The sequence below is a fragment of the Paenibacillus sp. WLX1005 genome, assembly GCF_046603685.1.
In the GTDB taxonomy this organism is placed as follows: Bacteria; Bacillota; Bacilli; order Paenibacillales; family Paenibacillaceae; genus Saccharibacillus.
Genome location: NZ_CP176756.1, coordinates 3,995,583 through 4,226,268 on the forward strand (window position 1 = coordinate 3,995,583; position 230,686 = coordinate 4,226,268).

The 230,686-nt window shown below is 45.9% G+C and carries 184 protein-coding genes, 10 tRNA genes, 3 rRNA genes, 3 CRISPR repeat arrays and 2 riboswitches (2 of these 202 only partly in view); of the genes, 49 read left to right on the forward strand and 148 right to left on the reverse strand.

All coding sequences use genetic code 11. The features are described 5' to 3' along the window. Positions 1–787: the 3' portion of an acyl-CoA dehydrogenase family protein gene (locus ACE3MZ_RS17070; protein ID WP_411343334.1), read on the forward strand. The gene continues 485 nt to the left of window position 1, outside the view; 787 of the gene's 1,272 nt are visible here — the last part of the coding sequence; its start codon lies beyond the left edge, outside the window; the stop codon is at positions 785–787. After that, complete coding sequence (gene ssuE, locus ACE3MZ_RS17075; RefSeq protein WP_411343335.1) at positions 780–1,343, forward strand: NADPH-dependent FMN reductase; 564 nt, start codon at positions 780–782, stop codon at positions 1,341–1,343. Before ACE3MZ_RS17070 ends, ssuE begins: the two co-directional genes overlap by 8 nt. Before the next feature lie 112 nt (positions 1,344–1,455). On the opposite strand, the gene ACE3MZ_RS17080 is transcribed toward ssuE, so the two are convergent. After that, positions 1,456–2,379, reverse strand: coding sequence for a hypothetical protein (locus ACE3MZ_RS17080; RefSeq protein WP_411343336.1), 924 nt, complete (start codon positions 2,377–2,379; stop codon positions 1,456–1,458). Positions 2,380–2,751: 372 nt separating this feature from the next. Here ACE3MZ_RS17080 and ACE3MZ_RS17085 point away from each other — a divergent pair, with 372 nt between their 5' ends. From ACE3MZ_RS17085 to ACE3MZ_RS17095, 3 genes are all read left to right on the forward strand, one after another. Next, positions 2,752–3,543, forward strand: a complete 792-nt coding sequence (locus ACE3MZ_RS17085; RefSeq protein ID WP_411343337.1) for an exodeoxyribonuclease III — start codon at positions 2,752–2,754, stop codon at positions 3,541–3,543. A gap of 266 nt (positions 3,544–3,809) precedes the next feature. After that, entirely contained in the window at positions 3,810–5,165 is a 1,356-nt protein-coding gene (locus ACE3MZ_RS17090) for a PstS family phosphate ABC transporter substrate-binding protein (RefSeq protein ID WP_411343338.1), read from the forward strand. A 126-nt stretch (positions 5,166–5,291) separates the two neighbouring features. Next, positions 5,292–6,281 (forward strand): ABC transporter substrate-binding protein, encoded by a 990-nt coding sequence (locus tag ACE3MZ_RS17095; RefSeq protein WP_411343339.1) that lies wholly within the window; start codon positions 5,292–5,294, stop codon positions 6,279–6,281. Positions 6,282–6,577: 296 nt separating this feature from the next. Here ACE3MZ_RS17095 and ACE3MZ_RS17100 read toward each other — a convergent pair whose 3' ends face one another. Continuing rightward, a complete protein-coding gene (locus tag ACE3MZ_RS17100; RefSeq protein ID WP_411343340.1) occupies positions 6,578–8,203 on the reverse strand; it encodes a family 43 glycosylhydrolase in 1,626 nt (541 codons plus the stop codon). A 233-nt stretch (positions 8,204–8,436) separates the two neighbouring features. Here ACE3MZ_RS17100 and ACE3MZ_RS17105 point away from each other — a divergent pair, with 233 nt between their 5' ends. The 3 genes from ACE3MZ_RS17105 (at position 8,437) to ACE3MZ_RS17115 (ending at position 12,052) form a co-directional block, all read left to right on the forward strand. Continuing rightward, entirely contained in the window at positions 8,437–9,786 is a 1,350-nt protein-coding gene (locus ACE3MZ_RS17105; protein ID WP_411343341.1) for an amino acid permease, read from the forward strand. A 277-nt stretch (positions 9,787–10,063) separates the two neighbouring features. After that, positions 10,064–11,206: a VanZ family protein gene (locus tag ACE3MZ_RS17110; RefSeq protein WP_411343342.1), complete on the forward strand. Its 1,143-nt coding sequence runs from the start codon at positions 10,064–10,066 to the stop codon at positions 11,204–11,206. Positions 11,207–11,287: 81 nt separating this feature from the next. Next, a complete protein-coding gene (locus ACE3MZ_RS17115) occupies positions 11,288–12,052 on the forward strand; it encodes a YdcF family protein (protein ID WP_411343343.1) in 765 nt (254 codons plus the stop codon). Positions 12,053–12,195: 143 nt separating this feature from the next. On the opposite strand, the gene ACE3MZ_RS17120 is transcribed toward ACE3MZ_RS17115, so the two are convergent. The 3 genes from ACE3MZ_RS17120 to ACE3MZ_RS17130 form a co-directional block, all read right to left on the reverse strand. After that, positions 12,196–12,855 (reverse strand): nitroreductase family protein, encoded by a 660-nt coding sequence (locus ACE3MZ_RS17120; RefSeq protein ID WP_411343344.1) that lies wholly within the window; start codon positions 12,853–12,855, stop codon positions 12,196–12,198. A gap of 46 nt (positions 12,856–12,901) precedes the next feature. Then, entirely contained in the window at positions 12,902–13,324 is a 423-nt protein-coding gene (locus ACE3MZ_RS17125) for a MarR family winged helix-turn-helix transcriptional regulator (protein ID WP_411343345.1), read from the reverse strand. Positions 13,325–13,761: 437 nt separating this feature from the next. Next, the gene (locus ACE3MZ_RS17130) at positions 13,762–14,238 is read right to left on the reverse strand and encodes a hypothetical protein (RefSeq protein WP_411343346.1); all 477 of its coding nucleotides are present in this window, start codon (positions 14,236–14,238) and stop codon (positions 13,762–13,764) included. Positions 14,239–14,994: 756 nt separating this feature from the next. Between ACE3MZ_RS17130 and ACE3MZ_RS17135 the strand changes: the two genes are divergently transcribed. Then, positions 14,995–15,948 (forward strand): FUSC family protein, encoded by a 954-nt coding sequence (locus ACE3MZ_RS17135; protein ID WP_411343347.1) that lies wholly within the window; start codon positions 14,995–14,997, stop codon positions 15,946–15,948. 381 nt (positions 15,949–16,329) lie between these two features. Here ACE3MZ_RS17135 and ACE3MZ_RS17140 read toward each other — a convergent pair whose 3' ends face one another. From ACE3MZ_RS17140 to thrC, 5 genes are all read right to left on the reverse strand, one after another. Next, the gene (locus ACE3MZ_RS17140) at positions 16,330–17,610 is read right to left on the reverse strand and encodes a hypothetical protein (RefSeq protein ID WP_411343348.1); all 1,281 of its coding nucleotides are present in this window, start codon (positions 17,608–17,610) and stop codon (positions 16,330–16,332) included. Positions 17,611–17,972: 362 nt separating this feature from the next. After that, a complete protein-coding gene (aspA, locus tag ACE3MZ_RS17145) occupies positions 17,973–19,382 on the reverse strand; it encodes an aspartate ammonia-lyase (RefSeq protein ID WP_411343349.1) in 1,410 nt (469 codons plus the stop codon). Between the two features lie 172 nt (positions 19,383–19,554). Beyond that, positions 19,555–19,956 (reverse strand): GNAT family N-acetyltransferase, encoded by a 402-nt coding sequence (locus ACE3MZ_RS17150; RefSeq protein ID WP_411343350.1) that lies wholly within the window; start codon positions 19,954–19,956, stop codon positions 19,555–19,557. 39 nt (positions 19,957–19,995) lie between these two features. After that, positions 19,996–21,315 (reverse strand): SMI1/KNR4 family protein, encoded by a 1,320-nt coding sequence (locus tag ACE3MZ_RS17155; RefSeq protein ID WP_411343351.1) that lies wholly within the window; start codon positions 21,313–21,315, stop codon positions 19,996–19,998. Between the two features lie 220 nt (positions 21,316–21,535). Then, positions 21,536–22,936, reverse strand: coding sequence for a threonine synthase (gene thrC, locus ACE3MZ_RS17160; protein ID WP_411343352.1), 1,401 nt, complete (start codon positions 22,934–22,936; stop codon positions 21,536–21,538). A 216-nt stretch (positions 22,937–23,152) separates the two neighbouring features. Here thrC and ACE3MZ_RS17165 point away from each other — a divergent pair, with 216 nt between their 5' ends. Together ACE3MZ_RS17165 and ACE3MZ_RS17170 are read left to right on the forward strand one after the other, a co-directional pair. After that, on the forward strand, positions 23,153–24,172 hold the full coding sequence (locus tag ACE3MZ_RS17165) for a BMP family lipoprotein (RefSeq protein ID WP_411343353.1): 1,020 nt from the start codon (positions 23,153–23,155) through the stop codon (positions 24,170–24,172). Positions 24,173–24,211: 39 nt separating this feature from the next. Beyond that, a complete protein-coding gene (locus ACE3MZ_RS17170) occupies positions 24,212–25,996 on the forward strand; it encodes a methyl-accepting chemotaxis protein (protein WP_411343354.1) in 1,785 nt (594 codons plus the stop codon). A gap of 188 nt (positions 25,997–26,184) precedes the next feature. On the opposite strand, the gene ACE3MZ_RS17175 is transcribed toward ACE3MZ_RS17170, so the two are convergent. The 4 genes from ACE3MZ_RS17175 to ACE3MZ_RS17190 all read right to left on the reverse strand — a co-directional run bounded on the left by ACE3MZ_RS17175 (position 26,185) and on the right by ACE3MZ_RS17190 (position 29,747). Continuing rightward, complete coding sequence (locus ACE3MZ_RS17175; RefSeq protein WP_411343355.1) at positions 26,185–27,069, reverse strand: formate/nitrite transporter family protein; 885 nt, start codon at positions 27,067–27,069, stop codon at positions 26,185–26,187. A gap of 386 nt (positions 27,070–27,455) precedes the next feature. Next, positions 27,456–28,469, reverse strand: a complete 1,014-nt coding sequence (gene moaA, locus ACE3MZ_RS17180) for a GTP 3',8-cyclase MoaA (RefSeq protein WP_411343356.1) — start codon at positions 28,467–28,469, stop codon at positions 27,456–27,458. Positions 28,470–28,566: 97 nt separating this feature from the next. Continuing rightward, positions 28,567–29,394 carry a formate dehydrogenase accessory sulfurtransferase FdhD gene (gene fdhD / locus ACE3MZ_RS17185; RefSeq protein ID WP_411343357.1) on the reverse strand — a complete coding sequence of 276 codons (828 nt, stop codon included), beginning with the start codon at positions 29,392–29,394 and terminating at the stop codon, positions 28,567–28,569. Between the two features lie 5 nt (positions 29,395–29,399). Beyond that, positions 29,400–29,747, reverse strand: a complete 348-nt coding sequence (locus tag ACE3MZ_RS17190; protein ID WP_411343358.1) for a DUF2294 domain-containing protein — start codon at positions 29,745–29,747, stop codon at positions 29,400–29,402. Between the two features lie 614 nt (positions 29,748–30,361). Here ACE3MZ_RS17190 and fdhF point away from each other — a divergent pair. The 3 genes from fdhF to ACE3MZ_RS17205 all read left to right on the forward strand — a co-directional run bounded on the left by fdhF (position 30,362) and on the right by ACE3MZ_RS17205 (position 34,914). After that, on the forward strand, positions 30,362–33,304 hold the full coding sequence (gene fdhF, locus ACE3MZ_RS17195) for a formate dehydrogenase subunit alpha (protein WP_411343359.1): 2,943 nt from the start codon (positions 30,362–30,364) through the stop codon (positions 33,302–33,304). 37 nt (positions 33,305–33,341) lie between these two features. Continuing rightward, entirely contained in the window at positions 33,342–33,830 is a 489-nt protein-coding gene (locus ACE3MZ_RS17200; RefSeq protein ID WP_411343360.1) for a DUF1641 domain-containing protein, read from the forward strand. Positions 33,831–34,158: 328 nt separating this feature from the next. Then, the gene (locus ACE3MZ_RS17205) at positions 34,159–34,914 is read left to right on the forward strand and encodes a hypothetical protein (RefSeq protein WP_411343361.1); all 756 of its coding nucleotides are present in this window, start codon (positions 34,159–34,161) and stop codon (positions 34,912–34,914) included. Between the two features lie 228 nt (positions 34,915–35,142). On the opposite strand, the gene ACE3MZ_RS17210 is transcribed toward ACE3MZ_RS17205, so the two are convergent. From ACE3MZ_RS17210 to ACE3MZ_RS17220, 3 genes are all read right to left on the reverse strand, one after another. Further along, positions 35,143–35,574: a LysM peptidoglycan-binding domain-containing protein gene (locus ACE3MZ_RS17210; RefSeq protein ID WP_411343362.1), complete on the reverse strand. Its 432-nt coding sequence runs from the start codon at positions 35,572–35,574 to the stop codon at positions 35,143–35,145. A gap of 233 nt (positions 35,575–35,807) precedes the next feature. Continuing rightward, a complete protein-coding gene (locus ACE3MZ_RS17215) occupies positions 35,808–36,878 on the reverse strand; it encodes an SDR family NAD(P)-dependent oxidoreductase (protein WP_411343363.1) in 1,071 nt (356 codons plus the stop codon). 554 nt (positions 36,879–37,432) lie between these two features. Beyond that, complete coding sequence (locus ACE3MZ_RS17220; RefSeq protein WP_411343364.1) at positions 37,433–37,972, reverse strand: TetR/AcrR family transcriptional regulator; 540 nt, start codon at positions 37,970–37,972, stop codon at positions 37,433–37,435. Positions 37,973–38,252: 280 nt separating this feature from the next. Between ACE3MZ_RS17220 and fabV the strand changes: the two genes are divergently transcribed. Continuing rightward, a complete protein-coding gene (fabV, locus tag ACE3MZ_RS17225; protein ID WP_411343365.1) occupies positions 38,253–39,443 on the forward strand; it encodes an enoyl-ACP reductase FabV in 1,191 nt (396 codons plus the stop codon). A 191-nt stretch (positions 39,444–39,634) separates the two neighbouring features. On the opposite strand, the gene ACE3MZ_RS17230 is transcribed toward fabV, so the two are convergent. Next, complete coding sequence (locus tag ACE3MZ_RS17230) at positions 39,635–41,326, reverse strand: methyl-accepting chemotaxis protein (protein WP_411343366.1); 1,692 nt, start codon at positions 41,324–41,326, stop codon at positions 39,635–39,637. Between the two features lie 421 nt (positions 41,327–41,747). Here ACE3MZ_RS17230 and ACE3MZ_RS17235 point away from each other — a divergent pair, with 421 nt between their 5' ends. Beyond that, the gene (locus tag ACE3MZ_RS17235; RefSeq protein ID WP_411343367.1) at positions 41,748–42,071 is read left to right on the forward strand and encodes a DUF3817 domain-containing protein; all 324 of its coding nucleotides are present in this window, start codon (positions 41,748–41,750) and stop codon (positions 42,069–42,071) included. Positions 42,072–42,275: 204 nt separating this feature from the next. Beyond that, on the forward strand, positions 42,276–43,571 hold the full coding sequence (locus ACE3MZ_RS17240) for an MFS transporter (protein ID WP_411346828.1): 1,296 nt from the start codon (positions 42,276–42,278) through the stop codon (positions 43,569–43,571). Here the strand turns inward: ACE3MZ_RS17240 and ACE3MZ_RS17245 are convergent. Next, a complete protein-coding gene (locus ACE3MZ_RS17245; RefSeq protein WP_411343368.1) occupies positions 43,539–43,787 on the reverse strand; it encodes a hypothetical protein in 249 nt (82 codons plus the stop codon). The two genes, ACE3MZ_RS17240 and ACE3MZ_RS17245, sit on opposite strands and share 33 nt — an antisense overlap. Positions 43,788–44,274: 487 nt before the next feature. On the opposite strand from ACE3MZ_RS17245, the gene dctA reads away from it, so the two are divergent. Beyond that, positions 44,275–45,666, forward strand: a complete 1,392-nt coding sequence (dctA, locus tag ACE3MZ_RS17250) for a C4-dicarboxylate transporter DctA (RefSeq protein ID WP_411343369.1) — start codon at positions 44,275–44,277, stop codon at positions 45,664–45,666. A gap of 71 nt (positions 45,667–45,737) precedes the next feature. On the opposite strand, the gene ACE3MZ_RS17255 is transcribed toward dctA, so the two are convergent. Both ACE3MZ_RS17255 and ACE3MZ_RS17260 read right to left on the reverse strand, forming a co-directional pair. Further along, on the reverse strand, positions 45,738–46,757 hold the full coding sequence (locus tag ACE3MZ_RS17255) for a Gfo/Idh/MocA family protein (RefSeq protein WP_411343370.1): 1,020 nt from the start codon (positions 46,755–46,757) through the stop codon (positions 45,738–45,740). Between the two features lie 348 nt (positions 46,758–47,105). Next, complete coding sequence (locus ACE3MZ_RS17260; RefSeq protein ID WP_411343371.1) at positions 47,106–47,969, reverse strand: alpha/beta fold hydrolase; 864 nt, start codon at positions 47,967–47,969, stop codon at positions 47,106–47,108. Positions 47,970–48,111: 142 nt separating this feature from the next. Here ACE3MZ_RS17260 and ACE3MZ_RS17265 point away from each other — a divergent pair, with 142 nt between their 5' ends. Then, positions 48,112–49,005, forward strand: coding sequence for a LysR family transcriptional regulator (locus tag ACE3MZ_RS17265; protein ID WP_411343372.1), 894 nt, complete (start codon positions 48,112–48,114; stop codon positions 49,003–49,005). A gap of 83 nt (positions 49,006–49,088) precedes the next feature. Here ACE3MZ_RS17265 and ACE3MZ_RS17270 read toward each other — a convergent pair whose 3' ends face one another. The 3 genes from ACE3MZ_RS17270 to ACE3MZ_RS17280 form a co-directional block, all read right to left on the reverse strand. Further along, positions 49,089–49,841, reverse strand: coding sequence for an amino acid ABC transporter ATP-binding protein (locus ACE3MZ_RS17270; protein ID WP_411346829.1), 753 nt, complete (start codon positions 49,839–49,841; stop codon positions 49,089–49,091). 77 nt (positions 49,842–49,918) lie between these two features. Then, a complete protein-coding gene (locus ACE3MZ_RS17275) occupies positions 49,919–50,587 on the reverse strand; it encodes an amino acid ABC transporter permease (RefSeq protein WP_411343373.1) in 669 nt (222 codons plus the stop codon). Between the two features lie 150 nt (positions 50,588–50,737). Continuing rightward, the gene (locus ACE3MZ_RS17280) at positions 50,738–51,589 is read right to left on the reverse strand and encodes an amino acid ABC transporter substrate-binding protein (RefSeq protein ID WP_411343374.1); all 852 of its coding nucleotides are present in this window, start codon (positions 51,587–51,589) and stop codon (positions 50,738–50,740) included. 482 nt (positions 51,590–52,071) lie between these two features. Here ACE3MZ_RS17280 and ACE3MZ_RS17285 point away from each other — a divergent pair, with 482 nt between their 5' ends. After that, positions 52,072–52,782: an MgtC/SapB family protein gene (locus ACE3MZ_RS17285; protein WP_411343375.1), complete on the forward strand. Its 711-nt coding sequence runs from the start codon at positions 52,072–52,074 to the stop codon at positions 52,780–52,782. A gap of 156 nt (positions 52,783–52,938) precedes the next feature. Here the strand turns inward: ACE3MZ_RS17285 and ACE3MZ_RS17290 are convergent, their stop codons facing one another. Both ACE3MZ_RS17290 and ACE3MZ_RS17295 read right to left on the reverse strand, forming a co-directional pair. Further along, the gene (locus ACE3MZ_RS17290) at positions 52,939–53,907 is read right to left on the reverse strand and encodes a methyl-accepting chemotaxis protein (protein ID WP_411343376.1); all 969 of its coding nucleotides are present in this window, start codon (positions 53,905–53,907) and stop codon (positions 52,939–52,941) included. Positions 53,908–53,917: 10 nt separating this feature from the next. Next, positions 53,918–54,949, reverse strand: coding sequence for an FIST signal transduction protein (locus ACE3MZ_RS17295; protein ID WP_411343377.1), 1,032 nt, complete (start codon positions 54,947–54,949; stop codon positions 53,918–53,920). A 593-nt stretch (positions 54,950–55,542) separates the two neighbouring features. Here ACE3MZ_RS17295 and ACE3MZ_RS17300 point away from each other — a divergent pair. Beyond that, positions 55,543–57,012, forward strand: coding sequence for an RICIN domain-containing protein (locus ACE3MZ_RS17300; RefSeq protein WP_411346830.1), 1,470 nt, complete (start codon positions 55,543–55,545; stop codon positions 57,010–57,012). Positions 57,013–57,199: 187 nt separating this feature from the next. Here the strand turns inward: ACE3MZ_RS17300 and ACE3MZ_RS17305 are convergent, their stop codons facing one another. From ACE3MZ_RS17305 to deoC, 9 genes are all read right to left on the reverse strand, one after another. Continuing rightward, the gene (locus ACE3MZ_RS17305) at positions 57,200–58,558 is read right to left on the reverse strand and encodes a hypothetical protein (RefSeq protein WP_411343378.1); all 1,359 of its coding nucleotides are present in this window, start codon (positions 58,556–58,558) and stop codon (positions 57,200–57,202) included. Positions 58,559–58,730: 172 nt separating this feature from the next. After that, positions 58,731–60,164, reverse strand: coding sequence for a helix-turn-helix domain-containing protein (locus tag ACE3MZ_RS17310; RefSeq protein ID WP_411343379.1), 1,434 nt, complete (start codon positions 60,162–60,164; stop codon positions 58,731–58,733). A 518-nt stretch (positions 60,165–60,682) separates the two neighbouring features. Then, positions 60,683–60,853, reverse strand: a complete 171-nt coding sequence (locus tag ACE3MZ_RS17315; protein WP_411343380.1) for a Spo0E family sporulation regulatory protein-aspartic acid phosphatase — start codon at positions 60,851–60,853, stop codon at positions 60,683–60,685. Between the two features lie 622 nt (positions 60,854–61,475). Continuing rightward, on the reverse strand, positions 61,476–62,777 hold the full coding sequence (locus ACE3MZ_RS17320; protein WP_411343381.1) for a pyrimidine-nucleoside phosphorylase: 1,302 nt from the start codon (positions 62,775–62,777) through the stop codon (positions 61,476–61,478). A gap of 237 nt (positions 62,778–63,014) precedes the next feature. Next, a complete protein-coding gene (deoD, locus tag ACE3MZ_RS17325) occupies positions 63,015–63,722 on the reverse strand; it encodes a purine-nucleoside phosphorylase (protein ID WP_411343382.1) in 708 nt (235 codons plus the stop codon). Between the two features lie 93 nt (positions 63,723–63,815). After that, positions 63,816–65,000 carry a phosphopentomutase gene (gene deoB / locus ACE3MZ_RS17330; RefSeq protein ID WP_411346831.1) on the reverse strand — a complete coding sequence of 395 codons (1,185 nt, stop codon included), beginning with the start codon at positions 64,998–65,000 and terminating at the stop codon, positions 63,816–63,818. A gap of 130 nt (positions 65,001–65,130) precedes the next feature. Beyond that, complete coding sequence (locus ACE3MZ_RS17335; protein WP_411343383.1) at positions 65,131–66,324, reverse strand: NupC/NupG family nucleoside CNT transporter; 1,194 nt, start codon at positions 66,322–66,324, stop codon at positions 65,131–65,133. 192 nt (positions 66,325–66,516) lie between these two features. After that, complete coding sequence (locus ACE3MZ_RS17340; RefSeq protein ID WP_411346832.1) at positions 66,517–66,924, reverse strand: cytidine deaminase; 408 nt, start codon at positions 66,922–66,924, stop codon at positions 66,517–66,519. Positions 66,925–67,017: 93 nt separating this feature from the next. Continuing rightward, positions 67,018–67,683, reverse strand: a complete 666-nt coding sequence (gene deoC, locus ACE3MZ_RS17345; RefSeq protein ID WP_411343384.1) for a deoxyribose-phosphate aldolase — start codon at positions 67,681–67,683, stop codon at positions 67,018–67,020. 298 nt (positions 67,684–67,981) lie between these two features. Here deoC and ACE3MZ_RS17350 point away from each other — a divergent pair, with 298 nt between their 5' ends. Further along, positions 67,982–68,755, forward strand: coding sequence for an SDR family oxidoreductase (locus ACE3MZ_RS17350; RefSeq protein WP_411343385.1), 774 nt, complete (start codon positions 67,982–67,984; stop codon positions 68,753–68,755). 122 nt (positions 68,756–68,877) lie between these two features. On the opposite strand, the gene glmS is transcribed toward ACE3MZ_RS17350, so the two are convergent. Continuing rightward, the gene (glmS, locus tag ACE3MZ_RS17355; RefSeq protein WP_411343386.1) at positions 68,878–70,686 is read right to left on the reverse strand and encodes a glutamine--fructose-6-phosphate transaminase (isomerizing); all 1,809 of its coding nucleotides are present in this window, start codon (positions 70,684–70,686) and stop codon (positions 68,878–68,880) included. A 433-nt stretch (positions 70,687–71,119) separates the two neighbouring features. Between glmS and ACE3MZ_RS17360 the strand changes: the two genes are divergently transcribed. From ACE3MZ_RS17360 to ACE3MZ_RS17385, 6 genes are all read left to right on the forward strand, one after another. Further along, positions 71,120–71,794, forward strand: a complete 675-nt coding sequence (locus ACE3MZ_RS17360; RefSeq protein ID WP_411343387.1) for a bacilysin biosynthesis protein BacA — start codon at positions 71,120–71,122, stop codon at positions 71,792–71,794. Positions 71,795–71,812: 18 nt separating this feature from the next. Then, positions 71,813–72,511 carry a cupin domain-containing protein gene (locus tag ACE3MZ_RS17365; RefSeq protein ID WP_411343388.1) on the forward strand — a complete coding sequence of 233 codons (699 nt, stop codon included), beginning with the start codon at positions 71,813–71,815 and terminating at the stop codon, positions 72,509–72,511. A gap of 23 nt (positions 72,512–72,534) precedes the next feature. After that, the gene (locus ACE3MZ_RS17370) at positions 72,535–73,299 is read left to right on the forward strand and encodes a glucose 1-dehydrogenase (protein WP_411343389.1); all 765 of its coding nucleotides are present in this window, start codon (positions 72,535–72,537) and stop codon (positions 73,297–73,299) included. Positions 73,300–73,321: 22 nt separating this feature from the next. Continuing rightward, positions 73,322–74,743: an acetyl-CoA carboxylase biotin carboxylase subunit family protein gene (locus ACE3MZ_RS17375; RefSeq protein WP_411343390.1), complete on the forward strand. Its 1,422-nt coding sequence runs from the start codon at positions 73,322–73,324 to the stop codon at positions 74,741–74,743. 80 nt (positions 74,744–74,823) lie between these two features. Beyond that, positions 74,824–75,915 (forward strand): MFS transporter, encoded by a 1,092-nt coding sequence (locus ACE3MZ_RS17380; RefSeq protein ID WP_411346833.1) that lies wholly within the window; start codon positions 74,824–74,826, stop codon positions 75,913–75,915. Positions 75,916–75,936: 21 nt separating this feature from the next. Next, positions 75,937–77,130 (forward strand): aminotransferase class I/II-fold pyridoxal phosphate-dependent enzyme, encoded by a 1,194-nt coding sequence (locus ACE3MZ_RS17385; protein WP_411343391.1) that lies wholly within the window; start codon positions 75,937–75,939, stop codon positions 77,128–77,130. Between the two features lie 82 nt (positions 77,131–77,212). On the opposite strand, the gene ACE3MZ_RS17390 is transcribed toward ACE3MZ_RS17385, so the two are convergent. The 15 genes from ACE3MZ_RS17390 to ACE3MZ_RS17460 all read right to left on the reverse strand — a co-directional run bounded on the left by ACE3MZ_RS17390 (position 77,213) and on the right by ACE3MZ_RS17460 (position 85,730). Beyond that, positions 77,213–77,875 (reverse strand): hypothetical protein, encoded by a 663-nt coding sequence (locus ACE3MZ_RS17390; RefSeq protein ID WP_411343392.1) that lies wholly within the window; start codon positions 77,873–77,875, stop codon positions 77,213–77,215. A 297-nt stretch (positions 77,876–78,172) separates the two neighbouring features. After that, complete coding sequence (locus ACE3MZ_RS17395) at positions 78,173–78,307, reverse strand: hypothetical protein (RefSeq protein ID WP_411343393.1); 135 nt, start codon at positions 78,305–78,307, stop codon at positions 78,173–78,175. Positions 78,308–78,376: 69 nt separating this feature from the next. Then, entirely contained in the window at positions 78,377–78,814 is a 438-nt protein-coding gene (locus ACE3MZ_RS17400; RefSeq protein ID WP_411343394.1) for a hypothetical protein, read from the reverse strand. A gap of 33 nt (positions 78,815–78,847) precedes the next feature. Beyond that, a complete protein-coding gene (locus ACE3MZ_RS17405) occupies positions 78,848–79,309 on the reverse strand; it encodes a hypothetical protein (protein ID WP_411343395.1) in 462 nt (153 codons plus the stop codon). Positions 79,310–79,388: 79 nt separating this feature from the next. Further along, positions 79,389–79,907, reverse strand: coding sequence for a hypothetical protein (locus ACE3MZ_RS17410; protein ID WP_411343396.1), 519 nt, complete (start codon positions 79,905–79,907; stop codon positions 79,389–79,391). Positions 79,908–80,164: 257 nt separating this feature from the next. Continuing rightward, positions 80,165–80,626 carry a hypothetical protein gene (locus ACE3MZ_RS17415; RefSeq protein WP_411343397.1) on the reverse strand — a complete coding sequence of 154 codons (462 nt, stop codon included), beginning with the start codon at positions 80,624–80,626 and terminating at the stop codon, positions 80,165–80,167. A gap of 47 nt (positions 80,627–80,673) precedes the next feature. Further along, positions 80,674–80,871 carry a hypothetical protein gene (locus tag ACE3MZ_RS17420; protein ID WP_411343398.1) on the reverse strand — a complete coding sequence of 66 codons (198 nt, stop codon included), beginning with the start codon at positions 80,869–80,871 and terminating at the stop codon, positions 80,674–80,676. Between the two features lie 136 nt (positions 80,872–81,007). Continuing rightward, positions 81,008–81,646, reverse strand: a complete 639-nt coding sequence (locus ACE3MZ_RS17425; protein ID WP_411343399.1) for a hypothetical protein — start codon at positions 81,644–81,646, stop codon at positions 81,008–81,010. A gap of 58 nt (positions 81,647–81,704) precedes the next feature. Continuing rightward, the gene (locus ACE3MZ_RS17430) at positions 81,705–82,283 is read right to left on the reverse strand and encodes a hypothetical protein (protein WP_411343400.1); all 579 of its coding nucleotides are present in this window, start codon (positions 82,281–82,283) and stop codon (positions 81,705–81,707) included. Positions 82,284–82,366: 83 nt separating this feature from the next. Next, positions 82,367–82,714, reverse strand: coding sequence for a hypothetical protein (locus ACE3MZ_RS17435; RefSeq protein ID WP_411343401.1), 348 nt, complete (start codon positions 82,712–82,714; stop codon positions 82,367–82,369). Positions 82,715–82,737: 23 nt separating this feature from the next. Continuing rightward, on the reverse strand, positions 82,738–82,899 hold the full coding sequence (locus ACE3MZ_RS17440; RefSeq protein WP_411343402.1) for a hypothetical protein: 162 nt from the start codon (positions 82,897–82,899) through the stop codon (positions 82,738–82,740). Between the two features lie 319 nt (positions 82,900–83,218). Further along, the gene (locus tag ACE3MZ_RS17445; RefSeq protein WP_411343403.1) at positions 83,219–83,716 is read right to left on the reverse strand and encodes a hypothetical protein; all 498 of its coding nucleotides are present in this window, start codon (positions 83,714–83,716) and stop codon (positions 83,219–83,221) included. A 232-nt stretch (positions 83,717–83,948) separates the two neighbouring features. Further along, entirely contained in the window at positions 83,949–84,389 is a 441-nt protein-coding gene (locus ACE3MZ_RS17450; RefSeq protein WP_411343404.1) for a hypothetical protein, read from the reverse strand. Between the two features lie 22 nt (positions 84,390–84,411). Next, positions 84,412–84,702, reverse strand: coding sequence for a CPCC family cysteine-rich protein (locus tag ACE3MZ_RS17455; RefSeq protein ID WP_411343405.1), 291 nt, complete (start codon positions 84,700–84,702; stop codon positions 84,412–84,414). 89 nt (positions 84,703–84,791) lie between these two features. After that, a complete protein-coding gene (locus ACE3MZ_RS17460) occupies positions 84,792–85,730 on the reverse strand; it encodes a sugar-binding transcriptional regulator (protein WP_411346834.1) in 939 nt (312 codons plus the stop codon). A gap of 264 nt (positions 85,731–85,994) precedes the next feature. Between ACE3MZ_RS17460 and ACE3MZ_RS17465 the strand changes: the two genes are divergently transcribed. From ACE3MZ_RS17465 to ACE3MZ_RS17475, 3 genes are all read left to right on the forward strand, one after another. Continuing rightward, complete coding sequence (locus tag ACE3MZ_RS17465) at positions 85,995–86,894, forward strand: manganese catalase family protein (protein WP_411343406.1); 900 nt, start codon at positions 85,995–85,997, stop codon at positions 86,892–86,894. Between the two features lie 409 nt (positions 86,895–87,303). Beyond that, positions 87,304–87,564, forward strand: coding sequence for a GlsB/YeaQ/YmgE family stress response membrane protein (locus tag ACE3MZ_RS17470; protein WP_411343407.1), 261 nt, complete (start codon positions 87,304–87,306; stop codon positions 87,562–87,564). 381 nt (positions 87,565–87,945) lie between these two features. Further along, a complete protein-coding gene (locus ACE3MZ_RS17475) occupies positions 87,946–89,040 on the forward strand; it encodes a mechanosensitive ion channel family protein (RefSeq protein WP_411343408.1) in 1,095 nt (364 codons plus the stop codon). A gap of 177 nt (positions 89,041–89,217) precedes the next feature. Here ACE3MZ_RS17475 and ACE3MZ_RS17480 read toward each other — a convergent pair whose 3' ends face one another. Together ACE3MZ_RS17480 and ACE3MZ_RS17485 are read right to left on the reverse strand one after the other, a co-directional pair. Beyond that, positions 89,218–90,021 (reverse strand): alpha/beta hydrolase, encoded by an 804-nt coding sequence (locus ACE3MZ_RS17480; RefSeq protein WP_411343409.1) that lies wholly within the window; start codon positions 90,019–90,021, stop codon positions 89,218–89,220. Positions 90,022–90,261: 240 nt separating this feature from the next. Further along, the gene (locus ACE3MZ_RS17485; RefSeq protein WP_411343410.1) at positions 90,262–90,438 is read right to left on the reverse strand and encodes a hypothetical protein; all 177 of its coding nucleotides are present in this window, start codon (positions 90,436–90,438) and stop codon (positions 90,262–90,264) included. A gap of 415 nt (positions 90,439–90,853) precedes the next feature. Between ACE3MZ_RS17485 and ACE3MZ_RS17490 the strand changes: the two genes are divergently transcribed. Beyond that, positions 90,854–91,570 carry an S-layer homology domain-containing protein gene (locus ACE3MZ_RS17490; RefSeq protein ID WP_411343411.1) on the forward strand — a complete coding sequence of 239 codons (717 nt, stop codon included), beginning with the start codon at positions 90,854–90,856 and terminating at the stop codon, positions 91,568–91,570. A 196-nt stretch (positions 91,571–91,766) separates the two neighbouring features. On the opposite strand, the gene ACE3MZ_RS17495 is transcribed toward ACE3MZ_RS17490, so the two are convergent. The 4 genes from ACE3MZ_RS17495 to ACE3MZ_RS17510 form a co-directional block, all read right to left on the reverse strand. Next, on the reverse strand, positions 91,767–92,345 hold the full coding sequence (locus ACE3MZ_RS17495) for a GNAT family N-acetyltransferase (RefSeq protein WP_411343412.1): 579 nt from the start codon (positions 92,343–92,345) through the stop codon (positions 91,767–91,769). A gap of 28 nt (positions 92,346–92,373) precedes the next feature. Then, on the reverse strand, positions 92,374–94,383 hold the full coding sequence (locus ACE3MZ_RS17500; RefSeq protein WP_411343413.1) for a S9 family peptidase: 2,010 nt from the start codon (positions 94,381–94,383) through the stop codon (positions 92,374–92,376). A gap of 331 nt (positions 94,384–94,714) precedes the next feature. After that, entirely contained in the window at positions 94,715–95,776 is a 1,062-nt protein-coding gene (locus tag ACE3MZ_RS17505) for an HD-GYP domain-containing protein (protein ID WP_411343414.1), read from the reverse strand. 338 nt (positions 95,777–96,114) lie between these two features. Continuing rightward, on the reverse strand, positions 96,115–97,578 hold the full coding sequence (locus ACE3MZ_RS17510) for a carboxylesterase/lipase family protein (protein WP_411343415.1): 1,464 nt from the start codon (positions 97,576–97,578) through the stop codon (positions 96,115–96,117). A gap of 311 nt (positions 97,579–97,889) precedes the next feature. Between ACE3MZ_RS17510 and ACE3MZ_RS17515 the strand changes: the two genes are divergently transcribed. Both ACE3MZ_RS17515 and ACE3MZ_RS17520 read left to right on the forward strand, forming a co-directional pair. After that, positions 97,890–98,450 carry a GNAT family N-acetyltransferase gene (locus tag ACE3MZ_RS17515; protein ID WP_411343416.1) on the forward strand — a complete coding sequence of 187 codons (561 nt, stop codon included), beginning with the start codon at positions 97,890–97,892 and terminating at the stop codon, positions 98,448–98,450. Between the two features lie 114 nt (positions 98,451–98,564). Then, a complete protein-coding gene (locus ACE3MZ_RS17520; RefSeq protein WP_411343417.1) occupies positions 98,565–100,295 on the forward strand; it encodes a glycoside hydrolase family 13 protein in 1,731 nt (576 codons plus the stop codon). A 122-nt stretch (positions 100,296–100,417) separates the two neighbouring features. Here ACE3MZ_RS17520 and ACE3MZ_RS17525 read toward each other — a convergent pair whose 3' ends face one another. The 4 genes from ACE3MZ_RS17525 to ACE3MZ_RS17540 all read right to left on the reverse strand — a co-directional run bounded on the left by ACE3MZ_RS17525 (position 100,418) and on the right by ACE3MZ_RS17540 (position 105,448). Further along, positions 100,418–100,891 carry a GNAT family N-acetyltransferase gene (locus ACE3MZ_RS17525; RefSeq protein WP_411343418.1) on the reverse strand — a complete coding sequence of 158 codons (474 nt, stop codon included), beginning with the start codon at positions 100,889–100,891 and terminating at the stop codon, positions 100,418–100,420. A gap of 201 nt (positions 100,892–101,092) precedes the next feature. Next, the gene (gene gntK, locus ACE3MZ_RS17530) at positions 101,093–102,679 is read right to left on the reverse strand and encodes a gluconokinase (RefSeq protein ID WP_411343419.1); all 1,587 of its coding nucleotides are present in this window, start codon (positions 102,677–102,679) and stop codon (positions 101,093–101,095) included. Between the two features lie 40 nt (positions 102,680–102,719). After that, positions 102,720–104,096, reverse strand: coding sequence for a GntP family permease (locus ACE3MZ_RS17535; protein WP_411343420.1), 1,377 nt, complete (start codon positions 104,094–104,096; stop codon positions 102,720–102,722). A 515-nt stretch (positions 104,097–104,611) separates the two neighbouring features. Further along, complete coding sequence (locus ACE3MZ_RS17540) at positions 104,612–105,448, reverse strand: helix-turn-helix transcriptional regulator (RefSeq protein ID WP_411343421.1); 837 nt, start codon at positions 105,446–105,448, stop codon at positions 104,612–104,614. A 133-nt stretch (positions 105,449–105,581) separates the two neighbouring features. Here ACE3MZ_RS17540 and ACE3MZ_RS17545 point away from each other — a divergent pair, with 133 nt between their 5' ends. Continuing rightward, positions 105,582–106,406, forward strand: coding sequence for an NAD(P)-dependent oxidoreductase (locus ACE3MZ_RS17545; RefSeq protein WP_411343422.1), 825 nt, complete (start codon positions 105,582–105,584; stop codon positions 106,404–106,406). Positions 106,407–106,523: 117 nt separating this feature from the next. On the opposite strand, the gene ACE3MZ_RS17550 is transcribed toward ACE3MZ_RS17545, so the two are convergent. The 3 genes from ACE3MZ_RS17550 to map all read right to left on the reverse strand — a co-directional run bounded on the left by ACE3MZ_RS17550 (position 106,524) and on the right by map (position 111,883). Beyond that, positions 106,524–107,489: a hypothetical protein gene (locus ACE3MZ_RS17550; protein WP_411343423.1), complete on the reverse strand. Its 966-nt coding sequence runs from the start codon at positions 107,487–107,489 to the stop codon at positions 106,524–106,526. Positions 107,490–107,735: 246 nt separating this feature from the next. Continuing rightward, positions 107,736–110,630 carry a type I pullulanase gene (gene pulA / locus ACE3MZ_RS17555; protein WP_411343424.1) on the reverse strand — a complete coding sequence of 965 codons (2,895 nt, stop codon included), beginning with the start codon at positions 110,628–110,630 and terminating at the stop codon, positions 107,736–107,738. A 506-nt stretch (positions 110,631–111,136) separates the two neighbouring features. Further along, positions 111,137–111,883: a type I methionyl aminopeptidase gene (map, locus tag ACE3MZ_RS17560; protein ID WP_411343425.1), complete on the reverse strand. Its 747-nt coding sequence runs from the start codon at positions 111,881–111,883 to the stop codon at positions 111,137–111,139. 303 nt (positions 111,884–112,186) lie between these two features. Between map and ACE3MZ_RS17565 the strand changes: the two genes are divergently transcribed. Further along, entirely contained in the window at positions 112,187–112,354 is a 168-nt protein-coding gene (locus ACE3MZ_RS17565) for a hypothetical protein (protein WP_411343426.1), read from the forward strand. Between the two features lie 338 nt (positions 112,355–112,692). Here the strand turns inward: ACE3MZ_RS17565 and ACE3MZ_RS17570 are convergent, their stop codons facing one another. The 4 genes from ACE3MZ_RS17570 to gcvH all read right to left on the reverse strand — a co-directional run bounded on the left by ACE3MZ_RS17570 (position 112,693) and on the right by gcvH (position 115,881). Then, positions 112,693–113,205: a GNAT family N-acetyltransferase gene (locus tag ACE3MZ_RS17570; protein WP_411343427.1), complete on the reverse strand. Its 513-nt coding sequence runs from the start codon at positions 113,203–113,205 to the stop codon at positions 112,693–112,695. Positions 113,206–113,331: 126 nt separating this feature from the next. Further along, positions 113,332–113,898 carry a DUF2569 family protein gene (locus tag ACE3MZ_RS17575; RefSeq protein ID WP_411343428.1) on the reverse strand — a complete coding sequence of 189 codons (567 nt, stop codon included), beginning with the start codon at positions 113,896–113,898 and terminating at the stop codon, positions 113,332–113,334. Between the two features lie 226 nt (positions 113,899–114,124). After that, positions 114,125–115,036, reverse strand: coding sequence for an SDR family oxidoreductase (locus tag ACE3MZ_RS17580; protein ID WP_411343429.1), 912 nt, complete (start codon positions 115,034–115,036; stop codon positions 114,125–114,127). Positions 115,037–115,488: 452 nt separating this feature from the next. Further along, positions 115,489–115,881: a glycine cleavage system protein GcvH gene (gene gcvH / locus ACE3MZ_RS17585; protein ID WP_411343430.1), complete on the reverse strand. Its 393-nt coding sequence runs from the start codon at positions 115,879–115,881 to the stop codon at positions 115,489–115,491. Between the two features lie 186 nt (positions 115,882–116,067). Then, positions 116,068–116,164, forward strand: a riboswitch (glycine riboswitch). A 264-nt stretch (positions 116,165–116,428) separates the two neighbouring features. Between gcvH and gcvT the strand changes: the two genes are divergently transcribed. The 4 genes from gcvT (at position 116,429) to ACE3MZ_RS17605 (ending at position 121,397) form a co-directional block, all read left to right on the forward strand. Then, on the forward strand, positions 116,429–117,541 hold the full coding sequence (gcvT, locus tag ACE3MZ_RS17590; protein ID WP_411343431.1) for a glycine cleavage system aminomethyltransferase GcvT: 1,113 nt from the start codon (positions 116,429–116,431) through the stop codon (positions 117,539–117,541). Between the two features lie 322 nt (positions 117,542–117,863). Then, the gene (gcvPA, locus tag ACE3MZ_RS17595) at positions 117,864–119,219 is read left to right on the forward strand and encodes an aminomethyl-transferring glycine dehydrogenase subunit GcvPA (RefSeq protein ID WP_411343432.1); all 1,356 of its coding nucleotides are present in this window, start codon (positions 117,864–117,866) and stop codon (positions 119,217–119,219) included. A gap of 80 nt (positions 119,220–119,299) precedes the next feature. Further along, the gene (gene gcvPB / locus ACE3MZ_RS17600; RefSeq protein ID WP_411346835.1) at positions 119,300–120,757 is read left to right on the forward strand and encodes an aminomethyl-transferring glycine dehydrogenase subunit GcvPB; all 1,458 of its coding nucleotides are present in this window, start codon (positions 119,300–119,302) and stop codon (positions 120,755–120,757) included. Between the two features lie 331 nt (positions 120,758–121,088). Next, positions 121,089–121,397 (forward strand): putative quinol monooxygenase, encoded by a 309-nt coding sequence (locus ACE3MZ_RS17605; RefSeq protein ID WP_411343433.1) that lies wholly within the window; start codon positions 121,089–121,091, stop codon positions 121,395–121,397. A 606-nt stretch (positions 121,398–122,003) separates the two neighbouring features. Here ACE3MZ_RS17605 and ptsP read toward each other — a convergent pair. The 10 genes from ptsP to ACE3MZ_RS17655 form a co-directional block, all read right to left on the reverse strand. Beyond that, a complete protein-coding gene (gene ptsP / locus ACE3MZ_RS17610; protein ID WP_411343434.1) occupies positions 122,004–123,716 on the reverse strand; it encodes a phosphoenolpyruvate--protein phosphotransferase in 1,713 nt (570 codons plus the stop codon). Next, on the reverse strand, positions 123,709–123,984 hold the full coding sequence (locus ACE3MZ_RS17615) for an HPr family phosphocarrier protein (protein WP_367060826.1): 276 nt from the start codon (positions 123,982–123,984) through the stop codon (positions 123,709–123,711). The genes ptsP and ACE3MZ_RS17615 overlap by 8 nt, the downstream gene beginning before the upstream one ends. A gap of 380 nt (positions 123,985–124,364) precedes the next feature. Next, positions 124,365–126,419, reverse strand: a complete 2,055-nt coding sequence (gene ptsG / locus ACE3MZ_RS17620) for a glucose-specific PTS transporter subunit IIBC (RefSeq protein WP_411343435.1) — start codon at positions 126,417–126,419, stop codon at positions 124,365–124,367. A gap of 424 nt (positions 126,420–126,843) precedes the next feature. Beyond that, positions 126,844–127,686 carry a glucose PTS transporter transcription antiterminator GlcT gene (gene glcT, locus ACE3MZ_RS17625; RefSeq protein WP_411343436.1) on the reverse strand — a complete coding sequence of 281 codons (843 nt, stop codon included), beginning with the start codon at positions 127,684–127,686 and terminating at the stop codon, positions 126,844–126,846. Positions 127,687–127,882: 196 nt separating this feature from the next. Further along, entirely contained in the window at positions 127,883–129,514 is a 1,632-nt protein-coding gene (locus ACE3MZ_RS17630) for an SPFH domain-containing protein (protein WP_411343437.1), read from the reverse strand. Between the two features lie 187 nt (positions 129,515–129,701). Next, positions 129,702–130,238 carry a protease gene (locus ACE3MZ_RS17635; RefSeq protein ID WP_411343438.1) on the reverse strand — a complete coding sequence of 179 codons (537 nt, stop codon included), beginning with the start codon at positions 130,236–130,238 and terminating at the stop codon, positions 129,702–129,704. 435 nt (positions 130,239–130,673) lie between these two features. Further along, entirely contained in the window at positions 130,674–131,840 is a 1,167-nt protein-coding gene (locus tag ACE3MZ_RS17640) for an iron-containing alcohol dehydrogenase (RefSeq protein WP_411343439.1), read from the reverse strand. A 582-nt stretch (positions 131,841–132,422) separates the two neighbouring features. After that, entirely contained in the window at positions 132,423–134,027 is a 1,605-nt protein-coding gene (locus ACE3MZ_RS17645; RefSeq protein WP_411343440.1) for a UDP-glucose--hexose-1-phosphate uridylyltransferase, read from the reverse strand. Further along, on the reverse strand, positions 134,020–135,012 hold the full coding sequence (gene galE / locus ACE3MZ_RS17650) for a UDP-glucose 4-epimerase GalE (RefSeq protein ID WP_411343441.1): 993 nt from the start codon (positions 135,010–135,012) through the stop codon (positions 134,020–134,022). Before galE ends, ACE3MZ_RS17645 begins: the two co-directional genes overlap by 8 nt. A gap of 52 nt (positions 135,013–135,064) precedes the next feature. Continuing rightward, a complete protein-coding gene (locus tag ACE3MZ_RS17655) occupies positions 135,065–136,234 on the reverse strand; it encodes a galactokinase (protein WP_411343442.1) in 1,170 nt (389 codons plus the stop codon). 253 nt (positions 136,235–136,487) lie between these two features. Here ACE3MZ_RS17655 and ACE3MZ_RS17660 point away from each other — a divergent pair, with 253 nt between their 5' ends. Next, positions 136,488–137,366: a helix-turn-helix domain-containing protein gene (locus ACE3MZ_RS17660; protein WP_411343443.1), complete on the forward strand. Its 879-nt coding sequence runs from the start codon at positions 136,488–136,490 to the stop codon at positions 137,364–137,366. 39 nt (positions 137,367–137,405) lie between these two features. Here the strand turns inward: ACE3MZ_RS17660 and ACE3MZ_RS17665 are convergent, their stop codons facing one another. The 6 genes from ACE3MZ_RS17665 to ACE3MZ_RS17690 all read right to left on the reverse strand — a co-directional run bounded on the left by ACE3MZ_RS17665 (position 137,406) and on the right by ACE3MZ_RS17690 (position 144,135). Beyond that, on the reverse strand, positions 137,406–138,473 hold the full coding sequence (locus ACE3MZ_RS17665) for an ankyrin repeat domain-containing protein (protein WP_411343444.1): 1,068 nt from the start codon (positions 138,471–138,473) through the stop codon (positions 137,406–137,408). 321 nt (positions 138,474–138,794) lie between these two features. Next, positions 138,795–139,808 carry an L-glyceraldehyde 3-phosphate reductase gene (mgrA, locus tag ACE3MZ_RS17670; RefSeq protein ID WP_411346836.1) on the reverse strand — a complete coding sequence of 338 codons (1,014 nt, stop codon included), beginning with the start codon at positions 139,806–139,808 and terminating at the stop codon, positions 138,795–138,797. Between the two features lie 132 nt (positions 139,809–139,940). Next, positions 139,941–140,681, reverse strand: a complete 741-nt coding sequence (locus tag ACE3MZ_RS17675) for an NAD-dependent protein deacylase (RefSeq protein ID WP_411343445.1) — start codon at positions 140,679–140,681, stop codon at positions 139,941–139,943. Between the two features lie 300 nt (positions 140,682–140,981). Continuing rightward, positions 140,982–141,815, reverse strand: a complete 834-nt coding sequence (locus ACE3MZ_RS17680) for an alpha/beta fold hydrolase (protein ID WP_411343446.1) — start codon at positions 141,813–141,815, stop codon at positions 140,982–140,984. Between the two features lie 446 nt (positions 141,816–142,261). Then, positions 142,262–142,927 (reverse strand): bifunctional 2-keto-4-hydroxyglutarate aldolase/2-keto-3-deoxy-6-phosphogluconate aldolase, encoded by a 666-nt coding sequence (locus tag ACE3MZ_RS17685; RefSeq protein ID WP_411343447.1) that lies wholly within the window; start codon positions 142,925–142,927, stop codon positions 142,262–142,264. 245 nt (positions 142,928–143,172) lie between these two features. Further along, complete coding sequence (locus ACE3MZ_RS17690) at positions 143,173–144,135, reverse strand: sugar kinase (protein ID WP_411343448.1); 963 nt, start codon at positions 144,133–144,135, stop codon at positions 143,173–143,175. Between the two features lie 324 nt (positions 144,136–144,459). Here ACE3MZ_RS17690 and ACE3MZ_RS17695 point away from each other — a divergent pair, with 324 nt between their 5' ends. Further along, complete coding sequence (locus tag ACE3MZ_RS17695) at positions 144,460–144,708, forward strand: KGG domain-containing protein (protein ID WP_411343449.1); 249 nt, start codon at positions 144,460–144,462, stop codon at positions 144,706–144,708. A gap of 616 nt (positions 144,709–145,324) precedes the next feature. Next, entirely contained in the window at positions 145,325–146,998 is a 1,674-nt protein-coding gene (gene ilvD, locus ACE3MZ_RS17700; protein ID WP_411346837.1) for a dihydroxy-acid dehydratase, read from the forward strand. A 190-nt stretch (positions 146,999–147,188) separates the two neighbouring features. Here the strand turns inward: ilvD and ACE3MZ_RS17705 are convergent, their stop codons facing one another. Then, a complete protein-coding gene (locus ACE3MZ_RS17705) occupies positions 147,189–148,688 on the reverse strand; it encodes a polysaccharide deacetylase family protein (RefSeq protein ID WP_411343450.1) in 1,500 nt (499 codons plus the stop codon). Between the two features lie 259 nt (positions 148,689–148,947). On the opposite strand from ACE3MZ_RS17705, the gene ACE3MZ_RS17710 reads away from it, so the two are divergent. Then, a complete protein-coding gene (locus ACE3MZ_RS17710) occupies positions 148,948–150,132 on the forward strand; it encodes an AI-2E family transporter (RefSeq protein WP_411343451.1) in 1,185 nt (394 codons plus the stop codon). Between the two features lie 290 nt (positions 150,133–150,422). Here the strand turns inward: ACE3MZ_RS17710 and ACE3MZ_RS17715 are convergent, their stop codons facing one another. From ACE3MZ_RS17715 to cymR, 13 genes are all read right to left on the reverse strand, one after another. Then, the gene (locus tag ACE3MZ_RS17715) at positions 150,423–152,996 is read right to left on the reverse strand and encodes a methyl-accepting chemotaxis protein (RefSeq protein ID WP_411343452.1); all 2,574 of its coding nucleotides are present in this window, start codon (positions 152,994–152,996) and stop codon (positions 150,423–150,425) included. 379 nt (positions 152,997–153,375) lie between these two features. After that, complete coding sequence (locus ACE3MZ_RS17720) at positions 153,376–154,740, reverse strand: peptidase U32 family protein (RefSeq protein ID WP_411343453.1); 1,365 nt, start codon at positions 154,738–154,740, stop codon at positions 153,376–153,378. A gap of 136 nt (positions 154,741–154,876) precedes the next feature. Next, positions 154,877–155,806, reverse strand: coding sequence for a peptidase U32 family protein (locus ACE3MZ_RS17725; RefSeq protein ID WP_411343454.1), 930 nt, complete (start codon positions 155,804–155,806; stop codon positions 154,877–154,879). Between the two features lie 320 nt (positions 155,807–156,126). Further along, on the reverse strand, positions 156,127–157,257 hold the full coding sequence (mltG, locus tag ACE3MZ_RS17730; protein WP_411346838.1) for an endolytic transglycosylase MltG: 1,131 nt from the start codon (positions 157,255–157,257) through the stop codon (positions 156,127–156,129). Positions 157,258–157,371: 114 nt separating this feature from the next. Beyond that, entirely contained in the window at positions 157,372–157,680 is a 309-nt protein-coding gene (locus ACE3MZ_RS17735) for a DUF1292 domain-containing protein (RefSeq protein WP_411343455.1), read from the reverse strand. Between the two features lie 4 nt (positions 157,681–157,684). After that, positions 157,685–157,981, reverse strand: coding sequence for a DUF1292 domain-containing protein (locus ACE3MZ_RS17740; protein WP_411343456.1), 297 nt, complete (start codon positions 157,979–157,981; stop codon positions 157,685–157,687). An 11-nt stretch (positions 157,982–157,992) separates the two neighbouring features. Further along, on the reverse strand, positions 157,993–158,409 hold the full coding sequence (gene ruvX, locus ACE3MZ_RS17745; RefSeq protein WP_411343457.1) for a Holliday junction resolvase RuvX: 417 nt from the start codon (positions 158,407–158,409) through the stop codon (positions 157,993–157,995). An 18-nt stretch (positions 158,410–158,427) separates the two neighbouring features. Further along, positions 158,428–158,688, reverse strand: a complete 261-nt coding sequence (locus ACE3MZ_RS17750; RefSeq protein ID WP_411346839.1) for an IreB family regulatory phosphoprotein — start codon at positions 158,686–158,688, stop codon at positions 158,428–158,430. Between the two features lie 238 nt (positions 158,689–158,926). Further along, complete coding sequence (gene alaS, locus ACE3MZ_RS17755) at positions 158,927–161,554, reverse strand: alanine--tRNA ligase (protein ID WP_411343458.1); 2,628 nt, start codon at positions 161,552–161,554, stop codon at positions 158,927–158,929. A gap of 679 nt (positions 161,555–162,233) precedes the next feature. Beyond that, positions 162,234–162,437 (reverse strand): hypothetical protein, encoded by a 204-nt coding sequence (locus tag ACE3MZ_RS17760; protein WP_411343459.1) that lies wholly within the window; start codon positions 162,435–162,437, stop codon positions 162,234–162,236. Between the two features lie 163 nt (positions 162,438–162,600). After that, entirely contained in the window at positions 162,601–163,092 is a 492-nt protein-coding gene (locus tag ACE3MZ_RS17765; RefSeq protein ID WP_411346840.1) for a PRC-barrel domain-containing protein, read from the reverse strand. A gap of 139 nt (positions 163,093–163,231) precedes the next feature. Further along, positions 163,232–164,377: a cysteine desulfurase family protein gene (locus ACE3MZ_RS17770; RefSeq protein WP_411343460.1), complete on the reverse strand. Its 1,146-nt coding sequence runs from the start codon at positions 164,375–164,377 to the stop codon at positions 163,232–163,234. Between the two features lie 292 nt (positions 164,378–164,669). Continuing rightward, positions 164,670–165,089 carry a cysteine metabolism transcriptional regulator CymR gene (cymR, locus tag ACE3MZ_RS17775; protein ID WP_367060908.1) on the reverse strand — a complete coding sequence of 140 codons (420 nt, stop codon included), beginning with the start codon at positions 165,087–165,089 and terminating at the stop codon, positions 164,670–164,672. 292 nt (positions 165,090–165,381) lie between these two features. Here cymR and mnmA point away from each other — a divergent pair, with 292 nt between their 5' ends. From mnmA to ACE3MZ_RS17795, 4 genes are all read left to right on the forward strand, one after another. After that, positions 165,382–166,506 (forward strand): tRNA 2-thiouridine(34) synthase MnmA, encoded by a 1,125-nt coding sequence (gene mnmA / locus ACE3MZ_RS17780; RefSeq protein ID WP_411343461.1) that lies wholly within the window; start codon positions 165,382–165,384, stop codon positions 166,504–166,506. Between the two features lie 171 nt (positions 166,507–166,677). Next, positions 166,678–167,661, forward strand: coding sequence for a LacI family DNA-binding transcriptional regulator (locus ACE3MZ_RS17785; RefSeq protein WP_411343462.1), 984 nt, complete (start codon positions 166,678–166,680; stop codon positions 167,659–167,661). Positions 167,662–168,012: 351 nt separating this feature from the next. Further along, a complete protein-coding gene (locus ACE3MZ_RS17790; protein WP_411343463.1) occupies positions 168,013–169,257 on the forward strand; it encodes an MFS transporter in 1,245 nt (414 codons plus the stop codon). A gap of 240 nt (positions 169,258–169,497) precedes the next feature. Next, positions 169,498–171,042, forward strand: coding sequence for a glycoside hydrolase family 32 protein (locus tag ACE3MZ_RS17795; RefSeq protein ID WP_411343464.1), 1,545 nt, complete (start codon positions 169,498–169,500; stop codon positions 171,040–171,042). Positions 171,043–171,224: 182 nt separating this feature from the next. Here ACE3MZ_RS17795 and crcB (ACE3MZ_RS17800) read toward each other — a convergent pair whose 3' ends face one another. From crcB (ACE3MZ_RS17800) to ACE3MZ_RS17885, 18 genes are all read right to left on the reverse strand, one after another. Next, the gene (gene crcB, locus ACE3MZ_RS17800; protein ID WP_411343465.1) at positions 171,225–171,590 is read right to left on the reverse strand and encodes a fluoride efflux transporter CrcB; all 366 of its coding nucleotides are present in this window, start codon (positions 171,588–171,590) and stop codon (positions 171,225–171,227) included. Beyond that, positions 171,580–171,975 carry a fluoride efflux transporter CrcB gene (gene crcB / locus ACE3MZ_RS17805; RefSeq protein WP_411343466.1) on the reverse strand — a complete coding sequence of 132 codons (396 nt, stop codon included), beginning with the start codon at positions 171,973–171,975 and terminating at the stop codon, positions 171,580–171,582. The genes crcB (ACE3MZ_RS17800) and crcB (ACE3MZ_RS17805) overlap by 11 nt, the downstream gene beginning before the upstream one ends. A gap of 101 nt (positions 171,976–172,076) precedes the next feature. Further along, positions 172,077–172,139: riboswitch (Fluoride riboswitch) on the reverse strand. 126 nt (positions 172,140–172,265) lie between these two features. Continuing rightward, complete coding sequence (locus tag ACE3MZ_RS17810; RefSeq protein WP_411343467.1) at positions 172,266–173,591, reverse strand: replication-associated recombination protein A; 1,326 nt, start codon at positions 173,589–173,591, stop codon at positions 172,266–172,268. 194 nt (positions 173,592–173,785) lie between these two features. Continuing rightward, entirely contained in the window at positions 173,786–175,954 is a 2,169-nt protein-coding gene (locus ACE3MZ_RS17815; protein ID WP_411343468.1) for a HelD family protein, read from the reverse strand. 454 nt (positions 175,955–176,408) lie between these two features. Next, positions 176,409–176,974: a CRISPR direct-repeat array (repeat unit 32 nt; unit sequence GTCGCACTCCGCGCGAGTGCGTGGATTGAAAG). A 206-nt stretch (positions 176,975–177,180) separates the two neighbouring features. Then, positions 177,181–178,308, reverse strand: a complete 1,128-nt coding sequence (locus tag ACE3MZ_RS17820; RefSeq protein ID WP_411343469.1) for a DUF6602 domain-containing protein — start codon at positions 178,306–178,308, stop codon at positions 177,181–177,183. A 99-nt stretch (positions 178,309–178,407) separates the two neighbouring features. Then, positions 178,408–179,265: a type III-B CRISPR module RAMP protein Cmr6 gene (gene cmr6 / locus ACE3MZ_RS17825; RefSeq protein ID WP_411343470.1), complete on the reverse strand. Its 858-nt coding sequence runs from the start codon at positions 179,263–179,265 to the stop codon at positions 178,408–178,410. A gap of 125 nt (positions 179,266–179,390) precedes the next feature. Next, a complete protein-coding gene (gene cmr5, locus ACE3MZ_RS17830) occupies positions 179,391–179,912 on the reverse strand; it encodes a type III-B CRISPR module-associated protein Cmr5 (protein ID WP_411343471.1) in 522 nt (173 codons plus the stop codon). Next, the gene (gene cmr4, locus ACE3MZ_RS17835; protein ID WP_411343472.1) at positions 179,912–180,922 is read right to left on the reverse strand and encodes a type III-B CRISPR module RAMP protein Cmr4; all 1,011 of its coding nucleotides are present in this window, start codon (positions 180,920–180,922) and stop codon (positions 179,912–179,914) included. Before cmr4 ends, cmr5 begins: the two co-directional genes overlap by 1 nt. 36 nt (positions 180,923–180,958) lie before the next feature. Next, positions 180,959–182,521, reverse strand: coding sequence for a type III-B CRISPR module-associated Cmr3 family protein (locus tag ACE3MZ_RS17840; RefSeq protein WP_411343473.1), 1,563 nt, complete (start codon positions 182,519–182,521; stop codon positions 180,959–180,961). Next, entirely contained in the window at positions 182,514–185,042 is a 2,529-nt protein-coding gene (gene cas10, locus ACE3MZ_RS17845) for a type III-B CRISPR-associated protein Cas10/Cmr2 (RefSeq protein WP_411343474.1), read from the reverse strand. Before cas10 ends, ACE3MZ_RS17840 begins: the two co-directional genes overlap by 8 nt. Then, positions 185,015–186,568 carry a type III-B CRISPR module RAMP protein Cmr1 gene (cmr1, locus tag ACE3MZ_RS17850; protein ID WP_411343475.1) on the reverse strand — a complete coding sequence of 518 codons (1,554 nt, stop codon included), beginning with the start codon at positions 186,566–186,568 and terminating at the stop codon, positions 185,015–185,017. Before cmr1 ends, cas10 begins: the two co-directional genes overlap by 28 nt. A gap of 442 nt (positions 186,569–187,010) precedes the next feature. Further along, positions 187,011–187,574: direct repeats of the CRISPR family, unit length 32 nt; unit sequence CTTTCAATCCATACACTCGCACGGAGTGCAAC. Positions 187,575–189,238: 1,664 nt separating this feature from the next. Further along, positions 189,239–189,680: a CRISPR direct-repeat array (repeat unit 32 nt; unit sequence CTTTCAATCCATACACTCGCACGGAGTGCAAC). Between the two features lie 296 nt (positions 189,681–189,976). Beyond that, on the reverse strand, positions 189,977–190,732 hold the full coding sequence (locus tag ACE3MZ_RS17855) for a ThiF family adenylyltransferase (RefSeq protein ID WP_411343476.1): 756 nt from the start codon (positions 190,730–190,732) through the stop codon (positions 189,977–189,979). A gap of 269 nt (positions 190,733–191,001) precedes the next feature. Then, entirely contained in the window at positions 191,002–192,783 is a 1,782-nt protein-coding gene (gene aspS / locus ACE3MZ_RS17860) for an aspartate--tRNA ligase (protein WP_411343477.1), read from the reverse strand. Between the two features lie 152 nt (positions 192,784–192,935). Further along, the gene (hisS, locus tag ACE3MZ_RS17865; RefSeq protein ID WP_411343478.1) at positions 192,936–194,180 is read right to left on the reverse strand and encodes a histidine--tRNA ligase; all 1,245 of its coding nucleotides are present in this window, start codon (positions 194,178–194,180) and stop codon (positions 192,936–192,938) included. A gap of 1,002 nt (positions 194,181–195,182) precedes the next feature. Next, positions 195,183–195,635: a hypothetical protein gene (locus ACE3MZ_RS17870; RefSeq protein ID WP_411343479.1), complete on the reverse strand. Its 453-nt coding sequence runs from the start codon at positions 195,633–195,635 to the stop codon at positions 195,183–195,185. An 84-nt stretch (positions 195,636–195,719) separates the two neighbouring features. After that, a complete protein-coding gene (locus tag ACE3MZ_RS17875; protein ID WP_411343480.1) occupies positions 195,720–196,226 on the reverse strand; it encodes a type 1 glutamine amidotransferase domain-containing protein in 507 nt (168 codons plus the stop codon). Positions 196,227–196,483: 257 nt separating this feature from the next. Next, positions 196,484–196,936, reverse strand: coding sequence for a D-aminoacyl-tRNA deacylase (gene dtd, locus ACE3MZ_RS17880; RefSeq protein WP_411343481.1), 453 nt, complete (start codon positions 196,934–196,936; stop codon positions 196,484–196,486). Between the two features lie 229 nt (positions 196,937–197,165). Further along, the gene (locus ACE3MZ_RS17885; RefSeq protein WP_411343482.1) at positions 197,166–199,346 is read right to left on the reverse strand and encodes a RelA/SpoT family protein; all 2,181 of its coding nucleotides are present in this window, start codon (positions 199,344–199,346) and stop codon (positions 197,166–197,168) included. A 420-nt stretch (positions 199,347–199,766) separates the two neighbouring features. Between ACE3MZ_RS17885 and uraA the strand changes: the two genes are divergently transcribed. Beyond that, entirely contained in the window at positions 199,767–201,086 is a 1,320-nt protein-coding gene (gene uraA / locus ACE3MZ_RS17890; RefSeq protein WP_411343483.1) for a uracil permease, read from the forward strand. A gap of 325 nt (positions 201,087–201,411) precedes the next feature. On the opposite strand, the gene ACE3MZ_RS17895 is transcribed toward uraA, so the two are convergent. From ACE3MZ_RS17895 to ACE3MZ_RS18050, 32 genes are all read right to left on the reverse strand, one after another. After that, on the reverse strand, positions 201,412–202,614 hold the full coding sequence (locus ACE3MZ_RS17895; RefSeq protein WP_411343484.1) for a cation:proton antiporter: 1,203 nt from the start codon (positions 202,612–202,614) through the stop codon (positions 201,412–201,414). Further along, positions 202,614–203,108, reverse strand: a complete 495-nt coding sequence (locus ACE3MZ_RS17900) for a cation:proton antiporter regulatory subunit (RefSeq protein WP_411343485.1) — start codon at positions 203,106–203,108, stop codon at positions 202,614–202,616. Before ACE3MZ_RS17900 ends, ACE3MZ_RS17895 begins: the two co-directional genes overlap by 1 nt. 298 nt (positions 203,109–203,406) lie before the next feature. After that, a complete protein-coding gene (locus ACE3MZ_RS17905; protein ID WP_411343486.1) occupies positions 203,407–203,925 on the reverse strand; it encodes an adenine phosphoribosyltransferase in 519 nt (172 codons plus the stop codon). A 25-nt stretch (positions 203,926–203,950) separates the two neighbouring features. After that, positions 203,951–206,365, reverse strand: a complete 2,415-nt coding sequence (gene recJ / locus ACE3MZ_RS17910) for a single-stranded-DNA-specific exonuclease RecJ (protein WP_411343487.1) — start codon at positions 206,363–206,365, stop codon at positions 203,951–203,953. Between the two features lie 15 nt (positions 206,366–206,380). Continuing rightward, positions 206,381–207,355, reverse strand: a complete 975-nt coding sequence (locus tag ACE3MZ_RS17915; protein WP_411343488.1) for a cation diffusion facilitator family transporter — start codon at positions 207,353–207,355, stop codon at positions 206,381–206,383. 73 nt (positions 207,356–207,428) lie between these two features. Further along, on the reverse strand, positions 207,429–208,337 hold the full coding sequence (gene secF / locus ACE3MZ_RS17920) for a protein translocase subunit SecF (protein ID WP_411343489.1): 909 nt from the start codon (positions 208,335–208,337) through the stop codon (positions 207,429–207,431). Beyond that, positions 208,327–209,793, reverse strand: a complete 1,467-nt coding sequence (gene secD, locus ACE3MZ_RS17925) for a protein translocase subunit SecD (protein WP_411343490.1) — start codon at positions 209,791–209,793, stop codon at positions 208,327–208,329. Before secD ends, secF begins: the two co-directional genes overlap by 11 nt. 231 nt (positions 209,794–210,024) lie before the next feature. Beyond that, entirely contained in the window at positions 210,025–210,276 is a 252-nt protein-coding gene (locus tag ACE3MZ_RS17930; RefSeq protein ID WP_411346841.1) for a post-transcriptional regulator, read from the reverse strand. A gap of 255 nt (positions 210,277–210,531) precedes the next feature. Continuing rightward, positions 210,532–211,863 (reverse strand): SLC13 family permease, encoded by a 1,332-nt coding sequence (locus ACE3MZ_RS17935; protein ID WP_411343491.1) that lies wholly within the window; start codon positions 211,861–211,863, stop codon positions 210,532–210,534. A 159-nt stretch (positions 211,864–212,022) separates the two neighbouring features. Beyond that, on the reverse strand, positions 212,023–212,343 hold the full coding sequence (gene yajC, locus ACE3MZ_RS17940; RefSeq protein ID WP_411343492.1) for a preprotein translocase subunit YajC: 321 nt from the start codon (positions 212,341–212,343) through the stop codon (positions 212,023–212,025). 101 nt (positions 212,344–212,444) lie between these two features. After that, complete coding sequence (gene tgt, locus ACE3MZ_RS17945) at positions 212,445–213,584, reverse strand: tRNA guanosine(34) transglycosylase Tgt (RefSeq protein ID WP_411343493.1); 1,140 nt, start codon at positions 213,582–213,584, stop codon at positions 212,445–212,447. Between the two features lie 434 nt (positions 213,585–214,018). Continuing rightward, a complete protein-coding gene (queA, locus tag ACE3MZ_RS17950) occupies positions 214,019–215,047 on the reverse strand; it encodes a tRNA preQ1(34) S-adenosylmethionine ribosyltransferase-isomerase QueA (RefSeq protein WP_411343494.1) in 1,029 nt (342 codons plus the stop codon). Positions 215,048–215,054: 7 nt separating this feature from the next. Further along, the gene (locus ACE3MZ_RS17955; protein ID WP_411343495.1) at positions 215,055–217,199 is read right to left on the reverse strand and encodes a SpoIID/LytB domain-containing protein; all 2,145 of its coding nucleotides are present in this window, start codon (positions 217,197–217,199) and stop codon (positions 215,055–215,057) included. Positions 217,200–217,500: 301 nt separating this feature from the next. Next, the gene (ruvB, locus tag ACE3MZ_RS17960) at positions 217,501–218,517 is read right to left on the reverse strand and encodes a Holliday junction branch migration DNA helicase RuvB (RefSeq protein WP_411343496.1); all 1,017 of its coding nucleotides are present in this window, start codon (positions 218,515–218,517) and stop codon (positions 217,501–217,503) included. Positions 218,518–219,003: 486 nt separating this feature from the next. Next, a complete protein-coding gene (gene ruvA / locus ACE3MZ_RS17965; RefSeq protein WP_411343497.1) occupies positions 219,004–219,621 on the reverse strand; it encodes a Holliday junction branch migration protein RuvA in 618 nt (205 codons plus the stop codon). After that, entirely contained in the window at positions 219,618–220,121 is a 504-nt protein-coding gene (gene ruvC / locus ACE3MZ_RS17970) for a crossover junction endodeoxyribonuclease RuvC (RefSeq protein WP_411343498.1), read from the reverse strand. Before ruvC ends, ruvA begins: the two co-directional genes overlap by 4 nt. A 417-nt stretch (positions 220,122–220,538) precedes the next feature. Next, positions 220,539–220,612: transfer RNA gene (locus ACE3MZ_RS17975), tRNA-Pro, on the reverse strand. A 5-nt stretch (positions 220,613–220,617) separates the two neighbouring features. Next, positions 220,618–220,697, reverse strand: a tRNA-Leu gene (locus tag ACE3MZ_RS17980). A 22-nt stretch (positions 220,698–220,719) separates the two neighbouring features. After that, positions 220,720–220,796, reverse strand: a tRNA-Arg gene (locus tag ACE3MZ_RS17985). Positions 220,797–220,799: 3 nt separating this feature from the next. After that, positions 220,800–220,874, reverse strand: a tRNA-Gly gene (locus tag ACE3MZ_RS17990). A 58-nt stretch (positions 220,875–220,932) separates the two neighbouring features. Beyond that, positions 220,933–221,008 (reverse strand) — tRNA-Asp (locus ACE3MZ_RS17995). Positions 221,009–221,012: 4 nt separating this feature from the next. Next, positions 221,013–221,086: transfer RNA gene (locus ACE3MZ_RS18000), tRNA-Met, on the reverse strand. Positions 221,087–221,109: 23 nt separating this feature from the next. Then, a tRNA-Val gene (locus tag ACE3MZ_RS18005) sits at positions 221,110–221,185 on the reverse strand. A 6-nt stretch (positions 221,186–221,191) separates the two neighbouring features. Then, positions 221,192–221,263, reverse strand: a tRNA-Glu gene (locus ACE3MZ_RS18010). 94 nt (positions 221,264–221,357) lie between these two features. Then, positions 221,358–221,449 (reverse strand) — tRNA-Ser (locus ACE3MZ_RS18015). Between the two features lie 3 nt (positions 221,450–221,452). Further along, positions 221,453–221,528 (reverse strand) — tRNA-Asn (locus ACE3MZ_RS18020). A 40-nt stretch (positions 221,529–221,568) separates the two neighbouring features. Continuing rightward, positions 221,569–221,685 (reverse strand): 5S ribosomal RNA (rrf, locus tag ACE3MZ_RS18025). A 62-nt stretch (positions 221,686–221,747) separates the two neighbouring features. Beyond that, positions 221,748–224,689, reverse strand: a 23S ribosomal RNA gene (locus ACE3MZ_RS18030). 256 nt (positions 224,690–224,945) lie between these two features. Then, positions 224,946–226,502: ribosomal RNA gene (locus tag ACE3MZ_RS18035) — 16S ribosomal RNA — on the reverse strand. Together the 16S, 23S and 5S rRNA genes with 10 tRNA genes alongside form the textbook arrangement of a ribosomal RNA operon. 1,041 nt (positions 226,503–227,543) lie before the next feature. Further along, complete coding sequence (gene pheA, locus ACE3MZ_RS18040; RefSeq protein WP_411343499.1) at positions 227,544–228,428, reverse strand: prephenate dehydratase; 885 nt, start codon at positions 228,426–228,428, stop codon at positions 227,544–227,546. Further along, positions 228,425–229,420, reverse strand: a complete 996-nt coding sequence (thrB, locus tag ACE3MZ_RS18045) for a homoserine kinase (protein ID WP_411343500.1) — start codon at positions 229,418–229,420, stop codon at positions 228,425–228,427. Before thrB ends, pheA begins: the two co-directional genes overlap by 4 nt. A 151-nt stretch (positions 229,421–229,571) precedes the next feature. Beyond that, positions 229,572–230,686 carry the 3' portion of a homoserine dehydrogenase gene (locus ACE3MZ_RS18050; protein WP_411343501.1) on the reverse strand. Its footprint extends 175 nt past the window's final position, so the window shows 1,115 of its 1,290 coding nt (coding positions 176–1,290); the start codon falls outside the window, past its right edge; it ends in the stop codon at positions 229,572–229,574.

Genomic DNA, 230,686 nt, shown 5'->3' on the forward strand with positions numbered 1-230,686 from the left:
CATCAATGATCTGAACAATCGTACCGATCAACAGCAACCCGATATGATTCTGGCAGTTATACCGATGAACCAGATTGAGATTGTGGATGATTGGTATACGATCAGTCTGAAAGGCTCTGCCAGCAATAGTCTGAAGCTTCATGATGTATTTGTACCGAATGAATATATTGCCAATACTACGCTAAGCGGTATCGAGATGTCCCAGCAGCCAACAGATGGCATGAATCGATACAGACCTTATGCTCAAGTCATCACTACCATTACGACAGGAATCAGTGCTATTCTCGGTCTGGCAAGAGCTGCGGTTGATTGTTTTGTTCAAAAAGCTCCAACACGCGGGATTACGATGACTGTTCACCCTTCGCAAGCAGCTGTCGGTCATATTCAATATCATGTCGGATTGGCAGCAATGAAGGTAGAATCGGCGCATCTTCATATCAATCGCACGATCGACAATCTGGAAGATCACGTACAGACTCATCGTCCATTCACCGTACAGGAATTTGCCCAGATTCAAACTGATATCGCGTATGCTTCTAAATTGTGCTGGGAAGCAGTCGATCTGCTAGTAGCCGAAAGCGGCGGTAGCTTTATCGCTGAATCGAATCGACTCTCCGAAATTTTCCGCGATATTCGTGGTGGTGCCAATCATGCACTGACTACAGCATCTACTGGTCTGGAGCTGTATGGGCGAATATTGATGGGACAAGCTCCACAACAGATTATGACTTTGGGTGTAGCTGCACAGCTTCATGAATTGTTGCCCGCCGGAAATCATAATGAGTAAGATAACTATTATATCTGGCAGCCCCAACACGCGTTCACGTTTAAATGGTCTTATCCGCTACGCTCAAATTCATTTGGAGCAGCATCAGTGTGAGGTAGATATCATTCATGTGGCGTCTCTGCCTGCTGAACATCTAGTTCACGCACAATTTGATAGTCCAGCCATTATGGGTGCGCATGAACGTGTTGCCCAAGCAGACGGAATCATCATTGCCAGTCCAGTGTACAAAGCAAGTTGTACAGGCGTGTTGAAAAGCTATCTTGATTTGCTGCCACAAAAAGCATTTCGTGACAAAACAATCGCTATCTATTTTGTTGGAGGATCTTCGGCTGCACAATTATCCATCGATTATGCAATGAAGCCCATATTGTCATCAATGGGTGCAAAGCATTTTGCTGCAAACGTGTTTGCATGTGAACATACAATTGAACGTATGGAAAACGATGCTCAACATCAGCCAATTGGATTTCGGCTTACACCAGAAATTGAAGAACGATTACATTTGTCCCTACGCGATTTATTACATTCCTGCTCATCATTAAAAATTCCATATTAAATATGTCAAAAATACAGCCGAGAATTCTATGATTCTCGGCTGTGTGCTTATTCAAAATCATACTTGTGAGAAACAGAGACCACTCCGTTTTCATGCTACTACCTATAGTTGATTATGTCAGACTGTTTACTTTGGATTCGGCAGTTTGAATATAACGACTGATCTGCTTTTCCCAATCATAAATGTTCTGCCGGGATTTCTGTACGATGGTCATTTGCCGATAAACGACTGTCAGCTGCGCGGCACCTGTAATTGCATCGCCCCTTTTCACTGCTGAACGATAGCCTTTGCGTGCAGACGTACGCAGCTTATGCGCAGCGGATATTACTTTGTTTTCAGCTGTAATTTGCTTTTTTAGAACTTGTACTGGCTCTAGCAGATTGCGTACCGTTTGCTTGCGCGCTGCTGTCTGTTTGCGGGCGGACGATAGTTCGGACTTTTTGGCACTGATCTCGGTTCTGGCGGTCTGCACCTGTGCCTTCATACGATTGCGTTGAGTAGTTAATAATTCAGCTGTTTTGGTATGTTTGACTTTGCGAGCAGCGGTAATCTGTTGTCCCAGCTCCTTGTACTGTTTAAGCAATGGCGCATGCTTCGACTCTAGCTGCTGGACAGCGGTTTGTAATGACTGAATACGACTGATATCAATTGTTTGGATACGTTGTTTGACACTTTTCAGGGATGCATTATTTTGCTTGCGTAGAGCGATAATCTGATCGCTTTGCAGCTCCAATACTTTCTCCAGCGCAGTTACACTATCGTATAACGTATCCATGCCACTTAATGCACTGGACCATTGGTCTGCCGATACCGTTTGCGGAACAGCTGTCCAGACAGTTAATAGCAGAATAATCAATGCTATCATTGCTGCTTGTTTGTATATGATTTTGCTGCTATGTACTCTACTTTCTCGACTGCTACTTGCACATTTGTACTGGTGTCCATCTGGATATGTATGACTGTTGTTCTGACTATTCCTCTGCTTCAACATTGCTGTTCGCTCATAGTTACTGTTTCCACTTGTTTGATTCATCATCCTTGACTCCTTTTATGTATATTGGCATTGCCGTTTCAACTGGACAGACTGCAATCTACTGAAGTTATGCACACAAAAAAGCACCTCCAGAACAGAAATCACTCTGTCCTGCGAGGTGCTTCGCTCGCACAATAATTGAATTGCTTTTACTATAAACGTTCTACTTCCTCTCTGTCAACCAAAAAAGATCATACGTTCGCAATCATACAGTAATTGGATCTCCATACTGTAAAGCCAACTGATAAAGTATAATCTTTTCACCAATTGCACATGAATGCTTTCTGGCAAACATGATACACTGAAAAAGATTATCGTGCATCATTCGTTGCGATATACACTTACTTTTGCCGTTATGAAGGAGAATATACATCAATGAAGCTTGTTTCTTGGAATGTAAACGGTCTGCGTGCCGCTGTCAAAAAAGGATTTAACGAATATTTTACTACTGTAGATGCAGACATTTTCTGTATTCAGGAAACCAAACTGCAAGCAGGGCAGATTGAACTAGATCATGGGGATCAATATCGTCAGTATTGGAATTATGCAGTAAAAAAAGGCTATTCCGGCACCGCCGTTTTTACACGAATTGTCCCACTTTCGGTGCGCTATGGGATGGAGGAAGATTACGAGGAAGAAGGTCGGATGCTGACGCTGGAATTTGATCATTTTTATCTGATCAATGTGTATACGCCCAATGCGCGCCGCGATCTGCTGCGTCTGCCGTACCGATTGGAATGGGAAGACCGCTTCCGTGCCTATGTGAATCAGCTTGATCTGATCAAGCCAGTCATCATCTGCGGTGATCTGAATGTGGCACATGAGGAAATTGATCTCAAAAATGCCCGCTCCAATATCGGCAATTCCGGATTTACGTACGAAGAACGCGGCAAACTGACGACACTGCTGCAATCCGGCTTTGTTGATACGTTCCGTTATTTCCACCCAGATCGTACCGACGTGTATAGCTGGTGGTCGTATATGGCAAAGGTGCGTGAGCGCAATATCGGTTGGCGAATCGACTATTTTCTAGCGTCTCAGCGCCTCACTCCGGCACTACGCGATGCGCATATTGATCATCTGATTCTCGGCAGTGATCATTGCCCAATATTGTTGGAGTTGGATGAGCAGCAGTTGGCGAATCCTACAGCAATAGCCAATCTATAAAAGAAGTTCCCATCTATACAGATCTATTCAAGCGAATCCAGTCAAGCGAATTTAAGTTTTATGAATAGTACGATCTGTATTATTGAAATACCTACAGATTACGTTTTGCTAAGAACAACGATAATGAGTAAGCTACGCTATACTATGACCAAAATTTATGATCAAAAAGAACGTCCTATTTCTTGTACAGCTATGCCAAAATGAGTGTGCTTACTGTCCACCGCTCATCTTGCGCAAGCTGTACATCTACATAATCAGGAGGAATCATGCATAACAAAATCATGCTCTCCATTGCGCTCGGATTAAGTGGTATTGCCGTACTTGGCATCATCGGTTTCGTTGGCAGTCTTCTCATCATGATGAGGATGGAACAGCCGCTGTTCTATATATTCTGCTTTGTTGCTATGCTGATGTTGATCGAAATTTATGTCGTCTTATCTGTCTTCCACACCATCACTACCCATCCATTATTCAAACGTCTACTACTCGGCGGCTCTGCCCTCTGCTTGTTCACAGCTGGTGCTTACAAAATATATTCAATCTATGATGACAGCTTGATTGCTGTAAATACGCAGGATGTCGATCTGAGTGCCTATACTCCATTTACCGAAAACAATCGGCTAGCCACACTCTCGCAACCATCCACCTATCAGTTACAATCGAATGATCTCCTGCCTCAATTGGATGGAGCTACCGCATTGTATCCAGTATATGCTGCTTTTGCACAGGCAGTGTATCCGCAGAAATTGTATGATGCCTACAGTGGCGAAGTGATTAGTCGCGGTACAGGTTCTGCCTATCAACATCTGATTGATGGCGACGTCGATATGATCTTTGCGGCTGCACCTTCTACGGGTCAGTTACAAGCGGCAGAGAATAGCAGTATCCAGCTCTATTTAACCCCGATCGGACAGGAGGCATTTGTTTTTTTCGTAAATACCGATAACCCGGTGAACAATCTAACTTCTGAACAGGTCAAGCAAATATACAGTGGACAGATTACCAATTGGAAGCAAGTTGGAGGCAACAATGAGACGATCGCTGCCTTTCAACGCGCGGAGGACAGCGGCAGTCAGGCTATGCTTCGCCGCTGGATGGGCGATCGGCAGATAATGGAACCGATTCAGCAAAGGATTGCAACCGGAATGGGTGGCATAATGGAGCGTGTCGATAACTATCACAATTATAAGAATGCGATTGGCTATTCGTTTCATTATTTTGCTACGGTGATGAGTCCAGAGTCGCATATTAAGCTGCTTGCAATTGATAGCGTATACCCGGATGAACAACAGATTGCTAGTGGAAACTATCCACTGATCGCTCCATTTTACGCGGTAACTGCCAGTTACAAATATACCGGACAATTAGAAAATGAACGCGCACACGCCGCACAGTCGGAAATAACATCTGATAAACCATCTGATGAAATCATATCTGTCGATCCATCTGACATCAATTCATCTTCTGATGGAGCGCTACAATTGCCACCATTTCCGAAGCTTCGCTCCTCTAATCCGTATCTGGAGCCGTTGCTACGCTGGATATTGTCATCACAGGGACAGCAGTTGATTCGGCAAACAGGCTATTTTCCACTACATAGCCAGACTCAATCCGTACATTGAATTTATCATGTGATAATCATTATCACTTATCTTCATAATCGTGTATACTATTCTTAATGGTCCATGTTCGGAGCGTGCGTCGTTATACATATGGGCTAAACTTATATCATCTGGAGGAATCACATCATGCAACGTCGTACCAAAACAACCGTAGCGGGAACGCTAATCCTGTCTATGGCTCTGCTGACAAGCGCCTGCTCCTCGGCTGCTACAACCGGCAGCAACACTAATGAGTCATCTTCGACTCCGGCTGCAACCCAGACGGAAACTGCGTCTGAGCGTACACTCAAGGATAGTATGGGTCATGAAGTGAAGATTCCTGCTAATCCACAGCGTATTATCGCTTCGTATCTCGAAGACCCACTGGTCGCGCTGGGCGTAACGCCAGCAGCACAATGGTCAATCAAGGGCGGTAGTGTCCAAGATTATTTGCAGGATAAACTAGCAAATGTGCCAACGATCTCTTCTGATCTGCCATTTGAAGCAGTAGCTAGCTTTACACCTGATCTCCTGCTGATGGACAGCGCGGAAATGGTCGAAGGCGATAAATACAACCAATATTCCGCTATTGCCCCAACATATGTCGTCGGTAATGCCGAAAATAACGACTGGCGTGAAGAATTGAAAACGGTCGGCGAAGTGCTGAACAAAAGCACCGAAGCTGACAAAGTGCTGTCCGATTACGATGCAAAAGTAGCCGATGCCAAAACTCAAATCCAGCAAAAAGTCGGCACCAAATCCGCAGCAGCCATCTGGATTAGTGGCAAAAGTGTATTCGTCGTGAATCCGAAGCTATCCAGTGGTGATGTGATGTACAACGATCTGGGCTTCACTGTACCAGATGTAGTCACCCAAGCGTCTGAAGGCAAAACCGCTAACTGGAGTTCTCTCGCACTGGAAAGTCTGTCTACTCTGGATGCAGACTACCTGTTCGTCATTATTCAAGACGGTGCCAAACCAGATGATGGTATCAGCTCCTCCGTTTGGAACAGCATTCCCGCTGTCAAAGCAGGTCATGCCTACACGCTCAGCATGAAGTCCAGCTGGCTGTACACCGGCGCTGTTGCCAACTCCATGATCATTGACGATATTTTGAAAAACGTCGTATCGCAATAAACTCATCACTGTTCTGATAAGGTACAGCGAAATACAGAAATACAATATATTCATGATGCAATATGTTGTATACCTGATGCGTCATGCGGTTCAGATAATTACGATCCAATCGCAACAAAAGCTGCCGTTCCCACAACCGATTACACATATGATCTTGATCCAAGATCATATGCTGCACAGGAGTATCAAACTCTCCTATCATTCGGTACGGAAAAGGCAGCTTTTTTGTCATTTCAGCTTTTTATTAGTTCAGCTTTGTTCTGTTTCGGAGTTGTTCATTTCGACTTTGCAACTGATCAATTTACGCGTTCAAAGATCCATTGCTGCACCGTATTGTTCAGATCTGCCCACTGCCGTACATCCGCACCATCAGCGGTGCCGCCATTGGTCACGTCCAGCAGTTTGCCGCTATTGCGGTTCAAAATTTCAAAAAACTGATTGCCGACCAGATTGAATTTCCATTGCTGGCTGGTCGATCCGCTGGAAGTAAACTGAGCGACATTGGCACCATCGTCCTTGCTCGCTCCGGTTACACCTGCTAATCTGCCGCTATGACTCGCACGCAATTGGAAATATCCATCGCTTGTCGGATCAAGCGCCCAGCGTTGATCGCCTGTTCCGTTATATGTCCACTGAATAATATCCGCGCCATCCGCAGTTGAAGCATTCAGCACAGCCAATACTTTGCCACTGTTATTGTTACGAATACGGTAGTAAATGTCCGCCGTTCCTTCACCAGATGGACGAGTAATTGCAGTTCCCGGTGTTACAGGCGAACCGAAGACTGGTGTATCGCCATTCCAATTGATTTTCTGAATACGAGTAGTACGTTGCTCAGCACAGCCTTGACCAGTGCCATCATTGGCATGATAGACGATCCAATCTTCCGTACCATCCGGCGATTTTACAAAGCTGTTATGACCCGGACCGAAGACAGTTGATGTTTTCTGGAATACTGGATTGGCTCCTTTGCTCCAGCTGCTTGCCAGCGACAGATCGGCGCTGGAGCTGGCGCTGAGCATGCCTAGCTTATAATCATCCGTCCAGCACCCACTGGCAGAATAGGTAAGATACACACGCGAACCATGTGTCAAAAAGGCTGGCGCTTCATTCACATCACCGCCGACCTTTTCCCAGCTGATCGTCGGACTGGAAATGATCGTCGCTTTGCCTACTAGTGCTGTTGGGCTGCTCATTTTGGCAATAGCGATTTCCTGCGGTTTGCCCGGTGCAATTTGCGACCATGCCATATACAGCTGTCCATTGATGCTCGTTACTGTCTGATCGATCGACCAGTAATCGTTACTGTCATTGACTTTGATCGGTGCAGACCAGCTTCCTTGCAGCGGATTGGCGCTCGTATTGCGAATCGCCCAGATTCGCTGATTGGCATTGTTGCCATCGTTGCTACCCGCTGAGAAATACAAATACCAAGCGCCATTAATATAATTCAGCTCCGGTGCCCAGATATTGTTGGAGTAACAGCTACCACCTGAACAGGTAGCAGTCGGCTTGGTGAAGACGGTTTTGCTTTCCCCGTTGCCGATGCCAGTCAACGTCTTGGAACGGCTAATATCGATTTTGTCCCAGTTACGTGACGTATGCACAAAATAGTAATATCCATCCGTATGCTTCATTACAAACGGATCAGCAGACGAATAAGGAGCAACTGGATTGATAAACGTCGTAGACGCCGCTTGCGCCTGCTGTGGCACGAGTGAGATCAGCATCATAACTGTTAGTAGTAATGCACAACACATGCGCGCCGATACCGGCATACGCTCCAACATGTTTAGCATTGTACGGGAATGACGAGTCTTCTGTGTTTGCTTGATCAATCGAGTTTTTCGCTCATGACCCTGCTTCTTCTTTACCTTCTCATTGTTGTCTGTACCTTGTTGTCCGAATACTATCCAATTCATTATCCTCAACCCCTTTACAAGAATGTTTACGTATTCATGTTTTTGTAACCGTTTTCTTTATTGTAAAAATATTATGCATTTTACACAATATAAGAATAAAGTCGAAACTTTAATAAAAAGGAACTGCAAATGCTTAATCATTTCATATCGTAATACCGAATATTATTGTAGTATAGATATACTGGACTGATTTAAAGCACTACTACTGTAGTCGTATTGAGGAGGATTTTAGTTTGAAAGCAACCCCTGAAGCATCATTGCAAAAAAGGCTGCTGCCACGTCATATTACATTTATGGCAATGGGCGGCGTCATCGGAACAGGTATCTTCAAAGGTAGTTCCGAAACGATTGGTCTGGCAGGACCCGGCGTTATCTTCACGTATATTTTTGCCGGTTTGCTGCTGCTCGTCGTAATGGGTGCAATTGCTGAAATGGCAACCGTGTATCCGAACCGTAATATGAAAGATTTTATCTCGCTTGCCTTTGGTCAACGGCTTGCTTTTATCGTCGGCTGGTTGTACTGCTTTATGTGGCTAGCGGTTTGTGTCATTGAAGTTATCGCTGCGGGCAGTTTTCTGCAATTCTGGTTTGCTGATACACCGTTATGGGTGCTCAGTCTCGCGAGTGCCGCCTTTGTGCTGCTTGTTAATACGATGAGCGTAGGCAGATTGGGCGAACTGGAATTCTGGCTCGCCGGTATCAAGATCGCGATGATTATTATCTTTATCATACTCGGTGCTTGTCTGCTGTTTGGTATTATTCCAAGTAGTAACACGCCGTATTTGAGCAACTTTACATCCCATGGTGGATTTTTGCCGAATGGTTGGATGGCTGTCGTGTCTGCGCTCTTGGTCGTCATGTTCTCGTATGGCGGTTCCGAGCTGATCGGTCTGACGCTAACCGAGACACCGGATGCGGACAAAGTACTGCCAAAGATCGTAAAAAGCTTCATCCTGCGTATTATTCTGTTCTATACGTTGCCAATTCTGATCATCTGTGGTCTGATTCCGTGGAATCAACTGAGCGGTCAGGACAGTCCGTTTGTACAGGTGCTAACTGCAACCGGTTTGCAGGGAGCAGCGCATATTATTAACTTTATTCTGGTGACAGCAGTGTTGTCAGCGGCGAACTCTGGTATTTATGGAGCGACACGGATGTTACATTCGATGGCGATTGATAACGAAGCACCTGCGTTGCTATCCAAAACATCACGGCGCGGTGTACCTGTGAACAGTTTGATTTTGTGTGCTGTTATTTTGCTGATTGGCGCATGGTTTGCTTATGTTGCACAGGATCAAGTATTTGGTATTCTGATCGCTGTACCGGGATTTGTCGTATTGCTCGTATGGATTAGCATCTGTCTGTCCCAGCTCAAGCTACGCAAGCAGTATCCGGTGGAACCGAAATTCCGCATCTGGGGTTACCCATATATTTCTGGTTTGACTGCTCTGTGTCTGCTTGTTATTGCGGTGCTGTTCTTATTTGATGCTAACAATCGCATTAGTATCGGAGCTTGTATCCTGTTCTTGATCGTGCTGCTGATCAGTTCGTTCTTCAAGTTCCGCGGGAAATCGCAAGCGTAGCAACTAGATTCCTATCGTAAAATAAAAGCTGTCTGTTTTGCCCTCTGGCATCATAGGCAGCTTTTATTTTGTATAAAAACTTTGAAATACACGCGTTGCTTGCCTGTGCATTCTAGTCCTGATTGTCATGCTGATAAACTGGTATTTATAATAAATTGCTGTACAATGATAGGAATGATACAACATTACCGGAATCGGAATATTGCTATGTCCATTCGGTAATATGAGATTCAGTAAATGATCAATTTCACTTATAGCTGTGGCAGGTGTAACGATAATGGTGGACGCTTATTTTCAACCGATTCTGTATGCTTTTATCGCTTTTCCGCTGGCAGCAGCTTTATTTACGCTGCCTTTTTTTATGTATCAATATCGTCGGTATGGCTATATTCATGTCGTACGCGCGATTACGCTATATAGCTGCTTGCTGTATTTGATGAATGCGTACTTTCTAGTGATCCTGCCTTTTCCATCGTCACGGCACAATGCTGCACTGGCAGGCGGGGATATGCAGCTGGTTCCTTTTCAGTTTGTAAGTGACTTTTTAAAAGAAACCTCTGTCTCGCTGGAGCACCCGACGACCTATATGCACATATTTCGCGAGCGTGCCTTCTGGCAGGTAATGTTTAATATTGTGCTGACTGTGCCATTCGGGATGTTACTACGCTATTATTTCCATCGCGGCTGGTTAAGTGCAATGTGCTGGTCGTTTCTTTTGTCGCTATCGTTTGAAATTACGCAATGGACAGGAATTTATGGCATTTATGATCATGCGTACCGGATCTTTGACGTGGATGATCTGATCTGTAATACATTTGGCGGCATGATCGGCTTCTTGATTGCTGCATGGATCTCGGAGCATCTGCCCAATGTGCGGCAACTGGATGCGCGTGTGGATCGTTCCAAACGACGGGTAACGTATACAAGGCGCGGGATTGCTTTTCTCATCGACAATATGCTCTGCTCTATGCTGCTATCGATCCTGTCGGCATTGGACATTCCACTTTCGTTCTGGGTAGCGACAGGGTTGTATTTTATGCTGTTAACGTATGCGATGAATGGACTAACACCCGGCAAATGGATCGTACGCATCCGGCTCGTCAGCGATCGCACCAATGAACAGGAGACCAAACGCCGCTTGCCACTACATGCTCTCATCGTGCGCTACGGTTTGCTGTACTGGGGATTTTTCGGATTGGAGCGAGTGCTGAATTTGCCATTTGCACAGAGCTATCCGTCTCGACTAGAAGCGATTGTCTATCTAATCATTCTGTTTGTATTGAATGCTGGCTTCTTCCTCCATCTAGTGACACGCTTTTTCCGTAAAGGTTCCCTGATGTTTTACGAACAATGGAGTCGTACATCGCATCAGATCATGTGGCCAGATATGTTATCAACCAACCCTGAATCTCCTGACTAGCGGCTATATTGTTATGCTGTGACTCTCGCTGAGACTTTTATTCTACGTTCATCTGAAATTATACCGGAAGGCGGTTTTTGCTTGTTATATGTAGTTAAATTTCTGTACAGTTTCATTCTGCCACCGGGCTTGTTTGTGATTTTGCTACTGCTCATGTCGATCTGGTTATGGAAAATTCATGCGACCGCAGCTGGTGTATTGCTCGGTCTGAATGTACTGCTATATCTGTCGATGATTCCACTGATTGCCGATATGCTGATTGGCAGTCTGGAGCACAAATATCCGCAACCACAGCAGGCAACCGTGCAAATAAGCGGCGATGTCATCGTCGTGCTGGGCGGTGGCGCGACAAGTGGTACGCCCGATATGAACGGTACTGGCAATCTATCTGGTGCAGCGGGGAATCGGCTCATCACAGCAGTACGCCTGTATCGCGAAACGGGATTGCCGATTATTTTCTCCGGTGGTCAAGTATTCTCAGATAGCGGCAATGAAGCGGATATTGCACGTCGCCAACTTATAGCGATGGGCGTACCACAGCAGGATGTCATCGCTGAGAACCAGTCGCTCAATACCGAACAGAATGCAGCCAATACATCAAAGCTGCTCAAACAGAATCAATGGAGCAAGCCGGTACTCGTTACTTCCGCCATGCATATGGAGCGTTCGGTTATCGAATTTGAACGTGCTGGCTGGAATGTACTACCGTATCCGACAGATTATTGGACGAGCACACCACGGGCGCTATATGCTAGTAAATTTGCACCATCTGGCAGCTCTATGAATGCATTTAGCTCTGCTTGTAAAGAATATCTCGGTATTCTGGTCGCGAAGTTCAGAATGTAGTTGCCGTATATCCCGTTGTCATTGCCAGCTAAATGAAAAAAGAGAATGTGAACGACATATTCCGCTTCCCGATCCATGCTTCTCAGCGATGGGAAGGAAAGCCGAACAGTCGATCCACATTCTCTTTTTCATGCAAAGGAATCTTATTTGAAGTCAACAATCATATCGAGTGGCAGACGCATCGAAGGATAGCCTTCGTTGGCTGCTTTCCCCATAGATACGAGCATTACTGGTACATAACGCTCTTTGTCCATACCGTACATTGCAGCGACTTGCTCTTTGTCGTAACCACCGATTGGGTTCGTATCATAGCCATGTGCACGAGCAACCATCATCAGCTGCATCGCTACCAGACCGCTGTCGATCAGAGCGATATCTTTGCGCGCTTCACGGGAAAGCTGTTCGTAATGACCGAGTGCGAAGGGCAGTTGGCGCTCTTTCACTTCAGCTGGCATATAACCTAGTTCCACTGCTTTATTGAAAATATACTCTGCATTTTGCTCGTGTTGCAGATCAGCAAAGATCGCTACAACCGCTGCGGCAGTTTCTACTTGATGAGCGTTGAATTTTGCGAATGGCAGCAATTGTGCTTTGGCTTCTTCACTTTGAATGACAACGAAGCGCCAAGGTTGCAGGTTGATGGAAGAAGGCGCGCGAGTAGCTTCCGTCAGGATGTCGTTCATTTCCTCGCTGCTGATTTTCACTTCTGGGTCATAACTTTTGATGGAACGACGTTCCAGAGCGATTTTGGCAAAGTCATTGCTTGGTGTTACTGCGTTTGTTGCGTTGTTAGTAGTTGTCATTTGGTTTCTCTCCTTTGATTCTCTATATGGTTTGGTTACATGTAACTTACATGCTTCCGATATTGACGTTGATGCGTTGCAGCATACTGGAGAGTTGCTGTTGTTCGTGTTCATCAAAACCGCTCAGCATCTGCTCTACATATTGCTGACGCTCCTGACGAAACGATATAATCTTCTCCCGTCCTATATCGGTCAACTGTACAAGCGTAATGCGATTGTCCTGCGGATTGCTGCGCCGGATGACGATCTGCTCTACTTCCAGCTGCTTCAGATGGCGTGTAATCGCTGCATGATCGATTCCGACCAATTTTTGCAGCGAACTTTGACTGATCTCTTCAGACTGGTAGAGATGACAGAGCAGTTGCAACCGCGAAGCACTAATTCCAGCACATTTTTCAAACGTACAGGATAGCTGGCGTTGAAGTCCCTGTATCTGATAAAATATATCCTCTGACGATGACTGCGACACAAGTCTTCTCCCCTTTCTGTCTGTACGTTGGTGATACGGAATGATGGAAGGATTATTAAATTAATCTGTGACCTATCAATCATTGATGTATCAAATAATATCATAGATTAGATAGGTTTGCAATTAGTATTGTAAAAATTTAATTGTTAGAAATGTAATTTGAGTTGAAACATTCTCTATACAGTATGAATATTATAAGTCGTATTATCTTACTTATAAACTTTACCGTCTTCTACCTTTATTTATTTTTTATGTTCAAAAATTGTTTCTCAATGATTTTGCTTGAATATTTATCTAAAAAGCTTGAAATTCCCACTTCTTTTACATTTGATTTGAAAGTCTTTATATCTTTAAAAGTTCTTGCATCTAAGACACTTAAAGATATAGTTGCGCTATGAATACTAGTCTTTTTAGTTTTTAATATCAAATTATTTAGTTTAGTTCTGAAAAATATCGTCCTCTTGTTTAAATTGAGTTCCATAAATCAATCTGATATTAACTATTGAAATATTAGGATATTGTTGTTGAAATTTTTTTAAAGATAACGTGGTATTTTTATATTCATCAAAATCTATTTGATCAGGTATTTCAACTTCTAAATACATATTAGGAGAAATCCCCTTCCGCAGTATTGGAGCCAGTTCATGATTTGCTTCTTCTTGCCATTTTATTTGCATGTAATTATCTACAAATCTATAATGATTATTTGATTCTGCTATAGGAGTGCCTATAACGGTAAATTTTGCTTTTGGATCTTTAGAAAGTACAACAGTACTAAAATAATCAGGATCTAGAAACCTACTATTCAATGACCTAATTTCAAAAGACTCATGATATTTCTCAAATAAATATATATCCATCTCTCTTTTAACTATATGATCATGCTTTGTAATTTCCAGAATTAATCCTCTCATATAAACCAAAGGATAACCTGCAAATAAGATGTGTTTAAGATTAAAAAGATACCTGTAAAAAAACTCAACAAAATTACAACTTGCTTCATCATTCTATCTTTTTGTTTCAACAAATCACCTCTTACATCAATTCCTAAATACTTAAAATCCCTAATTACATTTAAGTTACTACTTTCATATACGAAAAAGCGTTCCCAATACTTTTTGTGATCGAATCAGCCGGCTTTTCGCCCTACTAGTATTTTTGCGTTACCATTAAAAGCGCCTTTTAGGTAGAGTTCCTGTTGCATAGAGCAATGTTTTACTTTCATAAACAACGTCTGTATCAGCTTGGGATATATTTGTGTAGTAATGTTATAAAAATTTGCAAAAATCAGTAAACATTAAAGACTAAAATCAATATTTTACTGAACCTCTTGTTGTAGATATTTGTACGCTTATGTATTTGATACTATTTTATATCCTCTTCCCCTTTTATTACATAAGCGTATGTTAGCATGTAAATTGCTGGATGCAAATAAAATCAATACTTAAAAGTAACATGATGATCATATTATAGCTTTTATGTTTCTTCTGTTGTATGAACATAGTTGATTTTTCATTTTTTCTCTATTACGTTTACAATAACAATAGACCAAAATCTTATATTGACTCTACACTCAACCCTCATCTACTTCATAGACAAGATTGGGGTAATCCATTATAGTATAAATCCACTATTCAAGCCGGAATGTCAGGAAGGAATCTATTGAAATTATGAAATTGGCAATTGGTATGCGTAATATTAAAACCGCGCTGGCGGTGTTGATCTGCTTGTTGATCTCGAAAGTATTCAATTTGGAATATCCGTTTTATGCAGTTATCGCGACGATTATTGCGATGGAAAATTCGGTCACGAACTCGTATACAGTCGGCAAAAATCGCGTCATGGGTACGATTGTCGGCGCTGTATTCGGAATGGGGTTTGCACTCATCGATCCGCATAGTGCCATATTCTCGGCGGTCGGAATTGTGGTCGTCATTTATATTTGTAATCTGCTCAAATGGAACAAATCGGTCTCCATTGCCAGTATCGTATTTCTGGCGATTATGCTCAATCTGCGACCGGGTGAGAATCCTTGGTTTTACGGGATGAATCGGGTGCTGGATACACTAATCGGCATTGGGGTAGCGGTGATCATCAACTATCTCGTCTTTCCGCCTAACCATGAGCGCAATATGGAGCAGCGGCGCAAAATTCTGCGTCAGCGGCTGACGGTGCTGTCGCATGAATTGCTCGCTGAAGGCGGTGGTGTACATATCAGTTCGCTAAAAAAGGATATGTCCGAACTGGAAAAGGTGTATGAGATCTATACTTCGGAATTTCATCTGAACAAAAAGAAACGAACAATTATGGATCATCTGGAAGAGGAAATCGATATTTATCACAATACGTATTCCCATATGCGAATGCTGCGACTGCTAACTGATGAACCGCCACAAGCGGTGGAATCGAAGCCACAGGTGGATTTTAAATTTAGTTCCCCTCCTGCTCGTCCTCTGACGGTACATGGTGAGGATTTGCTAATGATTTACCGCTATCATGTGCGCTGCATTTTGCAGGATTTAACTCAGCTTGGGTTGATGCTACCTACGAAAATTGCACCGCCGCTGAATTTACGCAAAGAATTGTCTGGCGAGCACAAAAATGTCAATCGAATCAACGATTGAATCATTTTACTAATGTAGGATGAATCATTACAATAGTTCACAGCAGTTTTGGATGGAAGGCACGTTACTGTAGATTTTTTGGAATATTGGAATCTTGTAAGAAGGCAGAGTGATACGGCATTACACTGGCTTCAAAGATAGCACAACAAAAAGCACAATCGTATTCGCAGCGACTTATGCTACGGACGATTGTGCTTTTTCCTATCCAGATACACTTCTCTTCACTCTAACGACTGTCACTGTTACTGTCACTGTCACTGTTACTGTTACTGTCACTGTCACTGTCACTGTTACTGTCACTGTCACTGTCACTGTCACTGTCACTGTCACTGTCACTGTCACTGTCACTGTCACTGTCACGAAAAAGTGTATGCTCTACAATTAATTACGGATATCGGCTGCTTTCACCCGTAAAATTTGACCAGCGGACGCTGCTAGTGGCTCGGTATCCGTACCCAGACCAAAGTAGAAATCACCGTTCAACTCTTCCAGTGACTTAGCATACGTGCCTTTTTCAAATTGCAGCAGTTGCGACCAGTTTTTCAAATTACGGGTTTTGTAGACGCGGTTGATATAACTACCGTCACTCTGCTTCGTATACGTTAACACATACAGCACATTGTTGCGCACGATCATATCGGTCGGCAGTGCTTTGGTATCCGGCAACGTAATGCGGCGCGCATCGTCGATGTCTTTGGCGGCGATCAGCGCTTCTGGCATCGTTTGCGCATCGTTATACAGTTCACCAGCAATATACACTAGTTGGTTATTAACGACTACCGTTTTGCTAATGCGATTGTATGGCGTTTTGCCAGGTTCCTGTACGAATTTCATGCCGGGCAGGATGTTTTTGCCGTTGATTTTTTGCTGGGTGACTTTCAGGTTTTTGTCAATGGACAGTACATGGGTTTCGTCGCCCCAGATTTGATTGTCTGGCATGATGATGGCGGCGGCGTACAGCTTGCCTTTGAATTGGAAAAACTTGTACGCGCGACTACCATAGCCGTCGATTGCTGCCAGTTTGTCCCATGTTTTGCCGTTATCGCTGGAGACCATGACGACAGGCGTCTGTTCAGTACCGACAGCTGCGAACATTTCACCTTGATAATACGCCAGATCGTAGACGTGCAGCGCATCGGGAATGTTCTGATACTCTGTCCACGATTCACCGTTCAGCTCGTAAAAGTTGCCGTATTTCCAGCCCGGAACGATGGAATCGTTACCCGGTATGTAGAGCTTGCCCTTCATAATTTTAAACGTATCGATCTGTTCGTCATCCGTCACTTCGCGTGTCGTTTCTTTGCCCGTTTTGGCATCGGTGGAGATGACTTTTTGAGTAACAAATTTGTTAGAGGATGGATCGTAATAAATGACTGGAATCGGACCTGCATTGGGCGAAGGACCGGAGTTACTGCTATTCCCGCTACCCAGATAGATTTTACCGTCAAACACCTGCATATCCCATACGTTACGCGCATATGGTTCGCTTTTAAATGGTTGCCCCAGATTTTCCAGCTTGGACGTGACATCCGACTTGGCTGTTGTTGCTGCTGCGGCTGTCGGTGTGTCGGTATATCCAGATAATGAAGCGCTACCAGCAAGCAGCGTAGCAGATAAACTTATCGTTAATACAGGTTTCATCCAGTTCTTTTGCATATTCATAAACTCATTCCTTCCGTTTGTCGGTGTTATAGCAGACCTGAATTAGTTAATTAAGTATTCCTCCGTTCATCTATTTATATTGACTGTAAAAGGACGCGATAGATCGGCATTTTACTAGTTCACCATCGCCGGTATAGGCGCGGTTTCTACATGCACTATATCATATCTGCTAGTAGGAAGCTAAAATATTCCTACCCTTCCAGCAGAAAAATGACTCGGCGATAGCGTCTAATTTCTGTTTGCTGAATTTCATATATTTATCTACATACACATAAATATATGAAAAAGCCTGCCCTTGAACCCAGGACAGGCTTGCTATGTCTTGCACTATATGGAAGTAAGCAGAAAGTAAGACGCTCCAACTACTCGCGATGTAGCAATTCTTCCCCGGCAATGCCCGGTTCCGTCATTTGATATGGATCAAGGATGATATTCAGCTCTTCCTCAGTCAATACATTATACAGCAAACACAGTTCGCGTACCGATTTGCCCGTTTGGATCGCTTCGCGGGCAATCCGCGATACGACTTCATAACCAAGATGCGGATTCAGCGCGGTAATGATACCTACACTGCGCTCCACGTACTCGCGGCAACGGTCGACATTCGCCTGAATACCGTCTACACAATGCAAACGGAACACAGTAAAGCCCTGCTTCATGATCTCCAGTGATTGCAGCAGGTTATATACCAGCACTGGCTCCATAACGTTCAGCTCCATTTGACCTGCTTCGGAAGCAAGACAGATCGTATGATCATTCCCAATAACCTGAAATGCAATCTGGTTGACAACTTCGCACATCACAGGATTGACTTTACCCGGCATAATCGATGAACCCGGCTGGCGAGCAGGCAAGCTTAGCTCGTTCAGACCAGCATACGGTCCAGATGCCATAAGACGAATATCATTTGCCACTTTGGACATATTCATCATACAGATCTTCAGTGCGGCGGATACTTCGGTATAGGCATCGGTATTCTGGGTAGCATCAACGAGATGATCTGATGCCGCCAGCGAAAAACCGCTAATATCAGCAAGAATCTCCGCGACCCGCGTAATATAACGACGGTCAGCGTTTAGACCAGTACCGACGGCGGTTGCACCCATATTAATGTGCAACAGATTTTCACGCGTATTTTCCACACGAACGATGTCGCGACCAAGTACACGAGCGTACGACTGGAATTCTTGACCAAGACGAATCGGCACGGCATCTTGTAGATGCGTACGGCCCATTTTGATAACGGTATCGAATTCGTCGGCTTTCACCTGAAATGATTGTTGCAGCTCGCGCATCGCTACGAGCAGCTTCTCGATCATCGACAGGGTAGCAATATGAATGGCAGTTGGAAACGCATCGTTAGTCGACTGCGCCATATTCACATGATTATTCGGGCTGATATTGACATAATCGCCCTTGGAATTGCCCATAATTTCCAATGCACGGTTGGCAATGACTTCGTTGGTATTCATATTAATCGACGTTCCGGCTCCACCTTGAATCGGGTCCACGATAAACTGGTCCATCCAGCGACCTTCCAGAATCTCGTCAGCAGCCTGTACAATCGCTTCCCCTTTTGGTCCGTACAGACGGGACAGTTCCATGTTAGCAAGAGCTGCGCCTTTTTTGACCATTGCCATCGCCCGAATCAGCTCCGGGTGCAGCTTTTGACCGGTGATCGGAAAGTTTTCCACTGCCCGCAGCGTCTGGATGCCATAGTATGCTTCATCAGGAACTTCTTTGGTGCCCAGAAAATCTTTTTCTACTCTCACAACGCATTCCTCCGGCTGTATGGGAGTAGCGAATTTGCAAGCAGTGCGCGTAGGCACGACTGCAAATTTGCTGAATCCCGATTTCGTTTCACAACAACAGTCCTATTATACGACCAGCCTCGCTCCGGTTCCAGTCAAAAGCAAAATTATTCCTATCAGATGACGTCACTTATTACGGCTGTCGCAGCCACATCCCTAGCGACGCAGGCGCTGTATACTCAAATCCGAACTGCGCGTACAACCGATCTGCCGGTACATCGGCGAATAGCGTAGCAATCGCAAGCGGTGGCATATGTTGCTTCAAATACTGTGTAATTTCACCCATGATGGCTTTGCCATATCCTCTGCCCTGATGATCCGGGTGTACCGCAATATCGGTCACCTGAAAGAACAGCCCGCCATCGCCTACCACACGTCCCATACCGATCGCTTTCCCCTGTTCCTCCAGCACTACTGCAAACAGACTGAGTGGTAATCCCTTTTCTGCTCCTTCACGGCTCATCTCGCTCAAGCCCGAAATACTACGCAAATGCAAATACTCATCCATTGAAGGAATACGATGCTGAATGTCCACTGCAATGACCACCTTTTCGGAATAAGATTATGATGTTTTCTATTGCTTGCTCAGTGCTTGAATAGCGCTATTGACGAGATTTTTTTCCTTTTTTGTAACTGCTTTGTCTAGCTCGCCTTCTAGCAATGCCAGTGTATGCCGCAGTTGATCTTGCTCTGGAAAAATAGCCTGTACATCCTCTGCCGTTGACAGCGCGCTAATGACCACCTGACGTTGAACGGTACTGCCGCCAAGCCATTGCCAGATATCCTCAGCCTCCGGTGCAGAGCAGGCAAAAAGGCGATCCCAGCCGTCATACGGATAGCTGACACGTTTGCCCTGCCACATCCACTGCAACACCTCGCGACTATAAAATGGCTTGAGCCAGCTATTGGCGCCATATCCATTCAGACGATTAGATTGCTGAAGCTGCTCCAATACAGCATATACACGCTGTAACCCTTCCTGCTCAGGCAAACAACAAGCCGTCACATACGCCAGCACTGCCGAATTGATGCGCTGATCTGACGGTGCATTCCACAGCTCACGCACCCAATCCGCCGCCGCAGAACGACAGATGGATGCTGCACACTCCATCAGACTATGGCGCAGATGAACGTCACGCTCCTGCTCAATCCGATTGAGCCATGCCGTCAACACGTCCTGCTCTGAAAATGCTGCAAATGCTTGTTGTAGCGCTGCATCATCGCTATCGTGCATTTCCGCATATCGAATTAAGACGTCCAATTGCGTACGTGCCTGCTCCAGCGTCAAATGCACATAATCGTGCATCCATTGCTGCCAGCGCTGCGCCTGAGGATGATGGATATTCAATCCGCCATGATCGATAAAATGCTCATATTGCCAATGCTCCGCTCCAATGCCATACAACGCCGTAATCCGCTCTAGAAAGGCGGTCAGTGAGCCCGCCAATAGTCGGAATTCACCCGTTTCGTGATCCCAGCTTAATACGGCTGGGCGCTCTACATCACTTAGATCCAGCACCAGACGATCACCATTCCCGGCATGATAAAAGGTCAAGTACCGCCGTTGTTCCGGTGACTCTGCATCTTCTGACCACATTTCCACGAAATCCAGTGCCTCCAGCGACCAACCTACATCGCCAGTCAAGCCAAACGGCACCATCTGTTCAGACGGAACATACCAGATTACCGATACTTCGCTCGCACCAGTCAATAGCAATTCTCTCAATTCTGTCGGTAGTGTTATATCCAGCTGCTGTTCCACCTGTTCCACTTGCTGCAAATCAGCGACTGGTGCGAAGGTTGCCGCCGTATCTACTCCACGCTGCTGCAATTGATCCAGCAAAGTCTGCCATTGTTCACGCCATGTTATAAACGATTGTTGCAATGTCATCATGATCCCTCCATCTTACACATCGACATGAATGATATTGCGTATTACATGCCGTATCTATCCAACATTATTATGTACCAAGCCTTGTCAGTCTGTTAATTATACTATGCCCTATCCCGCGACCCAACGTCAAAAAAGCCGCAGTCCAATGACTACGGCTTCCTCTGCTGCCTACCAACAATGATGATCCTACATGATACCGATAATCTTTTACACTTACAGCTTATACTTGCAGTGCGTAGAACGATTCCAGCTGACGAACGACTTCGTCTTGATCATGGTCAATCACCGTTTGATGTTGCGGCATATTGAACAATGCTTGAATCGGCTCTGGGAATTCCTGTTTGATCTGACAGAGCACAATCGCTTCGTCAAATTTGGCAGGATGCGCAGTTGCCAGTGTTACGCACACTTCGTCTTCGCCGTTATGCTGCTCATAAGCGGCAATCCCACAAGCAGTATGCGGATCCAGCAAATAATCATGCTCTGCATGATACTTGCTGATTTCTTCCAGACATTCCTCATTGGAAGCACCATGCGCAGCAAAGTCGCGCTGCACCTGCTCCAGATCGGCACCAGACAGGACGATTTTGCCATCGGTTTGCAGCTGCTGCATGTATGCCGACACTTTGGCTGCATCCTCGTTCAGGAAATAGTACAGATAACGTTCAAAGTTACTCGCCACCTGAATATCCATCGATGGGCTATGCGTACTACGAAAGTCGCCCGGCTTGTACTCGCCTGTTTTTACGAAGCGCTCCAAAATGTTGTTTTCGTTCGTCGCGATGATGAGACGGTTGATCGGCAGTCCCATTTGCTTCGCCAGATAACCGGAGAAAATATTACCAAAGTTACCGGATGGCACACAGATGTTGATCTTACGTCCATTCGCGCCTTCTTGCGCACGGAAGTATGCATAGAAGTAATACACTGTTTGCGCCAAAATGCGTACAAAGTTGATCGAGTTGATGGCCCGCAGATGATGCTGCTTTTTGAATGGCAGATCGCCGAAGAGGTCTTTGATCACTTTTTGACAATCATCAAAGTTACCTTTGACTGACAGATTCAGCACATTGCTATCGTCTACGGTCGTCATTTGCAGCTCTTGAACCTTGCTGACCCGATTGTGCGGATGCAGAATACAGATTTTGATGCCTTCTTTGCCACGTACGCCCTGAATCGCTGCCGCTCCCGTATCACCAGAGGTTGCGCCCAGAATATGAATTACTTCGCCGTACTTTTGTGACATATAGGAATAGAGTTCACCCATAAATTGCAGCGCTACATCTTTGAACGCAAAGGTAGGGCCATGGAATAGCTCCATAATATACAGGGAATCATCAATGCGACGAACCGGGGCTACTTCTGGATCACGGAAATTCGCATAGCTACGCTCAGCCAATTCACGCAGATCCGCAGCAGGAATCTCATCGTTTACATACAGGGCGAATACATTCAGAAACAGATCGACATAGTTCAGCTTGCTCCATTGTTTCAGCGTCTCCGCGGATACAACAGGCACTTGTTCCGGTATCATCAGACCGCCGTCATCGGCAAGCCCCATCAATACGGTATCGATAAATCCTTTTGGCTCCACTTGTCCTCTAGTGCTGATATACTTCATAGTTCTCCCCCAGTTATCTGTAATGTTCATCACTTTCATTCAATATGAAAAATTATTAATTTCTATCATACCCTGTCATGGAGTTGCTTCCAAGCATTAATTTGCTAAAGTTTTATCATTTTCGCATATTTTATCATCATTTGTCGGTTAACTAACTAAATTGAAATGCCGATAATAACCTATGAATAATATTTGAATTCAGAGAGGAAATCGCCAATGTACAAACATCATCATTGGAAAAAAGCAAGTTTTCTTATTCTGTTGGCTGCGATGCTGCTATTAAGCGCATGCTCTTCAGCCACAACCAGCTCTACCGCGCAGGCTGCGAACAGCAGACTGAAAGTAGGTATCGTGTTGTCCGACATCGGGCTGGGCGACCAATCCTTTAGCGATGGCGCATTCAATGGATTGATTCAAGCACGAGACGAAGGCAAAATTAAGTTCGATTACCGCGAAATCTCGGACACAAAAACATACGATGAAGCATTCAAACAGCTAATCGATGGGCACAACGATGTTATCATCGGACTCGGTTATGCGGTGAAGGATAGTTTGGAAACAGCAGCCAAGAGCAATCCGAAGCAGCAGTTTCTGCTGATCGATGAAAAGTCCGATCTCGCGAATGTCGCTTCTATTACTTTTAAAGAGGATGAAGGTAGCTTCCTCGCAGGAGCACTGGCAGCGATGGCAAGCAAAACCGGCGAGCTTGGCTTTATCGGTGGTATGGAAAGCCCACTGCTGCACAAATTCCAGAGCGGATTTGAACAAGGCGCACGAGCGATCAATCCGAATGCGCAGTTTACAATCAATTATACAGGCGACTTCGGTAAACCGGAACTCGGCACTGCCGCTGCCAAAGATATGATCGACAACCATAATACGGATGTGATCTACACGGTAGCCGGTCTGACTGGCGTAGGCGGACTACAGGAAGCGCAGAAGCAAGGCATCTACTCCATCGGTGTAGATAGCGATCAATTCTTCCTCGCCGAAAAATCGGTCATCACATCCATGATCAAAAATATCGATGTTGCCCTGTATAATGCCACTCAAACCTATATCGACAATAACCGTACATTCCCTGAAAAGGATATGGTATTCGGATTGCAGGATGGCGGTGTTGGATTGGCACCGATCCATGTATTTGAATTAACTGATGCACAACAGAAGAAGCTGGATGAATTGAAACAGCAGCTCATTTCCGGCGATATCAAAATTCAACTGGATGCATCCTGATTCGACTGATTTCCATTTTCCCAATTACAGGAGGAACCTATGAAATTACAAGGCAAACTGGTACTCAATGCGATCATCTCGTTGGTCGCCTCGCTCGTACTGGTCGGATATATCATTTTCCAACTGCTGAACATCAATTCGCAAAATAGCGACCTTGTTCCGATCATGATGAATGTACAGCAACTAGACAGCGATCTTGTTCAAACCGGGCAAGCACTCAACAACTATTCATTCTCCATTTCCGAAAGCAATAAAGCGATTGTAGAGAAACAGCTGCAAAGTACGCAAGCTACATTAACGGCACTGACATCCGCAGACATTCCGACCGCGGAAGAACAACAATTGCTGCAACGAGTTCAGACCAAATTCACTCAACTGACTGATGCCGCTACCAAAGCGATGCAAGCGCAGGACAATGCAGAAGCAAAACGTGAAAGTATCCGCGTGGAAGGCATGCAAAATGATGTCTACGAGCTGAAATTACTCAGCAAAGCCAACTATGAGAACTATACTTCCGATCTGACATCTAGCATCTCGACTACCGTACAGGTAGCACTGTTTGGTGCTATCATTCTGCTGATTGCAGTTGGTATTTTTAATACGTACACTGCCAGACAGCTTGCTCGCCGTACACAGGTACTCACATCAGCTGCCCAGCGCATTGCTGCTGGTGATCTTACCGTGAAGCTGCCTGTTGCCAAAGGCAAAGATGAACTCGCCGATCTCAATCGTTCCTTCCATCAGATGGTGTCCAATCTGCGCAGTATCATTGGCTCTATCGGTGAAGCAGGGAATCGTGTAGATGAGCGCGCACGCGATATCGATAGCAGTAATGACCGGATGCAAGATGTCGTTCGTCAAGTCGCGCAATCGGTAGAAGAGCTGGCGATCGGTAGCCAGAAAATCGCTGAAGATCTCGGTGTAACCGTTGAAGTCGTTGACCAGATGCAGAACACCTTCCAAACCAATCTGCAAACGACAGCCGAATCCGCCGCCTATGGCAATGAAGTACTGCAATCGATTCAGCAAGGCAATGAACGGATGCAAGAGCAATTGAAGCTCGTATCTAGCAACCGTGCTGCGATGACTGAATTGCAACAAACCGTTAGCTCCCTAGAGCAAAATGCCGATCAGATTGCCAATATGACAAGACTCGTATCGGATATCGCATCACAAACCAATCTGCTGTCGCTGAATGCTTCCATCGAAGCAGCCCGTGCAGGCGAAGCAGGGAAAGGCTTTGCCGTCGTTGCCGGTGAAGTGAAAAAGCTAGCGGATCAATCCGTACAAGCAGCGCGTCAGATCTTCACCGCTGTGGAATCGATCACGTCGGCAGTCGGACATGTGCATACTTCGGTTACTCGCAGCGTCGAATTGTTTGAGCAGCAAGAACAGGCAACTGCTTCTACCAGTGCTTCATTTGCCGAAACTAGCGGTCAGATTCAGCAAATCACCGCTCATATTCACCGTCTGGCAGATGACATGCAAGCATCGCACAAATTAAGCAATCAAGTACAACAGGCAATCGAGAATATTAGTGCTATCACCGAACAATCCGCAGCAGGTAGCCAAGAGATTACCGCTTCCACTGTCGAACAACGTCATGCCTTCCAGCAATCGAGTGAACAGGTGAAGCAATTGCGCCAGATTCGCGAAGAAATGCAGCAAGAATTGGATCGCTTCCAGTTGGACGATACCGCTTCAGCTTCGGAGTTGGATTCAACTACTGACGGCAACAAACCAAGCAAAGTGTCTACTCGCAAAACGGCATCAGATACGCTGCATGCAGCCAGTGATGTAGATCAAACCTCCAAACCAGCCTAATATCGTTGCTTTTGCAAAAAGAACGATTGTAAGCATGAATAAGCAATGATCTCTAAACCAAAACCCGTTTCATAATCATGCACATACATGACTGTGAAACGGGTTTTTGATGTACAAAAAATCCAGAATAAGATCGCTGCTCTACCAGCAGGCGGATTCCATTCTGGATCATTTATAGGTACACGATATTAGTGTTTGATAGCGCGTGTGCCACCGACAGCAGCTTCATTGACAGCGCGTGGCGGGCTTGGAACCGCAGAAGATGCCTGTGAAATATCGCCTTGTGTCTGTGTTGGTACATCGTCCATCGTATGACGATAAGCGAGGAAATAAGCGAGTCCTACAAATACAGAACCGCCCACTACATTGCCCAAAAATACTGGTACAAAGTTCTCCAGATATTGCATCCACGTAATATCTGCTCCGCCAAAGATCGCTGCCGGAATCACAAACATGTTGGCTACAACGTGCTGGAATCCGATCGCAACAAACGCCATAATCGGGAACCAGATACCGGCAAATTTGCCGAACGAATCTTTACTACCATAAGCGAGCCAGACAGCCAGACAAACGAGCCAGTTACAACCGATTGCCGAGACAAATGCTTCGCCGAAACCTTCACTTACTTTGGCATGAGCAATCGCTACCGTTTTGGCAAGAAAGTCACCTTCTGTTAATCCAACGACATGTCCAAAAAAGTAAGCAATAGCAATCGCGCCAACAAAGTTAGAGATCAGCACTAGTACCCAATTTTTTACCAATTGTCCAAATCCAATTTTTTTGGAAAATAAAGCGGCTGCCATCGTCATCATATTACCGGTCAACAATTCAGCACCGGCAAGCAACGTTAGCATCAGACCAACCGGGAACACTGCTGCCCCAAAAAAGCCTGCAATGGAACCTAGCTCTTTGGGAGCTGTTCCGATGACACGAATATCTGCGAGAAACCCGAGTGAGATAAAAGCGCCTCCAAGAAATCCCAGAATAAGCACTGTCCATACTGGCATTTTCGACTTTTTCAAGCCAACCTCAGCGGACATTTTCATAATTTCCTGTGGTGTGTAGTAAGACATTATAAATCCTCCATCCATGTCGTCTTCGTTGTAGTCAAGCGTATGATGTGCAGACATAGACTCGATGTTGTAATTACAGTTCTGGCGCCAGATTGCAATGCAGACAGCGAATCATTACAGCACAAAAAACCTCATGACAAGCCCTCATTATGCTGACATTCTGTTATGAGCCAAACGTACCGAGAGAAAAGGTTCAATTGTCGATTCATTCTCTTACAGTTTGCCTATAAGCGAATCAATCTACATAGTCAAAATTCCATGCTTAATATCCAAACAATCCCTGAATGAATACCAAACCGGCCTCAGCCGCTTTCTAAGGTTAATTCAGGCTCTATTTTTTGTCAATATTGTGACAGAAAAAATAGGAGGCATGCGCCTCCTATTTCCTATCCGCCAATATGGGACATTTCTACTTTGCTACCTTTTTCCTTATTAACTGGCTGATTATTCCCACGATCTACTGAATATTGATCATGACGTCCCGTCCAGATTCGGCTTACCTGATCAGCCAGTTGCTCATCTGTCATATCAGAGCGTAGCAGCTGACGCAGATCATGCCCTTTGGTTGCAAACAGACAGGTGTAGAGCTTGCCTTCTGCTGACAATCTAGCACGCGTACAAGAAGAACAAAATGCTTCCGTAACCGAGGAGATGAAGCCTACCTCGCCTTTACCATCTTTGAACCGATAACGAGTAGCCACTTCACCGTCGTAATTCGGTGCCAGCGGTTCTAACGGCCAATGCTGTCCGATGCGATCAAGCAATTCCTGCTTGCTGACCACATGCTGGCGATTCCAGCCATTCGTATTTCCAACATCCATATATTCAACCATACGTAAAATATGACCGCGTTCACGGAAATATTCCACCATCGGTACGACAGCATCTTCATTGAATCCTTTTTGCACGACCATATTGACCTTCACCTGCAAACCAGCGTCTGCGGCGGCATCAATACCGTCCAATACCGGCTTAACCCGACTGCGTCCACCATTCATCCGCAGAAACATATCATCTTCCAGACTGTCCAGACTGACCGTAATCCGGTGTAAGCCTGCCGCCTTCAAATCTTTAGCTTTGCGTGCTAACAGACTGCCATTGGTCGTTAACGACAGATCGTCAGCATCTAGTGCAGACAATCGTTCAATAATACTGGGCAAATCTTTGCGCAATAGCGGTTCTCCGCCAGTAATGCGCAGTTTGCGTGTACCAAGCGAGACGAAGATAGCTGCGATTCGTCCAATCTCCTGTTCACTCAATACGCTGTCACTAGGCAGAAATTCATAATCTTTGCCAAAGATTTCTTCTGGCATGCAATACCGGCAACGGAAATTGCAGCGATCGGTAACGGAGATCCGTAAGTCACGCAGTATACGGTTATGCTGATCATAGGTAGTCATCGTCTCTCCTCCAATCTTCGCTTGATGGCGATACTTTATGCTTTTACAACCTTATATAAAAAATAACGATACATAGGCGATAGATAACGGTTTCCCTTTAGAATAGCACAGAGCTTTGATCTCTGTCCGCATATTCCTGTAATCGTTGCGGATGTGTATATACATTGCAGCTACCATTTCGAATAAAACCAACCGTCGTAATGCCCAGATGATCTGCCAGATCCAATGCCAGCTCGGTCGGTGCCGATTTGGACAGAATGATCTCGCAGCCAATTTTGGAAACTTTGGTCAGAATCTCCGAAGAAATACGTCCGCTAAATGCAATGATTTTCCCTTGCAAATTCACCTCGTTGCGCAGGCACCAGCCGTAGATTTTGTCCAGTGCATTGTGGCGACCAATATCGCTGCGTGCCAGCAGGATGCCGTCTGGATCGCATAACGCTGCTGTATGCACACCACCGGTCTGCTGAAACAGATCAGCACTGTGCTGCACTTGCTCCATCAGCGCAAAGCACTGATCAAATGAGAGCCTGACGTGCACCTCATCCATCCTTTTGGCGGTACGCATATCGTTTACAAATACAAAACCCTGCCGACTTGTTCCGCAGCAGGACGTAATATAGCGCTTGGTGAACAGTTGACGATGCTGAGGCTTCCAGCGATCGGTACGCACATGTACATACCCTTCTTCTTCTTGTATCCATAGTTCCTGAATATCGCTATAGCGCCGGATGACACCCTCGGATGTTAAAAAGCCTACAGTCATATCCTCTATATGCTCGGGCGTACAGACAAGCGTAACAAATTCCTCGCCGTTGACCTTGATCGTTACCGGCTGTTCAGAGACAACGATGTCTTGCCGTTCCTCCAGTTGTCCGCGTTCATAGCGGATTACGCTGCGTTGCCGCTGTAATTCCGGCTTCATGCTCATCATCCCTGTTCAATATTTTTTTCAAAGACAAATACCGAAATGGCAAAGTCATCCTCCACTTTAATATCGGTAAACAGATGCTCTAGCTTTGAACCGCACAGTTCTTCTAGTCCATCCGGGATATGCTGTTCGTATAGCCGCTGAACCATCTGCGTGCGTGCACGATGCACCATTTCCTTGCCTTCCTCTGTACTCGCAATAAACTTTTCGGTTGGCGTAAAATTGCCCCACATCTTCGTGATCGCCATATTATCAACAAACGTTGTATGAATGCGTTCTGGTCCTTTGCCAAATGTATCCTTGCGTACTTTGCGTACGATATCGTTAAACGCGGATTCTCTTTTCATGCTTGTTCCCCCTTGATTCTCTGTTACTGATCATACACTTGATCTTCCGAATTTCAAGCCCCCGAATATGCTGAACATACACTCTACAGCGTTCTTTGCTTATTATCGGCTAGTGATGTCATGTTTGAACAACTTGTGTCTTGAATTTCAAAAAAAGAAGCGTATAATGAATTCTGGTCACATTATTGTCAAACCATTCGGATTGATTGGTCAGTATGTCATTGCTGACGGATTACTCCACTTTAAACTTGCTGCTTGTTTTTTGGTACAGGCATCGATTTTAAGGTGGAGTTTTTTTATGCCCTATTTTACTATTGATTCTCTATATTTACCCATTCTGCCATGCCGCACGACAACGCTTTGATAGACCGACATCTATTCACTTGCTTATCATTATGCGCTATGTATGATGCACAAAAAGGAAATAGTTATAATTATTTTCCTCATTTTAGCCGTTATTAATAACATTTGGGTATATCACTGATAAAAGCATTCCTACAACGAGCGATCGATTCTAGCTTGCCGAATACGCTTTCATTATCCTTTATGTACCTACGTCCTGTTTAACTGTAATCCATCATCATGATGTAATCCGACAACAAAGGAGTTTCCGCATGAACAATTCGACAATCGTCAAGCTTACGATCAACGGCGAATCCTATGAAGCCCAGCCCGGCATGACCGTGTTGCAGGCGATCAATCTTGCTGACATTCAACATCCCCAAGTATGTTACGTACCCGAAGTTGATCCGATCCAGACCTGCGATACTTGTATCGTGGAGATTGATGGCAAACTCGTTCGTGCCTGTTCCACGCCAGTCACATCCGGCATGGACGTTCAGACCGATTCACAATCTGCTAAGACTGCCCAGACTGAAGGCATGGATCGACTGCTGGAAAACCATATGCTATATTGCACCGTTTGCGATAACAACAATGGGAACTGCACCCTGCACAATACTGTCGAAGCGATGGGAATTGAGCATCAGAAATATCCATACAAGCCAAAAGCTCCATCGACTGAAGTTGATATGTCCCACCCTTTTTACCGTTATGATCCGAACCAGTGCATCGCTTGCGGTCAATGCGTAGAAGTATGCCAAAACTTGCAAGTAAACGAAACGCTGTCCATCGACTGGGAAGCCGATCGTCCACGCGTCATTTGGGATGATGGCGTCCAGATTAACGAATCGTCCTGTGTCAGCTGCGGTCAATGTGTAACAATCTGTCCGTGTAACGCCCTGATGGAGAAAACAATGCTTGGTCAAGCTGGCTTCATGTCTGGGATCGGCGAGGAAATGCTCGACCCGATGATTGATCTGATCAAAGAAGTAGAACCGGGCTACAGCGGTATTTTCGCTATTTCCGAAGTGGAAGCAGCTATGCGTGACACCCGTACCCGCAAAACGAAAACCGTCTGCACCTTCTGCGGTGTCGGTTGTTCGTTTGAAGTATGGACAAAAGGACGCGAGATTCTGAAAGTTCAACCTACCCACGATGCACCCGTGAACGCGATCTCTACTTGCGTCAAAGGGAAATTCGGCTGGGACTTCGTAAACAGCGAACAACGTCTAACTACGCCGCTGATCCGTCAGGGCAGCGAATTTGTTGAAGCAACATGGGATGAAGCACTCACTTATGTGGCAGAGCGTATGACCGCTATCCGTCAAGAACATGGTAGTGACAAAATCGGCTTCATCTCCTCTTCCAAAATTACAAACGAGGAAAACTATGTGATTCAGAAGCTGGCACGTCAAGTGTTCGAAACGAACAACGTGGATAACTGCTCCCGTTATTGCCAATCTCCGGCTTCCGATGGTCTGATGTCTACGGTTGGTATCGGTGGTGACGCTGGTTCGATCAAAGACATCGCTGCCGCTGGTCTGGTCATTCTGGTTGGCTGTGCACCTGCCGACGGTCACCCCGTACTGGCAACCCGGATCAAGCGTGCCCACAAGCTGCACGGTCAAAAGCTGATCGTTGCCGATCTGCGTAAGCACGAGATGGCAGAACGTGCCGATCTGTTTATCCGTCCGAAGCAAGGTACAGATTTCGTCTGGATCACAGCAATTACGAACTATATGATTCAACAAGGCTGGCATCAGCCGGAATTTATCCAGCAGCATGTTAACCAATATGAAGACTATTTACAATTGATCGAAACCTATACACTTGCCTATGCCGAAGAAGTTACCGGTATCTCGCAAGCCGAGCTGATCTCTATCGCCGAAGCAATCCGGGATGCCGACGGCACTGCGATTTGCTGGGGCATGGGTGTAACGCAAAATATCGCCGGTTCGCACACATCCGCAGCGATCTCCAACCTGCTGCTCGCTACTGGTAACTATATGCGTCCAGGTGCTGGCGCTTACCCGCTGCGTGGACACAATAACGTACAAGGTGCCTGCGATATGGGTACACTGCCACCATGGCTGCCGGGCTACCAGCACGTATCGAATGATCTGGCTCGCGCTAAGTTTGAAAAAGCATATGGCGTCTCGATCTCGCCAACACCGGGTAAAGACAATATCGCTATGGTCGATGGTATTGCCCGTGGTGAGATGAAAGCTATGTATTTAGTCGGCGAAGATATGGCGTGGATCGACTCCAACGTCAATCATGTGCACGAAATGCTGTCGCAACTGGAATTTTTCGTCGTGCAAGATGTGTTCCTGTCCAAAACGGCACAATTCGCCGATGTGATCCTGCCAGCCGCACCATCGCTGGAAAAAGACGGCACGTTCTCCAATACAGAGCGTCGTGTACAACGTCTGTATCAAGTACTGGAACCGTTGGGCGATTCCAAACCGGACTGGTGGATTACGACCGAACTGGCGAAGAAATTCGGATTTGACTGGGGCTATACGCATCCATCCCAGATTTTCGACGAGATGGCAAGTCTGACACCGTTCTTCTCCCAATGTGACTATGATGTACTAGAAGGCTGGGGCAGCTTCCAATGGGGCGCAGCAGATGGCGCACATACACCACTGCTGTACACCGACGGCTTCTACTTCCCGGACAAAAAAGCGCGCTTCTCGCTCGTTGATTACGTGCCGCCAGTAGAATATCCTGCCGAATTCGATCTCACACTGAATAACGGTCGTCTGCTGGAACATTTCCATGAAGGCAATATGACTAACAAATCCCAAGGCATCAATCGCAAGCTGCCGGAAGTATTCGTTGAAGTATCGCCAGAACTGGCAGAAGTACGCGGCATTGAGGATGGTACGCTGGTACGACTGGAATCACCATACGGTGCGATCAAGCTGCGCGCAGTCGTAACCGACCGGGTACGCGGCGAAGAAATCTATGTGCCCATGCACTCGGTCAGCCATGAGACTGCTGTCAATCTATTGACTGGTTCTGCGGTCGATGTTCGTACCCATACTCCTGCTTACAAGCAAACCAAAGTACGGATGCAGATTCTAAATATTAAAGGTGTGAATCCATTGCCTGAGATCAACCCACGCTACAAACAGCGCCACCCGCAAAACGGTGTCGAAGTTCAGCGCAAATGGGATCGTCCAGACTTCGTTCCACTGGTAGATATGTAATGTCGCCTTACTCATTATGTATAAAGGAGGGTTTTGCATGGCTGCACCTATTACCACGATTCGCAAAAAAGTACTAACTGAACAGGAACAGCAGCAACAAGTCATTGATCAGCTGCAAAAACAGCTATCCGAATCCAATGCTGCCTTGGAGCGTTCCTTATCCATCCTGCGCGAACTAGAGAGCAGCGGCATCCTCGGTGCTGCTGAATCCATGATCAAAGCCAAAGCCGAGATTGCCGAGATCGTTCTCGGACAGGTATCGCGCAAAGAGATTACCAATCTGATCAATAACGGTATGGCAGCGGCAGGCGCATTAACTGCGGTCGATCCGGCACAAACATCACAGCTGATGAGCAGTGTACAGGAAGGTCTTAAAGAAGCTGCCAAACCATCAACCGAGAAGGTCGGGCTGCTGTCCATGCTACGTGCTATGAAAGACCCAGATATTCAGCGCGCACTCGGATTTGGACTTCGTTTTCTCAAAGGGCTCGGTCATGGTCTAAAAAACGACTCCACCAAGCACTAAAGTAATTCACTTCGACTATACTTTCAACTATGCTTTAAAGTGAATCATACACGGCAGGAGCTTTACGCTTCTGCCGATTTTTTAATTCTGCTATATCTTTTCTTGTACTTTGTATTTTGTCTCTCGTTTCCTACCCTTTTACCAAAAGAAATATATGTAACCGTTACCAATAAATATAATCATAGTGAAATATATATTTTATACATATTAATTATAGAATATTCGATTTTAACAATCATGTGTTATACGTATAGCTAGAATAATTATGAAAATTATTCCATTTGTGTACTCTGTTAATTCACTCTATTATCCACAACGAGGAGGAATAATGATGAACAAAAAGGGAACAGCTTTATTGGTTACTGCTGCATTGACACTTGGCATTAGTACTGGTGCAGTAGCGGCTACCGGATTGCAGCCGATTAAAGCATATTTGAACAGCACCATTGCATTGAAAGTAGGCGGCTCTACCGTACAGGCAAAAGATGCCAGCGGGAAAGTCATGCTGCCGATCACTTACAACGGAACTACATATTTGCCAGTGCGTGCCGTAGGTGACTTGATGGATATTCCGGTAACGTATGATAGTGCCTCTTCATCTGTAAGTATCGGTGGCTCTACCGGCACTTCAACTGGTGGCTCCGGTTCAGGAACAACGCCTGGCGGAAGCGACTCTACTTCATCTGCTAATCAGCAAACACTTAGCGTACTCGGCACCACTGTTCTCGGCACATCCATTCTCCACACCAAAGACCCTGCCGATACCGTATACAATGGAAAAGATTACAAAGATGTATATTTGAACAAAGAACCTCAGTCCTACACCGATTTCCAAATCATGACGGATAATAAATATTCCAAATTACACTTAGAATTAGGAGTGTTGAACGGAAATCAACAAATCGATATTAAAGATCTGGACGGCATATCGCTTAAAAAGGTATCGTTATCTTCCACTCAAGGAATTCAATCCGTTGATGTTGATGTAAGTGGCACGAAGGCGATCTTTGTACAAATTACAGATTATGATAAAGGTTCCGTACTGTTTGTTCCGTTAACTACATCCTATCTCGTTCGCTCTTGATAGATGTTGCTTCGACTCCCCTTCTACCTTGCATAATTGTTAGCAAGGAGGCATTGCAATCCGCAAAAGAATATAGAAAACGCAAAAAAAGCTGACGTTCAGGGGAGGACGTCAGCTTTTTATGTGAACGGTTATGCTGCATTTGGCAGATGTAGCGTAACCAGGGGTTTTTGGCCGATCTTGAACATAAAGGTTGGATGGGATATAAGATAAATATTTGTTACGTTCTTATTTTTGCGGAATAGTCAGTTGAGTTCCAGCAGGCAGCAGGTTGTTGGCAGCAACCAGCTCATCTACAGTGATACCATATTGAGCAGCGATTTCGGCAAGGCTGGCACCTTGTGGAACGACAACAGTAACACCGTCTTTGGTAGTTGTTGTAGTGGATTCAGTAGTTGTAGGCGAGTTAGCAGGTTGTTCTTGTGTTGTTGTGCTATCTTCTTGTGTACCGAACAGACGGTTGAATTCAGCAGCTTGTGCTTCTTGGAATGCTTTGTTATCAGCCATACGTTCTTCTTTGTCTTTACGTTTGTCAGCAGCAGATTGATCGTTTGTTGCAGCGTATGCGTGGCTACCTCCAACTGGAACAGCTACGGCTACGGCACCTAGACTTGCGGCTAAAGCAGTGGACATCAGGATTTTGCTAAATTTTGTACTCATGGTAATGGCTCCTCTTCATCATTTATATTTTGTAATTAGCTTTCGATAGGTTATTTATAACCACTTCGTAACTTCATGAATCAAATATACCACTAATTAAAGAAGATTGCAATACTATCTAAAGATATTTTTATTATATTTTGTAAAATCGATTCCTAATATATAGTTAACCAACCTACATATATTCTAAACCTCTTTTTAAAACTTTTCAAAGTTTGTTAGTAATCAATTACTTATTGTTGAAGATGTTGAATCGTTATGGCTATTCCGTCTTTATACGAAGTCCGCGGAATGTCTCCCACATATTGCTCATATTTACGACCACTAAGCAGCAATGGCTTCTCGGTCAAATACAGCATCTCCACAATCTCCTTCATCACAGGTACAAATGTCCCTAGCAGTCTCAACGACCATTTGCCTAGCGGAATCACAAGCTTGTTGCCTTGAGCTGCGGCTTCTCTTGCCAGATGGATCAGTGCTTTGCCCTGGATCGGTCCAGCGGATGGAATATGCCAGTTCTGTCCATACGCTTGTTCACGGCATGCTAGTTCTACAATCATCTGTGCCGCATCTGGCAAATATACATATTCACGCGCTATATGCGTATTGCCGATAAAGATGGCGGTTTTCCCATTCGCAATAGATTGCAATGTCGAGAACAAATACGATGCCTGATTCGCAGATGGACCATAATAGTCGGGTAAACGCACAATCATCGCTTGCAGCGATTGCCAGCGTGCATGAAAAATAGATTGCTCCAGCGCTAGCTTGGTGCGACCTTTGACAGTAGGCGGATGTTTGGGATAATTCTCATCAATCGGTTCGCTACCAGAACGAACACTATATGGATAAATGCCGTCTACTACGACAACTTTGATGCCCATATTCTCGGCTGCCTGCAATACCGATAGCGCTAACGGCAGTTGGCGATCATTCATTTCATGATACGGAACAGCAGCACATTGAAATATAACCTCCACTCCCTTCGCTGCCGCTTGCACATCCTCTGTTTGGAAAACATCGCCAGTGTAATGCCGTAACAATGCGGGATGCCTTAGCTCAGTAGACAACTGCTCTAGCTTGGCAGATGAGCGTCCAAAAGCAGTAACAGCAATATTGCGGCGTAACAACTCTTCTACAATTACTCTCCCTGTTCCACCAGTTGCACCGAGCACAAGCGCGGATGAAATAGGCTGGTAGAGATAGCGTTGTGACTCATACGAGTGATGACCATTCGATTGCTGCTGTTGCTCCTGTATATCCATTGAACGAGATGGTGACGACATTGGATCATACATGTTCATAGTAATCGCTCCTTTATAGAATGGAATTGGTAAACCTGACTGCCAGATGACGGATTGCATACACTCAGATGATGCATTGTATAAAATAAACAAGACGACATATTTGTGAGTAATTGATCAATTACAAAAAGTCAAAAAAATATTTCTCTGGTGCATATACTGTTAAACATATTTTTTATAGATGCAGTTCTTCATCTATCCGATACCTATCATTCGGCTTACTATCATTCGACCTGAGCAATATCATTCGATAGGCAGATACTGTTTTTTCTATATCGTTTGTTCTTATAATATTTCCAGCTTCTCATTTATAATTGTTTGTTCCATAATCGTTCGTTTGATATAAATCCGAATCAAAATAGATCGAAATGAAAAATCGCCTTTCAAAAGTTAGTGTCGAACGATATTATGGCAAGCTGTATTATCTCACGGTCAATATCCTCTACATGTAACTGTTTCCTGACAGAATCAATGAAATATAGAAATATGGGGCTATCCATATTCATAAATGTAACCATCTATAGCTCATTCATCCTGTCAGGATATCTGTAAAATCATTGGTGTGTACGCAGCTCACTTTGCATCAATTCGGGAAGATCCAGCGACATAGAAATATTGCATAGCATACCACGTGCGAGAAAGATCAATGTACGATCATATGGATGTTCAATGCCCGCATCCGTAAATGCCTGTACTACCACTTGATGTACTTCGCGGAAATTACGCTGCATCACTTCATGGACGGCAGGCTCCTGAATCGTTTGCGCTTGCATTTGCAGTACAATCTCATTGCGATGCTCCTGCATAATACGAGCGTACGCTTCTACCAGTTCTTGCTCTAGCTGTTCCGGTGCAGCTGCACGAATAATGTGCCCGAATGCTTCCTTAATCCGCACCCATGATGCTTCCAATGCGCCGATCAACAGCGACTCCTTCGTCGAGAAAAAGCGGAACACATACGGCTGCGAGATTTCGGCTCGTTCAGCTACTTGCGCTGTCGTGGCGCGATAATACCCCGTTTCAGCAAACACTTCAATCGCAGCAGCAACAATCTCATTACGCCGATTGATCGAGGTCGCACTCACTTTTTTCATGCTGAGCCTCCAGTTATTTTTAGTGATTGATCAATTACTAAAATCAATATAAATCATCTTGCAGCAGATAGCAAGAGCTTTTAGCCAATATATTACTTCTAATTGGTTGGTATGATTCTTGCTAAACCATTGATAGGTCATAGCGTTTACCGATATTCCTCTACTCCCCTGCTCCATCTACCTTCCCAGATGCCAGCCAACGCAAAAAATGCTACAATAAGCAGGTATGTATACGATTGATTATCGATAAGCATGGATAAGAAAGCGAGGACTATAGATTATGATTATCAAACCAAGAACCCGCGGTTTTATTTGTACTACTGCGCATCCAGATGGATGTGCACGTCAGGTACAGGAACAGATTGAATATGTACAATCCCAACCTGCTGTCAAAGGTCCACGCAATGTGCTCGTTATCGGCGCTTCGACCGGTTATGGTCTGTCGGCACGTATTGTGGCTGCTTTTAGTGCAGGTGCTAATACCATCGGTGTATACCGTGACGGCGCTTCGATCAAAGGACGCACAGCATCAGCAGGATGGTACAATTCCGCTGCCTTCGAACAGGCAGCACAGGATGCAGGACTGAAATCGTTCAGCGTGATCGGCGATGCGTTTACCAACGAATTAAAAGCCGATACGATTGAAGCGATCCGCGCGGAATTTGGTAAAGTTGATATGGTGATTTACAGTGTAGCTGCACCACGTCGTACTGACCCTAATACAGGCGAGACGTTTACATCTGTATTGAAGCCTATTGGTGAGACATACACGAACAAAACTGTAAACTTCCATACTGGTGATGTTACCGAGATCAGCATTGAGCCTGCATCACAGGAAGAAATCGATGCAACAATACGCGTAATGGGCGGCGATGACTGGAAATCGTGGATCGATCAGTTACATGCAGCCGATGTACTGACAGATGATGTTGTTACAGTCGCTTTTTCTTATATCGGTTCCGATATTACGCAGGCGATCTATCGTCAAGGTTCAATCGGTCAGGCGAAGAATCATCTGGAAGACACTGCTCGCAGCATGAATGAGCAGCTTGGTGCCAAAGGCGGTCAAGCGTATGTAGCGGTATGTAAAGCACTTGTAACCCAATCCAGCTCCGCTATTCCAGTTGTCCCGCTGTACATGTCTGCACTGTACAAAGTAATGAAAGAAAAAGGCGTGCATGAAGGTTGTATTGAGCAAATGTACCGCATGTTTGCCGAACGCCTCTATATCGAAGGCGAGACACCAGTCGATGACAAAGACCGTCTGCGTCTAGACGATTGGGAAATGCGTGAGGATGTGCAAGCAGAAGTGGCGAAGATCTGGGACGCACTGCGTACTGAAAATGTGTACGAGCTGACCGATCTGGAAGGCTTCCGCAAAGAGTTCTTCCAACTGTTTGGCTTTGAGACAGACGACGTCGATTATGAAGCTGATACTGAGCCAGATGTACAAATTGCTCATACTCGCTAAGCTGATACGTACTTCATATTTTACAAAACAAAGAAACAGGCACCTTATGATATAGGTGCCTGTTTCTTTGTTTTACGACTAGTATTCTATTGTTGCAACGATAGATGCGACATGCACGGTGCATATAGTAAAGCTGTTATATGAGTCACTACATTGCTACATCTGTAGATGGAATAATGATAAGGAATGGGTTATTCCGCTACTTTGAATCGATGCACCAGTGTTTGGAGTTCGGTTGCCAGCGTCGTCAAGGAAGCGGCAGAGTGCAGAATTTCTTCGCTCGATGCGAGCTGTTGTTCAGTTGCGGCAGCAATCTCTTCGGTGCTGCCTGAGATATCGCGAGTGCCTGCATTGACTTCTTGCAGCATAAGCGACGAATCAGTAAAGTCACGGTTCATCTGGACAGCATTGTCAGCAATCTGACGAGTTTGATCGGAAATCTGTTCAGCTGCGGTAACGATCTGACGGAATTGCTGCACGGTTGTACCTGTTAGCTCCGTACCAGTTTGAACTTCTTCTTTGACCATTTGGATATACGATTGTGCAGATTGCGTTTCGGTCTGGATACGTACGACCAGTTCTTTGATCTGACTCGCGGCATCGGCAGATTGTTCTGCTAGCTTGCGCACTTCGTCAGCAACAACGGCAAAACCAGAACCATGCTCACCAGCGCGCGCCGCTTCGATCGCGGCATTCAGTGCGAGCAGATTCGTCTGGGTCGCAATTTGATTGATTAATGTAGTCATTGTGTCGATCTGAGCAGCATGACTTGCGAGTGTATCGACACTTTGATCGGTTTGCAGTACGGAATGATGGATTGATGTCATTTGCTGACCAACCTTGCTGATCGACTGCTCGCCAGATTCTGCCTGATCCCGCATATTGCGTGAGAAGTCTGCCATGGAAGTCGTATTCGTAGAAATGGCACTGAGTTTGTCCAGAGACGTTTGCAGAGCGGCAGTATTGCGTTCCAGCTGCCGGGTTTGATATCCAGCCTTGTCCGCGATGACCTGCATAGACTCGGCAACTTGACCGGAGGTCGCTTTGGATTGACCGGCACTGGCAGAAAATTGTTCAGCAGACGCAGCAACCATTTCTGACGATGCACCAATCTGGCTAACGATATCGCGCAACGAAGCGACAAAACGGTTAAAGCTATTTGCCAGTGCGCCAAACTCATCTTTTTGCCGAATATCAATGCGGCGTGTTAGATCGGCTTCGCCTTCGGCAATTGCATTCATTTGCGTATTCAACAAATGCAGTGGCTTCAGAATCGACCGCAGCAGGAGAATGCCAAGTACGATACCTACCAGTGAAGTGACCGCGATAACAGCTAGCAAAATAAAGTTGCGCTGGTGAGCCTGTTCATCAGCAGCCTGCTTCAACTGCTGTACTTCGGTTTGCAGCAAGCTAACTACGTTATCAACAGCTGGACTCAGCACCTGCTTGCGCAAAGTACGTTCTTCACCAAAATGCACATCTTCGGCGGCATTCAGGTCAGTCGTACGCAGCGATAGCATTTTCGTATTCAGATCAAGAATCTTGGTGAAGGTAGAGTCAATCGTTTGAATATCGGTTGTATACGGAGTGGATGCAGACGATTGTTGCACAAGGGTCTGCGTCGATTGAATTTCCTTGATTTTCTTTTGCATGCCTTCTGCATAGTCGGCATCACCGGTAAGCAGATAACCACGCTCATCGTTGGACAGACCCGCAAGCAGAAATTCAAGCTGTTTCATATTTTGTTGCAGTTCCATTTTGTCCTGCAACAGATTACTTTGCTGGATAGATTGACTAATCGTAACGACAGACAAAGCACCGGTGCCGATAATAGCGCCGACAAGGATAACTAGAATGGCGATAAGTTTTGTTCTAACTTTCATGAAGTGATGCCTCCGATGGAAAACTTATGAATGAGTAGCATCCATATTTATCGGACATTTTACGTGATAGTTTAGCGACTTTATTAAATTTTACATAGCGTTAAACAAACTTCAATTTTACATCCATATGATGGAAAAAGTGGTTGATATGGGGCGTATTTTTGCATGTTCACGCATATCTTTTTCCTTTGATTTTACACAGCGTTTACAATTGAACAATGAAAAATGGAAGCCTTCTGGAACCACAGTTGTACAGGGATGATTGATTAGCAGTAGGACGAGTTGGAACATAGAGAGGTTTCAAAAAGTTGTAACTTTAATCGTCTCCATGCCGCGGAATTTTAGGTTATATTTGAATAGTTACAATTAAAACCATTTTCATTATATGTTGCGGGTTCGCCTGCCGAAGGAGCTATGAAGAATGGGAAATATACTCAAAACGCTGCGTGTGGTCGGTCATGTGGAAGCGGTCTCTTATTTGCTGCTTGTTCTGATTGCAATGCCGCTCAAGTATTTTGCCAATATGCCGTTAGCCGTTACATATGTGGGCATGATCCACGGCGTTCTGTTTGTTGCTTATGTGGCTGCTATTCTGCTGACACTGATTCTGCGCAAACTGAACATCAAGCAAGCTATTCTAGGGCTGATCGCTTCCGTGCTGCCATTCGGACCGTTCGTATTCGATCGGTATCTGGATCGCCAGCAAGCTGCTGACGTGTCACAAACCGAGATTCAAAAAGGATAATGCCTATACCTGAAAGCCCCTGCCTGGAATATAACCGGATTGGGGCTTTTTGGTCATGATAGAGGAGCAATGTTGTTCTCGTATCATCTCTCTAGTAATCCTGTATTCAGGTATTGTCAATCTGGGAAGGAAGCTATACACTTCAAGGATGTCTATTGTGAATCGGAGAGGAATCCTAACGTGAAACGAAACTCTGCACTGTCTATGAATGAAGCATCTGCTTCCTCTGCATTGCAACAATTGCTGCAACCGTTACGGCAATCCAAAGCCTTTTTGTACTTATGGCTCGGTCAATTGATTGCAGTGCTGGGCAGCTCTGTAACGATGATTATTTTGCCGATTGTGATCTATAATCTGACTGGTTCAGCGACCCTGATGGGACTAGCTATGACGATCTATATGTTGCCTAATGTGATCGTCCTGCCGATATCGGGCTGGATTGTAGATCGAACCGACCGCATTCGCCTCATACTATTCACCAATACGGTACGCTTCGTACTGATGATGACAGTAGCGATTCTGATCTTTACCGGTCATCTGTCGATGCCTTTGTTGTATATAGCGCTGGCGTTATACGGGCTAATGGATGGTATCTTCAATCCTGCTTACGCCGCGTTACGAGCGGAGATATTTACCCCGGATATTCGTAATGCTGCCAATGCGCTGAGTCAGATGAGCATTCAAGGTGTACGGCTGCTCGGACCAGCGGTGGGCGGATTGATCATTACTTTTGCTTCGGCAGGAAGTGGATTTGCACTGGATTCGCTAACGTATCTGCTGTCGCTGATTTGTTTTCTTTTACTGAGCAAGCACTTTGTATCGGCACATCGGCAAAAGCTTACTGCTGCTACAATCACGTCTACTCACTCGTCAAACACCAAGGTAAGCAATTGGGCGACGATCAAGATGGATTTCTCGGAAGGCTTCCGCATTCTAATGGGACAACAGTGGTTATGGATTACAATCGTGATCTTCTCACTACTGAATATTTGTTATCAGGGTATTATTGTCGTCTTGATCCCTTGGCTATTCAAGGCTCATTATGGGTTAACACCGGTCATTTATGGTCTGGCAATGGCTGGCGTTGGTGCCGGAGCAGTACTTGCGGCGATAGTGTTCGGTTCGCGTAGCCGCTGGCATCGACGTGGTTGGATTGGTTACGGTGGCGCACTGCTGAGCGGTGTTGCGTTATTGCTGCTGACTGTCGTGTCTTCACCGCCGCTATTGATCGGTGTCATGGTATTGGAAGGGTTCGGTATGATGATGTTCGCACTTGTGTGGGAGACGAGCTTACAGGAACTAGTGCCAACGGAGAGCTTCGGTCGTGTGGTGAGTCTGGATATGCTTGGTTCGTTTGCCTTGTTGCCAGTCGGGTATTTGCTTGTTGGATGGCTGGCTGACCATATGGGCGGTATCTGGACGATTACGCTGTTCGGTAGTGCGGGGATTGCTTTGCTGATTATCGGGTTATGTATACCGGGGATTCGACGGTTTGACTAATTCATCAGGAATGACAGGCAATAAAAAAGAAGCATCATCTCGCAGAATCCGCTTCTTGTGTTTGATCTTTTGCAGTTTTTCCTGTTTGCCAGGTTTGATGCGGGTGTGTTGGGACATCTCGGCATAGGCTTTATTCGTTTTGCGTTCTAAGCTTGGCGCCAGTTGTCCGCTGCGCTGTGCTTTGCGTATTGCTTTTTGCGTTGTGGTACGTGCCATGGGCAGTATACCCTCCATTTCATGAGATAAGTTAGGAATGCTAGGGTAAAAGCAGGCTGTACATATGATGTTGTCATCCTGCTTTACTTTGAATAGTTTACCACAGTTTATCGTACGACTCCAATCAAAAACGGATGGTAACGTTGCTAATAACGAACAGTATGTGATGATTTTTCACGTATCGTTCGTTATTTTTTTGTATCATGATTCAATTTTTGCATTGTGGATTGTGCATTGTATTAAAAGATGACAAATTCACTGTTATACGCCGAAATGAAATGTTATAAAAAGCTACATGAGATTCAAATTGCTCAAATGACTCTCAGCGATGAGACTATTGTTTACATCAAAACGATTTTACTACTTTGTTTGTTGTTGTGATCATACTCTATATTGCTTATACGGCAGTATTGTTTACAGCATAAACGGCATTCTGGGTGGCAATGATTGTGTCTGTACTGGCAGTTCATTTTGAAGGAGGTTTATTATGTCATTTTTCAAATCCCTGTTTTTCCAGATTATCGTAGCGGTGGCGATCGGTATCGGAGTCGGTCTGATCTGGCCGAACGTTGGCGAAATGCTGCAACCGCTTGGAACCGGATTTATCAAACTGATCAAAATGCTAATTGCTCCACTGATCTTCGTCGTTGTTGTTGCTGGTATCGCCAAAGCTGGCGATCTGAAGGCGGTTGGTCGAATTGGTCTGAAAGCAATCCTCTGGTTTGAACTGGCAACAACTGTTGCTCTCGTACTCGGTCTTGTTGCTGCAAAATGGCTACGTCCAGGTGCAGGTATGAACATTGATCCAGCTAGCCTCGATCCGAATGCCGTTGCTGCCAAAACTGGCGGTGCTGAACTGCCTCATACCGTTGATTTTATTTTGAACATCATTCCGACTAGTGCGGTCGATGCGTTTGCTCAAAATGCACTGCTGCAAGTATTACTGCTAGCGTGTCTATTCGGTACAGCACTGGCTGCCAGTGAAGGTGCGCTCAAGCAAAATGTACTGACACTAGTCGATCAGATTATGGAACTAATCTTCCGTGTAATCGGTTATATTATGAAACTCGCTCCACTCGGCGCATTTGGCGCTATTGCTTATACGGTTGGCGCATATGGCGCAGCTACACTCGCATCGTACGGAATGCTGATTATCGCCTGTTATGCCTCGGCGCTGTTGTTCCTCGTCGTGCTTGGACTGGCTGCATGGTGGATCACTGGCATGAATCTGCTACAATTCGTACGCTACACTCGCTCTGAAGTAATGCTGGCAATCGGTACAGCATCGTCGGAAGTCGTCATGCCGCGTATGATGGACAAGCTGACACGCGCTGGCTGTAACCGTGCTGTCGTTGGACTGGTCGTGCCTACTGGTTATTCATTCAATCTGGATGGCGCGTCGATTTATCTGTCGCTTGCTACGGTATTTCTGGCACAGTCAGTCGGTATTGAACTGACGCTCGTACAGGAGCTGACTATTCTGGCTGTCCTGATGCTTAGCTCCAAAGGTATGGCTGGCGTACCGGGTTCTGCTTTTCTGGCATTGTCCGCTACGGCTGCGGCATTGAACGCTTTCCCGGTTGCAGTTGTTGCGCTATTACTTGGCGCTGATCGGTTTATGGATACGATGCGCGTATTCACGAACCTGATGGGAAATTGCGTAGCTGCCTTTGTCGTCGCCAAATGGGAAGGTATGCTGGATACGACACGCATGAAAGCAGTGCTGTCTGGTCAAATCAGCGAAGATGAACTGGATGCAGAAGAAGCACAATCCCAACAAAATAGTGAAAAAGGAATGTTGAATCCTGCTACTGGGGCAGCACCTGTATATCACGGTACCAATATGAACAAGCCCACAACGGCATACGATCAATCTTGAGCTGATCCAAACGAAAAAGCTGCTATTCCCCGCATATGATGCTGGGGAATAGCAGCTTTTGTTTATGTTGCTTACAGATCGATTGTACGTCCTTCTTCTTGCGAACGGAATGCCGCTAGAATCACATTCAGCGATTTGCGTCCTTCTTCGCCGGAGATCGTTGGCGCTACATTGTTCGTGATCGAACCGATAAACTCGTCCACGATGCCACTAGTTACCTGTTTCTCGTTAGTAGAGATCTCACCCACTTGATAACGCTCTACCGTTCCATCTCTCAGCTCGACGATCACCTGATCGACCGGATCGGTTCCGATCTTCATCACGCCATTCTCGCACCATAGCACTGTACCATTGTCTTCACCGCGGTATGAAGTCCAGCTGGCAACGAGCGAGCCAATCGCGCCGCTACCCATACGCAGCAAGCAGATGGCATTATCGTCTACATCAGTATCCTTTTTATCCAGCGTGCCGATAAAAGCGCTCACGCTCACCACTTCATCATCCAGCAACCAGCGGATCATATCGGATTTATGTACACCCAGATCGCCCATCGCGCCCATCGCTGCTTCACCTTTGCGGAAGAACCAGCTGTTCTTGCCATCAATACTCCAGCCTTCCGGCCCACCGTGACCGAATGCGGTACGGAATGTGAGTACACGTCCCAGATATCCTTGTTTTAATATTTGTTTAGCTTTTACATGCGGAGGCATCAAGCGCTGGTTGTGCGCGACCATCAGAAATACATTATTTTTCTCAGCAGCAGCGATCATTTGCTGCGCTTCCTCGTCAGAGATTGCCATTGGCTTCTCCACCAGTACGTGTGCACCAGCATTGGCAGCCGCAATCGCAACTTCGGCGTGCAGCCCATTCGGTGTGCATACGCTTACAGCATCGAACCCACCAGCCGCCAGCAACTCCTTGTAATCACTATATGCTTTTGCATTATACAAATCAGCATAACCCTGTGCGCGTTCAATAACTGGATCAGCAAAACCCACCAGTTCCACATCTGAGTTTACTGCATATTCTGGAATGTGGCGGCGTTCTGAAATGCTACCGCAACCTACTACTGCTACTCTAACTTTCCCCATACATCCCATTCCTCCCAATGATTGAGTTGATCTAATTGTTGTGTTCAACAGTTATATTAACGAAAAAGCGGGCAATTATCCAGCTTTTGTGCCGTATTGGAACACAAAAATTGTCACGCTTACATAGTGATTAACCAACTTTGTTTAAGCAAACAACAATATATGGGTATAAATACACAGACGCCTTCCATATGTCGGCTGAACAGACTCAAAATTTCGGCAAACCATATAAACATTTTATTGAAATATTCAAGTAAACACATGGGTGGAAGAATGGAATTGGGATAAAAAAGTGGCAGCAATCGTCTACATGTCTGCCACTTTCATTGCATGCATTCGTTTATGTTCTTATTGCACAAAAAATCGCTTCATTTCATCTATAACACGCGCAGGCTGATCTTCCTGTACAAAATGCCCTGCATTGGGAATTCGTGTACATGTCGCACCCGGAATTTGCTCTGACAGCAGCATTGACTGTGCAGCAGGCAGCCATTGATCCTGTTCTCCCCACACGATGTGAACAGGTATCGAGATCGCTGGCAACAGAGGAACAAATTCATCTGTATAGGTTTGATCAAACTGAGCGATTTGGTTAAAAAATGCCGCTCTTCCTACATCCCCTTGCCACGGCTTCATATATGCATCCAGCACCTCCTGCCGAGGATTACACATAGCCGTCTCTATATAAGCACGAATCATAGGTTCAGCCATATGCTGCGGAATGTGCCGAAACACATGATGATATTCGCGTACTAGCTGCGCAAACGGCGTTCCCCATCCCGGCATTGCCACTACATCCAACAACATCAATTTGCGAAAAGGAATCTGATGTAGCAAATGAACCCGTAACGCAACTGCCCCACCAAAATCATGCGCGGCTACTAGCGGCTCCTGTATTTCCAATTCTCGTATCATATCCACACATAGCTGTGCCTGAACAGCGAGATGTACGTCATCATCGATCGCTTTATCCGATTCACCGTAACCAAGCATATCGTACAGATACACGCAAAAATATTGCCCCAGTTCAGCAGCAATCTGTCGCCAAATATAAGAATAGGCAGGTGTTCCGTGCAGCAAGAGTAACGATTGCCCTTTACCAATTCGATGCACGGCAATTTGGTATGCTCCTATGCGTCTATACTGTGTATCCATTTTCGGCACATCCGCATCCTTGGCAGCATTGCGATCATCATTCCATTCAAGTGTCATCACAGATCACTCCTTCGTTTGTATATAAATAATCTCTGCAATTCACTATACGATTCATTCAAATATAAATAAAATGAATATTAATGATGCTTATCATCACGTTTTATAATACAAAGGGTATACCGACCAAAGGAGAGCTTGTATGAACATCGATGATCTTCATGTATTTACTTATGTTGCTCGTCTGGGCAGTATTAGCGATACAGCCACTGCATTACATCTGTCTCAACCAGCTGTGACACAGATCGTGCGCAGATTGGAAAATCAGCTAGGTCTGACGTTATTTGTCCGTTCACGTCAGGGCACTACACTGACAACTGCGGGTGAGTCGTTATTTCGAGAAGCTCAGTTGGTATTGGAGCAATATAAGAAATTTCAGGAACAAGCCGCCTATATGGCGGGTCATCCGGCACGTCATGTTACGATTGCGACGTATCCGTCTGTCGTCAGTAATCAGCTGGCTAGTTGGATGGAAACGATGGATGAGCATCAACGATTACAACATGTTCAACAGTACAACTTGACAATACGTGAAGGCAGTTACGATGAAGTACACCAATGGGCATTGTCCGGTAGCGCTCAATTGATCATTACGGCTGAACAGCAACGCATTCAGGGCTTTCATGCTACTTCATTATTGGAAGACGAATATGTATTGGTCTGTTCTCGCACCCTTCCTGCTCCTGTTGCACTTGAGGATCTGTCGCAATATCGATTTGTGATGCCGTTGTCGGGATGCAAGGAATGGATTGCCCCTTATGTAAGACATCAGGGATTACGGATTCAACAAGTAATGGAAGTCGAAACTATTCACAGCACGCTTGCGATGACCAAAGCGCTTGAAGGCATCACGATCCTTCCTGCAAATAGCCTTTCGGAAGATTGGCGACGTTATTTCTATACACAAGCTTTACCAGATTCCATTCGCCGTTCTTTGCTCATTCAGTGGGCACCGCAACATCATAGCGATCCACTGCTCATGCAGCTGGTAGATCAATTGCATACGTTTGCTACTACCTCTTATACATCCATATAATAAAGAGCACCTTTGTAGTCAAAGGTGCTCTTTATTATGGAATGTGTAGCGTGCATTAGATGCTCGCTATACCTATCGTTATGTTAAATATCTTCTCCACTGATCCGATTCATAAATTGCTGTCCGCGCGCAGTTTGTGGATTGTTGATTACCTGTTGTGGTGGACCTTGCTCGATAATGACGCCGTTATCCATCAGGATCACATGATCCGCTACATCAGCAGCGAACTTCATTTCATGGGTGACGATCACCATGGTACGCCCTTCCAGTGCCAGCTGCTTGATAACGCGTAATACTTCGCCAACCAGCTCTGGGTCAAGCGCCGAAGTCGGCTCATCGAATAATAATACATCCGGTTCCATCGCCATCGCGCGAGCAATCCCTACACGCTGCTGCTGACCGCCAGACAGCTGATGCGGGTAATAGCCGCCACGCTCACCAAGCCCCACTTTGTTCAGCAATTCCTGAGCGGTCTGGCGCGCTTTGGCTTTGTCTTTTTTCTGGACAATGACTGGGCCTTCCATAATATTCTCGATAACCGTTTTATGTGGAAACAGATTATACGATTGGAATACCATACCCGTACGTTTACGCAGCTCGGTTACATTACGATTGCTTAATTTGCGTCCGGGTTGAAACTCCAATTGCCGGTCGCTCAGCTTCAACGTCCCTTGATCCGGCATCTCCAGCAAATTCATACAACGCAGCAGCGTCGTTTTGCCAGAGCCCGAAGGACCGATGACAACAAGCACTTTTCCTTTTTCCAGATCTACATCGATTCCCTTGAGTACTTCAAGTGAGCCGAAGGCTTTGTGCAGATTGCGTATTTCTAGCATCATTGTTCATTTCCTCCTTTGCAAGCAGCATTCTTTATGCACAGGATGCCTATCATTATGCTAAGCAAACAAGCATATTATTGCGCCGAGAAACGGCTGAGTCTTTTTTCTAGCAAGCTCTGCACAACGAAGAGCACGGAGGTAAACATCAGGTAGATGACTGCCGCTTCCGTGTACAGAATAAGCGCTTCGTATGTGCGCGCCACAATCTGTTGTGATTGACGAAACATCTCAATATACGTAATGCTGGATGCAAGCGATGTATCCTTGACCAGACTAATAAACGAATTAGACAAAGGCGGTACAGATACACGAGCTGCCTGCGGTAAGATGACCCGTTTGAGCGCCTGTCCTCGCGTCATACCGACCGAGTAAGCCGCTTCCCACTGTCCTTTCGAAATCGATTGAATTGCTGCACGCACAATCTCCGATCCGTACGCACCAACACTGAGCGTAAAACCGATTAACGCAGCCACAAATGGTGGCAAGACAATACCTACAGTAGGTAAACCATAGAAAATAATAAACAATTGCACCAGTAGCGGAGTACCGCGAATAATCCATACATAAAACTGGGCAATAAAATTCAAAATCCGCACATTAGAGGTTCTCGCCAGTGCGGTCAGTACTGCCACAATCAGGCCCAATACAAAAGAAGCCAGCGCTAGCGGCAGTGTATACATCAGACCAGCTTTAAGTAGAGGCCAAAAGGAATCAATTACAATCTGTATCTGCCGATCAGTCATCTTCCGTCCTCCCTGAATCATGATTTTTGCAATGTATGATTTGTATATGCTGCTCTTCAATTATACCCGGAAAGCACGATATCTTGATGATCATAAGCGATCATCAAGATATCGGAACAAGCATTGCTTTTCAGTTATAAACCGAAACGATTATTTGGAAACATCTTCGCCGAAATATTTCTCGGAGATTTTCAGGTACGTACCATCAGCAACCATGTCTTTCAGTGCTTTGTTTACAGCGTCAACCAGGTCTTGGCTGCCTTTATTGAAGATTGCACCGCTCTGGGAAGCATCTGCTTCTTCAGCTACGACTTTGATTGGAGCATCAGGCTGTTGCTTTTTCAAATCTAGGAAAGACAGGTTATCATTGATTGTTGCATCCGCACGACCGGACGCCAGCAGCTCAACCGCTTGTGGGAAACCGTCTACGGACACTAATTCCGCACCGTTTTGCTCCGCAATTTTACCAAAGTTACTGGTCAGGGACTGAGCAGACTTTTTGCCTTTCAGGTCCGTAAAAGCTTTGATATCTGCGTTGTCTTCTTTAACGATCAGAACCGCTTTGGAAGAAATATACGAATCGGAGAACAGATATTTCTGCTGACGTTCTTCCGTAATACCTACTTCGTTGAATACTGTGTCAAAGCGATTGGCATCCAAACCAGCGATCATTCCATCCCACTGAGTTTCGATGAATTCTGGCTCTACGCCCAGACGTTTGCTCACTTCTGTTGCGATGTCCACGTCAAAGCCAGTCAATTTGCCTGCTTCGTCATGGTATGTGAATGGCGCATAAGTACCTTCTGTACCGATACGCAGTTTGCCGCTTGCTTTTACCGATTCCAGTGTAGCTGCACCGGAAGATGATGTAGTGCTCTCGTTGCTGGTAGCCGCCTCATTCGAACCGCTGCCAGTTGTTGCTGTATTCGAGCTGTTACCGCACGCTGCAATGACCAGCATAGTCAGAATCAGCATCAGTGTTAACGAACCCCATTTTTTCATTGTGTAGGACTCCCCTTTGTTGTAGGTTGTTTGGATCGGTAGTCGATAATCGTCATACTCGTTTAATACACCATTCCGGGCATTCGAAATCAGGACGAATCGGAATCACCCGCCCGCTTTACACATTCCCATGGGTATTGGCTCGTTTATATTGATTACGGTCTGCCGTCAAAGTCCAGTGATGGACTGCCTCGTCTTTTTTGTAAAATGGCTTCCATCCGGTACATCCGTTTTGTTCACCTGGTCTCAAAAAATAACGAACTGCAAATTGAATAGTACACTGTCTGTCATGCTACGTCAACTGTTTTTCCGATACATTTAGTGGGTATTGAGAGTTTCTCATGAAACATTCATTTTATATCCATAATTTATGCTATTTCCTTCTATTGCGGGTATATACAAAAGAGTATATGTAGAGCTTCGTATGTACTTGTATCTATGATGCGTCGCAATAAGAACTATCGTAAAAAGGAGGTTATCGCATGCTAACCCTTGTAACACTGGAGCATATTTTCAGAGTAGTAATTGCCGGGCTTTGCGGAGTACTGGTTGGCTACGAACGACGGAGTCGACATAAGGAAGCGGGAATTCGTACACATTTTATCGTGGCAGTTGGTGCATCACTGATGATGGTTATTTCCAAATATGGCTTTACTGATATGGAAAACTGGAGCAATGTCTCACTTGATCCGTCCCGGGTTGCCGCCCAGATCGTAAGTGGTGTCGGATTTCTTGGAGCAGGTACGATCTTTATGAACAAGCAAAAGGTCAAAGGATTGACAACGGCAGCTGGCATCTGGGCTACTGCTGGTGTCGGTATGGCGATTGGCGCTGGTATGTACTGGATAGGTATTGGGGTGACTTTACTCATTCTGCTCGTTCAATTTGCAATGCATGGACGTGGCGCGCCAGTATTAGCAGCACATTCGCATCAGCTACATGTACGATTAGTGAATCATACCGATCCAGTGGAAAATTTGCTTGATGTATTAGAAGAAAATGAAGTACATGTGATCAAGCTATATTCGCAAACAACCGAACCGACGCAAAACAACCCAGATATTCACGATTCTCATATTCAGTCAGAAATTGAGTTGCGGATGGAGATCAAATTCCCAGCTTCTCTGAAAACGTCAGACATTTTGCTTCTTTTGCAATCCCAGCCCGATGTACGCATGATCAATCTGGAATAGTTGAATCGTATGCACGTATTGAATAAAGCACAAAAGACTCCACATCCATTATCCAGATTGGAGTCTTTTGTACTTTGTTACCATCATAATGAATTAGCATAGGATCAAAAGGAAATAATGAGCTGTATTGCCTTGATCTATCTGTCTGTTGGCCTTTTATTTGCCGCTTGGTTTGCCTTTGTCGATATCTTGTAGCATTTGAATCTGATTCAAGTGATTGAGGATGTACAAATATTGCTCGGATTTCTTACCACCATTGTAGATCAGCTCGTCGATGTTACGATTTTGCTTACCAGACAGATCGGCGATATTGGAGATGTTGCGCGCAATATCGTTAATACTTTTCAACTGAGACGATTTGACGATGCCGAGCTGACGATTCACTTCTGCCTCAGCGTTCATTACACTTTCAAAGCTTTCGGTCGAGCGCTGCATCGTATCCGCTGCATTTTTGACGATATCTTTGCCTTTGTCCGATTCCAGACGGATCGACTCCATGATTTTGCTCATATCGCCCAGCAGATCGAGAATGTCGGTGGCGCTTTTTTTGGTCGTATCAGATAGGGTTTTGATCTCGCCTGCAACGACGGCAAAGCCTTTCCCTGCTTCCCCCGCTCGTGCTGCCTCAATGGAAGCGTTAAGCGACAACAGATTGGTCTGGGTCGCAATATTGGTAATCGTGCTGGCAAACTGGTTAATCTCGGCGTATTTCTTTTCAATCGCGGTAAACACAGATACAAAATTCTCGAACACCGCGGACACATCGCCCATATGACCTGCTGACGTGCTGACCAGCTGCTGGGTATGCGTAATAGTCTGCTGGGAGATCTCAATACTGTTGCCGACTTCATTAATAATGCTCTCGGTTTCACGATCCAGCTCATGCAGTACATTTTCAATGCTTTTGATCTCGGTCGTCGTTTCGTTCAACGAAGCCGCTGCCTGCTGAAATCCGTACGTAATATTGCCTTCTTCATTCAACAGTAGCTTAATATTTTTCTCCACTTCATCGGTCAGCAGATATACATAAGGCAGTGTGTTCGGTTTGAGTTGCTCCTCCGCCTGCGCTTGCACGACTTGTGGTACCATTTCTGCTTGCTTTCCTTTAAATATGCTCTTCAGCATGCTGTTCCTCCTATTCAAATGCCAACAGCACCATCGTCTGGTTGAAATGTTTATTATGAATCTGTTCGCCATAGCTGATGAAACCTGCCTGATTTTTGCACACACTCAGCAGCTTATCGTCCAGACGTTTCCACGTATTCTCGCTTTTGAATTTCAGACTGCGCAAAATACAATGCAGCGAAAAAATAAAGCTCGGTGCGAACGCTAACCGATTCAACGTATCCTGAAAACATTCCTGAATATCCGACGGTTGCAGTACATCCATAAACGTATTCGGTGCCACCTGCGCGTAAAAGGTGATCGAGCGATCTGGATTCACCTTCATCGGTGAAGTAATATACGTATCCTGCTTGATCACCTTGCCCAGCGGATAATTCATAAATGCTTGCTCCAGCTGGCTCTCCGGGATACCAAGCGCTTCAGCATAGGCTTCGGTCGCCGGACGATTATTGAAGCTATATACAATACGCTTGAGCGGCTCGGCATCTGTCACAAGCAAACGCTGCTTGGTGGAGAAATATAGATTCTCTTTGACCAGCTGCGTACGCTTCGGATAATCAAAATACATTGCAACCCCGTGTACGCGCTTGCCCCCCATATAAATTGCCGTTTCCTGAAACTTCACATAGTCGCCTGAACTACCACCAATCACCTTAAAATCATCTTTAATAAAGAATAGCGTCGTCATGACACCTTCCTCTTGCGCCGATAGACCATCGTACAAAATAAACATAAACGCATTGGGATTGTGACGGACTTTGTTGTAACCCGCCTGCAACTCATGAATGCTCAAAATCGCTGGCGACTGAATCTCAATCGCCTGTGCCAAGGAAGTCGGATACGCGAAGCCGCTAATGACGCCTTCGCGGAATCCCTCCGACGTATACTCGCCTGCCGTGGAGCAGAGTACCGTATGAGCAGTAGCAACCGCACTCAGTTCCTTAACCTTTTCCACACCGGCAAACAGTACAATACCGGTATCTGGATTCTCCTGTATATATTCTTTCGCTTGAATCGTACTCGTAAAATATAATGACTGCATGGGTTTCTCCCCTTGTTGTAATGTGAATGTGGTCATGCCCGTGCAACGATGGGCATTCCATGCTTGATGCTTTGACTGCATAACATTTGAAGTAACTAAGTTAGAGGAATACAAAAAGATATGTGATTTAATCATCGGTTTTCTACACGACAAACTTTAGGTATAATGCGCATTGTTCCGCTATTTTCCGCCAAAATATTACATTTATACTTTTATTCCCACCTAGTCTCTTGATCTAGCAATCATCGACCTTCACAAAATACAGCTCAGATACAGATAATGCTGCTGACTCTCGCTATTCTTATATGCATTGCAATATTGTCTGATATGCCGTATTTTGGAAGCCTGTTAGAATAAGATGCAAGAGAGCATTACATAATCGGCAACCTACATAGTTCATGTTTTCGATTGCACCGGCTTTGTATGCTACGCATGTGGAAGATACGCACCTACTCATTTCTATCCAACGTCTTCCCGTTTCCTGAGCCGTGACTATCGAAGAACAGACCATTTTGCTGGAGCATTATGTAATCGCTTTCAAATAAAAAGCCAGAGGTGGATGTACAGTGAAATTGTTAACCGCAAACCGTACAATGACGCAAAAGCTTCGCCGTTTCAGCACCCTGCTTGCCCTGACTCTGCTGCTGCAAACGCTGGGCAATCTGCTGATTCCGGCACAGGAGGTGTCCGCAGCACCCGTGACCATTACGAACGGCATTCAATTCAAAGATACAAGTGGCAATATCGTGCATGCCCACGGTGGCGGCATGATCAAAGTCAGTGGCTACTACTACTGGTTCGGCGAGAACCGCAATACGAACGGCACATTCAAAGCCGTATCCGTCTATCGCTCCGCCGATCTGAAAAATTGGGAGTTCCGCAACAATGTGCTGACCAGCAGCTCCGCTTCCGAACTGAATGTATCCAATATCGAGCGTCCAAAAGTCATCTATAACAGCTCCACCAAAAAATATGTACTATGGATGCACAAAGAAAACGGCTCGGATTACGGCGAAGCTCGTGTCGCTGTTGCCACATCCGATACCGTAGACGGTAACTATGCGTATCAAGGTAGCTTCCGTCCACTTGGCTACGATTCCCGCGATATGACCGTATATAACGACAACGGCACCGCCTACCTGATCTCTGCTACACGCGTCAATGCCGACCTGAACATTTACAAATTAACACCTGATTTCTTGGGCGTCGATTCACTTGTCACCACATTGTGGACAGGGCAATACCGCGAAGCCCCTGCTATGTTCAAAAAAGACGGTGTCTACTTCCTGATCACCTCCGGCGCAACTGGCTGGAACCCGAATCAGGCAAAATATGCAACCGCTAGTAGCATTACCGGCACATGGAGTGGCTTGAGCAACTTCGCAGATAGCACGACTTACGGCTCGCAATCTGCATACGTCGTACCGGTAGAAGGATCGCAAACGACATCGTATCTGTATATGGGCGATCGCTGGGCAGGCGCATGGAGCGGTCCCGTTCAGGATTCCAAATACGTCTGGCTGCCGCTGAGCTTCCCAAGCGCTACCAGTCTGGCAATGAACTGGTATGGCAGTATTACCGTGGATACCGCGACTGGTAGCATTACCGGCAATAACATTACTGACAGCTGGGATGCTAACGCCTCCTACCAGATCATCAGCCGCAAAAGCAACAAATTACTCGGCGTAATTGGCGACGCAACCGCCAACGGCACCGACCTCGAACAACGCGCCAGCGGTGGAGCTGTTAGCCAACAATGGCAAATCACCGACGCAGGCGGCGGATATTATAAAATCATCAACCGCACTACGGGCAAACTCATTGGAGTGGAGAGTGGCAACACTGCTGACGGCGCTGTTATTGAACAATGGACAGATGGTGGTTGGACAAGTCAGCAATGGCAACTCGTAAGCGTCGGTGGCGGGTATTACAAACTCAAAAACCGTGCGACTGGTAAGCTGATTGATATTTCGGATCAATCCACTGCGGATGGAGCAAAAGCGATTCAGTGGACGGATAATGGCGGCACGAACCAGCATTTTCAGATTGTGAAGGTGAATTGAGAGGGAGAAATGAAGCAAGCACTTGGGTGGTATTGAATAAGCAACCAAGTTCAATCTAAATTAAAAAACCAAAGCCTACTTGCTATGAGAACTTAGCAGGGGCTTTGGTTTTTTGTTTATTGGAATGGTTATGTCTAAACGGATGTAGTGAGTATAGTTATTTGCATGGGAGGATTTTTGGATGTAATCAGCTAGGATCGTTTTTGTGATTGCGTTCCATGAGCAACGACCATTCTTTTAGGATATTCATCAGTTCGGGATATTCGTTGAATTCGCTCTTTTTGTTAAATTGATTGGCGAGTGCCAGACATTTGGAAAGATATCGAACTCCCTCACTATAATTTGCATAACGAAAATGATATATAGCTAATTGGCGATATAATTTTTCTAGCCAATCCAAACTATAAATCACCTCGTAGTAACTATCTTCAATATTTGACTGTTCGATAAAGTTTAGTTTCTCTAAAATCCAGTCATAATCATTAATTAGAGAGAAATCATTTTTATTAGCCGATAATACTATACAGTACATACTAGGTAAAAGCTCATCAGGATGTTGATCAGCAAATTGCATGTACTCTGGCAGTTTTTTAAAATCCCCCATTGAAATTAATATGTTTAATTCATTAGCAATAGCAAATTTTTGGAATTTTTGCAGTTCAATCATACCTAATTGATCAAGATTCTCAAACCAACTTAAATCTTTATAATGCGCTATATAAGTGTATGCTTCTTTATATTTCCCTTGAGCCTCCAAAGCAGCTTGAGGCATAAGAAAACTTTGTGCATAATAAACCAGTAAATGTCTCTCTGTACGAAAAATCACTTTTTCGTTCTCGTCTTTTTGCAAATGAAGTTTTCGTTCATATACATTTTTAGAAACTAAGTTCATTTCCTTACTCAACTCTATCACTTTATCCCATTGACAATGACGAAAATAGATATTAATTAATTTCAACAGAGCATCCAATCTATAATGCTCATCCAATTCACTGTAATGAGATCCGAATTCAATAGCAGCGTGCAAGTCCTTCTCAAAATCATTATTACTCGACTCAATATAAAATATCCGGTATCGACTCAAAACAGTCTGCTCACTATAATTATATTTTTCAAATTTGATCACGTATTTATAACATAATAATAATTCGTCTCGATATCCTTCTTCAAACCAACTTTCCGTGAAAATAAATAACTTGGATAGGTTAATATTACTTTCCATCAATAGTTCTAATATGCGCTTCAGCTGCTTCTGAAACTGTGGTCGTAAGCACCGGTAGACCAAAGGCTTTAACTTTTTCCAGTGTGGGTTGAAATCACGAAAATACTCTTCGATATAGACATCGTAATAATAACCTATATTAAGATTCAAACTTTCAGTTATCTTATCCAATTGTTCAATTGAAGGCAGCTTTAATGAACTAGTATTAAATATAGAACTCAATGTTCCCCTATTGATATTAGTCAATTGGCTAAGCTGATTGAAATTAACACCTGCTCTTCTCATCTCATTCTCTATTATCGTATGTAACTGATTTCCTCTCATAATTTCTATCCCTCGTATCCAATTTTATACTTATATCATTATATAGAAAAATGAAGCGCCTATTATGATATAGGCGCTTCATTTGAAGCCGGTCTACTAGGTTCCTTGTCCATGTCCCAATGTGCTTGCAGTATAAAAGACAGATGTATTTGAAATGAAAGGAGGAGCACTGTTAAGTATCGTTACTGTTAATATCATTAGGGATACAATGGGTAGGAATAATTTCTTCATTTGCTAACACTCCTTTCATTATAAGATCATATCGCTCATGTTGTTTAGAATCCAATAAAGATCGAAGAAAATAAAGAAGCGCCAATCCATTAATTACATGCTTATGCTTCCTTATAGTCTGTGAAATTTCTAAGCTAATAATAATATTATTTATCGCTTTCGTATAGTCGTTTTTTTCCAAAAAGTATATTCCTAAATGAAAACAAAGATCTGTATAATGATCGAGATTAAAATTTTTATCATAATAATTCTCTGAGAATAACTTATTGGATTCCAAATTTAGAAGTTCATCCTCAAAAAACGTTAGTATATGATCTATAGCGAAGTGATATTTATTGGCTGAAGTAACAATTGTCAATAATCCGGGGAGCAACTCCATCTTATTTTTCGATAAGAAATCGACATAGTTATCCAGTTGATTCATATCACCTGTTAAGATTGCTAAATTCAATTCGTTAGCTATGGAAAACTCTTTGAACTTTTTGATTTCTGTTATGCCAATTTCATTTAAACCTTCAAACCATGTCAAATCCTTGTATCCTTCTATATAAGTCAACGCTTCTTGGTATCGTCTCTGTTCTTCTAAAGCATTACCTTTAAGTAAGAAGCCATGTCCATAATAAACAACTAAATGTCGTTCCGTTTTTATACCGCGTTCGCCATCTTTGTTATCTTGCATGTGAATTCGATTCTCATAGGCAGTCGTTGCTAATTCCCGCAATTCATCAGCAAAAAACTCAACCTTTTCCCACATATGCTGATTGTAATAAATATTCGCCAACTTTAACAAACCATCCAACCTGAACCCAATCGGCAGTTCATTCCGATACGGTTCAAAGGCGATGGCAGCGCGCAGATTGTTCTCAAAGTTCTCGCTTTGGCTCAGGCGGAAAATACGATAGTGACTCACAGCAAGCCGTTCCGCATGACGATAACGCTCATGAATAATGACACATTGATACAATGGCAGAAGCTGTTCACGATAGCCTTCTTCATACCACTCTTCCGCTGCGTCAAAAATAGCGCCTGTCTGGTTGGAATCTTCCAGCACGCGATCCAGTACCTGCTGAATCATATGATCTTTGCCCAGTTGTAGGCAACGGTACAGAAAATTTTTGAGTCTTCTCCAATGCGGGACTTCCCGGTCAAAGCATTCTTTCAGATACAGTTCATACAGCCAGCCCTGCTCGTAACCGAGCGCTTCTGCCATTTTGTCCATTTGCGGGATGGACGGCATTTTGGATGGATTGCCGTTCAGGATCAGGCTCAGGGTGCCGCGGTTCATACCGGAAATCTGGCTGAACTGGCTCAGGTTATATCCTTTGCTCTGAATTTCCTGTTCCACAATGGAACGAATGTTGAGGGCTTTGGGCATGACGTAATCTCTCCTAACTTAGCCGGGTACACTTGGACCGGTTGTCTTGGTATTGTGCAACGAAGCGGGAACGTACTGCATTGCATATGTAGATTGTGCTGACTCTATTTTCTCCAACGATAATAAAACCATCCTGTAGATGGCTAACATGTTCCATACTTAATTAATATAACACTATTTTTGAGAATCATTCAAAGAAAAGTAATGTCACTTTGTTATAAAGATTCTGTAACTTTATAAATCCGCTTACATCTTTTGTATGCAAACGTCTTCATGATTTACCATAAATCGGTGCATTTCTGATGATTTCTTCCAGTTTAAATCATGTTGTCTTTAATGCTCATTCCCAATGTAAGGCAACATGCTGTCCCCTGCATGCTATATTCTACTCCGTCCGGTCCGACGGTCAATGTCGAAGTGCCTTCATTGTGTACGCTTCTGCCCGGCTTGTACAGCTTCTCTTACTATACGTCAAAGCTTCCGATCATCGCCTATTTATTATATTTTGTTACCTCAGACTATTGCTGCTGAATCGCTTTATAACTAATCCATTGCTGATTGTACTCATTCAGTGTTTGATCTAGTTGCTGCGATTTCAGCAGTACACGGTGGTCCGAGAATCCGAATTGCTCCACCAGATTATGCAGTTCTTGACGTTCCTGCTCGATTCGCTGCAGACATCCGATCATATCCACTTTCATCCCTTCCTTAATTGTAAATTATTTCTTTTTTATTATCATATCGCTGGTTTATATTTATCGGGGATTGCCATTTGATGAATCACACATAAAATTTATACGGCTCATCGTATCATTCATATATTTAAAATACTGGCAATATTAGTTATATCGGTGTTAAGTGTTGGAGATGTAGTAGCTGACTGAATTTTCATTTCGTTAAATTGAATTTGATTCAATCGAACCATTCGTATTTACGCAACCACATCACACGTATTGCTATAAATAAGGCATATGTACTTAGGAATTGTCATTTTTTGCAGACTGATATATTTGAAATTACATATGAGCAATGGATAAGAAATTAGCTTTTTGGAGGGGTACAAAAGTAGAGTTTGCAAGTGAAATACGTTACTCATTGAACAAAAATACTTATATCCAACAAAGAGATGCCTATCTAAAAAAAGAACAATCTATACACAAAAACCGTTATCGCTCAATGAGCAATAACGGTTTTTATAGTTCATTTGTATCCTCAAATTTCACTCTATCTCATATCTCACTATCACAGATAAACTGGTTGTATACCAACCTTGATTATATCCGATGCAGACAGAGAAAAGAATTAGCGCAATTACTCAGTTACTGTGCCGTATACGAGTGTTGGTGCATCGGCATGATCGGCGATGCGGATGCTGTCATACAGTTTCGCTTTTACATCGTCTACATTTTCGCGGTTAGCATGGATCGTTACAAGCGATTCACCAGCTTTGACGGTATCGCCAACTTTTTTGTTCAGCATCAGACCTACTGCCAGATCGATCTCGGATTCTTTGGTTGCGCGTCCTGCGCCTAGCAGCATCGCTGCGGTACCGATCTCGTCAGCGACAAGTTCAGCCACAACGCCGTCTTGTTTGGCTGGCAGTTCGATATGGAATTGTGCTTGTGGCAAGCGCTCTGGATGATCGACAACGGAAGCATCGCCGCCCTGACTGGACAGGAACAGTTTGAATTTCTCCAGCGCTTTACCGTTCTCAATTACTTCTTGCAGTTTTACTTTGGCATCTTCCAATGAATCTGCTTTGCCTGCCAGATATACCATCTGGCTACCTAGTTCGTAACACAGTTCTTCCAGATCTTTGGGACCTTGACCTTTGAGTGTGTCGATTGCTTCTTGAATCTCCAGCGAGTTACCGATTGCCAGACCAAGAGGTTGGCTCATATCGGAGATAACTGCCATCGTTTTACGACCGACATTGTTACCGATGCTTACCATAGCATGTGCCAGTTCTTTGGCTGCTTCTGGTGTTTTCATAAATGCACCTGCACCGGTTTTTACGTCCAGTACGATAGCATCTGCACCGGCAGCGATCTTTTTGCTCATGATGGAGCTGGCGATCAGTGGAATAGAATTCACAGTTGCGGTTACGTCACGCAGCGCATACAGCTTTTTGTCGGCTGGAGTAAGGTTGCCGCTTTGACCGATAACAGCGATTTTGTTTTCGTTTACCAGCTTGATGAACTCGTCTTTGGTAATTTCAACGTGGAATCCTTCTACGGATTCCAGCTTGTCCACGGTGCCGCCTGTATGACCCAGACCACGACCGGACATTTTGGCAACTGGAATATCCAATGCTGCTACGAGCGGAGCGAGTACAAGTGTCGTCGTATCGCCTACACCGCCAGTGGAGTGCTTGTCGACTTTGACGCCTTCGATCGCGGACAGATCGATTGTTTCGCCGGAGTTGACCATTGCCATTGTCAGATCAGCACGTTCACGGTCAGTCATATCTTTGAAGAAGGTCGCCATTGCAAATGCGCTCACTTGATAATCTGGAATATCGCCTTCGGTGTATCCTTGAATAATAAAGTTGATTTCTTCGGTGCTCAGTTCTTTGCCATCACGTTTTTTCTCAATCAGGTCTACCATTCTCATACAGATCATCTCCTATTTTAAAATTAACACAAACCTAACATCAAAATCATCGGAAGAAAAGCATTCGACAGACGATGCGACATTGTTTCTGCACTTTGCCAGATTGATTCTGTTGGCAGAGTACGAATGCGAATTGTATCGTCTGTCGTTATGCTGTTCTATAGGATACCTTCCACTGCATAGCTACCTAGATGGGTATCTATATCCAATAAAGCGCATCCTGTATCAATCTACAGATTACAGCGAGATCGCTGCGTCCAGTGCGACTTCCATCATCTCGTTGAAGGTCGTTTGACGCTCTTCAGATGTCGTTTCTTCACCAGTTAGCAGGTGATCACTAACAGTCAGAATTGTCAGTGCGTTCACACCGAATTTGGCAGCAAGTGTGTATAGTGCGCTAGTCTCCATCTCTACACCCAGTACGCCGTATTCCATCAGACGACCGGTAATCGTTTTGTCATCGCGATAGAACGAATCGGAGCTGAAAATGTTGCCGACGTGCAGGTTCAGACCTTTTTCCACACCACGATCATAAGCAGCTTTTAGCAGTGGGAAGCTGGCAACTGGTGCAAACGTGTAATTGCCGAAAATGTGATTGTTCATGCTGGAATCGGTACTTGCTGCTTGTGCCAAAATGACATCACGTACATGCACATGCTCCTGCATACCGCCACATGTACCGACACGGATCAGGTTTTTGACGCCGTACTCGCTGATCAGCTCGTTCACGTAGATACTGATCGATGGCAGACCCATACCCGTTCCTTGTACGGAAATGCGTTGCCCTTTGTACGTACCGGTAAAGCCGAGCATACCGCGCACTTCGTTATAACAGGTTACATCTTCCAGATACGTATCGGCGATGTACTTGGCACGCAGCGGATCGCCGGGCAGCAGGATCGTTTCGGCGATATCGCCGGGTTTGGCTCCAATATGAACGCTCATTGTGTATAACCTCCAAAAGTAATGGATGCCCTGAATGAACAGGGCATCTACATATTCAATATGATTTTATAGGCAAACATATCATTCGCTATATTATTTCAGGTCAGACAGGAAGCTTGTACCGTACTCCGGCTTCTTCACATCAAAGTTCTCGGCTACCGTTGCAGCGATATCGGCAAAGGTAGTACGTAGTGGCAATTCTTTGCCGCCATCTTTGAAGCGTTTGGAGTAAGTGATCAGTGGCACATATTCGCGGGTATGATCAGTTCCTGTGTAGGTAGGATCATTCCCGTGATCCGCTGTAATGAGCAGCAGATCATCTTCGTCCATGTTATCGAATACTTCTGGCAGACGTGCATCGTACTCTTCCAGCGCATCCGCATATCCTTTCGGATCGCGGCGGTGTCCGAACAGTGCGTCAAAGTCGACCAGATTCAGGAAGCTCAGTCCGTGGAATGGCTTGCCAGCTACCTGCACCAGTTGATCCATACCGTCCATATTGGACTTGGTGCGAATCGATTCCGTTACACCTTCGCCATCGTAAATGTCAGCGATTTTCCCGATTGCGATTACGTCCAGACCTGCATCTTGCAGCGCGTTCATCGTTGTAGGACCGAACGGCTTCAAGGCGTAGTCGTGACGATTGGATGTACGGGTGAATTTGCCCGGTTCGCCAACGAATGGACGTGCAATGATGCGTCCCAGCATGTAGGGATCATCCAGTGTAATCTCGCGACAGAATTCACAGATTTCGTACAATTCCTTGAGTGGCACGATCTCTTCATGAGCAGCGATCTGCAAAACAGAATCGGCGGATGTGTAGATGATCAGCGCGCCGGTATTCACATGCTCCTCACCTAACTCATCAATGATCTCGGTGCCGCTTGCCGGTTTGTTTCCGATAACTTTGCGTCCTGTTTTCTCCTCGATGCGTTGAATCAGCTCATCTGGGAATCCATCTGGGAATACGCGGAACGGGGTATCGATATACAGACCCATGATCTCCCAGTGACCAGTCATCGTGTCCTTACCGCGGGAAGCCTCCTGCATTTTGGTGTAATACCCAAGTGGCTGATCCGCTACTGGTATACCTTGAATTTCGCGAATATTGGACAGTCCGAGTTTTGCCATATTCGGCATGTTCAGACCGCCGTTTTCGCGGGCAATATGCCCAAATGTATCAACGTTCACATCGCCGAACTCTGCTGCATCTGGTGCTTCACCGATGCCGACAGAGTCCATAACGATCAGATGTACGCGTTTGAATGGTGTCATGATAATTGTGCTCCTTTCCGTTATGAACAGCGTGATTTCTGCAAACAGTGCAAAAACCTATTTTACAACAGATCGGGGGTGCTTGAAAATAACAGCTTTCTCTATTGCCCTTTTGCCGACTGTGCCGATTGTATTACAGGAACAAACCAGCAATCGTTGCGGACAATACGCTGACCAATGTTGCACCGTACAGCAGCTTCAGACCAAACTTCGCAACTTCGTTCCCTTTTTTCTCATGCAGACCTTTGACCGCACCGGAGATGATACCGATGGACGAGAAGTTAGCAAACGATACAAGGAAGACGGATACGATACCAATAGCGCGTGCGCTCAGTTCTTTGTGATCGCCCAGTTGCAACATAGCTACAAACTCATTAGAAACCAGCTTGGTTGCCATCAGACTACCTGCAGTAACTGCATCTGCCCACGGCACACCCATTACAAATGCTAGTGGTGCAAAGATGTAACCGAGTATTTCTTGGAATGTGATGCCGAAGATCAGATCGAACAGACCATTAATCATAGCGATCAATGCGACAAAACCAATCAGCATGGCAGCAACAACGATCGCAACTTTGAAGCCGTCCATGATGTATTCGCCCAGCATTTCGAAGAAGGTTTGTTTCTCTTCTTCCTGTACTTCCAGTATATCCTCTTCCGCTGTTACACGATACGGATTGATGATGGAAGCGATAATGAAACCACCGAACAGATTAAGTACTAGTGCTGTAACAACATAACGTGGTTGCAGCATGGACATATATGAGCCAACAATGGACATAGAAACGGTAGACATCGCGGATGCACACAATGTGTACAAACGGTGCTTCGGCAACAGACCAATTTGTTTTTTGACGGAAATGAATACTTCGGACTGACCGAGAATCGCGGATGCAACCGCATTGTACGATTCCAGCTTGCCCATGCCATTAATCTTGCTCAATACAAGACCAATATAGCGAATAACGAATGGCAAGATTTTAAAATATTGCAGAATACCAATCAGTGCCGAGATAAATACGATTGGCATCAGAACATTGAAAAAGAACGGAGTTTGGATTTGACCATTTACTTCTTTAAATACAAAATTACCAAAGACAAAGTTTGTTCCTTCAGCTGCATAGCCGAGCAAATGCTCAAATATAGCCGAGAATCCGCCAATCAGTGTTGCTCCAGCGGTAGTATATAGCAGCACAAATGTCAAAACAATCTGTAAAACTACCATTGTAATCAGTGGACGGTAACGGATATTTTTGCGGTCATTACTGGCGATATAAGCCAGACCGAAGACAACCAGAATACCGATAATAGCGATAATATACTTCATGCGTAATTAGCTCCTGTTCTATGTTGTCGCTTCTGCCGGTCATCGGTTGCATCGTGGCAACCCTTTTCCCGTTCAAGCAACAGTAAAAATAATCATGAAAACTTTCTCTCTCATTCATAAAGCGCTTACAATATCGATTGAAAAACAATGGTTATGACATCCAGCTTTTTAAAAACGGTGCTTGGCACCGTCTCAGCCTTTATCCATATCCTTCGCTTGGAAATATCCCGGCAAAATCTCCCCGATACTCCACTCGCTCACATCGCCATGCAGATTCGTTAAATAAATGCGTGTATTCTCATCGCTGAATTCAGCAATTACCTGACGACATGCGCCACATGGTGAAACCGGTCCATCCGTGTCCGCAACAATCGCAATCGCTTGAATCTTGCGTACACCTTCAGAAGCTGCTTTGAAAATAGCAGTACGTTCCGCACAATTGGTCAGTCCGTAGGACGCGTTCTCAATGTTGGCTCCGCCGTACACTTTGCCATCTTCGGACAATAGGGCAGCACCTACTTGGAAATGAGAATACGGTACATACGCATGGTTGCGCGCTTCAATTGCCGCTTGAATCAGTTGTTCTTTCATACATTCCACGGCCTTTCCGGGTAGATTCGTTCCTGTTGTTACTTTCACTGTCCGAGCAGTGCTCCGGTCTGCATTACACAGACCGGATATTGTAAAGCTGCATTAATAGGAAGAAGTGGACTGGCCGCCTTCCATGATTTTCACGCCGGAGCTTGCGCCAATACGCGTTGCACCTGCGGCTACCATGGCATTCAGATCTTCTTCACTGCGTACGCCGCCAGAAGCCTTGACGCCGATGTCAGGGCCAACCGTTTTGCGCATCAGAGCTACGTCTTCCGGTGTTGCGCCGCCAGTGGAGAAACCGGTAGATGTTTTCACAAAATCAGTACCTGCTTTGACAGACAATTCGGAAGCGCGTACTTTCTCCTCGTCGGTTAACAGAGACGTTTCGATGATTACTTTAACCAGCGCTTTGCCTTTGGCTGCGTCTACAACTGCACGGATATCGCGTTCAACCAGCTCGTTGTTGCCATCTTTGAGCGCGCCGATATTGATGACCATATCGACTTCCGTTGCACCGTTAGCAATCGCGTTAGCTGCTTCAAAAGCTTTCACTTCGGGCGTATTCGCTCCCAGAGGGAAACCGATTACTGTACATACATCCACGCCTGTACCTTGCAGTTGTTCTGCACAGAAAGACACCCATGTTGGGTTTACGCATACCGATGCAAACTGGTATTTCTTCGCTTCGTCAACCAGCTTGGCAACTTCCGCCTGTGTCGCATCCGCTTTCAACAGCGTATGATCGATCAGTTTTGCCACATTCATCTATTATCGCTCCTTTGATATTCAATCATGCCACACTTTGTGTTATTGCCCTGGTCGTGTGTATTGTCCAAACAATCGGTCGAACGTAACATCATGAGTCAGGGTATGACTGCCTGTAGAATCATCATAGCACCCGTTTGAACAAATGTAAAACTGTTTTTGAAATTATGTTCAGTAAAGTGCACACAGGAAAAATGGGGCAAACGATTGTTATGATAGCATACATTATGCACATTGTAACGTCCTTATATTTCATTTACTATAAAATAGTGGAAAATAACTCAAAGGAGTAGAATACATGAATCGAATTGCTATGATTTCCGGCGCTAGTCAAGGGATTGGGAAAGCTGCTGCTCTCGCTCTGGCAGCTGAAGGGTATACGTTATGTTTGAATGCGCGCAGGCACGAGCAGTTACAGGAAGTGCTGGAAGAAGTACATGCGATCCAACCCGGAGCACATAGTTTGTTTGTGGGAGATATTACTGATGCCGAAGTGCGTGAGCAGTGTTTTGCCCAAATCGTGCAGTATTATGAGCGTCTTGATATTCTGATTAACAATATTCCGGGCGGTGCTCCCGACCGCTTCTCAACCTTCCAACCGGAACAGGCTATACAGACGTTTACCGTCAAAGCTGTAACATATATCGATTGTATGCAGCGCGCAGCATCCCTGATGCAGCAGCAACAATGGGGTCGTATCATCAGTCTTGTAGGCAACTTCTGGAAAGAACCGGGCGCTAACATGTTTACCAATGGTATGGTGAATGCCGCTATTATCAATGCCAGCAAAAATATCTCTATGGAACTGGCAAAGTATCATATTACCGTAAACTGTATCAATCCCGGCACCATCGTAACGGATCGCTATCATCAGTACATAAGCAATTTGCAATCGGCGCAGCAATGGAGCCGGGAGGAAGCTATACAGTCGGTGAATACCGCGATTCCGGCACAGCGCCCCGGTACGGCAGAAGAGACTGCTTCCCTTATTGCTTACCTATGTTCGCCTAACGCTGGTTATGTGACAGGGCAGCAAATATCAGTAGATGGCGGTGCTTTGCGAAGTCTTTGATATAGTTATCATTTCTCATATATATCGATCTCAAAAAAAGCAGCACAGTCTGGAATCGCTTATAAGCGTGCCCGACTGTGCTGCTTTGTTCTAACTATCTTATGTTCTGAATAATGATACAACTATTCAACAGTTACCGATTTTGCCAGATTGCGCGGTTTATCGATATCGCAGCCTTTTTCCAGAGCGGCATAATAGGAAATGATTTGTAAAGGAATAACTGCAAGCAGTGGTGTCAGATGCTCATGTACAGACGGGATGATCAATTGATCATCTGGCTTGTCTAGCCCTTCCATCGCAATCGTACACACTTTGGCACCGCGTGCTGCCACTTCCTTCATATTACTGCGAATACCAAGGTTCGTATTGGACTGCGTAGTCAGCGCAATAACCGGAGTGTCTGTTTCGATCAGAGCAATCGTACCGTGCTTGAGTTCCCCTCCTGCAAAGCCTTCTGCCTGAATATAAGAGATTTCTTTTAATTTGAGCGCTCCTTCCAGAACGACATAGTAATCGATATGTCTGCCAATAAAGAAAGCATTTCTGTAATCATGTAAATATTCGCGTGCAAGCTGCTGCATCTCCGGCTTGCGGTCGCAAATCAGCTCCATCGCATTCGCAACTACGCCAAGCTCATGCAGCAGATCGAATGAGAGCGGGATGCTTTTGTGATCAGCTGTTACTGCTGCAAGAATCGCGAGCACGGTAATTTGTGCGGTATATGCTTTGGTGGAAGCAACTGCAATTTCGGGACCAGCATGCAAAAATAAACTGTAATCCGCTTCCCGGGACAAAGTCGAACCGACAACATTCGTAATCGTGAGCGCAGGATAACCGAGCTGTTTTACCTTTTTCAATACCGCTCTACTATCCGCCGTTTCACCACTTTGCGAAATGAAAATAAACAGCGATTTTCGTGCTAATAGCGGCGTATTATAAGAAAATTCACTAGCAATATGCACTTCTACCGGAACCTGTGCCCAGTTTTCAAGATACTGTTTGCCGATCAAGCCAGCATGATAACTGGTGCCGCAGGCAATGATATAGATTCGGTCACACGTACTGACGGCTTCGACAATATCGGACTGTACCTCAAATCCGCTACCTGTATTCTGGTATTCCTGAATGATCTTACGCACGATAAACGGCTGCTCATCAATCTCCTTGAGCATATAGTGCGCATACGTTCCTTTTTGGATATCGTCCAGATCCAGATCCATTTGAAATGAATCCCGGAGGACAGTTTCACCTTTCAAATTTTTGATCGTTACCTGCTTGCGTTCCACAATGACCATTTCCTCGTCGAGCAGTTGTACAAAGGTTTTGGTAACATGGATCATCGGCAACGCATCCGATCCAAACACGTTAAAGGTGCCATCGCCCAGACCGACCAGTAGCGGACTTTTATTTTTGCAAATATAAATTTTGTCAGCATCCTGCTTGTCGATCATAGCAATCGCATACGATCCTTTTAACAGATTCAATACTTTTAAAAGTGCAGCTGACACTTCGAGTCCTTCGTGCACAAACAAATCCACCAACTGCACAATAATCTCCGTGTCGGTATCGCTTGTTAACGGAATATCCTTCAGATAATTCTCGTACAGCGATTCATAATTCTCAATAACCCCATTGTGCACAAGAGTAAATCGCCCCGACTGGCTTTGATGCGGATGAGCATTTACACGGTTAGGAGCGCCGTGAGTTGCCCATCTGGTTTGACCAATGCCCTGCGTAGCAGGAATAGAAGTATGCACAGTCTTTCTCAAATCACTAATTCTACCCTTTTCTTTGAATACGTGGATGCCTTCGTCATTCAAAAGCGCAATACCGGCAGAATCGTAGCCTCTGTATTCAAGCTTTTCCAGACCGCTAAGCAGAAAATGATCCGTATCCATATTTTGTCCAATATAACCTACAATGCCGCACATAGTGATTCCTCCTGTGTATACTTGGTTGTTTATCATACTGCTCTCTTTGTTCAAAAAGTCGCCTTTTCTTTTAAAAAGCAGCTTACAGCTTTGATAAGCAGCTGGGAGGCATCCGCTGATTTTCGATACTCCTCCGTCCTCGTCAACTAAATACAATCCCTTTAGCCCAAGCGCTTTTAAAATATTACCATAATTTATAAATTATTTTCAATATTCTTTTTCTTTACATTTTACAATTAGAGTCAATAAAGTTTACATATATAAAATAATTTCGTTTATTTTATATTGAAATATTCTATTTTTATGTATTGATGACATTTAACACGACATTCACCTATCGTATACAGTTAAAACGGTATTGACAATTTTAAGTATCGTCCCTTATATTGATTGAGAACTTTGTAAATATATGTATTTGTATGAAATTATAACCTTGCAGAAAGGTGTGTTGCAAAGGTCGCTGGTGAAAATGATTTGTGAAAATATGTCTACTAAAAAACTAAAAATGGTGATGAAATTGATGACATTAACTGATTTCATGAAAACGCATGATGGTCAACAAACTTCTTTTGCAAGAATTGGTACACTTGGCCCCAGCGGAACAAGCAGTGAATATGCTGCCAGTCTGTTTTCGTTTCATTATTTGGCCAATCAAGGCATTCGCAGTGAACTGTTGCTATACGATACATTTGAGCAGTGTATGGAGAAGCTGGAAGCCGGCTTATTGGACTATGTTATTGTTCCCCATGCCTATGGTGGTATCAATGATTTTTACATGCGCAAAAATATTAGCCTGATCCAGTTGTTCCGCTGCGATACTCCATTGTACGGACTTGCTGTACGACAGGATTTTGAATTTCATCCGTCCATGCTTGCCAGTGAACCTGTTGTCTCCCACCCAGCACCAATTAACTTACTTAAATATTTTCTTGGAACATCCGCTCATATCGAAACTGTAACCTCTACTAGTGTCGCTGCTCGACTCGTTGCTGAAGGTGTGTACAATATTGCGCTCACCAATCAGATTGCCATGCAGCAACACGGATTGAACTTTGCATGTGAATTCAAAGCCATTCCAATGAGCTGGTCGGTCTTTAAAAGTATCTAATGTCAAAGGAGTTTATCTATGGAAACTATATCTCATGCTTCTAACACGGAACAAACCTACTTTCCTGAAGCCATTCTCAAAGAATGGGACAATGGCATACGTCAATACTCGACCCGACGCGGTAGCACGGAAATTCTGATTTCTTATATTCCTCCTGGTTTACATATGGATCTGCATGCGCATGAGGAAGCGCAACTGGGCATGGTGATCTCTGGCGAGCTGATCATGCAGGTTGGCGAGCATCAACGACATATGAAGGCATTGGACAGCGCCTATATTGCACCACCGTTCGTCCCTCATGGAGCAGTCAATCCGACCGACCAAGAAGTGATCGCTATCGATGTGAAGCGTCTCAAGGACGATGAAGTCTATACTGCGCCGGACGATTATTTTCTGGATGTATATCGCACAAGAGATTTGCTTCCTGGCATGGAAGTTACTTTTTTCGTGGAAGATTGGATCGAAATCATGCTCGCGGATATTCCCGGCAATGGCGGAGCGATGCCAGAGCATAAGCATCGGAATGAGCAACTGGGGATTTGTATCGGTGGCGGATATGAGATGACCATTGAGGAATACACGCGGACGATGGAGTTTGGGGTTACGTATTTTTGCGAAGCCCGCGAAAAGCACAGCGCCATCAACACGTCGGATCATCACTCCCGCTCGATTAATATTTTCATGCCACCACGCTACAACAAAAACAAAAATCGATAATTCTAATCAAAGGATGATACCCATTGAATGATCTGGAACAAAAAGTTGTTGTCATTACAGGCGGAGCGTCTGGTATCGGACTGCAAACAGCACGGGCATTCTGGGCAGCAGGCTCCAAAGTAGTCATCGCCGATATTAACAAAGAACAAGGAGAACGTATTCAGCTTGAACTAAACAGCGACCGTTTTCTTTTTGTTCATACGAATATTACACAGGAAGAAGACTGTATTCGTCTGATCCAACAGTCTATTTATAGTTACGGCACCATTGATGTGTTTATCAATAACGCTGGCATCGAAATCAGCACACCGCTTCATCACATGGAATTGGACGAATGGAATCGTCTGATGAATGTGAATGTGACGGGTGTATTTCTATGCAGCAAGCATGTGTTGAAGTATATGATGACGATCAACAAAGGCAATATTATTAATACTTGCTCGGTGAGTGGATTGGTTGCATGGCCCGGTATCCCTGCTTACAATGCCAGCAAGGGCGCGGTACTGCAATTAACCAAATCGCTTGCCATCGAATATGCTGCTTACAATATTCGTGTCAACTGCGTATGTCCGGGAATTATCGATACTCCACTAAATGAACAATCATTTACCGCCAATCACGAGGGCACTCTTGCCACGATCAAAAAGGAAAAATCCAAGCTGAGTCCACTGGGACGTCTCGGTACAACACAGGATATTGCCAATGCGATGATGTTTCTGGCATCCGATATTTCCAGTTATATGACAGGCGCAGCATTGACCGTGGATGGCGGCTATACAGCCAGATAATGATAATGAAGGAGCATGAAGAATGAGCCGTAAAAAAGTACTTGTTATTGCCGATCTGGGCGGATGTCCGCCACATATGTTTTATGAAAGTGTAGCCGAGCATTACAATATCATCAGTTATATTCCGCGTCCTTTTGCGATTACACAAAATCATGCCCGGCTGATTGAGACATACTCTGTAGCTATTATCAAAGATATGGATCATTTCCAACATATTCGTGATTTTGAACATCCTGAGTCTATTTATTGGGCTCATGAAGAATATGCCAAGTCAGAAGCTGAAGTGGTAGAAGATCTAGTACGAGTAGCTACGCAATTTGAAGTGGATGCTATAACGACCAACAATGAATTGTTCATTGCGCCTATGGCAAAAGCCTGCGAACGTCTGGGGCTACGTGGAGCAGGTGCACAAGCAGCAATCAAAGCAAGAGACAAAAATCTAATGCGTGAATCGTTCAACCAGTCCGGGGTCACTTCTATTCGTAGCCACCGGGTAACGACATTGGAAGATTTCCGTGAAGCAGTCACTCAGGTTGGATTCCCACTTGTGCTAAAGCCTACGTATCTAGCAAGCTCGATCGGAGTGACGTTTATATACGGACCAGAGCAAGCAGAGCAGATATTCTTGGATGCTCAAACGTATTTGCAAAGTATTAACGTGCCCAAAGCCGTTACCTATGAAGCGCCTTTTATCGTTGAGCAATTTTTACAAGGCAACTATGAAGATTGGTATGATGTCCCCGGTTACTCCGACTATGTGAGTGTAGAAGGAATCATGGTCGATGGCATCTATCATCCACTTGCTATTCACGATAAAACACCACAGATCGGCTTTACCGAGACAGCGCACATTACTTCAACCATTCTGGATGATGATGCACAACAACGTATCATTACCGCAGTGAAACTGGCGAATGAAGGGCTGGGATTGCAATATTGCGCCACCCATACCGAAGTTAAGCTCATGCAGCATCGAGAGGTCGGTATTATTGAGACGGCAGCACGATTTGCAGGCTGGAATATGATTCCCAATATCAAAAAAGCGTTTCATGTTGATAGCGCTCAGGTGCTGGTCGATGTGCTGTGCGATGGATATTCCCATCAGCTGCCTGCCAGTCTGCTGACTCGCCCACAAACGTATATAGCCGATTTCCATTTGTACCCGCACGACTTCCAAGCAACTGGTCAATTATCGGACACTGCTTCGCATATTCAATTTCAGCAGATTGAGCTTGGAGAGCATATATTGTCCGGCGATGCGCGGATTACCTCGTACAGTACAATCGCTGCGGGATCGATCATTGATCTGAGTTTATTTGAAGCCTTTAATGGTTTGGCTTATTTGGAGATTCAGTCTTCTCGTTCAGAAGATATCATCCGTACCATTCAAAATATTAAAAAAAGCGCCAAATTGTTCGCTGAGGACGCTTCGGTTATTGTATGAGCAAAATCAATTTTAATTCCCGAATGCTGCTGATCGGTCAAGCATTGTCCTATATGGGCGACTATTGCGTATTGCCAGCTTTGCTTATTTTGTCTACCTATTACCAAGATTATTGGGTAACGTCCGGGGTTATTATCGTCCGCAGCCTACCCACCATCTTTCAACCGTTTTTGGGCCCGCTGATCGATCGATTTGACCGTCTAAACATTATGATCTGGACAGATATCATTCGAGGCTGCATGTTTGCCGGTATCGCTTTCCTACCAGAAGGCGAATATGCGTGGCTATTTCTGCTGTTGCTATTGTTCTGTTACGGTAGTGGCGTATTTTTCAATCCGGCGCGCCTTGCTGTTATGTCTTCTCTCGGTGAGGATATTAAGTATGTAAATACGATTTTTGCCAAGGCTACTACTCTGTTTATTATAATCGGTGCATGTATGGGAGCAATCTTCCTGCTGACTGGCTCGGTTACATGGGCGGTGTTGTTCAATGCCCTCACGTATTTTGTATCTGCCATATTCCTGCGTAGAATGCGTATTTCTTTAACATCGACTCCAGCTACGGTATCGACACGACCGTCTGGCTCCTCGCTTCAAGCAGGCTTGAGCGAAATTGTACGCAATCCCTTTGTCCTGAATGGTGTACTGACGATGATGACGATGGCGTTGCTCTGGGGTATCATATACAGTTATTTTCCTGTTGTTAGCAGCTATGTCGGAGAAGGGGAAGTCGGGAACTTTATTCTGACGATCTGTATTGGCGTTGGCGGCTTCATCGGTGCTCACCTCGTCGAACGCTGGGGATTCAATAATACTCGCGGACTTGCTTATTTTGTTATTTTGAGCGTTGTCTCCCTGTCATTGTTCACTGTTTCCGGTAGCTTTCTAGTTGCACTCCTTGCTGCCAATGGATTCTTTATCGCTATGGAGTACGGCGAAGTATTGGCTAAAGTCAAAGTACAGGAGCATTCCGCCAACCATATGCAGGGACGGATATTTGCCGTATCTGAAGCTATGATCGGCATCTTCATTTCTCTCGGTTCCATCCTCATTAATCTGATGAGTACCCCCGTTATCATTACCGTCATTACTGTTATTCTTGGTGGGCTGTTTGTTCATACATTCTTTGTCAACAAATTGCATGTGCAGCAGTCGAAACATATCGGCACGTAATGCGATCAAAGGAGTAGAATCATGGTTCTTATTTCTCCATCTATGCGGGTACAACAACTGCCCGATCAAGAATTCTCTGTTATTATCAACAAAGTGAATGCAATGATTCATCAAGGAATCGATATTATCAATGTCAGTCAAGGGAATCCAGATTTACCTACTCCACCTCATATTGTACATGCGCTTCAACAGGCGGCATCCGATGCAGCTCTGCACAAATATGCTCCATTTCGCGGTCATTCCTTTTTCAAAGAAGCCATCTGTTCTTTTTACAAAAGAGAATATCATGTCGACCTTGATCCGAATGAAGAGATTGTGATGTTCAATGGCGGTAAAGCAGCATTGTATGCGGTAAGTCAGTCGCTATTGAACGAAGGAGATACTGTGCTGCTGCCCAATCCCGGTTACCCGGAATATCTGTCCGGCTTGATGATGGCTCAAGCTATTCCTCAATATATGGATCTATTGCCGGAGCATCACTACCTTCCCAACTATGCCAATATGGATAAAGGTCAGCTGGAGCAAGCCAAATTGATGTATCTGAACTATCCGAGCAATCCTACGGGTGCGGTGGCTACCTCTTCTTTTTTTGACGAGACGGTTCAAATTGCTGAGACACATAATATCGGGATTATTCATGACTTCGCTTATGCCGGAATCGGTTTGGGTGGACATAAGCCTGTCAGCTTCCTGTCGTCTCCAGGCGCCAAAGAAACAGGGATCGAAATCTACACCCTGTCCAAAACGTACAATATGGCGGGCTGGCGTGTCGCTTTTGCAGTAGGGAATCGCCAGATGATTCAGGCCATCCACTCATTTCAGGATCATGTATTCGTCAGCCTGTTTGGCGCTATACAGCAGGCTGCTGCTTCTGCCTTGCTGGAAGATCAGCAGTGTGTAACAGAACTAACCGCTGTATATGAGCAACGAACCGATTATTTTATCGCTCGTTGCTGGGAAGTGCTGAACTGGGAAATTGTTAAGCCGGGTGGAACCTTTTATGTATGGGCAAAAGTACCAGCAGGATGGGATTCCATGTCGTTTACCAGACTGCTTCTGGAACACGCGCATGTTGCTGTTACACCGGGAGAAATATTCGGTACGCAGGCACGTAGCTATATTCGCTTGTCCATGATTATTGAACTGGAACGACTGGAAGAGATGATCCAACGTATAGCTGGGTTGAATGTAGATTTTAGTGCCATTTCACGTTAGACGGAGTTGTAGATATTAGCAATGTTCAAGATCATCCTCTGTTGAATACAATTCGACAGGGGATATTTGCATGGTATTCTGTTTAATAATCCATAGCAAATAGGATAACTTCCACATCGGAATCTTGTAGCAATTCGATTATTTGCGAATATTCTTGGGCGAAATTGTTTGGTGTTGGTATTTTACAGTGTTGGTGAGGAGCATGGATCACTCGCAATGTAAAAGGAGGAACGACTCCAAACCCGCCACATAGGCAATCCTTCAAACTATCCTGACCAGTTCCGTAATAGCCAGCAGCTCCATTGAGACATTCCCCTAGCATTAAAAAGAAAGATACACGATCCCGAATATGCTGCATATCTATTGTAAAAGAGGGCATAGTTTGAGTTGCAGCGGACGATGTAGTCGTATAGGGGATGTTGTGATACAACGCATGATATCTGACTACTTTCAACCATATCTCTCGCCGATGATGAGAAAATGTCAACCACATACCGGGAGATATATGACGATCATCTCTGAGCAAATCCCACATCTCTAACTCTTCCATACATATTGCTTCGTTCATAATCGTATCTATCATCCATTCCTGCTTACCAAGATCATGCCACTTTGTTCGCTGTTGCAAATGAACAAAGTATTCCCCGATCTTATTACCAGTATAGTTTAAAATGCCTAAGCGTATATTTCCGATTATAGAAGAAGCTTTGTATGCACAGGGCATCCACTGAATATCGCCAAGCATGAATTGGTACTCGTCGTTCTCTTTCCCGTTGACAATCGACCAGCAATTAAAATATGCCAATATTATTTCGTCATCGTCATGTATGATGCTAAATCGTGGCGTTCTATGTTAGTTCAAGTATGTTCCCCCTTACTAATATCAATCATCTTCATCATCATAAACGTAGATTATTCTATACGCTTCATCTGTATATGTAGCTAATTTGGATAACAGATGAATCGGCTCAAGTTCATCTGCTACTTTACGATTTTTAAAGCCGGTTAGCCAAATATGATATTGACTATTAATTACTTGAATTTAGAAAACATCCAAATGTTCTTGCAGATATTCGACATATTCCTGAATCTCGCGCATCATGTTTACTTGCTGCTCATCCCCTAGATTAGTCAGACCTTCTGGATGAACAACTGCCCAGCCATGATACGAATACATGCTCATTCCTCCTAACATTCGTCATCGCCTTTGACGGTTTATCTGGACATTTTATTCTTCTTGATCATTTTAAAGTTTAACGTCTTTTTTGAGTGCTTCTAAATCATAGTAAGGATTGCAGATATGATTGCCTACTTCTTCAATAGCTGCTGTAATTTCGTCATATGTTTCTTTGTCCATTTGTACATTGCTCTCAACAAACTGTGTAAAAAGGTTAAAGCAATTCTCCAAACCCAGATTAATAACAATGGATAAGATGATATCTACATTGTGATACATCTCAATATTTAATATAGAGCATAGGATCTGATCTATCGTATTCCTGATTTCTGTATCCAACAGCTGATATGTCATAACCTGCCGATCGGTCAATTCCATAATGATTTCTAGAAACTCATTCTCATTGTTGGATTGATTTTGGAAATCTTGAATGGCTTGATTAAATACGTTCTCCAAAGTCTCGGTAGGTAACCTGTCAGGCATTTTCATTAATTCTTGTAGGTTCAAATAGACTCTCCTTTCTTAGTAAAAGGCGCATAATCAATGTTTTGATTCATATGTTATAATTTTGTAGTCTTTTGCACATAAACCAACCAAACGATTATTACTGAAAAGGTACATCAGATTATTTGCCGTAATTTCCAAATCGATTACGCTTTGGGTATCTAGCCAGACAATAAATTGATTCTCAGCTACTTCTACTACTACATTCTCATATTCGTATTCAAGGTCTTGAAAATAGGGACGACCTTTTTGTTTGCTAGTATGATTCCTTTCCCACAGAATATGTTCAGATAGTTGTAGAGGATAGATGAGTTCAATTTCTCCTAACACTCCTGTTGTAGTTAGCCATACGCACGCGCCCATACTTAATCTATAAGGGATACATTCATCTGACATATATTCTGTTATAACATTGAACGTTTGAACTTCGGGTATATATGAACAGACGGATTGAGAGATGGATTTGCTATTTTTAAGGGAGATACATTTTAGATTCATGTAGCTACTCCATTCCATAATTGAATTAAATTTATAGAAAGTGAAGTTTATTTTGTAATAATCTAAAAATAATCACCAATCAATTTTGCATGCTCACAATGACTTTCTTATTTGTCCATTCGATGAAAATCGAATCTTTCGCATATGTCATGTCAAACTCTTCAGATAAATCATCTAATTTTTGCTTTAAGATGCTTGGGTCTGGTTGCTGATCTACATAGAGAATAAGTACCTGAATATGTCTATTAGGTTGACTTAATAGCATACTGATTTTCTTTAAAAGCTTAACGGTATTTGTATTCACTGTACATTCTACTAGAATTCCATAATCTTCATTTTTTATGTAGAACTCTGTATCTAATATTCCCTTCAAGTCATAATAATCTGGTGTTATACTCCACATCATTTCTACAAATTCTATAATAAGAGATTCGACTTCTTCACTATTCATTCGCTTTCTAGCATCTTCATACGGAGTAGTATCCATCCAGCCGATCATTTGCTCATAGGTCATGTTATCTACGATCAAACCTGGAATCATTTCTTTTTTGTTCATAAACAGCCATTTTTTCCTAACTTCTTCTTTAATATTCGACACGATAATTTCCTCCTACTTTAGAAACTTTGGTATTTATCAAGCTTTCTTTCAATGGTTTAACTACATCATGTTTAGCAAGTTTGTTACTGATATATCATATTTGTGCTTCTTCTTGAATCACTATTGTAATTGCCAAAGGTTCATTATTATCTTTCTAAGTCATTTTCGCATATTATACTTATCTAGTTTTTTCAAGTGCAGCTACAATCTGATCCATCTCCATATAACTTCTAAATTCTTTTTGAATATGTCTAGCTTCATCCGTACAGTAAACTTTTGTAATTCTCAAATAAAGTAATACATATCGCTTGATTCTTTAATTGTTCTACTGCATAAGCATTTGGATAAGAAATTAACTTCTCACGCGATAAAAATTGAAAGTACTTTTCTCCATAGATCATTTTCCAAGTTGAACCAAACCACAAATTATCAAACTCGTTTGGATAACCAGGAAGGGAACTAACATCAATTAGACTACTAACCTTGTTAAAAGGCCGTAATGTAACGCCATCTAAAGATTTACCATATAATTTATATTGACCTGGATCGACATTTCTTTGCCAAAAAAGATCATCCTCTGGATAAAAATAAGCTACAACTCCGATATTATCTATTTCAAAAAAAGATTTAGCATAATCAATCCAATGCTGTAAATCGGCTCCTTGCAGATCGTAAACGGTAAATAATAGAAATGAATAACTTTCATGCATACCTAACAATAAAGAATTGTTATAATCATCTTTGAAAGTGAAAAATATAGGGTGATTTATTTTTTTTTGATATTAGCAAAAACTTCGTTCAGGTTCACTATTCGCCAATTAGCAGGTTCCCTATACTTTTTGATATCATCTGCTTGAAAAGAAATAACATCAAAAAATGGAGCTTTACTCAACCATTGGTTTATATTTAATGGTGTAACATTCATAGTTTCAATATTAATTTTAAGACTAAACTCTTCTCTCATTAGCTTCAATCTCCTGTCTACTCTAATCCCTGACTGCATTTTTGGATTGTTCAATCGTTTTTGATTTATTGAATTATTAAAAGTTCAGCTATTGCGCTTAGCAAAATCCATTACTATTACATTAATTCCACCAATTTCAATGAAGTATAAGCCTTTTATCCAAAACCATTCCTTCCGGTACAAAACTCCAGTCCGCCGCAATTTTCAATACAATCTCTTCATCTGGCAGCAGTTCTCCATTACAAATGTGCGAAGAAAGAATCAATGTCTCAACAGCCGTTGGCTCTCCTTGATCCAATAACGTTTTCCACTCATAACTATATGCACGTTTCAACTTACCGTGTTCAAATTTTGCCCAAGCATAGTAGTTAACCGTTCGATGATTGGCAAAATATTGTACTTCTCCGAACTGGTTGCTCAACTGCTCCAATATATCCAATAACACTCTATTTTGTTCCGGTTTGCTCAGATCCGGTAATTCCTCCGCCGAAATAATCGTCCAGCCATTCATTGGTTTAAACAGCAATACGTCAGCCTGTATATCATATAATCTAAGTAGATGTTCCATATAATCAGGATCAACTGCGACGTTGTAAATAGCAATCCAAGTCGATTTATAGGTCAGATCGTAAATATCAGTTTCATGACGATTCGATAACTGAGACGGTATCGCTGCGGGTAGGGACGTTACAACTAATTCATTCGTAACCTTTTTGTGATCCCAATGACGCTGGATCAGATACGCTATGAGCATACATACAAAGACAAGCCACATAGTACTTCTCCTTTATTAGGAAGATATTGAAAAATCACTGATATCCATTATGTATTCACTAAATAAATTTCTCCCAAAATTCAAACAAAGATAACAACGTTTTTTCTGATTTGCTATCTACATATGAAGTGCACAAATTAGTAACGATGGTAGGCGAGTGAAGTGGTCCATTTTTAAAACCTACTACTACAGGTTGATTAAAATAAACATGAGACTTAGGTTTTTTCAAAAAATCCCATTCTAGTGAAGGATATTTTGTTATGAACACTTGAGCAAAATAAATAGATACATCTAATGCCAATGCAATCGTAGAAATATCCAGTTTCCAGTCTCTGATATCTTCAGCTATCCATGAAGGTAATCCATCCTGTAATTGCTTTTTTTCATCAGGCGAATACGGTACAGTGTGGATACGTACTTTCAGCCAATCCCAGAGTGGTATTAAAGATTGAGGGGTCATATCAAATTGTTCTATTTTTTGAACACCTGACTCTTTTATTACATTTTTTAAAACTTCGATTCTTGATGGAATTTCGCTTACAAACCATTCAAAGCACTGCTGAGCTTGTTTTTTATTCATTTCTTTAAAGCTTACAACTGGGAATGGCGGGGTCATTATAGGATATTGGATCGTCATTTGTCTCTCCTGTTATATATTTTTCAATTCAATACAACTGGTTATTTTCTAAAAGTTGAGCACAACTGGATACTATATACATGTTAAAATACATATTCCCATTTTATCATCCGATATCCTGCATGATTAAAAGCAAATAATAAGTCTTCAATCATTAATCTTAACATATCTATCTCATCTATCTGTTTCTTCACAATTATTGCGAAATCAAAAATATTGTCTTCAATTTTATGTTCTGTTATACGAAAAGGTCTAACATACTGATTTTTATAAGGGAATGTCCAATGATCAATCATATCAAATAATTGGTCATAATAGAATTGTTCAAGCTTTTTATCAAATGTAACTTGTAAATTAAATGTTGACCCTTTGACTATATCAAAATCAGGCTTTTGATAAATTTCTTCTATACTTTGATTTTCCATGCTCACTTCTATCTCTCCTTCTTGATATGCTAGTGATGATCTTTTTCTGGCTGGCGTCGTTTTAACTCCTCTTGCAAATCGCGAGTGTCACTTTGCGTGAGACGGTTGCTGCGTAGATCATACTCGTATTGCGTCTCACTCCCATCCGCACGTTTTACGCTACTCAATCGATTCAGTGGATCATAGCTCATGCTCTTTTGTAACGTACTACCATCCGACATGGTCGGGAAGGTGATTTGTTGTACCTGACCGAGTAGTGTGTACTCATAACATACATTTACTATATTCGTCTTATTCCAGCTTTGTATACCGTTGTTCTGTACTTGTATCGGGCGAGATTTGTTGAAATCTAGATTAATCAGTCTATTATACCGTCAAACAATAAGTACTTTATTTCTGTTGACGAAAATAGTTATTTACTTATCTCTATCTAAAAAGAATCGTCCTGAATCGATTTAATTGATTCAGGACGTATATAGCTTATTTATAATATTGAGTTCTTTAAATTATTTATTGATTGTTTAAAACGTCTACTGTTTCAGAAAGCGATTTATAAAATATCATTAAGCTATTATTAGAATTTTGACAAAGGTATACTTCGCGAAATACATCTTTTTTAAAAGAAGTATTTCCTCCTATATGGGCAATATAAAAAAATCCTGGCTCACTATACTCCCATCGACCTTCTAAATTTGTAATTATCATTTCACCTAAAAAATAAGTAACCATTAATATAATATCCAATTCTACGTCAAGAGTTAATAAATTTTCAGCTTTTTTTAGATCTTCTAGCGAAAAGGATTGTAAGTTGTACTTATATATTAGATTTTGATATTTAGAATGCTCTTCTAATAGTTTTTTCAATTGAGGGGGATAGATATTCTTCGGACGATTGTTTGTCCACCAATCTAAAGCACGTGTTTTAATAAGTTCGACTATCCCTATTAAGATTTGTTTTAAATCTTGTTCATTTTGATAAGTATACCAATATTCTCCATCAATTTGCATAAGTTTAAAACTGTTGACAGATTGTTCTCCATTACCAAATTCTACTCTAATCGAATTTTCAATCCAGTCACTCTTATCAATAGTTATAGTTTCAGTATAAGTCCCACAATCCCTCCTAAATTCCCATTAGTTATGATGATATTTATATTCAAAGTTCATTTTCTCAAGTTCTCTCAGCATTGTTTGCTTTATGGTTTTTGAAATTTTCATTTAATTCTCTAATCCTCTCATTTTAGAATATTGCAAATCTAGGAAACGGTATCGGCAAAAAATTATTGGAGTTACTTTTGCTTCCTCCAAGTGGTGGTAAACCATTGGGTAGTGGTACTCCATCAGGATGATAATCTTGATCAAAAAAGTCAGAAATACTATCCCAAATTTGCTTTAATTTCGGTTCTGGAACAACTTTAAATCCTTCTTGAGGATTTGGATTATCTATGGACTCATAATAAATCATTCTAGGCTCATTCTCAAAAGTTCTATAGCGTATTAATTTATTAGAATCGTATGGATTATTAATAGTTAAATTATTGGGATTAAAAGTAGTCCCTTTAACAGCTGTTGCACTACCACCACGCACACCATTTACATTTATTCCTGTAATATATGAATTGCTATTAATATTGCTGAATAAAATAATAAAAATAACCTTGAGAGGTTCAACACCAATCAAGGTTATTTTTATTCAATCTGTACTACAAATTATTTTCAGGTAATTCTTCTTCTAACGGAGCCCTAACTAAATGCTTGCGTTGAAGCTTGCTAACACCAAATCTTTTGTAATTCTCAATAGCTTGATTTAATGATATTTTATTAGCTCCACTTTCTTGGTCAGGTTTCAAATGAGCTGTAAAATCAAATTGCCAAAAACACACATCACAAATAATCTCGTGCACTAAATAAAAGAAGCCTTCCATCACAATGAATGGAAAGCTTCTTTGTATTTTATAACTTACTCCTAAACATGCATTCAAAATCCGCTTCATGTACTTATAACCCCAACACGCAAACATTAATACTAACACTAACACTAACACTAACACTAACACTAACACTCAAAAAGTAAACCATTCCCTCACTCCGCCAACAACGCCTGTGCTGTAAACTGATCCGTCACTAGAATATTCGCATATCTACCCACCAGCGCCGCGCGGATTGCATCGATCTTGCGCTGTCCGCCAGCTACTAGAATCGACTTCTCCTTCCTGCGCAAATCTGGCAGATCAATCCCTACCGTACGGTCATTGATCGCGGGACTACATATCTCCCCACTAGCATCAAAGAAGCGTGAGCAAATATCCCCAGCCCCCGTACGTTGCAGCAGCTTCTGCTCTTCCGCGTTAAAATAACCTAACTGAAACAGCAGTGCATCCTGCTTCACCGTGCCTACGGTAAACATCGCGATATTCGCCTGCCGCCCTAGTTCGATAATCCGCTGGATGTGTCGATCCTCTTCCACCATCCGTTTCACTTCAATGCTGTCGAAGATCACCGGCAATGGCAAATAACGCGCACTTGTATGAAATGCTTCCGCAAACAGGTTCACTGTTTCGGCAGCATATGTATTAATGTGCGAATGACTAACGCCGCCCTTCAGCTGTACAACTTCTACCCCACGCACCTGCTTCTGCTCCAGTTGCCGTGCTACAGAGTACATCGTTCGCCCCCATGTGACGCCGATGATGTCGCTATCCTGCACCGTCTCATGCAAATAGTCTGCTGCACGCTTGCTAATATGCTTCTGGATTTCTTTGTATTCATTGACTGGTGCATAGCATACATGAACGGTCTCCAACGAAAACTGTTGTCGCAATTGCTCTCCTAGTGCATCGAGGTCTTCCAGCGGGTCCACGATCTCAATCCGAACATATCCCTTTTCCTTTGCCTGTTGAAGTAGGCGCGAAACAGTTGGGCGGGAGACGCCGAGTTTCGTAGCGATCTCTTGCTGGCTATAGTCCGATAGGTAGTACAATCTGGCAGCTTCAACGCTAAGGCGCTGCTTGTCATTATCCATGCTGTTCATCCCACATCTCCATTAATATTGGGATGGTGCCATGCCGACATTCTCCCTTGTTATGATGATTATACATTTTTCCGATTCAAAATACGATGATATGACATTTTCGATCGCAACGAAACTATGAAATTTTTGGTAATAAAATGTTAAAAACGTTTTTTTTACCTAAAATAGGGTATTGGTTGTGTAGGCTTCAAAATGATGTACATATGCTTTCTTTATGTGCGGAGCCATATTCTCAAAACTACTGGAGGTATGATTATGTTTACACGTCTTGACCAGATTTTGATCCAAATTCCCGATGTGGACCGTCCTGACCCTGATGCAGCAGCAGCGGTGCAAGAACTACTAGGCGGCAAATTTGGCGAAATGTCGACTCTGAACAATTATCTTTTCCAGTCGTTTAACTTCCGTAACAAGTCCAAGCTAAAACCGTTCTATGATCTCGTTACGAGCATCACGGCGGAGGAACTTGGACACGTGGAACTTGTAGCGCATGGCATCAACAAGATCCAAGCCGGTTCCACAACGTACAAAGAACCAGATGACACACCACTCGGTTCGGTAAAAAATGTACGTCTCAGTTATCCGTATCTTGCCGGTGCGCAAGGTGCAATGCCGCGTGATTCGATGGGACGCCCTTGGACAGGCGACAATGTATTTAACAGCGGCAACTTAGTCGAAGACTTGCTGCACAACTTCTTCTTAGAGTGCGGCGCCAGAACGCATAAGATGAAGGTATACGAAATGACGGATCATCCAGCAGCTCGCGAAGTGGTCGGCTTCTTACTCGTACGCGGCGGCGTCCATGTGGTCGCTTATGCAAAAGCGCTCGAAATTGCTACTGGTGTTGACGTAACCAAACTCGTACCTGTGCCGTCATTGAGCAACAAGTCATTTAATGAAGCGCGCAAATATGAGGAAAAAGGTGTGCATACCCGTCTGTACACACACAGTACGGAAGATTTCAAAGCGATTGGCGAGATCTGGAAAGGCACGCATCCAGAGGACGGTCAGCCGCTTGAGGTCATTCATGGATTCCCTGAAGGCGTTCCTGTACCGGAATATCCAGAAGTGGAAGAAGAATTTGCTCCGGGTATTTCCAAAGAAGATTTTGCGGCGATTGCCAAACGTCTGAAACAAAGTGGAAATGTGCATTAAGTTGCTTTGATTCCGTATTCCATTCGTTTAAGCGCTTAGAGTCATACTCAAATGAATGTGCAGCCTATTCATTGTTTGATGATGTTTATTTCGATCTTTTATTGTATGTAATCATTGTGAATGTATCAAACGTTCTTGCACAAATGGTTCGTGTTCATAACGACGAACACGAACCATTTTTTATCCAATTTCAACGTCATAACGCTAACAACAAAAGCCATCTATTTATTAAATTTTTAGCATAATGTTTAAATTGGTTGTAGCTGGTTAAGTAATAAACGACGACGGATTGTTGAATATTTTTCCTACTCTGCCGGAACGTATAATATGGCCATCGGGTATGCGTAGCAAATATATTCAACTCTCATATACTTACTTAATTTACTTATAATTTCAGGAGGCGAATGATATGTTAGGATGGTTATGGGCATTGATTATCGGAGGTATTATTGGTTGGTTAGCAGGTTTGATCGTGGGACGCGATATTCCTGGTGGCGTAATCGGTAACATTATCGCCGGTTTCATCGGTGGCTGGCTGGGCGGCAAATTGCTCGGTTCTTGGGGACCTGAGGTTGGCGGATTCTATCTGATTCCAGCCATTATCGGTGCAGTCATTCTTGTATTCATCGTTAGTCTGGTTATGCGTTCGATGCGTAGAACCCGTAGCTAATTGTAGAATACGAAATTGTACAGAATATACACGGAACATTGAGATGATTCTTACTTCTAATCACAGCACAATCATCGACTTGTTCTTTATAAGAAACCCTGCTTCCTTTTGAAGCAGGGTTTTTGTTTGTGCTCGTTCGCTCATTTTTCTACTTCCTTTACTCTATTTCAGTTGGTCTATTTTGTATATTCTGTGTTGCTTGATCTATGATGTTTATTCTCCTTTTCAATATATTTCAATATCTATTTGGTCGCTCGACTGTTAGACGGGTAATAGAAGTACAGAGAGAGTAAACCAGCGATACTGTAGCTACACATGAAGTCTTATAAGAACAACATTGCTACACAACACACAACTACACAGAGATAAAGGATGGGATGTATGAATTTGAATTGGATCTGGGATTGGGCAGTACAGTGGTATTACAATATACGCTGGATCGACTTGCTAGTATCTTTTGTAATTCTGGCATTGTTTCTAGGCTTTCGTAAACTGTTTACGCGTTATCTGTTTGCCTTTGTGATTGGGCGCTTCAAGAATCATCCAGCGTTGATCCGCTGGGCGCAAGCATTCGAAAAGCCGCTTCAGTACTTTTTCATTCTGATCGGCACGTATTTATCCTTGCGTTATTTTATGCATGAGCAATGGAGCTTTGTTGTCGATGTGAACCGGATCTATCGCAGCATTAGCGTCGCGCTACTCGGCTGGGGATTGTACAATGTGTCTGCCTCTTCTTCCCTACTACTGGAAGGCGCAGGCAAACGATTCGGGCTGGATGCGTCCAGCATGATTATTCCCTTTTTGTCCAAAGTGATCCGCTTTATCGTAATCCTGCTCGTAATTACGATTGTCGGCGCGGAGTGGGGATTCAGCATTAACGGCGTTGTTGCAGGTATGGGGTTGGGCAGTCTCGCCATCGCGCTCGCTGCTCAGGAATCGCTTAGTAACATTATCGCTGGTATTATTATTATTTTGGAAAAGCCATTCTCCAGAGGCGACTGGATCTCTACACCGGATATTGAGGGCATTGTTGAAGATATTACCTTCCGCAGCTCGAAGATCCGTACCTTTACCGATGCGTTAGTCATCGTTCCTAATTCCAAGCTGGCTGCCTCCGCGATTACAAACGGCAGTCAGATGGGCAAACGTAAAATCTTCTTCAATATCAAAGTATCGCTATACACGTCAGGCGATCGCATTGAGAAGGTCGTTGCCCGTTTGACCGAGTATCTGGAACATGACGAATCGATTGCACCAGGTAGTGTAATGGTTAAGTTTAATGAATTTTATGAGAGTAGTCTTGGCATTATGGTGCAGTGTTTTACCAAGTCTCCCGCATGGGGCGATAATCTGGTATATCGTCAGCAGCTGAATCTGCATGTGATGCAAGTATTAGAGGAAGAAGGCGTGAAACTGGCATTCCCAACACAGCGCGTACTTGTGCAAGAACCGGAACTGGAAGCGCGCAAAGCATAGTCCAATCGAATAGCGGTTATATCCAAAAATAGCCAGTCTGCGCTTTGAGAAATATGCGCAGACTGGCTATTTTCACACCATCTTCCTATAGGAGCAGGTGATCCGTTCCTACGTGTACAGACGTATATTCTTATAGAAACATTGGTATTTGAAAAAGTCATCTCTGTGTAGCAACAATTAATCGTTCTCTGCTGGATTCAGTGGTAGCCATTCCAGCACACGCTGAATTTTGTTGTCCCAGTAGCCCCACTCATGCTCACCCGGCTCCTCTTCGTATGTTAGTTCCAATCCTAGCTTGTTCACATGATCCCGAAAGCGCACATTGCCATCATATAAGAAATCTTCAGTACCACAGCACTGATATAGTGCTGGAACGTAGTCAGTCTTCCCATCCGCCAATTGTTCCGCCAAATAAAAGAGATCGTTTACTGTACCTTTGGACTGTTGCAATGAACCAAAGATTCGCTGAATCTCACCTAATGATGTCGGGTCCTTCTCACGCGTATTGAACATAAATTCCAGCTCTGTAACGCCGGATAGACTGGCAGCTGCTGCATACTGCTCTGGCTTGCTCATGCCGAGCTTCAACGCCCCATATCCACCCATGGACAGACCTGCAACAAACCGATCCTCCCGGCGCGTAGACAGTGGGAAAAACGATTCTGCCAACTGTGGCAACTCTTCTGATACAAACGTATAATACTGCCCACCCTGCTCCATATCGGTATAAAAGCTGCGATGTGCATTCGGCATCACGACTGCCAATCCATATGCCGCCGCATAGCGCTCAATCGATGTACGGCGTAGCCAGATCGAATGATCATCTGACAGCCCATGCAGTAAGTATAGCGTTGGATGCTTGCCATCCCCCGCCTTCCCTTCCATACCAATCTGGGTACGGGTTTGCTGGGGCAAAATCACCGTCATCGATGTCGATAAACCAAGTACATCAGAATAAAAGTCGCATTGAATCAGTGCCATTCTGTAGCCTCCTCTGCTCTATTCCTTTTTATCATAATAAAAAAGGACCCCTGTCTGCAAAGACAGTTGCCCGTTATGTAAGCTTCGGCTCCCAATAGGAATCTCATATTGGAATCATTATATGATATGGTCGTACTATCGCTGAGGAACGTTCCGCTCGTTCTCATGCGTGATTCACAGATCAATACCTGTTACCAAAATAGATAACCGTCATTCCATTGCTTACCGATCAATAAGTGATTAGCGTCTACGGGAAGTTGTAATCCCAGTGCTACCTGCCATTTGTGCGTTCAGCAGTTCTTGGAAACTTTGACCATTGCCACCTGCATCCGTCTTCGCTGCCGTTACTGTTGCTTGTGGTCTGAATTGTTGATGATTGTATGGTGTCATTTGATATACGCTCAAGTTGATATTCATCTTCATTCACGCTCCTTATTTTGTGATGTAATGTGATCGTGTTCGATGTATGTTTTGCTTCCTAGGAATTCCTATGTCTACTTCCTACACATGTAATTAAGTTAATATAGTTATACCCCCAAATCTTCCTATTGAAAATACCTAAAATACATATTCTGGAGTTTTTTCTATAAATGAATCGATAGACCCGGTTTGTCGAATTTATTTTGACTTTTTCGCATACTTTTTGTCGACAAAAACTAGGATCATATACCCTACATTTGTCGACAATTACGAAAAAAGGGCATATGTCGTAAGACTGATTCATATTTACATGTTTTTAAATTAAAAGTACCATTAGTGCAACCTTCTTTTTCACAGACGCGTCAGAAGGAGTAGGAAGGATCACATTTAGGAGTAGGAAAGGGGATTATTCATGAAGCATACATGGACAGCCGTAGCTGCTGCTTCCGTACTAACGTTCGCATTAAGTACGCAGGCGTTCGCAGCAAGCAGTAACTTTACCGACCTTACTAATGTAGAGGGCAAGGACAAAATTGAGTCTCTACAGGAACGTGGTTATATTAGTGGAGTGACAGCGACACAGTTCAAACCGAATCAGACGATCACCTCCTCGCAAGGTGTACAATTGCTCGTCAACAGCTTCAAACTCAGTCTAGACGATTACAAATTTATCAAAGCACCAGAAGCCAGCGATTCCTATACTAAAGTGAAAGATAACGTCTGGTACTCAGACGCTTTCATCATTGCTGCGGTCAATGGACTGGAAGTGCCACGTGCGATTGAACCGTCCGGCAAACTGACGCGTGAACAATTTACTAACTTCACAGTCGCTGCTATGCAAAAAGCTGGTAATCTGCCGCAGATCAACGTTGAGCCAGTAACAATCAAGGATGAGAGCAAAATCACTGCCGCTTATCAAGGCGCGATTCAACGTTCGCTCGCATGGAATATTACCGAGTTGGACAGCAGTGGTAACTTCGATCCGACGCAGCCGATTACTCGCGCTGAAGCAGCGGTAATGATCTATAATGCTCTACAATATTTGCAGGAACATCCAGAGCTGAGCAATCCAACGACTGACAACACCGGCATGACTCCGTCAGACGATGCAGTTGAGGGCGAAAGTTAACAATAACCATAATAGTACGTAGAGGTTCATGCTGTAGTGTACGGAACACATGGCGTATATGTATGTACATCATGTATCACTTGATATCATTCATACCTTTGCATCACAAAAAAAAGACCTTGCTTTTGGAACAGGGACGTCAATCTTCCCTAATCCATTGGCAAGGTCTTTTATGATGGTTGGTTCCATTTCCATACTACGTGTCTGTTGCTGTTTTCGCTGCTGTGAATGCTTCCCATTCTTCGCGTAGCAGCCCCATTCGGATCGAATCGTAGTACACTCCCTCATAGAGACGGCATTTGCGGAGTCGCGCTTCCATTGTCATGCCCAGCTTGTAGCCGATCTGCACCATTCGTTCATTGCCAGACCATGTTGTGTATCCTACACGTACAAGTGGCATAATCGTAAATAAATGTCTGATCCACAACGTGAATGCAATCGTGCCATAGCCGCCATTCCAGTACGCCGGATCGAAAATAACAATGCCCATCTCCAGCCACCACGACGGCTGATGCTCCCAGTAATAACTGACCATTCCGACTACATTTCCATCGACTTCAATGACCCAGCGAGCATCATTATCGATCCAGCTTTCCTGCTCGCGCTCTATAAATTGCTCATAGGTGAGCGGCACATGCTCATAATAAGGAGCATCCCACTTTTTCCATTCTGGTGCGGCGTCTTCGTAAGCAAGTCGCCATAGCGTTTCCGCATCAATCTGTACTGCCGGACGAATCTTGACTACGCCTTCTTGATACGATGTTGCTTCTTCCATCTGATCATCTCCATATTGTATGATTCGCTCAACGGAGATAGTGTTCAAACCAGCCGATAATCTGCTGCAACCGCTGGATACGCAACTGCGGATGCCCGGAACGAGACAGTTCATGATTGGCTTCCGGGAAGCGTACAAGACGCGTTTTGACACCAAGACGCTTCAATGCCGTAAACCACTGCTCTGCCTGTTCAATCGGACAACGCAAATCCTTTTCCCCATGCAGGATAAGAATCGGCGTCTTCACATTCCCTGCGTACGCAAGTGGCGAATGCTTCCATAGCTGCTCCAGCTTGTCCCACGGATTGCCGCCAATCTGATCCTCCGTAAAATAAAATCCGATATCACTCACTCCATAAAATGAAACCCAGTTGCTAATCGAACGCTGCGTCACCGCTGCCTTGAAGCGATCCGTCTGACCGACAATCCAGTTGGTCATGAATCCGCCATAGCTACCGCCTGTTACCCCGATGCGCTGGGGATCAATCCAGTCTGTATGCTCCAACACATAATCGGTCACAGTCATCAGATCACGATAATCGCCACCACCATAATCCCCCCGGCACGCATTTACAAAGGTCTGCCCATACCCATGACTACCACGTGGATTGGTGAATATGACCGCATATCCTTGCGAACACAGCAACTGGAATTCCAGTACAAACGTAAATCCGTACATCATATGCGGACCACCATGAATCTCTAGCACAGCAGGTACTTTGTGATCGGCGCTATACTCCACATCTACCGGTGGCATAAGCCATGCTTGTAGCGGATGCCCATCTACCGAAGTCAAATGCAGCTCCTGCGGTGTACTGAGCAACAATTCCGCTAGCAATTCATCATTAGCATGTGTCAATTGCGTTTCTGTCCCTGTTGCCGGATCAGCTAGAAACAATTCACCCGGTTGCAATGGAGAAGCAGATACAATTGCGAATGTCCCATTATGCAGCGGGGTAAAATAATGAATATTGCGCTGTCCATCCAGCAATACAGTATGACCGGAACCATCTGCTGCCAGTTGTAGCAACCGCACTGTGCCTTCCGCTGAACTTTGCACATAAATGTGCTTGCTATCCTTGCTGTATATCGGTCGCGCATTGGCGCCGATACCAGTATCGCCAACCAATACATTCGTTATCATTAGCTCTGCATCATCGCATAGACAGGTGATGCTACCATCGTGCAATGACAACCCATACAGTCGCAACAAAGTCGCATTGTGATACGACTCATCACTGGCGATAAAAGCAATCTGCCTGCCATCTGGCGACCAGGATAGCGAAGCCAGCTCGTATTGATTGTTTGTCCAGCATGTCAATCCACTGCCATCTATCCGAATGCTATACAGATCGCTCGTCAGAGCAAAATCAGGATCGGCTTCGTCGTCCGCAGGCATATGTGCAGCAAATGCAATCTGTTGTCCGTCATGTGACCAGACCGCAGCATGCACATCGTAAGCACCAGACGTGATCCATTCCCCTTTTCCAGTTTCCACATGATAAACGTACAGATGCTCACGTCGTCCGTTCCACAATCCGCCACTGTCCGATTTGTATGTAATCCGGTCGACGATCAACGCTTCCAGCTTATCGCTATCATCGGCTTGCTTGGAATGATCGGTCGTCTCCTCTGTATCCTGTTCCTGTTCAGCCGTCAGCAGTAGATGATTGCCATCTGGCGACCACTGGAATGCACTTACGCCTTCTGGCAATGAGGTTGCTACCGTCGCTTCACCACTATTTGCCGGGATGATCCATACCTGTGTCTTCTTATCGTGTAATCGCAAAAAAGCGATCCGTTGCCCATCTGGCGACCAGGCTGGTGCGCGGTCACTTGACCCTGCTGTAAATTGGCGTTCGTCACTGCCATCTGCTTGCATGATTCGCAATTGCAGATCATAGCCAGTACGTTTGTCATTCACCTGACGATTAACATATACAATCCGTTGCCCGTTAGGGTCAGCAACCGGTTCTTGGATCCAGCGAAAACGGTATAAGTCCTCTGCTTGTACTTTATGTTGTTTGCCCATCATCATCCGCCTCCTCATCGGGTGAACAATTCGTACGTTCTTTCCATTTTCACCCATACTGCACATAGTAGCCCACCTGACGTCATTACGCAATGTGCGACATGATGGCAAATCAACATGCAAAAGCCCCGGTTGTTATACCGGGGCTGAGGTAAGACAAGGATAGAGGTATAAAGGGATGGAGTCACATCTCGTGTCTGTGTCTGTGTCTGTGTCTGTGTCTGTGTCTGTGTCTGTGTCTGTGTCTGTGTCTGTGTCTGTGTCTGTGTCTGTGTCTGTGTCTGTGTCTGTGTCTGTGTCTGTGTCTGTGTCTGTGTCTGTGTCTAAGTGTACACGATTAAATGAGTACTTTGCGAATCTTTACTTGGCGTTCTTTGGACAAATCAATAAATTGTTCACCTGTCTGCACGAGCGGACGGAACATGTCAGTCTGATTGGCAAGGATAATCACGCCGTTCTGACCGTTATTCAATTCGACGCGTTTGCCAACCAGATTGGGCGACATGTGATAGATCAGCGCCTGTACCGGTTTCTCATGCAGTTTGGAGAAGCCAAGTTCGTAAATATTTTGCAAAATACTAACTAGCCCCTCTTTGCTACCATCTTCGTTCACAGCCGCCATATTAATAAACTCATCCGCAACGGAGACGATTCGAGTGTAAGCATGAATGCCATTTTTGTATAATCGCTGTGGATAACCGGTGCCATCGCCGCGTTCATGATGCTGCAATGCGACCAGTGCGGTCGGTTTATCGCCTAGAGATTCCATGATCAGATCGTAGCCATACTGAGTATGCATACGATATTCTTTCATCTCCGATGCGTTCATGCTGTCCTTACCGCCACGGATAATGGAAGGCAGGCGGCTTTTACCGATATCATGCAAATATCCAGCACGGCTAATACGGTAACATTCAGCCTCCGTATGACCAAGCCAACCGGCGATGTAGTAGCTGAGCAAGCCGACTTTGAGTGAATGGCTGTAAATATGATCGTCCTCTGCTTCCAGCATCAGTAGCAAGGATACGACATCCTTTTTCCCATCCAGATCAAGCAATAATGGTTCCAGCAGTTGCCCGGTCAGATCGCCGCTGAACTTGCCCCGTGTTAACGATTCCAGAAAAATGGATTGATACGTTTGCAGCGATAGCTCTACGTTCTTTTTCAATTGGGTAGGTAGACCAATCAGATCCGGGACAGCAAGCGCGCTTGGATCATCTAGCGATTTGGACGTTGCCGCCGTTTCCACATCGATATAATCGAGTTGGTGACGCGTCAACAGCGTAATATCTTCCGCTGTTAGCAGTGTACCTTGCTTGAGCAGTGGGACACCAGAATGGTTAAATGCATCTGCGCCAAGCCGGTCTCCCTGTTTTACATCATCAATATGTATTAACAAAATAATCCCTCCAGCAAATGAGTATATTCGACAGCATAAGATGCAGAATGAACAGTAAATATGTAACATTACAGCATATTTTGACATATTTTAAGTATTAATGTTATCGGTAAATGATTGCTACTTTATTATAGAACTTCTTGCTCAATCCTGAGATATAGCGCATTCACGTTTGTGCAGGCAGGCATGTAGTAACTATCTCTTTTGGACTAGAATAGACTAGAATTGTGGTTACAGCTGTTTCGTAGAGGCTGCTATCTGAATGGAGAATATCACAAAACAAGGCGCAAATGAAGCCAAACTAGCTGCTTCATTTGCGCCTTGTTGATCTATCGTGCTTATTCACCAATGAACTGAATGCGTTTCTCAGCATCCGGGTCTTGTACTAATTCAATGATACGGTTAAATACAAGTGTATTACGCTCATGACGATTATAATCCGTCCATGGAATTTCCAGAGTAGTCGGAATAGCAGTATGCGCAAATGTCGCCCATGCGCGCTGCATTTGTGTTGCCATATTCAACGTTTGCTCATCCAGTTCAACACCCATATGCTGAAGTAGAAGCTGATTGTTAAATACAAATGGAATCTCACTCGCATGAGTTGCCGTATTAAAAAATTGATGCCCTGACTGATTCCAGTCAAACCGATACATCCATACATCACCATGCTCCAATTGCGCTTCCGCATATTGAATGGCGCTGCGCCAGAAAAACAGATCGGTCATAATCTGTGCTTGACCTTCGGCAGTCATGGGATACTGCTCAATCAATGGAGCTGCATTCAAACCGGTCATCGATTCTAGTACTCCGGCAATTTGCGGCTTGCTCATCAACTCAGATGAAATATGCACAAACATCGATCCTTCATCCATATTGGTACCGATAATTAGGGGAATCCCTTTGGCTGCCCCATTGCGAATCGCTTGTAGTGGTTCTATAGGTAACGTTGATTCATGCAGCACAGGTTGGAACGGCATCGATAATGCTCCCGCGCCACTTCGCACCTGTTCGCCAGCGCTTAATAGCTGCTCCGTCGAAGCCTGATACAGCACAGACGTATCACCGTGACTACCACCCAGACTGGCAATCAGGTGCTCAGTAACAGTACGAGATACGTCAGGCGTAGTAAACTGAGATGCTCCACTTTGCAAAATGGCGGCGCGGAACAACCCCTTGGATGCAGGCATTGCCAGCAATGCTGCAATACTCATCGCTCCAGCAGATTCACCAAAAATCGTTACTCGATCTGGATCACCGCCAAATGCAGCAATATTGTCTTGCACCCATTGTAGTGCGGCAATCTGATCCTGTAAGCCGAGGTTCGCAGATTCCGATTGTCCATGATGAGACAAATCGAGAAATCCGAATACACCAAGTCGATAATTGATAGTAACAACAATAACTTCGCTGTTCAGCACAAATGAAGTACCATCGTAAAATGGCAAGCTGCCTGCACCGTTCATAAAAGCTCCACCATGAATCCAAACCATTACCGGGAGTGGAGTCTCCCGAGCGGGACCGTCGGCTGCCCATATATTCAAATACAAACAATCTTCCGATTTGACCGGACGCATACCATCGGGATACGAATTTTCCAGCTCGCTATCCGACTGAGGGCTAACAGGTCCAAAACGTGTTGCATCGCGCGCGCCTTCCCATGCTTGTAATGATTGGGGCGGCTGGAAGCGTAAATCGCCTACCGGTGGCTGGGCATAAGGAATGCCGCGCCAGATGACTGTGCCATTCTCGCGCACACCTTGAACTTCTCCGTATACTGTAGAAATGAGTGTATTTTCCATGACTATTCTTCATCCTTCCGGTTCGTAATACTAAAGTGTATATTCTCATTTAAACATATGGGGACGTAGTGCCACAATTTTCGCAATGTGGTGCTGTATCTCTTTTGCAAAAGATGACAGTTGGTGTGATATACTGGCAAGGAATGCAGGCAGGGACGGATGATTGATATAGAAAAGTGAAGATGCCCATTAGACTATACCTGTATACATCATATACCCGATATTGAAGGTAGCGGTATCTTCATTCTTTCTATGTACGTGCTATGTACGTGCCCTGTGCTGCTTACCTTTGTGACAGAGGAGAGTTCGTAATGAGTGTGAGACAGGCACAACCTAGCGATGTGCATGAAGTGATTCCACTGTTATTGTCCGCTATTGGCGATATCGGACAAATGCTAGCTGGTACAACCGATCATGCGCAGATGCTAGATACGTTAGGACAATTTTTTACCCAATCTGGTAATCGACTTAGTTATGAAAACGTCTATGTGCTGGAGCGAGAACATCAGATTGCTGGGTTCTTCCTAGCTTATCACGGTCATGATATTGCAGCGTTGGATGCACCGATTATTGCGCAATTACGTGAAAAGGGGCTGTCCGGTGATGAGGTTGTTCCAGAAGCACGACCAAATGAGTATTATCTAGATTCGATTGCTGTCAGTCCCAATTATCAAGGTCAGGGCATCGGTACGTTGCTGATTGCCGAATTTGAGCAGATTGCACGTCAATTGAACCATGAACGACTGCTGCTCATTGTCGATCTAGACAATGTACGTGCCAGAGCGCTGTACGAGCGATTGGGTTATACGGAAGATGGATCTATCGAGATCAGTAGTCATCTGTATGATCGAATGATCAAACTCCTTACATGATCAAACAACCGGATGCCGCGTGGTGTCTGGTTGTTTTGTTTAGGCTATCGTTCGCAGGTTTAACGGATATTAGGTTATATTTCCAAATTCAACCTGTGATAAGGAGAAACGTTCATGGCATTCCGAAACTGGCGAGAATCCGTCATCTATCAGTTATATCCGCAAAGCTTCAAAGATGGGAATGGTGATGGCTGGGGAGATTTGCAAGGTATACTGGATCAGGTAGATTATCTGATAGAACTGGGTACCGATATGATCTGGCTCGGTCCAATCTATGATTCACCGCTAGTCGATAACGGCTATGATATCCGAGATTATCAGCGTATTCATCCACGTTATGGAACGATGGATGATTTTCAACAATTGTTAGAGCGGTTACATGAAAATGATATTCGACTCATTATGGATCTGGTCATTAATCATACATCGGATGAACACGCATGGTTTCAGGAATCGCGCAGCAGCAAAGACAATCCTTACCGCGAGTATTACATATGGCGTTCGCCTGGCACGGATGGTGGGGAACCGAATAACTGGCGTTCCTTTCTTGGTGAGTCCGCGTGGACGTATGACGAGCAGACGGGCGAATATTATTTGCATCTGTTTGACCGCAAGCAGCCCGATCTGAATTGGGAACATCCACCATTACGCGAAGAACTGTATAAAATGATTCGCTGGTGGCTCGATCAGGGCATTGACGGTTTTCGACTGGATGCGATCAATATGATCTCCAAGCATCCTGATCTGCCAGATGCACCAGAAGATGCTGCCCATCCACTCGGTCAACAATTTTACAAAAACGGTCCGCGCATTCATGAGTTTCTGCATGAACTGCATGAGCAGACATTCGCCCGTTATGATCATATCGTGACACTTGGTGAAGCGCCGTCCGTTACGATGGAAGAAGTGCTGAAGTATACATTGCCAGAACGCGGAGAGATGGATATGGTGCTGGCGATGGATATGATGCGCATTGGCAAAGATCCCAAGCATCCGTGGCGTAGCCGTGACTGGTCGATTAACGAATTGAAGGAATCGGTATTAAAATGGCATGAAGGTGTGCATGGGCGCGGCGCGTATGCAGTGTATTTGAGCACCCATGATCATCCGCGCATGTTGCCAGATGTGATCGGGGCGGGAGACCATTATGATCAGGCTGCCAAGCTGGTAGCAACCTTTTTGCATACGATTCCGGGTATTCCACTGATCTATCAGGGAGAAGAATTAGGACTGCCCAATACGATCTATTCGAGCATCGACGATTATCGGGATGCTGGTACGCTTGGTTATTATGAACATGCTGTGGCAGATGGCGAATCGGAAACGGAAGTGCTGGAGCATATTCATAAACGCAGTCGCGACGGTGCAAGAGCGCCGATACCGTGGAATTGCGCGCTGCCGCAGGCGGGCTTTAGCGAAGTGGAGCCTTGGATTCCGGTTACGCCGGAAGAACAGCTTCACGGTCGGTGTGTGAACGATCAGATGACGCATCCCGATTCGGTGCTGTACTACTATCGCCAGTTGATTCAGCTACGCCGTATGAATCCCATTGTAATCTATGGCTCGCTAACGATGCTGCTGCCGCAGCATGAGCAGATTATGGCGTATGTACGGGAATGGGAAGAAGAACGCTGGCTAGTCATATTGAACTTTGCAGATGAGGACGTGTCTATTGATTGGAGTACGGAGCAGATTGACGGTACACAGCAGATGATCAAACTGCATGGTAACTATCCAAAATTCTCACGACCGACAAATCGTGAGGATGAGCATGATCTTTCGGAGTTGAAAGAATTGCGTCCGTATGAAGCGCTAATATATCGAATGCAATCGGTATCGCTGTAAATGTAGGAGCTATACACCAGCAAAGGCTTGCTGACCGATAACTGGATCGGACTCAGCAAGCCTTTTGTGTGCAATTCAAGCAGATTTCGCGCAGTCTGAATGTGGACTGAAGAACCGGCTGTTTATAACAATTTCGCCATGGTGTAATCGGTAATTACGTAGCCCGATTTCTGATACACATGTACTGCGCGATCATTGTGCCCAAACACATGCAGACCGATACGCTGTACTTGCTGTTGACGCATCTCTTGCTCCAACGCCTGCATTGTTTGTTGACCATAGCCTTGATTCTGGAATGCTTCATAAATCAGAATATCATAAATAAAAGCTAGTTTACCCGCAGGCGCATCATCCACATTCACCCATAGATGACCGAGCGGCTCGTCGCTAGAACCTTGACGATACATATGGTAAATATATGCTCCTTGCGTCTCCAAGCCTTGTGGCAAATAACGCTGAAACGACTGCTCTGCTAGTTCAGGCGCCTCTTCCTTACTCCAATCGCCAGATTGAATTTTCTCAGCGGCATAGTCACGCATCGATAATTCACGAAAAGCTACAAACTGTTGGGTATTCATTGGGACTAGTTCAATCATAAAACGACAACTCCTCTGAAAATATGTACGACTATTATATTGTAACCCTTCTACTGTTATTATTCTAATATTGTTGATCACGTTCATGAGATTCATCGCAACATGCAAACGCCCGGCATATCCTTGATCGGAATGCCGGGCGTGTAGAGCAGATCGCAAGACTGTTCGTGATGCTTGTGTTTATCTTTTACCTTTTATCTATTATAGATCGTGATCATGATGCTCTGGTTCTGGGGGGATGCGTTTCTCTAGCATCCGTTGCTGGAATTCGCTAATATCCTCATAGTCCTCAGCGAATTTGCGGGAGATGCGAATATAGATCGGTAGCAATTCGCGATAAATCGCAGCATGATCCTTATACGGACGATGCTCATACGTCGTACCGATCATGCTCGATACCGCATCCAGCGTGTCAATACGCTTCAGTGCATACAGACCGAGTACAGCTGCGCCCAGACAGGAGCTTTCAATACTTTCCGGCACGATGACCGGTTGGTCGAAGATGTCAGCCATCATTTGCCGCCACAGCTCGGAACGGGCGAACCCGCCGGTGGCGTGGATTTTCTGCGGTACACCGATCTGCTCCTCAATCGCCAGCATCACTGTATACAGATTGAACAGCACGCCTTCCAGCGCGGCACGGATCATATGCTCTTTTTTGTGATGCAATGCCAGCCCGAAGAATGAACCGCGCGCATCCGGGTTCCAGAGCGGCGCACGCTCGCCGGATAGATACGGATGGAACAGTAGTCCGTCTGCACCGGGGTCTACCTTTTCAGCGATTCGAGTCAGCACTTCATACGCACTCAGACCAAGACGCTTCGCCGTCTCTACCTCAGACGCAGCAAACTCATCCTTGATCCAGCGGAAAATAATGCCGCCGTTGTTGACCGGACCGCCGATGACCCATTTATCCTCTGTTAATGCGTAGCAGAAAAAGCGTCCTTTCGGATCGGTGACTGGCTTCTCGGTTACAGTGCGGATTGCGCCGCTCGTCCCGATTGTTACTGCCACAACACCCGGATCAATCGCACCTACACCGAGATTGGACAATACGCCATCGCTGGCACCAAGTACAAATGGCACCGAAGTGCTCAAGCCCATCTCATTCGCATACGTTTCATGCAGCCCATTCATGATCTGTGTGGTTGGTACGAGCTTGGACAGATGATCGCGTGTGATGCCAGCAACTGTCAGTGCTTCCTCATCCCAGTCCAGCTTTTCCAAATTCAGCAGCCCGGTTGCCGACGCCATCGAATGATCAGCGACATATTCACCAAACAGCTTCAAAAATACATATTCTTTCATCGAAATATATTTATGTGCGGCATCTGCCACATCTTTTTTCTCATGCGTAATCCACATAATCTTCGTTAGCGGAGACATCGGATGAATCGGTGTTCCGGTTCGCATGTAGATCTCGTGACCTTTGGGATCATCTTTTAACTGCCGCCAGTACTTGGCGCTACGGTTGTCCGCCCACGTAATACACTGAGTCAGCGGCTTGCCTTCCTTATCGACAACGAGCAAACTGTGCATCGCTGCACTGAACGATACACATAGAATATCGTCGGTGGATTTGCCGCTCTTGTCCATCACCTGACGCACGGAATCGATGACCGCACGGAACAGCTGATCCGGGTCTTGCTCCGCTACTGCTGGTACCGGAGTATGCAGCGGATATTCCACACTGCCTTGGGAAACGATTTTCCCGCTTTCTTCAAACAATACTGCCTTCGTGCTAGTTGTGCCCATATCGACGCCTATCATGAATTTTCCGGTACTCATCGTGTCAACCTACTTTCGCTCATAATATCAGTCCTATCTATCATCCCACAATTACACTTAAAAGCAAAATGATCGCAAACGCAAACAACGAAAGAATCGTCTCCATCACCGTCCACGATTTGAGCGTCTGCGGTACAGTCATATTGAAAAATTCCTTAACCATCCAGAAGCCCGCATCGTTCACATGTGACAGAATAAGCGAGCCTGCACCTGTTGCCAGTACGACCAGTTCTACATTTGCCCCCGGCGTTAATGCCAGTACCGGCGCTACAATTCCTGCTGCCGTTGTCATCGCTACCGTTGCCGAACCCGTCGCGACGCGGATCAATGCCGAGACGAGAAAGGCAAACACGATCACATTCACATGCGCCGATGTCGCTACACTCGCAATCGCATCGCCTACACCACTATCGATCAGCACCTGCTTGAATGCCCCACCACCACCGATAATCAGAATAATCGAAGCGGTCGGTGCCAGACATTCACTGGCAAATTTGGATATTTGCTCTTTGTTGAATCCTTGCCCGAAGCCAAGTGAGAAAAAGGCAAACACAGTCGCGATAAACATCGCTACCACCTCATTACCGACAAAGCGGAAAAATACCGCAACACTGCTCGTACTATCCGGCGCAGCAATCTCTACAATCGAGCCGGACAGCATCAGAATGACAGGCATCAGAATCGTCAATAACGTAAGCCCAAATCCCGGCAGCTTACGATCCGGTTGATCTAGTGGACTGGACGAGAACTGCTTGGACAATCCTTCTGGTGGCTGCACGACAATCCGGTTGCCGATATATGTACCAAACAACGGTCCGGCAACAATCGCAGTCGGAATACCGACAATGAGCGCGTACACAATTGTCGTACCGATGTTGGCGCTGAACGCATCAATCGCAATCATCGGCGCTGGATGCGGCGGCAATAGACCATGCACGGTCGATAATCCTGCCAGCATCGGAATCCCGACTTTGAGCAACGAGATATTCGTCTTGCGGATGACCGTAAACAATATCGGAATCAGCAAAATAATACCCACCTCAAAAAAGACAGGCATACCGACGATAAGCCCGACCAAGAGCATCGCCCATGGAACGCGCTTTTCGCCAAAGCGGTCGATGAGCGTAGTCGCAATCTGCTCGGCGCCCCCGGATTCCGCCATCATTTTACCGAGCATCGTCCCTAGTCCGATCACAATCGCAATCGAACCGAGCGTCCCGCCTAATCCGCTTTGCACCGAATCCACTACATCGAGTGGCTTCATGCCGATAACCAATCCCAAAAATAGGGACGCGAAGAGCAGCACGACAAATGGATTCCATTTATACCGTGCGATCATAACGATCAGTATCGCAATTGCCACCAGCGCCCAGATCAGCAGAGTCACCTGATGGCTCAGTCCAAAAATTGAGTACATTGCGGATGTTCCTCCTGTTCCAATGAAAAGTATGAATGTTGGAGTATGCACAATGAAATAACATGCCCTTTGTCATTATAGAGCATGTCATAAACGTCATAACAACCTTTTGCTTATTACCCGAATCATCCTCAAATGTAAACGGAAGAACTGCACGTATAGACGTATTTGTGCATGGTATCGTTTACATTTCCAATTGTTATCGCCAAGTCTTTGATACATTCCTAGCAAGTGAATAAGGTTGTTAACAATGTACTTTCGTTTGGATACCTATAATTCTGATTTCCCTAAACCCATTTGTAAGAGGCGATATTTATGGCATCGGCGGCGTTGATTTGACCCGTTTGCGCAAAGGGAATTTATGTCTTGTTTCTCTATGTCTGTTGTAAAATGGATTGAACGTACACCTAAAATCAAACATAAAGCAGACTCCCTATTCCCATTTCAACGGCGTATAACCGAGAGAAGATGGAATAGGGAGCCGTTTCATTCATTTAAACATACGATGTGAAATTCTACTTCGCCAGATAAGCATCTACTTTTCCTAATGTATCGAACAGTGTCAACGGTGTATACGTAATCATTCGATACCCTGGCGAATCATCCACTTCAAACGAAGCAAAATAAAAAGCAAGCTTGCCTATGTCTGGATGCCAGATCTGTTTTGGCCCATCATGCCAGCTTTGCACCTCATGATGATCCCACCAATTTGCAAATACGGAACTCATTTGCTTGAGTTCCTCCACCAGTTCCAAGTGTCTTGTATCACCTATATTGCGATCGTGATCCACTCGGAAACGTGCCAAAATATGCCGAGCATGTGTTTCCCAATCAGGATTGTTTGTTTGCCTTTGTAAGTTGCCGAATATTTGCCAAAGAATATTACGCTGCAACGGCGGAATATCTTCCAACCGTCCCCAAATGATTTCAGCCGCTTTATTCCAAATCTGTATATCCCATCGATGATCGATTATACATGCTCCAATCGTATTCATTTGCCTGAGCATAATCTGCATTCCTTCGTACGTTTGCTTTTTCGTAGAAGGCGCTGACAGTGTATTTCGGAATTCACCGGACAACATAAACAAATGCTCTTTCTCATTGTCATCCAGTTTGAATGCTGCGGATAACTGATTCAAAGCAGTTTCGGACAAACGAATATCCCTGGCCTGCTCGAGCCATGTATACCATGTTGCACTTATACCAGCAAATTCGGCAATTTCCTCGCGCTTTAATCCTATAGCTCGTCGGCGTGGAGAAGGAACAATTCCGTATTCGGTTGGCACTAACTTTTCGCGGCGACTACGTACAAAATGGGCAAGCGCTCTGCGTCTCATTTGCTCATCCATCATATGTACCTCCTGTCTGGTATGTTTTGTACTAGTATAAATGTTTCTCTTTTTCAGCAGAAATCATTTTTTTATACTCATATTAGATAGACGTATCACAACTATGAATAATTAAGTGAAGCGGAGGAAAACAAACATGAATCATCTCGAATATGAACCGTTTATCGGATTTATCGGTACTGGCTCTCTTGGATTCCCTATTGCAGAAAACATGTTAAAATCGGGGGCTTCACTCCGTATTTACAATCGCACACAAGACAAAGCTCGTACGCTAGAAGCATATGGAGCTGTACTTGTTTCATCACCAGCGGATGCTATTCCTGTTACTGGCGGCATACTCATCTCGGTGGTATCTGACGATCAGGCAATGCAACAAATTGTAGACAGTGAACAATTCTGGGATAACTGGTCAGCTGGAGGCATTCATGTATGTATGAGTACCTTATCCGAAGACATGGCACTTGCTATGGCAAAACAGCATGCTAGTCACGGTGTACAGTATGTCAGTGCACCTGTATTTGGTCGTCCAGAAGCAGCTCGGAGACGACAGTTATCTATCTGCCTATCTGGCAGCGATTCGAAGACGCGATCAAACGTGCAAGCTTTGCTTCAGTCGGTTAGCCAATCGTGTTTTGATTTTGGAGATCGTGCGGATGCCGCTATTCTCGTAAAGTTGTGTGGCAATTACATGATTAGTGCAGCGGCTAGCACTATGGCAGATGTAAGTCAATTCATATCTCGAAAAGGATTGAATCCACATGAAGTGAATCATATGTTGACATCTACACTATTCAATACACCTATTTATCAGAATTATGGAAAGATTATGGCCGATCAGCCGGATGGATTCCAAATGAACTGGACCGCTTTAAAAGATCTTGATTATTTTCGCAAAGCTCATAGCAAAATCGATAGCCAATCTGAATTGGCAAATGTTCTATATAACATGTTCCATTCCTAACGCTTACTACTGCTTTGGTGCATAGCAACTATAGCGGAATATTAAAAAAGCACGAGCTTCACAATATTACCTTTGTGCAGCTCGTGCTTCAGTATATATTTATATAGTATTGTTTGCTCAATGCCTTTTGAGCGATCGCTCCGTCTGCGGTACTATACTCAGTGTATGATGTGCCAGACCGTCACTCAATCCGCGCCAGCTTGCCAGCAACACCGAACACTGCATATGATCAAACACCGTCCGCAAAATCATCGTCCCGGCGACAATGATGTCGGCACGATCAGCAGCCAGATCGAATTGCTGAATTCGCTCTTCTACGCTCAGTCCAGCGAGCGCATCTGCATAATAACGGATTTTCTCCGCTTCAATCGTGTACGGGTCGCCCGCAGGCTTGAGCTGCTGCTGACGTTCACGTTCCATCCGTGCCAGCGCCCGAATCCCACCGCCCAATCCGATCAGCGGCAGACGGCGGTGTTCCGCTGTCCACGGATATGGCTCCAATAACCCGGCGATCTTGTGTTGCAGCTGCTCCCGAGATGATTCAGACCAACGCTCGCGACCGCCATTTTGGATCGTCATATTGACCGCTCCGCAGGGCAGGGACGTACTATGCAGCAATTCTTCTCCTTTAAAATAAGAGATCTCTGTACTGCCACCACCGATGTCAACGATAAACCCTTCCTGCACATGCGATGGCAGCGATCGGGTTACGCCGAGGAACCCATAATACGCTTCCTCTTCACCGGTCAGAACCTGCACGCTGATGCCCGTTTCGTGTTCCCAGGTCGCTGTAATCTCCTGCGTATTAGGCGACTGGCGTACCGCTGCTGTCGCAACAGCACGAATCTGATCAGCGCGATTAGCGGCACAAATCTCCTTAAACCGATTCAGTACAGGAATCACCGTCCAGATATCGTCTTCGCTCAGATTCCCATGTTCATCCCGGCGTACACCAAGACGTACCGTTTCCTTCGCTTTGTGAACCATCCGACATACCCGATCATTTCCTGCTTCATAAATGATCAGACGGATGGAGTTCGAGCCAATGTCTATGATTCCGAGCCGGTTACGATGATCGCTCATTGTATCCTCGCCATGCACGCATCCTTGATTTCAAACATCGCCATTAACGAGTTCCTCCCTACATTGCGTTTATCGTACCAAACGCTTGATTGTTATGATTTTATCAGGAACAGACAGCGATTTCCACAAGTAATCCATTTTTCACAATCGTTTATGGAAAAGTTTGGTTTTTCGTGTGAACAGACGGGCAACAATGCCAAACAGCGGTGCCTTCTCCCGCCACACCGCTGTCCGACATCTTACTATTTAACCGGTCGATTCCACTTCAAATTGCAGATCGCCACTTTTGATAACAACTTTCATCGAATCCTGCTTTGTATCTACGAAAATGTAGCGGTCGGTATCAATATCCTTAGCCTGCCAATCCTTGAGCCGGATAATAAAACCGATATTCGTCTCGTCCGGCGCAACCGGAATACGAGCAATCGCACGTCCATGTTCCACCCGATCAAAGTCGACCTGACGGTGACCGAGTACAGAACCCCATACCCACAAATTCCAGCCGCGATAATCCTGATTCGGACGCTCGTATTCCACTTCAATGCTACGTGGTACGAACGGTGCAACTTCAAGATACCATTGTGCCGTCGCACGACCACATGTAACGGTAATTTTCGTTTTGCCTGCCGAGATGCCACGTACGACACCATCCTTGTTCACACGGGCAATCCGTTTATCGCTGGAATTCCAAGTTATTTTCGGTCGAGCAATCGGGCGTCCGTATTGATCAAGCACATCCGCTTTCAGACGCATGCGTTTGCCCGCATACACCTGATGCTCTCCCTGCAAATTGACCATATGCGGGACAAGCGTCTCTACATGCAGCAGCAGACAACTTTCCACATCGCCACAGGACACACAAATCGTCGTATTGCCTTCCCGCAGTGCCGTCATACGTCCATCCGCTCGAACTTGAACAATCTGATCGTTGGCAGATTGGAACCGTACTCGCTCCGCTGTGTATACACGTCCGCGCTGATCACGCGTAATTACATGCAGTTGCAGCTTTTCACCCGGTTCCATAATACTTGGCGTATAATCCCACTCCAGACTTGCTGGAATCGGCTTATATTGATCTTGCTCATCGAACAATACCATCATCGACAATGGCGCTACTGCCACTTCGCCTGACAGTACAGAAGCGAGCGGCTTGATACCAGCAGCACGCTCATTGACGACCACCTGCCACTGACGGCTAATTTGCGGCAACGTTACGTTTTGTTCTGTTGTAGCCGCATTGTAAATTACGATAATGTGCCGCCATTTATCACCGTTCGCGTATTCGCCCAGTTGGAACATGACGATCTGGTTGTCGCGGCGCAGTGCTTTTAAGTGCTGCTCCACATCTTTGCGCTCATTCATGCGAAATGCCGGATGATGCAGACGCAATTGGATCAGACCGCGATAATAATGAAATACATCGGCAAAGATATGCTTGTTTTCCCAACGGATCATATTAATCTCGTCGGAACTGCGATAACTGTTATGATCTCCGTATTTGGAACGTAATAACTCATCACCAGCATGGATAAATGGAATCCCCTGACTCGTCAACACGATACCATTTGCAAGCAGTGAGCGGCGCACCCAATCATGCTCCATCACACGGCTATAATCGAGCGTGCCATAAGGTTTTGCCTGTTCTACCGCTTCATCCACAGGCGTACCATCTGCCACCCGTCCATCTATCATATGCAAAAATGACAACTGCTGCTCTGCTCCGTTCACACGCACGATTTTGTCCCATAGATTCAGGTTATCATGCGCAGTGACATAGTTGATGCTCTCGCCCGGACGATCTGTAAAATCTCCAATCGAGCCATACACCCCCTGCACAATCTCGCCTTCCTTACCAAATTCACCAGTGACAAAGCCTTTAGAATCATCATCACTACCGCCCTTGATCGCACTACGGAAATTATCGTTAAACAGCGCAAATCCATTGCTGCGCTGTGCGCCTTTTAGCGTTTGCTGTGGTAATGGCGACCATCCACCTGTCCACGGCTCACCATAGATCAGAATATACGGATCAACATCCCGACGCAGTTCCTTTGTAAACTGGATCACCGTTTCCGTATCGATCAGACCCATCAGGTCGAAACGGAAGCCGTCCAGATGATACTCATTCGCCCAATAACGCAGCGAATCTTTAATATATTTGCGTACCATAGGACGCTCAGTTGCAATCTCATTGCCCACACCGGAGCCGTTGGTCAGCTGCCCGCGCTCATCTGTCCGGTAAAAGTAACCCGGAACCAGTCGTTCAAACGGACCATCCTCTACAGAAAACGTATGATTGTACACGACGTCCATGACGACGCGCATACCTTCGCCGTGCAGTGCCTGTACCATCTTTTTGAACTCGCGGATACGAGATGTCGGATCAGACGGATCGGTTGCATACGAGCCTTCTGGCACATTGTAATGCTGCGGATCATAGCCCCAATTGTATTTCACCTGATCGCTGTCTGGATCATCCACCGTCAACTCGTTGACCGTTTGAAAATCAGCAAGCGGCAGCAAATGGACATGCGTCACACCAAGATCACGCAAATGGTCAATGCCCACACTATTGCCATATTCATCCGTCAATCCAGTTTCGGTAAACGCCAGAAACTTGCCTTTATGCTGCATCGGTGCCTGTGGATCGCTGGAAAAGTCACGTAAATGCAGTTCATAAATCACCGCATCCGTTACACTTGCCATCGGTGGACGAATATCGTTGTCCCAGCCTTCGGGATCGGTAGAACGCAGATCGATAATAGCAGTACGTCGACCGTTCGCCGATACAGCACGTGCATATGGATCGACACTGTACTCCACGGTACCGTCATGAAACTCGGCGCGGTACATGTAGTATTCTCCTGCCAGATCACGGTTGACATGAACTTCCCACACACCGCCTTCTTCTGACTGCATGGACAGAATATGCCCGCCTTCATGATCATGTACCAGACCTTCTTCGTCATACTCGCCGGGATCATCATACAATACCAGATCGACGCGTATTGCATCAGGTGTCCACACTTTGAAGATACTCACGGCAGGGGTATACTGTAACCCCAGATCATCGATATCGTAAAAATAGTCTGTTGCAATATCCAAACTTCGCGTAAGCGAATGATTCATTTTATCGAGCATTATCTTCACCACCATTTCCATACATGATCATTGCATAATGCCTATGTTCCTTATCCATTGCTTGCGCGGGACTTGCCTTGCAGAGTGTAGGGTATGGAGCAGCAGCGACCATTTTGTGTTGCCTGTTACTTTGCAGCTGGTGCAATATCGTAACAGGAATCTTATGTTACTAACTACTTACTTAGAGTATCGGAAAATTTGTCGGATATTTGTAGGTTATGTCACCTGCACATTTGTGCAAATATAGGTCGGGGGCGGGATATTCATGAAGTGGATTACGCGGATGAAAGTATCGCCCATTGTGCAATCGTTAGCACAAATAACTGTATCAATCACAACAGCGACGGTCATTACTTCTAATTATTTCTAATTTACTTCTGGATGGTACGATCATTTCGTCAAAATCAACGGTTTGACGGTTGAATCAAGTAGCCCAACGATGTTAAAAAAAAGCAGCCGCGAATAGCGGTAGCGGCTGCTACACTTATTCCTTTACGTCGTACGCATCACTGGGCAGTCAATACCAGTGGTCCATCCGCTGTGATCGCAATCGTATGTTCATATTGTGCCGACCATTTGCCGTCAGCAGTGCGAGCTGTCCATCCATCTTCATCAATCGTCATTCGGTAGGTGCCTTCATTGATCATTGGTTCAATCGTGAACACCATCCCTTCTTTTAACCGCTGCCCTTTCCCCGGTAAACCGATATGGGCAAAACTTGGCGATTCGTGCAGATTGCGCCCGATGCCATGACCGAGCAGATCGCGTACGACGCCGTAACCATAACTCTCAGCGTGCTGCTGAATAACAGAAGTCACATCCCCCAGTCGATTGCCGACTACCGCCTGCTGAATACCAAGCTCCAGACATTCCAGCGTCACCCTCATTAGTTGCTCGGCTGACGGGGATACTTGTCCTACAGCATAGCACCAGGCGGAATCACCCAGCCAGCCGCCGTATTCGGCAACGATGTCGATTTTGACCACATCGCCTTCTTCCAACCGCCGCCGATCAGGGAATCCGTGTGCGATCACATCATTAACAGAAGCACACGTTTCATATTGAAATCCGTTATACCCGTTCGTAAACTGCTTGCCGCCGAGTTTGGTAATATGCTTTTTCACAAATTCATTGATCTCCAGTGTTGTGATGCCTGGTGATATCATCTGCGCAATATGACGATGGCAATCAGCCACAATCTGGCTGGCAGTCTTCATGTCTTCAATTTCTGACGGTGTTTTTAAAATAATCATCAGTGGAAACTTCCTCTCTTGATGTATGTAAGACAGCATCTGGACGTGTTATCCGCTGTGTAGATGCGGATGGATCGGATGATAGCTTCGGACGAAGATCAGAATACGGGTAAGCCGCTCCATGCTTGCTGTATGTATTATAGTAAACCTTGTGTGCGTATTCAGCAACTTTGAAATGGTAAAATACCTTGCTGTATAGATAGAACCGAATTGCCTATTTTATGAAACGATAGCTTCGATGCAGCGTATCATCATTCATGCTCATATGCAAATACAGTCATGATACCAAAGGAGACGATACGTATGCGTCGATTGATCAAGATCGGAAAATGGATTCTGTTTACACCACTCATGCTAATTGCCGGGTTATTACAACTTGAAGATCTAGTTCTACTGTTCAAAGACCAGAGACGGGATCAACAACTACACAATGACTCAATGTATCATCGTATCGAAGGCATTCGGAATTAACGACGGCATTCGAAGTTGATATCGTTCATGATAACTGTGCGATATACAAATTTCGTTCGTTAATACGTTGTGATACCGTTTAACACCATGCTTCAGGTATATTTTTTATCCAACTACATAAAAAGCCTGCCCTTTGCAGCTACACAGTTCCGCCAACAGGCGTTTACTGCATCGTTGCATCGGACAGGCTTTTTCATTGTTGATTTTTCGTGTTACGAAGGTGCTTGTACCAGCTGATCCAAAAAAGGACTATTCTTATCCGTCCCTATCGAATTTCGATCCATACGAGAAAGTCGTCACTCATTTGACCGTACGATCACTTCGCTGCAACCTGCGATTTACTCCCCTAAACGCTTACCAAGAATCGCCAGATGTCGGTCTTCTCCATCCAAGATAGCAACACGTGGCAAATGACCCCAATCTTCAAATCCGAATTTGCGTAGCAGATTCAGACTTGGATCATTATGGGCAAATACGAAGCCGAGCAAGGTATGAATATGCAGCGCCGGTGCCTGCTGGATTGCGTAACTAACCAGCTTGCTGCCAATGCCTTTTCCTTTAAAATCTTCATGTACATACACACTCAACTCTACCGTGCCATTATAAGCCGGTCGACCGTAAAAGGTCTGCAAACTCGTCCAACCAGCAATACGTCCACCCTGCCATAATGCCCATAATGGACGACGCTCTGGCTGGTGTTCGTCAAACCATGCCTGACGACTCTCGACCGTTACCGGTTCTGTATCCGCAGTCGCCAGACGACCGGGAATCGAAGAATTGTAAATGTCCACAATTGCTGCCAGATCTTCCTGACGTGCAATCTTGATCTCATATGCTACTGTTTCGCTCATCTCTCTACCTCACCTCAACAAAATTCTCTCTTTTGTATGATTCTAGTTGAGCATGCTACTGCTTGTAAATACGAATGGGACAATCACTGTGCGATGACGATTTTGCCCAATCATCATACTATGACATCAACGTATAAACGTGTTTCGTACGCGTACCGAACGCGAGAAATACAAATTCCACAGCAATGTAATAACAGCTGTCCAGATCATGCCACTCACCATGCTAACCGTTGGCGGCACGATGAAAAAGGTAAGTACAACGAGTGCCAGATTAATCAAAAGATACAAGCGTGCCATACGCGGGAACGAGCGTTTGCGCGTATACAGCAGCACGAGCAGAATGATTAACAACACCAATTTGATGCCTGCTGCCACCAGTTCAAAGCTAGATAACGACTGCAAATTCGTATCGTATACCGACAAGGCACGGTTCACTTCAGCTTGCATATCTGCCGGGAAAATATCCGGGTTGGCTGCGATAAACATAATAAATATGTAGGCGGGAATGGTGACAAAGGAAACGAATAGTCCCCAGTACATATACACCTGAAAAACAGCCATCCAACCGCCAAGTCCGACAAGCGGTGGACGATTGTAATCCGGTGGTTGTTGCCCCGGACGTGGGTTATTCGGTTGCCCGTTAAATGGTGGCTGCCCGGGATCGTTAGGATTGGGTGGAAAATTGTTGTTCATTGGTTCTATTTCCTTTCTAGTTCTAATCTGTTCCCAGACCGTACAAGACGGCTGATCGCGGTCGCTACTCGGCTTGATTTTGAATGTGTAATCATCCGGCTGCGAATCCGATGATACACCGCCAAATGATGCGCATAAGCACGCAAAACCCGCTTTCTCCAGTCTACCATAGCCAGCGTCAGAATAGTATTTTATCCTGCATGACCGCGTGTACTTCCCTTTCCTGTTACGTTTGGCTAAGCCCAGTCTGCCTTTCACTCCATGCCCATAGGCGTAATGCTTGCTGTCTATCCAATGCTCTGGATTGAAGTGGCATCACTTTTTTACGATAAAAATACTGACCGGTTTGCCCTGCAACCGATGGATCCGTTGCTAGAAATATAGCTGTCTCTGCTCCCTGCTCTGGCGTTTGAAAAAACGGTGTATGTGCCAGTGCAGAGAGCAAGCGTTTGCCAAAGCCGGTATCCCGATCCACACCGATACTCGTTGCAACCGCTCCGGGATGCAGGCTATTGACGGTGACGGATGTGTCTTTTAACCGCTCTGCCAGCACAGAGGTAAAATACAGATTCGCCAGCTTGGATTGCGAATAGGCGCTGACCACATTGTACCCATCCTGCAAATACGGATCATCCCAGTGGATTTTGCCGATTTTGTAGGCGTTGGAGCTGACGACTATGATGCGAGCTGCCTTTGCCTGTTGAAGGGCATCCAGCAGTAGAGAAGTCAGCAAAAAGTGTCCCAGATGATTGACTCCGATCGACATCTCGAAGCCATCTGCTGTTTCCTTGCGAGTAGGATTAACGACACCAGCATTGTTCAGTAGGACATCGAGATGGTCATATCGTTTGTAAAATTCAGCCGCGAATTCACGGATATTTTCCAGTGAACCGAGGTCGCACGTCATCAGTGTGAGCTGATCGGAACCACTCTCACGCTTCGCTTGCTCCAGCGCTTGCTGTCCACGCTTTAGATTGCGACACGCCATAATAATATGGTGCCCTTGCTTTGCCAGAGCGATGCTGGAAGCTAGTCCCATACCGGAATTGGCACCGGTAATGAGAATGATTTTGCGATCGGTAGCGGTGTTAGTGTTGTTAGCTGTGTTAGTGGTGTTAATATTTGCAGAATGAGTCATACGTTTGCTCCCTTCGATGTGCAGATGAAATGCAGATTGTTTTCGTTTGCTGTACGTTCCTTTTGTTGTTTTGAACTGTCGCATGTTAAATATTCCTATCTTTCATTGAAACATGTCTATCTCATTAGCATAAGTTTATATTTATGTTATATGTCTATGTCATTAGTGCATGCTAATATCTCATACGAATATATTTTGTATTATGCAGCCTTATATTTTAAGTAAACGTAAAGGAGTTCAGCAACGCATATGGAATAGGTATAGTATGGAATAATAAGGAATATGGGAAACGACAAAAAGCACGTAAAAAAGCCGTCATCCTGTTCTGTAACGAACAAGACAACGGCATGTACTAACAAGCAATATACGGTATATTCCTCTTTTCACCACTGTACATTCTGCTCATCCATATTCCGTCGATCTTTACTAAGAAATATGAATATTGGGGCACATTAATCCTGAGCGTGCGCACCATAAGCAGCTGCATCCAGTAGCTTGGACAGAGCAGCATCCAGATCGCCGTCCACCTTCAGCTCTAGCATCCAACCACGACCGTATGGATCGGTATTGACCAGCTCTGGCTCGGTTTCCAGATCGGGATTCAAGCGACTAACAACACCAGCTACCGGACAAAACAGATCGGATACCGTTTTGACCGATTCGATCGTGCCTACGACTTCATTCTCGCTCACATTGCGACCGTCTTCTGGCAATTCCACAAATACAATATCACCCAGCTGATGCTGGGCAAAGTCCGTAATACCAATCCGTACTGTATCATCACCAATACGCTCTACCCACTCGTGTTCCTCACTGTACAACAGCTGATCCTTGATTTCGCTCATGATTATGCTCCTCCGGTTCCATGTCGTGATTGCATTTTGCTCAATGCCACAAGAGTATAGTAAGGAAGTTGGCACTGTCAAGAGGCTTGACATCGTTTACTCAATCAAGTATTAATATAATAAACATACAATTTTAACGTTTCTAGTGTTGAATGTTCGGAAATACATAACATCATATGTGAGCGGATGAACGTACAGGGAGAGACTGCCACACCGATGGCAGCGCCGAAGGAGTAAGCCGGACACGGTGAATCTCTCAGGTATCAGGGACCTGTACCGGACGCAACTCTGGAGAGCATCCGGTGTAATTAACGATAAGTGCACAGCGGATCACCCAAGGGGAAACTTGTTTTGAGCCATTCTGAATAACCGGCAGACATTACTATGCTGGTAAGAATGTTCAGCGAGGTAACTCTCAGGTACCAAGGACAGGGAGAAAAGGGAATGAAGTACCGGATATATGCCGGTTTCTTTCCCTTCTCTTCCTGTCTTTTTTGTGCTTGTATACCGTTTCACCGCTCAAAATACTATTTCGAGGTGAATCCACATGACTGAATTGAAACGAACACCGCTTTTCCCGCTGTATCAACAATCTGGTTCCCCGCGCTGTATCGATTTTGGCGGCTGGGAACTGCCGGTACAATTTTACGGTATCCAAAAAGAACATGAAGCTGTACGCGAACGAGCTGGTTTATTCGACGTTTCCCATATGGGTGAAGTGATCATCAGTGGCGCTGGCGCACTCCGTTATCTACAGCATATGCTGACCAACGATGTTTCCCGTTTGCAGGATGCACAGGCGCAGTACACACTGATGTGCTATGACAATGGCGGCGTTGTGGATGATCTACTCGTTTACCGGATCGGTGAGGAGCATTATATGCTCGTGCTGAACGCATCGAATATCGATAAAGATATTGCATGGCTGCGCCAGCATTTGCCAGAAGGTGTGCAATTGAAGGACATTTCGGAGCAAACGGCATTGATCGCTCTGCAAGGACCGCATGCGTCCGCCATTCTGTCCAAGGCAGCTGGCAGTGATGTATACGCTGAATTGCCCGGCTTTTCCTTTGTACCGGAAGCGAAGTTGTTCGATGTGGAAGTGATCATCTCCCGCACAGGCTATACGGGCGAGGATGGATACGAGATCTATGCCCCGGCTGCACAGGCAGATGTAATCTGGAGCAAGCTGTTGGAGATTGGTGAGGAAGATGGATTGATTCCATGCGGACTTGGTGCACGCGATACACTGCGTTTTGAAGCGAAGCTGCCGCTCTACGGGCAAGAGCTGTCGGCGGACATTACGCCGCTGGAAGCAGGGCTTGGTTTCTTCGTGAAGCTGGATAAGGGTGATTTTATCGGACGCGACGTACTCGCTGGGCAAAAGGAACACGGTGCTCCACGCAAAATGGTCGGCATTGAGCTGATCGACCGTGGCATTCCGCGCTCACATTATCCGGTGTACCGCGATGGTCGGCAGATTGGCGAAGTGACTACCGGCACACAATCGCCGACATTGAAGCGCAATCTGGGCTTGGCACTGATCGAAGCGGATAGCGCCGCACTCGGTACGCCGGTCGAAGTCGAGATTCGCGGCAAGCTGTTGAAGGCAGAAGTCGTGAAGGCTCCTTTTTACAAACGTCAACCGGTGAACGTATAACACATTATATGATGCAACTATAGCTCATGCTCCATGCTGCTGATGTTCATTGTTAGCTGATGTTCATTGTTATATGTGGTGTTTACAGTTTCATCGTTGGCATAACCGTATAGACAAGATCACAGCTACGAGCAGCTTCTCATTCACGGACAAATTTACTGTTACCTATCGTTCTAAATAGACGCATACGCTTGCAATCACAACGAAATGTACGGCTAGATGCTCAATAGACAACAAAATCTGGTAACTTCTCTTCTGCGATATTGCACGTCACGCAAGTCCACATTAACCGGTAGCTACGCTGCCGAAAGGAGTACAGCCTATGAAATCCCATCGTTATATCCCGATGACACCACAAAATGAGCAGGACATGTTAGCCGTTGTCGGTGCTTCTTCCATTGAGGAATTGTTCAAGGACATTCCAGCTTCTGTTCGTTATGAAGGTACGCTGCCGATGTCCGGTATGCTGGACGAATATGCGCTAACCCGTCATCTGTCTACACTGGCAGGACGCAATGCGGATACAGATCGCTATACAAGCTTTCTTGGTGCGGGCATTTACGATCATCATATTCCGTCCGTCATCAATCATGTGATTTCTCGTTCGGAATTTTATACAGCATATACTCCATATCAACCGGAGATCAGTCAGGGTGAATTGCAGGCGATATTTGAATTTCAATCGTATATTTGCGAATTGACCGGTATGGCAGTTGCGAATGCCAGTATGTATGACGGTGCGACCGCACTGGCAGAAGCCGCTTCGCTAGCAGCCTCTGCTACCCGCCGCAGTAAGATTGTCGCCTTCTCCACCATTCATCCCGAATCCCGCGCTGTTGTGAACAGTTATGCACGCGGACTCAATCTGGATGTGGTCGAAGTAGCTTATGGCGATGGCATTACCGACATCAGTGCACTGGAAGAAGTGCTGGATGATCAGACAGCGGCTGTACTGGTGCAATCGCCGAACTTCTTCGGAGGCATTGAGGGCATTCAAGCAGCTGCGGATCTCGTACATCAACATGGCGCACTGCTCGTCGTCAGCACCAACCCGATCTCACTCGGTCTACTGGAAGCACCGGGTAAACTAGGCGCAGATATCGTCGTCGGTGATGCGCAACCACTTGGTATCTCGATGTCACTCGGCGGTCCAACATGTGGATTCTTCGCCGTTTCACAAGCACAGATGCGCCGCATGCCGGGTCGTATCGTCGGTCAAACAACGGATCGCAACGGGAAACGTGGCTTCGTACTGACACTGCAAACACGCGAACAGCATATTCGCCGTGACAAAGCGACATCCAACATCTGCTCCAATCAGGCATTACTCGCCTTGTCCGCTTCCGTTTATATGTCCGTGATGGGCAAACAGGGGATGCAAGATGTCGCTAATCTGAATGTACAAAAGGCTCACTACGCCGCACAACAGCTAGCACAGATTACAGGCTGCTCGCTGGCGTTCCAGTCTCCATTTTTCAATGAATTCGTACTGAAATTACCGCAAGCTACAAGCGCATCGCAGGTCAATGCCAAGCTGCTGGATAAAGGCTATATCGGTGGGTACGATCTCGGTCTGAGTTACCCGGAATTGTCTGGGCATATGCTGTTCGCCGTTACAGAAAAGCGCACCAAAGCCGAAATGGATCAACTGGCTATCGAATTGGAGGCATCGCTATGACAAACGAAACGTTACCAACTAGCACCCAGCCTGTCGGAGAATCTACACCTGCGGTTGCATCGACCGAAATACAAGGCGATATTGTCAAAGAAAAAGCACTCATTTTCGAATTGAGCCAGCCGGGTCGTGTTGGTTATTCGCTGCCAGAATGCGATGTACCACAGGTGGATGTGAGTACCCTCATTCCACAGGACATGCTGCGCAGTGAAGCCGCCGCCCTGCCAGAAGTGTACGAAGTCGACGTGATCCGCCACTATACCGAGCTGTCCCGCTTGAACTTCGGCGTGGATAATGGCTTCTACCCACTCGGTTCGTGTACGATGAAATACAATCCCAAAGTAAACGAAGATGTAGCACGCTATGCTGGATTCGCCAAAATCCATCCGTACCAACCAGAACAAAGCATTCAAGGTGCATTGGAACTGCTGCACACGCTGCAAAACGATCTAGCTGCACTGACCGGCATGGATGCTGTCACCCTGCAACCAGCTGCCGGAGCACATGGCGAATGGACAGGTCTGATGATGATCCGCGCCTATCACGAGAAGCGCGGCGAGCATCGCACCAAAGTAATCGTACCGGATTCTTCGCACGGTACGAATCCTGCCAGCGCAACCGTTGCCGGTTTCCAAACGATAACAATCCCGTCCAACGAACGCGGGCTGGTCGATCTGGATGCACTGCGCGCCGCTGTTGGTTCCGACACTGCTGCACTCATGCTGACTAACCCAAATACACTCGGTCTGTTCGAAGAACAAATTACCGAGATCGCACAGGTTGTGCACGAAGCTGGCGGACTGCTGTATTACGATGGCGCTAACTCCAATGCGATCATGGGCATCGCCCGTCCCGGTGATATGGGCTTCGACGTTGTCCATCTCAATCTGCACAAAACGATGAGCACCCCACACGGCGGCGGCGGTCCCGGCTCCGGTCCGGTTGGCGTAAAAAACAAATTACTGCCATTCCTGCCTGAGCCAGTCGTAGAACAACAACAGGACGGAACATACACGCTACGTTCTGGCTCCCCAGATTCCATCGGTCGTGTCAAAGCATACTATGGCAACTTCGGTATTCTCGTTCGCGCTTATACCTACATCCGTAGCTATGGACCCGAAGGATTGCGCCGCGTATCAGAATGTGCCGTACTGAACGCCAACTATATGATGCATCGTCTGAAAGACCACTACATGATGCCATACGATAATGTGTGCAAACACGAATTCGTTATGTCTGGTAAAGGTCTAAAACAATACGGCGTACGCACACTGGATGTCGCCAAACGACTACTAGATTTTGGCTACCACCCACCAACCGTCTATTTCCCGTTGAATGTAGAAGAATGCATCATGATCGAACCGACCGAAACCGAAAGCAAAGAAACACTTGACGCCTTCATCGACACCATGATCCGCATCGCAAACGAGGCCAAAGAAACACCAGAGCTGGTACTGAATGCACCATACAGCACCCCAGTCAGTCGTCTCGACGAAGCAACCGCTGCTCGTAAACCAGTACTCAACTGCGCATGCAGCTGATCACCAACTACAATCGTTCATATTTCCAAAAAAGGAGCATACCGCAATGGTATGCTCCTTTTTTCTGATATTACTCGAACATCTTCACCATATCACCTGCATTACCTGCATTACCTGCATTACCTGCATTACCTGCATTACCTGCATTACCTGCATTACCTGCATTACCTGCATTACCTGCATCAAGTATGCTCTCATCTCTCCCAATACAATACATAAATATTCCAATATCTATATTTGAAATCGAAACATACCATACGCAATAGGAAAACGAAGTTACGTATCGAATAATGATAACAGCTACATATCTACTTATGAAAAGAGGCGTCTTATGAGCAAATTCGGATTATTCGGCAAATTCACAGTACAGGAAGGTCAGCGCGATCACATGGTCGATATTCTACTTGATGCTGCGAAATCAATGGAGCAGTTGCAGGAATGCGAGCTTTATACCGTCAGCATTGCCGAAAATGAACCCGATTGTATTTACGTTTACGAAGTATGGAGCAACCAAGACGCGCATCAGGCATCGCTAACTTTAGAGTCAACACAGACACTAATCCAAAAAGCCAAACCAATCATTACCGGAATGGAACGCATATCCACCCTCCACCCCATCGGCGGTAAAGGCTTAAGTTGATAAAAGCATTATACTGCTTTTAGTGCTTTTAGTGCTTTTAGTGCTTTTAGTGCTTTTAGTGCTTTTAGTGCTTTTAGTGCTTTTAGTGCTTTTAGTGCTTTTAGTGCTTTCACCATTTACCCATTACACAAATCCTCACATATCAATACTTTTCACCCTATACCAACTTCCATTTCTCTAATCCCATTTTTATCATGTACCTTAAATACACTATTACCACATCGTTCACCATGCACATTACCAAATTACACATCATCAAAGCAGTCGCTATACAATATAACAGTTGCTACTTGCACAGAGCGGAGGAAAAGGAATTGTCCAAAAGGTCGATCTTTAAGCCTGTAGATTCACCGACTTATCCCATTCCAGAATCTACAGGCTTAACCGGAGACCGTTGGACAATCCTTTTCTGCAGCGGTCTCCCCAAAGCAACACCCACCACGACAACAGTAACAACAGCAATAACAGAAAAAAAGCTGATACTCCGAATGATCAGAGTATCAGCTTCATGGGATTGTTGGACAAACAATAAAAAGTCTTTGTAAAACGAATTCCACTCACATCATGCCGCACAAAGCTGCACCACATGCAAAATGAAAATCAATCTTACGCCTGAATCGCGTTTACCAGCTCAACCACTTCTTCGGCTGTTTGCATATCGAGTGCTTTGGTAGCCAGCTCTTGCATCTCAGCTTTGGACAGTTTGGCGATCTGACTGCGTGCAGGCAGGATCGAGCTTGCGCTCATGCTGAACTCATCAAGTCCCAGACCGAGCAGCAGTGGAATTGCAGTTGCATCCCCTGCCATCTCGCCACACATACCAGCCCATTTGCCTTCTTTGTGTGCTGCATCGATTACCATTTTCACCAGTCGCAGAATGGACGGGTTGTATGGTTGATACAGATAGGAGACGCGTTCGTTCATACGGTCAGCTGCCATTGTGTACTGGATCAGATCGTTTGTACCGATGCTGAAGAAGTCCACTTCTTTGGCAAATTGGTCAGCCAGAACAGCTGTCGAAGGAATCTCAACCATGATACCGAGTTGGATATTGTCGGAAACGGCAATACCTTCAGCAACCAGTTTGTCTTTCTCTTCAACCAGAACCGCTTTCGCTTGACGGAATTCGCCCAGTGTCGCGATCATTGGGAACATGATACGCAGTTCACCGAATACGCTTGCTCTGAGCAGCGCACGCAGTTGCGTACGGAAAATGTCCTGACGATCCAGACAAAGACGAATCGCACGGAAGCCGAGGAACGGATTCATTTCTTTTGGCAGAACCAGATACGGCAACTCTTTGTCGCCACCGATGTCCAATGTGCGGACAACGACTGGTTTGCCTTCCATGCGTTCCAGTACGGTTTTGTACGCGTTAAATTGCACATCTTCCGAAGGCAATTCGTCGCGACCCATGTACAGGAACTCGGTACGATACAGACCTACCGCTTCGCCGCCGTTATCAATAACGCCAGCTACGTCGTTTGGTGTACCGATGTTGGCAGCCAGCTCGACGTGAACACCGTCTTTGGACACAGTGGTTTCATCGCGCAGTTTGCGCCATTCTGCCACTTGTGCTTCGTACGCTTCACGTTTTGCACGGTAATCTGCCAATACAGTCTCATCCGGGTTTACAATAACGTTCCCTTCAAGACCGTCGACGATAACGATATCGCCGTTTTGTACGACTTCCATAACTTCCTTCGTACCTACAACCGCTGGAATCTCCAGAGAGCGTGCCATGATTGCAGAGTGGGAAGTACGTCCGCCAATATTGGTAGTAAACCCTTTTACATAGTTACGATCCAATTGTGCTGTATCCGAAGGCGTCAGATCTTCAGCAATGATCACGACTTCTTCGCGGATTTCCGCAGGACTTTGGAAATTCACGCCCATCAGGTGGTTGATCACGCGTTTGGTTACGTCACGCATGTCTGCTGCACGTTCCTGAAGGTACGCACTCTTCATGTTTTCGAACATCGTCACGAATTGCGATGCAACTTCGTTCAGTGCGAATTCTGCATTCACCATATCGCTAGTGATCTTGTCTTTGACCGGATCAATCAGCTCAGGATCGTTCAGAATCAGCAGGTGAGATTGGAAAATCTCAGCTTTCTTTTCGCCCATTTCTTGCAGGGTACGTTCTTTGATCGCCTCAAGTTCGCCCTGAGATTTGGTCAGAGCGTCTTGCAGTTTAGCCAGTTCGGCATCGGTGTCACTTACGGAGCGCTTGGTGATTTCGTACTCAGGATGCTCCAGACGGAATGCTTTGGCAATGGCGATGCCCGAAGACGCCGCAATTCCCAAAATATTAGCCATTGATTTCGCCTAGCCCTTCGTTCACCATAACATCAGTCAAAGCTTTCAGAGCAGCTTCTTCTTCAGCGCCAGTAGTGGACAGAACGATAACGTCGCCTTGTTCCAGACCTAGGGACAGAACGCCCAGGATGGATTTCAGGGTTACTTTTTTACCTTTCGCTTCAGCAAAAGATTCAGTAGAAGCAAATTTGTTAGCAGCAGTTACCAGAGCTGTTGCCGGGCGTGCGTGGATACCATCTTCATCAACGATTTTAAAGGATTTTTCCATTATAGAGTCACTCGCTTTCTTGTAATTTGGGGTTTTGTTAAATAGATGTAAATCATCAAGCCATCCACTCTATTGTACAGCATAATAACGCTGGATGCACCTTCTGCCAAAAAAAATTTCGACTTTTTTCAGCAACAGCCAACAATTTCCGATAATTTTTAGGCAATTTCATGAACGAATCATTGAAATGCTACAGATCACCAAAAAATGCTTTCATTCCGTAATGATAGCAAACTATAGGCGAAGCTCATGAGAGCCGCCTATAGTTTGTTAGGAATGCTGTTCAACGTTAAGCTTCCTGTTGTTCAGCTGCATAGATGTGGATATTCAATTCATGATGCTGCCTGTTTACATGAAACGGTGCTGCATGACATGCGGATTTACTTAATGGAGATAATGTCGCCTTCTCCGCCTTTGACCGTACCGGATTTGTTCAATGTAACGGTCGCGCCTTCCGGCAGGTTCGAGAAGATCACCGGCGTGATGATCGATGGTGCATTGGCTTTGACATACTCCAGATCCACTTCCAGGATCGGTTGGCCTGCCATCACATCGTCGCCTTCGGCAACGAGGACATTGAAGCCCTGTCCTTTCAGTTTCACTGTATTCACGCCAACGTGTACGAGAATTTCTTTGCCCGTTTCGGACATGATGCCGATGGCATGCTTGCTCGGGAACACGTTGAATACTTTACCGTTAACTGGAGAAGCAATTGTACCGTTGGATGGCAGAATCGCGAAACCGTCACCAGTCATTTTTTGCGAGAAGACAGGATCAGGTACTTCGGTAATGCTCAACAGTTCGCCGTCTGCTGGAGCAACGATCATTTCCTCAGCCATGATGTTCACTTGCTCTTCGGCTGTGCCTTTGACAGGTTCATTGTCTACGCTTGGTGGTGTAGCTCTTGGTGTGCGACCCGCAATAATGTCCTGCATTTGCGATTTGATCGTATCGGAGCGTGTACCGAAGATAGCCTGGATATTATTACCCACTTCCAGGACACCGGACGCGCCCAGTGCTTTCAATTGACCTTTATCCACGTTTTTCGGTTCTTTGACCTGAATACGCAGACGAGTAATACATGCATCCAGACTCGAAATGTTCTGTTGTCCGCCAAAAGCGTCCAGAATTTTGCCTGGCAGTTCATCTTGTGTAGCTGCGCCAGTGCTGGAACCTTCTTCGCTAGCTACGGTATCTTCGCGACCCGGTGTTTTCAGGTTGAATTTGCGGATGGCAAAGCGGAAACCGAAGTAGTAAATAACGGCAAGAACCAGACCAACGATGATTACGTACCACCATGGCGTACGGTTCGGAATCACACCGAACAGAATGAAGTCAATCAGACCGCCGGAGAACGTCATACCAATTTTGACACCCAGCAATTGCATGGTCATGAAGGACAGACCTGCGAAGATTGCGTGGATACCGAACAGTACAGGAGCAACGAACAGGAACGAGAATTCCAGTGGCTCGGTAATACCTGTCAGGAACGAAGTCAGTGCTGCGGAAGCCATAATACCGGCAACGTATTTTTTATGTTCCGGTCTGGATTCGTGATAGATTGCCAGTGCTGCGGCAGGCAGACCGAACATCATGAACGGGAATTTACCAACCATGAATGTACCAGCTGTGAACGGAACGCCATCACGCAGCTGAGCCATAAAGATGTTTTGGTCACCACGTACCAGTTGACCTGCTTTGTTAACATATTCGCCAAATTCAAACCAGAACGGCGAGTAGAAGATATGATGCAGACCGAATGGAATCAGGGAACGCTCAATCACACCAAAGATAAAGGCGGACAGTGTAGGGTTCGCATCAACCATGTTGTGAGATACGGTGTTCAGGAACGATTGAACCGGTGGCCAGATCACGATCATCACAAGACCGAGAATCAGGGAACCGACAGCCGTCATAATCGGAACGAAACGTTTACCGGCAAAGAAGCCGAGATACGAAGGCAATTCGATTTTGAAGAAACGCTTGTACATAGCTGCTGCTAGAATACCGACGATAATACCGCCGAATACACCCGTTTGCAGCGTTGGAATACCGAGTACAGAAGCAACGGAGAAATCCTGTTTGCCTACTTGATCGGCAGTAACGCCCATCGCTGTACCCATTGTAACGTTCATAATCAGGTAACCGATAATTGCGGCAAGACCCGCAACACCTTCACCACCGGCAAGACCGACGGCAACCCCGACCGCGAATAATAATGATAAGTTACTGAATACGATTTGACCGGAGTTCATCATAACTTCGGCAGTGATTTGAATCCACTTTGCATTCAGTGCAGGTATATACTGCAAAAAGTCTGGATTTACCAGCATGTTACCGATACCGAGCAGCAAACCTGCCGCAGGCAGAATCGCTACTGGCAACATCAACGCTCTACCGACTTTTTGCAAAACGCCAAACAGACGTCTAAACAATACAGCCACTTCCCCTCAAGAATATAGTAAAATAAGTATTTTCTGCCAATATAATGCGATTTTACTCTCCATCTTGTATTGACCCAGATGGAGAACTCTTCAAACCTCTGTCGCCGCTTTTATTGCCGTCGTCAGAACGGTATATTCCGAGCATCCCGATCATCGCATGATCTTGGCATTCTTCTCTCGAATTTCGGGCAAACATGCAAAAAAGGCATGAGCGAACAACGCACCTGTAAAATAAAACCCCAGCCCATCAGGAGGATCATACTCTCTCCCTGGATATGATGTCTTACTTTGCAGATACTTTGTAAACTCATGCCTGATCGAATCAGTAACACGTTGTATCCGTTATTCAATTGAAGATTACGTTCTGAATTATAGCATTGACCTTTCGAACGTGCAAGCCTTTTCATTAAAAAAGTTACTCATTTTTCTCAACAAACCGTTGCAGATGCATCGTCAGGTAACTGACTTCAGCGGCATATACCGGACGACGCAGCCGTCTTTCCATCATTTTGGTCAATTTCCATGCGAGCGAATATACTTCTGGGTATTCCAACTTCAGCATTTCTTCCAGCCGATGGGTCGCTGCTACCTTCTCCCCACGACGAATACGCTCGATTGCAAACCGCAGATGGGTCAGCAGACGCGAATAATCAAGGGTGTCACCGGTAATATTCAAATCAAGCGCATCCTCCACAACTTTTACCATATCGGCGATCAGCCGGGAATGTGACTTGATCTCGGTAATATGTTGGTCGGTCAATGCGCTATAAATATGCAGCGCTACAAAACCGATCTCATCTTCTTCCAACGTTACGCCCAGCTTGTTATGAATCATCTCCAACGCATGCTGTGCCAATCGATATTCAGCCGGATACATCTCCCGCGTTTCATACAAAAAAGGATTCTGCACGGTCATGCCCTGCTCCGCACGCTTGATCGCAAACGCGATATGATCGGTTAATGCAATATGGATATGCTCGTTGAGCGGAGTTTTGCTTTCTTTATTAATATAATGAATAATCTCGTTGATTACTTCGATAATACGTTCATCAATCTGCACAGCGAGCTGCTTGTATTGCTCCTGCTCCTGCTGATTGGTCAAAATAAACATCTTCTCTACGACGTCCAGTGGGATGATATCATGCGACTTACGGTTGAAGCCGATTCCCTTGCCGATCACCACAACCTCTTCGTACTGGGGATGGTCTGCGATGATTACGTTGTTATTCAGTACTTTAGCCACCTGTAGGCTGCTCACATTTGCACCCCTTTTACTATCGCCTTATCCCGACTAAGTTATCAAAAAAACACTATTCCGTCAATAACAAACGCCCATCGGCGCGGTGATGCAAAGAGGCGATCAGACCTCTTCAACGAGAGAATCCGACCGCCTTTTGCCATGGCATGCTGTGTTGAATACGATGATTGTCGACTACAGGATTATATTGAACTAGTTATTCTGTGATAGCGTCTTTATTTGATTCCGACAATGGCTGATCGATGATGCGATTGGATTCGTGAACGCCGATATGGTGAGCAGTCAGCTCATTGGGTAGCAGCTCCAATACAGTGTCCGTTTCCTTCTGTACATGAACAGGCTGCTTATCGACAGATTTCGTTGGAACTGCTTGTCTGGTAAAGCCTTTGATCATCTCTTCCAGATCCAGACCAGACACGCTGCGCAGCATTTCCGGCGCGGTTGCCATCAGCTCCGTTACATAATTGCTGACACGGGTAGCACCACCGCCTTCGCCTTTACCGGTATCGACGACAGTCAGCTTGTCAATGCCGCTGATTGGCTCGGCGATTTTGCCTGCCAGCTCTGGTAGCATTTTGGCAACGATATCGAGGATGGCGGCTTGACCGTAGTTTTCGAAAGCTTCTGCCAATTTTTGCTTCGCATCAGCTTCGGCAAGACCGCGTAAACGAATGACTTCGGCTTCTGCTGTACCTTTGGCACGTTCGGCATCAGCGATGGCAAGACCAGCAAGACGCTGCTGCTCTGCCGATGCTTTGGCTTCGGTTTCGATGGAGTACTGATGGGCTTCTGCCTGACGCATTTGACGAGCTTTGTCTGCCTGCGCTGCTTGTTCGACAGCGAAGCGATCGGCTTCGGCTTTTTTCTTCACTTCGGCGTCATATTGTTTCTCACGAACGGTAATTTCACGTTCTTGCAAGTCAATCTGACGCTCCTTGCGTACGAGTTCGATACGCATTTGCTCTTCCATCATAATCTGCTTCGCTTTTGCTTCTTGAATATGATAAGCCTGATCCGCTTCGGCTTTGGCGGTATCTTGTTCTTTTTTGAAGGCAGCGATTTTTAGTTCTTTTTCTTTCTCGGCTTCGGCTACATTCGTATCGCGCAGCAATTCGGCTTTTTGTCCTTCTTGCTCGGCGCGTGCTTTTTGGATACGTGAGTCACGTACTGCTTCGGCTTCGGCAATATCGGCATCCCGTTTTACAGCAGCAATCCGTGGTTTACCGAGCGCTTCCAGATATCCGTGCTTGTCGCGCACATCTTTGATAGTAAAAGAGACGATCTGTAAACCCATCTTTTTCAAATCACGGGCAGCGACACTCTGTACTTCCTGTGCAAAACGGTCACGGTTCCGATACACTTCCTCAACCGTCATCGAACCTAGAATCGAGCGTAGATGCCCTTCCAGCACTTCCTGCGCTTCGCTCTGTAACGCCTGAATCGGCTTACCCATGAATTGTTCAGCAGCAGTAGCTACGTCTTCTACGGAGCTGCCGATTTTGATAATTGCTACGCCATCTGCCAGCACAGGTACACCTTGTTCCGTGTATACTTCCGGTGTGCTCACATCCAGCTTATGTGACAGTAACGATAGAAATTCAGACTTCTGAAAAATCGGCCAAATAAACGCGCCGCCACCACGTACAATCTTGATTTTGCGTCCATCCCCATCATCAGAAATGTTACGACTGCCGAGAAACGAGCCCGTCACCACCATCGCTTCATCAGTGCTGACTGTTTTGTAACGCGCCCAGAAGGTAACACCAAGTACGAGTAATACAACGACAACAACGACTGGGATCAAAATCAATTCATTCCACATATTCATACTCTCCCCTTTGATTGAATATCGAATATCGCCATTTCGTTTGAGACGAACCTATCTGTATGAAGCTCTGTATGAAGCGTATACCTATTTCCTTAGCTGACGATCTTGTTCAACCGTTACCTAGTTCTTGGTTACGTATTTACCTGCGGATATTGTGTATTTCTTTCTATTGAAAAGAATCATCCTACTAACTCGGAGCGAGCATCGACTGACGTTCAAATTCAGCGACAGCCAGCACGCCTTCCGACTCCTCGACAATGACGACGCGCACACCTGCGGCAATGGCACAGCGGTCAAAGCTTGACGCGATATGTACCGTGTTGCCACCCGCAACAACAATCATCACTTCTCCGTATCCGACCTCTGGCACCGGGATCGTTATTTCTCCAATTCGTCCAACCATCTCGCGGATAGAGTAGCCAGTCGATACTTCGCTATGTTCCATCGGTTTGACATAAGCAAAAAAGACAAGCAGTGCACCTGCTACCGCAGCTGCCAGCGATCCGGTCAGCACGATTCCGGTGGACAATCCCGTATACCGATCCAGCAAAATCCCAGCACCACCAAACACCGTTACCATACCAGCAAGCACAACGGGTTTAAACAGATCCAGTCCTGGCAATTCCAATCCGCCGAATACATCACCCAGCCAGTCACCAAAAATCAGACTAAATAACGCATACACTGTACCAATGATGAGACACGTCCAATAGAGCGTTTCCATAACGTGGCCTCCTTTCCGCCTTCCGCCGCTATCCGGTGGAGCCGATATGGATATGTACGAAAAGCACCAATCGATTGAAAAGATGTCAAAACAACTAATTTCAAACATGAGTTTGCGGCAATAGCCGCTAGAAATGGCGATATACCTATAATTACGTATATACACCCTACAGGTTTCAATTTTTTACAATTATGTTAGAGAAGTGGAATATGTATGATTGTTATCTTGCATAACCGATTATGTTCAGCACAGCTGATTGTTCTATTTTCGAACGGCTTGCAAGCAATATTCTTAAATGATATCGAGCAACGCCTTCGTAATGTATCGCAAGATTGCTCAACTGTGATCAGAGCAAAAAAGCCTGCTTCCGTTCAACGGAAACAGGCTTGGCTTGATATCGTAAAGCTGTATTCATGTAATTAATATCAGCAAAACTTACAGTGACATGCGGTAGATTTCGCGTACGTCTTCGGCTTTCAGTTTGGCAAAGTTACCGAACGATGGGCCGAATTTGAGAGTTTTCTCTACCATTACATCGATTTGGCTATCGTCGATGTCATAGTCTGCCAGACGGCTTGGTGCGTCGATGGAGTTCCAGAAATCACGCAGCGCTTGGATTCCTTCTTCGCCTACTTGCTCATCCGATTTGCCGGATGGATCGACGTGGAATACGTTGACTGCCAGTTTGGCAAAACGAGCCGGATTCACATGCAGGTTGTGTTTCATCCAGTTCGGGAACAGAATCGCCAGACCGCCACCGTGTGGAATATCGTATACGGCAGAAACGGCGTGCTCAATGTTATGCGTTGCCCAGTCACCAGTCACGCCCATGCTCAGTACGCCATTCAGCGCCATCGTACCGGAGTACATAATGGTAGAGCGCAGCTCAAAGTTTTCCAGATCGTTCACGAGCTGTGGACCTGCTTCGATAACAGCACGCAGTACGGATTCGCAAGAACCGTCCTGTACTGGTGTGTTTTCTTCTGGATGGAAGTACGTTTCCAGTACGTGGGACATCATATCCACGATTCCGTATACGGTTTGGTCTTTAGGCAGAGAATACGTAAATTCTGGATCAAGGATCGAGAATGCCGGGAATGAGTATGCGCTGCCCCAGCCCAGTTTCTCTTGCGTTTCCGCATTCGTGATTACGGAGCCAGAATTCATTTCGGAACCAGTCGCCGCCATTGTTAGAATCACACCGAGTGGCAATGCGTCTTGAGCAGCTGCTTTGCGCTCGATGATCTCCCATACGTCGCCATCGTATTTCGCGCCAACGATGATCGCTTTGGCACAGTCGATCACGCTACCGCCACCAACAGCCAGTACGAGGTCGATTCCGTTATCTTTACACAGCTCAACGCCTTTACGTACTGTGCTCAGACGCGGGTTTGGTTCTACGCCTGCCAGTTCGGTTACATTGGCGCCGGCTTGGCTTAATTGCGCCAAGACCTGATCGTACAGACCGGAGCGCTTGATGCTACCTCCACCATAAACGAGCAGTACATTTTTGCCGTATTTAGAGATTTCTCTTTGCAGTGTTTGCAGTTGGCCTTTGCCAAAGATCAATCGTGTTGGATTATAAAATTCAAAAGATTTCATATCGGAAAATCCTCCCTTGATTCGTTACGCAATCATCACCCAATCATTGCGATAAGTTAGTTACGGTTCTGTAGCCCTTTACAATTATATACCTTTGTCACACAAAAACAAAATCGTCTGGCTATTCTCCGCCTGATTCCATTCGTCATGCTACTATGGAGTTTGTCATAATGCTATAGAGAATGGTAGCCAAGTAGCAAGAAATGGGAACTCATTGGCTGATACTTTTATATCAAAGGCTGATACCTCTTCAGCAAATGAAGTGCAGACAACAAAACTACTCTGTATACTTGTAAACTTCACATTTCATTTCAAACAATTATATTGTGATAAATTAATGAACGACATGCAAATGAACAATAGCCAATTGGCAATTGTTGAAAACGCAAAAAGCCAATCTCTGGTTATGTTGGGGGACCAGCGATCAGCTTTTTGTTTTTTCATTTTTGCGTTTTGCTTTATTCTTGCTTTTGACTGAATAGTCCCACGAACATGGTTGCTAGTATACAGCACCTTTTGGGAACGTTTCTGTGCAAAAGTAATACCTATGCGTTACTAGTGCGTTACTAGTTCATTCTTACGTTACGCCTGTACATAACCTGCGCTTTGCACAAAGCGGCGGAATGCTGCGCGTCCGGCATTGTCTTTTTTGTACACGCCGGCATGCTCCAGAATCTCGGCAAATTTACGACCGACCTCGTCTTGAATGGTCCAAGTTGCCTGCTCATGTGACAGCTCGGTGCCGTATTGCTCAATCATCTGTTCCACCCATGGCAAATGCAGGTGCAGCGCATGATCCGGCTGACTGCGGATAATCTCTAGCAATGCGGCATCGCCAGCTAGAACCGAACCGATCTGATCCAGTTCTTCTTTTAGACGCCCCGGCAAAATCGCCAGACCCATTACTTCGATCAAGCCGATATTCTCGCGCTTAATATGGTGCATCTCAGGATGCGGATGGAAAATGCCATCCGGGTATTGTTCGCTGGTACGATTGTTGCGCAGCACCAGATCCATCTCATACTGCTCCCCGCGACGACGCACAATCGGCGTTACTGTATTGTGCCGTACTGGATTCCCTTCGCTGTCCGGTGTGGACGACAAAATGTCGACTTCGGCATCGCTGTAACCTTTCCACGCTTCATAGATTTCATCCGCCGCATCCAGCAGCAGACTATCATTGTACGCACGCAGACGGATGACCGACATCGGCCAGTTGACCAGCTCCAGCGTAATATCTTCACGTTTCGTGTGACGGTATACTTCTTCGACTGCTGCCTTTTCAATAGGGAACGTATGACGTCCACCTTGGAAATGATCATGAGTCAGAATCGAACCGCCAACAATCGGCAGATCCGCGTTGGAACCGAGGAAGTAATGCGGGAACTCCTCAACAAAATCAAGCAAACGACGGAACGTTTGTCGCGTTAGCTGCATTGGCACATGATCGTGGTGGAACACGATACAATGCTCGTTGTAATACACATACGGCGAATATTGCAGGAACCATGCTTCTCCACTCAGCATGAGCGGTACAACACGCAGATTCTGGCGTGCCGGGTGATTGATGCGTCCAGCGTAGCCAACATTTTCGCGACATAATTGGCATTTCGGATACGAAGGCGGTGGCAGTAGCTTCGCTTGTGCGATCTCTGCCGATGTTTTCTCCGGTTTGGACAGGTTGATCGTCATCTCCATATCGCCATACGTCGTCGGCTGTTTCCAGTAAACGTTCTTGGCAACACGATCCATACGGATATAGTTGGAATGAATCGACAACTGGTAAAACTGGTCAGTCGCTGCTTCGATCCCTTCACGATCCAATGTATCGAAGAAATCCGATGTCACTTCAGACGGACGTGCCATCAGCATGCCCATGATCTCTGCATCCATCAGATCACGGTACGTATCGGTATTTTCCTTGAGCATATCAATGCTAAACGCATAATCGATCAGCGTATCGATCAATAGTTGCGGTTCTGCTGCGGCTTCGCCCTGATCGACGCTTGCCAGCAGTGGCACATTGGCATCATATGGCTCGTCGAATCGGAATTTGCTCAACAGCAGATTCCGAGCGTAATCGAGATCCGCTAGCTTAATCAGCTGTTTATCAAAGGCGAATGTGACCAGCTCGTCAATCGCCAGTAATGCACTATTCTGTTCTGGAGTACGCTCGGTATTATTCATGATCACCATATCCCTGTGGTTTGGATTCATGCCATTGCCATGCACTGGCGATAATGTCTTCCAGACGGTCGCGCGTTGGTGTCCAGCCGAGTACGGAGCGTGCTTTGGCAGATGATGCGACTAGTACTGCCGGGTCACCGCTACGGCGTGGTTCGATCACAGCCGGGATGTCGCGTCCGGTTACTTGTTTGGCAGTCTCTATTACTTGTTTCACCGAGAAGCCCTGTCCGTTACCAAGATTGAATACGTTACTATCTCCTCCACCTGCGAGGTATTCGACAGCTTTGACATGGGCATCTGCGAGATCGCTGACGTGGATATAGTCGCGTACGCAAGTGCCATCTTCGGTTGGATAGTCATCGCCGAATACGGAGATGTGCTGACGTTGACCGAGTGCAGTTTGCAGAACTAGTGGAACAAGATGCGATTCTGGACGATGATCTTCGCCGATTTTGCCGCTAGCGTGTGCGCCAGCTGCGTTGAAGTAACGTAGAGCTACATAGCGGATACTGTGCACTTTATCAAACCACGACATCATGCGCTCCATTACCAGCTTCGTTTCGCCGTATACGTTCGCTGGCTCGGTGCGATCGGTTTCTTCGATTGGAACTTTGTCCGGTTCGCCATACGTTGCTGCGGTAGAAGAGAAGACGATGTTGCTAACGCCTGCTTTTTGCATTTCTTCCAGTAGACACATTGCGCCGTATACGTTGTTGTCGTAGTATTTGGACGGATTCTGCATACTTTCACCAACGAGTGAGCTGGCGGCAAAGTGGATGACAGCAGTGATGTTATTTTCGCTAAAAATGGTTGCCAGCAGTTCTTTGTCACGCAGGTCGCCTTCATATAACTTGCCGCCCAGCAATGCTTCGCGATGTCCAGTCAGGAAGTTGTCGATTACAACGACCTCTTCCCCACGCTCTAACAATTCTGCTACTGTATGTGATCCGATATATCCTGCTCCACCTGTTACCAAAATAGCCATTTGTAATTCCTCCCGATCTGTATTGTATAGATGATATTACCTGTATCTGTTCTTATTTCCACTCGGTTACGCCATCGCCTGCGGAGCAAACGTAGAAGTCTGCCTTTAGCCCGGTACGTGTTTCGTATGCTTTTCCGACTTCTTGCAGGAACAGCTCGACATGATCTTCATGCACGAGCGAGACGGTGCAACCACCGAAGCCTGCGCCAGTCATACGTGAGCCGATTGTGCCAGCGATCAGGCGCGCTTCCTCCACCATCACATCCAGCTCTTCACAGCTCACTTCGTACAGATCACGCAGCGAGTCATGTGACTCGTTCATCAACTGCCCGAAGCGTTGCAGATCATCCTGCTCGAGCGCTTCAACTGATAACAATACACGGGCATTCTCCTCAACGACATGACGAGCGCGGTTGCGAACGATCTTGTCCTCGATCTGCTCTTCCAGCAAATTGTACTGCTCTGGTGTGAGCTGAGATAGATAGTTCAATTGGTCGACATGCGGCTGTAATGTGGTCAGTGCAGCTTCACATTGTGAGCGGCGTTCATTGTACTTGGAATCGACCAGCCCACGGCGCTTGTTCGTATTGCCGATCACGATGCGATAATGACCCGTGTTGAAGGGCACATGCTTGTATTCCAGTGTATCGCACATGAGCAGAATCGCATGATCCTTTAACCCGTTAGCGACAGCAAACTGATCCATAATGCCACAGTTCACGCCGACAAACTCATTCTCTGCACGCTGTGATAGAACAGCAATTTCGACAGTGTCAATGTGACCTTTCTCCATCGTTAGCAGTGCGTAGGCAGTGACGACTTCAATCGAAGCCGAAGAAGAAAGACCGGAGCCGTTCGGAATGTTGCCGAAGAATAACAGATCATATCCACCGCTAAGTGGAGTGCCCTTTTCCTTCAAAACGGTAATGACACCAAGCGGGTAATCCATCCATTCCTTCGTTGTGCCAATCCCGATCTCGGGTAGAGCAAATTCGCCTTCCAGCTCTGGGAAATTGATCGAAGCCAGTCGAATCATACGGTCATCATTGGCACGAATTGCCAGTGCTGTGCCGAATTCCAATGCCGCCGGAAGCACATAGCCACCGTTATAATCAATATGTTCGCCAATCAGGTTTACGCGACCCGGTGCATGAAAAACATGAATATCGCCGTTCACACCGTATTTGTCCGTAAATGCCTGCTTCATCTGTTCCTGATTCATCGGTTGATTCCACCTTGTTTCATAAATTCGGTTTGCTGTCAGCCCTGCGCTGTTATGATACCAGTATAGCCTGAGAGCGCTATGAAGCGTAATGAACAGATGTGTTGTTTATATGGATAAATGTGACTTCAAGATTGTATAATTATACTGTAGCAATATGACGCGTGTATGAACAAAAGATAAAGTGAGCATTAAATTTGCAGCAAATGAGTACAAGCATGCACATTGTATGATACGCAGGAGGTAGTGATTCATGTTAGATAAAACGTATCAGGTAGCACCAAATCCTATTTTCCATGATCAAGGTACATTATATGTGCTATTTACGGGCGAGAGTCAGACGCCTTCGTCGCATCGACTGGGACCTAAGATTTATGATTATTATCTGTATCATTATGTGGCTGCTGGACGCGGGCAATTCATTACCGAGGATCATACGTATAAGCTGAATGCAGGTGATTCGTTTCTCATTCATCCGGGTCAATTGGTCAGCTATGTATCAGATCGACAGCAGCCGTGGCATTATCACTGGGTTGCTTTTGCCGGTCAACAGGCAGATAAACTGGTAAAGCAGGCAGGCTTCAGCGCTAGCTCACCAGTCGCTCGAACCGCTGCACTGTATGAGCAGAACGGCAGTCATATTCGCCAGCATTTGCAGCAGATGCTACAAGCCTTTTATACGCAAAAAGATAGCTCTGATCTGGCTTCGCTTGGCTATCTGCACCTGATTATGGCAGAAGCCGGGGAGCTGCTGACGCGTGAAGCGGCGCTGCCCGGTGCAGAATCGATTACCCGGCGTACGGTTAAGCAGATGATCCACTACATGTCCAGTCAGTACGCACATCCGGTATCGATTGAGGATATGTGCAGTAGTATCGGCTACAACCGAGCGTATCTGTCACGTATTTTTAAAAAGGAGACGGGCATGACGCCAGTGACGTATTTGCTCAAGCTGCGAATTGATAAAGCGCGTCAGCTGCTACGTGAACGACCCGAGTTGTCTACTCAGCAGATCGCGGCATCCGTTGGGTTGACGGATGCGCTATACTTTTCCAAGCAATTTCGGCGCTTTTATGATGTATCGCCCAGTCAGTACCGCTCGTCCATTCAGCCTCCAGAGGTACAGGAATAGACAAGCGCAACAGTAAATTGGGAATGAGTTTCCATTTATTTAGAATAACGTTTCCAAGCTACTCAGCGGATGTTGCTGGAATGATTTCCAGTTTGTCAGCGGTTCTAAGGTCAGATGCTCCTCATCGTAGCAAGCAATCTTGCGTGATCCGGCGTGCCAGACAATATGAAGATGACTATAATTATCCACTACAGATGACAGACGCAGTAATTTTGTTCGTCCAAATTTGAATGCAATCGTATCCATCAGCTGGAAAAAATCGATATAACGTATCCCATATTCATTGTTTTCCGGCAATTCCAATCGCTGCGGTTGTTGTTCCAACCATTGCTGCAAATCTGCTGGTAGCTTATACGGAAGCAGCGAATGATGTTTATTGCTTTTATCTTGAAATTCGGGCGGTTCCAGTTGCTTGATACGTTCTGCTAGTTCATGATGACCACCTGTACGTGCAATCGTGTATGCACGTTCACCGCCCTTTTCGGTTATTGTGACGTCTGCGCCTTGATCTAGTAAATAATGAGCCATCTTCACATCGCCATTACGTACAGCGACCGTTAGCGGGGTTGCCTTGTATGGATAGACTTGATTGGCTTCGTTGTAATTGATGTCTACGCCCTGATTTAGCAAATAATCTACTATTTTCATATCATGCTTCTGTACAGCAGTTCGGAGCGTTTTGCCTGCATGCTTAACGATATCGAGACCGAGTTCCTGCAACAATGGAATATGCTGACCGCCACCGTAGTATGCTTCCTGATATGCTCCTGATTTGACGTTATTGTACAGATCGAGTCGTGCGCCAGATTCATACAAATAGCGAATGTCCTGTTCACTGGCATACCGAACGGCTTTGAGCATAGCTGGATTGTGTATCGTATTCAATTCTGCTCCACGCTCTACTAACAAACGTATCATATCGCTTTGTTCAGTAACAATCGCCAGATGAAGCGGTACTAGCGATGTATATGTTCCTAATTGGATTGGCGCATTGAGATCATGTCCGTTGTCCAGCAACGTTGTGACCTGCTCTGCTTTCCCTTCATAAATGGCAAGTGCCAACTCAGGCAAATGCTCGTAATTACCTTGATCTTGTATGCGATACATGAATGCTTCGCTCCTTTGCAACGTATGTAGTTGTGCTGTGTCACTGTTTTGCATCTATCTTTTATTGTCTGCTTTGGATATGAAAATTGCAACTTAACGCAAAAGGTATCAACTCAATACGAAAAACACGATCACGCATATATCCAAGATAGCAAAAGCTTGGTACACAATCGAAATAGTTTGTTGCTCTATCGAGATGATTTGCTGCGCTATCGAAACAGTCTGCTGCGCTATCGAAAAAAAGACTCCGCCAAGTTGGCGAAGCCTTTTCCGTATCAAATACGCTGATCCATCAATCTCACCGTGTCGAACGTTCACGTATTATTGCTCGTGATGCTCGCTATCGGTTTTGAGAATCGTCTCGATGCGTTGCAATTCCTCATCCGAGAAGTCCAGATTGTCCAGTGCTTTGATGTTTTCTTCGATTTGCGATACGCGACTGGCGCCGATCAGAGCGGAGGTGACTTTGCCACTACGCAGAACCCATGCCAGCGACATTTGTGCCAGACTTTGACCGCGCGAAGCTGCTACCTGATTGAGCGCCGTTACTTTGCGAATCGTTTGCGGAGTGATCTGGTCTTTGCCCAAAAATACCGAGGAACCAGCAGCACGGGAGTCTTCCGGCACACCGTTCAGGTACTTGCTTGTCAGCACGCCCTGCTCCAATGGACAGAAAGCGATACTGCCTGCACCCGCAGCGTCCAGCTCATCCTGCAATCCATTCTCAATCCAGCGATCCAGCAAGGAATAACGCGGCTGGTGAATGGTCAGCGGTGTACCGAGTTGCTTGAGAATGCTGACCGCTTCGCGCGTTTGCTCGGCGGAATAGCTGGAAATGCCGACATATAATGCTTTGCCGGAACGCACGATATGATCCAGCGCCATCATTGTTTCTTCCAATGGGGTTTCCGGGTCGAATCGATGAGAGTAGAAAATATCAACATATTCCAATCCCATCCGCTTCAGACTCTGATCCAGACTGGAAATCAGGTTTTTGCGGGAACCCCATTCGCCGTATGGTCCCGGCCACATGTAATACCCAGCTTTGGTCGAGATAACGAGTTCATCGCGGTATGGCGCCAGATCTTGCTTCAGCACCTGACCGAATGTTTCCTCTGCCGATCCCGGTGGTGGACCATAGTTATTCGCCAGATCGAAGTGAGTGATACCTAGATCAAACGAACGGGTCAACATTTCACGCGAATTGGATAGTGTATTGACACCACCAAAGTTATGCCACAAGCCGAGCGAAATCGCTGGCAGTTTTAATCCCGATCGTCCAAGACGGTTGTATTTCATTTTGTCATAGCGTTGTTCCGAAGCTACATAGACCACAATCATCCCAACCCTTCTGCTAAATAAAGTCGTTGCCTTGCATATCCTCACAAATCATAACGGAAGCGTTATCAATATGCAATCCTATTTCTACAGCTGTTGTATTGGCTCATTGTTTGAGGTTGTGTGTCGTCATGAAAGGCGCTGTTGTCGGATTTGTTGCAGTACATTGCCCATCGACTCAGTAATGATCAGATCCGCATGACGATCATGCGACGTTGCCGATGCATTCAGCAACACAGTATGATTTCCCCGGAAATACGTGACAAAGCCTGCTGCCGGATACACCGTGAGTGACGTACCGCCGATGATCAGCAAATCCGCCTGTGCAATCGCCGCTACCGCTTCGCTAATCACATCGGAATTCAGCGATTCCCCATACAATACGACATCTGGGCGAATCACACCGTTATCAAGTGGACAGCGTGGTACGCCTTCCTGTGCAAGCACATCCTCTAGCGTATAGCTCTTGCGACATGTTGTACAGAAATTGCGGTATACCGAACCGTGCAGCTCCAGCACATTGCGGCTGCCTGCCTTCTGATGCAAGCCGTCAATATTTTGCGTAATGACCGCGCTAAGTTTGCCTTCTTGCTCCAATTCTGCGAGCAGATGATGCACTGGATTAGGCGATGCATCTGGATGCAGCAGCTTGCCTCGATAAAAGTCAAAAAACAACTCCGGCTCCCGATCAAAAAACGGACGACTCAGCATCTCCTCTGGTGAATAGCCACGCTGTCCATTTTCCTGATACAAGCCCGTTGCCGAACGAAAGTCGGGAATGCCACTCTCTGTCGATGTACCTGCACCACCAAAAAAGACGATTCGTTCTGACTCATGTATCCATTGTGCCAGCTGATTGATTGTATCCATATCTTATCCCTCCTGAGTATGTCATTTTGTATACGTGTATCATTGGAGTTACTTACTATGCGCATCGTTGCTACATCATGCTCTGCGAACAATCTTCCAACAATTTTTTGCGCCTATATGATTCCAGCGTTCCCCCACATCCAAAAACAAAAGGCAGCGTTTCTGTGCACCGTATGGACGATGGGAAACGCTGCCTGCTGTTGTGACGGTCTGATGTGATCAAGGATGGCGATTCATCAACGTGCTATCCTTTTGAAGATGACTTCACTGCAATTGCATGACGCATCCTTCGATTTCACCTTACTTGGAAGATGCTTTTTTCAATGATGAAGGAATTTCTTTCATCCAACTTAGGAGTGCATTGGTTGTTTGCTCCAGTTGTTCATCGGCGGTAATCTGGGCTGTTTTATCCCCTTTTTGCTCGCCATAACTACCAAACTGAGCATGATTACCGCCTTGAATACTATAGTATACAGCTGTAGCCGGAAGTAATACGCGTGCAGCCTCATATTTAGAGCGTTCCAATACGCCATCGTTGGATGCAGTAATCGACATGACTGGCAAACCGCTATTGCCGAGACTACCGTTATCATCCGGATACGAAGCTAGGAAAAAGACGCCTGAGATCTGATCTACATGGCTGGCTGCATATCGTGAAGCGAAGACGCCACCAAGTGAATGACCACCGATAATGAATTTCTGATTCGGATTGCTATCCACTACAGCCTGTGCCGCATCGGGCTTGAAAAAAGCAAAGTTAAACGGCATTTTCATAATATAAACGGAATGTCCATTTTTAGCCAAACGCTGTGCTACCAGACTGTACGCCTCTGGCTTCACGCGTGCACCCGGATAGAAAATGACGCTGTCTCCTGTCGGCTTGGCTGCGGCAAACTCAATCCAGTTATCCGAATTATGTACCGTTATGCCTTCTTCCGTCGCGTTGATCGCCTGCTGTGCCTCTGTTGTTGGTTGATACGGAGTCAGCACATACCATGCGGCTGCACCACATGCGATCACTAGTACAATCAACACAGCCAGCAAAATTTTGCCGATTGTGCGAATACGACTGCCACCGCGCCTTGCACCGCTATATCCTCCGAGATAATTGTTACGCTTGCGTCTAAACATCATGCTCTCCTTCCATTGCTGTTTCTTCAGAACGATCGCGCCAAACCACTTCATGTAAAGCAAGAATTGTCGCATGACCGCCTGCTATCCATACTCCTGCTTCCGCGTATACGTTGCGGCAACATGGACAGTGAAACCACATCGTAAAAATGGATATTGCACCTGCACACTTCGCATACGTAGCAGCGTTGTGCGATGCAAAACAGCCTGTCTCCCTGGCAGGACAACAGGCTGCTCGTATGTGTAGTATACCACTTTCGATATATCAGAAGAAACTTTCCCTTGCAAAACCGTGCAAAATCATCTTTTCCAAGCTGTATTACATTATGCCACGATGACATAGTTGATCATCTGATCAGTCATCATTTGGCGATGGAACATCGTATGCTTCTCCATGCGCTTCAACCAATGTGTGTCAGCCCGCTAATCCCGCTAGTATAGTGAGATGATTAGCTTTGCTTTGCTTCGCGGTATACTTTCATATATTGCTCCGCTTTTTGACGCACTAGACTCAGATCGCCTGTTTTGAGCGCATCGGTCGTGAGATCTGAACCGATACCGACGGCAACCGCGCCACCTTTGATCCATTCGCCCAGATTGTCCAGCGAGACGCCGCCAGTTGGCATAAAGTTAGCCTGTGGCATTGGCCCCTTCAGCGTCTTAATAATGGACGGTTGATACAGATTGCCCGGGAACAACTTCACAATGTCTACGCCAAGCTCTAGCGCATGCTGCACGCCTTCCAGTGTCGTAACACCCGGCAGAACAGGAATACGATACAGATTACAGATTTTCACCGTATCTGGATTGAGCGATGGTCCTACGACAAATTCGGCACCCGCCATAATGGCTGCACGCGCGGTTTGCGGCTCCAATACGGTGCCTGCGCCGATAATGGCAAATTTATCAGCACTTTCCGATTTCCAGCTGTAAATACGGCTTAATTTCTCAATCGCTTGCAGTGCGCCCGGTACAGTAAGTGTTACTTCGATGACTTTGATACCGCCAGCGATCGCTTGCTCTGCCATTTTGAACACTTGATCGGCGGAATCCCCGCGCAGTACTGCAACTACTCCGTTATCGATTATTTTTTGTAGTATTTGTAGTTTTTTCATATATATGCTCCTTTGATCATTTTGAAATTTTTTACAATATTAACGTGAACAAAATGAAATGAAAGACAGTATTTATTTGTGAAAATATAGACTGGGTGTGATCCTGTCGGACATGTATTTCGTTTCTCCATAGAGGATACATACTCGAAATATCATTTGTACTTTTCACATAGTTTAAGGATCTATTTCATACGGTCATCTAGTAAAGTCGCATCAAGCTTTGTGCAACCTTGCTTCCTATCCCATCAACGCTCAATATGCACTTTGTTATCCAGCTTTGCTTCCACCTGTGCATGGGTAGGGAGTGCTTCCCAGTCACCCACCGCTTGAATAACCATCGAGCCGTTCAGATTGCCCAGTCGTACTGCTTCTTCATTGGAATAGCCGCGTAGCAATCCGGTAATGAATCCGGCGCAAAATCCATCGCCAGCACCGACTGTATCAAGCACATGCTCTGCCTTGAAATACGGCACTTCCAGCGTGCGCTCCGGTTCCACTACATACGTCAGATCAGGACCACCTTTGACGATGCTAACGGCTCTCAATTGACGTAAACGGTCAAAGATCTGGTTCTGATCTTCCGTCTCATACAACAACGCCAGCTCATCTAATCCCGGTAAAAAGTAATCACAACGCTCTGCCAAACCTAGCAGTACTGGACGCGCTTCCTCTAGCGTCCACAATTTCAATCGCAGATTCGGATCAAAGCATACGGTTACACCTGCTTCAGTAGCAATATCCATTGCCCGGCGCACCGTATCCAGACCCGAACGACTAATCGCCGCGGTAATGCCAGTTACATGCAAAATACGTGCTCCGGCAATATACTGTTCATCCAGATGCTCCGGCTTCATATGGCTGGCTGCCGATAAACGGCGGTAATAATGGACAGATGCTTTGCCAGATACATTTTCGCGTAACATCAGACCCGTCGGCTCGCCATCTGCCAGCTGTGAACGTGACATATCGACGCCTTCGCCGCGAAGCGCCTTTTGAATCATAATGCCAAGTGGATCATTGCCAAGTCGACCACACCAGCCGACCGAATGCCCCAGACGGGCAATACCAATCGCTAGATTACTTTCAGCCCCACCGAATGATTTGCGCAGCTGGGCTGCATACTCCAGACCTCGTGAATCCTCGGCAGTCAACAAACCCATGGATTCACCAAAGGTGACGACTTCCGGATATCCTGCCTGATTGTTCATCGTTTATCCTCCCGATTCCAACATTTGCGGTACAAGCGTATGTAACAGTTACACTGTTTATTTTCGCAACCGCTTTCTTTATTGTCAATGATACGAATTCATCGCCATCTTTATAATGTAAAGGAAAGACGTAATATTCGTTGTGAATTCAATCACAACACTGAGATATTGCTTTTATATTGCTTTTTTCAATTAAAAATAAATGCCAAGTGGATAAATTAGGCAATTTTCGTTTCAGTCGATACCTACCGGGTAATTAATGAGCAACTACATGTAGTTGGTAACACGTTAACGCTTTATTAATCTGACAGGAGTGATATTGTTATGGCAAACAACAAGAGCAATGGCAAAATGACCCGCGAAGAAGCCGGGCGTATGGGCGGACAAGCCACATCCCGTAAACATAGCAAAGAATTCTACCAGCAGATCGGTAAAAAAGGCGGACAAGCTACGTCCCGTAATCATGACAAAGATTTTTATCAGGAAATTGGACGCAAAGGCGGCGAAGCGACATCGGAAACGCATGATCGCGACTTTTATAAAGAGATTGGACGTAAAGGTGGCAGTAAATAATGTACGCCGATATGGCATCGGCATGTTTGATTACAGCCCCGTCAGGTAATGTCATTGTGGCGCTTACCTGTTCGCAGACGCAGTCGGTTTGCTTTAATCGATAGTATTCATTGTTCACATGGTAAGCCGCCTGTTCTGCAACGCCAGCTTCACACCCTTTTTATAGCGTGTGGCGTTGGCGTTGTTTATGTCTGCTGATCATTTGCTTATAACCACTGGTTCATTTTTCACCATGTGTAAAATATAGGTAAACACTTACTACAATAACCAAAATGATTCGTAGACCGCTTTGTGTGATGCACAAAAAAGGTCTGCTTTTTTGTGTTCTTTTTCTCCGTAATTTACATAATATAAGCTGGCAAAAAGCTGACACATATGATAGACTCTATTAAAAACTTTTGTGTAATATCAGCTTGTGTACACTTGCTTTGCACATATTGGTCCGTATGGGTTCATGACATAATGTATGTTTTCATCCTTTCCGTATGTTCATCCGCTGTATTATGCACTGCTTTTTCAGCTTCTCACTTTGGTATTCAAACGCGCTAAAGTAAAAAAGCTACTACTATATATTTGGGGGGAAACCGACACCATGGCAGTTAACACAAAACAGAAAATGCGTTCGGACATGATCAAAAAAGGATTCGATCGCGCACCGCACCGTAGTCTGCTCCGTGCAGCAGGCGTGAAGGAAGAAGATTTTGGCAAGCCATTTATCGCTGTATGTAACTCTTACATCGACATCGTTCCGGGTCATGTGCATCTGCAAGAGTTCGGTAAAATCGTTAAAGAAGCCATCCGTGAAGCAGGCGGCGTGCCATTTGAATTCAATACGATTGGCGTGGACGACGGCATCGCTATGGGACATATCGGTATGCGTTATTCCCTGCCAAGCCGCGAGATCATTGCGGATTCTCTGGAAACCGTCGTATCAGCGCACTGGTTTGACGGTATGGTCTGCATCCCGAACTGTGACAAAATCACACCAGGTATGATGATGGGCGCACTGCGCGTTAACATCCCGACTGTATTCGTTAGTGGCGGACCGATGAAGGCTGGTAAAGACAGCACAGGTCGTTCGATCTCTCTGACATCCGTATTTGAAGGCGTTGGTGCTTATCAAGCGGGGAAAATCGATGATAAGAGCTTACTAGAACTTGAACAATTTGGTTGTCCAACCTGTGGATCGTGTTCCGGTATGTTTACGGCGAACTCCATGAACTGTCTGGCTGAAGCACTCGGTCTGGCACTGCCAGGTAACGGTACAATTCTGGCTGTATCGCCAGAACGTCGCGATTTCGTTCGTCAATCGGCTACCCAGCTGATGGAACTGATCAAACTGGATCTGAAACCACGCGATATCGTAACGGAAAAAGCGATCGACAATGCGTTTGCACTCGATATGGCAATGGGCGGCTCCACCAATACGGTTCTGCACACATTGGCACTGGCGCACGAAGCTGAGATTGAGTATCCAATCGACCGCATCAACGAAGTCGCTAACCGTGTACCACATCTGGCGAAACTGGCTCCTGCTTCTGACTGGCATATCGAGGATGTGCATCTGGCAGGCGGCGTGAGCGCTGTATTGAACGAACTGCTCAAAAAACCGGGTGCTCTGCATGATGATTGTATTACCGTAACTGGTAAAACATTGCGTGAGAACGTAGAAGGTCAGGAAATCCAAAATCATGAAGTCATTCATGCTCTGGAAAATCCACACTCCGAACGCGGCGGTCTGGCTGTACTGTTCGGTAACCTTGCTCCAGAAGGCTCGATCATCAAAGTCGGCGCGGTTGACGCTTCAGTTGGCGGGTACCACAAAGGTCCTGCAATCTGCTTCGACTCCCAGGATGATGCGCTGTACGGTATCGCTAACGGTCACGTCAAAGAAGGTCATGTTGTCGTTATCCGTTATGAAGGTCCAAAAGGTGGACCAGGTATGCCGGAAATGCTGGCTCCTACTTCGCAAATCGTTGGTATGGGTCTCGGCGCCAAAGTCGGTCTGTTGACAGACGGTCGTTTCTCCGGTGCATCCCGCGGGATCAGTATCGGTCACGTATCACCGGAAGCAGCCGAAGGCGGTCCAATCGCTTTTGTACACGATGGCGATATCATCGAGCTGGATCTGAACGAACGTAAAATTACGCTGCATGTTAGCGACGAGGAACTGGAAGAACGTCGTAAAACCGAATGGAAAGAGTTCGAGCCAAAAGTAAAAACAGGCTACCTCGCTCGTTACTCCAAACTCGTAACCAATGCCAGCATGGGCGGTATCATGAAAATCTAATCTTCCAGCTTGGAAGAACAGATATAGCAATACGCTTATCCGCCGTAGCACAAACCTGATGCACCATCGGATTGGGTTTGCACTACGCAAAACAAAAGCGAGTCACCGTATACATAGATACGGTGACTCGCTTTTTTATATACAGGAAACCGATCACATGCACTATGTGTATTCCTCTGTTAACACGCGATCATTCTTTGTCATGATACGATATCGGTACGCAAGAGTCTGTGCTGCTGGAAGGAACGGCAGGATTGTCTACAGCTACACCGCTCACATTCGCTACCGCCATAATCGATGTAGCTGTTGGCAATTCTAGTTCGCTATGTACTGATTGCGTTCTCTCAGCATACCGATTCAGAAATATATCAGTCGGGCAAAGCATAATCTTCGGCACAAGCTGACTAGACTGTTCTTTGAGACGCATACTGCCAGATGGATGGATTACCGCCATTAGCAATTTGAGATACAATCGTGTGCTCCAGGCAAATAAGCCTCGTGGTAGATCATGAATCGCAAAGCCGAACTTTTCCGGTCCACGATTAATCATACTGACACCATACAGCGCTTTGGCATGCTGCAATTCTGGTTGCTGTTGAATGCAAGTAGCAAGTCGGGGGAAATCTTTTTTCGCTGTCTGTATGAGCAGAATCGCCAGTTGCATCGTTGAACGCGAACGAGAAGACAAACTGACTAACTGTTGGTTATCCAAGTGCAGTTCTATAATGAGATCGCCTTTGCATAGCATACGATCATCGTCCAGCTTCAATGGCTGTCCTTGATAAGCACGCAGCCGATAATGAAAGAAACTATCCCTATCTGAGCGTTGCAGCTGGAATCCCCAGCGAAATATCCGTTCCCAGCCCAGCCAGATGTTAATCAATACCCGTTTCCATGGAGAGATGAGCGTGCCAATTGGTGCTCTACGATTGCTTGCAGTCTGGCGATCATCCCATTCGGACTGGTTTCGTATATGTCTGGACATATAGTTGCTCCCTTCCATCAGTTCTCCAATCGTTACGGATTGTAAATGACGCTGCTGCGCTTCTTGCAACACTAGTTCCAATGCTAACAGCATCTCCGCTGGTGCATCATCATCCGCTCCCCAGGTGTTGCCACAGTCGTGCAATAGCATGATCTCCCCGCCTCTGAGCTTGCGCATCATGCGTGCGGACAACCGTTGATGACCAACCCGCTTACGCCAGTCGCCGAACAACGAGGACCAGAGTACAATATCGTAATGATTATGTTTGGATAAGTCAGACTGGTTGACGATCCCCCATGGTGGACGATAGTATACCGGACGCACACCCGTAATCTGATGGATCACCTGCTGCGTCAATTGAATTTGCCGTCGCACTGCTGCTGGTGACATGAACCAATTCGCTTTATGATTATAATTATGAATGCCGATCTGATGCCCTTCCTCATGAATCCGGCGCAGTATATCTGGGTGCTGTTCTGCATGTCGCCCTACGACAAAGAAAGTCGCGCGGGCATTGTACTTTTGGAGCAAATCTAGCAATAACAGTGTATAGACTGGATCAGGACCATCGTCAAACGTAAGTGCAAACTGTGTATCACTCTCTCCCCGACGAAAGACGCGATAACCGAACATCCGACTAAACAGACCGGGAATAAACGCGTAAAATGAACCTATGTACAGCAGCCACAAAAATAATTGTTCCATAATTAGCTCCTTTCGGCACCATATCCAGCTTGGAATTGTAACAAAGGCTCCATTGCGGTTAGCAGGCGATTGGAATTCATATCGGTTGACAATATGCTTGTGTCGTAGAATCATGCTGCGGTCTGATTGGCTTTTGTACCAATTGCCTCTATACTATTTTAGCATACTGCGGAATTTCAGTTGTAACAGTAGACTTTACAATTGCGTGTATTCACTATATGACGCGCGTAGATTATCGTAAAAAGGAGTTTTCATCGTTATGTTGCCTTTGTACAAAAAATATTGGCGAACCGCATTTGATATTGCGATCGTCGTATTGACTGTGTATCTTGTTTTATTGCTATCTAGCTGGCTATATCGGATTGCTGCGCCAGTATTTCTATCGGTGTTGATTTTTGCGATTATTGAACCGTTTGCGATGTTTCTGAATCGACGCGGATTGCCCAAAATGGCAAGCTCTGCGATTGCGGTTCTTGTATTTGTTCTGATTATTCTTGGTGCGCTATTTGGCGCGGGACTTGTATTCGTATCTCAGATTAGTCAGGTAACGGATGATCTACCAGGATATGCATCCATCGTGCAGCAGCATTTTGCGAGCTTTACTGTCTTTTTACAGGATAAGCTAAATGCGTTGCCACCTAATCTAACAGAGCAGATTAACGAATATTTTGCTACGTTTACCGCGGGCTTGGCGGTATGGGGCAAATCACTGTTCAATATCGCGATCGGTTGGCTTGGCACCTTCTCGTCTTTTATCGGCAGCTTTGCAGTTGGCATTATTCTGGCATTCTTCCTGAGTGCTGAGATTAATCTGTGGCGAAGAATTGCTCATGAGAAAACGCCAAATACGATCAAAAAAGCTGTCTTTTTCCTGAAAAATCACGTTTTCTTCGCAATCGGTGCTTATTTGAAGGCACAGCTGATTATGGTGTCGCTGACCTTTGTACTTGTCTATATCGGACTGCTGATCTTGCAAGTGGATCATGCGTTTTCACTGGCGATTTTGAGTGCGGTATTCGATATTTTGCCGTTACTGGGAATCCCGGTTATTTTCATTCCTTGGATTATATATCTGTTTATCGTCGGACAAACTGGTCTTGCTATTGGACTCACCGTGCTGCTGATCGTCGTCATGCTGACGCGCCAGCTACTGGAGCCTAAAATAACCGGGAACTCAATCGGCATCACCTCCGCCTATCTGATGCTGTCGGCGATGATTATCTCACTATCAATCTTCGGCGTTGCTGGGCTGGTGCTCTCGCCGATTCTGATTATTTTGCTCAAAGAATTGTTTGTACAGGGCTACTTGCAGCGCTGGATTACGTTACCAAAAGAAGAATTTGAGCCGATGGGACGTGAAGGTACAGTCGCAAACGCAAATGATGGAAGTGAAGAACCTACATTTTCAGCAGAATCAGCAACGCCTGATGATAAGTTAAGATGATGATGTAGAACGCTGAATATTATCATTCATACTCATACTCATACTCATACTCATACTCATACTCATACTCATACTCATACTCATACTCATACTCAACAATTATGTTATGATCCAGTCTGTCAAGCAAATACAAAAAGGGCGCTTCCTTCATCGGAAAGCGTCCTTTTGTTTGTATTGAACAGGTCTATCGTCTTTGAGCGTAACTCATTGTATGCCGTGCTACTACTGTGTACTGGGCTAACATACATGGTATTACCATTTTTATAAAATAGACATTCCAGCTCTTTTGCTTATGCTTCTTTTCCAAGATGAGGCTTAGTATCATCATCTTGCGTTGCAAGTGGGGATTGCAAGTCGGTCTGTTCTTTTTCAGAAGTATGATCGTTATCTGCTGCCTGTTGTACTTCTGACGTTTGCGAAGTTGTCGTTGCTTCTGACAGATCATCTGTAGAAGTCTGCTTGGTTTCATCAATCGTGAAGCGGGCTATCGTTTCTTTGAGACCAACCGAGACGGTTTCCAGTTGACCAGATAGCGTAACGAGTTGACCGCTGACATTTTGCTGTTCGCTGCTGAGAGAAGCAACTTCCTGTGACGTTGCGGATGATTGCTCCGCTACTGCGCTCACGTTGCTCATTGCTTCACTCATCGACTGCTGCACATTGCTCAGCTCCGAGATCGATTGCGTTGCCGAACCAAGCTTGTTCACAAACTCCTGCATCTGCTCTTGTACTGTTTCAAAAATACCTGTCGTCTCCTGCACAGCTTCCGTTTGCTGACGGAATAGCGGATACGCTTCATTCAGTACACGTACCGTTTCATCCATTTCCTTCTGGATGTTGGTCGTGATCTCGCCAACCATGAGAATCGATTGACGCGACTGCTCTGCCAGATTACGAACTTCGTCAGCAACGACCATAAAGCCTTTGCCAGCTGCGCCTGCGCGTGCAGCCTCAATCGTCGCATTCAGAGACAGAATATTCGTCTGCTTCGTAATGTTCTGCATCGCATCCAGCACTTGCTGTACAGAGGATGTGCTTTCTTTTAGCGAATCGATACGGGTATTCAGGGAACGAATCATATCTTCGGTCACTTTGGTTTTGCCGAGCAAGCTATCCATATGACGAACGCCAGTTTCACTTGCCTGCTCTACCTGTTGGGCGGATACTTCCATTTGTTTGTTGGCATCAACCACTTTGCCCATACGGTCATTCATCGTCTCCGTCAATTCAGTACCGCGCTCCGCTTCCAGTGCCAGACTACCTGCACCGTTGGCAATCTCCTCCGTCGCAACCGCAATTTCCTTAGCAGATACGGCGGTTTGACGCGATGCTTGACTGAGCGTAGACGCTGTATCCAGCACATGTTGCGCAGAGTCATTCGTCTGCTTGACGAGATTCGTAATATTTTCCATCATCGTATTAAATGCCGTGGACAGCTGTCCAATCTCATCGGATGACTTGTGCTGCATACGCACATTCAGTACACCTTCCGAACCTTGATGCATGAGCAATTGCAGCTTATGCAGTGGACGACCGATGATACGAATGATCAGCAAACCGATCAGAATGGCAATAATCCCGAAGATCGCTGCCATGATCCATGTTAATGTCAGAATCGGGCTTGCACTAGCAACTAGTGCCTGTACCGGCACCGTTCCAATCAGCTTCCAATCTACCGTGCTGAGTACAGAATAAGCAACTAGGATTGGCTGTGTTCCTTGACTGTTCTGGAAACGTCCATTGCCATCTTTGATCTGATCGATAAACGATAACTGAGATGGTTCTGTGACCATATTTTCGACTGTAGAAGCGATCACCGTATTCGATGGTCCGCCTACAAGATCGATATTGCCGCCATCTCCCAGATTCAAATTATCGATCTGATCGTTCAGCCATTTGCTATTGATGCTCATGACGAATACGAACGAATCGGTACTGCTGGAAATGCGCATCGCGCGTGCGTAGGTGAAGTTTTTGTTCGTTCCTTCTGTTTTGGCAGTTGGCACCCACTGCATGACACTGTCATTATTCGCCAGTGACTGATACCAATCTGTTTTACGAACGTCCTCTACATTCGGAATTCCTGTGCCTGCGCTAATGATACTTAGCGATTGATCCATAGGCACGAGATAGATCGCTTCGACCGAATCAGTAGAATTCAGCTGATTTTGCAGATTTTCGCTGATCGAATTGATCGTCTGATATTTATCATATTCAGATTGTCCGGCACGCGACAGGGCTGCCAGATCACTTTGCATTGTCGGATCGAAGAATACTTGAACGGATGTATTCACCAACTGACTTAGCATGACGTCCAGCTTTTCTCCTGTCTGGATGATCGTCTGTTCATTGCTGATCGCTGCATTTTCCTGAATGACACTTTTGGCACGTACATACGAGAACGTACCCAGCAGCACAACACAGACCATAATCGCGATAAAAAACATCAAAAATAGTTTAACCCCAACCGATTTGGACGGATTAAAACTGCGCCAATTACGCGCCGCTGCTACCGATGCTTGACCAGCATGTTTGAAACGGTTATGAGATCGGACAGCTGATTGAGATGACTTGGCTAGTTTTACTGATTTTGGTGTTGGATCCGATGTGGTATCGTCCAGATGATGATCCGAACTGAGCGATACATCCGCCGTCTGCGGCTGATCCTGCGAGATCGCCTGTTCTTGATTGTGGCTTCGCCCTTTGAACCACTTATGTAAAGCTTGCTGCGATGGCGCCTGTTGCCGAGGTTTCTTGCGTTTCCCCTTTGGCTCTTGCTTGTCTTCCCCCGATGTTTTCAGTAACTGTTTCGATAATTTTGCTGGCTTGCGATTGGTCTTGTCTGGCTTTTGCCATAACCCCATACTTTTCACCCACCATTTTCAAATTCATGAACCTGTTCCCGGATTTCGGCTATATCGTTTGTATCATCTGTATCCTGTACTCTGGTTGGAGTTCTATAGTTACAGTTCTGCTTCCATTATCGGTGATTATCCAGTAAAAATGAACCCCTTTTTCCAAATAATTAAGGTCTTTTCGCCTATTATGTATGAAAAACCTGACATTGCATCTACATTTCTTTATTTTGATATCGCTATCATTGTTGCGCAAGTGGGTACTATGTCATATTCTGTTACATATTCATATTAAAAAAGGGGCAAACGACAACCGGTTCACGCATTATCCCGGTATCATTTGCCCCTACTATTTGATGTATCCCTTGGCTGATCGATAGCTATAATCTTAAACAGCAGCGGCTGTTTTGGCTTGTTTTGCTACTTTTACGTTCTTTTTACGCATCATATCAAAATAGCGAACCGGTTGATCCACCTTCATTTTGATTTTTTGCAACGGGTGACGTGCTGCATCCAGTTCATTGCCCTCTTCATCCCAAATCATACCGACCTGTTGCTTGAAGAACGTATTGTCTGGTCCGAAAAATTCAATTTCCTGTCCCGGTTTAAAATGGTTGCGCTGCTGAATCGTCGCCATGCCTGTAGCAGCATCATAATCCAGCACCAGACCAGCAAAGTCATACGGTACCGCTTTATCTTCCGGCTCGTAAATATGATCCTCTTCGTCCGGCGTATCGTAGAAGAACCCTGTGTTAAGCGGACGGTTTGCCGCTTTGTTCAGCTCTTCCAACCATTCTGGCTTCAGCACATAGTGATCAGGATCAGCCATATAGGAGTCGATTGCCTGACGGTACGCATTAACGACAGTTGCCACATAGTGGATCGACTTCATCCGTCCTTCAATCTTGAAGCTGTCAATCCCGACTTCGATCAGATCAGGAATTGCTTCCAGCATGCACAGATCCTTCGATCCCATAGAGAATGGGTTATCGCCTTCATTGTACAGTGGCAGCTGATTGTCTCCCAGCGAGAACGGTTCCGGCGCCTGCTTGTCCATCATCTCTTCCTCGGACATCCAGCGAGATTGCGGACGAGCATCCTCAAACAGATCGTACTTCCAGCGGCAGGACTGGCAACAGCCACCACGGTTGGAGTCGCGGTCAGTAAAGTGGTTTGACAATACGCAGCGTCCTGAGAACGATGAGCACATCGCACCGTGGATAAACGACTCGATCTCTACATCGACATGTTTCTTGATCTCAGCGATCTCTTCCAGACTTGTTTCACGACCGAGTACGACACGCGGCAAGCCTTGTTCTTTCCAGAATTTTACCGCCTGCCAGTTCAGCGTCGATTGCTGGGTGCTCAGATGCACTTCCAGCTTCGGTGCGCAGCGTAAGGCGACTTCAATGATGGTCGGATCTGCTACGATGATCGCAGAGATACCGACGTCTTCCAGATTGCGCAAATATTCTTCGATACCATCCACATCTTCATCATGAGCATAAATGTTAGTCGCTACAAACACTTTGGCACCGTAACGATTAGCAAATTGTACGCCTTCCCGCATCTCTTCAAAACTGAAGTTATCTGCGTTGGACCGAAGACCGTATTTTTGTCCGCCAATATAGACGGCATCTGCACCATAGTGAATAGCGAATTTCAGCTTTTCCAGATTACCAGCAGGCGCAAGCAGCTCAGGCTTGTCCAGACGGTATCGTTTACCGAAATGGATTGGTTTTGCTGTATTCATTGGAGATCTTCCCCCTCGATCATATTGCTTGAACATTGTTGAATATGACTTATGCGAATATAACTCATACGATCTTTATTCCAGATCGTGCATAGTTTTAACGGTACATTTAGCATCTGCTAATATAACATTCCTTTTAAAATACCTGTTCCTTGTAAAAGAAGCCAAACGCCAACTCGCGTTCCGGGTCTTGCAAGGCGCGAACCTCATCCAACCATTCTTCCTCATACTCGTATTCATCCGTATTGTGTGCGTAAGCGTCGATTGCTTGGCGATACGCGCGCACGACCGCTTCGTTGTACTCCAGCGATTTCAGTATGCCTTCGATCTTGAAGCTATGCACGCTCGCTTCCATCAACAGATGCAAATCTTCCAAAATACAAATGTCCTCAGAACTCATAATATGCGTCCCATTGCCGTCTTCATAGATCGGGAATTTCTCATCCCGGCGCTCTGCCTCAATTAGGAACAAACCACGATTCAAGCCAAGATCGCCATCTACCTCGCGCCCCTGATGTGCCATATAGCTCTGCACGAGTTGACGTTTGGAGTGATAAATATTAGTCATCCCATGTACCTGTACCTGAGCCTCTACCTTGATCTTATCCATCATCCCGGTAATCTCATCCATATTCAGCTCACGCGCTAGCACAGCTCGTGTAGCGCCCTTACTGCCCCAATAGTTCGCAGTGGATGAACTGGTCGATGTCATCTCAGCGTTCCAGTGCAGCTTCAGCTCCGGCGCCCGCTCACGCACGGTTGTCAGCACTGCCGGATCGCCAAACTCAATTCCGTCCACACCTAGATCGCGCAGCTCTTCAATATAAACAGACAAACCGTGCAGTAGCTCATTGGTCATCAGATTGTTGACCGCTACATATACCTTTTTGCCATGCTCATGACTGTAAGCTACCGCTTCGCCAATCTGCTGCACATTCATACTTCCGGGTAATCGCATACCATATCGTTCTTCGCCAACGAGAAAAGCGTCAGCGCCCGCTTCCGCCAGACGGCGCAGTTCCTCTAACGAGGATACCGTCACCAGCAGTTCAGGTTTGTTACTCATTGTCCAGCACCTCCCAGCCTTCCGGCTGTTATTTACATATTCGCATTCGTTCGTACAGCATTGCTCCGCTTACTTCCGATGATAGCACGATATCTATCATACAGGATAAACGGAGCAGATTTGAAGCACATTTGTGTGCATGTGAAGACATTTCCCCTGCACGCCCAAAAGCAGGCACGCATCATGCAGCGATATCGCCTGCTTGATGGTGCCCGCCTTAGTTGTGGCGTTAGGAAACAATCAGTTGGAGCCTATCTGTGTTTACATACAATGCGATGATGGTGTCTACAGGTTTATTACGAATTGGAGCTTGCGGTACTTTACTCAGTCCCTGTTGTTCCTGACGCATCTGTACCTGTCGTTCCATCTACAGTGCCTGTACTTTCATTATCGGTACTCTGTCCTGAGCTAGCAGCGCTAGTTGCATTGCTGGTCTCAATATTCTTCTGATGCTCAGCATACGTTTTGGCAAACAGATGTCCGCCAGAGCCGTCTTTTTTGGTCACATAATACAGATATTCTGATGTTTTCGGTTCCAGTGCCGCTTTGATTGATTCAATGCCCGGATTAGCAATTGGACCCGGCGGCAGTCCGTCATTCAGATAGGTGTTATATGGACTGTCGATTTTCAGATCGGAATACAGCAGACGTTGCTTTTGCTTGCCTAGTGCATACTGGACAGTAGCATCAATTTGGAGACGCATCTTTTGCTTGATCCGGTTGTCGATCACACCTGCCACCTCAGCACGCTCTGCTGGTACAACAACCTCGCGCTCAATCAGCGACGCTTCGGTCAGCAATTGATGTAGATTCATGCCGCGTGTTTTCAACTTACTATCCAGATCGCTAATAGATGCCAAATTCGTACGCATGCCTGCCAGCATGTTAGCGATCACATCTTCTTCCGTACTTTCAATTGGCAAATCATACGTTGCCGGGAACAGATATCCTTCTAGCGGATGCAAAATACCATTGCCAGTTGGTACATTCCATTCGCGTGCCTGTTTGAACTGAGATGGATCATCTACCAGTTTCATAAACTTGTCGCGGTCCACAAAGCCAGCTTCACTCAGCTTATCCGCAATTTGAGTAACGGTATATCCTTCCGGAATCGTAAATTTCATCGTTTTCGGTACGACTACATCGGCGTTATTGAGCTTGGTAACAATCTGCTCATAAGTCATGCCCGGCGTAAATTCATAATTGCCCGCTTTGAATTGATTGCCTTCATCTTTCCAGCGCAGATACCATTTGAACGCTTGCGCACTGCGAATAATACCGTTATTTTGCAGTTCCTGAGCTAACGATGTCGTGGACGTGCCTTGCTCCAGTGTATACGCTACCAGTTGTTCGGAAGCTGCTGTCGGCTGCATCGCCTTCCAGCCGTAAATCCCTGCCGCTGCGGCAGCTATGATGACAATGACTACGATAATTGCAAATGTCCTGACCACTTTACGCAATAGATATAACATCTCCTTTGACAGTCAAAAAGAGCGGAAAGGTTCCCGCTCTTCTCAGAAAGTACATGACCGCAGCAGCAATGCCTGCTGTATACAGATCCGTGATTAATCTTCAAACGGTAAAGTCAACTCATCATACAATTCCGCTACATCTTCCCATTCATCGTCATCATCAATCGTAACCAGCTCTGGTTTTTCACCTGAACCATCCACAATTTTCAAAATTTCGACTTCCGTTTCCGGCAGTGCTGTATCTTTTTGCAATACAGCATACGCACCGGTCTCCGCCTCAAATTCGCTGATTAAACGATAAACAACGGTCTCGCCGTCTTCATCGGTTAACTCAATAAGTACACCGTAGGCTTCCAGCAGTCTGGACGATAACTTGACATTACTCGCAGAAAGATCACTCATGGGCTTATTCACCATCCAATTCAGCTACTAATGTATTGAAGGTTTCTTCGACGATCTGCCACTCGTCTTCGTCTTCAATAATGTACAGCTTCAAATCGTCGCCTTCTTCTTCATATCGGAACGCATATACTTCATCGGTATCGTCCTCTGTGGCTTCCATAGGCACGACCATCATATATTTGGCTTCCGAACCATCAACCTCGAATTTCATGATGACTTCAAATTCCTCTTCGTTACCTTCATCATCAGGAATATAAATAATTTCCGGTTCGTCCTCAAGCAAATTTTGATCTTTAGCCATATTAACCACCCTCACCTTTTACTTTTAGAATCCAAGTAATTTTGTAAAATCAAGCTTGCGGCCATTTTATCCACGACCTGCTTGCGTTTCTTGCGGCTTACATCAGCCTCAATCAATGTGCGCTCGGCTGACATCGTTGTAAGCCGTTCATCCCAAAGGTGAACAGGCAGCTGCACAGATTCCCGAAGATGTTCTGCAAATTCGATACATAGTTGACCACGGGGACCAACACTTCCGTTCATGTTCTTGGGGAGTCCAACCACGAGCTCGCTGATCTCATGTTCCTTGACCAATTCCGCAATACGTTCCAGTACTTCGGGATTGCGCTGCCGGTCAATAACCTCCAGTCCCTGAGCGGTCCAACCGAACGCATCGCTTACCGCAATACCAATCCGGCGGTCTCCGTAATCGAGGCCCAATATTTTCATGATGTGTACGCTCCGTCTCTACCGATGACTGGCCAGGTAGGAACGGACCAGTTCTTCAATTAATTCGTCCCGCTCTTTTTTACCGATCATACTACGCGCATTGTTATGCCGAGGAATATAAGCGGGGTCCCCGGAAATGAGGTAACCAACAATCTGGTTGATCGGGTTGTACTCCTTCTCCACCAATGCATCATACACGGTGAGCAGTATTTCTTGTGAGGAGCTTTCGTGCTCGTCACCTTTGACACTAAACTTCATAGTTTTGTCCATGGAGTCCACTCGCTGACACCTCGCTTTTTCGGAAAGTGATGGAACACACGCTTCCTCAAAATGGAATCCCCTGATGTTCATGTTGATTCTCTCTCATCATAACACATCAAGGGATATACAAGGAATATTTACGTTAAAACTAATCGAAAAGTTACAGAATTTTAAAGTATATTGCAGAATAATGTAAGCGATCCACATTCTTGCTTGCGCGCTTGATTATGCTTGTTGTGTATCCTGCTGTTGTGCGTTATACAGAAGCGACGTGTTTCTTCGCAGCTTCCAGCGCTTCGTTCAGCTTGGACGCGTCTTTACCGCCAGCTTGCGCCATATCAGGACGACCGCCACCGCCGCCGCCACAAATGGCTGCAACTTCTTTGACCAGTTTACCAGCGTGCAATCCGCGGTCGATACCGGACTTCGGTACTACAACGACAAAGTTTACTTTGTCTTCGATTGCTGCGCCCAGTACAAGAACTGCTTCCGGCAGTTTGCCTTTCAGTTCATCTGCCAGACCGCGCAGTGCATCCATGCTAGGTGCGTTCACTGCGGTTGCCAGCAATTGCGTACTGCCTACCGTTTCCACTTGATCGGTCAATTGACCAGCTTCGATCAGACTCAGCTTGCTTTGCAGCGATTCATTTTCACGACCGAGATCGCGTACTTGCTGGTTCAGCGCTTCGATGCGTTTCGGCACATCGTGTACATTCGATTTCAGTTGACCAGCTGCTTGTTTGAGCAGATCAAGCTGACTGTCGAGGAACATATAAGCCAGACGTCCAGTTACCGCTTCGATCCGGCGTACACCGGAGCCAATGCCGCTTTCGGACAAAATTTTGAACAAACCGATACGCGAAGTATTGTCTACATGGCAACCGCCACACAGCTCGATGCTGTAATCGCCGATTTTGACTACGCGCACGATATCGCCGTATTTCTCGCCGAACAATGCCATTGCGCCCATTGCTTTGGCTTCGTCGATTGCTGCATAGTTGATCTCCACATCGAGAGCTTTCCAGATTTCCTGGTTTACGCGGCGTTCGATATCGACGATCTCTTCTGGTGTTACGCTGCTAAAGTGGGAAAAGTCAAAGCGCAGACGCTCGGCTTCCACGAGTGAACCTGCCTGATTGGCATGGTTACCCAACACTTCTTTGAGCGCTTTGTGCATCAGGTGAGTCGCAGTATGGTTTTTGATAATATCGTTGCGGTTCGGCTCGTCGACCTGTGCGGTGACGGTATCGCCCACATGCAGCTCACCGGAGCTGATATTTACGATATGCACAGATTGACCGCGTGGTGCTTTGAACAGCGTTTCTACCGATGCTTCGACTTTGTCGCTGCTGAGCAGACCGAGGTCGCTCACTTGACCGCCGCTCTCTGCATAGAATGGAGTCACGTCAAGAATGACTTGTGCCGTTTGACCAGCGCCAGCGCTTTGTACAAACGCGTCGTCGACGATAATAGCTGCGACAGTCGATTGAACATTCAGCTGCTCATAGCCAATAAATTCGCTCTTCGCTTCCAGTTCAGACAGTACGCCGCCCTGTACTTTCATACTACCGCTGTCCTGACGGGCTGCACGCGCACGATCACGCTGCTCCTGCATCGCTGCATCAAATCCTTCGCGATCCACAGTCAGACCGTTTTCCAGTGCATAATCTTCTGTCAGGTCAAATGGGAAACCGTATGTGTCATACAGCTTGAACGCATCTGCACCGCTAATTGCATTTTCCCCCTGTGCTTTGGCTTGTTGCGCCAGCTCACCGAGAATATTCAGACCATCGGATAGCGTTTCGTGGAAACGCTCCTCCTCAGTACGGATGATTTTCTCAATATAATCTTGTTGCTCCACGACAGTTGGGTAGTATACGCCCATCACATCGCCTACAGTTTTGACAAGGCTGAACAGGAATGGTTTGTCCAGACCGATTACTTTTCCGTAACGAACGGCACGACGCAGCAGACGGCGGATTACATAACCGCGTCCTTCGTTCGATGGCAGTACGCCATCGCCTACAGCGAATGTCACGGTACGGATATGGTCAGCAATGACTTTCAGCGCCACATCGGTTTCGTTGTTTTGTTTGTAAGTGACACCAGCGATACGCGCGGTTTCCTGAATCATCGGTTGGAACAGGTCGGTGTCAAAGTTGGAATCTACATCCTGCAAGATGGATGTGAAGCGCTCCAAACCGGCACCGGTATCAATGTTTTTGTTCGGAAGCGGCGTGTAGCTGCCATCTTTGTTATGGTTAAACTGGGAAAATACGAGGTTCCATACTTCCAGGAAACGCTCGTTTTCACCGCCTGCATACATTTCTGGATCGTTCGGATCAAGCGCGCCGTAAGCATCGCCACGATCATAGAAAATCTCAGTACACGGTCCACATGGACCTTCGCCGATGTCCCAGAAGTTATCTTCCAGCTTGATGATGCGCTCCGCAGGCAGACCGATTTTCTCATTCCACAACTTGAACGCTTCTTCATCTTCCGGGTATACGGTAACAGACAGACGCTCTGGATCGAAGCCGATCCATTCTTTGCCAGTTAGGAATTCCCATGCCCATGTGATCGCTTCTTCTTTAAAATAGTCACCGATCGAGAAGTTACCCAGCATCTCAAAGAAGGTATGGTGACGGCGCGTTTTGCCGACATTCTCGATATCGTTAGTACGAATACATTTTTGCGAGTTGGTGATACGCGGATTGTCCGGCTGCACCCGTCCGTCAAAATACGCTTTCAGCGGTGCCATACCAGCGTTGATCCACAGCAGAGATGGATCGTTAATCGGTACGAGCGGCGCGCTGGGTTCTACTTTATGCCCTTTGCTCTCAAAAAAAGCGAGCCATTTGGAACGAATTTCACTTGCTTTCATAAATAGCGAGCCTCCTTAGATATAGCGTCTACATTATAGACGCGGGAATTCGATGCGTAACATGTACACAGTGCGCATGATAACAGCAGTCTCATACTGCTTATCCCATAAAATCAACGCATATGGAATCTGTACCTGTAATGACTTGAAATCTAAAAAAACGCCCCTGCTCATAGATCAGGGACGGTATTCTTGTATTTCCTACAGCGGCTTCTCCCTGCACCTCTTCTTTGATTATGCATATGTCCAGCAACAGCTGAACCGTAAAAAAAGAGGTATGCACAGATACCCATTTCCGCCGCAATGATGCCTGCTGCGCGGAATTTCACGATTTTCAACAACCTATATCAGTATATCCAGCGTATTCGGCTCTGTCAATGACAGCAGACATGGATACAAGCGGCATGAGAGCGTTACCGTTTCTAGCAAAAAGAAGGGTTGCCACTTGCTATAAATCTTGCACCAGATCACGTCGTTCCGCCGAGATATCATCCTTTTGGTGAAGCTGACTATCAATGTATCAGATGCCAAAAAACCGCGACTCGACAACATACGTGTTTCGTATGCGATCGGCCGCGGCGATGTTCAGTCATGAGCTGCATGCTACCATGGTATGTATGGAATTACGACTGTCCAGCATTAATGCCCCGACCACTTTCGCTATTGCGTTATGCATGGATTATGAGGATAAAGCAATGGATGCCGCCGCTACAGGCTGCTCTACGAACAGATCGTCCAGCGAGCTGAGCGTACCGTCCTCTTCCACCTGGTATACAGACATTTTGCCGTTATTTACAGTCAATTCGATAAAACAGCCCCAACAATAAAATTGATGCGAGCCAATCTTGCCGATATCTTTGGAACTACAGTTTGGACATTTCATTCCGCGCTCACCCTATCCGTCTACGAGTTTGGGCAGCTGGCTTGCTGTACGACATCCTATAGTAAGATGCTCATGCCACAGGTATACGCGGCACGGACGCACGTCTAATGTAGAAGCGCGTCCGCAGCATATTCCGTTCGGCCGCTGCTGTGCCAGCTACAGTTTACAGACATTCCTCCAGCCGCTGTCCGCTGGCAATCGGCGCCATTATGGCGCTTTCACCAAACGCAACTTGCGTACTAATCGGAAGCCATTTTCTTCCGCCAATCAGATCGGAGATAAAACCGTCGCTAATTTCGATCCCGGTAATGCTTTTACCCAGTTCAGGATTAAAGTAAACATCGGACACATAGCCGAGGATTGCTCCGTCACCGGTAAGGACAGGCAATTCTTTTACCTTGCTATCCCCAATTAAAAATGTATGCTGAATATCGTCAGCCGCCGTCTGGCGAACTGCCTGTTGATTGCGAATCATAATGGCATCATTGCCATAGCTCACAATATCCTCCAATTTCACCGTACGGACTTGGATCGAGAACAGACCTTTGCCTTCCAGCTCGAAGCCGTAGACTGACCAATCTTCCGTAATGATAAAATCGTGGATCTTGCCCAGCTGCTTGCCGTCTTCCACATCAAATACAGCGAGTCCTATCATGCTCTGTACTTTTAACACTTTCAGGACCTCCTCAGCGCACATTTTGCGCGGGTACGGAAACCGGAACATGATCGTGTCCGGAGATGGCAGCGCCCAACATCTATCCTCCCTTATTCACCATACAGGGGAGTCCTTAACATCATTTACGTATCCGTTGTAAAATGGTTGCAATTTTCTGTGCAGTTTGTTCAATTTCTTGTGTATTATTACCCAGTCCAAAGCTAAAACGAATCGCCGATTGCTGCACATTTTGCGGTAAATTCATCGCTTGCAATACATGTGATAATTCCAGCGATCCCGAGGTGCATGCGGAACCGCTTGCCGCAGCAATTTGCTCCATATCGAGATTCATCAGCATCGTTTCGCTAGTCGTTCCCGGGAAGCTCACATTGAGAATATGCGGTAGCGATTGCTCCAGCGGCGTATTGATCACAAAAGCATCCCTTCCTGCCTGTTCTTCCAGCTGCTCGAGAAAATATCCACGCAGTGCTGCCAGCTCGCTATTACGTTGCTCCAGCTTATCTGTCGCCAGCTCTATCGCCTTACCAAAGCCAGCGATTCCAGCGAGATTTTCTGTACCGGCACGGCGCTTGCGCTCCTGCAAACCACCATGCAGTAGCGGCTCCAGCTTCGTTCCCTGACGTACATACAATGCACCGATCCCTTGCGGACCATTGATCTTATGACTGGAAAAGCTGATCAGATCGACTGGCAGCTCATGACAGTTGATACTAACACCACCGAGCGCCTGCACTGCGTCGGTATGAAACAGGATGTTATGCTCACGCGCCAATTGTCCCATTTCCACAATCGGCTGTAAGGTGCCCACTTCATTGTTGCCAAACATGATGCTGATCAGAATCGTATCCGGACGAATGGCAGCGCGCAGATCGTCGAGCGATACGCGACCGCTCTCATTCACTGGCAAATAGGTAATCTCGTAACCACGCTTCTCCAGCACTTCGCACGCATGCAGCACTGCATGATGTTCAATCTGCGATGTAATAATATGACGCCCCTGTTCCTTCAGCGCTTCCGCTGCGCCGAACAATGCCATATTGTCGCTTTCCGTTCCACCTGCTGTAAACACCAGTTCATTCGGATGGCAGCCGATTCGCGATGAGATCAGATCGCGCGCTTGACTGACGATCCGCTTGGCAGCACGTCCAAAGGCATGCACGCTGGACGCATTGCCATGTGTGCCGGTCATTACATTCAACATTTGTTGTGCCACTTCCGGGTGTACCGGTGTGGAAGCAGCATGATCAAGATAGATTGGAGTCATTTCATTTCACCCTGTCTTTCCTTCTATATTGTAAAGTTTCTGCAAAAGAAGCTTCTATATCAAATTAACGAATCGTCAACGAATATAAGTCTCTATCCGTAACATTGTGGATTATTGCTTGTGTAGTCAGCCATCTTCTATAGTATAAATCGATACGATACCCTATGCCAGACATAGCAAAAAGCGGAAGAATCCGCAGCGCGACGGCGACGGTTCTTCCGCTTGTTCCGATTGTATGATCGCATCGTGTTAGCTGTCATATACAGCAACGTATATGAAGCAGCGATGAGGATCAGATATAGAACATGTAATTGTCTTCCGCACCTTCGTCCTGATAGCTGATCAGGTCTTTGAGGGTGGTGGAATCGATCACGCTGGCGATAGCGTCGCGGATTTGCATCCACAGATGACGCTTGGCTGCCACGTCCTCATCAGTAAAATCAACGACCGACACCGGTCCTTCCAGCACGCGGATCACTTCGCCTGCAGTAATCTGCTCTGGCTCACGGGACAGGATATAACCGCCATATGCGCCGCGGATACTTTTCACCAATCCAGCGTTACGTAGCGGAGCAATTAGCTGCTCCAAATAATGCTCAGACAGCTGGTTTCGTTCAGCAATACTTTTCAGGGAAGTTGGACCTTCGCCAAAACGCGAAGCCAGCTCCATCATAATCGTCAGACCATAACGTCCTTTAGTTGAAATTTTCATAGTGTGCACCTCGTCTCTAATATGACCAAACGCATGAAATATTGCCGCTTTATTAGTTGTTGATTTATTTCACAAACCCAATTATAATTAGCAGTTGCACATCAGCGATGTATTCTCAATAATTCACTGTATTCCGATCATTTTTCTATCTTATCGTAACACAGATGAATAGCGTTTGGGAAATGGAATTGCTAGTTGTAGCAAAATTGTAATGATTGGTGAGTGGGATGCCACCTGCTGCACCACCGGCACTTCAATCCGGTTCAATATTAAACGGGGATGTGATATGCAAATGGCAAAAGCAATTTCAGAAACACGTGTAGTCGTCGGGATGTCCGGCGGCGTAGATTCTTCGGTTACAGCACTGCTGCTCAAGCAACAGGGGTATGATGTAATCGGTATTTTCATGAAAAACTGGGATGATACCGACGAGTTCGGCAATTGTACTGCCGAGGACGATGCGGAAGATGTACGCCGCGTCTGCGAACAGATCGGTATTCCTTATTATACGGTCAATTTTGAAAAGGAATATTTCGACAAAGTCTTCTCGTATTTTCTGGAAGAATACAAAAACGGACGCACACCAAATCCAGATGTAATGTGTAACCGCGAGATCAAATTCGGCGAATTCCTGAACAAGGCGCTGGATCTGGGCGCGGATTATGTAGCAACCGGTCATTATGCACGCGTTGTCGATCAGGATGGAACGCTCACTCTGCTGCGCGGCGTGGATAACAACAAAGACCAAACGTATTTCCTGAACGCGCTCAATCAGCAGCAGCTGTCCAAGGCGATGTTCCCAATCGGTCATCTGCCGAAGCCAGAAGTACGCCGAATTGCGGCGGAGCATGATCTGTATACCGCTAAGAAAAAAGACAGCACTGGCGTTTGCTTTATTGGAGAGCGCAATTTCCGCGAGTTCCTGAGCAACTATCTGCCTGCCAAATCCGGCAATATGGTTGATATTGCAACCGGCGAAGTGAAAGGTCGTCACGACGGTCTGATGTACTACACGCTAGGTCAGCGTCAAGGTCTTGGCATCGGTGGCTCTGGTAATGGACAACCGTGGTTCGTGACTGACAAGGATCTGGAGCAAAATATTTTGTACGTCGTACAGGGGGATGCACATCCGAGTATGTACTCGACAGGGCTGGTCGCATCCGGTATCAACTGGATCAATGGCAATACACCAGCGGTCGGTACAACCGTAACATGCACCGCCAAATTCCGTTATCGTCAACCGGATCAAGGCGTTACACTTACTTGGCAAGAAGATGGCAATGTACATGTCCAATTTGATGTACAGCAAAAAGCGATCACACCGGGACAGGCGGTTGTCTTTTACGATGGCGATATTTGTCTGGGCGGCGGCACGATTGAAGTGGCGGAAAAAGTTCCTTATGAGGCGCTGGTGTAAGAACAGACTAGATATGATTGTAACTACTTCGCAGATTATGCACTCTACCTTCCGTTTTGCGATTCGTCTTGTTGACGTATTCGCAAACGGAAGGTTTTTTGGCTTACTAGCGCTGTTCTTCTTTTGCCATCAGGCAAATGGTATACTAAAAGAAAAAACGGAGGCTGCCGCATGAAAGCCAAGCTGGAAGATGTTGCCCGACTCGCCGGCGTCTCGCCGACGACGGTATCGCGCATGATGAACAACCGAGGTTATGTAAGTGAAGCAACCAAAACCAAAGTACGCAGCGCGATGGAAGAATTGAACTATTTTCCTAACGATATTGCGCGCTCGCTATTCAATAAACGTACTCATCTGATCGGGCTGATCCTACCAACGACAGCCAATCCGTTTTTTGGTGAGTTGACGTTTCATATCGAGAATCTGTGTGCGGCGCATGGGTTAAAGGTGCTGTTATGTAACAGCTTGAATCGAATCGACAAAGAAGAACAATATGCCGAGATGCTGATGCGTAATCAGGTGGATGGCATCATTGTCGGCACGCATAATCGTGGAATTTTGAATTATAAAAGAGCCAATCTCGCAGTGGTTGCCATTGACCGCTATTTGTCGGACACGATTCCGGTCGTTAGTTCTGACAACTATGAGGGTGGACGGTTAGCAACGCAGCGGCTAATTGATCGGGGCTGTCAGCACATTGTGCATTTTAACGGACCTGCGGAGTTGGAAACGCCTGCACAACTGCGCCGCAAAGCATTTGAAGATGTGATGCAGCAACATGGATTGCCACATTATACGTATGAGATTGAATTGCCGCTGGATCGTGATGATCAGCTGACGTTCATTCGCCGTGCCTTTGACGAGCATCCAGAAATGGATGGTATATTTGCCAGTAATGATATGATTGCGGCTTCGGTTCTGTATGAAGCAGATGTACGCGGTATCCGTATTCCGCATGATCTGAAATTGGTCGGTTATGACGGCACCAATGTGATCTCCTCTGCTATCCCACAACTGACTACGATTCGTCAGCCCATTGAAGAGATTGCGCGTACTGCGATCGACGTATTACTACGCGAAATCGATGGTGAATTTGATGAAGCGGAGCGGCAGACGATTTTGCCTGTCCAGCTGTATGATGGTTCAACCGCTTAGATCATCATTCTATACAGGTTTCATCCGTAATGTAGCGCCTTCAACGAAGGCGTTTTTTTATTGAATGCTAGGCTTTGATTGGACGATAGACGGTTACTGAGTGATGGATATTTATTGAGCGATAGATGTTCGCCCAGCGATTCCTTCTTGTAAAGCTCTATGGAATCGTAATTGCTCATTCATTTGTTTATTCGTTTATTCGTTTGTTTGTTCGTTCATTTGCTCATTCGTTCGTTTGTATGTTGTATGAAATGATTCATGATTATTTTTATGTCATCCGGTTGACATATGAAACCGGTTGACATACAATTCATTCAAGAAAGCACTTACATGAATGAAGGAGCGAGCGATATGCCTGTATCAAAAAGCCTGTACTGGAAGCTGAGTCTGTACTTTTTCTTCTTTTTCGTATGCTGGTCGTCCAGTTATTCCCTGTTCTCCATCTGGCTGGGACAGGAGATGAAACTGACAGGAGCACAAACGGGTCTGATCTTCTCTGTAAACGCTATCTTTGCACTATGTGCGCAACCACTGTACGGATACATTTCTGATAAGATCGGATTACGGCGCAATATTTTGTTGTTTATTAGTTTGTTGCTCGTGTTTACCGGACCGTTCTTCGTATTTGTATATGCTCCGTTATTGCAGGTCAATGTGTGGCTGGGTGCGATTGTGGGCGGGCTATTTCTGAGCGTGGGTTTTCTTGCCGGGGTTGGGGCAATTGAAACGTATGTGGAAAAGATCAGCCGCAAGTACGGGTTTGAGTATGGACGCTCGCGGATGTGGGGTTCGCTCGGTTGGGCGGCAGCGACATTCTTCGCTGGACAGCTATTTAATCTGAATCCCAATATTAACTTTTGGATCTCATCCCTTTCGGCGGTCATTCTGGTTGGTATTATCCTGTCAGTACGCATCCAAGTAACGGAAACAGAACTAGAAAAAGCAGCTTCCGTCACACTCAAAGATATTGGCAATCTGTTCACGATGCGTCCGTTCTGGTATTTCATGCTGTATGTGATCGGCGTTGCCTGTGTATACGGGGTATATGATCAGCAGTTTCCGATCTATTACTCGTCATTATTTCCTTCTCACGCTATCGGTAATCAGGTGTACGGGTATCTGAATTCGTTTCAAGTATTTCTGGAAGCTGGCATGATGTTCTTGGCGCCATTCATCGTGAACAAGCTGGGCGCGAAGAAATCGCTTATTCTCGCCGGGTTATTGATGGCGCTACGTATTATTGGCTCTGGATTGGTATTCGAGCCGATTGGTATCTCAGCAGTCAAGCTGATTCACGCACTGGAATTACCGATCATGCTGATCGCTACTTTCAAATATCTAGCAGCGCATTTTGATAATCGCCTCTCTTCCATTCTGTATCTGGTCGGCTTCCAATTCGCTTCACAGGTCGGTCAGGCGGTGCTATCGCCAATTGCCGGGTCGTTGTACGACGATATCGGTTTCCGATATACGTATCTGGTGATGGGCGCGCTAGTGCTGCTATTCACGCTGATCTCGATCTTCACCCTGTTTAACGATAAAAATAAGACACCACAGCTTAACGGGCAATTGGAGCCACAGCAGCAATTAACGTAACGTTCGAGTTCGATATTGAATAATGGCTCCAAATGATACCCATCACCTTGCTATTCACATCGTTCGATAGCTTAGTGGCTCTGTAGTTCTGTATTTTCTTACTTTTAGAGTTTTAGAGTTTTAGAGTTTTAGAGTTTTAGAGTTTTAGAGTTTTAGAGTTTTAGAGTTTTAGAGTTTTAGAGTTTTAGAGTTTCAACATTACCATTCTCAACTAATCAGTACATTCAAGGAGGAACATCTATGTCTACACTTCATTCTATTCAACACGCCGCGCAGGCACTTCAGCTTGCCGAGGAACATATCAATCCGCAGTATCGTCCCGGTTATCATATTGCCGCTCCTGCCAACTGGATTAACGATCCGAACGGCATGGTGCAGTTTAACGGCGAATATCATGTCTTTTATCAGCATCATCCATACGATGAGAATTGGGGTCCGATGCACTGGGGACATGTAAAAAGTAAAGACCTCGTTCATTGGGAGCATTGTCCGATTGCGATCGCGCCGGGAGATGATTGCGACAGAGACGGCTGCTTTTCCGGTAGCGCAGTGGATAACGATGGTGAATTGACGCTGATCTACACCGGGCATCATTACACGGATCGCGCCCAAGACCTGTTCACACAAAATCAGAATATTGCGGTTAGTCGCGATGGTATTCATTTTGACAAATGCGGTGTGAATCCGGTGATCGCCGAGCCGCCAGCAGATAGCGCTCATCATTTTCGTGATCCGAAAGTATGGAAGCATGAGGATACATGGTATATGGTGCTGGGCAATGCGACGCAGGATGGGCATGGACGTGTCATTCGATATCATTCGCCGGATTTGCGAAATTGGACGTATGATGGTGTGCTTGCGACAAGCGACGGAACGCTTGGCTTTATGTGGGAATGCCCAGACTTTTTTGAATTGGATGGGCGATATGTGCTGTTATGCTCGCCGCAAGGCATAGAACGTGAGGAAGATCGTTATCTGAATCTGTTCCAGACCGGGTATCTGATCGGTGATTACGATTATGCGAACAATGATTTTCAGCATGGTGAATTTCGGGAGATGGATCATGGGCATGACTTTTATGCCGTGCAGACGCTGCTGGATGATAAAGGTCGACGTATTGCGATTGGCTGGATGGATATGTGGGAGTCGGATATGCCGACCAAGCAGCATGGCTGGGCAGGTGCGCTTACGTTACCGCGCGTGCTACGTCTGAATGAAGCCGGGCAACTGCTGATGAATCCGGTGGAAGAAACAGCATTGCTGCGCCAGGAGTTCTTCTCATTGGGTGAGGCTAATGCAGTGAGTACGACTATTCCAGTGGATGCATCTGTCCGGGCTGGTGAAGGCTTTACGGTGGAACATAGTTATAAGGTGGATATGAAGAATTCACTGCTGGAAATTTGTACTGTTTTCGATTTGAGCCAGAGTAGCGCGGAGCAGGTTGGCTTGACGCTGCATAGTGATGCAGATGATCAAACGATCATTACCTACGATATTGCGGCTGGCAAACTGACGTTGGATGCTTCTCAATCCGGTAAACCGCAAGATGGCGTACGAACAGCGCCTTTGCAGCATGATGGACAACTGACGTTACGTATCTTCGTAGATCGTTCGTCTATTGAAATCTTTGCCAATGATGGACTGGCAACATTGACGAGTCGTATATACCCGACAGGCACGATGGCAAGTCTGGAGCTTACAACAGTCGGTGGCAATGCAGTCGTGCAGCAATGGACTTGCTGGTCGCTTAACGATGTGTGGCATGGGCAACAAGCACAGGCATAATGAATAGATCATGACTGAACAGTAATCAGTAATCGCTAATTAACCATAATCAAAAGACCTTTCACCTCTACCTTACTTAAAGGCAATGCGGATGAAAGGTCTTTTCGAGTTGTAGAGAGGTTCATTTCTAGGTTCTTAGCTTGATTTTGTAAATGAGTTTGTAGCAGCATCTAGACTTTCTTTTACCATAACTGATGTCCCAGCCATATTCCGACCCCAGAAAGTCCGATACCGAAAATATACGATAATCCCAGATAGCAGATCAGCGTATTGTGCTTCTCCTTCAGCCGCAACTCCATATTTTCCAACTTGAATGTGGAAAAGGTCGTAAAGCTTCCCATAAAGCCAGTCCCGATCAACAGCTGCATGTGATTATTGGCTCCACTGGCAATCAACAATCCAAGCAAAAACGAACCTAGCAAATTAATCAAAAACGTACCGAGTGGAAATTCTTTTGACCAGATTTTTTTCATCCAATTGGAAAACAGAAAGCGTGCCAGTACGCCAAAGATTGCGCCCAATGCTACCAGTCCGATATTAATGAGCATGTGGTTGAGCCTCCTTTCGATCCAACCAGCGCTGACTCAGGTAAAAGCCAAGTCTGGTCGCCAGCAAACCGCCGAACAGACTTGCGCCGATGTATAGCATTGCCAGTACATACATCTGCTGTTCCAACAGTTGTATACTTTCCAGACTAAAGGTTGAGAAGGTCGTAAATGAACCGACAAAACCTGTTCCAACTGCCGTTACCAATACAGGAGATATGCGCGGCAACCGCGCAATATATTTCATAATGACCGCTAGCAGAAAACAACCGATTAGGTTGATCAGTAGTGTAGCGAATGGAAATCCATGATTGAGAATCCATACACTGAGCAAATATCGGCAAATCGCCCCGAGTACACCAAAAACAGCAAGAAGTACATATACCATCCAATCCACATCCTTTATGAAAAGTAACTGATACGTATGAGCTGCATCTATCTATACACAATAAAACTCCTACCCGAAAAAACACAGAGCATCTGTGCTTTAAGCAGGTAGGAGTCATTAGCTGAGATCAGCGGTTGATGGCGAACTCCATCGCCCATTACATGTTATAAGTTGTATCTATCATACTGGAATATGCGGCATGTGTAAATATATATACAATACTTATAGATCAGTCCATAGATGAGAAAATAGACGAAGCTATTAACTCAACAGACAAGGCACTTTGGGAACTATGAATGCGAATTGCCACGTCGTCGCTCCTGATTGAGCTTGATCTTCGACTCATTGCCCTGCTCGGTCGCTTTGTAGAATACGCGCCCTGACAGGTGTTTTGGCAAATACTCCTGCTGTACATAATGATTCGGAAAATTGTGCGGGTACTGGTAGCCGCCATGCCCTAGCTTCTCGGCACCTTTGTAATGCGTATCGCGCAAATGCAGCGGCACCTCCGCCGACTTGATCTCATCAATCGCAGCCATCGCGCTCGAAATAGCGGTATACACTGCGTTGGACTTCGGACTTTCCACTGCAAATAAGATCGCCTGCGCGATATTCAACTTCGCTTCCGGCCAGCCGTTCGTGCGATACGCATCCAACGCGCCGAGTGCTTGCACCATTGCTTGCGGATTGGCAAGCCCGATATCCTCACTGCTGGCGGCAATCAGACGACGGATAAAGGTCATCGGGTCCATACCGAGCTTCTCCACCGCGTAGAAAAACCAGAATAGCGCCGCATCACTGGAACCACGAATACTTTTGTGAAATGCGGACAACACATCATACTGTGTCGATTCATCCGCACGGACGGTCGGACGACGGATTGACTCTTCTGCCACCTCTACCGTCAGATGAACGGTGCCATCCGATTGCGGTGGAGTGGTCAATGCTGCCAATTCCAGCGCATTCAGCGCACGGCGAATATCTCCATTTGCCATTGACGCGATATGCTCCAACGCTGGTTCATCCACCTGTAATTCCATAAAGCCCAATCCTTTATCTGTATCCTCCAATGCGCGCCGCATCGCGATCAGCGAATGCTCCTTATTAAGCGGATGCAATTGAAACAGCGTCGAACGACTCATCAAGGCACCATTCACATAATGAAACGGATTCTCCGTTGTCGCCCCGATAAAGATAATCGTTCCCTTTTCCACTGCTGGCAACAGCGCATCCTGACGGGAGCTGTTAAACCGATGTACCTCGTCCAGAAACAAAATCGTTTTCGTGCCATATAGTGATTTATTGTTATGAGCGCGCTCAATGACCTCGCGCACTTCTTTGACGGTAGCATCAACCGCGTTCAGCCGCACAAACTCGCCCTGTGTATGTTTGGAAATGATATGAGCAAGCGTCGTCTTCCCGCATCCGGGTGGCCCGTAGAGGATAATCGACGATACCTGATCCGCCTCAATCGCACGACGCAGCAACTTGCCAGAACCAACGATATCTTCCTGTCCGATATATTCATCCAGCGACTGCGGACGCATCCGATCGGCAAGTACACCCATGCTATCTGGCGCATCATTCTGTTGTTCATTAAAGGAGAACAAATCCATATCATCACATCCTTGCATAAGATGGTTATCGAATCCTTCCAACTTATCTATTTTACCACTATAGCGACGTATTGAAAAAGAAAAGAAGTCCTGCTGTCGATAGACAAGCAGAACTCCCAAGTAAGAGGATAGTCAGTAAAGCAAATGAATAGATGCTTACCAAACGTTGTACGGAAACGGCTACAGCCAATCTGTTACACTTGCGAATGGATAATATCATGCTCCGTTTCCGGCTGATGTACATAATCCGGCAGATCATCACCATGCAACAGCCACAGTTCATGCAATGCACGCGTGCAGCCAACATACAACAGTCTCGCATCCCACGGATCGTTGCGATAATGCTGCACGTCTACATCGGTCAGCATAACCGCGTCGAACTCCAATCCTTTGGATAGATACACTGGCAAAATAGAATGCCCGCCCTGATACGTCGCTTTACCACCGTCGATCAGATTCAGCTCCACCCCAGCGGCAGTCAGCTGTTCATGCAGTTCTCTTGCTTCATGCAGCGTACGTGTCAGAATCGCGCTAGTGCGGAAATTCTTCGCCTGCAATTCTTGCCAGCGAGCGAGGATGATATCGACGCGCTTGTCATTCGGGCATTTCAGCATACGCACCGGATCGCCACTACGGAATACCGGCACGGCGGTAATGCCATTACGTACACCATGCTCCAAGATGATATTCGCAAACTCAATAATCTCCATCGTCGAGCGGTAACTTCGAGTTAATGGGAAATAGTCCGTCTGCTCCTGCGGGAACAGCGTGCTCATCTCCTCCCACGCATGTACACCGCGATATGCGTGAATGCCCTGCGACAGATCACCTAGGATCGTAAACGAACCGCCACGCACATACAGATTCAACAGCGCTACATGAAAAGGCGAGAAATCCTGCGCTTCGTCAATCACCACATGGTCAAAGCGCCGGTTGCCGTCCATCTCGTTCAGCAGCGTATGAATATAAATCAATGCGGGCAGATCCTCATCACGAAACCGATCTTTTTTCAGCTCGACTGATACCGCTTTGAGCATACCATCTGGCAGCTTGCTCCAGAGAGGTTCCAGTTGTTCGGCGACAAGTGTACTTTTGCTTGCTTTGAATAGCTGCTTGTACAATGCCAGCGGCTCGTATTTGGGCCATTTGTTAGCGTATGACTTTTCGCGCTGGGTCGCTTTCTTTTTGCGTTCCTTACGGATACTTTCGGATGGTGCCTTCTTCAAGCGCATTTCCACCCAGCGATGTACACGCGCCAGCACACGCTCTTTGCGTTTCGCAAGCGGATATGGACGGTATTCGACGTTATACCATTCCAGAATCTCTTCCCGCTTCAGCACAGCACCATCCCATGGGCTAAAGTCCATGTCCGGTACGGCTACTTGCTCTAACAGCTCTACATATCGTTCCAACAGCTGCATAAAGGCAAGCGAGCCTTTGTAGCGAGAAGGTGTACCGTCATGCACATCCGGTCGATCCGACGTTTCAAACCATTGCTCATACGTTTCGGATGTTGGCACTAGCTTCAAATCGCTTTCCAACAATTGCTGTGCCCAGTCGGCAAATGTACTTTGCTGAATATCGCCCACACCCAGCTCCGGTAGCACCTCCGAGATATAATCGAGAAACATATTGTTCGGTGCAAAAATAATCATTTTCTCCGCGGATACCTGCTCCTGATACTGGTACAGCAGGAAGGCGAGTCGATGCAGCGCAACAGTCGTTTTTCCACTACCTGCGACGCCCTGAATGATGAGCGCGGTATTCTTGACTGCCCGGATGATCCGATCCTGCTCCGCCTGAATCGTGGACACGATGTCGCGCAGCTTATTATCCTTATTCTCACCCAAACGATACACGAGAAACTCATCCGTCACCACTGGCTCGGCACTATGACGATCATACGTATCGGCAAGCCGTTCCAGTTCGCGCTGACGAATCACCAGATTTCGTTTTAAATATACAAGCCCCTGTACTAGCCCTTCCGGCGCTTCATACTCCGCGATCTCCTCGCCGCCAGTAAACGAGTAAAACAGACTGGCAACTGGTGCCCGCCAGTCTACGACGAGCGGTTGCTCATCAATCTCCGATTTGCCAACTCCAACCTTGCCGATATATAGCGGACGACGTTCGCCATCCTCTCCCTCAGCAAAATCAAGCCGACCAAAATAAGGTTCCCGTGCGCTCTTTGCCAGCGTCTGGCGCTGCTGCTCCCGACCGGCCTCCAATACCTGCTCGGTAAAATCATGTCCGGTATAGACCGGAATGCCGGTTAACCGTTGAAGCTGTGTATCCACCTCATCCAGCGTGAGCCGCAGTTTCGCCTGCTCTTCTTGATAGGCACTTTGAAAATCTTTGTCCATTTCAGTTGCCTCCTAAGAAATCTATAGTATCCCCGTCCGGCAAATAACAAGCAAAAAGCACACACAGCGCCGCCTCCATGCCAATCGGCAGGAGCAGAACCAGGTGTACTCTTTTCAAGTTCGCGCTTTGATTATGGTTTTCGCCATATTGTATCCGTGCATCGTAGTCATATGCACTCCGGAACAAAGGATGTTCAGTTTATCATAAAGAGATGAGGAATGCTACTATACTTTAAAATAAGGAATTCATCATGGATACGATATCCGATTAAATACGTAGGAATAAGCGCGAACCCCAAGCTCACATCAAAACCCTGGGAGGTTCGCGCTCCTTGCTACGACTGGGTTTTGAGCATTTTGCTTGTGTTTGATCGTCTTTTTGGGTACTCTAAAAAAGAGGTTCGCGATTTTGGCAATATTTCCCCTTGTGTAGCAAGGGCTGAAGGCCTCCACAGTCGCACTCCGCGCGAGTGCGTGGATTGAAAGATATTCATGCACATATGCATCATATGGAGAAATCACTGTCGCACTCCGCGCGAGTGCGTGGATTGAAAGACAGATAAAGATGATACATTTGAAGGGCAAATTTTAGTCGCACTCCGCGCGAGTGCGTGGATTGAAAGTTCAAGTCCCATTTGTTTTAGTATCTTGTTAAGTCGCACTCCGCGCGAGTGCGTGGATTGAAAGAAGATAAACTGTATCCATCAATCAAACACGCATGCGGTCGCACTCCGCGCGAGTGCGTGGATTGAAAGCAACAGTTAATCCGCAAAGATCGTATACAACGCGAAGTCGCACTCCGCGCGAGTGCGTGGATTGAAAGGATATTTGCTTTTGTGTCGATGTCAGCATTCGGCGTCGCACTCCGCGCGAGTGCGTGGATTGAAAGACCTTGTTCCAGCCAAACGCGTTCAGTCCGTTGGTCGCACTCCGCGCGAGTGCGTGGATTGAAAGTTCAAATCAAAGAATCCTTATGATAATCTGAGTAGTCGCACTCCGCGCGAGTGCGTGGATTGAAAGATTTCAAAATAAGGAAGATTTGCAAAGTTTAGTTCAGTCGCACTCCGCGCGAGTGCTTGCAGCACGTACGTGTATACTACTTCAAAACCATCATAGTCTAAGCAAACTTTTATCCTCGAATTCATCTGTCAACAGATCTTCTCCAATCAAACCAAAAGCCCTGCTTCTGCTTAATCGCAGAAACAGGGCTTTTGATTATTTGTATTTTATTCCTCATTTGGTTGACCTATATCGTCTTGATGAATATTATCATCGAACTCCGGCTTGTTAAACATATCCACATACGCCTGATGAGGAAAAAGTAGCGGGTTATTGATTAGCATCAACAATTGATTCAATTGGAACGTTAACGTCAATAATGAAATCTCTTGACCGACCGCAGGGTTGGAATGGGTATGTACCCGGTATTGATCCATCGTAAAATGGAGCGGCTCTGGAATCGCATCTTCTCCTGTTCGTGACCTTTTATCCGTATAGGGCATCGCTTTTTCATTGTATTGTTTGTGATTATTCTGATTCAACTGCCGCAACCAATATAAAATGCTGTTGTGAATATCATCTGGATATTCTTTCGCCTGTTCTTCCATCGGCATCTGCACACGTAGATGCCCTTTCGACTGTAGATTTGGAGAAATCACAAAGTCAAAACGTTGAATCTGCTTGTATAGTTCTCCACTACTGCTATTGTCTTGAGATAAATGACACAACATAACAATCGGTCGAGTCGATGTTTGTGCTAATCCTTTTTCATGAGGAATCCTACTGTCCTTAACATAGGTTTGATTTTCGTTATATGCATATCCCGTCATGATCCGGCTTATTCCACGCAACGAAGTCTGTAATTTCACAATACTATCTAACCATTTTTTAAGCGGTTTTATTTTCAAACTTTCACTCTTACATTGCACGACGACTGCTACTGCTTCAATGGGAATGTATTTGATAACGCCTTGTCGAAAAATATACGGCGTATACTGCTCGTCAAAAATAGCCAGATCTACTTCATCTGATATGCGTCCTTGTGAATCAATAATGAACACAGAGCGAGCAATTGAGAATTTTTGCGGAATCATCTGTTTAAACATAGACATCCACACTTCTTCGCGAAACCCGCCTGTTGTCAATTGATGATTGGGACTTGCCATCTGAAGTTGTTCGACTAGCGAACGCTCCCACGAGATATAGTTTTCTTTGATTTTGCGAATCGTGGATGTCGCCAGCGGGGCCGCTGATGCGTTAGATTTCACTTTGCCTTTGTCCTTGGTTTTGCTTTTGGATTTGACTGTTGTCTGTATTGTATCAGCAACTTTGTTCGCTTTTTTGTTTTTGACCATCCGGTTCACGTCCTTTGTTTGCATAATAATATAGACTGCACCTTTGTATCGTAGCCAAGTCCATCCAAAGTTTATAGATCATTCATGTAAAATTCCTTGTTATATTAACTTCATCCGTCCATATCCAGCATTACGTTTGGCTCCGATACCGGAATGATGTAATGCTCCGACTACAATCTCTTGCGCTAGCTGTAACCAATGCTGTGCCACCTGCATCTGTTCACCACTGCACGTTACCATGAATTTGAACTCTCCTTGCACTGCAAAAAAATGTACAGGAATGGGAGAATCGTCGTCCCGCGGTGCGGGCAAGTCTTGCTTTGAACCATTATTAGTTGTGTCGCGGAGCGATGATGCAGGCATCTTCGACCGTTCATCTGATGAAGGTTGTTTGACCTGCTGAATTGTCATACTGTTATATGCTTGATGATGAGGGGTAAGCACATCCAGCTTCAGTGACGATACAACCGTCTTCGATAGTGGCGATCTCATAACAATCGTGTCTGGCGTAATCAGTGCATCATGAAAGGTGATCGCACCTGCGCGATCCGGTGTTCCGAACAACACGACATCATCTGCGCCGCCGGGTAACAACGATGGAAATGCCGAGCCGATGACCGTTCGTGCATAATGAGCAGCGACTCCTTTGATTGCGGTACCCGGTATAAAAGGAACTCCGTACATCCGATGCAATTCCACACTACTATCGAGTGCAGATACTTCGCCATGTCCAAGCAATAGATTGGATGCTGTACTCATGGAGAAGCAATGGGCAGCTTGCCCCGCAACGATTGTTTTGTAATATCGCTCGTATACTTTGCTATATAACGATACGTAAGGTGCTTCGACGAATTCAGCAGATACGTTAGAAGTTTTCGTTCCTTCGTCTGGATTAATATTAAGATGTTCTTTCATCATATATTTATTGATTTCATCGGATAACGATTGTTTAGTCATCCTTCCTTCTATTAATTGCTGCAATAGAGAATCATTTTTTTTGTTTGAGACTTTTTTGTTTGAGTCTGTATTTGCTGGAGCCGGTGGATGTTCCCACGTTGCTTTCGTTAAACGTAAATACGTATTCATGCATGTTCCTCCACCATTGATGTCAAATCGTCTTCTACCGCTGTTTGATCAATTTGTAAAATCGCTTCTGCATATCGTTTGAACCACACCGAAGCATCCAGTGCGCGGCGTGACATATCGTAATACCGTAATGGCGATACGGTTTGCATCGAATGAATCCACTGCTGGAGATGAGCAGAAGCAGAAATAGACTGAGGGCGATGATGTAACGGCACAATCGCTTCATACATATCCTTCAAAAAACATTCGTATGCCTTTGCGACAGGTGTAGTCTGCTTCTTAGAATCGGAAGCACTCGACGAATCTACGTTTGCTTTTGCATAAAAAAAGACTAACGTCAATTGCAATCCATTATGACGCACCATAGCCGGGAAACGATGACATAATCGTCCATAGGTAGTCACTTTGGGGTCTGCTTGTTTTTGTGCAATCGATTCTAACGTCAGATCGTCTAGATTAGCGATGCCTATGATACCACCATACGCAATCTCTGCATAATGCTGTTGAGTCCTTTTCATCAGGCATCTCCTCTTCCGGTCAATGGAACGGTTATATCATTCAATGTATGCACACGAAATTGAACTCTGCCTTTTCCGACGCTAGCATTCCCTCCAATTTGCAGTACTGTGGATGTATGCAATTGATTGAGCATATCTTCTCGTAATTGAAGGTTAGAGCTTCCTTTGACACGATCGCACCAGATTAATCCGTACAAAATCGCTTCCGTGGGAATATATTCCTCATTCCACAATGCGCCTCTTTTTACAGTTCCCGTTTGTTCGTCCATACGAATCCGACTAATGACTTCACAGCTTAAATTGACAATATGCTGGAATAATTCATCTGAAACCATCACCAAATGCTCGCGCCACCATTGTTTATTAAAAAAAGAATCTTCCACTCCAAATAAAAACGAGCCGCTCCATTCTGCCCACTGGGTAAATGATGCATCCACCATACTATCCGCTTCCAGTTCATCCAAAAACACTTTGTCTGTGGAAACGCTTTTTGCATAGGTCGAACGTTGATTACTCTCGGAACGTGATTGCTTTTCACAAACTTGACTTTTCTCACAAACGATAACTTTAGCTTCGTCGGGATCATTTAGCTGTTGTTGATGTTGTAGCCATGTTGATTGAATGGGAACGTGTTGTCCAGCAGCTGCTAGATCGCGATGAAATCGTTCAATCGCCAATGGACATGTAACATACGCAAACGTTCCAAAACGACTTGCCACCGGAAAAGCAAGCAGACGCGCATCGCTAAATACCAGCGCGCCAGCAGAAGCATCTGCTTCTTGTTGCATGTGATGACCAAACCAATCTTCTACTTGATGATGAGACTGCAATTCATAATAACTCCGCTTCACACCTTTGATCGTACTACCCGGAACGAATGGCCATTCCGTTACTTTTTCACGTATAATAGGCAGATCAATTCCACCTGCACCTTCACCACTGCCAACATGTAATGGGGTTAACGTATGAATGGAATATACTCGACTGGTCAAATTTAAAGTTGTACTCATTGAATGTATCACTCCTTTAACATCTCTAGTGTTTTATTATTGTTCCCATACGCCCCATAATGCTAATCCATATCCATCTTCCGCATCATGAGCTTCTCCACGTCGATTGCCATCCGATATCGGTTTGAGCCAAGTGTTACGAACGAATGTCCCCACTTGATCTTGTCCGGCAATCACTTCAAAAAAGTATACACTTCCTGCCGGAACCATACGTCGGATCGACTTTTCCTGATTCCCATTGGCAGTGGCATAACCGGAAACAGGTTGCCATCTAGGTAGACATGCCCAGCGTAAACGTAGTTCCAAACCGGGAGCCCATCGCTTCAAATGATCTCCCGATTGCAATTCTTCATTTAACCAACCGGGTTTCCAGCCTTTTGTAAAATAAGCTGGAGTTGCTAATATTAATCGTAAATACGTACTATTTTTTAATTTTTTTAATAATGTTTTAGGAGGACCTTGCCAAAAATCATTCACATCTGTCGTATTCGATTGCCTATTACTATTGTGAATCATAGGCTTCTGTTCCTTAAAACGAGCAAGCCGACGCTTGCCACCTAAGGAATGTAGTTCGTCAACAGACGATAACCCATGAGCTTGCCACACGTTGGAGCGACTTTCTATTTGTGCTTCGATCGTTAATCCTTCAGGAAATACAAGCGATTCTGTCGAAAACAGATGTTGATCTTGAGCGGTATGTCGCTCTGTATCCAGCTGAATATGAGTACGCTGCTCACGCACAAACAAATTCATAAAAGAAGGGGCTGGCTGTACCGGGTGATCGCGATGAGAGGCATTAAGGATCTTCGTAGCGGACGATGGTTTGCTAGCAAGATTGAATGTAGTGCCGTGTAGCCAGTGCTGTAATTCGTCATTATGCATATCTTTCGCCATCTTTGGCGAACATAACCAGTGATACATCCACTGCTCGGAAACGTAAGCTGGTTGTCTATGAGATTCCAGCGGCTTTGTATATGAGGTATCGTCTTCCACATATGGCGGCCACAATACATGTTCCAATTGCCCATCCCGTCCAACGCCGTAACAACCTACATCTGTACTGTGATCAGGTACAGGCGTAATAATATTTAGCGCATATCGGTCTGATGATGCCTCACTAGACTTGATTTCATTCAACTCCATATCTTGCGGAATAGGAAAATACAAACTGCCCTGCCAACGGTACAAAGGACCGCGAATAGCCAATCGGCTTATGGCCGTACGATCCAGAGGAGCGAACGATTGTATCTGTTGATCGGACGTCGGCTGAGACGATTGAGCGGAACCATCTGAACGAACTGAAGGGGCATCTATCCCCGCTTTTTTGTACAGCATCGTACGAATCGTTCCTGCTAATGTAGTCGGTGATAGATGCCCCATTGTATGAGCGCGAATACCAGGCGTTTTGTGAAAAGGGCGACCATCACGAATCATCAAAGGTTCAAGGGGCTGGATAGAGATCAAGTTGCTTACTAATGAAGAATGATCTGTGGGAACAGATGATGCAGTAGCCTGTTTTTGCTTTTGCTTGTGCGTTTTTTTGTAGGAGCTTACAAAGGTGGACGATTGAGAATGTTTCTTTTTGCGCGATTTATTCATGATTGATTCCTACTCCTTCCATCTGGATCAGCAAAATGAGTTGCTCCGCGATTTGTTGTAATGAGTGCAGCATCTTCTTTCTATCATCAGAGGCGTCTGAAGAAGGAGTATGGCTTAATACAAATAATTGTTTTAGTTGTTTTAATCTTGCTTGCGCTACTGCTTCATTAGATGAAGAAGCTTGGGCAAAGATCTGTGTGTGTACTAATACAGCTGCCGATGAGAACGATACAGCAAGGAGATCATCATCGGTCGTCTTTTTACGTAACAATCGCAAAACTTCTAACCATAACAATGCTTCCAGTTGCGCCGGATGTTCCGTTAGTGAAGGATGAAGATAGGTCGAAGATGCTCCAACCCATTGACGGTATTGTTCACATAGACGTTGCAGATCATAAGCAAATCCGTTGGATAATGGATAAGCTGCTCGTTGTTGTTGTAATCGAATCAGTTGCTGAACAGAAGGCAATGTCGGATACAACTGCTTAGATGGATCAGAATATTCATTTTTAACGGCAGATTCCGTCCAAGGTAACGTAAGGGTATGTGGCTTTGCACCACCCCGTTTATGAAATTCAATCACTAATGTGCTACGCGTATCTTTTGCTTTCTTTTCAGCGGCATGTGCTCGTTGCCGAACTTCCTCTAGTGGCTCCAACATATGCACGATAACAAGCCCTGCCGACAAGGTGAACGGATAAAGCGGTTCTTCTTTGAAGATATACGCAAATGATTCCGCAAATGTCACTTGCAAATCTTGCACAGCGCGCAGACAGGTATGCAATGGCAAATACGCCATAATGTCATCGCCGCCTCCATAAATAAGCGTGCCTTCATGCTTCTCTACAATGCGCTTCGCTTTAGAGGAAAACGCCGACAAGTGAGCAGAAAATTCTTGATTTTTGCGGATTGCTTCCTGTACAGTCAATGACTTGCCCTTCAACAATCTTCGCAAATGATCGCCCATCTTATCTCCATCAGCAACGAGAAAAGCATAATAAGGCGAAGCTTCCGGCATGCGCTGTTGTTTCCTATTTGCTACATGTTGGGCTTGGTTGCGATTTGGCTGATCGACAGGTAGTGTACCCTCAGATGAGCAAGTAGATAATGGTTGAGGATCGTACGATATCCTACGTCGTGGTTGCCATACAGTCATACCATATAATATGTCTAGTTGCTTCGTGATATACGCTATCATTTGTTCTAATGTCTCTACGGGTAGCGATAAAGCAGGTTGTTTGGTAGCTGTAGACTCAACTGTCGCTTCCGTCGTTACAATCAAATATTCGTTCACAAAATCAGCAATTTGGCGACGGTAAAACAATCGTGGATTATAAGTCTCAACCAGTTTCTCATAGCTGATGTTTTTCTCTGTAAGCAAGGAGAGTGATGCTTTTTTTAATTTTTGTAAAGGTTCACAAAATAAAGAAATATTGAATTGCGGATGATGCTGTTGTATTTGCTCCTCCATATATTGCGCAATATGATGCAAATACTCATGTACCGCAGTCGCCATCGTCTGTCTATTCTGTCCATTTGATTGTTGGTTCCGATCATCATGAGCAGATACCTTTAACTGCTCTAAGTAAGGAAGAAATGCCTTTTCACATACCGAGACAAACATCCGATTCGTCCATCCTTGGTTTGTCGTGGACGCTGTCGATGTAGAATGAGGTTGCTGGGCATTTGTTCGCTGTGTATGTAAAAAAAGACGTTTGACAAGTGAGATCGCATCCAATTGCTCCACTGAAGTGTGCGAGTGAGCATGACGCGTAGCATCGGACGATGGTTCGCGTACGGTGATGCCCCACTGGCGCAATAACCGTTCCTCATCTGCATGCGGTTTAGCATTCAAACGCCATACCGATTCACGTCCGCCATCCAACGAGGATTTAGATTCACCAAATAATAGACGCGGCTCATTCGGCTTAAAGTCGCGTAATGTTTTGCGTGCCGTCATCATCGCTTCCGCTCGTCGTTGTGCATGGAAATAGGCATCTGCTTCGTCATTCACCTTACTCCACACTGCATAAAACTCGACCAGATCACGAACTTGACGATTCCACGCACCGATGTCGATCATCGGCTTTAACCCGCTAATATTCAACACTTGTTCTGATAATTCCATCCAACGTGCGGTAATGGCAAACCTAACCCTCCGAGCAACATCATGCGGCTGATCCGTATGAATCAGACCGATGATTTTGTTAGGTGCGTTTAATTCATCATCATCTGTTTCGCTTCTGGATTGCTCTTGTTGTTCAGCTTGTGGATCATATAGAACTGGATAAACCAACTCACCAGAAGCTAACCCTGTCGTCACGTCTTTATTCTGGAAAGCTACTGCACCTGCCTGTGCTAGCTCTGATAACAAATACGAACCAAACCATAAATCCCGCGTCCGCCTAGCTTGCGCAATAAATTCCTGTACAGGCCCGATGGAAAAGATCATCAACCATCGGCAAGGTTGTTCATGAGGTGTAGTGAATGGTGTTATTGAGGTGTGCATGTTATCGGACAAAATTTTGCCTCCTTTGCTTTCTCCACATAGGCTTGTAATGCTGATGTGTAGGCTGTTTCAGTTAAATCTGGCGCTTTGTAGTTTAATGGACTTTTTGGATAATGTAATGGAATATGAGGTAACCATTCGATATCTTCACATATACCTGGTTGTGTAAGGCAAAGTTGCCCATGAGGCGGATGATTCAAAACAGCAATCAAGGCAACACCTTTATCGGAACTAAATGCTAGCGGTTTTAAAATCAAAGGGGAAGCAAGTCGTTCTTTGCCTTTCGGTTTGAGCTGTGTGCGGTCTGGTTCACACTCACCTTGTTTCTGCCCAACAAAATCTTTTGGTTTCCGTTCTGGATCATTTATTCTAAATTCAAAGTTAATCGGCATCCCCAATTCGGCTCGTGGATAAGCAATTACTGGAGTGTTGGACTGCGAAAAATAATGTTTAGGCTGATCATGCTTCCAGTAAGCTGTGTTAAATGCAGCTCGAATAGAATCTGCTTCTGGCCAATAACTTCGACCAAATTTATCAATTTCTCTACCTTTTTTATCAGAATATTGTTTGGTTACAGGTCGTTGCTGACGAAATTTCTTATAATCTTCGATTGAGGTATTCCATATTTTGCGATTTTCTTGAAAAGGCGAATTGAATTTTGTATAAAATTCTGAACGGAGGGTAGGCCAAGGACGATACTGTCCAGCAGGTAACAAGCAAACGTTCAAATCCTTTTGCTTACGATTGAACCAATCTTGTAATGTGTACTTATTTTGGCAATCTTCTGATGTTGGAGAGAACGGTTCAGAGTATAAACTACCACATCCTTTGCGTGTTCTTGCACCAACACCGCCAAAATTGATCCATGCCCAGAGCGCAGCTTGTAGATCATTCTGCCACTGCTTCATTTGTTCCATATATTGAGGTTTAATGCGGAGTTTCATTTTTTGTTCTTGTTCTACATCACATTTTTGTTCTACATCATCTTGCTTGTCGTATTCAAAAAAATGGGCAGACCACTTGATATGTAAAATAAAAGCGTACTTTTCCAAACCTTGCCACTTTGTTCCTGTACTGTCTCTTGGTAACTGAAATAAATATGGCGGAATTCCTTGCATCTTACGTTTATGGGTATGACTTTTCGGTTCAATTTTAGCAAGTTCATCGTTATGTTCAACCCATATTGAGAAAGGTGAACTGTTAGCTGTATGTCCGAACACTTCTGCTTCTCGCTGGGCAAGTTCTGCAACGTTTGTATACACTACTCCACGTGTAGCTCGCCACCAAAACCGTAAATGTCCTCGTACCGAACTCGCACGAACTGGCGCAACTGGATCGACTTGACCTGTAATAACGCCACCGCCAAACATAGGCGTTGTTAACGTTATCGTATATTGCTCGTGATATCGAAAATCATTATCACTATCTGCCTGTTGAAGAGATTGAATCGCATCTTTTACTTGAGATTCCGCTGATTGCGATGAGGAAGATGTAGGCGGGAGGCTAAGAAATAGTTGAGAGTATTGCGGTAATTTCATACACAAATCCCCTTTATAAGTTTTAAAGGAATAAATACAATAAAATTATTTTTGAAGATGTAAATAGTAAATAAGTAAATATAAGTATAACTAATCCTAGGTCTTTTGTCATGCTTTTCTTCTGATGCAATCGTATTCAATTGTTTGTGATGAATGAAGGGAAGTTAGGAGGGGAATAATCATAAAAAATAAGAAGCAATCGGTATAGTATGGCTATGCTCATACTTACAGATTGCTTCTGAGGTTGATAGGAGAGACTGAAATAACTAAAAGCGTTGTGTGATCCACTCAAGATATTATGTTTTAAAGATTCTCAATGACAAATAAGATACTGAACGGATAGTAGTGTTTTGAAATACATATTTGTATAGGTGCAGTATGTATTGGTAAGAGCCAGTGCAATTATTTACAAAATAGCGATATAGCTCGATATGCGGCTCCTCCTTTACTCCATGGACTTGCACGGAGTGCAACAACGCTGCGGATTTCTCCAGTTACCAGTACGCAACTTTCAATCCATGCACTCACACGGAGTGCAACGACTCCTACAGCACCGCGCTAGCGATTGCATCCAAACTTTCAATCCATACACTCGCACGGAATGCAACGAGAGCTGGTCCGTATCAAGGTATGGTGCGGATCTTTCAATCCATACACTCGCACGGAGTGCAACTTCAACGATTCATGAGTTTAACGTAATCCCTGCCTTTCAATCCATACACTCGCACGGAGTGCAACGCCGATCGCTACGCGCCGAATCAGCTAATCCCGCGGCTTTCAATCCATACACTCGCACGGAGTGCAACGTAACGTTCAAGTTCACAGACGCGGAGTCCGGCATCTTTCAATCCATACACTCGCACGGAGTGCAACAATATTCGCGCCGGTATTCGGCGCGATTGGTTTCTTTCAATCCATACACTCGCACGGAGTGCAACCCAAATCAACAACACACGGTAGTTGATAATACCGTCTTTCAATCCATACACTCGCACGGAGTGCAACTGCGCGCCTTGAATCCCTTACCATACAAGGACAAAAACGTCTAAAAGCGCGAACCTCTTATTTAGCTTACTCAACACCAGCCCAAATTGCAATAAAATCCCCGACATCCCTTGCTAGGCAAGGAGCGCGAACCTCTTAGGGTTTTGATGTGAGCTTGGGGTTCGCGCTAGCGAACGTTATTGGCTCATCTGCAAACGATATCTTTTATCTTTCCACTTCCATCCCCGATCAAAAACGGCTTGCATAGAAAAGTATCTTTTCTACACAAGCCGTATGGTTCTCTATTCTCTTACACTTACAGTTCAATCCCATTCTTTTCCATAATTTCCCGAAACGTCATACTCACCATGTACAGACTGGCAACCAGCAGGACAAATGTATCACTTACTGGGCTTTGCGAATCTTTGGTTTATTTTCATTTTCGCAAACTATCTTCTGCGTTACGTCTTGACGTGTTTTTTTCGACTGCTAGGTAAAGAGACGATCTTCACGCTTTTTCTAAATATCGCCTACATCTAGCTCCAGTAAAACCTCGGAGATATGATCCAGAAAAATATTGTTCGGTGCAAAATAATCATTTTCTCCGTGGATATTTACTTCTAGGTGTACTCTTTTCAAGTTCGCGCTTTGATTATGGGTTTCGCCATATTTTATCCGTGCATCATCATGATATGCACTCTAGACAAAGGATGATTAGTTTATCATAAACGAATGAGGAATGCTACTATACTTCAAAATAAGGAATTCATCATGAATACGATATCCGATTAAATACGTAGGAATAAGTGCGAACCCCAAGCTCACATCAAAACCCTGGGAGGTTCGCGCTCCTTGCTACGACTGGGTTTTGAGCATTTTGCTTGTGTTTGATTGTCTTTTTAGGTACTCTAAAAAAGAGGTTCGCGATTTTGGCAGTATTTTTCCTTATGTAGCAAGGGCTGAAGGCCTCCACAGTCGCACTCCGCGCGAGTGCGTGGATTGAAATACCAGTCGCTTCATTCAAATGAGGTGTACTTTCCCGAGTCGCACTCCGCGCGAGTGCGTGGATTGAAATAAGTTACGAGCAAAAACATCCGGATTGATAACGGTAGTCGCACTCCGCGCGAGTGCGTGGATTGAAAGTACGTTTGCATAGGAGCAACCGTATCATCTTTAAATGCGGGTCGCACTTCATGTGAGTACGATAAGTATTGTCTGTTTAATTTTGCAATTAATATTACGCAAATAACTTAGTTTTAACCTATACAATTTCTTTTATTCAATTTGTTATCTAAAGATTCATCAAAACTCAAAGACCCCATTTCTGCCTAGTTGCAGAAATGGGGTCTTGATTCTCTTTACTCTTTATTATTAGTTCAATTTGATAGCATTTGTATAGTACTCTCTTTTGTTATGTGTTCATCAAATTTTCAGTTTAATTGAGCAAGATTTTTTATAAAATAAGGTCTATTTAAATTTCAAAACTCACATAGAGATATATTCAATTTTCCTATACCTTGACTCTAAAAGAATGCAGGCAACCAAAATTTAAAAATATTCCATTATCTATGCTCAATTTATAATTCAAAAAGTTTAATTGCATCTTAACACTAGGTATTTCACTTCAAACATTCACACGGAGTACAACTTAGTTACTAACTACAAAGTTGTCAAAATCAATGGCTCCTTTCAATCTATGCACTCGCACGGAGTGCAACGTTTCCGTCCGAAAATAAAAATGCCTTGTTCTTACCACTTTCAATCCATACACTCGCACGGAGTGCAACGAGTCCTGCAATACCGCGTTGCGGGTGGAGATTGCTTTCAATCCATACACTCGCACGGAGTGCAACTCGTGACAATACAACTGAAATCACAGTTCGTGTATACGACTTTCAATCCATACACTCGCACGGAGTGCAACGTCAAGTTGACTGCTGTTCCCTTGAGTTGACCAACTCTTTCAATCCATACACTCGCACGGAGTGCAACGACTATTCATCGTCAAATTCCAGTCAATATCGTTACTTTCAATCCATACACTCGCACGGAGTGCAACTGTGGCTCCAATCATCGCACTAGCCCTATCGCTCATGCTTTCAATCCATACACTCGCACGGAGTGCAACTGCGCGCCTTGAATCCCTTGCCACATACGGGCAAAAACGTCCAAAAGCGCGAACCTCTTATTTAGCTTACTCAACACCAGCCCAAATTGCAATAGAATCCCCGCCATCCCTTGCTAGGCAAGGAGCGCGAACCTCCTAGGGTTTTGATGTGAGCTTAGGGTTCGCGCTAGTAGACATTATCGGCTCATCTGCAAACGACATCTTTTATCTTTCCACTTCCATACCCAATCAAAAAACGGCTTGCATAGAAAAGTATGTTTTCTACACAAGCCGTATGCTTCTCTATTCTCTTACACTTACAGTTCAATCCCGTGCTTTTCCAGCAGTTCACGAACGGTCACACTCACCATAATCAGACCGGCAACCGGTGGGACAAAGGCGTTACTTGCCGGTGGCTGCTTCGCTTTGCGGATCTCTGGTGCATTTTCAGGAACGATCTTCTGAGTCACGTCCTGACGTGGCTTTTTCGGTTCTTCGGTGGAGAAGACGACTTTTACGCCTTTGCGGATACCATCTTTACGCAGCTTCGTACGTACTACACGGGCGATTGGGTCCATATGGGTTTTGGAAATGTCAGCAACTTGGAAACGAGTTGGATCGATTTTGTTGGCTGCACCCATGCTGGAGATGATCGGGATCTTGCGCTTCAGACATTCCTTGATCAGATGGACTTTGTAAATGATCGTATCGGACGCGTCGATCACATAATCCAGATCGTATTTGAACAGTTCCTCATACGTCTCTTCCGTGTAAAACATATTCAGTGCAATCGCATCACATTCGGGGTTAATCAGCTTGGCGCGTTCGACCATCAGGTCTGCCTTTTTCTGACCGACCGTTGTCGTGAGCGCATGAATCTGGCGGTTGATGTTCGTAATGTCCACGACGTCCTTGTCGATCAGGATGATACGACCAACGCCTGTACGCGCCAGCGCTTCAACCGCGATGGAACCGACACCGCCAATACCGAGGACAGCAACGGTGCTGTTCTTCATTACTTCAATACCTTCCGGGCCAAACGCTAGCTCGGTGCGGGAAAATTGATTTAGCATAAATAAGCTCCTTTCAATATGTTTGCTTATACCATGTTGAGACTTCTTTACTACATTCTATATTGTATTAACCGTCATGCACAATCTCATTCAAGTTACACCGTTTACTCCAGTTCATATGATTGTCTCATAGCATGGGTTAACCCCCATATCCAGCATGATGCCAGACACAGGGGTTGAGTAGACATGCAATCCAAACCAATATATGCGTGAAGCCATTACATCGCAAGGATAGAGACATAATCAGCAGACAGCTGATTGTACCGTATTTAGTTTTTGTCGATAACCGGCTTTTTCGGAGCAAGACGGATATGCAAGTCTTCCAATTGCGCTTGGTCAACCGGTGCCGGAGCATCCATGAGCAGGTCGGTCGCGCTTGCTGTTTTCGGGAAAGCGATCGTTTCACGCAGGTTGGTGCGACCAGCCAGCAGCATAACGAGACGGTCCAGACCGAAGGCAATACCACCGTGTGGCGGCGTACCATATTCAAACGCATCCATCAGGAAGCCAAATTGTGCGCGTGCCGCTTCCGGGGTGAAGCCGAGCATTTCGAACATTTTCTCTTGCAGATCACGTTGGTAAATACGTTGGGAACCGCCGCCTACTTCGTAGCCGTTCAGCACGATATCGTAAGCTTGTGCACGGATTTTGCCCGGATCGGTGTCGAACAGTTCCAGATCTTCTTCGTACGGACGAGTGAACGGATGATGTTCCGCCACATAACGTTTGGATGTTTCGTCATACCCAAGCAGTGGGAAGTCTACGACCCATACAAATTTGTATGCTTTGTCGTCGATCAGACCGAGGTCACGACCGATTTTCAGACGCAGCGCGCCCAATACATCGGCAACGATTTTTTTGGTGTCTGCGGAGAACAGCAGCAGATCGCCTTCTTCGGCATTGGTCGTTTCACGCAGTTGTTGAATCTCATCTTCGCCGAGGAATTTCACGATTGGACCGCGGAATTCGCCTTCTTTTACTTGAATCCATGCCAGACCTTTGGCACCGTAGCGCTTCGCGTATGGCTCCAGACTGTCGATTTCTTTACGTGTCCATGTGCCACAGCCTTTAGCGTTCAGCACTTTCACTTCGCCGCCTTTTTCGATGACGGTTGCGAATACTTTGGCACCGCTGTTAGCAACGATATGGCTAACGTTTACCAGTTCCAGACCGAAGCGCAGATCCGGTTTGTCGGAGCCGTATTTGTCCATCGCTTCCGCGTGTGTAATGCGTTGGAACGGAACCGGGATGTCCACGTTGATCGTTTCTTTGAACAGACGTACCATCAGTTGCTCCATCATGCCCAGCAGCTCATCGCGCTCAACGAAGGACGTCTCGATGTCGACCTGAGTAAATTCAGGCTGGCGATCCGCACGCAGATCCTCGTCACGGAAACAACGAGCGATCTGATAATAGCGTTCCAGACCACTCACCATCAACAGCTGTTTGTAGATTTGTGGCGATTGCGGCAGCGCGAAGAATTCACCTTCATGCACACGGCTTGGTACGAGATAGTCGCGCGCGCCTTCTGGAGTACTCTTAGTCAGGATCGGTGTTTCTACATCGATGAAGCCTTGCTCGTCAAGGTAGTCACGGAATACTTTGGTCGCTTTGGAACGTAGAATGAGCGTCTGCTGCATTTCCGGACGACGCAGATCCAGATAACGATATTTCATACGCAGCGATTCGTCTACTTCTACGCCGTCTTCGATAAAGAATGGCGGTGTTTTCGCTGCATTGATCACTTCGATTTCGGTAATGCGCACTTCGATATCGCCAGTTGGCAGATTCGCATTGATCGTTTCTTCGTCACGGCGAACGACTTCACCTTTGACCGACAATACGTATTCACTGCGAACACGATCAGCGATTTGCAGTGCATCGCCGGAGTACGACGGGTTGAATACGATCTGTACGATTCCGCTGCGATCGCGCAAATCGATAAACAGTACGCCCCCGAGGTCACGACGAGTTTGCACCCATCCATTCAATGTGACTGTCTCGCCGATGTTGGCGGCGGTCAGCTTTCCGCAGTTGTGAGTCCTTAACATATTACATTCTCCTTTTGTAGTGAAATATACATCCCGCTTCATTCGACTGCTATGTGATCAGCAATGCGAGCGGGTTGATGGTCGTGCATGAAATGGTAATATCCGAAACGTTCGGAGCTTACCAGCTTATTATTTTTTAACAGCGTATTGCTTTATTTTAAGTGGTTAGCCAGCTCTACTAGCTTGACGGTTTGCTGTTCGCCAGTCGCCATATGCTTGAGCGCGATTTCGCCGTTTGCCAGCTCATCATCGCCCAGAATAGCGGTATAGCGCGCTTCCAGACGGTCAGCCGATTTCATCTGTGCTTTCATTTTACGTCCCAGATAATCGCGTTCTGCCGCAAAACCTAGTGTACGCAACTTGAACAGCTGCTTGACGGTTTCTTTCTCAGCTGCTTCACCGAGTGCGATTAGATATACATCCAGCGGCTTGCTTGCAGGTACATCGACGCCCTGACTTTCCAAAATCAGTTGCAGACGCTCTAACCCGATACCGAAGCCGATACCCGGTTGTTCCGGTCCACCTACTTCAGAGACGAGCTTGTTATACCGTCCACCGCCGCCGATAGTGTCGATCGCGCCGATGCCCTGTGCTTTGTATTCAAACGCGGTGTGCGTATAATAATCCAGTCCGCGCACCAGTCGTTCGTTAACGGTGTAGTCAATATCCATCGCTGTCAGGTAATCCTGTACATGCTGGAAATACGTGCGGCTATCTTCATCCAGACTATCCAGAATGGACGGTGCGCCGACGAATTTGTCCTGATCCACTTTGCAGTCCAGTACACGCATCGGATTACGTTCCATCCGCTGCTGACAATCTTTGCACAGCGTTTCTTTCATCGGACGCAGGAAGCCAAGCAATGCTTCATTGTAAGCGGCGCGCGTCTCGGATGTTCCGACGGAGTTAATCTCCACTGTGACATCCTTCAAGCCCAATTCTTTGAAAAATTCCAATCCCAGTGCGATTACTTCTACATCAATCGCTGGATCGACCGAACCGAACGCTTCTACGCCAAACTGGTGGAATTGACGATACCGTCCAGCTTGTGGACGCTCGTACCGGAACATCGGTCCCATGTAATACAGCTTCGTTACGTCCGGTAATCCGTATAGCTTGTTCTCTGCATAGGCGCGTACCACACCAGCCGTCCCTTCTGGACGAAGGGTCATGCTGCGACCGCCTTTGTCTTCAAAGGTGTACATTTCCTTCTGCACCACATCCGTCGTTTCGCCTACACCGCGCTGGAACAGCTCAGTTTGCTCAAACAACGGTGTACGAATCTCACGGTAATTGAATCGTCTGCACAGCTCTCTTGCTTTTTCTTCGACATACTGCCATTTCTCCACAGTGCCCGGCAGAAAATCCTGCGTGCCTGTCGGTTTTTGAAACGCCATAATTGCTCCTCCTTCAATCAGCTGAAGACCAGTGACTGTTTATGATAACTTTTTATTTTTGAGAACACAAAAAGCCCCACGTCACTGTTTTCACTTGCAAAACAGGGACGAGGGACTGGATATACCATTCACCCGTGGTGCCACCCACATTTCGAATGCTGCCGTGATCCGGCGTACGACTGATATGTTGCGCCATATGCCATTAGCAGATGACTACATATACAGCGGTTGTCTGATGAATCAAGCCGTTTCATCCATCCACATTCGCTTCATTAAAAGCGGTTAACGCCCGCTGACTACGCACAAAGTTACTTGGATTCCAAAAGCGGTATCCGCAATGAAGTCAGATCGACTGTTCATCCGGCGATATCCAGCATATGCTTGTATACCGTTGCCTGCTTTTCCATCTTTCACTTTCTGTTCTCGGGGAGGTCTTTTCACACCGTCGTCCAGGGATTCCTTGCAGCCTAAGGGAATGCCTCTCTTTTTCCAAAATGGAACTGTTCGTTGTCGGTGATACTTTTCCCGTCCATGAATCGATCATACAGTTTTGCCCAACATATAGTATACCATCTGGCAGCTGTTCAAGCACTACTTTCCTGCTTTCTGTTACGAGACAGCTCCATGTTATATTTACCGATTGTAATGAAGTACTGTAGTAAAGTCAATACTTTTCAGACAAAGAAAAAACCTGCGGCAACGGGCCGCAGGCCAACAAGTATGTTAAAAGGGGGTCATGGGTTCATTATAGATGGTGTTTGTTAAGAGAAGATGTTTCCTATATTACAGTTTCATTACAATAGGTATAACATGCATGGTCAGATGATCCAAAGCCCTTGTTTATCAATGGTTTTAACAAGTCGTCAAGCAGCAGTCATATACTAGAAGTATCTCTTTGTCTCTCAAACAAAATAAAAAGCCCGATAGTATGTACCGGGCTTTTCGTCGTTTATATTGTATACGTATATGATCCTTCGGATGCACATTCTGTAAAACGGAAAACTATTCTAATACTTCAACGAATGCATTGTTCGTGCGCAGCTTCTCTACAACTGCTTCTACATCCGCTTCCATCACAGTAGCAGATAATACATATTTCAGATCGTCATAATCTTTATCGGTTGCACTGAACGCACTCCAACCATCCGCATCGTTGCGACGGTTTGCTGTATCGTCGTCAGTAACCTCATTGCGTTTGCCATCTTCATCAATAATAGCTGTTGGCGGTACAACCGTGCCTGGACCAACACCAGCAGATACGCCGGACGCTGTGCCGCCGCCTGCCGCTCCACCCGCGTTTAACGGAACAAGCGGAACGAGAACGCGGCTGCCTTGGCTAATTTGCTTATCAAGGCGTCCAACTTCTAGGTTTTTGACATTAAAGGTTTGTAAAGACGTTTGTGCACCCTGTGCCTGATCTTCGGTACGGAAATAAGCCTGAATATGCTGGGTCATTATAATAACCTCCTCGCTAATGTACAGGTCGTCGTTCAGAAAACCTGTCAAAATAGGCTTGAACTAGGCGTTACAAGTTGAAAATTACAATACTTTCAGCAGTTCGCGTACGAATGCGGGCTCGTCTTTTGGTGTGCGGGATGTAATATAGTTGCCATCTACAATCGCTTCACCATCTTGGAAGTTAGCACCAGCGTTCACCATGTCTACTTTCAATGGTGGATATGATGTAATGGTACGACCTTTCAGCAGATCAGCACTTGCCAGAATTTGTGGACCGTGGCAGATCGCTCCGATCGTTTTGTTGGCTTGACTGATTTCGGTCACGAAATTCAGTACATTCGGATCAAGACGCAGATTTTCGGGAGAAGAACCGCCCGGAATGACCAGCGCGTCATAATCGGAAGCTTGCACCTCGCTGATTGCTTTTTCGATTGTATATTCAGCTTTGCCATTTTTGCCAGTTACTTTCTCGCCTTTTTCCAGACCGATAATGTCTGCCTGATGACCGGCTTTGGTCAGTTCGTCGTAGGGAACCTGCATTTCAGTATCCTCAAATTCATTTGCCAACAGAAAAGCGATTTTACTCATGATGTGTATTCTCCCTTCATTGCTAGTGAATGATGTTCATATCTATACAGAAATGGACTTTGCGGTTCACGGAATTGCGCAGTGATGTTGCAGTCGTGGTGAGTGGAACCGCAAAGATGTTTTCGGTTTGTTATTACCCGGTTATAGACCGAATATAACAGGAGAATGGTAGATTCAAAGGCGAGAATTTGGGTACTTATTTACGCTTTTACAGGCACAATATTGCCATAATTGCATGAACATCATAGATGCTATATTTATTCGGCTCTGGTTGGACTATCGACGATCAATGTTACCGGTCCCCAGTTAGTCAATGCCACGTCCATATCGGCGCCGAAGATGCCGGTTTCCACGGTTACTCCCTGACGACGAAGCGCCTCATTGAATGCTTCATACACAGGAACTGCCTGTTCCGGTCGTGCTGCATCAATAAAGCTGGGGCGTCTTCCTTTGCGGCAATCGCCATATAGCGTAAATTGCGATACCGACAGCACCTGTCCGCCAATATCGCTAATACCGAGATTCATTTTGCCCTGTTCATCTTCAAAAATACGAATACCGGCTACCTTGCCTGCCAAATATTCGGCGTCTTCTACGGTATCTCCATGTGTGATACCAACTAGCACCATCAGTCCTTTGCCAATCTGACCGACAATCTCCTCGTTAACAGTTACGGATGCGTGCTTGCAGCGTTGAATAACAACTCTCATATGTAAGTCTCCTTTTACGATGATGTCTAACATACACGGCAATGTTGATCTAGCTTAGTTGATCTACCCTATAGGTGAATAATATGACTAAAACTATCATACTCTTTTGAAAATGAAAAGCAGCCGACTCCGCAATACTACGGAATTGGCTGCTTTCATTTGACACCATTGCAATTACAGATTGCTTGACTATTCATAGACAGCGTCTTATACACAATGACGACATCACTTATTGCATAATCCGGTGCACCGTATATACATCTTGCACGCGTTTGATCTTATCGACGACAGATTGTAGATGATCGGTATTGCGGATCATGATGGTCATATGAATCATCGCCATTTTATTTTTGTCCGAGCGTCCAGAGACGGCGGAAATATTCGTTTTGCTCTCGGCTACCGTTTGCAGCACTTCGTTCAGCAGTCCGCGACGGTCGTGACCAGTGATCTCGATATCCACGTTGTAGTTCGCTTCTACCGCATCTTCCCACTCTACTTCAATCACACGAGCTGCTTCACTATTGTCGCTTACATCCGGCACGTTCGTACAGTCGCTGCGGTGAACAGATACACCGCGACCACGCGTAACATAACCGACAATATCATCACCCGGCACGGGATTACAGCAGCGTGCAAAGCGCACAAGCAGATTGTCGACGCCTTTGATGCTCACGCCATGCGTTGGACGGCGTTTTTGCTCCGGTGCAGCGGTTTTGACTTCTTTGACCTGTGAAGACAATTCGATAATGCTCGATTCTTCCTGCTCGCGGCGTAACTTTTCCGTCAGTCGTGTACAGATTTGTGCAGCCGTAATACCGCTAAATCCAATCGCTGCCAGCATATCCTCTACATCGTGGAATGCAAACTTCTTGCCGACTTCCAGCAGTTTGTCATCGGTCAGCCAGACAGAAGGTTCGAGGTTCAAACGCTTCATCTCACGTTCGAGCGCTTCACGACCTTTTTGTACATTTTCCTCACGTTTTTCCTTTTTGTACCACTGCTTGATTTTGCTGCGCGCATGGGAAGACTGAGCGATCTTCAGCCAGTCCTGACTTGGTCCATACGAATGCTTGGATGTCAAAATCTCGATAATATCGCCTGTTTTCAGACGATGGTCCAGCGGTACAATCCGTCCGTTCACCTTCGCGCCAATCGTACGGTTGCCGACCTCGGTATGAATGCGATACGCAAAATCAAGCGGCACCGAACCATTCGGCAACTCGATTACTTCTCCTTTTGGTGTAAATACAAACACCAGATCGGAGAAAAAGTCCATTTTCAGCGACTCCACAAACTCGGACGCATCCTGAGCTTCGTGTTGCAGCTCCAGAATTTCTTTGAAAAATGGCACTTTATTTTCCATTACGCCGCCGTTGGAGCCGCCTTCTTTGTATGCCCAGTGAGCAGCGATACCGAACTCAGCCGTACGGTGCATATCCCACGTACGAATCTGCACTTCCGTCGGCTCACCATTCGGTCCGACTACGGTTGTGTGCAGCGATTGATACATATTCGGCTTCGGCATAGCGATATAATCTTTGAATCGACCCGGCATCGGTTTCCACAATGTATGAATAATCCCGAGTGTAGCGTAACAATCTTTGATATTGTCAACGATAATACGAATCGCCAGCAGATCGTAGATTTCGTTAAATTGCTTGTTTTTGTTCGTCATCTTCTGATAGACGCTATAAATATGCTTTGGACGACCAGACAGATCGGCGTCAATGCCCATTTCCTTAAGTTTCTCCTGAATACGGTCAATGACGTTATCGATATACTGCTCGCGTTCAGCGCGTTTTTTGTGCATCAGATTGGCGATGCGGTAGTATTGCTGCGGATTCAAATAGCGGAGTGCAATGTCCTCCATCTCCCATTTGATCGCGGAAATACCGAGACGATGCGCGACCGGACAGAAAATCTCCAGCGTTTCATAAGCGATACGGCGTTGACTTTCTTCGGACTGGTATTTCAAGGTACGCATATTGTGCAGGCGGTCTGCCAGTTTAATAACGATAACCCGAATATCCTGAGCCATCGCGATAAACATTTTGCGATAGTTCTCGTTCTGCTGTTCTTCTTTGGAGCGGAATTTGATCCGTTCCAGCTTGGTCAGACCATCAACCAGCATCGCACAGGTGTCGCCGAAACGACTGCGGATTTCTTCAAGGGGTACGGTCGTATCTTCAACAACATCATGTAGCAGCGCGGCGATGATCGAGATGGTGTCCATCTCCATGCCCACAACAATATCTGCAACTGCCAGTGGATGCAAAATATAAGGTTCTCCGGATTTGCGTACTTGACCGTGGTGAGCCTGCTCGGCAAACTCATACGCCTCATTGACGCGCTCCAGATCCTTTGGTTTTATATAGGCGGACGCCTTTTCGAGTAATCGCTCTATGCCCATGGAATCGTTGTCGTATCCTTTCTATTTGCAAAATAACATGCACGCCCTACTGGTACAGCCGGACGCAGCATGTAACACATTGGATTGTATATGAAAATGTTGACGTTTGTATGGAATCTTTTTCATGATACCAAACTCAAAATGGAACCTGTTCAGCAGTAAACACGGCGGCAGGTTCTCAAAAGAGGTTTCCCCTAATTATGCCTCTTGCACCTAACGGCGTCAACCGTTATACATGAAGGGTTTGTAAAGATTCCATACAGTCCCGCTGTCGACCTTTCGATTGCAAAGTATCCACATCCCTAACAAACAACGCGAAAATCTGTATTGAAAAAACCGGGCAAACTCATTAAGCTATTAAGGATGCAAATACGCACGTGCATAATGTACATATCAATCGACCTTTGAGGAGTGAAATGAGTGCAGCGTGAAATTCAAGTAAATGAAAAATTGTCGTTCGGACCAGGACTGCTGCTCAGTTTGCAGCATCTTTTTGCCATGTTCGGAAGTACGGTACTTGTACCGAATCTGTTCAAAGTCGATCCCGGCATGATTTTGCTAATGAACGGTATTGGCACCCTGCTGTATATTTGGATCTGTCGTGGTAAAATTCCCGCTTATCTCGGTTCCAGCTTTGCCTTTATCGCACCGGTTACGCTTGTCTTGACCAAATACGGTTACGATGATACCGGCTATTCGCTGGCGCTTGGCGCGTTCATCGTGACTGGCGTCATCTTCCTGCTCGTTGCCCTGCTCGTCAAATATGCAGGTACTGGCTGGATTGATATTGTATTCCCGCCCGCAGCGATGGGTGCAATTGTCGCATTGATCGGATTGGAGTTGATCCCGGTTGCTGCACAGATGGCAGGCTTTATCGCTCCATCCGGTGTAGATGCAGCTACATGGACACCGGACGGTCGAGTCATTACGTTGTCGCTCGTCACCCTTGGCGTGACACTGATCGGCGCCGTTACCTTCCGCGGCTTTCCCAAAATTATTCATATTCTAATCGGTATTGTCGTCGGGTATGTACTGGCATTCCCGCTCGGTCTGGCAGATACAACGCGAATTACCGAAGCGAGTCTGATCCAGCTGCCACATATTACGACACCTACATTTAACTGGTCGGTCATTCTGACGATCATTCCTGTAGCCCTGGTCGTTATCGTAGAACATGTCGGTCATCTACTTGTTACCAGCAATATCGTTGGCAAAAACTTGTCCAAAGACCCCGGCTTGCATCGCTCGCTCATGGGTAACGGTATTTCTACCATCATCTCTGGGTTTGTCGGCTCGACACCGAATACGACATACGGTGAAAATATCGGCGTGATGGCATTAACCCGTGTTTATTCCGTATATGTAATCGGTGGCGCGGCGGTTATCGCAATTGTACTATCGTTCTCTGGTACGTTTACTGGCGCAGTCTCTGCTATCCCGACACCGGTTATGGGCGGCGTATCACTACTGCTGTTCGGAGTAATCGCCGCATCTGGTCTACGCATTCTGGTTGAACAAAAGGTCGATTATTCCAAAGCACAAAATATGCTGCTCACTACCGTTGTACTAATTACCGGTCTGAGCGGTGCAACCGTCACATTCGGTACGGTGCAGCTTAAAGGTATGGCGCTGGCAACAATCGTCGGCATTCTGCTCAGTCTGTTCTTCCGCATCTTGCACGTTACCGGCTTATCCAACGACAAAAATGATGAAGCACCACCTGCGAAGATTCCAGACTGATTTCTTTATATGAATACACAACATGAATATACAAAAAAGGACTGTTCCGTTACGGAGCAGTCCTTTTTGCTATCGATGCCAAATAGGCTAACATTTCATTTGTATTCCCTTTTATATTCAGCGGATATAATTTCCTGTCGATTGTGCATGTCCCAGTAGGATATCTTGGTTGTTCAAACCATCCTCAGCAAGTCATTTTCTTATAATACGATCTTGCATGTTGCTCTCGTATTGCCTACCTGCGCTGCCGAACCAGTGCCGGTCGGCTAGACGTGTTATAGGAAAATAATTTGCTTGCTCTGTGATGCCCATGAATATTGATGATTTATTTGTTTGCTTTGTGAAGCCGGAAAATGCGCGACACGCCTTTGTAAATGAATTTCGACTCTTTGGTTAATAGCGGTCCGAGAATCGCCAGAATGAGTACATAGATCGCGGCAAATGGCTGTAGAATACCCGATAGCGCTCCAGCAGCACCCAGATTCGCCACAATAATGGAGAATTCGCCACGCGACATAATCGTCAGACCGACATTGGACGATGCTTGCGGAGACAGATTGGCGGTTTTGCCTGCCATCATACCTGCTGTATAGTTACCGATCATCGTAACGATCACTGCGCCAATTGCCAGCCATACCGCATTGCCACCCAGTGACAGTGGATCAATCGTCAAGCCGAAGCTGAAGAAGAACAAGGCGCCAAAGAAATCACGGAACGGTAAAATAATCTTTTCAATTCGATGCATATGCGACGTTTCTGCCAGTACCAGACCGACCAGCAGCGCACCGATTGCTTCGGCAACGTGGATCGTCTCGGAGAAACCAGCGATCAGGAACAATGCAGCAAAGATCACGCACATAAAGATTTCGTTTGACTGAATATTGAGCGCTTTATTAAGCAGCGGAACCGCCTTACGCCCGACAATCAGAATCAACAGCATATATCCAAGTGCAATTGCTGCCGACAACAGAATGCCACCAATTGATGTTGCACCGCTAAGCAGCAAACCAGACAGTACGGACAGATACACTGCAAGGAAGACATCCTCGAACATAATAATGCCCAGAATCATCTCGGTTTCTGGATTGGCTGTCCGCTTGAGATCGACCAGCACCTTCGCCACAATCGCACTAGATGAGATGGTAGTAATACCGGCGATAACAAGGACTTCTTTTAGATCAAAGCCTGTCAGGAAGCCGTACAGCAGCCCTAGCGTAAAGTTAATACCAATATAGATCGTTCCGCCAATCGCGATGGAACGTCCTGCCTTTACCAGCCGTCCGACCGAGAATTCGAGTCCCAGATAGAACAGCAGGAAAATCACACCGATCTTGCCCATAAACTCAATCAGCTCTGCGCTCTGGATAAACCGGAAGTCCACAATACCGAATACCGGCGCATGCGGTCCAACCGCCATCCCTGCCAGAATGTAAAAGGGAACGACCGAGAATCGCAACTTGGTTGCCAGCAATCCTGCCAGCGCGACCAATAGCACAGCAATACCGATCTCGAATACAATGTAATCCATTAGCCGCTCCCCCTTTCAAGCAGCTCTTTCAACGCCGTGATGCCATTACGTTCGCCAGCAATGACGAGTGTAGTGCCTTGTTGCAGTACATATTCCGGTCCCGGAATAATACGCTGCTCCTGCGCGCCGATACCTGCGATAATAACAGCGCCCGTTTGCTCGCGGATGGACAGCTCGCCAATCGTTTTGCCGATGCAATGTGTGTCATTTTTGAGCTTGTACCATTCGATGCTCAATTTGGAAATGGACAGCTCCGCCTTTTCCAGTGCGCTTGGCTGATAGCTCATGCCACCGATAATGCTCGCCAGCTGACGCGCTTCATGATCGTTGAGCGTCATCACCAGCTCATGATCGTCTGGACTAGATACCGGATTGCGGTATACTTCACGCTTGCCATCCTCATGCACAACGATTGCCACCTGATCACGGTCGTCTGTTTCCACTACAAATTTCCTTCCAATACCGGGCAAGTCCGTTTCACGAATAATCGCCATACTTCCCCCTCCTTTTCCTCTAAAGTTGAACATACTGACACATGAAAATGCTTGCATATAAACAGCATGCCTCTTTACCTAATACGCAATACATCCAAGGAGGTTTCAAGAAAACGCTCATTTTCGACCGATTTTGTGCAAAAAAGACCAAAAAACCCGATTTCGTCTACAACGACGACAAAATCGGGTTTTTATGAACATGCACCAAATGGATATTATTACCATTATAAAACAAGAAAATCATTGCGGTATCTGGTTTGCTTTATCCCGATACTGCAATACAGATTCTTTTTTGTAATCAGAACGGATATTGCGTGAGTGTGAATACCTCGATATCTGGCAGTTTTTCGCGTCCGTTCAGATCCTGCAACTCGATCATGAATGCTGCACCAACTACGTTGCCGCCCACTTCACGGATCAAGTTGACACAAGTCGCAATCGTACCGCCAGTTGCCAGCAGATCATCAGCGATCAGTACGTTTTGACCCGGCTGAATCGCATCAACGTGCATTGCCAGTACATCTTTACCGTATTCCAGCGCGTATTCTGCTTGAATTGTTTTGTATGGCAGTTTGCCTGTTTTACGGATCGGGATAAAGCCTACACCAAGAGCATAAGCCAGCGGCGCGCCTACAACAAAGCCGCGTGCTTCCGGTCCAGCGATCACATCAATTTTCAGGTCTTTCAGCATGACTTTCAGTTCGTCGATGGACTGTTTGTAAGCCTCGCCGTTTTGCAGCAGTGTTGTAATATCTTTGAAGCTGATTCCGGGCTGCGGAAAATCGGGAATCACACGAATATGCTCTTTAAAATCCAAAAAAATCTCCTCCTAAAATTAGCGTTTATGATACGCCTTGCATACGGGAAATCATCCATGAAGTCAATTGCGGCAGATCACTTTCACATAACATATATTCCATCTCAGCCAGCTCGCCAAGCTCCCGGTACAGCTGTGAGCTATGCAGCGGACGTTTCGCCGGAGCCTGATTCATCTGTATGGTGCCATTGTGGCGAATGATGAACTCCAGCTCCTCGAACACATCCAGCATCATCTGTACCATGCGTACCGAGCTGGACGTTTTTTGACTCAGGTAAGGAACAAGCTTACTCTCGTCCGACATATGCTGACTGCTTTTGGAAAGCCAGCCGTAGATCAGCTTGAAGATGTCGCGATCGGGAATTTGCAGGCGTTCCTGCTGGTTCGGTCGGTCATGCAGCAAAACGATATTTTCCAGCGATGTGAATGTGGCAAATATATGATCCAATTGCTGAATATGCGCCGGTAATGATAACAGACATAATGTGCGTATGGCTTCTGCCCCATGCTGTATGGAGACATGATTGCAAGCCGCAATATCAACCTGTCTATCATAACCCCAAAGGGATACATCAGACAATTGGCTTTTTAAAGTTTCGGCACGTTTTTCATCGCAAAGGACACCAAGTTGCCCACTTTCTACCGCCATATAACGCGACCATTTGCTACGAATATGCTGCAAATTGCGATCCCATTGCCCTGATCCGCGCCGATCCCAGATTTGTAAGCCCGGTACGGCGAGATCCTGTACCATCAACTGTGGTTTACGATTACCGCGCCATTCGTTGATGCTCGTCTCAGCGAGTATATCGATCACATCGCCCTCGCTGAGTAGTTCTGCCAATTCCCCTTTCCCAAAAGCAACCCCCTCAATCATGCTGCCATTCTGCTCAACGACTAACCGTAGATGATCCAGTGTTTTACCGATCGCTTTTGCCTGCGAAATGGTAGCGCCGCGCAGCACGATTTTGGGCAACGGATTGGACATACCAAACGGGGCAAGTCGATCTAGCTCCTCCACTGCTGCCAGTGTTAGTTGATCAATGCGACCTTCGTAGTCGGCTTGTGTTTGCGGAATCAAGTCTTCTTCGGTCAACAAAGTAGCGGCACGGTCATTCAGTTTACGGCGGAAGGCATCCAGCTGATCCCTATGTAAGCTCATACCGGCAGCCGACGGATGTCCACCAAAGTGATCCAGCACATCTTCACAATCCAGCAGCGCACGATATATGTCGTAGCCTGCAATCGAACGAGCAGAGCCTTTGCTCATACCGGTTTCAGGATCGATTCCCAGCACAATGGTTGGGCGATAATACCGATCCAGCAGCTTCGAGGCGACGATACCGACAACGCCGGGATTCCAGCCTTCGCCCGCTACGACGATCACATCGGGAACACCATGCGGATACTGATCCTTTTCGCTTTCCAGCATGGCGATTGCTTCCTGCACCATCCGATTGACCAGCTCCTGCCGAGACTTGTTGAGTTGATCCAGTTCAAAGGAAATACGATCCGCCAGACTCATATTTTCTGTCGTGAGCAGTTCGACCGCCCGGCTCGCATGCTCCATCCGTCCGCTCGCATTAATACGCGGCGCCATCGCAAAGGCGATACTCGTTGCGGTCATTTGTGTAGGGTCGATGGCGGCGATATTCATCAGCGCTCGTACACCGGGAAACGAACTGTTTTTCATATGCTCGACACCGATGCGTACCATCATCCGGTTCTCATCTTCCAGAGGCATCAGGTCAGCTACCGTACCGATCGATACGATCTCAAGCCATGCTTCCGGCACGTTCTCCATACCGAGCAATGCCTGAGCAAGCTTGTAAGCGACGCCTACGCCTGCCAATCCTTTGAACGGATAATTACAATAGGGTAGCTTCGGATTGACCAGTGCGACCGCCTGCGGCAATTCAGCTGGTGGTTCATGGTGATCCGTAACGACCACATCGATCCCCAGCGCATTCGCGTGAGCAATCTGCTCTACCGCACTGATTCCGGTATCTACCGTTATGATCAGAGTTACGCCCTGTGCATTCGCCTGATCCAGCGCATGATTATGAAGCCCGTAGCCTTCTTTGGAGCGATGCGGAATATACATGTCAAAATCAGCATGCAGATGGCGCAGCAACTGGATCATGAGCGATGTGCTAGATACACCGTCCGCATCATAATCGCCATAAATCCAGATTTTCTCGCTGCGTTCCAATGCCAATCGAATACGCTCAACCGCTTCCTGCATACCTGCCAGCAGAAAAGGATCATGGCTCGCCGTACGGCTACCTTCCAGAAATGCTTCCGCCTCCGGCACAGTCGTATACCCGCGACCGCTTAATAAGGCTGCGGTCAGCGGTGCAATACCAAGCTCTATGCTGAGCTGCTGGGCAGCCTGCTGATCCGGCGTAGTTACATTCCAGTGATATTGTGAATGAATCATGATGTTGTTCCTCCTTCAGTGAAGCATTCCGTCGCCCGAGCGTCCTTCGCTACGGTTCCAATCATAGTTGGACTTGTACGGATAACCGCCATTGTACGGGACAACCTGTACATGGACATGACTAACGTGGGTGAACCGGGTCAATAGTAGATTTTTGGCATAATCGGCAATCTCGGCAGCCGCCTGCACGGTAATCTGTGGATTAACGCCGATGATCAGTTGAATATGCACACCATCTTCCTGCTCGTGTGCTTGCAACTGTTCGACAGTGATCACGCCCTGTACGCGCTGTACCGTCTCCATATAGTCGCTGGCATCCTGTTGCTCCATCGTATGTACCAATCGACCATAGATCGACTGACGAGCCAGCACATACCCCTGACGCCATAAGATCATACTGACAATCAGTGCCGAGATCGGCTGTACGTAATACAGTCGGTCTTGTTGCAGCTCCAATGCGGCAATCGTACCGAGTAATCCTGCAAGCACGACAATAGAGCAGTACAGCGAATAGCGATGAGTATCTACCATTTCCGTTAATGTCGTATAGTTCAACTTGCTCACATATCGATAACGGTACCGAAAGATTCCTTCATTGACTGCCATCGCCAAAAAGACAAGCACAATCGCAAACGGTTTCGGCTCTGCCATTTCATCTGCCATTATATCGCGAATCGCTGAGATTCCGATTTCCAGACCACCTAGCAATAGCAACACTGTCATCACCATATTGGCAAATGGAATACCGCTACTTCCATTTCCCGACGATACATCGACCGCCTGTGCTCTGCGAGTTCGACGAGCATCCTGCCGAAAGACACGATCCGTCAGCTGACGTGCTGTTGCCGCAGCTGTATATAACGCATCCCCGATCAACGCCTTGTTCATCGCGAGATATCCCGTGATTCCTTTGACGATCGCCAGCGTCAATCCAGTCAGCAGCGATGTCCAGAATACCTTTTCCTGTTGCCGGATAAACTTGTTCTCCATTGCATTCCTCCTAAGACGAAAGGAAGCCGCGTCAATAGCTGGACGCGGCTTCAACAGTTGAAAGCTTACAGGGTTACGCCGGTTTCGACGCTTTTTTCACTTTTGGCTTTTGTTTGTTTTTCAGTACTAGCCAGAGCGGGCTCGCGATAAAGATCGAGGAGTACGCACCGAATGCCAGACCGATCATCATTGCCAGCGAGAACATGCGAATCGACTCACTACCCATAATGAACAGGAACAGACACGCAATAAATACGGTCAATACTGTGTTCAGGGAACGGGTCATCGTCTGAGAAATACTCCGGTTGACGATGGTCGCCACATCGCTGCCTTTTTTCTGTTTCGAAAAACGTAGATTTTCACGGATACGGTCAAAGATAACGATCGTATCGTTCAGTGAGTAACCAATAATGGTCAGTACCGCTGTAATAAAGGTCAGATCGACTTCCAAGCGGAAGATTGAGAAGACCGAGATGACGAGAAACGCATCATGCAGCAATGCTACAACGGATGCAACCGCAAACCGCCATTCAAAACGAATCGTTACGTAAATGATAATACCGATACTGGCAAGCAGTACGGCATAGATCGCGTTACGCTCCAACTCTTTGGCAATTGCCGGATCAACGGTATTGACTTCAAAGGAAGCCCCGCTATCCAGTTGCTTGGTGAATGCTTCTTTCAGCTGATTTTCCTGCGTATCGGTCAATACCGTTTCGAAGCGGATCGACATTTTGCCGCCGCTACCGATATTGATGCTTGGATCATTAGAAAAATTCAGTTTATCGACCACAGGCTGAACTTCTGCCTCTGTCAATTGCTTGGTCAATGTAATATCCACATTGGAACCGGAACGGAAGTCAACGCCATAATTTAAACCGAGCGTTGCCAGTGAAATAATACCGGCAATGGTCACAATAATGGAAAATGTGTAGAAATACTTGCTCAGCTTAACAAAATCATAATTCCATTTAAAGCGCATTTCGTTCACTCTCCTTTACGCCGAAATACTCCGGTTTGTTGATCAGTCTTCCCTTAACAAGCAGGGACAACAGATAACGGGAGAAGAACAAGTTACTTGCAATACTTACGATAATGTTAAAGATCAGAACGAGGGCAAAACCACGTACTGCGCCTGTACCCAGACCGAACATAACCGCGGCTGCGATAATCGTAGTCAACTGGGCATCCATAACCGTACCAAAGGAACTGCGGCTACCGGATTTGAATGCGGATTGGATGCTCTTGCCGTTAATGATCTCATCCTTGATCCGTTCAAACGTAATAATGTTGGCATCGACGGCCATACCGACCCCGAGTATGAAGGCGGCAATACCTGGCAATGTCAACGTAAAGTCACCCGCGATAAAGATCATCAATGTCAGCCAGATGTACACGATGATACAGAAACCGGAGATCAAACCTGGTACACGGTAAACAAGAACCATGAACAACAGGATCACGATGGACGCAGCGATACCTGCACGCAGCGTATCAGTCAACGATTGCTGACCGAGCGAAGCGCCTACACTTTGAGAATACACTTCGGTCAGCTTCAGCGGCAGTGCGCCCAGATTGATCTGGTCTTTGAGCTGCTGCGCTTCCTGAGTCGTGTAATCACCAGAAATGCTTGCTGTACCACCTGTCAGTTCTGCACGTACAACCGGTGCAGACAACAGCGTGTCATTCAAGAAAATCGCCAGCGGCTGATTGATCAGACGTTTGGTAATTTCGGCAAATTTGCTTGCATCTTTTACCTGAATGGTGATCTCAGGTTGGTTCAACTGGTTGTAGACAACCGATGCGCCATTTTCCTTGAAATCATCACCTTGCAGTTCCACCTTACAGTATACTTTCAATGGATCTTCATTGGCATAAGTATCGGACGTTGCAGATGAAGTTGCTGCGCCAGTGCTAGGCGTCACTTCTACTGCTGGTGTCGATTCCGCACTCTGTGTCGTTACCGTGTTGCTGTCGGAATTGCTCTTGCTGTCTGCAGATCCGCTTGATTTGCTTGTTGTGTTGCTGCTTTCTTCCGTGGACGACGACTTGTCCGAGGATTGTTGGCTGGACGTATCGGTCGAGCATCCAGACATACTGCGGAACGTCAACTCTGCCGGCTCCTTCATCGTCTGGCGAACGGTTGCTTCATCCGTTACACCGGCGATCCGAAGGCGAATCCGGTCGGTTCCTTCCGTCGTAATCTCGGGCTCACTTGTACCGAGCGCATTCGCGCGTTGCTCCAGACTTTTCGCAGTCTGAATCAGGGATTCCCTGGTGACTGCTTCCCCTTGCGTGGTTGGCGTAGCCTGATACAAAATCTCAAAACCGCCTTTAAGATCCAATCCCAAACGGATGTCTTTAAATAGCGGGGTCGTTGCGCCGATGATGCCAGCTACGACCAGTATGACGACTACGAAACTGATGACTCTTTTCATCCCGTATGTGGTTCCCCTTTCATTCTCAATATTCCTATTATATCGGTGACACAAATGACAGTCAATTTACCGGTGGTCGACAAAACAAACAAGCTGATGCCAGTAAAACACCGGCCCCAGCTTCCCATTGGTCCAATGAATTTGCTTATCGTGATGTGAACAAAATCTTACAATTGCCGATCGTTTCATCCACGACCGATATCCGTCACGTTTCCCCCTTACCGTACGGCATCACCATTTTTCCGCTTCTTTGTACGAGGACATTGTGAGATAGTGCATCAGCTGATTGGGCTTCATCGACAAAATATCGTTGACCAGCGCATACAACCGTGGCATTCCCTGCTTTTCATACTTGCTGTTCAGGCAATCCCATAATTCCTCGGAAGTAATCTGCTCGTAACCCAGCATTTTGAACTCATCGATTTTGCTCTGGCACAGCGATTCGATCAGCTCCGTCAACTCCGCATTGCTCAATTCATCCATGTCCACCAGCTACCTTCCTGTAATAAGCTTCAAAATCATGTTCTTGTTCACATTGACCGTTGCCGGGGTATATCCCTGCCAGCACACCATACACCCTGTACCTTTCGGCAAGGAAATGGCGAATTCCTGCTATTGTTCATAAACTTTACATATAAAAATGAGGAATTCGCAGATTGCGATTACCAAAGCGTTATAAGCTATACAAACTAGTCGACTCCATAACTCTCTTTTGCCACATAAGAACATGCACTCCTTTTACGGAATAAGCACATATCCTACATACAGAGAAGCAATAAGCAGTGAGAATAGCGTCAATGGCAAGCCAATTCTTAAAAATTCCAAATATCGCAGTCGCTGATTGTCGCGTTCAGCCATTGAGGCTGCAATCAGACCAGCTGCCGAGCTTAACAAAGTGCCGCTACCTCCGATGCCTGCACCAAGCGCTAGCGCCCACCAGATCGGATGAAGCACACCAGCTGATTCTGCATCCATCTGGATACCTGTTTCCTGCACCAGCGGAATCATTACAGCGATCCACGGCATACGATCCATTGCCATTGACAACAGTCCAGTCATCCATAGCAAAATAAGTGCAATCCACGCCATACTGCCATTCGTCAACTCAATGAGTGCAGTCGCTCCCGTCGTAATCCACCCAGATTGCACCAACCCACCAGCAATAATGAATAGCCCGGCGAAAAAGAGCAATGGCTCCCATTCTAGCTGTTTCAGCATCGTCCCTGTTCGAATACCCGCCAGCTGCCCAATCAGTAGCATAACAACTGCGCCAGCCGCTGCAATCCAGCCCGGTTTCCATCCAAGAGCAGGAGCAATTATCAACAATATGATCGTTAAAATAAAGATTACCAGTACCGCTTCACGGCTGCCACGTCGTGTCGTCTGCTCTACATCCTGCCGATCCGCGCTATTCCACTTCTCCGGTTGTAGCAAGAGCGGCTGAAAGCGTAGACTTTTATAATAAACAAGCCAGATGCACAGCACTTGAATACAGAGCAGCACCCCAATAATCGGACCGAGCACCTGAATGAATGCCATAAAAGTTAGCTGCGGATTGGCAGTACCGATCCACATATTGCTTGTCTGACCGATAAGCGTCGCAGTTGCCGCCGTATTGCTGATCAGCACCGCTCCGATTAGAAAAGGAGCAGCCGGCAAACGGCACTCTTTGGCAATGGATAACAGCATAGGTACGAGCAGCAGCATCGTCGATACGGAATCTAGCAATGCCGAACAGATCGCTGTTAGCACCATCAGCCCAATAAACATCCATGCCGGACGTCCACCGCTACGTCGCAGCACAAGCACTGTTAAGACACGAATCCAACCGCTACGCCCCAGCACTGCTGATATAATCATCATTCCAGTCCAGAGCAGTAACATATCCCAGTTTATATACGTGAATACATGATTCCAGCCCGCAATACCGAGCAGAAGAAACAGCACTGCCGCCACAATGGCAATCAACGCCCGATTGAGTTGATCCGTCATCCATACCGCGTACGCTATTAGAAATAATAAAATCGCCACCGTAGGCTGCCAGCTCATCATCGTTTCTGTCATCTGCATACAATCATCCTTTCCACTATGTATACACACCATAAACAAAACAAAAGGACCTCGCCGAGGCGCAGGTCCGCTTATCTGTTACATCATCATGTAGTACGTTACTGAACGCATGTCAGTTCTTACTTTGTCATGCGTGCCGAAGATTCCAATAGATTCCACTTATACTTTAGCAGCTGGAACCGTCGTTTCTTTTACTGTAGAATGACTGATTGCTGAACGGTCAAACGTCAGCTTCGTTACATCATTCACACGCAGAACAACGATATCGTCTGTAATTTCCACGATTGTTCCGTGCAGTCCGCCGATCGTTACGACTTTGTCGCCTTTGGACAGCGTGTTCAGCATTTGATTACGTTGCTTTTGCTTTTTTTGCTGAGGACGGATCAGCAGGAAGTAGAATACAACAAACATCAATACGAATGGCAGAATCGCTCCTACCAGATTACCTGTACCGCCAGTCGAAGCAGCTAAGTTAAACATGGTATTTCCCCCTTATTAAAATATAAACCGGAAGCCGGTTGTCCGGCACCCGTTGTGTTTCCATTGTCATCGCTTACTTTGATCATAAGCATACGTCTTTATTAAAAGCCTTTGTCATTATCATGCAATCCGTACTGAGTGAAGAACTCGTCGCGGAAGTCCAACAGACGATCATCCATGATCGCCTGACGCACATTACGCATCAGATTCAGTAGAAAATGCAGATTGTGGTACGTAGTCAGACGCAGACCGAATGTCTCGTCTGCCTTGATCAGATGGCGCAGATACGCGCGTGAATAATTCTGGCATGTATAACAATCGCAGTTCGGGTCCAGTGGACCAAAATCGCGCGCATACTTTGCATTACGAACTACAACACGACCTTCGCTTGTCATCGTCGTACCGTTACGAGCGATTCGGGTAGGCAATACACAGTCGAACATATCAACACCACGAATCGAACCTTCGATCAACGCATCCGGTGAGCCTACACCCATCAGATAACGTGGCTTGTTAGTCGGCAAAAATGGCACTGTAAAGTCCAGAGCCTGATACATCAAATGCTTCGGCTCCCCAACGCTCAGTCCACCAATAGCATACCCCGGGAAATCCATTGAAGTCAAATCAAGTGCACTCTGCTTGCGCAGGTCTTCATGCATACCACCCTGCACAATTGCGAACAGCCCTTGATCATACGAACGATTATGACTTTCTAGGCAGCGTTCTGCCCAGCGCGTCGTACGTTCCAGCGATTGTTTAACGTATTTGTACTCCGCCGGATATGGCGGGCACTCGTCAAACGCCATCATAATATCAGAACCGAGCGCATTTTGAATTTCCATTGCCACTTCTGGTGATAGGAAGAGCTTATCTCCATTCAGATGAGAGCGGAAATGTACGCCTTCTTCGGTGATTTTACGCATTTCGCTCAAGCTAAATACTTGAAACCCGCCGCTATCCGTCAGAATTGGACGATCCCAGTTCATGAATTTGTGCAATCCACCCGCTTCACGGATCAGATCATGACCCGGACGCAAGAACAGATGATACGTATTACTCAAAATAATATGCGCATCCATCTGCTTCAATTCTTCGGGACTCATCGTTTTGACGGTCGCCTGTGTACCAACTGGCATAAAGGCAGGCGTTTCGATCACGCCATGCGGCGTGTGCACGCGACCAAGACGCGCGCCAGACTGTTTACACGTTTTAATATGTTCGTAACGAATAGGTGATGACATAATGTGTATTCTCTTCTTTCTGCATTCAAGATTTCGTATATCAATGACATTGATTTTGCTGCTTCCATTTATCATTTAGCGTTATAGCTATGATCTATGCAATCTGTCGCTATGTTGAACCCAAATGGTCTGATAGCAGTCCCATCCTGCCTACTTCTTTAACACGTTCATAAGCTACAATGGACTTCATTCTTCATATAGCTACTCGTAGCTGCTCGTGCTATCGAACGGCTACATCGTACCTGTCTTTCCGTTCAAAGCGCCCATGGTTCGCGATTTCTACAAGAGCACAAAAAACAAGGCGGCACCGACATTTTATTATACCGGAGCCACCCTGTTTCGCACAAGCTATGTTTATCTGAATATATCGATTTCTATAGCAATGTCACTATCGCATTCTACAAGTTCTTTCGACTGCGATGATAGATAAGGAATTAATAAATAAACATCGCGTCGCCAAAGCTGAAGAACCGATATTCACGCTCAATCGCCTCGTGATACGCCGCCATAATATGATCTCGTCCTGCCAATGCGCTCACCAGCATCACCAGCGTCGACTTAGGCAAATGGAAATTCGTAATCATCGCATCCACCAGACCAAACGTATGCCCTGGATAAATGAAAATCTGTGTCCAGCCGCTTGTCGCTTCCAGCGGTTGACCCGCAAAGTCGCGTGCGACCGTCTCCAGCGTACGTGCTGACGTCGTACCAACGGCTACAATACGTCCGCCGCGCGCTTTCGTTTCATTGATCAGAGTCGCCGTTTCCGCAGGCAGAGAATAATACTCCTCATGCATCACATGATCTTCTACTGTCTCCACACTCATTGGACGAAATGTTCCCAATCCAACATGTAGCGTCACGAAGCCTACCGATACACCTTTGGCACGAATTTGATCCAACAGCTCTGTCGTAAAGTGAAGTCCTGCTGTCGGAGCAGCAGCCGAGCCTTCATTTTTGGCATATACCGTCTGGTAACGCTCACGGTCATCCAGCGTTTCCTTAATATATGGAGGCAGCGGCATTTCGCCAAGTCGATCCAGAATCTCTTGGAAAATTCCTTGATACCGGAACGACAGTACGCGCATTCCCATATCGCCTTCTTCTTCAATCACCGCTTCCAGCTCATCACTGAAATGAATAACAGCGCCAGGCTTGATCTTTTTACCCGGTTTCACTAGCGCTTCCCAGCGATCACCCTCCAATTGTGTCAGCAGCAAAATCTCTGCTTTGGCACCGGTATCCTTTTTCGTCCCAAACAATCGAGCCGGAATGACACGCGTATCGTTCAGAATGAGCGTATCGCCCTCGTGCAAGTAATTCAAAATATCGCCAAAATGCTCATGCCGAGTCTCACCGCTTTGCTTATTCAGCGTGAGCAAGCGTGATGCCGTTCGGTCTTGCAGCGGCACCTGTGCAATCAGTCGTTCTGGTAATTCAAAATCATATACATCCACTTTCATTGTTCATTTATCCCTTCACTATGTCTACATCATGATAATAATGTTGCAAAATGTCTTTGTAATTCGATCCTTTGTCTGCCATGCCTTTGGCACCCCATTGCGACATGCCCAATCCGTGTCCATTGCCTTTACCGGTAAATAAGAACCCGCCTGCTTCTGTCACACGTGCGTTGCCATCACCATTCATAATGACCGTGCTCGATGTACCTGTTCCTTGGCCGGAAGCACCTAGCAAGACTGTTCCTGCGGCACTTAGCTCATCCTGTGAGCTACCGGAGCCAATGACCGTATATTTATCCGTACTGACCACATCGAACAATGTGCTGGGTAAGCCGTTCAACGCGGTACGGAACACATCAGGATATTTAACAGCAACTACATTGCCATTGACCTTGATCTCGGTTACACGACCGGATGGACCACGTTCGGTAATTTGAATCGAAGTGATCGTTGAAGGCAGACTGGACGTCGTTTTCCCTTTCAATGTTGCCAGCAGTTGTGCCGACGTATATGGTCCTCTGATCCATTGATAACTGTTCGACTCCGGCACTACTTCCAATACAGTTGCTGCATCACCTGGATTGAGCTGGGCAACCGCCTGTACATTGCTCTGTACGACAGGCATTTTGCGAACATTCGTATTTTTGGTAGTTACCGTCATTTGATCCAAACCGGCATCGGTTTTATCACCGGTCAGTTTGACATTGTCCTCGCGCACATAACCAGAATTCCCGTTGTCCAGTAGTACATGATACCACTTTTTCAACGAAGCCTGTGCTGCTTCATCTGCTTGCGAATCAACACTGACGAATACATCGCCACCACCGTTCCATACTTCTGAACTGTCTGCGCTGGCACCGCCCGCATTGGCAGAGAAGATCGTTTCGACCAGCTTGCCGTTTTTCATCACCACTTCGCCGTCCGTCGCATCAACAGCCGCAATGATCCGCTTATCTTCGGCACCTACGCCATTATAAGCCTGACTTAGCGTCGTATCAACCACATCGGCAATTTTAAATTTAGAGCCCTGTTCTTGAAAACGAGCATAACTGCGTGCTGCTACTGCCTGTGCTTTGAGCGCTTCTGCTGGCCATGAAGCTGAAACTTCACCACCAACAACCGAATACAAATATTCTTCCATCGGCAACACGTTAATCCAAGCGAGTTGCCCATTGTAATTACTCAATTCAAAATCACCACGATATGTGCGTGCAGAGCGCTCCGTTACTTGAGTACCAGAATCATTACCTTTGACCGTCAATACTGCACTATTGCCACTTAGCATATAATGATCGACCGGTGAAGGGCTGGTTACACTGGACGTTACATTTTCGCGCATTATTAGCGCTGGTGCTGAACCGGATACCGTCGTTAAAGGAGCAGATGGTAAAGCGGCAGCAGCCGTTACTTTTAACTGTGCCAATCCAGTACTGTTGGCTTCTTCACCGATCCAGACTTGATACGAACTGCTGCCAGTCAACACGAGAAACGCATCCAATCCCGCATTTTGCGCTGCACTTAGCACTGTTTGCGCTTCTGCTGAGCTGGCATAATTGCCTGCCGATAGATGCATATTTCCTTTCACTGCTGGTGTCTGTGTGCCAAGCAACGACTTCGCTGTCTGCGATACCCGTGTTGTCGCCGTCGTTGCTGCCGCCTCTGAAGCGTACATGCCAGTGTACAACTGATACACCGTGCTGCCGCCTTTCGAAGTAGCAAATACAATCGGCTTGTCGCTTGTTGGCTGCAATAGCTTGATCCCTGCCGCCGCTGTATCAAAGCTAGTCGTTTCTAGCACCTTTACCCGGTAGCCATCAATACCAAAGCTCGCCTGTCCGCCAATATCTGCCCACGAACGAAAGCTTCCGCCGCTATTCACCCCTACCTGCAAATCCCCAGCGGACTTCACATTAACAACCGGCACGATAGAAGAATACGTACTGCCCCCATTAAAAAACAAACCGACCCGCACATCCTCCTCAAACGTCGCCGCTTGTGTATGCGGAACGTTGGACAGAAAAATAGCTGCAGCGGTCATGACCGCAAATGCCGCTGTACCGATTTTTTTGCCCATCTTCTTTTTCGCTGTTGCTGATAATAGCGGTCGATACGAACATATATTGTGATCCTGTAGTTGTTTTTTCATTACCATCTTCCTTCCCCCTGTCCTCCATTAGATTTCATTAGTTCTCATTGCTTTCATTAGCTCTCATTAGCTCTCATTATAAACATAATTCTATCCGATCTTCATCCATAATGGATTCAACACATTCATCCAACCATGTAAAAAGTCCCAATATTCATTATACGCACATTTCCGCCAAATGACTTGGTGTCTTTTAAAATTGTTATCAATCAAAAAAACCTCCAAGAATATATCCTCATGTCGCAATAAGGATTTCCTATTCTTGAAGGCATTTCTAATACAGTACATGAACGAAAAGCAAGTTCAATTATCTACCTTTCAAATCCTCTGGCATCGGAATACCCAGATGACTATAAGCTTTCGGCGTTACAACCCGACCACGCGGCGTCCGTTGCAAAAACCCCAACTGCAACAAATACGGCTCATACACATCCTCAATCGTTTGCCCTTCTTCACCAATCGTCGCCGCGATCGTATCCAAACCAACCGGACCACCGCGGAAGCTATGAATCATCGCTTCCAACATCTTATGATCGATCTGGTCCAAACCACAAGGATCAACCTGTAGCATATTCAGCGACTCCTCAGCAATCTCCGGCGTAATGATACCATCGCCTCGTACCTGCGCATAATCACGTACCCGCTTCAGCAGACGATTCGCAATCCGCGGCGTCCCTCGTCCACGAAGTGCAATCTCTTGTGCCGCATCGCCCAGAATCTCAATCCCCAAAATATCAGCACCACGGCTAACGATAAAAGTTAGTTCATCCACCGTATAAAATTCCAATCGACTAACGACACCAAACCGATCACGAAGCGGTGCAGACAGCAACCCTGCTCTTGTCGTTGCCCCGATGAGCGTAAATGGCGGCAAATCCAGTCGCACTGACCGTGCACTCGGACCTTTACCAATCATAATATCAAGCGCCGAATCCTCCATCGCTGGATACAATACTTCCTCTACCGAACGATTCAGTCGATGAATCTCATCAATAAACAGCACATCGCCGTCCTGCAAATTAGTCAGTAGCGCCGCCAGATCGCCCGGACGTTCAATCGCTGGACCGGAAGTCGTACGCAAATTAACGCCCAGCTCGTTCGCAATAATATTCGCTAACGTCGTTTTACCGAGTCCGGGTGGACCATACAACAGTACATGATCCAACGCCTCACCACGCATTTTGGCTGCTTCGATGTAAATTTTCAGATTTTCCTTAACCCGGCCCTGTCCGATATATTCAGCAAGGTAACGGGGACGCAGACTGAGTTCCACCGCTTGATCTTCCATCATCAAGTTAGCCGATATAATGCGGTCATCCGTCATCTTTATCGCTCCCCTCTTCTTGCCTTACGCAAGCTCATTTATCTATTCCATCATGAATCGAGCATAGCAAAACTCAAATATACTTATGCAATCACAGATGATCATCGAAGCACCCGTATACATTACACGAATAAACCAAATCATGCAGCAAATCTATCTAGCATATAACTAATAACTAATAACTAATAACTAATAACTAAACGTGATCATATAATACGTCTGTACCATATATAATATATCTATGCAATATATAGTACGTCTATTCAACATATAATCAAATGCAATCATCCAGTACGCCCAACTAGAACATAACCAAGCATGATTATGTCAATATATAATTACATGAAATCATTTAATATACTTATTCCAGCATAAATTCCAGCACAAAACCAAACGTAATCGTGCACTACACCTATCTAGTACAAAAACTTAATGCATTCATGTAGTAACCTACCGGACACATGATATAATACATCCATAGTATGCTTATCCAGTATACAGCATTTTCAACGCACGTTTCATTACCGAATCCGCAGAATCTTCCGGGAACACCTCATGCTTGAGTGTCTGCCAGATCCGATCCAGTTCGGTTTCCGTATATCCAAGCGCCTTCAAACCTTCACGTACTTCCGGCCACACTTCTCCCGATGAGACAGAAGACGAATCAATCGGAGCAAATAATCCTGTAGCAATAATGGAGCCACCAATTCCATCCAACTTGTCCTTCAAATCCAGAATCATACGCTGTGCCGTCTTCTTCCCGATTCCCGGCAGCTTGGTCAAAAATGTAATATTCTCCTGATAAATAGCCGCAATGACACCTTCCGGGCTACCACCACTCAAAATCCCCAGTGCCACCCGTGGCCCAATACCAGATACTTCAATCAACTTACGAAATAATTTTTGCTCATCTCTGGTCGGAAATCCAAACAGTTGAATCGCATCTTCACGAACATGATGATGGATATACACCATCACTTCACCGTTATTTTTAGCAATCGCATATGGATTCGGGCAAAAGACACGGTACCCTACTCCATTTACATCCATCACAACATATTCATTTTCCAGATGAACTACAGGTCCGCGCAGAAAATCAATCATTTTTTCAATACCTCATTTAGTTTGGAATTCAAAACATAAGAATGTGCATGACATACAGCAACAGCTAGTGCATCCGCAACATCATCCGGCTTAGGAATCTTTTGCAAATTCAAAAACATCCGTACCATTTCCTGTACCTGACGCTTCTCTGCTTTACCATAACCGACAATCGCCTGCTTCACCTGCATTGGTGTATATTCAGCAATAGGTAAACCCTTTTGCGCCGCTGCCAAAATTGCGACACCACGAGCCTGACTAACTGACATCGCTGTCGTCACATTCCGGCTAAAAAATAACTTCTCAAAAGCAACCATCTGCGGCTCATATTTTTCGATCAGCTGCACCATACCTTCATACACATGTACAAGACGATCTTCATCCGGCGTATGCGCCTCAGTTTGAATGCAACCATATTGTACCGGCGTCAGCTTACTACCATTTTTATCAATAAAACCGAAACCGACAATCGCGATTCCAGGGTCAATTCCCATAATACGCAAAACCATCTCTCCCCTATAATCATCCGTGTCCTTTACATATTCGCCTACAATCTTCAGCTTCGCTTACTCTAGTTTCAATTCATAACAATGAAAGTACATATCTCAATCTGCTTGTCTTCTATCATAAGCGAAACAGGCGAACATATGTATCATCTTTTCATTATATCAGAAACTTTGACTGTCGGGCTATGTTGCTTTGTTTAATGATCCGAATTTTATTTGCTACATCCTAATGAATACAAATTGATCTTAAAATTCACTATGCTAATATTCTTAACACCCATTGATATCTTACTAAAATAACTACAAATTAAAACTCAACTACAATTTTTTTAAAAAAACTCAAATAAAAAGCAGCCTAAACAAAAATTAAAATACAAAAAAACCACTATTCCTAAAGAATAGTGGTTTTTGGTATCGGGATGACACGATTTGAACATGCGACCCCCTGGTCCCAAACCAGGTGCTCTACCAAGCTGAGCTACATCCCGATATATGCCGGTGAAGGGACTCGAACCCCCACGGTTTCCCTCACGATTTTGAGTCGCGCGCGTCTGCCAATTCCGCCACACCGGCAAGTGTAAAGATATGAAAATAATGGCGCGCCCTAAGAGATTCGAACTCCTGACCTTTTGATTCGTAGTCAAACGCTCTATCCAGCTGAGCTAAGGGCGCAAATGGAGCGGACGACGGGAATCGAACCCGCGACCCTCGCCTTGGCAAGGCGATGCTCTACCGCTGAGCCACGTCCGCATCTTGCTTGTACTTCTCAGTCCATTTCCGCTTTCCGTCCGAAAACCAAAAGTGAAAATGGCGGAACCGACGGGATTTGAACCCGCGATCTCCTGCGTGACAGGCAGGCATGTTAACCCCTACACCACGGTTCCATCATTGCGGGGACAGGATTTGAACCTGTGACCTTCGGGTTATGAGCCCGACGAGCTACCGGACTGCTCCACCCCGCGTCGTTGAAAAAAGAAAATGTAGATGGTGGAGACTGAGGGGATCGAACCCCCGACCCTCTGCTTGTAAGGCAGATGCTCTCCCAGCTGAGCTAAGTCTCCATCTCATGACCCGTAGGGGATTCGAACCCCTGTTACCTCCGTGAAAGGGAGGTGTCTTAACCCCTTGACCAACGGGCCTTACTTATAAACATCCTACATCATGTTAACATGTATTTCACAAACAGACAACCTGATCTTTACATATTAAATATATAGTATATTCAAATCTTTCTGGCGGAGAGAGAGGGATTCGAACCCTCGAGACGCTTGTGACGCCTACACGATTTCCAATCGTGCTCCTTCGGCCAACTCGGACACCTCTCCATATGGCTCCCCGAACAGGACTCGAACCTGTGACAACTCGATTAACAGTCGAGTGCTCTACCAACTGAGCTATCAGGGAATAGTCGCCACTCCCTAGAAGTGGCTAGTCTTACTATTTCGCTTGGCAACGTCCTACTCTCCCAGGACCCTGCGGTCCAAGTACCATCGGCGCTGGAGGGCTTAACGGTCGTGTTCGGGATGGGTACGTGTGGAACCCCTCCGCCATCATCACCAAACGTGCAGATGTGTTGATCACCTGAAAACTGAATCCGAAACGATTCATCGCGTGTTTAGAATCTTGGATAAGCCCTCGACCGATTAGTATTGGTCAGCTCCATGCATTGCTGCACTTCCACCCCCAACCTATCAACCTCGTCGTCTTCAAGGGGTCTTACTACTTGGGAAATCTCATCTTGAGGGGGGCTTCACGCTTAGATGCTTTCAGCGCTTATCCCGTCCGCACGTAGCTACCCAGCGATGCTCCTGGCGGAACAACTGGTACACCAGCGGTGCGTCCATCCCGGTCCTCTCGTACTAAGGACAGCTCCTCTCAAATTTCCTACGCCCACGACAGATAGGGACCGAACTGTCTCACGACGTTCTGAACCCAGCTCGCGTACCGCTTTAATGGGCGAACAGCCCAACCCTTGGGACCTACTTCAGCCCCAGGATGCGATGAGCCGACATCGAGGTGCCAAACCTCCCCGTCGATGTGGACTCTTGGGGGAGATAAGCCTGTTATCCCCAGGGTAGCTTTTATCCGTTGAGCGATGGCCCTTCCATGCGGTACCACCGGATCCGGATCACTAAGCCCGACTTTCGTCCCTGCTCGACTTGTAGGTCTCGCAGTCAAGCTCCCTTTTGCCTTTGCACTCTTCGAATGATTTCCAACCATTCTGAGGGAACCTTAGGGCGCCTCCGTTACATTTTAGGAGGCGACCGCCCCAGTCAAACTGCCCACCTGACACGGTCCCCGTACCGGATCACGGTACTAGGTTAGAACTCAGATGCGCGATCAGGGTGGTATCCCAACGGCGCCTCCAAGGAAGCTTGCGCTCCCTCTTCCAAGGCTCCCACCTATCCTGTACAAATCGCACCCCAGTTCAATATCAAGCTGCAGTAAAGCTCCATGGGGTCTTTCCGTCTTGTCGCGGGTAACCTGCATCTTCACAGGTATTAAAATTTCACCGGATCTCTCGTTGAGACAGCGCCCAAATCGTTACGCCATTCGTGCGGGTCAGAATTTACCTGACAAGGAATTTCGCTACCTTAGGACCGTTATAGTTACGGCCGCCGTTTACTGGGGCTTCGGTTCATAGCTTCGCCCGAAGACTAACCACTCCCCTTAACCTTCCAGCACCGGGCAGGCGTCAGCCCGTATACTTCGCCTTGCGGCTTCGCACAGACCTGTGTTTTTGCTAAACAGTCGCTTGGGCCTTTTCACTGCGGCCCCCTCGTGCTATTCACACTACCGGGGCACCCCTTCTCCCGAAGTTACGGGGTCATTTTGCCGAGTTCCTTAACGAGAGTTCTTCCGCGCGCCTTAGAATTCTCTTCTCACCTACCTGTGTCGGTTTACGGTACGGGCACCTGCTTCCTGGCTAGAGGCTTTTCTTGGCAGTGTGAGATCATGACCTTCGCTACTGTAAGTTTCGCTCCCCATCACAGCTTGACCTTAGAGTGTGCGGATTTACCTACACACCAGTCTCACTGCTTAGACAGGCATCCATCAGCCTGCGTCACTACCCTCCTGCGTCACCCCGTTGCTCATAGCGGCTTTCGGTGGTACAGGAATTTCAACCTGTTGTCCGTCGACTACGCCTTTCGGCCTCGCCTTAGGTCCCGACTTACCCTGAGAGGACGAGCCTTCCTCAGGAACCCTTAGGTTTTCGGCGGATCAGATTCTCACTGATCTTTTCGTTACTCATACCGGCATTCTCACTTGAATGATGTCCAGCGCTCCTTGCGGTACACCTTCAATCCTCATTCAACGCTCCCCCCCTACCCCTGATATACAGATGTATCAAGCCATAGCTTCGGTGGTGTGTTTAGCCCCGTTACATTTTCGGCGCAGAGTCACTCGACCAGTGAGCTATTACGCACTCTTTCAATGGTGGCTGCTTCTAAGCCAACATCCTGGTTGTCTGGGCAACTCCACATCCTTTCCCACTTAACACACACTTCGGGACCTTAGCTGATGGTCTGGGCTGTTTCCCTTTCGACAATGGACCTTAGCACCCACTGTCTGACTCCCGGAATAAAGTCTGCGGCATTCGGAGTTTGACTGAACTTGGTAACCCTTGCGGGCCCCGCATCCAATCAGTGCTCTACCTCCGCGACTCATCTTCCGAGGCTAGCCCTAAAGCTATTTCGGGGAGAACCAGCTATCTCCGGGTTCGATTGGAATTTCTCCGCTACCCCCACCTCATCCCCGCACTTTTCAACGTGCGTGGGTTCGGACCTCCAGTACGTGTTACCGTACCTTCATCCTGGACAGGGGTAGATCACCCGGTTTCGGGGGTCTACGTCCACGTACTACAGTCGCCCTATTCAGACTCGCTTTCGCTGCGGCTCCGGCTTCTCACCTTAACCTTGCACGGGAACGTAACTCGCCGGTTCATTCTACAAAAGGCACGCCATCACCCATAGATCGGGCTCTGACTTCTTGTAAGCACACGGTTTCAGGTTCTATTTCACTCCCCTTCCGGGGTCCTTTTCACCTTTCCCTCACGGTACTGCTTCACTATCGGTCGCTAGGGAGTATTTAGCCTTACCAGATGGTCCTGGCAGATTCATACGGGGTTTCACGTGCCCCGCACTACTCGGGATCCGTCTCGGAGGGAATATACTTTCAATTACAGGGCTTTCACCTTCTACGGCGGGCCGTTCCAGACCTCTTCATCTACCATATTCCTTTGTCACTCCAAAGAGACGTCCCACAACCCCAAGAAGCAAGCTTCTTGGTTTAGGCTGTTCCGCGTTCGCTCGCCGCTACTGACGGAATCACTCTTGTTTTCTCTTCCTGAGGGTACTTAGATGTTTCAGTTCCCCTCGTCTGCCTCTACACATCCTATGTATTCAGATGTGAGTCACTGGAGATGAATCCAGTGAGGTTTCCCCATTCGGACATCCCCGGATCAAAGCTTGCTTACAGCTCCCCGAGGCCTTATCGTTGTTCGCCACGTCCTTCGTCGGCTCCTAGCGCCTAGGCATCCACCGTGTGCTCTTACTAGCTTAACCTAGTTGGTGGTCTTCTTTAGATAAAGAAGAACCTATCTTACTCTTCGTTACCGATCCTGTTTACACAGATTTCAGTAAGAACAGTCTTCTAAAACGCGATGTTTCGTTTCGGTATCCAGTTTTCAAGGATCAACTTGAAAGAGTGGTTGCTCTTTCAAAACTGACAACGAGTGAGTGTCGATCCACATGGGACCCGCGCCGATTGCTCAACGACTTCAATTTGAATGTCTTCGTTGCAGAAGACGATTCTCCATAGAAAGGAGGTGATCCAGCCGCACCTTCCGATACGGCTACCTTGTTACGACTTCACCCCAATCATCTACCCCACCTTCGGCGGCTGGCTCCTTGCGGTTACCCCACCGACTTCGGGTGTTGCAAACTCTCGTGGTGTGACGGGCGGTGTGTACAAGACCCGGGAACGTATTCACCGCGGCATGCTGATCCGCGATTACTAGCAATTCCGACTTCATGCAGGCGAGTTGCAGCCTGCAATCCGAACTGAGACCGGCTTTTTAGGATTCGCTCCACCTCGCGGCTTCGCTTCCCGTTGTACCGGCCATTGTAGTACGTGTGTAGCCCAGGTCATAAGGGGCATGATGATTTGACGTCATCCCCACCTTCCTCCGGTTTGTCACCGGCAGTCTGCTTAGAGTGCCCATCATTACATGCTGGCAACTAAGCATAAGGGTTGCGCTCGTTGCGGGACTTAACCCAACATCTCACGACACGAGCTGACGACAACCATGCACCACCTGTCTGGAATGTTCCGAAGAAAAGGTACATCTCTGTACCGGTCATTCCGATGTCAAGACCTGGTAAGGTTCTTCGCGTTGCTTCGAATTAAACCACATACTCCACTGCTTGTGCGGGTCCCCGTCAATTCCTTTGAGTTTCAGTCTTGCGACCGTACTCCCCAGGCGGAATGCTTAATGTGTTAACTTCGGCACCAAGGGTATCGAAACCCCTAACACCTAGCATTCATCGTTTACGGCGTGGACTACCAGGGTATCTAATCCTGTTTGCTCCCCACGCTTTCGCGCCTCAGCGTCAGTTACAGCCCAGAGAGTCGCCTTCGCCACTGGTGTTCCTCCACATCTCTACGCATTTCACCGCTACACGTGGAATTCCACTCTCCTCTTCTGCACTCAAGTCACCCAGTTTCCGATGCGACCCGAAGTTGAGCTTCGGGATTAAACACCAGACTTACATGACCGCCTGCGCGCGCTTTACGCCCAATAATTCCGGACAACGCTTGCCCCCTACGTATTATTACCCGCGGCTGCTGGCACGTAGTTAGCCGGGGCTTTCTTCTCAGGTACCGTCACTTCTCTAGCAGTTACTCTAGAAAACGTTCTTCCCTGGCAACAGAGCTTTACGATCCGAAAACCTTCATCACTCACGCGGCGTTGCTCCGTCAGGCTTTCGCCCATTGCGGAAGATTCCCTACTGCTGCCTCCCGTAGGAGTCTGGGCCGTGTCTCAGTCCCAGTGTGGCCGATCACCCTCTCAGGTCGGCTACGCATCGTCGCCTTGGTAAGCCGTTACCCCACCAACTAGCTAATGCGCCGCAGGCCCATCCTTCAGTGACAGATTGCTCCGTCTTTCGTTCGTCGTCCATGCGGACATCGAAAGTATCCGGTATTAGCTACCGTTTCCGGTAGTTATCCCAGGCTAAAGGGCAGGTTGCCTACGTGTTACTCACCCGTCCGCCGCTAAGTCTCAAGAAAGCAAGCTTTCTATTAACTCCGCTCGACTTGCATGTATTAGGCACGCCGCCAGCGTTCGTCCTGAGCCAGGATCAAACTCTCCATAAAAGTGTTTGACTTGCTCATTTCTTGCTGGCGAGAACATTGCTGTTCTCTATTGTTTGAAGAACATAAGTTCTTCACTCACTCGTTGTTCAGTTTTCAAAGATCAAGCTCTTTCGTGTGCCACAATGTCTCTCAGCGACAACTTCTATATCTTATCATTTTAACACTTTCTTGTCAACAACTTTTTTGAAGAACTTTTTATCAATCTCAGTTCATTTCATTTATAAAGTTGTTGGATAAGTATGCATAAAATGTGCTATATACTTAATGGATTCAAAAGTGTTTTGTATCACGTCTCCGTGACAACTTTTATAATATATCATGTATCTAGCGTATTAGCAAGCATTTTCTTTTATAATTTTCCGAAACGTATTTTATTGAATCCTTACTATACTTTTCTATTGTATCTTTAGCATTCTAATCATTAGATTAACAACAAACTTGATACGTTACAGCTGATTGATTTTTTATATATGCTATAGGCATATATTCATCCTGCAAAGATATTTTAATATCGAAAATCATAGAATATTGTGGTAAGGATAACTGTGCAAGCAAGTATTTGATTGTATGTTCTCTATATTAAGATGATCTCTTAACAGCTTTCACTGTAGCTTTATAGCTTTCATTCAGCATAGCTTTCTTTCGATCAAACTGTATTAAGCTATAATAAAGAAATTTATATACATCTGTGTCGGGTTGTATAGCAGTCGAGTAGTATCGCATTTGCAAAACTATGCTTAAAGATATTACATATGTACATGCAAAATCCCCTTTGGCATTTAGTGTTGATCTCGTATTGGAGAGAGGTCTTTCTACTGTCTGCTTCTAGGGGACTTATTTTGTATGCTTGTCTTGATTTTTAGACGCGATATGGAACTAATGTATTAGGCATTTTAAGTTTATTGCTGTTATGGATACTGAATTCAATTAAAGATTGGTGTTGGGTAAGAATTTTTTAGTTTCTATTAGTAGCCCAAACCATAAAGAAACCAGTAGTTTGCAAGGGTTCTTGGTTCTTGGGTTACAGCTGTATTGTATTGGTTAGCTGTTGGCTTGGGTCAGGTTGTATTCATAGCATGGGTAGGAACCTAGAATTCGGACCTGGCAGCCAAGTGCCTGGATTTCTTCCATTGCGGCATTAAGCAGGACGGAGTTCTGTGCTGCCATTACGTCGATATAAAAGTAATAGTTACCTAGCTTTTTCTTGGTTGGACGGGATTCGATGCGGGACAGGTTTAGTTTGCGCCACGAGAAGGCGGCAAGTACTTGATGCAGTGCACCGGCAAAGTCTTCGGATAGTGTAATTAGCATACTTGTTTTGACATGATCCGCATCGCGCTTGACTTGAATCGGGCGATTGCCGATTAGAACGAAACGAGTATGGTTATTATCGTGATCGGTAACACGTTCAACGAGTATATCCAGCCCGTACTTTTGCGCACCTAGAGATGTACCAATCGCTGCGAGTCCTTGATCTGGATTCTGGCTGACCATTTGTACGGCTTCCGCAGTACTACCTACATGTTCCAATTCGGCTTCTGGCAATTCGCGGCGGATGAACTGGTGACATTGTGCCATCGCAACCGGGTGGGACAGTACTTTGCGAATACGGCTATATTCTGGTTGACCGTCTGCTCCCGTAATTTCGGAACGACGTCCGATCAAGTTCTGAATCGATGGATATACCCACTCCAATTGCATTGGAATATCGACTTCATGAACAAGCCAATCCATATGAAGACTTACGGAGCCTTCAATTGTATTTTCGATCGGAATTACGCTATAGTCTGTCTTCCCCTGCACGGTTGATAGGAAAACATCGGCGATCATTTTGTGATGGGTAATCTCTATCGGTACATCGCCCATAATATGCAGCAATGCTTCATGAGACACAGAACCGGACGGTAAGGCTGCTATACGAATCATAAACGAACTTCTCCTTTGACAGTATCCATAAATGAATAGGTTTCGGTGTCGTAATAGTATATAACGCCTTCTGTAACGGGTTCAAGCCACAATGTGCTCGCACTGATACCCTGAGCTTGCATCGTATCGGTCAAATATTGTGCCAGTTGTTGCTTTTGTATAGAGTTGCGATCTACCAATGCGATCATTGTTGGACCTGCTCCACTCAATGCGATTCCTAGTGCACCGTGAGACACAGCCTCGTCCAGTATTTGCTCCATACCCGGAATCAGTGCCGCGCGATAAGGCTGGTGCAAACGATCCTTCATCGCATCGCCTACCAGATCAAGACGACCGGAAGATAATGCGGCAACCAGTAGCGAGCTACGACTGATATTGTAAACGGCATCTGCTACTGACAATTGCGATGGTAATACTTCACGGGCTTTGGTGGTGGATAATTGGAAGTCAGGGATAACGACTAGCGCTTGTAAATCAGCGGGTGGCGTAATGCGGATGCAGTTTGCTTGCTCTCCGTTCCATGTTGCCGCGACAATACCACCATATAAAGAGGCACCGACATTATCAGGATGCTTTTCAAAAGCAGTTGCCATATTGAGCAATTCTTCATCAGGCAATGCATGACCGGTTAGCGCATTGGCAGCAGCTAACGCCCCGATTAACGCAGAAGCACTGCTACCAAGCCCGCGCGTCAATGGAATATCAGAATACATGGTGATATCCAGCTCAGGAATTGATATGCCTGCTTTGCGGAAAACGGATTGTGCCATTTTGTAGATCAGATTGCTTTTGTCAGTCGGAATGCCGTATAACTGATCGCCAAGCAGTGTAATATTCGTTTGTTCTGCTTCACGCATTTCGATCCATGAGTACAGACCGAGCGCCATGCCAAGCGTATCAAAACCCGGACCAAGGTTGGCGGTACTGGCAGGGATAGCGACACGTACTGCATTTCGGCGTTCATATACTTTGAGGGAAGGCTGATTATTCATCGTTGCATTACTCCTTTAACATCCATGCATGTTGATGGGTATATATGGAACAAAACCGGTTTGACTGGTAGGTTAGGCACATATGCCAACAGCAGTCGATCGGCTATTTTTTAAATTTGGTTATGTGGAACCAGACAACATTGCTGTTGTATTAAATATCTTCGACGCGATAAACGCTTTTGATCCGTTGAATAACGTCCAACTTTTCAAAATGCTGAAGCACTCTGTTAAAGCTCGCTTTGCTCGCGCGGTGAGTAATAATTACAATCTCGGCATCTGGATTTGTCTCACTTGGCTGTTGAACGACCGATGCCAGGCTGACTTCGTATTCGGCAAATACTTGAGTAATCTGCGCAAGTACACCTGCTTTATCATCGACGTGCAGCAAGATGAAGTTTTTGTAAAAAATATCTTCATCTGCCAGCAGCTTCTTCTGCTTATATGGCACAATCGCCTTGAGACCGTTAACGCCCAGCTTCAGGTTTTTGATCACAGCAATCAGGTCAGCAACAATAGAAGTAGCCGTTGGCAATTCGCCAGCACCAGCGCCATAGAACATGGTCTCCCCTACCGCTTCGCCATGAACGAATACAGCGTTAAATACACCATTGACCGAAGCGAGCGGATGGGTTTGTTTTACCATGGTTGGCTGTACGTTGATCGTAATATGATCATTCTGGCTGGAGGCGATACCGAGCAGCTTCATTTCATAGCCCAGGTTTTTGGCATACGCGATATCTTCGCGTGTAATCGAGGAAATGCCCTGCACTTCAACGTCACTCAGATCGACATTCGTACGGAACCCGAGCGTGCCGAGAATTGCCATTTTGCGCGCAGCATCCAATCCTTCGACATCACTGGTTGGATCGGATTCGGCATAGCCTAATTCCTGCGCTTCTTTGAGCACATCTTGATAAGAGACACCTTCCTGACTCATTTTGCTCAAAATATAGTTGGTCGTTCCGTTCACAATCCCCATAATTTTGACAATCCGGTCAGAAGAGAAACCTTCGATCAATGTACGGATGATTGGAATTCCGCCCGCTACACTCGCTTCGTAAAATACATCGCACTGCTTTTCCTGCGCCTTTGCCAGAATTTCAGACCCGTGCAGCGCCATCAGATCTTTGTTCGCGGTAACGACATGCTTGCCGCGTTCCAGTGCTTCCAGAATGTACGATTTGGTCTGATCGATGCCGCCCATCACTTCGACGATCACATCAATCTCGGGATCACGGATGACTTCCCACGGATCAATAGTCAGTT

Bases quoted from the DNA above. Each gene is read 5' to 3' on its own strand.
- ACE3MZ_RS17275 (WP_411343373.1), bottom strand. From the start codon at position 50,587: ATGACTGATCGGCAGATACAGATTGTAATTGATTCCTTTTGGCCTCTA.
- ruvX (WP_411343457.1), bottom strand. From the start codon at position 158,409: ATGAAAATATTGGGCCTCGATTACGGAGACCGCCGGATTGGTATTGCG.
- alaS (WP_411343458.1), bottom strand. From the start codon at position 161,554: ATGAAAGCAAGTGAAATTCGTTCCAAATGGCTCGCTTTTTTTGAGAGC.
- ACE3MZ_RS17175 (WP_411343355.1), bottom strand. From the start codon at position 27,069: ATGTCTTACTACACACCACAGGAAATTATGAAAATGTCCGCTGAGGTT.
- pulA (WP_411343424.1), bottom strand. From the start codon at position 110,630: ATGCTCGATAAAATGAATCATTCGCTTACGCGAAGTTTGGATATTGCA.
- ACE3MZ_RS17900 (WP_411343485.1), bottom strand. From the start codon at position 203,108: ATGGCGATTATTCGTGAAACGGACTTGCCCGGTATTGGAAGGAAATTT.
- ACE3MZ_RS17220 (WP_411343364.1), bottom strand. From the start codon at position 37,972: ATGAAAAAAGTGAGTGCGACCTCGATCAATCGGCGTAATGAGATTGTT.
- ACE3MZ_RS17285 (WP_411343375.1), top strand. From the start codon at position 52,072: ATGCTAACCCTTGTAACACTGGAGCATATTTTCAGAGTAGTAATTGCC.
- ACE3MZ_RS17375 (WP_411343390.1), top strand. From the start codon at position 73,322: ATGAGCCGTAAAAAAGTACTTGTTATTGCCGATCTGGGCGGATGTCCG.
- ACE3MZ_RS17545 (WP_411343422.1), top strand. From the start codon at position 105,582: ATGAATCATCTCGAATATGAACCGTTTATCGGATTTATCGGTACTGGC.
- ACE3MZ_RS17395 (WP_411343393.1), bottom strand. From the start codon at position 78,307: ATGTATTCGTATCATGGCTGGGCAGTTGTTCATCCAGAAGGTCTGACT.
- ACE3MZ_RS17695 (WP_411343449.1), top strand. From the start codon at position 144,460: ATGGCAAACAACAAGAGCAATGGCAAAATGACCCGCGAAGAAGCCGGG.
- fdhF (WP_411343359.1), top strand. From the start codon at position 30,362: ATGAACAATTCGACAATCGTCAAGCTTACGATCAACGGCGAATCCTAT.
- ACE3MZ_RS17690 (WP_411343448.1), bottom strand. From the start codon at position 144,135: ATGAACAATCAGGCAGGATATCCGGAAGTCGTCACCTTTGGTGAATCC.
- ACE3MZ_RS17135 (WP_411343347.1), top strand. From the start codon at position 14,995: ATGAAATTGGCAATTGGTATGCGTAATATTAAAACCGCGCTGGCGGTG.
- ACE3MZ_RS17855 (WP_411343476.1), bottom strand. From the start codon at position 190,732: ATGCTAAATCAATTTTCCCGCACCGAGCTAGCGTTTGGCCCGGAAGGT.
- cmr6 (WP_411343470.1), bottom strand. From the start codon at position 179,265: ATGACTAAACAATCGTTATCCGATGAAATCAATAAATATATGATGAAA.
- thrC (WP_411343352.1), bottom strand. From the start codon at position 22,936: ATGAAGTATATCAGCACTAGAGGACAAGTGGAGCCAAAAGGATTTATC.
- ruvB (WP_411343496.1), bottom strand. From the start codon at position 218,517: ATGACGGATGACCGCATTATATCGGCTAACTTGATGATGGAAGATCAA.
- ACE3MZ_RS17735 (WP_411343455.1), bottom strand. From the start codon at position 157,680: ATGAGTGATCTTTCTGCGAGTAATGTCAAGTTATCGTCCAGACTGCTG.
- ACE3MZ_RS17445 (WP_411343403.1), bottom strand. From the start codon at position 83,716: ATGCAAATTGATGGAGAATATTGGTATACTTATCAAAATGAACAAGAT.
- ACE3MZ_RS17440 (WP_411343402.1), bottom strand. From the start codon at position 82,899: ATGAGCTATGATCCACTGAATCGATTGAGTAGCGTAAAACGTGCGGAT.
- ACE3MZ_RS17715 (WP_411343452.1), bottom strand. From the start codon at position 152,996: ATGGGGTTATGGCAAAAGCCAGACAAGACCAATCGCAAGCCAGCAAAA.
- ACE3MZ_RS17475 (WP_411343408.1), top strand. From the start codon at position 87,946: ATGAATTTGAATTGGATCTGGGATTGGGCAGTACAGTGGTATTACAAT.
- ACE3MZ_RS17085 (WP_411343337.1), top strand. From the start codon at position 2,752: ATGAAGCTTGTTTCTTGGAATGTAAACGGTCTGCGTGCCGCTGTCAAA.
- ACE3MZ_RS17205 (WP_411343361.1), top strand. From the start codon at position 34,159: ATGATGAACAAAAAGGGAACAGCTTTATTGGTTACTGCTGCATTGACA.
- dtd (WP_411343481.1), bottom strand. From the start codon at position 196,936: ATGAGAGTTGTTATTCAACGCTGCAAGCACGCATCCGTAACTGTTAAC.
- ACE3MZ_RS17790 (WP_411343463.1), top strand. From the start codon at position 168,013: ATGCCTGTATCAAAAAGCCTGTACTGGAAGCTGAGTCTGTACTTTTTC.
- ssuE (WP_411343335.1), top strand. From the start codon at position 780: ATGAGTAAGATAACTATTATATCTGGCAGCCCCAACACGCGTTCACGT.
- ACE3MZ_RS17520 (WP_411343417.1), top strand. From the start codon at position 98,565: ATGGCATTCCGAAACTGGCGAGAATCCGTCATCTATCAGTTATATCCG.
- ACE3MZ_RS17630 (WP_411343437.1), bottom strand. From the start codon at position 129,514: ATGAATATGTGGAATGAATTGATTTTGATCCCAGTCGTTGTTGTCGTT.
- ACE3MZ_RS17815 (WP_411343468.1), bottom strand. From the start codon at position 175,954: ATGGACAAAGATTTTCAAAGTGCCTATCAAGAAGAGCAGGCGAAACTG.
- ACE3MZ_RS17290 (WP_411343376.1), bottom strand. From the start codon at position 53,907: ATGCTGAAGAGCATATTTAAAGGAAAGCAAGCAGAAATGGTACCACAA.
- fabV (WP_411343365.1), top strand. From the start codon at position 38,253: ATGATTATCAAACCAAGAACCCGCGGTTTTATTTGTACTACTGCGCAT.
- ACE3MZ_RS17260 (WP_411343371.1), bottom strand. From the start codon at position 47,969: ATGACACTTGAATGGAATGATGATCGCAATGCTGCCAAGGATGCGGAT.
- ACE3MZ_RS17080 (WP_411343336.1), bottom strand. From the start codon at position 2,379: ATGATGAATCAAACAAGTGGAAACAGTAACTATGAGCGAACAGCAATG.
- ACE3MZ_RS17090 (WP_411343338.1), top strand. From the start codon at position 3,810: ATGCATAACAAAATCATGCTCTCCATTGCGCTCGGATTAAGTGGTATT.
- secD (WP_411343490.1), bottom strand. From the start codon at position 209,793: ATGAAAAGAGTCATCAGTTTCGTAGTCGTCATACTGGTCGTAGCTGGC.
- ACE3MZ_RS17100 (WP_411343340.1), bottom strand. From the start codon at position 8,203: ATGAATTGGATAGTATTCGGACAACAAGGTACAGACAACAATGAGAAG.
- secF (WP_411343489.1), bottom strand. From the start codon at position 208,337: ATGCGCTTTAAATGGAATTATGATTTTGTTAAGCTGAGCAAGTATTTC.
- ACE3MZ_RS17460 (WP_411346834.1), bottom strand. From the start codon at position 85,730: ATGGATAATGACAAGCAGCGCCTTAGCGTTGAAGCTGCCAGATTGTAC.
- ACE3MZ_RS17350 (WP_411343385.1), top strand. From the start codon at position 67,982: ATGAATCGAATTGCTATGATTTCCGGCGCTAGTCAAGGGATTGGGAAA.
- ACE3MZ_RS17255 (WP_411343370.1), bottom strand. From the start codon at position 46,757: ATGGGGAAAGTTAGAGTAGCAGTAGTAGGTTGCGGTAGCATTTCAGAA.
- ACE3MZ_RS17455 (WP_411343405.1), bottom strand. From the start codon at position 84,702: ATGAAGCGGATTTTGAATGCATGTTTAGGAGTAAGTTATAAAATACAA.
- ACE3MZ_RS17515 (WP_411343416.1), top strand. From the start codon at position 97,890: ATGAGTGTGAGACAGGCACAACCTAGCGATGTGCATGAAGTGATTCCA.
- ACE3MZ_RS17510 (WP_411343415.1), bottom strand. From the start codon at position 97,578: ATGGAAAATACACTCATTTCTACAGTATACGGAGAAGTTCAAGGTGTG.
- ACE3MZ_RS17420 (WP_411343398.1), bottom strand. From the start codon at position 80,871: ATGAGAGAAGAGTTTAGTCTTAAAATTAATATTGAAACTATGAATGTT.
- ACE3MZ_RS17365 (WP_411343388.1), top strand. From the start codon at position 71,813: ATGGAAACTATATCTCATGCTTCTAACACGGAACAAACCTACTTTCCT.
- ACE3MZ_RS17895 (WP_411343484.1), bottom strand. From the start codon at position 202,614: ATGGATTACATTGTATTCGAGATCGGTATTGCTGTGCTATTGGTCGCG.
- ACE3MZ_RS17170 (WP_411343354.1), top strand. From the start codon at position 24,212: ATGAAATTACAAGGCAAACTGGTACTCAATGCGATCATCTCGTTGGTC.
- ACE3MZ_RS17480 (WP_411343409.1), bottom strand. From the start codon at position 90,021: ATGGCACTGATTCAATGCGACTTTTATTCTGATGTACTTGGTTTATCG.
- mnmA (WP_411343461.1), top strand. From the start codon at position 165,382: ATGGCAAAAGCAATTTCAGAAACACGTGTAGTCGTCGGGATGTCCGGC.
- ACE3MZ_RS17810 (WP_411343467.1), bottom strand. From the start codon at position 173,591: ATGGATTTGTTCTCCTTTAATGAACAACAGAATGATGCGCCAGATAGC.
- ACE3MZ_RS17785 (WP_411343462.1), top strand. From the start codon at position 166,678: ATGAAAGCCAAGCTGGAAGATGTTGCCCGACTCGCCGGCGTCTCGCCG.
- ACE3MZ_RS17955 (WP_411343495.1), bottom strand. From the start codon at position 217,199: ATGGTAATGAAAAAACAACTACAGGATCACAATATATGTTCGTATCGA.
- ACE3MZ_RS17165 (WP_411343353.1), top strand. From the start codon at position 23,153: ATGTACAAACATCATCATTGGAAAAAAGCAAGTTTTCTTATTCTGTTG.
- ACE3MZ_RS17430 (WP_411343400.1), bottom strand. From the start codon at position 82,283: ATGACGATCCAATATCCTATAATGACCCCGCCATTCCCAGTTGTAAGC.
- ACE3MZ_RS17235 (WP_411343367.1), top strand. From the start codon at position 41,748: ATGGGAAATATACTCAAAACGCTGCGTGTGGTCGGTCATGTGGAAGCG.
- ACE3MZ_RS17390 (WP_411343392.1), bottom strand. From the start codon at position 77,875: ATGCTTGGCGATATTCAGTGGATGCCCTGTGCATACAAAGCTTCTTCT.
- ACE3MZ_RS17130 (WP_411343346.1), bottom strand. From the start codon at position 14,238: ATGAGAGGATTAATTCTGGAAATTACAAAGCATGATCATATAGTTAAA.
- ACE3MZ_RS17575 (WP_411343428.1), bottom strand. From the start codon at position 113,898: ATGAACAACAATTTTCCACCCAATCCTAACGATCCCGGGCAGCCACCA.
- recJ (WP_411343487.1), bottom strand. From the start codon at position 206,365: ATGATTCATTCACAATATCACTGGAATGTAACTACGCCGGATCAGCAG.
- ACE3MZ_RS17500 (WP_411343413.1), bottom strand. From the start codon at position 94,383: ATGATGATGGGCAAACAACATAAAGTACAAGCAGAGGACTTATACCGT.
- ACE3MZ_RS17230 (WP_411343366.1), bottom strand. From the start codon at position 41,326: ATGAAAGTTAGAACAAAACTTATCGCCATTCTAGTTATCCTTGTCGGC.
- ACE3MZ_RS17665 (WP_411343444.1), bottom strand. From the start codon at position 138,473: ATGTATCGCATACAAGATCAAGGTAATTACGAGCATTTGCCTGAGTTG.
- ACE3MZ_RS17760 (WP_411343459.1), bottom strand. From the start codon at position 162,437: ATGAAATGTCCAAACTGTAGTTCCAAAGATATCGGCAAGATTGGCTCG.
- moaA (WP_411343356.1), bottom strand. From the start codon at position 28,469: ATGACTACCTATGATCAGCATAACCGTATACTGCGTGACTTACGGATC.
- ACE3MZ_RS17190 (WP_411343358.1), bottom strand. From the start codon at position 29,747: ATGAAAAGAGAATCCGCGTTTAACGATATCGTACGCAAAGTACGCAAG.
- ACE3MZ_RS17425 (WP_411343399.1), bottom strand. From the start codon at position 81,646: ATGTGGCTTGTCTTTGTATGTATGCTCATAGCGTATCTGATCCAGCGT.
- ACE3MZ_RS17270 (WP_411346829.1), bottom strand. From the start codon at position 49,841: ATGCTAGAAATACGCAATCTGCACAAAGCCTTCGGCTCACTTGAAGTA.
- ACE3MZ_RS17615 (WP_367060826.1), bottom strand. From the start codon at position 123,984: ATGGAAAAATCCTTTAAAATCGTTGATGAAGATGGTATCCACGCACGC.
- ACE3MZ_RS17525 (WP_411343418.1), bottom strand. From the start codon at position 100,891: ATGATTGAACTAGTCCCAATGAATACCCAACAGTTTGTAGCTTTTCGT.
- ACE3MZ_RS17320 (WP_411343381.1), bottom strand. From the start codon at position 62,777: ATGAGAATGGTAGACCTGATTGAGAAAAAACGTGATGGCAAAGAACTG.
- map (WP_411343425.1), bottom strand. From the start codon at position 111,883: ATGATTATTTTAAAAACACCGTCAGAAATTGAAGACATGAAGACTGCC.
- deoD (WP_411343382.1), bottom strand. From the start codon at position 63,722: ATGAGCGTTCATATTGGAGCCAAACCCGGCGATATCGCCGAAACGATC.
- ACE3MZ_RS17930 (WP_411346841.1), bottom strand. From the start codon at position 210,276: ATGGATGAATTGAGCAATGCGGAGTTGACGGAGCTGATCGAATCGCTG.
- ACE3MZ_RS17570 (WP_411343427.1), bottom strand. From the start codon at position 113,205: ATGAGCGAAACAGTAGCATATGAGATCAAGATTGCACGTCAGGAAGAT.
- ACE3MZ_RS17685 (WP_411343447.1), bottom strand. From the start codon at position 142,927: ATGAAAAAACTACAAATACTACAAAAAATAATCGATAACGGAGTAGTT.
- ACE3MZ_RS17240 (WP_411346828.1), top strand. From the start codon at position 42,276: ATGAATGAAGCATCTGCTTCCTCTGCATTGCAACAATTGCTGCAACCG.
- thrB (WP_411343500.1), bottom strand. From the start codon at position 229,420: ATGAATAATCAGCCTTCCCTCAAAGTATATGAACGCCGAAATGCAGTA.
- crcB (WP_411343466.1), bottom strand. From the start codon at position 171,975: ATGGTATATGTACTTCTTGCTGTTTTTGGTGTACTCGGGGCGATTTGC.
- gntK (WP_411343419.1), bottom strand. From the start codon at position 102,679: ATGAGTACCGGAAAATTCATGATAGGCGTCGATATGGGCACAACTAGC.
- ACE3MZ_RS17305 (WP_411343378.1), bottom strand. From the start codon at position 58,558: ATGAGAGGAAATCAGTTACATACGATAATAGAGAATGAGATGAGAAGA.
- ACE3MZ_RS17675 (WP_411343445.1), bottom strand. From the start codon at position 140,681: ATGGATACAATCAATCAGCTGGCACAATGGATACATGAGTCAGAACGA.
- ACE3MZ_RS17655 (WP_411343442.1), bottom strand. From the start codon at position 136,234: ATGAATCAGGAACAGATGAAGCAGGCATTTACGGACAAATACGGTGTG.
- fdhD (WP_411343357.1), bottom strand. From the start codon at position 29,394: ATGAAGCCGGAATTACAGCGGCAACGCAGCGTAATCCGCTATGAACGC.
- galE (WP_411343441.1), bottom strand. From the start codon at position 135,012: ATGGCTATTTTGGTAACAGGTGGAGCAGGATATATCGGATCACATACA.
- dctA (WP_411343369.1), top strand. From the start codon at position 44,275: ATGTCATTTTTCAAATCCCTGTTTTTCCAGATTATCGTAGCGGTGGCG.
- ACE3MZ_RS17335 (WP_411343383.1), bottom strand. From the start codon at position 66,324: ATGAAGTATATTATCGCTATTATCGGTATTCTGGTTGTCTTCGGTCTG.
- crcB (WP_411343465.1), bottom strand. From the start codon at position 171,590: ATGCTCATTAATATCGGACTGGTAGCATTGGGCGCAATCTTTGGCGTA.
- ACE3MZ_RS17770 (WP_411343460.1), bottom strand. From the start codon at position 164,377: ATGACTCCAATCTATCTTGATCATGCTGCTTCCACACCGGTACACCCG.
- ACE3MZ_RS17915 (WP_411343488.1), bottom strand. From the start codon at position 207,355: ATGGAGAACAAGTTTATCCGGCAACAGGAAAAGGTATTCTGGACATCG.
- glmS (WP_411343386.1), bottom strand. From the start codon at position 70,686: ATGTGCGGCATTGTAGGTTATATTGGACAAAATATGGATACGGATCAT.
- ACE3MZ_RS17640 (WP_411343439.1), bottom strand. From the start codon at position 131,840: ATGAAATCTTTTGAATTTTATAATCCAACACGATTGATCTTTGGCAAA.
- tgt (WP_411343493.1), bottom strand. From the start codon at position 213,584: ATGTCATCACCTATTCGTTACGAACATATTAAAACGTGTAAACAGTCT.
- ruvA (WP_411343497.1), bottom strand. From the start codon at position 219,621: ATGATTGATTTTCTGCGCGGACCTGTAGTTCATCTGGAAAATGAATAT.
- ACE3MZ_RS17295 (WP_411343377.1), bottom strand. From the start codon at position 54,949: ATGCAGTCATTATATTTTACGAGTACGATTCAAGCGAAAGAATATATA.
- ACE3MZ_RS17280 (WP_411343374.1), bottom strand. From the start codon at position 51,589: ATGAAAAAATGGGGTTCGTTAACACTGATGCTGATTCTGACTATGCTG.
- ACE3MZ_RS17485 (WP_411343410.1), bottom strand. From the start codon at position 90,438: ATGAATATCAACTTGAGCGTATATCAAATGACACCATACAATCATCAA.
- ACE3MZ_RS17580 (WP_411343429.1), bottom strand. From the start codon at position 115,036: ATGACTCATTCTGCAAATATTAACACCACTAACACAGCTAACAACACT.
- hisS (WP_411343478.1), bottom strand. From the start codon at position 194,180: ATGGCGTTTCAAAAACCGACAGGCACGCAGGATTTTCTGCCGGGCACT.
- ACE3MZ_RS17645 (WP_411343440.1), bottom strand. From the start codon at position 134,027: ATGAATAATACCGAGCGTACTCCAGAACAGAATAGTGCATTACTGGCG.
- ACE3MZ_RS17470 (WP_411343407.1), top strand. From the start codon at position 87,304: ATGTTAGGATGGTTATGGGCATTGATTATCGGAGGTATTATTGGTTGG.
- ACE3MZ_RS17680 (WP_411343446.1), bottom strand. From the start codon at position 141,815: ATGATGTTTAGACGCAAGCGTAACAATTATCTCGGAGGATATAGCGGT.
- cymR (WP_367060908.1), bottom strand. From the start codon at position 165,089: ATGAAAATTTCAACTAAAGGACGTTATGGTCTGACGATTATGATGGAG.
- gcvH (WP_411343430.1), bottom strand. From the start codon at position 115,881: ATGAGCGAAATCAAGGATCAGCTGTTGTACAGTGAGGAACACGAGTGG.
- ACE3MZ_RS17605 (WP_411343433.1), top strand. From the start codon at position 121,089: ATGAGCAAATTCGGATTATTCGGCAAATTCACAGTACAGGAAGGTCAG.
- ACE3MZ_RS17385 (WP_411343391.1), top strand. From the start codon at position 75,937: ATGGTTCTTATTTCTCCATCTATGCGGGTACAACAACTGCCCGATCAA.
- ilvD (WP_411346837.1), top strand. From the start codon at position 145,325: ATGCGTTCGGACATGATCAAAAAAGGATTCGATCGCGCACCGCACCGT.
- deoC (WP_411343384.1), bottom strand. From the start codon at position 67,683: ATGAATGTGGCAAAACTGATCGATCATACGCTGTTGAAAGCGGATGCG.
- ACE3MZ_RS17660 (WP_411343443.1), top strand. From the start codon at position 136,488: ATGTTAGATAAAACGTATCAGGTAGCACCAAATCCTATTTTCCATGAT.
- ACE3MZ_RS17710 (WP_411343451.1), top strand. From the start codon at position 148,948: ATGTTGCCTTTGTACAAAAAATATTGGCGAACCGCATTTGATATTGCG.
- ACE3MZ_RS17875 (WP_411343480.1), bottom strand. From the start codon at position 196,226: ATGAGTAAAATCGCTTTTCTGTTGGCAAATGAATTTGAGGATACTGAA.
- ACE3MZ_RS17740 (WP_411343456.1), bottom strand. From the start codon at position 157,981: ATGGCTAAAGATCAAAATTTGCTTGAGGACGAACCGGAAATTATTTAT.
- aspS (WP_411343477.1), bottom strand. From the start codon at position 192,783: ATGTTAAGGACTCACAACTGCGGAAAGCTGACCGCCGCCAACATCGGC.
- ACE3MZ_RS17215 (WP_411343363.1), bottom strand. From the start codon at position 36,878: ATGAACATGTATGATCCAATGTCGTCACCATCTCGTTCAATGGATATA.
- ACE3MZ_RS17720 (WP_411343453.1), bottom strand. From the start codon at position 154,740: ATGAATACAGCAAAACCAATCCATTTCGGTAAACGATACCGTCTGGAC.
- ACE3MZ_RS17495 (WP_411343412.1), bottom strand. From the start codon at position 92,345: ATGGAAGAAGCAACATCGTATCAAGAAGGCGTAGTCAAGATTCGTCCG.
- ACE3MZ_RS17705 (WP_411343450.1), bottom strand. From the start codon at position 148,688: ATGGAACAATTATTTTTGTGGCTGCTGTACATAGGTTCATTTTACGCG.
- pheA (WP_411343499.1), bottom strand. From the start codon at position 228,428: ATGATTCGTATAGCAGCCTTACCGTCCGGTTCTGTGTCTCATGAAGCA.
- ACE3MZ_RS17095 (WP_411343339.1), top strand. From the start codon at position 5,292: ATGCAACGTCGTACCAAAACAACCGTAGCGGGAACGCTAATCCTGTCT.
- ACE3MZ_RS17210 (WP_411343362.1), bottom strand. From the start codon at position 35,574: ATGAGTACAAAATTTAGCAAAATCCTGATGTCCACTGCTTTAGCCGCA.
- ACE3MZ_RS17935 (WP_411343491.1), bottom strand. From the start codon at position 211,863: ATGCAGATGACAGAAACGATGATGAGCTGGCAGCCTACGGTGGCGATT.
- ACE3MZ_RS17795 (WP_411343464.1), top strand. From the start codon at position 169,498: ATGTCTACACTTCATTCTATTCAACACGCCGCGCAGGCACTTCAGCTT.
- ACE3MZ_RS17300 (WP_411346830.1), top strand. From the start codon at position 55,543: ATGACGCAAAAGCTTCGCCGTTTCAGCACCCTGCTTGCCCTGACTCTG.
- gcvPA (WP_411343432.1), top strand. From the start codon at position 117,864: ATGAAATCCCATCGTTATATCCCGATGACACCACAAAATGAGCAGGAC.
- ACE3MZ_RS17200 (WP_411343360.1), top strand. From the start codon at position 33,342: ATGGCTGCACCTATTACCACGATTCGCAAAAAAGTACTAACTGAACAG.
- gcvT (WP_411343431.1), top strand. From the start codon at position 116,429: ATGACTGAATTGAAACGAACACCGCTTTTCCCGCTGTATCAACAATCT.
- ACE3MZ_RS17140 (WP_411343348.1), bottom strand. From the start codon at position 17,610: ATGAATATGCAAAAGAACTGGATGAAACCTGTATTAACGATAAGTTTA.
- ACE3MZ_RS17820 (WP_411343469.1), bottom strand. From the start codon at position 178,308: ATGGTCAAAAACAAAAAAGCGAACAAAGTTGCTGATACAATACAGACA.
- cmr5 (WP_411343471.1), bottom strand. From the start codon at position 179,912: ATGAAAAGGACTCAACAGCATTATGCAGAGATTGCGTATGGTGGTATC.
- ACE3MZ_RS17635 (WP_411343438.1), bottom strand. From the start codon at position 130,238: ATGGAAACGCTCTATTGGACGTGTCTCATCATTGGTACAGTGTATGCG.
- queA (WP_411343494.1), bottom strand. From the start codon at position 215,047: ATGAAAGTGGATGTATATGATTTTGAATTACCAGAACGACTGATTGCA.
- ACE3MZ_RS17110 (WP_411343342.1), top strand. From the start codon at position 10,064: ATGGTGGACGCTTATTTTCAACCGATTCTGTATGCTTTTATCGCTTTT.
- ACE3MZ_RS17490 (WP_411343411.1), top strand. From the start codon at position 90,854: ATGAAGCATACATGGACAGCCGTAGCTGCTGCTTCCGTACTAACGTTC.
- ACE3MZ_RS17550 (WP_411343423.1), bottom strand. From the start codon at position 107,489: ATGAGCGATCATCGTAACCGGCTCGGAATCATAGACATTGGCTCGAAC.
- ACE3MZ_RS17245 (WP_411343368.1), bottom strand. From the start codon at position 43,787: ATGGCACGTACCACAACGCAAAAAGCAATACGCAAAGCACAGCGCAGC.
- ACE3MZ_RS17840 (WP_411343473.1), bottom strand. From the start codon at position 182,521: ATGAATAAATCGCGCAAAAAGAAACATTCTCAATCGTCCACCTTTGTA.
- cmr4 (WP_411343472.1), bottom strand. From the start codon at position 180,922: ATGAGTACAACTTTAAATTTGACCAGTCGAGTATATTCCATTCATACG.
- ACE3MZ_RS17540 (WP_411343421.1), bottom strand. From the start codon at position 105,448: ATGATGGATGAGCAAATGAGACGCAGAGCGCTTGCCCATTTTGTACGT.
- ACE3MZ_RS17315 (WP_411343380.1), bottom strand. From the start codon at position 60,853: ATGATCGGATGTCTGCAGCGAATCGAGCAGGAACGTCAAGAACTGCAT.
- ACE3MZ_RS17265 (WP_411343372.1), top strand. From the start codon at position 48,112: ATGAACATCGATGATCTTCATGTATTTACTTATGTTGCTCGTCTGGGC.
- ACE3MZ_RS17465 (WP_411343406.1), top strand. From the start codon at position 85,995: ATGTTTACACGTCTTGACCAGATTTTGATCCAAATTCCCGATGTGGAC.
- cmr1 (WP_411343475.1), bottom strand. From the start codon at position 186,568: ATGAAATTACCGCAATACTCTCAACTATTTCTTAGCCTCCCGCCTACA.
- ACE3MZ_RS17870 (WP_411343479.1), bottom strand. From the start codon at position 195,635: ATGACCCAGCATATTCAGGCTTATTTCCGTACCGAAGATCAGGCACAG.
- ACE3MZ_RS17535 (WP_411343420.1), bottom strand. From the start codon at position 104,096: ATGTACTCAATTTTTGGACTGAGCCATCAGGTGACTCTGCTGATCTGG.
- ptsP (WP_411343434.1), bottom strand. From the start codon at position 123,716: ATGGCTAATATTTTGGGAATTGCGGCGTCTTCGGGCATCGCCATTGCC.
- ACE3MZ_RS17120 (WP_411343344.1), bottom strand. From the start codon at position 12,855: ATGACAACTACTAACAACGCAACAAACGCAGTAACACCAAGCAATGAC.
- ACE3MZ_RS17405 (WP_411343395.1), bottom strand. From the start codon at position 79,309: ATGAATCTAAAATGTATCTCCCTTAAAAATAGCAAATCCATCTCTCAA.
- ACE3MZ_RS17725 (WP_411343454.1), bottom strand. From the start codon at position 155,806: ATGAGTAACAAACCTGAACTGCTGGTGACGGTATCCTCGTTAGAGGAA.
- yajC (WP_411343492.1), bottom strand. From the start codon at position 212,343: ATGTTTAACTTAGCTGCTTCGACTGGCGGTACAGGTAATCTGGTAGGA.
- ACE3MZ_RS17565 (WP_411343426.1), top strand. From the start codon at position 112,187: ATGCGTCGATTGATCAAGATCGGAAAATGGATTCTGTTTACACCACTC.
- ACE3MZ_RS17310 (WP_411343379.1), bottom strand. From the start codon at position 60,164: ATGCCCAAAGCCCTCAACATTCGTTCCATTGTGGAACAGGAAATTCAG.
- ACE3MZ_RS17155 (WP_411343351.1), bottom strand. From the start codon at position 21,315: ATGATGACATTGCAACAATCGTTTATAACATGGCGTGAACAATGGCAG.
- ACE3MZ_RS17765 (WP_411346840.1), bottom strand. From the start codon at position 163,092: ATGATAGGACTCGCTGTATTTGATGTGGAAGACGGCAAGCAGCTGGGC.
- ACE3MZ_RS17885 (WP_411343482.1), bottom strand. From the start codon at position 199,346: ATGGGCATAGAGCGATTACTCGAAAAGGCGTCCGCCTATATAAAACCA.